This is a genomic window from Marinigracilibium pacificum, assembly GCF_012926615.1.
Classification (GTDB): domain Bacteria; phylum Bacteroidota; class Bacteroidia; order Cytophagales; family Cyclobacteriaceae; genus Mangrovivirga; species Mangrovivirga pacifica.
Genome location: NZ_JABBNU010000001.1, coordinates 173014 through 403699, shown reverse-complemented (window position 1 = coordinate 403699; position 230686 = coordinate 173014). Strand labels below are relative to the sequence as shown.

The 230686-nt window shown below is 34.6% G+C and carries 196 protein-coding genes and 2 tRNA genes (2 of these 198 running past the window's edge); 102 read left to right on the top strand and 96 right to left on the bottom strand.

The window, feature by feature from the left end:
• A protein-coding gene (locus tag HH304_RS01825; protein ID WP_169677734.1) for a hybrid sensor histidine kinase/response regulator transcription factor crosses the window boundary here: on the bottom strand, positions 1-2947 show its 5' portion. The gene continues 1148 nt to the left of window position 1, outside the view; only the first 2947 of its 4095 coding nucleotides appear in the window; the start codon lies at positions 2945-2947; the stop codon falls past the left edge of the window.
• Positions 2948-3620: 673 nt separating this feature from the next.
• Between HH304_RS01825 and HH304_RS01820 the strand changes: the two genes are divergently transcribed.
• The 4 genes from HH304_RS01820 to HH304_RS01805 all read left to right on the top strand — a co-directional run bounded on the left by HH304_RS01820 (position 3621) and on the right by HH304_RS01805 (position 10135).
• On the top strand, positions 3621-4931 hold the full coding sequence (locus HH304_RS01820; RefSeq protein ID WP_169677733.1) for a peptidoglycan DD-metalloendopeptidase family protein: 1311 nt from the start codon (positions 3621-3623) through the stop codon (positions 4929-4931).
• A gap of 15 nt (positions 4932-4946) precedes the next feature.
• Positions 4947-7259 carry a patatin-like phospholipase family protein gene (locus HH304_RS01815; protein WP_169677732.1) on the top strand — a complete coding sequence of 771 codons (2313 nt, stop codon included), beginning with the start codon at positions 4947-4949 and terminating at the stop codon, positions 7257-7259.
• Between the two features lie 38 nt (positions 7260-7297).
• Entirely contained in the window at positions 7298-8017 is a 720-nt protein-coding gene (locus tag HH304_RS01810; RefSeq protein WP_169677731.1) for an OmpA family protein, read from the top strand.
• Positions 8018-8116: 99 nt separating this feature from the next.
• A complete protein-coding gene (locus HH304_RS01805; RefSeq protein ID WP_169677730.1) occupies positions 8117-10135 on the top strand; it encodes an OmpA family protein in 2019 nt (672 codons plus the stop codon).
• Positions 10136-10368: 233 nt separating this feature from the next.
• Here HH304_RS01805 and HH304_RS01800 read toward each other — a convergent pair whose 3' ends face one another.
• A complete protein-coding gene (locus HH304_RS01800) occupies positions 10369-11022 on the bottom strand; it encodes a hypothetical protein (RefSeq protein ID WP_169677729.1) in 654 nt (217 codons plus the stop codon).
• 197 nt (positions 11023-11219) lie between these two features.
• On the opposite strand from HH304_RS01800, the gene HH304_RS01795 reads away from it, so the two are divergent.
• Together HH304_RS01795 and HH304_RS01790 are read left to right on the top strand one after the other, a co-directional pair.
• Complete coding sequence (locus HH304_RS01795) at positions 11220-12647, top strand: aldehyde dehydrogenase family protein (protein WP_169677728.1); 1428 nt, start codon at positions 11220-11222, stop codon at positions 12645-12647.
• Between the two features lie 454 nt (positions 12648-13101).
• Positions 13102-16089 (top strand): AsmA family protein, encoded by a 2988-nt coding sequence (locus HH304_RS01790; RefSeq protein WP_169677727.1) that lies wholly within the window; start codon positions 13102-13104, stop codon positions 16087-16089.
• Here the strand turns inward: HH304_RS01790 and HH304_RS01785 are convergent.
• Positions 16086-16487: a VOC family protein gene (locus tag HH304_RS01785; protein ID WP_169677726.1), complete on the bottom strand. Its 402-nt coding sequence runs from the start codon at positions 16485-16487 to the stop codon at positions 16086-16088. The genes HH304_RS01790 and HH304_RS01785 overlap by 4 nt on opposite strands.
• Entirely contained in the window at positions 16484-17488 is a 1005-nt protein-coding gene (locus HH304_RS01780) for a sugar phosphate nucleotidyltransferase (protein WP_169677725.1), read from the bottom strand. The genes HH304_RS01785 and HH304_RS01780 overlap by 4 nt, the downstream gene beginning before the upstream one ends.
• Positions 17489-17602: 114 nt before the next feature.
• Between HH304_RS01780 and HH304_RS01775 the strand changes: the two genes are divergently transcribed.
• The 3 genes from HH304_RS01775 to HH304_RS01765 all read left to right on the top strand — a co-directional run bounded on the left by HH304_RS01775 (position 17603) and on the right by HH304_RS01765 (position 21003).
• Positions 17603-19381, top strand: coding sequence for a chloride channel protein (locus HH304_RS01775; RefSeq protein WP_169677724.1), 1779 nt, complete (start codon positions 17603-17605; stop codon positions 19379-19381).
• Positions 19382-19915: 534 nt separating this feature from the next.
• Positions 19916-20392: a TlpA family protein disulfide reductase gene (locus HH304_RS01770; RefSeq protein ID WP_169677723.1), complete on the top strand. Its 477-nt coding sequence runs from the start codon at positions 19916-19918 to the stop codon at positions 20390-20392.
• An 11-nt stretch (positions 20393-20403) separates the two neighbouring features.
• Positions 20404-21003, top strand: a complete 600-nt coding sequence (locus tag HH304_RS01765; RefSeq protein WP_169677722.1) for a thioredoxin family protein — start codon at positions 20404-20406, stop codon at positions 21001-21003.
• A 37-nt stretch (positions 21004-21040) separates the two neighbouring features.
• Here HH304_RS01765 and HH304_RS01760 read toward each other — a convergent pair whose 3' ends face one another.
• From HH304_RS01760 to recJ, 4 genes are read right to left on the bottom strand one after another with little or no spacing between them, the layout of a single operon-like run.
• A complete protein-coding gene (locus HH304_RS01760) occupies positions 21041-22132 on the bottom strand; it encodes a glycerate kinase (RefSeq protein ID WP_169677721.1) in 1092 nt (363 codons plus the stop codon).
• Positions 22119-23651: a GH3 auxin-responsive promoter family protein gene (locus HH304_RS01755; RefSeq protein ID WP_169677720.1), complete on the bottom strand. Its 1533-nt coding sequence runs from the start codon at positions 23649-23651 to the stop codon at positions 22119-22121. The genes HH304_RS01760 and HH304_RS01755 overlap by 14 nt, the downstream gene beginning before the upstream one ends.
• A 1-nt stretch (position 23652) precedes the next feature.
• The gene (lptB, locus tag HH304_RS01750) at positions 23653-24384 is read right to left on the bottom strand and encodes an LPS export ABC transporter ATP-binding protein (RefSeq protein WP_169677719.1); all 732 of its coding nucleotides are present in this window, start codon (positions 24382-24384) and stop codon (positions 23653-23655) included.
• A gap of 50 nt (positions 24385-24434) precedes the next feature.
• The gene (gene recJ, locus HH304_RS01745) at positions 24435-26177 is read right to left on the bottom strand and encodes a single-stranded-DNA-specific exonuclease RecJ (RefSeq protein ID WP_169677718.1); all 1743 of its coding nucleotides are present in this window, start codon (positions 26175-26177) and stop codon (positions 24435-24437) included.
• Between the two features lie 176 nt (positions 26178-26353).
• Here recJ and HH304_RS01740 point away from each other — a divergent pair, with 176 nt between their 5' ends.
• Complete coding sequence (locus HH304_RS01740) at positions 26354-27133, top strand: hypothetical protein (RefSeq protein ID WP_169677717.1); 780 nt, start codon at positions 26354-26356, stop codon at positions 27131-27133.
• Between the two features lie 52 nt (positions 27134-27185).
• Here HH304_RS01740 and HH304_RS01735 read toward each other — a convergent pair whose 3' ends face one another.
• From HH304_RS01735 to HH304_RS01710, 6 genes are all read right to left on the bottom strand, one after another.
• Complete coding sequence (locus tag HH304_RS01735) at positions 27186-27809, bottom strand: Ezrin/radixin/moesin family protein (protein ID WP_169677716.1); 624 nt, start codon at positions 27807-27809, stop codon at positions 27186-27188.
• A gap of 169 nt (positions 27810-27978) precedes the next feature.
• Complete coding sequence (gene fumC, locus HH304_RS01730) at positions 27979-29379, bottom strand: class II fumarate hydratase (RefSeq protein WP_169677715.1); 1401 nt, start codon at positions 29377-29379, stop codon at positions 27979-27981.
• A gap of 87 nt (positions 29380-29466) precedes the next feature.
• Positions 29467-30747 carry a hypothetical protein gene (locus tag HH304_RS01725; RefSeq protein WP_169677714.1) on the bottom strand — a complete coding sequence of 427 codons (1281 nt, stop codon included), beginning with the start codon at positions 30745-30747 and terminating at the stop codon, positions 29467-29469.
• Entirely contained in the window at positions 30704-31027 is a 324-nt protein-coding gene (locus tag HH304_RS01720) for a Rieske (2Fe-2S) protein (RefSeq protein WP_169677713.1), read from the bottom strand. The genes HH304_RS01725 and HH304_RS01720 overlap by 44 nt, the downstream gene beginning before the upstream one ends.
• 5 nt (positions 31028-31032) lie before the next feature.
• Complete coding sequence (locus tag HH304_RS01715) at positions 31033-32424, bottom strand: MBL fold metallo-hydrolase RNA specificity domain-containing protein (RefSeq protein WP_271711464.1); 1392 nt, start codon at positions 32422-32424, stop codon at positions 31033-31035.
• Complete coding sequence (locus HH304_RS01710; protein WP_169677712.1) at positions 32424-33842, bottom strand: toxin-antitoxin system YwqK family antitoxin; 1419 nt, start codon at positions 33840-33842, stop codon at positions 32424-32426. The genes HH304_RS01715 and HH304_RS01710 overlap by 1 nt, the downstream gene beginning before the upstream one ends.
• Positions 33843-34024: 182 nt before the next feature.
• Here HH304_RS01710 and HH304_RS01705 point away from each other — a divergent pair, with 182 nt between their 5' ends.
• A complete protein-coding gene (locus HH304_RS01705; RefSeq protein ID WP_169677711.1) occupies positions 34025-34282 on the top strand; it encodes a hypothetical protein in 258 nt (85 codons plus the stop codon).
• A gap of 10 nt (positions 34283-34292) precedes the next feature.
• Here the strand turns inward: HH304_RS01705 and HH304_RS21145 are convergent, their stop codons facing one another.
• From HH304_RS21145 to HH304_RS01680, 6 genes are all read right to left on the bottom strand, one after another.
• The gene (locus HH304_RS21145) at positions 34293-34427 is read right to left on the bottom strand and encodes a hypothetical protein (RefSeq protein ID WP_271711463.1); all 135 of its coding nucleotides are present in this window, start codon (positions 34425-34427) and stop codon (positions 34293-34295) included.
• Positions 34428-34717: 290 nt separating this feature from the next.
• Positions 34718-35752, bottom strand: coding sequence for a nucleoid-associated protein (locus HH304_RS01700; RefSeq protein ID WP_169677710.1), 1035 nt, complete (start codon positions 35750-35752; stop codon positions 34718-34720).
• A 361-nt stretch (positions 35753-36113) separates the two neighbouring features.
• Positions 36114-36773: a response regulator gene (locus HH304_RS21360; protein ID WP_169677709.1), complete on the bottom strand. Its 660-nt coding sequence runs from the start codon at positions 36771-36773 to the stop codon at positions 36114-36116.
• Complete coding sequence (locus HH304_RS01690; protein WP_169677708.1) at positions 36770-37573, bottom strand: sensor histidine kinase; 804 nt, start codon at positions 37571-37573, stop codon at positions 36770-36772. The genes HH304_RS21360 and HH304_RS01690 overlap by 4 nt, the downstream gene beginning before the upstream one ends.
• A complete protein-coding gene (locus tag HH304_RS01685) occupies positions 37554-38246 on the bottom strand; it encodes a hypothetical protein (RefSeq protein WP_169677707.1) in 693 nt (230 codons plus the stop codon). Before HH304_RS01685 ends, HH304_RS01690 begins: the two co-directional genes overlap by 20 nt.
• Before the next feature lie 11 nt (positions 38247-38257).
• On the bottom strand, positions 38258-38635 hold the full coding sequence (locus HH304_RS01680; protein WP_169677706.1) for a hypothetical protein: 378 nt from the start codon (positions 38633-38635) through the stop codon (positions 38258-38260).
• A gap of 86 nt (positions 38636-38721) precedes the next feature.
• Here HH304_RS01680 and trmD point away from each other — a divergent pair, with 86 nt between their 5' ends.
• The 7 genes from trmD to HH304_RS01645 all read left to right on the top strand — a co-directional run bounded on the left by trmD (position 38722) and on the right by HH304_RS01645 (position 46535).
• Positions 38722-39399, top strand: coding sequence for a tRNA (guanosine(37)-N1)-methyltransferase TrmD (gene trmD, locus HH304_RS01675; RefSeq protein ID WP_169677705.1), 678 nt, complete (start codon positions 38722-38724; stop codon positions 39397-39399).
• 119 nt (positions 39400-39518) lie between these two features.
• A complete protein-coding gene (rplS, locus tag HH304_RS01670) occupies positions 39519-39875 on the top strand; it encodes a 50S ribosomal protein L19 (RefSeq protein WP_169677704.1) in 357 nt (118 codons plus the stop codon).
• Between the two features lie 85 nt (positions 39876-39960).
• Positions 39961-40743: a diaminopimelate epimerase gene (dapF, locus tag HH304_RS01665; protein ID WP_169677703.1), complete on the top strand. Its 783-nt coding sequence runs from the start codon at positions 39961-39963 to the stop codon at positions 40741-40743.
• A gap of 92 nt (positions 40744-40835) precedes the next feature.
• A complete protein-coding gene (gene secA / locus HH304_RS01660) occupies positions 40836-44198 on the top strand; it encodes a preprotein translocase subunit SecA (RefSeq protein WP_169677702.1) in 3363 nt (1120 codons plus the stop codon).
• A 24-nt stretch (positions 44199-44222) separates the two neighbouring features.
• Complete coding sequence (locus HH304_RS01655) at positions 44223-44741, top strand: SPOR domain-containing protein (protein ID WP_169677701.1); 519 nt, start codon at positions 44223-44225, stop codon at positions 44739-44741.
• A 1-nt stretch (position 44742) separates the two neighbouring features.
• Complete coding sequence (locus HH304_RS01650; protein WP_169677700.1) at positions 44743-45948, top strand: M20 metallopeptidase family protein; 1206 nt, start codon at positions 44743-44745, stop codon at positions 45946-45948.
• A complete protein-coding gene (locus HH304_RS01645; RefSeq protein WP_169677699.1) occupies positions 45945-46535 on the top strand; it encodes a DUF1684 domain-containing protein in 591 nt (196 codons plus the stop codon). Before HH304_RS01650 ends, HH304_RS01645 begins: the two co-directional genes overlap by 4 nt.
• A gap of 10 nt (positions 46536-46545) precedes the next feature.
• Here the strand turns inward: HH304_RS01645 and gldD are convergent, their stop codons facing one another.
• Genes gldD through mutY form a run of 4 tightly spaced genes read right to left on the bottom strand, consistent with a single transcriptional unit; the run spans position 46546 to position 50079 of the window.
• The gene (gene gldD / locus HH304_RS01640; protein WP_169677698.1) at positions 46546-47130 is read right to left on the bottom strand and encodes a gliding motility lipoprotein GldD; all 585 of its coding nucleotides are present in this window, start codon (positions 47128-47130) and stop codon (positions 46546-46548) included.
• Positions 47130-48488 carry a gliding motility-associated protein GldE gene (gene gldE / locus HH304_RS01635; protein ID WP_169677697.1) on the bottom strand — a complete coding sequence of 453 codons (1359 nt, stop codon included), beginning with the start codon at positions 48486-48488 and terminating at the stop codon, positions 47130-47132. The genes gldD and gldE overlap by 1 nt, the downstream gene beginning before the upstream one ends.
• 23 nt (positions 48489-48511) lie before the next feature.
• Positions 48512-48988: a single-stranded DNA-binding protein gene (locus HH304_RS01630; RefSeq protein WP_169677696.1), complete on the bottom strand. Its 477-nt coding sequence runs from the start codon at positions 48986-48988 to the stop codon at positions 48512-48514.
• 38 nt (positions 48989-49026) lie between these two features.
• Entirely contained in the window at positions 49027-50079 is a 1053-nt protein-coding gene (gene mutY, locus HH304_RS01625) for an A/G-specific adenine glycosylase (protein ID WP_169677695.1), read from the bottom strand.
• 152 nt (positions 50080-50231) lie between these two features.
• Between mutY and HH304_RS01620 the strand changes: the two genes are divergently transcribed.
• The 4 genes from HH304_RS01620 to gldB all read left to right on the top strand — a co-directional run bounded on the left by HH304_RS01620 (position 50232) and on the right by gldB (position 54254).
• Positions 50232-50534, top strand: coding sequence for an HU family DNA-binding protein (locus HH304_RS01620; RefSeq protein ID WP_169677694.1), 303 nt, complete (start codon positions 50232-50234; stop codon positions 50532-50534).
• A gap of 79 nt (positions 50535-50613) precedes the next feature.
• A complete protein-coding gene (locus tag HH304_RS01615) occupies positions 50614-51447 on the top strand; it encodes a tetratricopeptide repeat protein (protein WP_169677693.1) in 834 nt (277 codons plus the stop codon).
• 208 nt (positions 51448-51655) lie between these two features.
• Positions 51656-53212, top strand: coding sequence for an Rne/Rng family ribonuclease (locus HH304_RS01610; RefSeq protein WP_169677692.1), 1557 nt, complete (start codon positions 51656-51658; stop codon positions 53210-53212).
• 85 nt (positions 53213-53297) lie between these two features.
• The gene (gene gldB / locus HH304_RS01605; RefSeq protein ID WP_271711462.1) at positions 53298-54254 is read left to right on the top strand and encodes a gliding motility lipoprotein GldB; all 957 of its coding nucleotides are present in this window, start codon (positions 53298-53300) and stop codon (positions 54252-54254) included.
• On the opposite strand, the gene HH304_RS01600 is transcribed toward gldB, so the two are convergent.
• The 4 genes from HH304_RS01600 to HH304_RS01585 all read right to left on the bottom strand — a co-directional run bounded on the left by HH304_RS01600 (position 54255) and on the right by HH304_RS01585 (position 58181).
• The gene (locus HH304_RS01600; RefSeq protein ID WP_169677690.1) at positions 54255-55463 is read right to left on the bottom strand and encodes a glycosyltransferase family 4 protein; all 1209 of its coding nucleotides are present in this window, start codon (positions 55461-55463) and stop codon (positions 54255-54257) included. It abuts the gene before it with no gap.
• 3 nt (positions 55464-55466) lie between these two features.
• Positions 55467-57308: an asparagine synthase (glutamine-hydrolyzing) gene (gene asnB / locus HH304_RS01595; RefSeq protein WP_169677689.1), complete on the bottom strand. Its 1842-nt coding sequence runs from the start codon at positions 57306-57308 to the stop codon at positions 55467-55469.
• A gap of 62 nt (positions 57309-57370) precedes the next feature.
• Positions 57371-57607: a hypothetical protein gene (locus HH304_RS01590; protein WP_169677688.1), complete on the bottom strand. Its 237-nt coding sequence runs from the start codon at positions 57605-57607 to the stop codon at positions 57371-57373.
• Entirely contained in the window at positions 57582-58181 is a 600-nt protein-coding gene (locus tag HH304_RS01585; RefSeq protein WP_169677687.1) for an RNA polymerase sigma factor, read from the bottom strand. The genes HH304_RS01590 and HH304_RS01585 overlap by 26 nt, the downstream gene beginning before the upstream one ends.
• A gap of 238 nt (positions 58182-58419) precedes the next feature.
• Here HH304_RS01585 and uvrA point away from each other — a divergent pair, with 238 nt between their 5' ends.
• The 7 genes from uvrA to HH304_RS01550 all read left to right on the top strand — a co-directional run bounded on the left by uvrA (position 58420) and on the right by HH304_RS01550 (position 71810).
• A complete protein-coding gene (uvrA, locus tag HH304_RS01580) occupies positions 58420-61260 on the top strand; it encodes an excinuclease ABC subunit UvrA (RefSeq protein ID WP_169677686.1) in 2841 nt (946 codons plus the stop codon).
• A gap of 62 nt (positions 61261-61322) precedes the next feature.
• Positions 61323-62084 (top strand): triose-phosphate isomerase, encoded by a 762-nt coding sequence (tpiA, locus tag HH304_RS01575; protein WP_169677685.1) that lies wholly within the window; start codon positions 61323-61325, stop codon positions 62082-62084.
• Positions 62085-62921, top strand: a complete 837-nt coding sequence (gene prmA, locus HH304_RS01570) for a 50S ribosomal protein L11 methyltransferase (RefSeq protein WP_169677684.1) — start codon at positions 62085-62087, stop codon at positions 62919-62921. It begins immediately after the preceding gene.
• A gap of 73 nt (positions 62922-62994) precedes the next feature.
• The gene (locus HH304_RS01565; protein WP_271711461.1) at positions 62995-67797 is read left to right on the top strand and encodes a hypothetical protein; all 4803 of its coding nucleotides are present in this window, start codon (positions 62995-62997) and stop codon (positions 67795-67797) included.
• A 36-nt stretch (positions 67798-67833) separates the two neighbouring features.
• Complete coding sequence (locus HH304_RS01560; protein WP_169677682.1) at positions 67834-69216, top strand: dipeptidase; 1383 nt, start codon at positions 67834-67836, stop codon at positions 69214-69216.
• 85 nt (positions 69217-69301) lie between these two features.
• Positions 69302-71434, top strand: a complete 2133-nt coding sequence (locus HH304_RS01555) for a protein-disulfide reductase DsbD family protein (RefSeq protein ID WP_169677681.1) — start codon at positions 69302-69304, stop codon at positions 71432-71434.
• A complete protein-coding gene (locus HH304_RS01550; protein WP_169677680.1) occupies positions 71424-71810 on the top strand; it encodes a septal ring lytic transglycosylase RlpA family protein in 387 nt (128 codons plus the stop codon). Before HH304_RS01555 ends, HH304_RS01550 begins: the two co-directional genes overlap by 11 nt.
• Positions 71811-71884: 74 nt before the next feature.
• Here the strand turns inward: HH304_RS01550 and HH304_RS01545 are convergent, their stop codons facing one another.
• From HH304_RS01545 to mutS, 5 genes are all read right to left on the bottom strand, one after another.
• Complete coding sequence (locus tag HH304_RS01545) at positions 71885-72880, bottom strand: AAA family ATPase (RefSeq protein WP_169677890.1); 996 nt, start codon at positions 72878-72880, stop codon at positions 71885-71887.
• 184 nt (positions 72881-73064) lie between these two features.
• Positions 73065-75932, bottom strand: coding sequence for a M16 family metallopeptidase (locus tag HH304_RS01540; protein WP_169677679.1), 2868 nt, complete (start codon positions 75930-75932; stop codon positions 73065-73067).
• Positions 75933-76058: 126 nt separating this feature from the next.
• Positions 76059-76145: transfer RNA gene (locus HH304_RS01535), tRNA-Leu, on the bottom strand.
• A gap of 77 nt (positions 76146-76222) precedes the next feature.
• Positions 76223-76295: transfer RNA gene (locus tag HH304_RS01530), tRNA-Gly, on the bottom strand.
• Between the two features lie 90 nt (positions 76296-76385).
• A complete protein-coding gene (mutS, locus tag HH304_RS01525) occupies positions 76386-78992 on the bottom strand; it encodes a DNA mismatch repair protein MutS (RefSeq protein ID WP_169677678.1) in 2607 nt (868 codons plus the stop codon).
• Positions 78993-79085: 93 nt separating this feature from the next.
• On the opposite strand from mutS, the gene HH304_RS01520 reads away from it, so the two are divergent.
• Positions 79086-79622, top strand: coding sequence for an RNA methyltransferase (locus HH304_RS01520; protein ID WP_169677677.1), 537 nt, complete (start codon positions 79086-79088; stop codon positions 79620-79622).
• Positions 79623-79628: 6 nt separating this feature from the next.
• On the opposite strand, the gene HH304_RS01515 is transcribed toward HH304_RS01520, so the two are convergent.
• The 5 genes from HH304_RS01515 to HH304_RS01495 form a co-directional block, all read right to left on the bottom strand.
• The gene (locus HH304_RS01515; protein ID WP_169677676.1) at positions 79629-80363 is read right to left on the bottom strand and encodes a hypothetical protein; all 735 of its coding nucleotides are present in this window, start codon (positions 80361-80363) and stop codon (positions 79629-79631) included.
• A gap of 133 nt (positions 80364-80496) precedes the next feature.
• A complete protein-coding gene (locus HH304_RS01510) occupies positions 80497-82296 on the bottom strand; it encodes an acyl-CoA dehydrogenase family protein (RefSeq protein WP_169677675.1) in 1800 nt (599 codons plus the stop codon).
• 17 nt (positions 82297-82313) lie between these two features.
• Positions 82314-83483, bottom strand: coding sequence for a thiolase family protein (locus tag HH304_RS01505; RefSeq protein ID WP_169677674.1), 1170 nt, complete (start codon positions 83481-83483; stop codon positions 82314-82316).
• A 34-nt stretch (positions 83484-83517) separates the two neighbouring features.
• Positions 83518-85923, bottom strand: coding sequence for a 3-hydroxyacyl-CoA dehydrogenase/enoyl-CoA hydratase family protein (locus tag HH304_RS01500; protein ID WP_169677673.1), 2406 nt, complete (start codon positions 85921-85923; stop codon positions 83518-83520).
• A gap of 4 nt (positions 85924-85927) precedes the next feature.
• Positions 85928-86380: a MarR family winged helix-turn-helix transcriptional regulator gene (locus HH304_RS01495; RefSeq protein WP_169677672.1), complete on the bottom strand. Its 453-nt coding sequence runs from the start codon at positions 86378-86380 to the stop codon at positions 85928-85930.
• Between the two features lie 229 nt (positions 86381-86609).
• Between HH304_RS01495 and HH304_RS01490 the strand changes: the two genes are divergently transcribed.
• A complete protein-coding gene (locus HH304_RS01490; protein WP_169677671.1) occupies positions 86610-87098 on the top strand; it encodes a GNAT family N-acetyltransferase in 489 nt (162 codons plus the stop codon).
• Positions 87099-87114: 16 nt separating this feature from the next.
• On the opposite strand, the gene HH304_RS01485 is transcribed toward HH304_RS01490, so the two are convergent.
• The 4 genes from HH304_RS01485 to HH304_RS01470 all read right to left on the bottom strand — a co-directional run bounded on the left by HH304_RS01485 (position 87115) and on the right by HH304_RS01470 (position 93477).
• Complete coding sequence (locus HH304_RS01485; protein WP_169677670.1) at positions 87115-87414, bottom strand: SCP2 sterol-binding domain-containing protein; 300 nt, start codon at positions 87412-87414, stop codon at positions 87115-87117.
• A gap of 51 nt (positions 87415-87465) precedes the next feature.
• The gene (gene recG / locus HH304_RS01480; protein WP_169677669.1) at positions 87466-89559 is read right to left on the bottom strand and encodes an ATP-dependent DNA helicase RecG; all 2094 of its coding nucleotides are present in this window, start codon (positions 89557-89559) and stop codon (positions 87466-87468) included.
• 37 nt (positions 89560-89596) lie between these two features.
• A complete protein-coding gene (locus HH304_RS01475) occupies positions 89597-91669 on the bottom strand; it encodes a GAF domain-containing protein (protein ID WP_169677668.1) in 2073 nt (690 codons plus the stop codon).
• A gap of 77 nt (positions 91670-91746) precedes the next feature.
• A complete protein-coding gene (locus tag HH304_RS01470) occupies positions 91747-93477 on the bottom strand; it encodes a Na/Pi cotransporter family protein (protein WP_169677667.1) in 1731 nt (576 codons plus the stop codon).
• 237 nt (positions 93478-93714) lie between these two features.
• On the opposite strand from HH304_RS01470, the gene HH304_RS01465 reads away from it, so the two are divergent.
• The 4 genes from HH304_RS01465 (at position 93715) to HH304_RS01450 (ending at position 96458) form a co-directional block, all read left to right on the top strand.
• Complete coding sequence (locus tag HH304_RS01465) at positions 93715-94866, top strand: Na/Pi symporter (RefSeq protein WP_271711460.1); 1152 nt, start codon at positions 93715-93717, stop codon at positions 94864-94866.
• A 105-nt stretch (positions 94867-94971) separates the two neighbouring features.
• Positions 94972-95319, top strand: coding sequence for a phage holin family protein (locus tag HH304_RS01460; protein ID WP_169677665.1), 348 nt, complete (start codon positions 94972-94974; stop codon positions 95317-95319).
• A complete protein-coding gene (locus tag HH304_RS01455) occupies positions 95309-95692 on the top strand; it encodes a hypothetical protein (protein ID WP_169677664.1) in 384 nt (127 codons plus the stop codon). The genes HH304_RS01460 and HH304_RS01455 overlap by 11 nt, the downstream gene beginning before the upstream one ends.
• On the top strand, positions 95685-96458 hold the full coding sequence (locus HH304_RS01450; RefSeq protein ID WP_169677663.1) for a phosphoglycerol geranylgeranyltransferase: 774 nt from the start codon (positions 95685-95687) through the stop codon (positions 96456-96458). Before HH304_RS01455 ends, HH304_RS01450 begins: the two co-directional genes overlap by 8 nt.
• Here the strand turns inward: HH304_RS01450 and HH304_RS01445 are convergent.
• The 7 genes from HH304_RS01445 to panC all read right to left on the bottom strand — a co-directional run bounded on the left by HH304_RS01445 (position 96441) and on the right by panC (position 102138).
• A complete protein-coding gene (locus HH304_RS01445; protein ID WP_169677662.1) occupies positions 96441-97370 on the bottom strand; it encodes a helix-turn-helix domain-containing protein in 930 nt (309 codons plus the stop codon). The two genes, HH304_RS01450 and HH304_RS01445, sit on opposite strands and share 18 nt — an antisense overlap.
• Positions 97371-97527: 157 nt before the next feature.
• Complete coding sequence (locus tag HH304_RS01440; protein ID WP_169677661.1) at positions 97528-98667, bottom strand: acyl-CoA dehydrogenase; 1140 nt, start codon at positions 98665-98667, stop codon at positions 97528-97530.
• A gap of 49 nt (positions 98668-98716) precedes the next feature.
• Positions 98717-99409 carry a zinc metallopeptidase gene (locus HH304_RS01435; protein WP_169677660.1) on the bottom strand — a complete coding sequence of 231 codons (693 nt, stop codon included), beginning with the start codon at positions 99407-99409 and terminating at the stop codon, positions 98717-98719.
• A gap of 12 nt (positions 99410-99421) precedes the next feature.
• Positions 99422-99910 (bottom strand): D-glycero-beta-D-manno-heptose 1-phosphate adenylyltransferase, encoded by a 489-nt coding sequence (gene rfaE2, locus HH304_RS01430; protein WP_169677659.1) that lies wholly within the window; start codon positions 99908-99910, stop codon positions 99422-99424.
• The gene (locus HH304_RS01425; RefSeq protein WP_169677658.1) at positions 99873-100934 is read right to left on the bottom strand and encodes a lysylphosphatidylglycerol synthase transmembrane domain-containing protein; all 1062 of its coding nucleotides are present in this window, start codon (positions 100932-100934) and stop codon (positions 99873-99875) included. The genes rfaE2 and HH304_RS01425 overlap by 38 nt, the downstream gene beginning before the upstream one ends.
• A gap of 2 nt (positions 100935-100936) precedes the next feature.
• Positions 100937-101284: an aspartate 1-decarboxylase gene (gene panD / locus HH304_RS01420; protein WP_169677657.1), complete on the bottom strand. Its 348-nt coding sequence runs from the start codon at positions 101282-101284 to the stop codon at positions 100937-100939.
• A 5-nt stretch (positions 101285-101289) separates the two neighbouring features.
• Positions 101290-102138, bottom strand: a complete 849-nt coding sequence (gene panC, locus HH304_RS01415) for a pantoate--beta-alanine ligase (RefSeq protein WP_169677656.1) — start codon at positions 102136-102138, stop codon at positions 101290-101292.
• Between the two features lie 122 nt (positions 102139-102260).
• Between panC and HH304_RS01410 the strand changes: the two genes are divergently transcribed.
• The 6 genes from HH304_RS01410 to gltX all read left to right on the top strand — a co-directional run bounded on the left by HH304_RS01410 (position 102261) and on the right by gltX (position 108805).
• Positions 102261-103061 (top strand): glycogen/starch synthase, encoded by an 801-nt coding sequence (locus tag HH304_RS01410; RefSeq protein WP_169677655.1) that lies wholly within the window; start codon positions 102261-102263, stop codon positions 103059-103061.
• Positions 103045-104493 carry a DUF4270 family protein gene (locus tag HH304_RS01405; protein WP_169677654.1) on the top strand — a complete coding sequence of 483 codons (1449 nt, stop codon included), beginning with the start codon at positions 103045-103047 and terminating at the stop codon, positions 104491-104493. Before HH304_RS01410 ends, HH304_RS01405 begins: the two co-directional genes overlap by 17 nt.
• 19 nt (positions 104494-104512) lie before the next feature.
• Complete coding sequence (gene glmS, locus HH304_RS01400) at positions 104513-106351, top strand: glutamine--fructose-6-phosphate transaminase (isomerizing) (protein ID WP_169677653.1); 1839 nt, start codon at positions 104513-104515, stop codon at positions 106349-106351.
• Positions 106352-106356: 5 nt separating this feature from the next.
• On the top strand, positions 106357-106737 hold the full coding sequence (locus tag HH304_RS01395) for a RidA family protein (protein ID WP_169677652.1): 381 nt from the start codon (positions 106357-106359) through the stop codon (positions 106735-106737).
• Positions 106737-107219 (top strand): hypothetical protein, encoded by a 483-nt coding sequence (locus HH304_RS01390; RefSeq protein ID WP_169677651.1) that lies wholly within the window; start codon positions 106737-106739, stop codon positions 107217-107219. Before HH304_RS01395 ends, HH304_RS01390 begins: the two co-directional genes overlap by 1 nt.
• A 62-nt stretch (positions 107220-107281) precedes the next feature.
• On the top strand, positions 107282-108805 hold the full coding sequence (gene gltX / locus HH304_RS01385; RefSeq protein ID WP_169677650.1) for a glutamate--tRNA ligase: 1524 nt from the start codon (positions 107282-107284) through the stop codon (positions 108803-108805).
• Between the two features lie 18 nt (positions 108806-108823).
• Here the strand turns inward: gltX and HH304_RS01380 are convergent, their stop codons facing one another.
• Positions 108824-109402, bottom strand: a complete 579-nt coding sequence (locus tag HH304_RS01380; RefSeq protein WP_169677649.1) for a methyltransferase family protein — start codon at positions 109400-109402, stop codon at positions 108824-108826.
• A 12-nt stretch (positions 109403-109414) separates the two neighbouring features.
• Between HH304_RS01380 and HH304_RS01375 the strand changes: the two genes are divergently transcribed.
• Together HH304_RS01375 and HH304_RS01370 are read left to right on the top strand one after the other, a co-directional pair.
• Positions 109415-110635, top strand: coding sequence for an NAD(P)-dependent oxidoreductase (locus HH304_RS01375; protein WP_169677648.1), 1221 nt, complete (start codon positions 109415-109417; stop codon positions 110633-110635).
• Between the two features lie 61 nt (positions 110636-110696).
• Positions 110697-112469: an AMP-dependent synthetase/ligase gene (locus tag HH304_RS01370; protein WP_169677647.1), complete on the top strand. Its 1773-nt coding sequence runs from the start codon at positions 110697-110699 to the stop codon at positions 112467-112469.
• 6 nt (positions 112470-112475) lie between these two features.
• On the opposite strand, the gene HH304_RS01365 is transcribed toward HH304_RS01370, so the two are convergent.
• Both HH304_RS01365 and HH304_RS01360 read right to left on the bottom strand, forming a co-directional pair.
• Positions 112476-112757: a hypothetical protein gene (locus HH304_RS01365; protein WP_169677646.1), complete on the bottom strand. Its 282-nt coding sequence runs from the start codon at positions 112755-112757 to the stop codon at positions 112476-112478.
• Between the two features lie 10 nt (positions 112758-112767).
• Complete coding sequence (locus HH304_RS01360) at positions 112768-113391, bottom strand: ParA family protein (RefSeq protein WP_169677645.1); 624 nt, start codon at positions 113389-113391, stop codon at positions 112768-112770.
• 56 nt (positions 113392-113447) lie between these two features.
• Here HH304_RS01360 and HH304_RS01355 point away from each other — a divergent pair, with 56 nt between their 5' ends.
• Together HH304_RS01355 and HH304_RS01350 are read left to right on the top strand one after the other, a co-directional pair.
• Positions 113448-114047, top strand: a complete 600-nt coding sequence (locus HH304_RS01355) for a nitroreductase family protein (protein WP_169677644.1) — start codon at positions 113448-113450, stop codon at positions 114045-114047.
• Positions 114032-114907, top strand: a complete 876-nt coding sequence (locus HH304_RS01350) for a UbiA family prenyltransferase (RefSeq protein WP_169677643.1) — start codon at positions 114032-114034, stop codon at positions 114905-114907. Before HH304_RS01355 ends, HH304_RS01350 begins: the two co-directional genes overlap by 16 nt.
• Before the next feature lie 3 nt (positions 114908-114910).
• Here the strand turns inward: HH304_RS01350 and hflC are convergent, their stop codons facing one another.
• The gene (gene hflC / locus HH304_RS01345) at positions 114911-115849 is read right to left on the bottom strand and encodes a protease modulator HflC (RefSeq protein ID WP_169677642.1); all 939 of its coding nucleotides are present in this window, start codon (positions 115847-115849) and stop codon (positions 114911-114913) included.
• Positions 115849-116826: an FtsH protease activity modulator HflK gene (hflK, locus tag HH304_RS01340; protein ID WP_169677641.1), complete on the bottom strand. Its 978-nt coding sequence runs from the start codon at positions 116824-116826 to the stop codon at positions 115849-115851. Before hflK ends, hflC begins: the two co-directional genes overlap by 1 nt.
• A gap of 295 nt (positions 116827-117121) precedes the next feature.
• Between hflK and HH304_RS01335 the strand changes: the two genes are divergently transcribed.
• Entirely contained in the window at positions 117122-117769 is a 648-nt protein-coding gene (locus HH304_RS01335) for a DsbA family protein (RefSeq protein WP_169677640.1), read from the top strand.
• On the opposite strand, the gene mfd is transcribed toward HH304_RS01335, so the two are convergent.
• The gene (mfd, locus tag HH304_RS01330; protein ID WP_169677639.1) at positions 117766-121134 is read right to left on the bottom strand and encodes a transcription-repair coupling factor; all 3369 of its coding nucleotides are present in this window, start codon (positions 121132-121134) and stop codon (positions 117766-117768) included. The two genes, HH304_RS01335 and mfd, sit on opposite strands and share 4 nt — an antisense overlap.
• 236 nt (positions 121135-121370) lie before the next feature.
• Here mfd and HH304_RS01325 point away from each other — a divergent pair, with 236 nt between their 5' ends.
• Both HH304_RS01325 and HH304_RS01320 read left to right on the top strand, forming a co-directional pair.
• Positions 121371-122009 (top strand): cytochrome c oxidase subunit 3 family protein, encoded by a 639-nt coding sequence (locus tag HH304_RS01325; RefSeq protein ID WP_169677638.1) that lies wholly within the window; start codon positions 121371-121373, stop codon positions 122007-122009.
• Entirely contained in the window at positions 122006-122467 is a 462-nt protein-coding gene (locus HH304_RS01320) for a YkgJ family cysteine cluster protein (RefSeq protein ID WP_333908727.1), read from the top strand. The genes HH304_RS01325 and HH304_RS01320 overlap by 4 nt, the downstream gene beginning before the upstream one ends.
• Here HH304_RS01320 and HH304_RS01315 read toward each other — a convergent pair whose 3' ends face one another.
• Both HH304_RS01315 and HH304_RS01310 read right to left on the bottom strand, forming a co-directional pair.
• Positions 122468-122698, bottom strand: a complete 231-nt coding sequence (locus HH304_RS01315) for a hypothetical protein (RefSeq protein ID WP_169677637.1) — start codon at positions 122696-122698, stop codon at positions 122468-122470.
• 1 nt (position 122699) lies between these two features.
• Positions 122700-123245 (bottom strand): hypothetical protein, encoded by a 546-nt coding sequence (locus HH304_RS01310; protein ID WP_169677636.1) that lies wholly within the window; start codon positions 123243-123245, stop codon positions 122700-122702.
• 161 nt (positions 123246-123406) lie between these two features.
• Here HH304_RS01310 and HH304_RS01305 point away from each other — a divergent pair, with 161 nt between their 5' ends.
• Entirely contained in the window at positions 123407-124165 is a 759-nt protein-coding gene (locus tag HH304_RS01305) for an SDR family NAD(P)-dependent oxidoreductase (RefSeq protein WP_169677635.1), read from the top strand.
• 31 nt (positions 124166-124196) lie between these two features.
• Positions 124197-125603: a sodium-dependent transporter gene (locus tag HH304_RS01300; RefSeq protein WP_169677634.1), complete on the top strand. Its 1407-nt coding sequence runs from the start codon at positions 124197-124199 to the stop codon at positions 125601-125603.
• A gap of 75 nt (positions 125604-125678) precedes the next feature.
• Here the strand turns inward: HH304_RS01300 and HH304_RS01295 are convergent, their stop codons facing one another.
• The 3 genes from HH304_RS01295 to HH304_RS01285 are packed head-to-tail and all read right to left on the bottom strand — an operon-like array spanning position 125679 to position 128625.
• Positions 125679-126170: a hypothetical protein gene (locus tag HH304_RS01295; RefSeq protein ID WP_169677633.1), complete on the bottom strand. Its 492-nt coding sequence runs from the start codon at positions 126168-126170 to the stop codon at positions 125679-125681.
• A gap of 17 nt (positions 126171-126187) precedes the next feature.
• On the bottom strand, positions 126188-128086 hold the full coding sequence (locus tag HH304_RS01290) for a GAF domain-containing protein (RefSeq protein ID WP_169677632.1): 1899 nt from the start codon (positions 128084-128086) through the stop codon (positions 126188-126190).
• A 38-nt stretch (positions 128087-128124) separates the two neighbouring features.
• The gene (locus tag HH304_RS01285; protein WP_169677631.1) at positions 128125-128625 is read right to left on the bottom strand and encodes a YfiR family protein; all 501 of its coding nucleotides are present in this window, start codon (positions 128623-128625) and stop codon (positions 128125-128127) included.
• A 142-nt stretch (positions 128626-128767) separates the two neighbouring features.
• On the opposite strand from HH304_RS01285, the gene prfA reads away from it, so the two are divergent.
• From prfA to HH304_RS01270, 3 genes are read left to right on the top strand one after another with little or no spacing between them, the layout of a single operon-like run.
• Complete coding sequence (prfA, locus tag HH304_RS01280; protein ID WP_169677630.1) at positions 128768-129841, top strand: peptide chain release factor 1; 1074 nt, start codon at positions 128768-128770, stop codon at positions 129839-129841.
• The gene (locus HH304_RS01275) at positions 129831-131213 is read left to right on the top strand and encodes a hypothetical protein (RefSeq protein ID WP_169677629.1); all 1383 of its coding nucleotides are present in this window, start codon (positions 129831-129833) and stop codon (positions 131211-131213) included. The genes prfA and HH304_RS01275 overlap by 11 nt, the downstream gene beginning before the upstream one ends.
• On the top strand, positions 131210-131629 hold the full coding sequence (locus HH304_RS01270) for a secondary thiamine-phosphate synthase enzyme YjbQ (RefSeq protein ID WP_169677628.1): 420 nt from the start codon (positions 131210-131212) through the stop codon (positions 131627-131629). The genes HH304_RS01275 and HH304_RS01270 overlap by 4 nt, the downstream gene beginning before the upstream one ends.
• A gap of 1 nt (position 131630) precedes the next feature.
• Here the strand turns inward: HH304_RS01270 and HH304_RS01265 are convergent, their stop codons facing one another.
• The 4 genes from HH304_RS01265 to HH304_RS01250 all read right to left on the bottom strand — a co-directional run bounded on the left by HH304_RS01265 (position 131631) and on the right by HH304_RS01250 (position 136209).
• The gene (locus HH304_RS01265) at positions 131631-133733 is read right to left on the bottom strand and encodes a GAF domain-containing protein (protein WP_169677627.1); all 2103 of its coding nucleotides are present in this window, start codon (positions 133731-133733) and stop codon (positions 131631-131633) included.
• Between the two features lie 97 nt (positions 133734-133830).
• A complete protein-coding gene (locus HH304_RS01260; RefSeq protein ID WP_169677626.1) occupies positions 133831-134427 on the bottom strand; it encodes a class I SAM-dependent methyltransferase in 597 nt (198 codons plus the stop codon).
• A complete protein-coding gene (locus HH304_RS01255) occupies positions 134411-135334 on the bottom strand; it encodes a patatin-like phospholipase family protein (RefSeq protein WP_169677625.1) in 924 nt (307 codons plus the stop codon). Before HH304_RS01255 ends, HH304_RS01260 begins: the two co-directional genes overlap by 17 nt.
• Before the next feature lie 41 nt (positions 135335-135375).
• Positions 135376-136209: a hypothetical protein gene (locus tag HH304_RS01250; protein WP_169677624.1), complete on the bottom strand. Its 834-nt coding sequence runs from the start codon at positions 136207-136209 to the stop codon at positions 135376-135378.
• Between the two features lie 57 nt (positions 136210-136266).
• Between HH304_RS01250 and HH304_RS01245 the strand changes: the two genes are divergently transcribed.
• From HH304_RS01245 to HH304_RS01235, 3 genes are all read left to right on the top strand, one after another.
• A complete protein-coding gene (locus HH304_RS01245) occupies positions 136267-137241 on the top strand; it encodes a hypothetical protein (protein ID WP_169677623.1) in 975 nt (324 codons plus the stop codon).
• Positions 137242-137247: 6 nt separating this feature from the next.
• Complete coding sequence (locus HH304_RS01240) at positions 137248-139677, top strand: zinc-dependent metalloprotease (protein WP_169677622.1); 2430 nt, start codon at positions 137248-137250, stop codon at positions 139675-139677.
• Positions 139678-139809: 132 nt separating this feature from the next.
• Positions 139810-140319 carry a hypothetical protein gene (locus tag HH304_RS01235; RefSeq protein ID WP_169677621.1) on the top strand — a complete coding sequence of 170 codons (510 nt, stop codon included), beginning with the start codon at positions 139810-139812 and terminating at the stop codon, positions 140317-140319.
• 10 nt (positions 140320-140329) lie between these two features.
• Here HH304_RS01235 and serS read toward each other — a convergent pair whose 3' ends face one another.
• On the bottom strand, positions 140330-141601 hold the full coding sequence (serS, locus tag HH304_RS01230; RefSeq protein WP_169677620.1) for a serine--tRNA ligase: 1272 nt from the start codon (positions 141599-141601) through the stop codon (positions 140330-140332).
• A 239-nt stretch (positions 141602-141840) separates the two neighbouring features.
• On the opposite strand from serS, the gene rho reads away from it, so the two are divergent.
• Positions 141841-143481, top strand: coding sequence for a transcription termination factor Rho (gene rho, locus HH304_RS01225; protein ID WP_169677619.1), 1641 nt, complete (start codon positions 141841-141843; stop codon positions 143479-143481).
• Positions 143482-143529: 48 nt separating this feature from the next.
• On the opposite strand, the gene HH304_RS21355 is transcribed toward rho, so the two are convergent.
• The 9 genes from HH304_RS21355 to HH304_RS01180 all read right to left on the bottom strand — a co-directional run bounded on the left by HH304_RS21355 (position 143530) and on the right by HH304_RS01180 (position 155136).
• Positions 143530-145386 (bottom strand): tetratricopeptide repeat protein, encoded by a 1857-nt coding sequence (locus HH304_RS21355; RefSeq protein ID WP_169677618.1) that lies wholly within the window; start codon positions 145384-145386, stop codon positions 143530-143532.
• Between the two features lie 350 nt (positions 145387-145736).
• A complete protein-coding gene (locus tag HH304_RS01215; RefSeq protein WP_169677617.1) occupies positions 145737-147413 on the bottom strand; it encodes an Ig-like domain-containing protein in 1677 nt (558 codons plus the stop codon).
• Positions 147403-148290: a class I SAM-dependent methyltransferase gene (locus HH304_RS01210; RefSeq protein WP_169677616.1), complete on the bottom strand. Its 888-nt coding sequence runs from the start codon at positions 148288-148290 to the stop codon at positions 147403-147405. The genes HH304_RS01215 and HH304_RS01210 overlap by 11 nt, the downstream gene beginning before the upstream one ends.
• On the bottom strand, positions 148290-150155 hold the full coding sequence (mnmG, locus tag HH304_RS01205) for a tRNA uridine-5-carboxymethylaminomethyl(34) synthesis enzyme MnmG (protein WP_169677615.1): 1866 nt from the start codon (positions 150153-150155) through the stop codon (positions 148290-148292). Before mnmG ends, HH304_RS01210 begins: the two co-directional genes overlap by 1 nt.
• 85 nt (positions 150156-150240) lie before the next feature.
• A complete protein-coding gene (ybeY, locus tag HH304_RS01200; protein ID WP_169677614.1) occupies positions 150241-150690 on the bottom strand; it encodes an rRNA maturation RNase YbeY in 450 nt (149 codons plus the stop codon).
• Positions 150690-151091, bottom strand: coding sequence for an ATP-binding protein (locus tag HH304_RS01195; RefSeq protein ID WP_169677613.1), 402 nt, complete (start codon positions 151089-151091; stop codon positions 150690-150692). Before HH304_RS01195 ends, ybeY begins: the two co-directional genes overlap by 1 nt.
• A gap of 2 nt (positions 151092-151093) precedes the next feature.
• Entirely contained in the window at positions 151094-154255 is a 3162-nt protein-coding gene (locus HH304_RS01190) for a coiled-coil domain-containing protein (RefSeq protein ID WP_169677612.1), read from the bottom strand.
• 148 nt (positions 154256-154403) lie between these two features.
• Positions 154404-154787 carry a hypothetical protein gene (locus HH304_RS01185; RefSeq protein WP_169677888.1) on the bottom strand — a complete coding sequence of 128 codons (384 nt, stop codon included), beginning with the start codon at positions 154785-154787 and terminating at the stop codon, positions 154404-154406.
• Positions 154780-155136, bottom strand: coding sequence for a carboxymuconolactone decarboxylase family protein (locus HH304_RS01180; protein ID WP_169677611.1), 357 nt, complete (start codon positions 155134-155136; stop codon positions 154780-154782). Before HH304_RS01180 ends, HH304_RS01185 begins: the two co-directional genes overlap by 8 nt.
• Positions 155137-155207: 71 nt before the next feature.
• On the opposite strand from HH304_RS01180, the gene HH304_RS01175 reads away from it, so the two are divergent.
• Entirely contained in the window at positions 155208-155885 is a 678-nt protein-coding gene (locus tag HH304_RS01175; RefSeq protein ID WP_169677610.1) for a ComF family protein, read from the top strand.
• Between the two features lie 52 nt (positions 155886-155937).
• On the opposite strand, the gene gldJ is transcribed toward HH304_RS01175, so the two are convergent.
• Positions 155938-157134, bottom strand: a complete 1197-nt coding sequence (gene gldJ / locus HH304_RS01170; protein WP_169677609.1) for a gliding motility lipoprotein GldJ — start codon at positions 157132-157134, stop codon at positions 155938-155940.
• 331 nt (positions 157135-157465) lie between these two features.
• Between gldJ and HH304_RS01165 the strand changes: the two genes are divergently transcribed.
• Positions 157466-159031 (top strand): hypothetical protein, encoded by a 1566-nt coding sequence (locus HH304_RS01165; RefSeq protein WP_169677608.1) that lies wholly within the window; start codon positions 157466-157468, stop codon positions 159029-159031.
• Positions 159032-159035: 4 nt separating this feature from the next.
• Here the strand turns inward: HH304_RS01165 and HH304_RS01160 are convergent, their stop codons facing one another.
• Entirely contained in the window at positions 159036-159422 is a 387-nt protein-coding gene (locus tag HH304_RS01160; RefSeq protein WP_169677607.1) for a response regulator, read from the bottom strand.
• Positions 159423-159617: 195 nt separating this feature from the next.
• Here HH304_RS01160 and HH304_RS01155 point away from each other — a divergent pair, with 195 nt between their 5' ends.
• The 6 genes from HH304_RS01155 (at position 159618) to HH304_RS01130 (ending at position 165476) form a co-directional block, all read left to right on the top strand.
• Positions 159618-160103: a MarR family winged helix-turn-helix transcriptional regulator gene (locus HH304_RS01155; RefSeq protein WP_169677606.1), complete on the top strand. Its 486-nt coding sequence runs from the start codon at positions 159618-159620 to the stop codon at positions 160101-160103.
• A gap of 135 nt (positions 160104-160238) precedes the next feature.
• A complete protein-coding gene (locus HH304_RS01150; protein ID WP_169677605.1) occupies positions 160239-161675 on the top strand; it encodes a sodium:solute symporter family protein in 1437 nt (478 codons plus the stop codon).
• A 2-nt stretch (positions 161676-161677) separates the two neighbouring features.
• Entirely contained in the window at positions 161678-162118 is a 441-nt protein-coding gene (locus HH304_RS01145) for a GNAT family N-acetyltransferase (protein WP_169677604.1), read from the top strand.
• Positions 162115-163272 carry an amidohydrolase gene (locus HH304_RS01140; protein WP_169677603.1) on the top strand — a complete coding sequence of 386 codons (1158 nt, stop codon included), beginning with the start codon at positions 162115-162117 and terminating at the stop codon, positions 163270-163272. Before HH304_RS01145 ends, HH304_RS01140 begins: the two co-directional genes overlap by 4 nt.
• Complete coding sequence (gene alr, locus HH304_RS01135) at positions 163250-164401, top strand: alanine racemase (protein WP_169677602.1); 1152 nt, start codon at positions 163250-163252, stop codon at positions 164399-164401. The genes HH304_RS01140 and alr overlap by 23 nt, the downstream gene beginning before the upstream one ends.
• 1 nt (position 164402) lies before the next feature.
• A complete protein-coding gene (locus tag HH304_RS01130; RefSeq protein WP_169677601.1) occupies positions 164403-165476 on the top strand; it encodes an alanine racemase in 1074 nt (357 codons plus the stop codon).
• A gap of 45 nt (positions 165477-165521) precedes the next feature.
• Here the strand turns inward: HH304_RS01130 and HH304_RS01125 are convergent, their stop codons facing one another.
• A complete protein-coding gene (locus HH304_RS01125) occupies positions 165522-166790 on the bottom strand; it encodes a cystathionine gamma-synthase family protein (protein WP_169677600.1) in 1269 nt (422 codons plus the stop codon).
• A 149-nt stretch (positions 166791-166939) separates the two neighbouring features.
• Between HH304_RS01125 and HH304_RS01120 the strand changes: the two genes are divergently transcribed.
• The 7 genes from HH304_RS01120 to HH304_RS01090 all read left to right on the top strand — a co-directional run bounded on the left by HH304_RS01120 (position 166940) and on the right by HH304_RS01090 (position 177199).
• A complete protein-coding gene (locus HH304_RS01120) occupies positions 166940-167422 on the top strand; it encodes an Lrp/AsnC family transcriptional regulator (RefSeq protein ID WP_169677599.1) in 483 nt (160 codons plus the stop codon).
• Positions 167423-167498: 76 nt separating this feature from the next.
• A complete protein-coding gene (locus tag HH304_RS01115; RefSeq protein ID WP_169677598.1) occupies positions 167499-169427 on the top strand; it encodes a cation:proton antiporter domain-containing protein in 1929 nt (642 codons plus the stop codon).
• Between the two features lie 81 nt (positions 169428-169508).
• A complete protein-coding gene (locus tag HH304_RS01110; protein ID WP_169677597.1) occupies positions 169509-170645 on the top strand; it encodes a DUF4856 domain-containing protein in 1137 nt (378 codons plus the stop codon).
• Positions 170646-170653: 8 nt separating this feature from the next.
• Positions 170654-171772: an imelysin family protein gene (locus HH304_RS01105; RefSeq protein WP_169677596.1), complete on the top strand. Its 1119-nt coding sequence runs from the start codon at positions 170654-170656 to the stop codon at positions 171770-171772.
• A 5-nt stretch (positions 171773-171777) separates the two neighbouring features.
• Positions 171778-173142 carry an HTTM domain-containing protein gene (locus HH304_RS01100; protein WP_169677595.1) on the top strand — a complete coding sequence of 455 codons (1365 nt, stop codon included), beginning with the start codon at positions 171778-171780 and terminating at the stop codon, positions 173140-173142.
• On the top strand, positions 173129-175549 hold the full coding sequence (locus HH304_RS01095) for a TonB-dependent receptor (RefSeq protein ID WP_169677594.1): 2421 nt from the start codon (positions 173129-173131) through the stop codon (positions 175547-175549). The genes HH304_RS01100 and HH304_RS01095 overlap by 14 nt, the downstream gene beginning before the upstream one ends.
• A 99-nt stretch (positions 175550-175648) precedes the next feature.
• Positions 175649-177199 (top strand): glycine--tRNA ligase, encoded by a 1551-nt coding sequence (locus HH304_RS01090; RefSeq protein ID WP_169677593.1) that lies wholly within the window; start codon positions 175649-175651, stop codon positions 177197-177199.
• A 29-nt stretch (positions 177200-177228) separates the two neighbouring features.
• Here HH304_RS01090 and HH304_RS01085 read toward each other — a convergent pair whose 3' ends face one another.
• Both HH304_RS01085 and HH304_RS01080 read right to left on the bottom strand, forming a co-directional pair.
• Complete coding sequence (locus tag HH304_RS01085; protein WP_169677592.1) at positions 177229-178278, bottom strand: response regulator; 1050 nt, start codon at positions 178276-178278, stop codon at positions 177229-177231.
• Between the two features lie 10 nt (positions 178279-178288).
• A complete protein-coding gene (locus HH304_RS01080) occupies positions 178289-179851 on the bottom strand; it encodes a sensor histidine kinase (RefSeq protein ID WP_169677591.1) in 1563 nt (520 codons plus the stop codon).
• 136 nt (positions 179852-179987) lie between these two features.
• On the opposite strand from HH304_RS01080, the gene HH304_RS01075 reads away from it, so the two are divergent.
• Positions 179988-180833: a universal stress protein gene (locus HH304_RS01075; RefSeq protein WP_169677590.1), complete on the top strand. Its 846-nt coding sequence runs from the start codon at positions 179988-179990 to the stop codon at positions 180831-180833.
• A gap of 13 nt (positions 180834-180846) precedes the next feature.
• The gene (locus tag HH304_RS01070; RefSeq protein WP_169677589.1) at positions 180847-181701 is read left to right on the top strand and encodes a universal stress protein; all 855 of its coding nucleotides are present in this window, start codon (positions 180847-180849) and stop codon (positions 181699-181701) included.
• On the opposite strand, the gene HH304_RS01065 is transcribed toward HH304_RS01070, so the two are convergent.
• Together HH304_RS01065 and HH304_RS01060 are read right to left on the bottom strand one after the other, a co-directional pair.
• A complete protein-coding gene (locus HH304_RS01065) occupies positions 181682-182257 on the bottom strand; it encodes a TetR/AcrR family transcriptional regulator (RefSeq protein ID WP_169677588.1) in 576 nt (191 codons plus the stop codon). The two genes, HH304_RS01070 and HH304_RS01065, sit on opposite strands and share 20 nt — an antisense overlap.
• 68 nt (positions 182258-182325) lie before the next feature.
• Positions 182326-183192: a universal stress protein gene (locus tag HH304_RS01060; RefSeq protein WP_169677587.1), complete on the bottom strand. Its 867-nt coding sequence runs from the start codon at positions 183190-183192 to the stop codon at positions 182326-182328.
• Positions 183193-183327: 135 nt separating this feature from the next.
• Between HH304_RS01060 and HH304_RS01055 the strand changes: the two genes are divergently transcribed.
• The 4 genes from HH304_RS01055 to HH304_RS01040 all read left to right on the top strand — a co-directional run bounded on the left by HH304_RS01055 (position 183328) and on the right by HH304_RS01040 (position 188915).
• Complete coding sequence (locus HH304_RS01055) at positions 183328-184212, top strand: universal stress protein (protein ID WP_169677586.1); 885 nt, start codon at positions 183328-183330, stop codon at positions 184210-184212.
• A 56-nt stretch (positions 184213-184268) separates the two neighbouring features.
• Entirely contained in the window at positions 184269-185618 is a 1350-nt protein-coding gene (gene dgt / locus HH304_RS01050; RefSeq protein WP_169677585.1) for a dGTP triphosphohydrolase, read from the top strand.
• Between the two features lie 174 nt (positions 185619-185792).
• Complete coding sequence (locus tag HH304_RS01045) at positions 185793-188117, top strand: efflux RND transporter permease subunit (protein ID WP_333908726.1); 2325 nt, start codon at positions 185793-185795, stop codon at positions 188115-188117.
• 93 nt (positions 188118-188210) lie between these two features.
• Complete coding sequence (locus HH304_RS01040) at positions 188211-188915, top strand: DUF4412 domain-containing protein (protein ID WP_169677583.1); 705 nt, start codon at positions 188211-188213, stop codon at positions 188913-188915.
• A 15-nt stretch (positions 188916-188930) separates the two neighbouring features.
• Here HH304_RS01040 and mazG read toward each other — a convergent pair whose 3' ends face one another.
• Positions 188931-189752: a nucleoside triphosphate pyrophosphohydrolase gene (mazG, locus tag HH304_RS01035; protein WP_169677582.1), complete on the bottom strand. Its 822-nt coding sequence runs from the start codon at positions 189750-189752 to the stop codon at positions 188931-188933.
• 88 nt (positions 189753-189840) lie between these two features.
• Between mazG and HH304_RS01030 the strand changes: the two genes are divergently transcribed.
• The 3 genes from HH304_RS01030 (at position 189841) to HH304_RS01020 (ending at position 192797) form a co-directional block, all read left to right on the top strand.
• Positions 189841-190080 carry a hypothetical protein gene (locus HH304_RS01030; protein ID WP_169677581.1) on the top strand — a complete coding sequence of 80 codons (240 nt, stop codon included), beginning with the start codon at positions 189841-189843 and terminating at the stop codon, positions 190078-190080.
• A 79-nt stretch (positions 190081-190159) separates the two neighbouring features.
• The gene (glmM, locus tag HH304_RS01025) at positions 190160-191557 is read left to right on the top strand and encodes a phosphoglucosamine mutase (protein ID WP_169677580.1); all 1398 of its coding nucleotides are present in this window, start codon (positions 190160-190162) and stop codon (positions 191555-191557) included.
• Positions 191558-191660: 103 nt separating this feature from the next.
• Positions 191661-192797, top strand: coding sequence for a cysteine desulfurase family protein (locus tag HH304_RS01020; RefSeq protein WP_169677579.1), 1137 nt, complete (start codon positions 191661-191663; stop codon positions 192795-192797).
• Between the two features lie 49 nt (positions 192798-192846).
• On the opposite strand, the gene HH304_RS01015 is transcribed toward HH304_RS01020, so the two are convergent.
• On the bottom strand, positions 192847-194151 hold the full coding sequence (locus HH304_RS01015) for an amidohydrolase (RefSeq protein WP_169677578.1): 1305 nt from the start codon (positions 194149-194151) through the stop codon (positions 192847-192849).
• 121 nt (positions 194152-194272) lie between these two features.
• Between HH304_RS01015 and HH304_RS01010 the strand changes: the two genes are divergently transcribed.
• Positions 194273-195211: a DUF6263 family protein gene (locus HH304_RS01010; RefSeq protein WP_169677577.1), complete on the top strand. Its 939-nt coding sequence runs from the start codon at positions 194273-194275 to the stop codon at positions 195209-195211.
• Positions 195212-195255: 44 nt separating this feature from the next.
• Here the strand turns inward: HH304_RS01010 and hemH are convergent, their stop codons facing one another.
• Positions 195256-196278: a ferrochelatase gene (gene hemH / locus HH304_RS01005; RefSeq protein WP_169677576.1), complete on the bottom strand. Its 1023-nt coding sequence runs from the start codon at positions 196276-196278 to the stop codon at positions 195256-195258.
• Between the two features lie 33 nt (positions 196279-196311).
• Positions 196312-197337, bottom strand: coding sequence for an RluA family pseudouridine synthase (locus HH304_RS01000; protein WP_169677575.1), 1026 nt, complete (start codon positions 197335-197337; stop codon positions 196312-196314).
• Positions 197338-197367: 30 nt separating this feature from the next.
• On the opposite strand from HH304_RS01000, the gene HH304_RS00995 reads away from it, so the two are divergent.
• Positions 197368-198279, top strand: a complete 912-nt coding sequence (locus HH304_RS00995) for a 1-aminocyclopropane-1-carboxylate deaminase/D-cysteine desulfhydrase (RefSeq protein ID WP_169677574.1) — start codon at positions 197368-197370, stop codon at positions 198277-198279.
• Here the strand turns inward: HH304_RS00995 and radA are convergent.
• The 4 genes from radA to rbfA all read right to left on the bottom strand — a co-directional run bounded on the left by radA (position 198259) and on the right by rbfA (position 204294).
• Positions 198259-199650, bottom strand: a complete 1392-nt coding sequence (gene radA, locus HH304_RS00990) for a DNA repair protein RadA (RefSeq protein ID WP_169677573.1) — start codon at positions 199648-199650, stop codon at positions 198259-198261. The two genes, HH304_RS00995 and radA, sit on opposite strands and share 21 nt — an antisense overlap.
• Positions 199650-202592 (bottom strand): DEAD/DEAH box helicase, encoded by a 2943-nt coding sequence (locus HH304_RS00985; protein ID WP_169677572.1) that lies wholly within the window; start codon positions 202590-202592, stop codon positions 199650-199652. Before HH304_RS00985 ends, radA begins: the two co-directional genes overlap by 1 nt.
• 89 nt (positions 202593-202681) lie before the next feature.
• Entirely contained in the window at positions 202682-203842 is a 1161-nt protein-coding gene (locus HH304_RS00980; RefSeq protein WP_333908725.1) for an ABC transporter permease, read from the bottom strand.
• Between the two features lie 68 nt (positions 203843-203910).
• Positions 203911-204294, bottom strand: a complete 384-nt coding sequence (rbfA, locus tag HH304_RS00975; protein ID WP_169677571.1) for a 30S ribosome-binding factor RbfA — start codon at positions 204292-204294, stop codon at positions 203911-203913.
• A gap of 82 nt (positions 204295-204376) precedes the next feature.
• On the opposite strand from rbfA, the gene HH304_RS00970 reads away from it, so the two are divergent.
• Entirely contained in the window at positions 204377-205798 is a 1422-nt protein-coding gene (locus tag HH304_RS00970) for a DUF6427 family protein (protein ID WP_169677570.1), read from the top strand.
• 57 nt (positions 205799-205855) lie between these two features.
• Here the strand turns inward: HH304_RS00970 and rpiB are convergent, their stop codons facing one another.
• The 3 genes from rpiB to HH304_RS00955 all read right to left on the bottom strand — a co-directional run bounded on the left by rpiB (position 205856) and on the right by HH304_RS00955 (position 208457).
• Positions 205856-206293: a ribose 5-phosphate isomerase B gene (gene rpiB / locus HH304_RS00965; RefSeq protein WP_271711458.1), complete on the bottom strand. Its 438-nt coding sequence runs from the start codon at positions 206291-206293 to the stop codon at positions 205856-205858.
• Entirely contained in the window at positions 206280-207104 is an 825-nt protein-coding gene (gene tatC, locus HH304_RS00960) for a twin-arginine translocase subunit TatC (RefSeq protein ID WP_333908724.1), read from the bottom strand. The genes rpiB and tatC overlap by 14 nt, the downstream gene beginning before the upstream one ends.
• 81 nt (positions 207105-207185) lie before the next feature.
• Positions 207186-208457, bottom strand: coding sequence for a serine hydroxymethyltransferase (locus tag HH304_RS00955; protein WP_271711457.1), 1272 nt, complete (start codon positions 208455-208457; stop codon positions 207186-207188).
• A gap of 173 nt (positions 208458-208630) precedes the next feature.
• Here HH304_RS00955 and HH304_RS00950 point away from each other — a divergent pair, with 173 nt between their 5' ends.
• From HH304_RS00950 to HH304_RS00935, 4 genes are all read left to right on the top strand, one after another.
• Entirely contained in the window at positions 208631-209371 is a 741-nt protein-coding gene (locus HH304_RS00950) for a head GIN domain-containing protein (RefSeq protein WP_169677568.1), read from the top strand.
• Between the two features lie 104 nt (positions 209372-209475).
• Positions 209476-210540 (top strand): prephenate dehydratase, encoded by a 1065-nt coding sequence (gene pheA / locus HH304_RS00945; protein ID WP_169677884.1) that lies wholly within the window; start codon positions 209476-209478, stop codon positions 210538-210540.
• A gap of 30 nt (positions 210541-210570) precedes the next feature.
• Positions 210571-211005: a hypothetical protein gene (locus tag HH304_RS00940; RefSeq protein ID WP_169677567.1), complete on the top strand. Its 435-nt coding sequence runs from the start codon at positions 210571-210573 to the stop codon at positions 211003-211005.
• A gap of 120 nt (positions 211006-211125) precedes the next feature.
• A complete protein-coding gene (locus HH304_RS00935) occupies positions 211126-212373 on the top strand; it encodes an aspartyl protease family protein (RefSeq protein ID WP_169677566.1) in 1248 nt (415 codons plus the stop codon).
• Positions 212374-212407: 34 nt separating this feature from the next.
• Here HH304_RS00935 and HH304_RS00930 read toward each other — a convergent pair whose 3' ends face one another.
• Positions 212408-214909 (bottom strand): M14 metallopeptidase family protein, encoded by a 2502-nt coding sequence (locus tag HH304_RS00930; RefSeq protein WP_169677565.1) that lies wholly within the window; start codon positions 214907-214909, stop codon positions 212408-212410.
• 80 nt (positions 214910-214989) lie between these two features.
• Here HH304_RS00930 and HH304_RS00925 point away from each other — a divergent pair, with 80 nt between their 5' ends.
• A complete protein-coding gene (locus HH304_RS00925) occupies positions 214990-216396 on the top strand; it encodes a TlpA family protein disulfide reductase (protein WP_169677564.1) in 1407 nt (468 codons plus the stop codon).
• Between the two features lie 3 nt (positions 216397-216399).
• Here the strand turns inward: HH304_RS00925 and HH304_RS00920 are convergent, their stop codons facing one another.
• On the bottom strand, positions 216400-217845 hold the full coding sequence (locus HH304_RS00920; RefSeq protein WP_169677563.1) for an SDR family oxidoreductase: 1446 nt from the start codon (positions 217843-217845) through the stop codon (positions 216400-216402).
• Between the two features lie 45 nt (positions 217846-217890).
• Between HH304_RS00920 and HH304_RS00915 the strand changes: the two genes are divergently transcribed.
• From HH304_RS00915 to HH304_RS00900, 4 genes are read left to right on the top strand one after another with little or no spacing between them, the layout of a single operon-like run.
• Positions 217891-218073 carry a DUF2256 domain-containing protein gene (locus HH304_RS00915; protein ID WP_169677562.1) on the top strand — a complete coding sequence of 61 codons (183 nt, stop codon included), beginning with the start codon at positions 217891-217893 and terminating at the stop codon, positions 218071-218073.
• Complete coding sequence (locus HH304_RS00910; protein WP_169677561.1) at positions 218024-219316, top strand: DASH family cryptochrome; 1293 nt, start codon at positions 218024-218026, stop codon at positions 219314-219316. The genes HH304_RS00915 and HH304_RS00910 overlap by 50 nt, the downstream gene beginning before the upstream one ends.
• Complete coding sequence (locus HH304_RS00905) at positions 219304-219903, top strand: hypothetical protein (RefSeq protein ID WP_169677560.1); 600 nt, start codon at positions 219304-219306, stop codon at positions 219901-219903. The genes HH304_RS00910 and HH304_RS00905 overlap by 13 nt, the downstream gene beginning before the upstream one ends.
• Entirely contained in the window at positions 219896-221395 is a 1500-nt protein-coding gene (locus tag HH304_RS00900) for a cryptochrome/photolyase family protein (protein ID WP_169677559.1), read from the top strand. The genes HH304_RS00905 and HH304_RS00900 overlap by 8 nt, the downstream gene beginning before the upstream one ends.
• Here the strand turns inward: HH304_RS00900 and HH304_RS00895 are convergent.
• Complete coding sequence (locus tag HH304_RS00895; protein WP_169677558.1) at positions 221382-222122, bottom strand: DJ-1/PfpI family protein; 741 nt, start codon at positions 222120-222122, stop codon at positions 221382-221384. The genes HH304_RS00900 and HH304_RS00895 overlap by 14 nt on opposite strands.
• Before the next feature lie 22 nt (positions 222123-222144).
• Between HH304_RS00895 and HH304_RS00890 the strand changes: the two genes are divergently transcribed.
• The 7 genes from HH304_RS00890 to HH304_RS00860 all read left to right on the top strand — a co-directional run bounded on the left by HH304_RS00890 (position 222145) and on the right by HH304_RS00860 (position 228276).
• Positions 222145-222588, top strand: a complete 444-nt coding sequence (locus HH304_RS00890; RefSeq protein WP_169677557.1) for a PaaI family thioesterase — start codon at positions 222145-222147, stop codon at positions 222586-222588.
• Positions 222589-222682: 94 nt separating this feature from the next.
• Positions 222683-224089, top strand: a complete 1407-nt coding sequence (locus HH304_RS21350) for a sensor histidine kinase (RefSeq protein ID WP_169677556.1) — start codon at positions 222683-222685, stop codon at positions 224087-224089.
• Between the two features lie 68 nt (positions 224090-224157).
• Positions 224158-225285, top strand: a complete 1128-nt coding sequence (locus HH304_RS00880) for a hypothetical protein (RefSeq protein WP_169677555.1) — start codon at positions 224158-224160, stop codon at positions 225283-225285.
• Between the two features lie 13 nt (positions 225286-225298).
• On the top strand, positions 225299-226081 hold the full coding sequence (locus tag HH304_RS00875; RefSeq protein ID WP_271711455.1) for a hypothetical protein: 783 nt from the start codon (positions 225299-225301) through the stop codon (positions 226079-226081).
• Positions 226081-226704: an ABC transporter ATP-binding protein gene (locus HH304_RS00870; RefSeq protein ID WP_169677554.1), complete on the top strand. Its 624-nt coding sequence runs from the start codon at positions 226081-226083 to the stop codon at positions 226702-226704. The genes HH304_RS00875 and HH304_RS00870 overlap by 1 nt, the downstream gene beginning before the upstream one ends.
• Positions 226701-227858: an ABC transporter permease gene (locus tag HH304_RS00865; protein WP_169677553.1), complete on the top strand. Its 1158-nt coding sequence runs from the start codon at positions 226701-226703 to the stop codon at positions 227856-227858. The genes HH304_RS00870 and HH304_RS00865 overlap by 4 nt, the downstream gene beginning before the upstream one ends.
• Positions 227848-228276 carry a DUF3299 domain-containing protein gene (locus HH304_RS00860; RefSeq protein ID WP_169677552.1) on the top strand — a complete coding sequence of 143 codons (429 nt, stop codon included), beginning with the start codon at positions 227848-227850 and terminating at the stop codon, positions 228274-228276. The genes HH304_RS00865 and HH304_RS00860 overlap by 11 nt, the downstream gene beginning before the upstream one ends.
• On the opposite strand, the gene HH304_RS00855 is transcribed toward HH304_RS00860, so the two are convergent.
• Positions 228273-228725 carry a hypothetical protein gene (locus HH304_RS00855; protein ID WP_169677551.1) on the bottom strand — a complete coding sequence of 151 codons (453 nt, stop codon included), beginning with the start codon at positions 228723-228725 and terminating at the stop codon, positions 228273-228275. The genes HH304_RS00860 and HH304_RS00855 overlap by 4 nt on opposite strands.
• A gap of 169 nt (positions 228726-228894) precedes the next feature.
• Here HH304_RS00855 and trhO point away from each other — a divergent pair, with 169 nt between their 5' ends.
• Both trhO and HH304_RS00845 read left to right on the top strand, forming a co-directional pair.
• Positions 228895-229965: an oxygen-dependent tRNA uridine(34) hydroxylase TrhO gene (gene trhO, locus HH304_RS00850; protein WP_169677550.1), complete on the top strand. Its 1071-nt coding sequence runs from the start codon at positions 228895-228897 to the stop codon at positions 229963-229965.
• 7 nt (positions 229966-229972) lie between these two features.
• Positions 229973-230686, top strand: the 5' portion of a protein-coding gene (locus HH304_RS00845; protein WP_169677549.1) for an ROK family protein. It continues 243 nt past the right edge of the window; 714 of the gene's 957 nt are visible here — the first part of the coding sequence; the start codon lies at positions 229973-229975; its stop codon lies beyond the right edge, outside the window.

Genomic DNA, 230686 nt, shown 5'->3' with positions numbered 1-230686 from the left:
CTGTAATTGACCCACCCTCCGGAGTAAATTTAAATGCATTCGAAAGCAAATTATAAACCACTTTCTCAAATTGGTGTGGATTAAACCAAAGGTCAATCGATGGTTTTACACTATCAATTTTGAAAGTTATCGATCTATCTTGTGCAAGCCCCTCAAAAAGACTGCAAATTGATTTGATAAACTCTACAACATCATACTCTCCAACAGTAAGTTTTAACTTTTCAGTATTTAATCCTTTTAGATCTAGCATTTCATTAGCTAAACGCTTTAGTCTTTTGGCATTAATCTCAAGTTTTTCGGTTGCTCCCTCCTCATTAACTTTATTCTTTAATGATTGAATATCATTTAGCATTAAGGTAAGTGGAGTACGAAACTCGTGTGAAATGTTTGAAATGAATTGAAACTTTAAATCATTTATTTCCTGCTTCTTCTGTAAGAAAGCCTTATCCTGTTTATCTTTTTCTTTTCTTTTGACAGTGTTTATTTTTGACTTTACTCCAACAAACACAATTGCCACTGCTAATGATAAATATATTCCTAATGCCCACCACCTTAAATATACAGGAGGTAAAACAGTCAGGTTCATAGAAGCATTTGAAATCTCCTCGCCTGATACAGATAACGCTCTGAATTCTAAAGGGTATTCACCAGGTGACAAATTGTGTAATAATACCCGTGGTGTGGATAAGCCAATATCTACCCAGACACTATCAGAAATGCTATATTGCAAATGAGCCCCTTTCTCAACATGATGGGTAGGAAACCCTAACCTTAAATCAATAATATCTCCATAATCTATTGTTACAGGGTCATACTTAACTGTATTGCCCTTTATTAAAACCTCTGGATTTACAGATTGATTTTGATTCTTTGTTATTGTTGATAGAAATATATTGCATTTGTCTTCGCAAAGTATGGTGTTCTTAATTGCTTTGACCGGATCAATAACTACTATTCCTTTATTGGTTCCAAAGAAAATATTACTTGAATTAGCATCAACACTTCCATAATGGAAATAAGGCCAGCCTTCAGACTCTGTTAAGTCAAATGAATGTATTGCTCCTGTTTTTGTATTATATGCAAACAACCCTTGATTAGTACCGAGCCATAGATGATCACTATATTTAATAATTGCATTTACTTTCTTATTAGCGAAATAAGCTTTGCCTTTAAAATCAATAGTCTTTCCAGATTTTCCATCATATTTTAATAACCCTCTGCTTGTTCCTAACCAGCTTATATTATCCTCATCATTTATACTATGGTATATAGCCCCACGATTATCTGTATTAAACAATTGCTGATAGCTAAGTAATTCATGGTCTTTAAACCATCCGGCTATCCAGTCACCAGTCATAACCAAAGAACCGTCAGATAGAAAATCACTGAAGTAAATGTCTTTATCATACTTTAAAATTGGTAGTCCATTGTTATTAAAATGATTTAAGAAACTACCATTCTCCTGATATATATTTATTCCACTACTACTAGTCAGGTATATAGTATTTCCTTTATCTTCAAATATATAGTTAACGTTGTTGGAGGAAATCGAATTGGTTTTTATTGATGAATGATTAAAAACCTTATCTGGGATCATTGGCTTTTGATCTATCTGAAGCATTCTTTCCTCCCCATTATTATATAAAGCGAGCCCATTGGTGGTTGCAATCCATAACTCATTTCTACTACTTATATAAATGTCATTGATAGAATCTGAAGGAAGGTTTAAAGCATTATTATTTAAATTAAAATTCTTTATCGATTCAAAGTTGTTTTTATCTATATCAACCTTTAGTAACCCGTTGCCATATGAACCTACCCATACCTGATCATCTCCAATTGCTTTGACAGCATATAAAAATGTTTTTTGAGGTAAATAGTCTTTTAATGAATGTATATTGATGCCAGGGTTATTCAGAACAGCATATTTAATGCCTTCACCAATTGTAGTTAGCCATAAAATATTATTTTTTACCTGTATCGAACTAACGGGATTATCCCAAAAATTAAAGTCTGGTATAGATTTAAAGGAATATTGCTCTGTTTTAATTTTATTCAAATCTGATAGGTCAGCTTTTTGAAGGCCAGAATGAATCTGAGTGAAATAGAGTTCCTTATTATTTAATAACGTAAATCTTGTAATTGTTGAAAATGAGGGGCTATCTAAATAGTTTAATCCTTTAACCGGAATAAATTTATCTTGAGATACATTATATAGATAAAGGCCTTCCTTTACATAATTAAACAGCAAGAGTTGTGGATCATACGATGTTATTTCCTGACATACTATAAAGTCACTGGAGTCTGTTGCTTCTGAATATTTTATTTTTTTAAATTGGTACCAGTTATCCAAATTCTCTAAAGGCCCTTTATAAACTCCTTTTCCAATTATTGATATATACAATTGATCCGCTTGATCAACATAAAAAGTGTGTATATAGCAATTTTCTTGCTCTGTTAAATCTGAAAGTGGATAATCAATAACTGATTCTGGCAAAAACGAGGAGTTTAATTTCACATCATAAAATCCATGATAGTATGAGATTAATACTCGGTTGTCATTTATGAAAAGAGTTTTCTCAACCGGACGATTATCATCTAGTTTGTGATTAATTAATTCCTGAAGTTGAGGGTTGTATATCAATAATCCGGATTTTGTTGCCAGCCATAAGTTTTTATCCGGACCAGTTTCGATGTTGTAAACAGGAAGTTTTGAATAATTAGAATCTCCAAGTACTAGTTGTACCTCATTGGTCACATATCCATCAAAAAAGGCTAAACCATTTTCAGTAGCAAACCAGGCGCCGCCATTATGTGCCTCTAATCGCTTAAAGACCTTATTTGAAGGTAAACCATATATTTCCTTAATCTCTTTCCATTCAGGCTGCTGCTGAGGAAAGACTACAAAGCAAATGATTGAAAAAACGAATAAAAAAATTGGTCGCATACTACATTATTGAAAGTATATTTCTGTAACACTGCACAAAGCAGCTCTCAAATGTTAATGGCAACCCAAAACCACACTCAATTTGGATGATCAAAATAAGGATAAAATTTGATCCCACGAAAATGTTATAAGTGAAATATCAACTATTCTAAAAAAATTAAATGATATAGAAGAAATTTCACACTTTAAATATCATTTGACTGTTAGAATCAAGTTGAATATGAATTGGCCGAACATCAAGTGGATTAATGTTGTATAATTCTTTATTATAATTGCGCAATCTATTTTTGTCTTGCATTTTATAACCAACTGATACAGAGCAAGTGTTAAATAGCCTTCTTTTTTTTGTTACATTTTGTTGCAAAATCATCACAATGTATAGAAAATCAGGAAATCAGTACTATAATTGTAATTTTACGAAACATTATAAGTCATTAGATTTATATCATTCAAAAAAGTATTTTAATTTTTTGTGCAATATTTAAACAACCAGACAGTTATAGTCATATTTTGGTACTCTTTTAATATTTTATCACAAATTCTTTTTAGGTATTCCAAATAAGTGATTTAGATGGGTTTTATTAAAAATTGCCTAAACCATTGATAATTAAGGATAAATAACTGTATTTTGCAGATGAGGAAAAAAATGTATTTTTTTTAATTATTTCCAGAAATGAAACTTTACAGGCTAACAGGTATTTTGATCACGGTGGCGATTGCTGCGGCAGCGTGGTTTTATTTTCAAAATGAAAAAGAGACAATCAACACAGCTTCCGAAGCAAGTATTGAAGTTGACTCTGCAGAAATTTATGTCGAACCGGAAATGATCTATGGCTATTATGCTGATAGCGTAGACGTAGTCGAGGGTGTAGTTGAGTCAAATCAAAACCTTAGTGAAATTCTAACACAGTTCAATATTAGTATGCCAACTATTCACGAGTTAGCAAATAAATCGAAAGATGTATTTGATGTTCGTAAAATCAGGGCAAACAAAAAATACACTGTGATAATGCCAAAAGACACTGCACAAAGTGCTTTAGCATTCATATATGAGCCAAGTGCGATCGAATATATTGTATATTCCTTTAATGATTCTGTTAATATAAATAAGGTAGAAAGAGAGATCGAAATTGTACAAAGAGAGATCTCAGGAATCATTGAAAACTCTCTTTACATTAGCATGACAGATCAGGGTGCCTCACCTGCTTTAGTAGATAAGTTGGCTGACGTATTCGGATGGCAGGTGGATTTCTTCAGAATACAAAAGGGTGATTACTACCGAGTTATTTATGAAGAAAAACAAGTTGAAGGTCAGGTTGTAGGTTTAAATAAGGTAATCGCTGCAGAACTGAATCATTTTGGGAGTGACTATCATGCATTAAACTATGATCAAGGTGATGGTGAAGACTATTTTGACCTTGAAGGAAATAGCCTTAGAAAAGCATTTTTACGATCTCCTGTAGAATTTTCAAGAATTACTAGCAGATATACTGGTAGAAGATTTCACCCTGTACAAAAAAGGTGGAAAGCTCACTTAGGTACAGACTATGCAGCTCCTCATGGTTCTCCAATCAGATCAACAGGTGATGGAGTAATTACAGCAGCAACTTATTCTAAGTATAACGGTAATTATGTAAAAGTAAAGCACAACGGAACTTATACTACTCAATATCTTCATATGTCTAAAATTAAGTCAGGAATAAGACCTGGGGCCAGAGTAAGACAAGGAGATATTATAGGATATATTGGTAGTACAGGACTAGCAACTGGGCCTCACGTTTGTTACCGATTCTGGAAAAATGGAAAACAGGTTGACCCAATGGCTCAGGATCTTCCGGCTTCTCAACCGATCAAAGAAGAAAGCCTTGAAGCATTTAATAAGAAAAAAGACGAGTACCTTGCTATGTTGAAAAAGGTTAAGGTAAATGGTCTTAATGAAAATAAACTTGTTGCTCAGGCAGAAACTGAAAATAAGAAATTGTAAACCTCAAAATTGGTTATGGGATTGAAACGCCATTTTTTAATACTTCCTGTTTTATTTCTCATAACCAATTTTTACTCTTACCCCCAAAAAGTCGGTTTAGTTTTAAGCGGAGGCGGTGCAAAAGGCATAGCCCATGCTGGCGTAATTAGCGCCCTAGAAGAAGAAAACATCCCGATAGACTATATTATAGGAACCTCCATGGGGGGAATAATTGGATCAATGTATGCGTCAGGTTTCAGTGCTGATGAAATACGATCATTGGTTCTTTCACAAACTTTTCAAGACTGGGTAAATGGTAAAATCCCAACAGAATACTACTATTACCTGAATCATAGAGATGACCCTCTTAATATGATTCATCTTGATCTGACTTTTGATAGTCTTTACAATGCCTATTTTAAAACTGTAATTGCAACAGACAGATCATTAAATTTTGCAATAACGGAAGAGTTAGCGCAACCTTCTCAGAGAGCAAACTATAAATTCGACAGCCTGTTTATACCCTACCGTTGTATTACTTCGGAAATTTTTACAGGCCAACAAAGAGTAATGAGTCAGGGAAGCCTGGCTGCAGCTGTAAGGGCAACAATGAGTGTGCCTTTTTTCTTTCCCCCAATTAAAATAGAAAATCAATACCTGTTTGATGGAGGAATTTACAATAACTTCCCTTTGGATGTCATGAGAAAAGAATTTGCTCCTGATCATCTTATTGGCGTAAATGTTTCTGACACAAGAAAAAAAGAGTATCCGTTTGGAGAAGATGACCAGCATATGAACGATGCAATACTTGATCTTTTTATGGATATGTATGTTCAAGTACCAGCAGACTCCGACTTACTGTATATAGCTCCAAATTTACTCAATTTTAGTGCAGCAAGCTTTACACAGGCTCAAGCTATTTATGATTCCGGTTATGTTGCAGCCAAACGACTTATTCCAAAGATTAAAAGCAGTATTCAGGTTAGAAAAGACTCCGTTGAATTAAAACAGGAAAGATTAAACTTCAGGTCTGGTTTTAAGCCTCTTACATTTAATGAGATTGTAGTTAATGGATATACTACAAACCAAGAGAAGTTTATTAGAAAGATCTTCCAAAAGAAGGATAAAGTATTTGATCTTGATGATGTAAAAAAAGGCTATTTCTTTCTTACCTCTGAAAAATATTTCAGAAACATTTTCCCGGATATATATCGAAACCCGGAGGACGAACATTTTACTTTTGGACTATCAGGAGACAACTCTAATCTATTAGATATTGGAATTGGAGGAACGATAGCTACAAAAAACATAAACCAGTTTGTTCTTGATTTTAATTACTATTACCTGAACAAGTTGTTTTATAATCATGCTATGAAGTTTCATGTAGGCCAATTCTACCAGTCATTTGATTACAAAACTGAAATAACATTTCCTGGAAAATACATTTTTAAAGCCTCTCCGTTTTTATCACTTGACAGATGGAACTATCTTGCTCCGGAAGAATTAATTTTTGATGAATCAGGAAGTGAAATTATACCATTAACTAACAATAATTTTTCTGCCGGACTAAAATTGATTACCCCGGTTAAAACAAATAATTTCCTTGAGTTTGAAGCATCATTTTTCAGATCAAAATTTAATTATTCAAATGTCAACTTTCTTTCAACTATAGACACGCTAGACAACCTGATTGTTAAAGGTTTAAGTCTTAAGTTATCCTTTGAAAAAAGTACATTAAACCACCCTCAATATGGGTATAGAGGTAAATATCTAGGCGTCACTGGATCATACTATAGAGGCATCCTAGATTATTCTCCAGGCAATACATTTAGTTATGAAATCCCTAATTACCATTCAGTTAAAACCTGGGCAGGTATTAATATAAAATATGAAAACTATTATGGTAGAGGCAGGTTTATTCCTGGTATAAAACTGGAATCAAATTTCTCCAGTCATTTTTTCTACCTTAATGAAAGAACTTCATATTTATTATCCAGAGGTAGTAACCCATTACCTGATTCAAGAATATACTTCATAGAAGAATTACGATCTCCATTTTTTGCATCAGCTGGAGGAATCATAAACTACAGAATCAGTGATGATTTATTAGTTCGTGGTGAATCACATTTATTTATACCTTTTTCAACTCTAAATTCTACAGACCAAACCTGGGAATATCAAACTAGAAGTGAGGACCTGGTTTTAGCTACCGGGTTATCTTTGGTATATCATACACGGTTTGGTCCGGTAAGTCTTTTAGGAACCTGGTACAATATTGACAGGTTAAATTTTGGAGCTATGTTACATTTTGGATTTATTTTGTTTAACAAAACTCCAATTGAACCGTAATTATTTAAAAAGTGATTTTTTTTTTCTACCTTAAATCTATGGTTCAAAAACCTAAATATTTTTTTACACAAACTGGTATTATCTGCTTACTGTTGTTTGTAACGGTTAATGTGTTTTCTCAAACAGATTCAAAGCCTAAGCTTGTTCGTTTTGAGGGGCTTATACTTGATCATAATTCCAAGCAGCCAATAAGTGGTAAAGTTTCTTATGAAAAACTGCCTTATGCTGATGACATGGGGCTATTTTCAGCAGGAGCTAATGGTTACTTTAGTTTTAGTGTCCTTGAAACCAACACTTATAGAATAAAAATTAGTGCAGATACATATTTTCCTTCTATCTTTGAAGTTAAGATTGAAGAAGGAGGAAGTCCTTTAAGAAAAGATACCTTCTATCTTAAAAGTAGTAGACAGGGGGAAATCCTTAGAATGGAAAAACTTTTATTTCAGAGGGGAAGGGCAAATATTTTGCCTGAGTCCTATCCTGAGTTAGAAACTTTACTGCAAATGATGGATAGTTACCCTGAAATGGTAATTCAGTTAGAAGGACATACAGATACTCGCGGAGTTGAATCAAAAAATCTCGAATTGTCAAGGGAGAGAGTTGAAGAAGTAAAGTCGTATCTTGTAAAAAACGGGATCAATAAAAATAGAATTAAAACCAAGGCCTTTGGAGGTACACAACCTATTTCAACGGAAAATACCGAAGAAGCACATCAATTAAATCGTCGAGTTGAGGTAAGAATCCTTAAAAACGATTAATTTATTGTAATATTTGATTACTGTTTAAGACAAAATTAATATTTTAGTGATAAATTATTTCAATTATTGAATTAACACAACCGCAAAAACCGATCGATAATGTTTAAATTTTTTGCTACTTCTGTTCTATTTATCGGTACATTATATATTTCTGTGGCACAACAAGAGGTGTTGTGGGCAGATAAAGTTATTGATGTATCTTCTGAATTGACTCCACAACAGTATGGAGCCAAACAGGCTTTAGGTAAACCCGATGTTTTCCCTAATCCGGCCGAAAGTCCAAATGCTTGGACACCTTCACGACCGGATAAAAATGAGTATATCCATGTGGGTTTCGAAAAAGCGATTCCGATAAGACAAATTATGATCGCCGAATCATTTAATCCTACAGCGGTAGAAGAAATATTTGTATATGATGCCAGTGGAAAAGAATATCTTATTAATAAGCTGAATCCACAAGCAATGGACATTACTGGTAGGCCATTAAATATATTTTTCGAGCCTACACCATATGAAGTAGCTTCTGTAAAAATCACTTTTTCCGGAAAAGCGGTGCCGGGATATTTTAGCATTGATGCTATTGGTATTTCAAACTCAGAAGTTCCAATAACAATTGAGGTTAACGTTTCTGAAGAAATCAACCCTAATGTCGTTCCTATTAGACTTAGTGAAAATGTGAATTCAGAATACCCTGAGTTTAGACCTTTATTATCACCAGATGGAAAAACACTTTTCTTTTCCAGAAGAAACCATCCAGATAATATCGGCGGAGAGGATGATATGGAAGATATCTGGTACTCAGAATGGAGTGAATCTCAGCAAGATTGGACAGTAGCAAAAAATATGGGTCCAAAATTGAATAACAAGGAGCCTAACTTTATTAGTTCAATAACTCCGGATGGAAACTCTGTGATTTTGATTCTTGGTAATGAATACAGAGGTAAAAATAAAATGAAGGCAGGTGTATCAATTTCCAGAAAAGTTGGTGATGGTTGGTCAGATCCGGAACCACTTGAAATTGAAAATAATTACAACACCAGTGAAAGTGCCAACTTTTATATGGCTAACAATAGAAGAACATTAATAATGTCTGTTGAAAGAAATGATTCAAGAGGTGGAAGAGACCTTTATGTATCCTTCCTTTTAGATGATGGCACCTGGTCTGAACCTTTAAACCTTGGTGATGACTTAAATACTGCAAGTGAAGAGTCTTCTCCATTCCTGGCTCCTGATGATAAAACACTTTATTTTTCATCTGCAGGTTATTCCGGATATGGAGGAACAGATATATACGTTTCCAGAAGACTTGACTCTACATGGACAAAATGGTCTGAGCCTGAAAACTTAGGACCTGGAATAAATGGTGAACTTGATGATGAGTTTTTCGTGATTCCTCCAACTGGAGATTTTGCATACTATTCAAAAGGTATAACTGAAGAAAACCTGGATGTATTCAAAATTTCTTTACCTGAATTTTACCGTCCTGATCCTGTAACACTTGTTGCCGGTAAGGTTTTAAATAAGGAAAATAACGAACCTGTTGAGGCAAGAATAGTTTATCAAAGACTTGAAGATGGTAAGGTTATAGGCGAAACATTATCAGATCCCGGATCAGGAGACTATGAGATTATGCTTCCATCTGGCGAGGCTTATGGATTCCTAGCAGAAGCTGAAGATTATTTGGCAATGAGCGAAAATCTGGATTTGACTTCTCAAGAAACTTATGATGAGGTTGAAAGAAACCTTTATTTAACTCCTATTAAAAAAGGAGCTGTCATAACTCTTAATAATATCTTCTTTGATTTCGACAAATCAACACTTAAGCCTCAATCAAAACCTGAACTTGACAGGCTTGTTGAATTCATGAAAAAGGAAACAGATGTTAAAGTTCAAATATCCGGGCATACTGACAGCGTAGGCTCAGAACAATATAATGAAGGTCTAAGCGGACGTAGAGCTCAAGCTGTAGTTGATTACCTTACAAATAATGATGTAGAAGCTGATAGAATTGTCGTTAAAGCATTTGGTGAATCTAAACCAATAGCAGATAACTCTACGGCTGAAGGAAGAGCTCAAAACAGAAGAGTAGAATTCGAAATTGTAGAAGCAGGAGAATAATTATTATTTACCCTCATTTAGAATAATAAAACTTTGTTCATAAAAACAGGCTGTCTCATATGGGACAGCCTGTTTATTTTTTGATCATCTTAAGTGTAGCTCAGATTAAATTAATCCACCTATACTTTTACACTAATTCTACAATGATATTCAAATCAATGTTTATAAAATTATCACTACTAATATTCCGAAAAAAATGGTCTTTGCGATGATTTAGAATTTAAATCAAAAGATTAGTTGATATGTTTTAATATCAAATTTTTAAGGTGAACAGACCTTGCAGAAGGGTATAAAGACAAAGCTTCATTTATAAGACTAATCGCTGGATCAAAGTCTTGATTCAGATAATTCTTAGCCGCTTGATTATGTAAAAGAATAGCAGCTAACTCTTTAAGCGAAATCTTATTTATTACGTTATTTATTACTTCAGATGACTCATCAGCAACCAATAGACCAAAAGAATCATGATTATTAATCTTAAAATCTTTATCAATCTTATAAAATCCGTCTAATGGAGATGTAGATTCAACTATATATTTATTTCCATTATTCTCAATTAATAAAAAAACATGAGAAGGAGTTTCCAGAATTTCAACTTTTGCACCTAATGACTCATATATGTAAGAATAAACAGCTGTTCCTGTAACACAATCATAAACTCCTTCCTCTAGAGTTTCGCTAAGTTTAGAGTAGGTCTTATATTGCTTAAGAACTTTACGATGAGTTTTGTAAAAAACCTTTTCAAGATCATTTTCATTTAGGGTTTCTCCTGATTCAGGTTTTGATTGATCAATTATTTTAGAAATAGACTGGCTAATATTAAGTTCAGTAGTTAATTGAGCATAATAATCCTGTGCATTTACCGGTATCGATAAAATAAAAAGCAAAATGACTAATATGTGATAATTTTTAACCAAAACTTAATAATAAGCCAATGTTCTTAACATTAAGTTAACATTAAATTAATGTTTACGCAATTGGTTAAGTGTGTCATTTTGTCTAAAATCTTACAAATAAAACTTTTACATCAGGTTTTCGCGTTTATTCAAATGAAAACCTATATTTAAAGAAATCATTAATTTCCATGGATACGGTTATAACTAAAGGCACAGGATTTGAGGAACAAACAAAAGCACTCTTCGAGAGTCAATACCCTGTGAGTCAGCAATTAAGAAAGTCAACGGTAAAGCAAAGAATTGCAAAACTCAAAAAACTTGAAAAGGTAATTCTTGATTCTCAGAATGTCATTAAGGAAGCTTTATTTCAAGATTTTCAAAAACCTGCAGAGGAAACACAAGTTAGTGAAACATGGGTGGTTCTTGCCGAAATCAGGCATACCTGTAAAAACCTAAAAAAATGGTTAAAGCCACAAAAGGTGGATACGCCACTTACATTAATCGGATCCTGGTCGAGTGTACTTCTAGAACCAAAAGGCCGAACTTTAATTATAGCACCATGGAATTATCCGTTCAACCTCTCACTCGGACCTCTTGTTAGCGCAGTAGCAGCAGGTAATACAGCTCTGATAAAACCAAGTGAGTTTACTCCTGCTACAAACAAAGTAGTAACAGACATTTTATCAAAAGTCTTTGATAAATCTGAAGTTGCTGTGGTAGAAGGAGAAATCGCGGAGACTCAATATTTATTGTCATTGCCATTCGATCATATATTTTTTACTGGTAGTCCAGCTGTAGGAAAAATAGTGATGGCAAGTGCTGCTAAAAACCTTTCAGGTGTAACTTTAGAACTAGGAGGTAAGTCTCCAACAATTATTAACAAAGATGCAAACCTTCAGGATACTGCTGAAAAAATAACCTTTGGTAAGTTTCTAAATGCAGGACAAACTTGTGTTGCACCAGACTATTTATTAGTTCACAAGGATATAAAGGATGAGCTTGTAACCAAGCTTATTTCTTGCATCAATAATAAATTTAATGGCAAATCAGAAGACAGCCCTTATTGCAATATAATAAATGAGAAAAATGGCACCCGAATTAAAGGCTTGTACGAAGATGCTATTAATAATGGAGCCAAAGTTATCACTGGTGGAAAATTCGAAAATGATAATTGTACGATTTCCCCAACTCTTATAGAAAAGGTGACTTTTGATATGAAAATAATGGAGGAAGAGATATTTGGTCCACTCCTGCCTATTGTAGAATTTGAAGAACTGGCTGAAACAGTAAAAATAATTAATAGTAAGCCAAAACCTTTGGCCTTATATTATTTTGGATCTAAATCCAAGGATCAAAAATACATAATTGAAAATTGTCAAAGTGGAACAACTGCTATAAACGATTGTACAATCCAGTTTGCAAACACAGAATTGCCTTTTGGTGGAATTGGAAATAGTGGAGTAGGAAATGGACATGGCTATTGGGGAGTTAGGGCGTTTTCACATGAAAGACCAATCATGAAGCAAAACACAGTATTCCCAAGTTCATCGCTATTGCAACCACCATATAATTCACTAAAAAGGATGGTAAGCGATTTACTTGTTAAGTATTTCTAATTGATCAAATTTCAATTAGCCATGCACATATTTGAATATCATATTATAAATTAAAATACAGATGTAGTATTATTATTTAAGTGAAAAATTATTCACATTTAATATGCAAATTTTTCCAAATATTGTTTGCTGTGTTTGCACTGTGAAAAAAAGTCATTCTTATTGAAAATCAAAAAATTAGCACATAACAGGGTTTATTTATTGTATTTATTCAAGACTTTATAAAATAATGTAGCAATTCCTGCACTTTATTCACTTTTATGTAATAAATTTGCAATAATTAAAAGGTTTTTACCGTTTCTATTTTAACAATAGACAGAAACCTGTTTCGCTTGTTTAAAATTACAGATTTTTAGGTGAGCCACTCGCGAAGAACGGGTGGCTTATTTTTTTTGCCCACCAATTACTATATTTTTGTAGTAACTTCATCTAATATTTTTTAATCAGCTTAAAAATGAAAAAAGGATTAATAATAATCGGTTCAATAGTTGTCATTTTATTGATAGCAGCGATCACCTTGCCAATTATTTTCAAGGATGATATCAAAAAGGCTGTTGATGAAGCTCTGGCAGAAAACATAGATGCTGACGTATTCTATGATGCGGAATCATTATCAATCAGCTTTTTCAGTCACTTTCCAACACTTAGCGTAAGTATTGAAGAGATTGGCCTTGTTGGGAGAGGTGATTTTGAAGGCATTCCTCTTACTGAAATTCAAGAATTCGAAGTTAGCTTAAAGCCGTTATCGGTAATATTTGGTGATCAAATAGAGGTATCAGGAATTTATATTCGACAACCCCAGATTTATGCTTTAATTCTTCAAGATGGCAAGGCTAATTATGATATAGTAAAAAGTTCTGAAGAGGAAGTTGAAGAGGACATTGACACAACATCTTCTGATATGAAGATTCAGATTGATCATTGGGAGATTTCTGACGGGGAAATTGTTTATGAGGACAGATCATCTAATATGTTTCTGAAAATCTCAGGTTTAAACCATGAAGGAAACGGAAATTTCGGATCTACCATTCTTGACATGGATACTGAAACAAGCATCGAAAGCATTACTTTCAAGAGTGATGACGTTGCTTACTTTTCAGAGAAATCATTCTACGCCGATATGGTATTAAGCATGGATCTTGATAAAATGATTTTTACCTTCAAAGAGAATCATTTTAAGGTTAACGACTTTGGTTTTAATTTCAATGGTGCTTTCGAAATGCCAGATGAGAACATCAAAATGGATATTAAATTCGGAGCTGAAGATAATTCGTTTAAATCTCTATTATCATTAATCCCTGGTATCTATACAGAGTCATTTGATGATATAGAAACTACTGGTGCATTTGCTTTTGATGGATGGGCAAAAGGTACTTACAATGAAAATAGCCTTCCGGGATTTGGGCTTGATCTTGATATTAAAAGTAGCTCTTTTCAATATGATGATCTTCCAACTCCTGTTGAAAACATAAAGGGAACTTTTAAGGTATTATGCCCTGAAGGAAACATCGATTATACTAGTGTTGAAATCAATAATTTCCATTTCAATATTGAAGACAACCCTTTCGACTTGAACTTAATAGTCAAAAACCTTGTAGACTACCCTATCAAACTTGATGCTAATGCTAAACTTGATCTGGAAAAAATCACCAAGGTATTTCCTGTTGAAGAAACTACTCTTAAGGGAATTTTTACTTTAGCGGCTAAAGCTGAAGGTAAATATGACAGTGTAAGAAATATCATTCCAGCATTTAATGTAGACGCTACCTTAGATAACGGATATGTAAAAAATGCTGAGTACCCTGTTGCATTAGAGAACCTACACTTTGAAGCTCATGCAAACTCAAAAGACGGGAGCATGAATAATGGAATCTTTAATCTTAATGATTTAAGCTTCATACTTGGTAAAGACAAGGTCCAGGCTTCTGCTTATGTTACAAATTTCGACAGCCCTGTCTGGGATGCCAATGTAAATGGAACATTAAATATTGAAGAACTTAGCAAGGTATACCCAATGGAAGGTGTGGAAATGGCAGGTACTGTTATTGCTAACATAAAGTCTAAAGGAAGGCTTAAAGACGTTGAAGCAGAAAATTATGCTGCACTTCAAACATCAGGAAATGTGAGTCTAAGAAACTTTAATTATTCTGATGAAAAATCTTTACCACTGGGAGTTTCAATTACAATGGCTGAAGCACAGTTTACCCCGGCTGATATTAACATCAAAACCGTTGATGGTAAAACTGGAGAAACTGACTTTAAAGCTTCAGGTAAAATCACAAACTATATGGGTTATGCATTAAATGATGGCTTGTTATCAGGAGTTTTTAATGTATCAAGTAATTATTTTAATGTAAATGAGTTCATGACTGAGGAAGCTGAAAGTGAAGAGTCTGAAGAAGAGTCTCCATTAGAGGTTATTAAGGTTCCTGAAAATCTTGATATCGTTCTTCATTCATCTGCTAACAAGGTTAAATATGACAACCTGGTTTTATCAAACCTGTCTGGTGATTTGATCATTAAGAATAGTGCTGTAAAACTAGAAAATCTTGTATTCAATACACTTGGTGGACAATTTAAAACTTCAGGACAGTACAATACTGAAAACATTGATCACCCGAAGTTTGATTTTGCATTAAATATTCAAAACTTATCGATACCAGTTTCTTATCAGAATTTTAATACTGTTCAGGCTTTAGCACCAATTGCAGAAGATATGACAGGTAATTTCAATACTAATTTTAACCTTAGTGGTGAATTACTACAAGACCTTACTCCTAAGTTATCGACTATTACAGGTAAAGGATTAATTGAAATTCTGGATGCAGCTATTACTGACAGTAAAATTATTGAGGGAATAACAAGTGTTACTAAATTAAAAGATGCCTCAGGTTTTAATCTGAAAGACGCATTAATTAATGTTGATATTTCAGATGGATATGTAACAACCAAACCCTTTAATGTTAACATTGCAGGATATAATGCTGAAGTAAGTGGAAGAACAGGAATAGATGGGTCTGTAGATTATATTTTCAATATTGATGTTCCTGCCGGCGCTGCTGGAACAGCTATAAATAACCTTGCAAAATCTGTTACAGGAGGAAAAGATGTAGTTGGAGAAATGATTACAATACCTGTAAAAGTAGGCGGTAAGTATGATGATTTAAGCTTTGGCCTTGCCGGAGGAAAAACATCTGGTGATTCAGAAAGTTCAGTTGCAGGTCAGGCAACAGAAACAATTAAGAAGGAAGCTCAGGCAGAGTTAGACTCTCAAAAGAAAATTGTTGAAGACTCCGCAAAAGCTGTTGTTAAAACAGCTAAAGATAGTGTTACAAATGTAGCCGAAGAAAAAATTGAAGAAGGTAAAGAAGAGCTTAAAGAAAAAGCTGAGGATGCATTAAAAAACATTTTCGGAAAGAAGAAGAAGAAAGATGATAATTAATCCCACACTCTAGGCGGGACAAATTCAAGAACATGGCCTTCAGGATCGTTAAAGTAAAACGACTTTAATCCTGAAGGCCATTTTTCTTCATGAATAATTTTAATTCCTTCATTTATAATTTCTTGTTTTACATCTTCATACCTCTCCTCATCGACATTGAATGCTATATGTTGCTTTCCTTCTGCAAAATGAGGTGGTAATTCCTTTTTAACCTTTGACTTATCGGGGTTAAAAATTAATAGCATGCATAATTCCATCTTCAAAAATAACAGAGTGCCCGGAACATATGTATAAACCTTAAACCCAAGTTTATCGACATAAAAATCCTTTGCAGACACAAGATCCCTACTGTATAAACAGACTTCTTGTACTCTATTGCTGAAAATATTTATGTTCATGATGTCAAATCAATATCAGTATTATCTCCAAGGTTCAACTTCAGATTACTTCCAAAAAAAGTAGAGTCATTTCCAATAATACTTTCCTGAATTACCGTGTTACGTATTTGTGTCGTATTACCTATTATTGATTCCTTAATTATAGCATCCGTTATCTCGCTTTCATGTCCAACTACAACATTTGGTCCGATAATGGCATTACTTATCTGACAACCCTTTCCTATCACCACTGGAGGGATAATTATTGTTCTTGGATATAGCGAAACATTATCAGTTTGTTCACCATCTACGTGCATTAGCATTCTATTAGCCTCAAGTAAAGATTCTTTCCGGCTGCAATCAAACCACCTGTCAGTTTTTTGCATTTTGAACAATGCCCCATTAGAAAGCATCTCTTGTAAAGCATCTGTCAATTGAGCCTCGTCTTTTCCTTTTTTTAACTCAACTTCCTTTTGTAAATAACTAATAAAATCACTGATCTGCCGAATACGATACAAACCAACTATTGCAAGGTTTGACTTCGGTACTTTTGGCTTTTCAACCATTTTCTTGATTCTACCTTCTTGGTCAACCTCACAAATTCCAAAATTTCCCGGAACATCTACTTTCTTAAGACATATAAGCGATTCATCTGATTTGTGCTTAAAAAAATCTTTATCAGTCCGGATGATACTATCTCCAAGGTGAATAATTATTTCCTTCTCGTCTTTAAAATCTTCGTGGGCCAAAAATATGGCATGGCCTAATCCCATCCCGGGTTGTTGAAAAATAGTTTTATATTTAATGGTTCTATTGGCTAAAAACTCCAAAAGAAACCGCTCGATTTTTTGACTAAGGTGACCAACCACAAAAATCATTTCAGTTACACCTGAATCATCTAGGTAATCAATAATATGACCCAATATTGGCTTCCCGGCCAGAGGCAAAAGACATTTCGGTTGAGTATGCGTTAATGGCCTTAAATGCGTTCCACTACCCGCCACTGGTATAATTGCTTTCATATAAATTTAATTTAATACCAAAAGTGATTAATTGAAAGAATTATAGTAATTGTTGAGGTTTGGCGACTAAACTTTATCGTATAACTTTACAGCAAAATTTGTTGAAGTCTATAAATGAAACAAGGTAACTGGTTAACACAATTCCTGGTTTGGCGAATAAAGCATATAAATGATAAGAATTTTGTGCTGATGCTTAGTATTCTGGTTGGGATTTTGGCAGGTCTTGCAGCAGTTGCGTTGAAAGAGTCAGTTCATTTGATTCAGGCACAGGTTACAAAAAATTTCAACTTCAATGAAACCCGTTTTTATTTTTTACTTATTCCGCCTTTAGGGATATTAATGACTTTGATCCTCGCAAAGTATATTCTTAAAGAAAAACTAGGACATGGTATAACAACCGTTTTATATTTTATTTCTAAAAAGGGAAGTAAAATGAAACGCTCCCTTCAATATAACAGACTTTTGACAAGTGCTGTAACAGTTGGTTTTGGTGGTTCTGTTGGGTTAGAGGCACCAATTGTTGTAACAGGATCTTCTATTGGCTCCAATCTTGGTAGAATAATGCACCTTTCTTACAAAAAAAGGACATTACTTATCGGTTGTGGTGCTGCCGGTGCAATTTCTGCAATTTTCAACTCTCCGATAACCGGCGTGATCTTTGCCATTGAGGTTATTTTTAGTGAAATCACTATTGCAACTTTTATCCCGCTATTGATCGCATCTGTAAGTGGCTCAGTAGTTTCATTATCCCTTTTGGGAGAACACGTTTTATTTTCACATAGAATCAAAGAAGATTTTACTGAAGGAAATATACTCTACTATATAGGACTTGGACTTATCACCGGACTTTTAAGTGTGTATTTCACACGAATGATGTTTTATTTTGAAAGTCTGACTTATAAAATAAAAGGTGATCTCAAAAGAGCCTTAATTGGTGGACTTGCACTGGGAATAATCATTTTTATACTTCCTCCATTATATGGAGAAGGATATGGAATAATAAAACAACTTTTAAATGACCAGGGTGAAACCTTGATATCAAACTCACTCTTCTTTAATAATACTAATAATGTCTTATTTCTCTTTATTTTCCTTTTTGTAATAATTATGATTAAACCAATTGCTACAGCTTTAACAATTGGATCAGGAGGGTCAGGAGGGATTTTTGGTCCATCCTTATTCCTTGGAGGAGTAACAGGGTACTTCTATGCTATTCTCGTTAACTTCATTTTTGGTGAGCAGATTATCAGTCCCGCAAACTTTACTTTGGTTGGAATGTGTGGAATAATGAGTGGAGTACTACATGCACCATTGACAGCAATATTCCTTATTGCTGAAATCACTAGTGGTTATGAGTTGTTTATTCCGCTTATGCTGGTTAGTGCTTTGGCTTACAATACAGCAAAAAACTTTGAGAAATTCTCCTTTTATTCTAAGCCTCTGGTTGAAAGTGGCGACTTAGTTAATTATGATAAAGACAAACAGCTCCTGTCACTTATAGACTTAAATAAAATAATTGAAAAAGATCTGTTAACAATTGACCCGGAAGCTTCATTAGGCTCATTAGTGGAATTAGTTCAGAAATCACAGCGGAATATATTCCCAGTAGTTTCAGATAAAAATGAGCTTGTTGGTATTGTTACATTAGATGATGTACGAAGCATAATGTTTGATGAAGATTCAAGAAAAAATATAATAATTAAATCTATTATGCATTCCCCTCCTGCGTATGTCAGCTCAAAAGAAACTATGGAATCAGTTATGCAAAAGTTTGAAATTACAGGAGCTTGGAACCTACCGGTAATCGATGAAGGAAAATATGCAGGCTTCCTTTCTAAATCACGAATTTTCAATGCTTATCGAACCAGACTCAAGAGACAACAAAAGGATTGATTTTTTAAAAAACCACTTTAATTATAAGTTTATCTCTAATTTATCAGCCATTAATTTTTGAAAAACAAAATATAGTGTTTAAAGACAATAATTATAAGTCAAATGAGTTATCCACAAAAAACCGACTTCATTAAAAGTCTATAAAGCTCTGTTGTTCAGTTAGTTAACTAAATCTTGATAGAATTTGTGGATAACTTTCAAAATTTGTGGAAAACTTTAAACCAAAAGATTTGACTTTAATATTTTCTTAATAATGTTTAATTAACCTTCTCTTAACAGCAATTAATGTCAAATCATGACATTGCCCATTTCTTCAAAATGGCATGGTTTTTATATAATCTTAACCTATAGATTCTTAGGAAGAATAAAACTTGATGAAAAGTCAAAATCAGCTCAGAATGAATAAAAAAGAAAGAAAATTATTTTCAACCTAATAATTATCACCAAAGCAGTATTGGCAAGTGGTCAAACATTAACGCAAACTTAAAATAATACAATTTTGATTTTGTGAAAAAATTAACCTAAATTTCAAAAATGGAATTAAAAAAAATATGTCTATTTCTTTTCCTGTCTATCAACTTTATTAGTTATGGACAAAAAGTAGAAAAGGTTGAAATAGATGATTTGGAAAAACTATTAAATCAATCTTCTGATAAAGTATTAATTTTTAATTTTTGGGCTACTTGGTGTAAGCCTTGTATTAAAGAAATACCTGCCTTTGAAGAAATTAATTCAACAAGAAGTGAGGATGCAAAAGTATACTTGGTGAGCATAGACTTTAAAAATCAATATGATAACAGAGTAGTTCCATTTGTAGAAGATAAGGGTATTAAGTCTCAGGTGTTATTTTTAGATGAAGATAACCCAAACATATGGATGCCTCGTATAAGTAATGAATGGAGTGGGGCGATACCCTCAACACTATTTATTTATAACAAAAAAAAATATTTTGTAGAAAAAGAGTTTACCCTTGAGGAGTTAAACGAATATATAAACAAACTGAGAAAATAATCTCCACAGATATGAAACACTTATATACATTAATTTTACTTTTTACAATATCCCTAGGAGCTTCTGCTCAAGGATATGAAGTAGGAGACAATGCTATTGACTTTAAACTAAAGAATATTGATGGTAAAACGGTAAGTCTTGCTAATTACAACACTGCAAAAGGTTTTATTGTGATATTTACATGCAACAGCTGTCCTTACGCAAAGCTTTATGAAGATAGAATAATAGCTTTAAATAATAAATTTGCGAATCAAGGTTATCCGGTTATCGCAATAAACCCTAACGACAAAGACAGACAACCTGAAGATTCTTTTGACAAAATGAAGGTTAGAGCTAAAGAAAAGGGTTTTACTTTCCCTTATCTTTATGATGAGACACAAGAGGTTGCTATGGCTTATGGCGCTACTAAAACACCTCATGTTTATTTATTAAAGAAAGAAGGTGGAAACTTTAAGGTAGTGTACATTGGGGCTATTGATGATAATCCACAAAACCCAAATGATGTAAAAACTAAATACGTTGAAAATGCTATTGAAGAGGTTGAAGCAGGAAAGTCTGTAAGCGAACACTTTACAAGAGCAATTGGATGTACCATTAAGTGGAAGTCGTAATTTAGAACTTCAATATATATATGTTAAGACACACCTTTTAGTAAGGTGTGTTTTTTTGTATATACCTGCGTAAAGCAGTTGACAATTGATCAATATAATTCATCTTGTCTCTTTCTTGATCCTCTAAATAAGACCTTAAAATTACCACTTCAGCCCCTTCAAGTTTATAATGTCCATCAATTGCAGAAACTATTATCAAATCTTTTGAGTTTATAACACACTCCTTCCAAATTTCTCCTGTTAACTTTCCTTGGATCGATTGTTCATCAAAACTACCCTCACCAGTAATTACCATATCGGACTCTCGAATTTCTTGCCTAAGATTTAATAATTTGAAAATCTCTTTTGTCGCTAAAACTGGTATGACATTAAAAATCTGATAAAAAGCAAAAGGTAAGCCTCCACTTGCCCCCATTCCGCTAATGTCATCTTCATAATTAAGCGCAGTAGCTATCTGTGTAAATGTCTTTTCGTACCTTTCTATTTCCTCTTCTTTGATTCCTTTTTGTCTTCCGAAAACATTAATAGAACCATTTTCACCCAACAATTTATTATTTACATCTGTGTATATGGAGAAAGAAATATCAGAATACTTATTTCTAAGATGATGCGCTTCTGTTAAAATTGATTGGAAAGAAAATATTGGATTTGTTTTTGAATATTTTTGAATTCCGGCAAGTGCAGCGATAATTCCAAACCCAAGGTCGACTGAAGCACTACCACCACAAAACAACCTGATATCCTTAATGCCTTGTTTTATAGCATCAAGAATTAATAATCCTGTTCCAAAGGTATTAGCGATTGATGGATCTAGTTCTTCCTTCCTTAGGTGTTGTATTCCAGAAGCTTCTGCAAGCTCAAAGTAGGCAGCTCCATCCTTAATTCCATAGAGAGCATTAATTTCTCTACCTAAAGGGTCAACCGTCTGGCATTCCGTTATCTCTAAATTAAGAGCAGCGGTCAAAACCCTGAGGGTACCATCGCCTCCATCGGCTAACGGAAGTATTTTCAAACTTTGAGGTTGGGAATTTTCATGAACAGCATTTGAGATACTTTCTGCCACCTCGTTTGCTGTCAGGGTACCCTTGAAAGCATTTGGTGCAATAAGGATTTTTTTATTGCTGAACATCTGTTCCTAGCATTTCTAACAAACTATCCAGATAATCTCTATTGTTTGAAAGTCTAGGCACTTTATTCTGACCACCTAACTTACCTCGCATCTTCATCCAATTATAAAATGTTCCTCTTGGCACTGAATGGATCTTAGGTTCGGCAAGAGCGATGTCTTTATGTCGTTTAGCGTCATAGTCACTATTAATCTCTCTAAGAGATTCATCAAGAACACGTGTAAAACGATTCAAATCATCAGGCTCATTGATAAACTCAATAATATATTCATGCCCACCACGATGTTTACCATCAAGATATATCGGACCCGCCGTAAAATTATCAATAACTGCTCCAGTGGCTTCACAAGCTTTTTCTATTCCTTTTTCTGCATTTTCAATTACCAACTCCTCACCAAAAGCATTTATAAAGTGCTTTGTTCTTCCACTTATCTTAATCCTGTATGGAGATTTTGAAGTAAACCTTACTGTATCTCCTATCTTATATCTCCATAACCCGGCATTAGTCGAAATTATTATTGCATAATTTTTGCCTATTTCCACTTCACCAAGACTAAGAACCTTCGGGTCATCACTGTCTAATTCCTCAATTGGGATAAATTCATAAAACACCCCATAATCAAGCATTAAAAGCAACTCATCAGAATTCTTTTGGTCTTGAATCCCAAAATATCCCTCTGAAGCATTATATGATTCGATATAATTCATTTTATCAGAAGGAATCAAATCTTCAAAAAGCCTTCTATAAGGACCGAATGCTACTGCTCCATGTGCAAACAATTCAAGGTTAGGCCATACCTCAGTGATATTGCTTTTACCTGTTATTTCTAAAATTCGATTGAGTAAAACTAAAGTCCAGGTCGGTACCCCTGCAAGACTTGTTACGTTTTCATTAATGGTAGCCTGAGCCATTTTTTCGATCTTCTCTTCCCATTCTTCCATTAGAGCGATCTTAAGATTTGGAGTCCTTACCAATTGGGCCCACAACGGTAAATTCTTCATTATTACAGCACTCACATCTCCATAGCGAGTGTCACTCTTTTGGTCAAAGGTGTTTATTTGCTGGCTGCCACCAATTGTAAGGCTTTTCCCGGTAAATAATTTGCTTTCCGGATAATTATTAATGTAGATACTTAATAAATCTTTACCTCCTTTAAAATGACAATCCTGAAGAGCCTCCTCTGATACGGGTATAAATTTAGACCTAGCGTTAGTCGTCCCTGATGATTTGGCAAACCACTTGATTTTGGTAGGCCACAACACATTCTGTTCACCATGAAGTAAACGCTCTATATAAGGATATAATCCCTCATAATTCCTGACAGGAACTCTTTCTTTAAAATCATTGTAATTAGTTATCCCTGAAAAATTATGTTCCTTTCCGAAAATAGTTCCTCGAGCAGTCTCAACTAATTCAAAAAAGTGTTCTTGCTGGACCTCCTCCGGGTACTTCATGAAAAGTTCGATATCATGAATGCGCTTTTTTAGCGCCCAACTCAAAATAGAATTGAATATATCCATATTAAATTTTCCGCTTCAGCTCAAAATGTTTCCCAAGATAAACTTCTCGTACTCTCGGGTCATTTGCTAATTCTTCTGCAGTACCTGCTTTCAACAGCCTGCCCTCGAACATAAGATAAGCTCTGTCGGTAATAGATAATGTCTCGTTTACATTGTGGTCGGTAATAAGAATTCCAATATTCTTATTTTTAAGTTTTGCTACGATCGTTTGAATCTCTTCAACAGCAATTGGGTCAACACCCGCAAATGGCTCATCCAATAACACAAAGTGCGGATCAACTGCAAGAGCACGGGCTATTTCAGTACGTCTACGTTCACCACCTGATAAAACACCACCTTTGTTTTTTCGTACATGGGTCAAACTAAACTCTTCGAGCAATGACTCCATCTTTTCTTTCTGCACATTCTTAGGCTGTTTTGTCATTTCAAGTACAGCAAGAATATTCTCTTCAACAGTTAATGTTCTAAAAACCGAAGCTTCCTGGGCCAGATAACCAATTCCCCTTTTAGCTCGACGATACATTGGAAGATCAGTTATATTTTCATCGCCAAGATAAATTTCACCTTCATTTGGTTTTACCAACCCAACTATCATATAAAAGGAGGTTGTTTTACCTGCACCATTTGGCCCAAGCAATCCAACAATTTCTCCTGTATTTACCTCTACAGAAATATGATCAACTACTGTTCGTTTATTATATATTTTTACGAGATTATCTGCGTATAACTTCATATCTAACTACAAATTACCAGACCTGCTTATCCACCTTTAATTATAATTCATTAATTATGTAAAACCACGCTTTGATGAACTTTTATGTCCTTTAGCATTAATTGAATGGTTCTTTTTCCTCTGAATTCATTTAATGAAACCTGATATGCAATATCCAATTTCAAACCATCATGTAGTTGAGGAAAATAATGCCCCATAAAAAAGCCAATTGCTTCAATAGTTTCATCATTTTTCCGCTGCTGAAGAGTTAGCTTTACGTGTTCATTTTTTAATAACCTTGGTTCGCCAATTATCTCAACAGATTCGCTTATAAACACCGGTTCTTCATTCCCCGGACCAAAGGGCTGCATTTGATAAAGTATATTATAAAAGCGCTCATTAATAATATTAAGAGGAACATTCTTATCTATATCAAGCACTGGCTCTAACATGTAACCTTCGATTTGCTCGGAAACTGTTTTTTCAAACCTGTCTTTAAACTCATCAACTTTATCTACCGGAAGGGACAACCCTGCAGCATATTTATGACCACCAAATTTTGATAATAAATCACTACAAGAGCTTATAGCTTCATAAATATCAAATCCGGGAACTGATCTGGCTGAACCAGTAGCTTCCCCTTCATGCTCGGTTAATATAATCGTTGGTCTAAAATAATGTTCGATACATCTTGAAGCCACAATTCCTACAAGGCCCTTATGCCAGGATGGCTCAAATAGCACGGTAGTATTTCCTCCAGGCCAGTCAGGTGCAGAATTAAGCATATCCAATGCTTTATTAGTCATATCCTGATCAAATGCCCTCCTCTCCTTGTTGTTGTCTTCAAGTAAATCTGCATGAGCCATTGCTCTTGAAAAATCCTGTTCAATTAGCAACTCCAGGGCAGCATGTGCATGAGTCATACGACCAGCCGCATTTATTCTTGGGCCTATGTAAAATACAATCTTTTCAATGGTCAAATTATCACGACTTACTCCGGCAGTCTGCATCAATGCCTCTATTCCGGGTAATGGAGAATCTGAAAGAACTTTCATTCCATAAAATGCTAAAATCCGGTTCTCGCCTGTGATCGGAACAATATCTGAACCAATACTAACAGTAAGCAAATCAAGCCTTGCAAATAACTCTCTCTGATCCCATCCAAGGTTTTGATACAATGCCTGCAAGAGTTTAAACCCGACACCACAGCCTGATAACTCATCATATGGATATGAACACGATTTCTTTTTTGGATCCAGTATAGCTACTGCCTTTGGTAAAACAGCTCCTGGTTTATGGTGATCGCAAATAATTACATCTATGCCCTTCTCTCTTGCGTATTCTACCTGTTCTATTGCTGTGATACCACAATCAATTGAAATTAGAAGAGATACTCCAAGCTCTTTTGCTTTATCAATTCCAATTTTGGAAAGCCCATACCCTTCTTCATATCTATCGGGTATATGATAATGAATGTTCTGATGCCTCCGGGCCAATGTATGCATAAACAAAGCCACTGAGGTTGTTCCATCCACATCATAATCACCAAATACCAAAATGGATTCTCCTCCAGATAAGGCTTGCATCAGTCGAGATACCGCTTTATCCATATCTTCCATTAAAAATGGATCGTGTAGATCATTAATTGAGGGACGGAAATAATTTTTTGCTGACTCAAAACAGGAAACACCTCTATTTAGCAATACTTCAGCTAAATACTCATTGACATTAATAGCTTCTGATAGATCACTTATTTGACGTGGATCATGAGGTTTCTTAAAATTCCATTTATATATCAGCTTTGATTTTCCCATCCTGTGTGTTTAAAGTCTGAACGATTTACAAAAATGATTATCTTTATCCGTATGTTGAAAAAACTCAGTGATTTTTACAAAAAATATAAGCAATACATCCGTGTTGATTTACTAATGTACGTAATTATGATAATAATTATCATACTGGCATTAGTTCTTGCTCCACTTTTTAGGTCATGAGAATACAGGGCATTGAAATTGAAGATTTAAAAGGGTATCCGGGAATATTACGTTCTCTCCAAACTGACTATTTAAGATTTATTTCTTCACTATTTGGCGTTTATAAACCTGGGATCAATCTGGCATCAAAAATTATTCAGGAAAAGAATATAGTAAAAGTATATGATATAGGTTCCGGGGGAGGTGGAGCAATTCCCAATTTGATCGAAGACCTCAAAAGTAAAAACATCAAAATTCCTGAAATAACCCTAACAGACCTTTACCCTAATCAAAATGCTGCAAAGATTATTGAAGAGTCTTCGGAAGGAAAAGCTCATTATGATCTAAGGTCATTAAATGCTTTGGATGTTATAAAGGAAATTAGTAATGATCAAAGCACTCTGGTTACTGTCTTTAATATGTTTCATCACCTTGATGAACCAGCAGCTCAGAAATTTCTCGCTGTTGCAAAAGAGAAAGAACTAAATCTTTTGATTGTTGAACCACTCGATAAAAGTGTTTTTCAAATCTTGATAAACATCCTGGTTACATTAATCCTGTCTCCAATTTTAAACCTTTTCATCTTGCCGGTACGTCTTTCGAGATTCATATTTTCATACCTTATCCCTATTGTTCCGGTGGTTACATGCTTTGACGGAATATTTTCAGTTTTAAGATTATATAGTGTTTCTCACTTAAATCAGATTACACCCAAAGGGAATAATTATTTATGGGAGGCGGGAAAACTTAAGTTCACTTTTGGAAAAACAATTTACCTTAAAGGAGAACCTCTATAAAATAAAAAAACCGGCCTGAAACGACCGGTTTTAATCTAAATATCAATATCTCTTAGATTACTCCTTCAAGAACGTCTTTTAGAGGGACTCTATTCCCATCTTTATAGGCGACAATCCAAGCATCTTTAACACCCATCTCACGAAGGTATTTTTTGAATGTGTCAGCTTCCCAATAATCACGGAATTGACCTAAAGTAATCTTTTGTAATCCGTCTTCTGTTTCACCACCAAAATTAGGGTGGTTTTCAAAATATTTGCTCAGGTCTTTATTTTTAAATGCTCCAACCTGAACTTTAAATACTACTCCACTTTCATCCATAGAGTAACCGCTAGCTTGTTGCTGATTACCTCCACCTGCAGCAGACTCTTCTAATGCACGCTGAGCAGCAGTTACTTCAGCCTGAGCCTGTCTTAATTGCTTCTCTAATGTAGCAATTGTATTATCTTTTTCATTTAGCTGAGGCTCTAATGCAGATAGCTGATTGTTCAGACTGCTAACCTGAGCTTTTAATGACTTATTTTCATCCACCATCTGTTTAAAAGCTTCTTCAGACATGGATTTCTTTTTCTTTTTCCACTCTTTTCTTTCCTGTTTAGAAAGTTGGGCATGACCCTCCAAAGGAACTAGTGAAAGTCCAAGGACAATGATCAATAAAGCGATTAGATTTTTATTCATAACAAAAAATTTATCAAGCCGGTATTTGAGACAATATAGTACTTTTTAATAAAATAGAAGAAATATTAATTAAAAAATACATTTTCCACGAAAATACATAATACCTCTTTATAATAAAAACGCCTCATTAAATTTGAGGCGTTTTATATCAATTCTTAGTAGTTAATTATTACTTGAGTCCACCAACCATGTCTTCTGGTTTCACCCATTCATCAAACTGGTCAGCTGTTAATAATTCTAATTCTACTGCTGCTTCTTTAAGAGTTTTACCCTCCTTATATGCTTTTTTGGCAATTTTAGCCGCATTTTCATATCCGATATGTGTGTTTAATGCCGTTACAAGCATTAAAGACTTTTCAAGTTTATCTTTAATTACCGGATGATTTGGCTCAATACCAATTGCACAATGATCATTAAATGATTCACATGCATCACCAATTAATCTGGCTGAAGTTAAAACGTTATAGATCATCATTGGCTTAAATACATTAAGTTCAAAGTGACCATTCATTCCTCCGATAGCACAAGCGTTATCTAACCCTACAACCTGAGCACAAACCATAGTCAAAGCCTCACATTGGGTTGGATTAACTTTACCAGGCATAATTGAAGATCCTGGCTCATTTTCAGGAATAAGAATTTCACCAATACCTGATCTTGGACCACTTGCCAGCATTCTTATATCATTACCGATTTTCATAAGGCTAACTGCCAACTGACGTAATGCTCCTGAAGTCTCTACCATTGCATCGTGTGCTGCTAAAGCTTCAAATTTATTTTCTGCAGATACAAATGGTAAACCGGTTAAATCAGCAATTTTCTTAGCAACCAATTCTGCATATCCTTTTGGAGTATTTAACCCTGTACCTACTGCGGTACCACCTAAAGCAAGCTCGCTCAAATGCTTGAATGAATTATCCAGCGCTTTTAACCCATGATCTAGTTGAGAAACATAGCCTGAAAACTCCATTCCCAAAGTAAGCGGGGTTGCATCCATAAAGTGAGTACGGCCTATCTTTACAACATCTTTAAATGCCTTTGCCTTTTGATCAAGCGTATCCCTTAATTTTTTTACTTTCGGGATCATCTCATTTACTAAAAATGAATATGCAGCGATGTGCATAGCCGTTGGGAAAGTATCGTTACTTGACTGAGATTTGTTAACATCATCATTCGGATGTAAAAATTTCTTGTCGTCAGTTAGTTTACCCCCTTTAATAACGTGACCACGATTTGCAATCACTTCATTAGAATTCATATTTGACTGGGTTCCTGAACCAGTTTGCCATACTTTCAAAGGAAATTGATCATCAAGTTTTCCCTCAAGAATTTCATCACAAACAGTCTTAATAAGTTCAGCTTTTTCATTATCAAGAACTCCAAGTTCAGAATTGGTCAAAGCAGCAGCCTTCTTAAGCACAGCAAATGCCTTAATAACTTCCATTGGCATCTTCATAGGCTCGCCTCCGATCTTGAAGTTCATTAATGATCTCTGCGTTTGAGCTCCCCAGTATTTCTCTGCTGGCACCTCAACAGGACCCATTGTATCTTTTTCTATACGAATATCCATTTTGGTTAGTATTTATTGAGTTTCAAAATCGGATGTAATTTAATGAAATATAAGTTTCTTTCATTTTGATTTGAGGCAATAAATGTATTATTTCTCATAGAACATGATTGTATAAACACGCTTATTGTTTTGTTCATACAAATATCTATTCCCCATTACCAACCAACCTCCAAAAAATGGAATGGACTCAATATCTTTTATTTGATTAATTTCTCCTGAAGATAGTTTATTTGAAGACTTAAGCTCCCAGGAATTTATGTTTAATTCTATTGCTATTCCCTCGGAATTATATAAAGTTGAAACAGTTGTTAACTCAGAATCAGAGTGAAAATAATTAAGAGGAATGGTTTTTTCCTTTATCGCAAACTCTGTTTTAACGTTTATAGGTTCAGACAATTTTTCATGAAAACGGAATATTTTCTTTTCCAGAAAATTACGTTGATCAAAAACAGTCTTTTTTACAGTGGCATACTCGTATTTTTTGTTTTTCAGAACTCTTTCGTAAACATTTTTAGTCCTCGTCTGATCCTCAAATCTATCTAAAATAATTGTTGCCGAATTATCATGTTCAAATACTCCGGAAATCAATAAGCCTTCTTGCTCGTTGGTGGTTACAATTTCTTGCTCGTATATGGCCTGATTAGAGTATATCCTGATTAAACTTTGGTTTAATTCGGCAGCATACGAACCATTATGAGAGTAGATTAGTGCTTCCGAATTTGTGTTATCATCAATAATCAAGGTATTATATGGCTCACGGAGGTCTTTGGAAGAATATATTATCAATTGATTTTTAATATATGACCTTAAAACAAATCCGGGGCCCTCATCAAGACTTAATATATCAATAATTTGATTCAAATCATTTATGACAAGCGGCACAAATACAAATGAATTATTTTGAAATAATATTATATGCTTTCTGTTTAGATAACTTCCCAAACAATATAGATGAACTCCATCAAATATTAATTCTTCCGGAGTAAACCCATCTGGAATATCCATATCAATCGTTTCCAGATACTGATTTTCATTATTTACAGACCCAAAAACAGCCGTAAACTTAGAAGTTGAAGTGCCTCCAAGTAACAAACCGAATTCAGAATTAAATACTTTGAATGACAATACACTCAAATTATTACTATTGTCAATTTTGAATTCAGAATTTGATTCGTCTTTTAGACTATAAACTGATAAATTAAACCCCAAATCATTGCGCTTTTCAAGAATAAAAACACCATGATTTGTTCCTCTTACAGACAAAGGGGGATTGTCTTTTTGATATATTGTCTTAATTTCTGATTGAGCTAAACCAGAAAAAATACTAACAATACAAAAATATACCGTTATCAGTAATTTGAGTTTCATAGATCTTCAGATTTCTGCAACGCCTTTTTTCTTCTTCTCCTGAAAACATTTTAAATCTATACCCATGCATTAGGCAAACTAAATATTCATTATTTATGATTGGTGCTTCGATAAGATTTTTATTGTTGTGTGGACAATTAGGTTCGGTAGCTAGCAAATCAGTCTCAATATGCCTTATAAGTAAAACAACCTTATCTCCAGCCTTAATCAATTTCCTGCTTCCAACAGGGAATTTTTCATCAAAGATTTCAGATGAATCAAATAATGTGTATTTCTTCATTAATATCAGGTAAGCCAGACGCTTTCAGTGAACTCTGGTATCATTACATTACGAAAACCTTCTTTTTCCATTCTTTCTTTCATGGCTTTTTGCCTGTTTTCTTCACCATGAACTAGAAAGACATTTTTTACACTATCTTTTTGCTGGTTTGATAAAAACTCAACCATTTCATCCTCATCAGCATGTGCACTAAATGAATCCATTATTTCAACTCTGGCTCGTAGCTTTAACTCTTTGCCAAACAGTCGAAAGGTTTCCGGTCTTGACCTGATTTTGTCTCCCAAAGTATTTGGAGCACAAAACCCTACAATTAATATTGTATTTCTTGGGTTTTCGCAATGGTTATAGATATGATGTAAAATCCTGCCTGCAGTTGCCATACCGCTTGCGCTGATAATTATTGCAGGCCCTTCCAGATCATTGATAGCTTTACTATCTTCAACTTGCCTGGTATAATGGAGATTGTTAAATCCAAAAGGATTCGGGTCAATTTCCATATACTTTATAATTTCCTTATCAAAACATTGGGGGTTCATCCGGAAAATATCAGTTGCATTAATTGCCAATGGACTATCAACATAAACTGGAATCTTAGGCAAGGTACCGGCAGTTTCCATTCTGTCTAATAAATAAACCAGTTCTTGTGTTCGCCCAACACTAAAAGCAGGAATAATAATTTTACCTTTGTTGACAATACAAGTTTCCTGAATTACCTCCATAAACTTATGTTCATCAGCAGGAAGCTCTTCATGTTTTTCACCTCCATAAGTTGATTCCATAATTAAGTAGTCGACTTGAGGCATTTTTTGTGGGTCTCTTAGAATAGGTCGATTTGGACGCCCAACATCACCAGTAAACCCTAGAATCCTTTCTCCGTTAGACGTTTGAATCTTTAATGTTACACTGGCACTACCTAAAATATGCCCTGCATCTCTAAATAGTAAATCAACTTTTGGGTGAATGCTGATCCATTTATTATAAGGGTAGCTCACAAAATCATCAAGACATTCATATACATCATCTGAAGTATACAATGGCTCTACATCCTCACCTCTTTTTTTCTTCCTTTCTACCTCTTTTTGATTAATATGAGCTGTATCCAGAAGCATTATGGTACAAAGATCGCGTGTAGCATGAGTGCAAATCACATTTCCTGTAAATCCATCCTTAAACAGCTTGGGGATCCTACCACTATGATCTATATGTGCGTGAGATAAAACTAAAATATCGATTGACTCCGGATCGAAAGGCCACTCCTCATTAAATTCTTTAAAGTGAACATCTGAGCCTTGATACAAGCCACAATCCAACAATATTCGAAGCTCATTGTCTATCGTAACTAAATGGGCGCTGCCAGTTACCGTTTTGGCAGCTCCACAAAATTTGATATCTATCATTAGTCATTTGGGTTACTAACTTCAAGGTTGACCTGCTCTAGTAATTTGCCTCTGCTGTTGTAGTATTTCCAGACTCCGATTTTCTCGCCTCCTTCAAACGATCCTTCAGACTCCATTATTCCATTGTCAAAATAGAATATCCATTGGCCCGCCTTCTCTCCTTCCAGAAAACTTCCTTTACTTTCTATTGTTTCTCCATCCGGATGATAAAATACCCACTGTCCGGATCTTAACCCACTTTTATATTCTCCTTTACCTGCAATCTTACCCTCTTTTGAATATTCTATTACTTCACCAGTACCGAATTTCAAATTTCCCGAAGATAAAGTATCACCAGTAACTGTGAAGAAATCAGTTATTGAAACCAATAGTCCGTCATCCCAGGTCTCTTCTTGCATTAATTTACCATTTTCATGAAAGAATCCCCACAATCCGTCCTGATTTCCATTCATATAATATCCGATACTATAAAGTTTTCCGGATTCATAAAAACTATACCATTGACCATTTCTTAGCCCAAGAACATACTGACCCTCCTCTTCAACTACTCCTGAAGGATAAAAATAAGACCATTTACCTGACTCATAATTATTCCTGTAATCTCCAGTGGCATATCTTTTACCATTTTCGAAAAAATAAGTCCACGGGCCAGTTTTTGCTCCTAATTCATATTGACCGATAATTCGTTTGTTTCCTGAGGGAAAATATTCAAGGTAAACAGAATCTTTTAATCCTATTTTATAATTATACTCTGCTGAAAGTACTCCATTTGGGTAGTATTCCTTCCACAATCCTGCTGGTACACCTTGTTGATAAAACCTTTCATCTTTTTTAACTCCATCATCATAATAAAATACCGATTCCCCATGGAGATCTCCATCCTTATAATTGACTTTAGCAATCAATATTCCATCAGAGGCATATTCTAAAAACTCACCAGCCTTTTTGCCATCCTTAAAAGCACCTTTTACTTTAATCTGACCTGTTTGATAATACTCTTCATGAATTCCGTTTTTGACATTATCAGAATATTCTGAAATTAAAAGGGGCACTCCAAAGGGTGAATACTTTTTAATGTAACCATTAATAGTATCATTTTTATAATCAATAACAACATCAACATTTCCATTAGTATACAACTGAGTAATGGTTCCTTCCTTTAGTCCATTATCATAATCAACTGTAAGCTTTAACCGACCCTGATTATAAACTTTCCATTTTTTGTCTCGTTTACCAGATTCATTGTAATTACCTTTTATTTCCACTGTATTGTCAGCAGAAACATAAGTCCACTTACCGGTTTTAGTACCATTGACCATTTCACCATCACCCTGCAACGAATCTACAGAGATGATATCCTGACCAACCATTAAACAAGATGAAATGAGAGTTAAAAAAGATGCTAAAAATATCTTCATATTGATTTCTATATAACAAGTCATTCGAATTTAAAGCATAGAATATCAAAAACTATACCTATTCTGTAATATTACAAAATTTCTTTTTTTAGAATGAAACTTCTTTGTATACTTGTGTATCATTCATTCATTAAAGGGCCAACAGTAATTAATTACTGTCAATAACCAATAAACCAATTTACGTGAAAAAGGAAGACAAGCAATTGCTACTCAGAAAATGCTCACTGATAGAGTATGATCTTGAGTCCAAGTGTCAGAATGAAAACGAAAAGGAAAATGTTAAAAGAATATTTTCCAAGTTAAAGGACCTTATCCAATCTGAAGAAATCACCACTACTCTGGGATTGGAATATACTGCAAATTTCTGCTTTGAAAAAAGTAGGGAGGATGAATCAAAAATTGATGAATACGCGGAGTCTGTTAAAGGCTTCTTTGCTTAAACCGGAGCAATTACTCCGGCTTTTCTTTTTTTGCCTTTGATTTATCAGCGTCATATAAAGAAAGTGCAGTTACAACACCTATAATTATACATACAACTAAAATAAATGTTGAAGCTCCTGACTCTATTGGTGCATCTATGAACATAATCTTCTTAATTTTAAATACCACTGCGAATTTAAGAGGTCGACATCAAAAACGAAAATTAAATCTGTCATTCATTAGTTATTTTCTTACATCGACCGATTAATGATCTGATTTTGTAAGCATTTAACATCTATTTTTATAATTTTGCCACAAAAAGATATATAGTTATGATTATGTTAGGAATTATTGGAGTTTTATTCATTGCAGCCTTAGTTGCACCATGGGTAATTCCAAACGAAAAAATTAGTGATAACAAACTTGATCGGGAGAATTAATATTCCCGATCAAGTTTAATTTTCTTCTTCATAATATACCGTATAGTAATTTAACTGGCGGTCCTCATCATACCCTTTCTCTATTCTTGACCTGTCTCCATGGATATATATGTGAAAATTTTTGTCAAGCTTAAGAATTGACTTAATAAACTTATCGCTTTTTTTGACAGCAGATTTATTTATATCAAACTCATCGTAGGTTTTTACTTGTTTTGCTTCCTGATATTGCGACTTAAAATTATTAAATGCATCAATTATTTCAGGCTCTTGCATAACTTCCTCTTCGAACTCTTTAACATTAAATGCTTCCTTTTCTTTGAAATAATTAGCAGCATTTTGTTTCATTCCAATCTTGTCGATCTTATCAGCCTCAGGAAAAACTTCCTCAACAAAATTCATACATAAATCTAGATAGGCCTCTGTATGATAGTAGTTATTCTCATGGATTTTAACCTGTAGAAAATCATCCATCCAATATTGTGCTTCCCCACCCTTATTAGTTTTGTCTATGATCAACATCCTGTAACCATCTTCCTCTTCGGTATTAAATATTAAGCAACCCTTATCAAGCTTGTTAATATTTACACCATTATGGGCTTCAACCTGATAAGTGCTTTTCTTTGGATATACTTTTAAATAAGTCTCCTTGGATTCAGATTTAAAAATACCAATTGCCTCTGTTATGCTTTCTCCAAAATTGACATCATCAAAATATGCCAGGTATAACTCCCCCGTTTTAATATTAGGGTGCCTTGATTCACTATGTAACAATGTTGCTATATTACGGCTGTTATCATAAAATTTCTCTGGGTCTGAAAAAACTTCCTTGATGTAATGATAACATTCATTCAGATTAATATCAGTTGTGTGTTTAAAACTGAACAACCTCTCCTCTGTAAAAGGTTTTAAAAAAAATTTCTTTAACAGGTTTAATATATCTTCATCGGGAGTTATTTCTTCTTTAGAAAGGTCCAAAGACTCCGGATCAGTTTTACTTCCTACGCGGTGTACCGCCAGCCTATCTAATCTGGCATTCTTTAATTGAAACATTTATATCCACTTTTTTACAAATATACAAAGTAACTAAGTGTTTATATAAAAAAAGAATCGGCCGGGGGGGGCCGATTCAATCGATCACTTAATACATAATAGGTGACAGCTGTATTTGTATCTTTTAACTATATAAAGTAAAGTTTCGCACCTATTAGTATTTCATTTATCACTCTCTATTCTATGTTTGTCTTTATTAATAATTCAAAGTTACCAACTTACTTGAGAGTTTCTAAACAAAACATTTATCGATACAATTATAAAAAACAAAAGACTCTGATTATCAGAGTCTTTTGTTTTTTACTTATAGATTAAATTATAAATTTTATGTTAAATAGGGTAGAATTACTACTTGATATAATTAGTCAATTAACTTATTTTTTATCGCAAATTTTACTAATCCCGCTGTGTTTTTAGCTCCAATCTTCTTTAAAAGCTCTTGACGGTATGATTCTACTGTTCGTGGACTTAGGTGAATTTTCTCTGCAATTTCTGAATTAGTGTATTCTTTACTTATAAGAATTAATATTTCAGCCTCTCTTTGAGTCAGATTAATATTATCCTTAAAACCAAAGTGATTGTTAGTGTTTCCTTTTCCAAAACCCTTCTTTACAACACTATTAACCAGGTCATTGAAATAATAACCATACTTTAATACATTCAATATAGCTTTTTCTACCTCTTCTGGATCAGCATTTTTTAAAATGTAACCATTCGCCCCCATTTCCATCATGTGATGAACATATCGCTCATCATCAAACATCGAAATTACGAGAATTTTTATATCAGGATAATTGTTAATTATAAATGAAGCTGCATCCACTCCATCCATATTTGGCATATTAAGGTCAAGCAGAATCAAGTTCGGCTTTTCCTCCTCAATCATTTTAATTAATTCCTTACCTCCTCCGGCTTCTCTAATCTCAGGAATATCAAAAGTCATCTTAACCAAGCCTGCTAATCCTTTCCTGAACAGAGCATGGTCATCTGCTATAATTATATTGGTATCTTTAATATTCACTGTGTTTTTGGGATTTCGATTCTTATTATTGTTCCTTTATTTTTCTCAGTATTTATTTTCCAATCGCCATTAAGTAATTTAATTCTACCTTCAATATTTGCTAAGCCTATTCCTTTCTCAATATTCATTGGGTCTGTAGTTTTTTCTAGATCAAACCCAACTCCATCATCACTAACAGATATTATGAAATGCTCATCACTATCATTGATATCCACTGTTATATTATCAGCCTCAGCATGCTTTATTGCATTATTCACTAGTTCTTGTATTATTCTAAATACATTTATACTATCCTTATCAGGAAAGGCAGTAGTTAACCTGAAAGAATAACTCACAAAAACTTCTCCACTAGCTGAAAGCCTTTCACACAATTCTCTTATAGCAGTATCCAGGCCATGTTTTTCAAGTGCAATAGGCAATAGGTTTTTAGAAACCCTTCTTACACTTTGAATAGTCTGGTCAAGATAATTTCTTGTTTCCTTTAAAAGCTCTCCTTGTTCAGGCTGGCTTTTTTGGATTGATGCCATGTTTAAGTTCATCTTTATGGTTGACAACATGGCTCCAATGTCATCATGAAGATCTGCTGCTAACCTCTTTCTTTCCTCTTCCTGTCCATTAACAAAAGAATACATTAGTTCTTTTTGATATTTATTTTCTTTTTCCTGTAGAAGAATCTTTTGCTTAAACATCCTTCTTTGATAAAAAGCAACAAATATTATTAATGATGAGACTAACAACAAAAACATTGCTGTCCCTGCAATTATAAACAGAAAGATATCATCACTTTCCAATTCCAACATTATATGACTCTTTTGAATACCCCCCTTTAAGAATGCTGACCGTGATCATGACATACTTCAAAAATAAAAATAAAATTACATGTAACCAGTTTGTAAATAACGATATTAGATTATAAAACTCTTGCTTAAATAGCGTTTCAACAAACAGCCATGTCATAAAAGTTCCGGCATAATATAAAATTAAGCCTATTGAAACTAAAAAATGTGCATTCGCCAATAAATTTGGATATGGCTGTCTTATCAAGAGGCTATAATAATACATAATTATCATAATTACGATAAGAAAGCTACAAAAGGTTTTAAATGAAGAAAGTCCGGTTACAGTAAGTTTATCATAATTCAGAAATAGCCATAAAGTAAAGCTACCTGTTACTACTGGAATAAAAACTTTTCTAATTAACTTTTTAAGATGAGGAAGCTCATTAATTGTTGAAAGGTAATAAGCCAATATAATAATATCTAAAAACGGGTATGTATTCCAGCAGAAAAGATTGTTTCCATGTACTAAAGCCATGTATCGCATTATCCCTTCCCAAATAACACAATAAATTAAATAGACCACGAGTATTCTCAACCCATGGTCTAATTTTTTAAACCTGATAATTCCTAATAATAAAGGAATAAAAGGCAAAAAATATTGAATGAAATACTTAAGTGTATTTAGTTTTTCCACTATATAATGTATTATAATCCTGTAAACGGGTCAGTATTACAGTCTGGAGGGCACATTGATCCCGAGTTTAGTATTTGCTCGTCTTCTGGTGGCTCTGTTGAATCAGCACTAAAGGTTGTATTCTCTTCACTTCTAGGAATAATATTATTACCATCCTTATCAGCAGCTACAATAATCATATCGGTTTCACCTCCTTTTTTAGAAAAATACACTCTTAAACCCATTGCTCCAGGTTGATTAAGCAATTTTTCCAATTTGTTTTTACCAAAGAAATAAGCTTTTGCCTTTTTTTTAGGATTACCATCCTTGTAATCTTTTACTTCTTTTTTTGCAGTGTTTTTTGTTATAAACGCTCCTTCATTTCCATTAAATTGAGTTTTCTCTTTCATGATAGTTCTCTTTATATGTTGATTTTGATTGTAGTTTGACACTAAAATACGAATAGGTTTGGTACTTTTGCAAAAAAAATTATTTCATGCGTATTGATATCATCACATGTGTCCCTGAGCTACTAGAAAGCCCTTTTGCTCACTCAATCTTAAAGCGGGCTAAAGAAAAAGGACTTGCAGAGGTTGTTGTGCATAATTTAAGAGATTATGCTACATCAAAATATAAAGCTGTTGATGATTATGCATTTGGTGGAGGGGCAGGTATGGTAATGATGATCGAACCGATAGCTTCATGTATTAACCATTTAAAAAGTGAGCGAGAATACGATGAAATAATTTATATGACACCGGATGGAGAAAGTTTTAACCAAAAGGAAGCAAACAGACTTTCATTATTGGGCAATCTTATTATTCTATGTGGTCATTATAAAGGTGTAGACCAGAGAGTAAGGGATTTATTCATTACTAAAGAAATTACAATAGGAGATTTTGTCTTAAGTGGTGGTGAATTAGCTGCTGCTGTTGTAGCTGATGCAGTAATAAGATTGATACCTGGTGTTTTAAATGATGAGACTTCTGCATTAAGTGATTCATTCCAGGATGATTTACTTGCTCCTCCGGTATATACCAGACCAGCTGATTATAACGGACATAAAGTCCCGGAAATTTTATTATCTGGTCATCAAGCTAAAATTGAAGAGTGGAGAATGGATGAGGCTGTTAAAAGAACGAAAGAAAGACGTCCTGATCTGTTTAAAGAGTGATTTAAATAAAAGAATAAAAGTTTTTCATATTTTTTTATTGAATCTCATAGGTTTAGAAATATTATTCATATATTTGCACTCCATTTTCGGGACGTACAGATATTATAGAGCTTTTAGTCATGAGCGAATTAATTATAAAAAAAGTAGAAAACCTGGTAAACGCTGAGAGAAAAGAATTTCCAGAGTTTAAATCAGGAGACACAGTAAATGTTCACGTAAGAATCTCTGAGGGAGGAAAAGAAAGAATCCAGCAATTTCAGGGAACAGTTATCCAGCGCAAAGGCTCTGGCACTAACGGTGAAACTTTCACAGTAAGAAAGGTGTCTAACGGTATTGGTATTGAGAGAATCTTCCCTATACTTTCTCCGAACTTAGATAAAATCGAAGTTCTTAAGAAAGGTAAAGTAAGAAGAGCAAGACTTTACTACCTAAGAGGTCGTCAAGGTAAATCTGCAAGGATTAAAGAAAAAATATAATAGTCTTAAAGACTTTCTAAAAAGCCGATCCATTCTTGGGTTGGCTTTTTTTTTGATTAAATTGCTCACCACAGTTTTGTAAATAATGATAGTTAACTTTTATAAATATCAGGGGGCAGGAAATGACTTTGTCATGCTCGATAACAGGAATGGAGAGTTTGACTCAATTTCTATTAATACCATTTCATTTTTGTGCGACAGAAGATTCGGTATCGGTGCCGATGGCCTCATCACTGTATCCAACTCTCAGGATAAAGATTTTGATATGGTCTATTATAATGCAGATGGCAGCCAAAGCTTCTGCGGTAATGGCAGTCGTTGTGCGGTTAGGTTTGCCCAGCACCTTGGGATGTTAACCGATTCTGAATGTGACTTTAATTCTACAGACGGGCCACACTCTGCCAAAATTTCCGATGATAATATTTCAATTGACCTTTATGTCAAAGGAACGATAAAAAAATATTCTGAAAAAGAATTTTTCATTGACACGGGCTCTCCTCATCATATTGTGCTAAGTAAAACTCTGGAAAATACTGATGTAAAAACTGAAGGGTCTGCAATACGGTATTCTGAAAAATATGCTCCAAGCGGTTCAAACGTCAATTTTATATCTTTAATTAATGATAGCGAGCTTTCTATCAGAACATACGAAAGAGGTGTTGAAGATGAAACACTTGCTTGTGGAACAGGTATTACTGCAGCGGCTTTAACCGGCTTTAAGTTGGGAATAAAACCTCCCGTGAAAATTAATGCAAAAGGAGGCACGTTGTTTGTAACTTTTAAACATGATCCTGATACTGACAATTTTTCAGATATCTGGCTTACCGGGCCTGCAGAAAAAGTATTTGAGGGAAAGATCGAAATTTGATTTTTTAGCAATCGCTTATTTGCTCAGGTATTCAGGATTAATTAATAAAACACATTAAATTTACGAGGGATAAATTTTTAAGAAAATAAACCATGATTGATTTTATAACGAAAGGTCTTTCGAAGTTATTTGGAACGAAGTCTGAAAAAGATGTTAAAGAGCTTCTTCCAATCGTAGAGAAAATTAATAAAGAATTTGAGGCATTAAAAGGCATTTCGGATAACGAACTAAGAGCTAAGACCACTGAGCTTAAAGAGTATATTGACGAAAAACTAAAGCATTTTGATGATGAAATTGCAGAACTTCAAACTAAAGCTGAAGCTCCTGAGCTTGATGTTCATCAAAAAGAAGCTATTTATGATAAAATAGATGCTTTGGAAGATGATCGAAATACTGATCTTGAAAAGGTTCTTGAAGAAATTCTTCCAAAAGGTTTTGCCATTGTTAAAGAAACTGCTAGAAGATTCAAAGACAATGGAAAACTGGTTGTTGAAGCAAACCATTTTGATAGGGAGCTAGCTGTCAAATATGAAAATGTAGAAATCGAAGGGGATAATGCTATCTGGCATAATGAATGGAAGGCAGCAGGATCAATGATTACCTGGAATATGCTTCATTATGATGTTCAGCTTATTGGTGGTATCGTTCTTCACCAAGGTAAAATTGCGGAGATGGCTACCGGTGAAGGTAAAACCCTGGTTGCAACCCTACCAGCTTTCCTTAACGCTTTAGCCAGAAGAGGCGTTCATGTTGTTACGGTTAATGATTATTTGGCTAAGCGTGACAGTGAATGGATGGCTCCAATCTTCCAGTTTCACGGAATGCAGGTTGACTGTATTGATAAATATCAGCCAAATTCTGAAGAAAGAAGAAAAGCATATAAGGCTGATATTACTTACGGAACTAACAACGAGTTTGGTTTTGATTACCTGAGAGATAATATGGCAAGAGAAACTGGAGACCTCGTTCAGCGAAGACACCACTTTGCCATGGTCGATGAGGTTGACTCAGTACTTGTTGATGATGCTCGTACCCCACTAATTATTTCCGGTCCGATTCCAAAAGGTGATGAACATGAGTTTTATGATCTTAAACCGAGAATGTCCGGACTATTTGAATCTCAGAAAAAAATAGTTTCTCAATTCCTTCAGGAAGCCAAGAAACTTATTGCTGACGGAAATGAAAAAGAAGGTGGTTTAGCTTTATTCAGGGCTTACAGAGGTTTACCAAAATATAAGCCATTAATTAAGTTCTTAAGTCAGACTGGAGTTAAAACTATTCTTCAAAAAACTGAAAATATTTATCTGGCAGAAAACCAAAAATTAATGCCAGAAGCTGATGAGCCTCTTTTCTTTACTATTGAAGAAAAAACAAACTCAATTGAGCTAACAGAAAAAGGTATTGAGCAGATTACAAAAGAAGGTGAAGATCCAAACTTCTTTATTCTTCCTGACATTGGTACTGAAATAGCAAACCTTGAAAAACAAGCAGATCTTGATAAAGATGAACTGCACCTAAAAAAAGAAGCTATTATCAGTGACTACTCAGTAAAATCGCAAAGAATTCACTCAGTTAATCAGCTTTTAAGGGCTTATGCACTTTACGAAAAGGATACTGAGTATATTATTGTTGATGGCAAAGTAAAAATTGTCGACGAACAAACGGGTCGTGTAATGGAAGGCCGAAGATATTCTGATGGTCTGCACCAGGCGATTGAAGCTAAAGAAAATGTTAAAGTAGAAGACGCTACTCAGACTTATGCTACAATCACACTTCAGAATTACTTCCGTATGTATCACAAGCTTGCAGGTATGACTGGTACTGCAGAAACTGAAGCTGGCGAATTGTGGGAAATCTATAAGCTTGATGTGGTTGTTATTCCAACTAACAGACCTATCGTTAGAGATGACAGAGAAGATTTAGTATATAAAACTGTCAGAGAAAAGTTTAATGCAGTAGTAGAAGAAGTAGTTAAACTTACAGATGCTGGCAGACCAGTATTGGTTGGTACTACGTCAGTTGAAATCAGTGAGATTCTTAGCCGAATGTTAAAGCTGAGAAATATTAAGCACCAGGTTTTAAATGCAAAACAACACGCTAAGGAAGCAGATGTTGTTGCAGAAGCTGGAAAGCCAGGCACTGTAACCATTGCAACTAACATGGCTGGTCGTGGTACTGATATTAAACTAACACCTGAATCTAAAGAAGCTGGTGGTCTTGCAATAATTGGTACAGAAAGACACGAGTCAAGACGTGTTGACAGGCAGTTAAGAGGTCGTGCTGGTCGTCAGGGAGACCCGGGCTCATCTCAGTTCTATGTATCCCTTGAAGATAACCTGATGAGGCTTTTTGGATCTGACAGGGTATCAAAGTGGATGGATCGAATGGGGCTTAAGGAAGGTGAAGTGATACAGCATAGCATGATCACAAAATCAATCGAAAGAGCTCAAAAGAAAGTTGAGGAAAACAACTTTGGAATTCGTAAACGACTTCTTGAATATGATGACGTAATGAATTCTCAAAGAGAGGTTATTTACAAAAGACGTAAAAACGCTCTTTTTGGTGAAAGGCTGAAAGTTGATATTTTCAACATGCTTTATGATACCAGTGTGGATATCGTAAATATGTATAAAGGTACTGAAGACCTTGAGTCATTTAACTTTGCTTGCCTTGCTACTCTTGGAATTGAGCCTCCGTTTGACGAGGAAAAATTAAAAAGTACTCCTGTAGATAAATTAACTGAAGAGTTATATTCCGTTGCTCTTGAAGAGTATAATCGTAAAAATAATTTGATCAGAGAAAAAGCTCTTCCAATATTCCAGAAAGTATTTGAAGAAAGAGGAGCTACTGTTGAAGAAATACTTGTGCCATTTACTGATGGTAAAAAACAAATTGGTATTTCTACGAACCTTAAGCGAAATATTGAAACGAATTGTGACGAGCTGATCAACTCAATGGAGAAAATGATCACCTTAGCATTAATCGATCAAAACTGGAAAGAGCATCTTCGTGATATGGATGACTTAAAACAGTCGGTTCAAAATGCAGTTTACGAACAGAAAGATCCATTGTTGATCTACAAATTTGAAGGTTTCGAGCTATTCAAAAAATTTGTAGCCCGACTTAATGAAGAAACTATTTCTTTCCTACTAAAAGCGAACCTTCCTGTACAACAGGCTGATGAGGTAAAAGCGGCTCATAGAGCAAAACGACAGCAGTTAAAAGAGTCAAAAGAAGATAGTGGCTCACTATTAAATCAACAAAGCCGTCAAGCAGCCCCACAAGGTAATAGACCTCCTGCTGAAAAGGTACAACCAGTTAAATCAATAAAGATTGCTGGAAGAAATGATAAAGTAACTGTTCAGTATACAGACGGAACGATAAAAAAAGACGTTAAGTTTAAGACTGTTGAAGAAGATGTCAACAACAATAAATGTGTTATTATCGAAAGCTGATAATAACCGATGTTTAAAATTATTATGGAAAAGATCTTGAGAATTGCAGTACTTTTTAGTTTAGTGTTATTTTTCCAGTGTGCCGGTACCAGCAAGGCAACGTCAGGCTCTGGATCAGGAGTAAAGGTTTCTGATGATTTAAGTCAAACCAGACCTAGTTATGAAGTAACTATGCCTTCTGATACCATTACTACGCCTCATACTGTTTCAGTAGACCCAAATAAAGAGGTGTCTAATGATGTGACCGCTGAAGTTAATTCTACACTGGAATCAATCACTGATGAAACCAAAAAATCAGAATATATCAACGGATTCACAGTACAGGTGTATAGTGGTCGTGATCGAGAAAAGGCAAACAAAATGAAGGGGGATGTCTATAATAGTGTTAAAGGCTACACTCCTAAAGTAATTTTTGATGAGCCTAATTTTAAAGTACTGGTTGGTGAATTTTATGAAAAGCTGGAGGCTCATGAACTAGAGGCTCAATTAAAGAAATCTATTCCGACAGCTATCATTGTCCCACATAGAATCAAAATAAAATAACATGGATTTAAACAACCTCGCAGCTAAGATTAAAGATATAAATGAAAATATTTATTCTGAGGTTTTAGCAAATCGTAGACATATACATAAGCATCCGGAACTTTCCTTTCAAGAGTATAAAACCTCTGAATATGTCCGTAAGCAATTGGAGTCTATCGGGGTTGATGAAATAACTGAAATGGCAGATACAGGGCTGGTAGCTTTAATTAAAGGTACCGACCCTGATTCTTCCATTGTTGCACTGCGGGCTGATATGGACGCCCTTCCTATAAATGAAACCAATGATGTAGAGTATAAATCTGTCAACGAAGGTGTAATGCATGCCTGTGGACATGATGTACATACATCCTCTCTACTTGGTGCGGCAAAAATCCTGAATGAAATCAAAAAGGACTTTAAGGGAACTGTAAAATTAATTTTCCAACCCGGAGAAGAAAAGTTTCCTGGTGGTGCCTCGATAATGATTAAAGAAGGCGTGCTTAAAAATCCAAACCCATCATCAATTTTAGGTCAACATGTAATGCCACTGATTGAAGCCGGCAAAGTAGGTTTCAGGTCTGGTATGTATATGGCAAGTGCTGATGAAATTTATGTAAGGGTTAAAGGTAAAGGAGGTCATGGTGCAATGCCCGAAATGAACATCGATCCTGTAGTTATCGCTTCTCATATAATTGTGGCTCTTCAACAGATTGTTAGCCGTGTTGCAAGTCCTAAAATTCCATCAGTGTTATCTTTTGGAAAAGTTATCGCAGAAGGAGCTACTAATGTTATTCCTGATGAAGTGTATATCGAAGGAACATTTAGAACATTTGATGAAGAGTGGAGAAAAAATGCTCATCAAAAAATGAAGAAAATGGCTGAGGGCATGGCTGAGAGTATGGGTGGAAGCTGTGAATTTGATATTAAAGTAGGTTACCCTCACCTTAAAAATAATCCTGAACTAGCAGATAGAGCAAAAGGCTGGGCTATTGAATATCTAGGTGAAGAAAATGTAGTTGACCTTGATCTTTGGCTTGCCGGTGAAGACTTTTCTTATTACTCTCATGAAATTCCAGCATGTTTTTACAGACTGGGAACCAGAAATGAAGCAAGAGGTATTGTTAATGGTGTCCACACACCAAAATTTGACATTGATGAAAATGCCTTGAAGATTGGCCCGGGTCTAATGGCTTGGTTAGCTTTGAAAGAACTGAATAACAATTTATGATAAAACATTTTTTAACCTTTTCAATCCTGATTTTTAATTTTACACTTTTAGCACAGGATTATCAACAATCAATAATTAATCATAGAGAAGAGAAGCATCAGGAATTTATTAATAGTGATCAGTCTCCAATTAAGGATAAGGATTCATTTAAAGGCCTGAATTACTTTCCCGTTGATAGCCATTTTAATGTAACCGGAAAATTAGAAATCTACCCGGGAATGAAGATGAAAACATTTGATACATCTTCTGGTATTCAAAAAACCTTCAAGCTTTATGGAACTCTTGTATTTAAACTAAAAGGAACTGAATATTCACTTCCAGTTTACCAATCTATGTTGCCAATAAAAGGATATGAAAAGCACTTATTTGTTCCTTTTCTTGATCAAACAACAGGGGAAGAAAGTTATGGTGCCGGAAGATATTTAGACCTGTATATTCCTGAAAATTTTAATTCTGTTGAAATAGACTTTAATAAAGCATATAACCCATATTGTGCTTATTCAGAAGGATATGCTTGCCCTATTCCTGGAAATGAAAGTTTTATTGATATGGCTATTACTGCAGGAGAAAAAAACTACAATAAATAACATTAAGTTATTAATCAACTTCTCTCCACTCAAGAGAGTTTAATAAAACATTAATATCTTCTTTTAGATAGTTAACTGATGGTTTCAATGAATCACTTTTCGTTGCAATAGGGAAATACATTGCGCCTCGAAAAAAGTTTTCTGTACTATCCGTAACAAAAAACTGCACTTGACTTGGAACTTCACCTTGTATAAGTGCATAAACTGCCACTTTACCAGTTTCAAGCGTATCTATAACCTCGCTAATGCCTGTAGCTTTAACCTGATGTTTAGAAGTTAATTTGAAAGCATCACCAATATACTCCCTTAGTAATGTAGAATCGTTATTGATTCTTTTATAAGTAATTTGAATATCTGCATTTAAATCAGGGTAGAACAAATGGATCCAATATGGCTCCGCTATTCCGGAAGAATCTCTTTTAATTACGGCAGCAGTATTTTTATTAAAAGAATACGGATATTCATTGGGGATCCTTTCATATTGATGTTCAGGTAAAACAATGTAATTATACCCTTTAGGTTTAGGTACGAAGTCATTGTTACAAGCACTTGTAATCAATATTACTATTATCGTTACAATGAATATCTTTTTCATTATGTATTTGTAAGTTGGTTGGACCCTGCAGCCCTGAAAACTCTAACTCTTTTTATCCTTCTTGCATCAACAGCAACAATAGTGAATAAAAAGTTCTCATATTTAATCTTCTCTCCAACACGTGGGAGCTTTGAAGAAAGTTCTAATATTAAACCGCCAAGCGACTCACTCTCACCTTTAACTTCGTCAAATCGCCCATTCTCTTCACCGATTATCTTACATACATCATTAAGAGAAGTCTTACCTTCAAATACGAATGTATTTTGATCTAGTTTATTATATGGGATTTCATCGTCATCAAGATCAAACTCATCATTTATCTCGCCAACAATTTCCTCAATAACATCCTCCAGAGTAATTAAACCAGAAGTTCCTCCATACTCATCCACTACGATAGCCATATGAACCTTCTTTTCCTGAAAATCTCTTAACAAGCTTTCAACTTTCTTGTTTTCAGGAATAAAAAACCCAGGCCGAAGTAAATTTTGCCATCTGAATTCTTCATTTTCATCTATAAAAGGAATAAGATCTTTAACATACAAGATCCCTTCAATTTTATCTATAGTATCTCTGTAAACAGGAACTCTTGAATACCCGCTCTTATTTATTCGATCAAGTAACTCATGAAAATCATCTTCGATATCAAACGCAGTGATATCCATTCTTGATTTCATAACCTGTTTTACTGTTAAAGTACCGAATTTTGCAATTCCTTTTAATAAGTCCTTTTCTTCTTCAGTTCCTTCAGTTTCTGTTGTCAGGTCAATTGCTTTTTGAATATTTTCAACCGAAATATCATACCCTTTTCGCTTGATTCGCTTATCAAGAAACATATCAACTGAAGTTAGCAGCCATGATAATGGCAAAAAGATAACTTCAAAAATCGATAGCATCCTGGCAGTACCTTTTGCAAAAGAAAACCCCTTTTGATTAGCATAAATTTTAGGGATTACCTCTCCAAAGAATACTATTATAAATGTAGATATAAAAGTTAACAGGGTTACAATTTTACCTTCTGTTGAGGTTGATCCGATAATCTCCCAAGTTAAAAAAGTAGATACTGTAACAATACCTACATTAACAAGGTTATTTGTAATCAGGATCGTTGCCAGCAACCTCTTTGGATTGCTTAACAATTCGCCCATCAACTTTTCAGTTTTATTCTGGCTTGTCAGACACTTTTCAATTTCTTCTCTAGTTAGCGAAAAATACGCTACTTCAGAACCGGAAATTAATCCGGACAATAAGATCAAAAGCAATATCACCAGACCATTGATTATATAAAACCATGCTCCGGGTAGATCAGTGCTTAAAAAAAGAAGTAAACTAGGTAGTGGGTCTTCTGTGGATGCTTCCAACTAAGTATTTTTTAATTAAACAATTAGAACGGCAGATCATCCATTTCATCTCCGGAATCATTATTATCAATACTTACAGCTTCATTACTGTAGTTAGAAGATGATGATCCTTGTGATGTAGATTGTGTAGAGTTGCTTTGTCCCATTCCTGAACCACCGTTATCATCACGGGTTCCAAGTAATGTTAATTCTCTGCCAACTATTTCAGTGATATATCTTTTTATTCCCTCTTTATCATCGTAAGAGCGTGTTGTGATCTTACCTTCAATATATACCTGACTTCCTTTCTTAAGAAATCTTTCGGCAATTTCGGCTAGCGGTGACCACAAAACTACATTATGCCATTCAGTGTTGGTAACACGTTCGTTTGTTCTTCGATCTTTATATACTTCGGAAGTTGCTAACGGGAAGTTTGCAACTGCTCGTCCACTTTCCAAATGCCTCACTTCAGGATCTTTCCCTAGATTTCCAACAAGTATAACTTTATTTACTCCTGACATAATGTTTATTTAATTCTGTTTATTTTTAAAGATACTACTTATAAATATTCGTTCAAAAATTTATCTATCAAAATAGGCTTTGGCTTTTCTTCAATCTCTTCTGCCAATAGCCAATCTCCAATATAATCAGCTCTTTCTTCTTTTACAACGTTATCATTAACAGGAATGATATCATAAAAGGTGGCAAAAATAGTCTGATGTGATAAAATATGTTTTACTTCATACAGTTTTTTTATTTTCACCATATCAATTTCAACAGGTAAAGTCTGAAGATTTTCGTTAGACAACTCCTCTCCTTCTATTAATGGAAACTCATATAAACCCTGCCAGATATCATTAACCCCTCTTTTCCTTACCAGAAACCTGTTTTCTTTTTTAATCAAAAAATAGTGAAAATTTCTCGTTACAGATTTTTTCTTTTTTGGTTTTACAGGAAATAATTCTTGAGAATTTTTATCTCTTGCATAACATTTTGCTTCAAATACACATGACGCACAGTCCGGTTTACGAGGTTTGCAATGCATTGCACCAAACTCCATTAGTGCCTGATTAAAATCAGCTGGATCATTGGCTGTGCTTTGTAGTTCAGCGGCAACTTCAAAAAATACACGAAAAGATTTACCTGTGTTTATCGGTTCTAAAATCCCAAAATATCTTGATAAAAACCTGTAAACATTACCATCAACTACTGGAACATACTCTCCAAAACAGAAAGAAGCTATTGCCGCAGCAATATATTTACCAATACCCTTAATATTTTGAAGCTCCTTATAATTATCTGGCCAAACTCCATCTCTTTCGTAAACTATCTGCTGAGCACCTTTCAATAAATTCCTTCCTCTAGAATAATAGCCAAGGCCCTGCCATAACCTAAGCACTTCTTCTTCGCTAGATGCTGCCAAATCTTCAATATTAGGATAAGAATCGATAAACTTATGATAGTATGGTAACCCTTGCTCAACCCTGGTTTGTTGTAGAATAACTTCTGACAACCATACAGGGTAAGGATCCTTAGTTTTCCTCCAAGGAAGGCTCCTGGAATGCTCATTATACCAGCCTATCAGCTTATCTGTAAAATTTTGATCTGTCAACCTATTCTATTTTAGAGACTTATAAATATTTTTTTATGCCTTTTTACTTACAAAGCTTTTTAATTACTGTCTGAGCAATTAACTTTGCAACCCCAAAATTAGCAGATACTGTTACATTTTGTAATTAATGTTCAAACCAAATTAGTTTAACAGTGACAAAAGCAGAGGTAATTGCTCAAATAGCAGAGAAGACAGGAATTTCTAAAGAAGACGTAACAACCACTGTAGAGGCCTTATTCAGTGTGGTAAAAGATTCAATGGCCGAGGGTGAGAACATCTACGTTCGAGGGTTCGGAAGTTTTGTAAACAAGAAAAGAGCTAGGAAAATTGCTAGAAACATTTCTAAGAACACGGCGATCGTAATTGATGAGCATTTTGTGCCATCATTCAAACCTTCCAAAACATTTGTTGAGAAAGTAAAAGCGAGCGAAAAGGTAAAAGCATTAAATGACTAAAAATATCGGGAGGGATTCCTCCCGATAACCTTTGACCTTTTAAGCCGTAGAAGCCTTAATAACATTTGGTTTATCTCTTATGAAAAAACAAGTACTAATTTCAGGAGCCTTGATCGTTGCAGCAGTTGTTGCATTATTTTTAATGCCTCGTGAAGTAGTTGAAAATGATGAGAGCCAAAACGTTAATGCTTCAGTAACTCAAAATCCTGCCGGAAAAAACGGTGAAAACATTTCAGCTCATAAGGATGCTGGACTCAATGATTCTCAAAAGCAAAAGCTGTCATACTTTAAACAACAGCTTGAAAAAGATGAAAATCGAGAAAAAAGTGTTAACTTTGCGGACTCTTTGTATGGGTTGTATTATAGTGTTCAGGCATATGATAGTGCAGCTTATTATAAAGGTTTGATTGCTAACCGGTTAAACACTTTAGAGTCAAACATTGCAGCTGGAGAAGCTTATTATGAAGCGTTTTCATTTGCTATGGATCCGGAGAAACAACAGGAGCTTGGGCAGACGGCCAAAAGCTATTTTGACAAAGTTCTCGAAGAAAATCCTGATTATATTGATGCAGAAGTGAAAAATGCATTGATAGCAATCAATGGTTCAAACCCAATGCAGGGAGTTCTTTCATTAAGAGGGTTACTTGAAAAAGATCCTAAAAATGAAACAATCAATTATCAGCTTGGATTGATGTCAATGCAAACACAGCAATGGCATAAAGCTGAAGAGCGATTCAGAACACTTGTAGGTATTGCGCCAGAAAACACAGAATACAATTTCTACCTGGGTGTGAGTCTTTTTGAAGACGGACACAAACAGGAGGCGAAAGAATATTTTGAGAAAGTATTAAAACTTGAAGATAATCCTGAGGTTGTAAGTGCAGTTAATGGATATCTCAAAGAAATTCAATAAAATTAATGTTTCACCCCCGATTTATCGGGACAAAAAATTAAGATTATGCCTTGCGGTAAAAAAAGAAAAAGACATAAGATCGCTACTCACAAGCGTAAGAAAAGACTAAGAAAAAACAGACACAAGAAGAAGTAATTTCCCGATTACTTCTTCTATTTTTATTTAGGCCGGACGATAAAACGTTTCGTTTTACCTAAACAAATTTATTTTGAGTAACGAACTATTAATTAATGCTACTCAGAATGGATGTCGTATAGCCCTTTTAAAAGATAAAGAACTTGTAGAATTTCACAAGGAAGAAGACGGTAATATATTTACCGTTGGAGATATTTATCTGGGCTCTGTAAAAAAAGTGGTACAAGGGTTAAATGCAGCTTTCATTGATATTGGATATGAAAAAGATGCGTTTTTACACTACCTCGACCTAGGTCCGAGGGTTACCAGTTTAAATAAGTTTACAAAACAGGCTCAAAACAAGAAGAACACTTCTGCAAAACTTACCGGTTTTAATATGGAACCGGAAATAAATAAGTTTGGTAAGATCAATGAAGTTCTGAGCAAAAATCAACAGATTCTTGTTCAGGTCGTTAAAGAACCGATCTCTACCAAAGGGCCACGACTATCCTGTGAGTTATCAATTGCTGGTCGTTATCTCGTATTGGTACCTTTTTCAAATACGGTTAATATTTCCAAAAAAATCGTTAAAAGCGAAGAACGCAAAAGGCTTCTTAGGCTTATCAATTCGATAAAACCGGATAATTTTGGAGTAATAATTAGAACTGTAGCTGAAGGAAAAGACGTAGCAGAATTAGATAATGACCTTAGAAACCTCCTTAATAAATGGGAGGATGGTGTGCGAAATCTCAAAAAAGCCAAGCCTAGAGATAAGGTGATCGGCGAAATGGGACGAGCCTCCTCAATACTTAGAGACATGCTGAATGAATCATTTGACTCTATTACTGTCGATGATTCTGAAATTCACAGCGAAATAAAGGACTATATCAAAACGATCGCTCCGGATAAGGAGAAGATCCTTAAGAAAGTCGCTGAGAAAAAAAAGATCTTTGAACAATATGGCATTGAAAAACAACTGAAGTCTCTTTTTGGACAATCAGTAAGTCTTAAAGGAGGAGGGTACCTGATCATCGAGCATACAGAAGCGCTGCATGTTATCGATGTGAACAGTGGAAACAAATCCAATGCGGAATCCGATCAGGAAGCAACAGCTCTTAATGTTAACCTGATGGCCGCTAAAGAAATTGCCCGACAGCTTAGACTACGTGATATGGGTGGAATAATCGTTATCGATTTTATCGATATGCGAAACCCGGACAACAAACGTCAGCTTTACAAGGCAATGAAAGAAGAAATGAAGGAAGACAGAGCCAAACATACTGTACTTCCACTAAGTAAGTTCGGTTTAATGGAAATTACCCGACAAAGGGTAAGACCCGAACTCAATATCGTCACTAAGGAAGTATGCCCTTCCTGTGGTGGAACCGGAAAGGTAGAATCAACCATTCTGATCGCAGACAAGATTGAACGAAATCTTGAACATGTATTAAAAAATCAAAACCAACATGGTGTAACAATTAGTTTACATCCATTTTTACACGCATACTTTACAAAAGGTATGTTCTCTAAACGTGTAAAATGGTTTTTTAAATATCACAAGTGGGTCAAAATCGAAATAGACTCATCAAAGGCAATAACAGATTTCGGCTTTCATAACAAAGCCGGCGAAGAAATCGAATTAATAGGATAAAAAGTCCCCTCTTTGAGGGGGCTTTTTTTATTTTTGTAATATGACAATATTGAAATATTTATCATACTCCTTAATCCTTTCGCTTTTGATCCTATCATCATGTGGAAGCGATCAACAATGTGAAATCACAACAGAAATAAAGGCGGTAAATGCTGATATAACCATTGAAAGGCTTGATCTTGAATTAAACTCTATTAGCACAATTCAGGAAACTGCCAATTTCCTGAGGCAAAACCAGGGCTTTCTCGCAGGATTTCTGGAACCTCAAAATTACCCTGATCCAAATATGGTAGTTGGAATGTTCCATCAGCTAATTACTGATCCTGGATTTGACTCTCTTCAGTCTGAAACAAAAAAAGTTTTTAATGAAGAAAAAATCTCTAAGCTAGAAACCGAGCTAGAAAGCTTATTCAAACACATTAAGTACTATTATCCGGAATATAAAATCCCAAAAATTCAAACTGTTACAACAGGAATCTTAAGAGATCTGTATGTTACAGATAGTGTAATTGTTATAGGTCTTGATTACTTTCTAGGGAAGGAAGGGAAATATCACCCTCAGCAACCTCAGTATATTCTTGAACATTATACTCCTGAATATATTGTTCCTAAAATTGCATTGTTGATATCAAATAAGTTCAATGAAGTAAATCTTAATGACAAGTCATTACTGGCAGACATGATCTTCTATGGCAAATCCTATGCTTTTGTAAATGCAGTTATACCATGTCTGGATGATAATAAAATAATCTGGTATACAGAACAAGAACTTGAAGCAGCAAATAATAATGCTGATGTTATCTACTCTTACTTTGTTAGTAATGAACTCTTTTATGATACCAGTCCGATGTCTAAAAGAAAATATGTCTTCGAAAGGCCGAAAACACCTGAAATTGGAGATAATTGCCCGGGTAGAATTGGTTCATGGCTTGGGTGGCAGATTGTAAATAAATTCAAAGACAGATCTAATATCAGTTTACAAGAATTAATGGCTATTAGTGAGCCCGAAACAATCTTTCAGAAAGCCGCTTATAAACCTTAATTAAGCTCTTTTCATTATACCTTCGTTACCAGGTTTTTGATTTTCAATTGTTGAAAGATCATCTATAAGCTTTTGGATTACTCTGTCCTTTTGAAAATGATTTTTAGCTAGAAACAGAGCGTTTTCAGAAGCATAAGCATAAGTTGCAGGATTATCAACATATGCTAACAATGCCTTTGTAAAAGATTGTGATTCATTAAAATCATGGTAAAACCCACAATGGTATTCTACAACAATATCCTGCGTCCACCCTTTTGTATTGACTATAACAGGGACACCAGCAGCAAGTGAGTCAAAAAATTTATTTGGACTGTTTGTCCCCAGTACCTTCTTGGGTAAAAAGGATATATAAGAAAAAGAACTATCTTGAAGTAATGATATTACCTGGCTTTTATTACCATATGGCAGGAATTTTACATTGGCCAATCTATTTTTTCTTACTTCCTTTTTTAATTTTTCAAGATATGCCCCCTCTGCCATTACTCTAAACTCAAAACGATTATCATGTTGAATAGCAACAGCACAATTTAACAAGGAGTTAAGCCCATTAACATAACCGGCAGCTCCAAAGTATGAAATTACAACCTTGTTATCTTTGGTAAATAATGGTCTCACCTTACCTTCAAAAAAATCAGGATCACTAAAATTAGGTATCATTTTAATGTCTTTCCAGGGAACTATTTTACGAATCTCTGCAACCATATCAGGAGATAATGCTATAATCTGCAAAGCCTGTTCGTATACATATTTCTCAAATGCCCGAAGACCCATTTTTAAAAATGGATTTTTAATAACCCCTAATTGTATCGGAGCTTCAGGCCATAAATCCCGAACTTCGAAAATAAAAGGTATTTGAAACTTGTCTTTTATCTGGATAGCCGACCATCCTATTGTTAATGGGGTTGATGTTGCATAACAAAGATCAAACTCCTGGTTTTTCATAGATTTAAAAAACCTGTAAACACTTCTGGAAAAGGTAATAAAGGATAAAACTCTTCTAAGGTATCCAAATGAATTATCATATCTGACTGGAAGGTAAATTACATTTATTCCATCAACATTCTTTTCTTCTTTTCTGGTGCTATTATGTGAAGTGATGATTGTAACATCATGACCAGCATTTTTCATAGCCTGAGAAAGATAATATGAACGGGTTGCCCCTCCTTCTGATGGTGTTTTAAAATATTGATGTAGATATAAGATTTTCATTTACTATAAATTGTGCTCCAGCCAAAGATCAAGAGCCACTAAACTCCAAACAGCACTACCATTTGCCTGATCAGTTAACTCTTTGCGAAAATTTTTACGGTTTACCAACCTTCTATAAGAGTCAGTCTCATGAATTAATGAATCCTTCTTATTTATTAACTTTTCAATTCTATCTTGAATGTAATTAGAGTTTATCCAAGAATAAAAAGGAAGTCCCATTCCTTCCTTTGTTCGTTTAACAAATGGAGTTGACCCTTCAATATTCATAAATATTTCTGACAATATTGGTTTTGAACGACCTGAATCGTGAAAAGAACTTTGTAATCTAGAAGCTGCTTTAACTAAATCATCATCAAGATAAGGAAGTCTCATTTCGATGCTTTGAGACATAGTCATTTGATCACTTTGTAGCAAAACATCATTTACAAGATAATTTTTTTGGTCCCATAGCTGTGGTATTATCATTTCTTCATGCTCTTCAATGAATTTACGAACCACAGAAGGAAGCTCATTATGTTGCAATAATGGAACTTGAAGTAGGTTATTCCATGATAATTCTTTACTTCCTTCAACTGTATCAATAACCCGTTTAAATCTTCTGTCTGTTACGGGGTCTACCTTTGACAACCCTGAAAACCTGGCAAACCTGAGTAATTCCTTTATTCCTCTCGCTACTAAAGGATTTTTTAACATCTGTCTGTAAACCTGATACCGTGGATATCCATACCAGTACTCATCTGCTCCTGCACCACTCAAAACAACCTTAACAAATTTTGAAGCTTCTTTAGTAAGAATATAATTCATGTACGACCCACTATCGAGGACAGGCTGATCTAGATAGGCGATATAATTATGTATATCCTCTTCATCAGGCTGATCAGTAAAATGAATTTCATGATGATCATATCCATAAAGCTTAGCAGCCAACCTTGAAAGACGACTATCATTGAGACCTCCTTGAACTTTCGTCTTATCAATTATACTGAAAGTCTGTAGGTAATTAATTTCATACTTCCTGTTAAGGGCCAATAACAAAGACGAATCAAGCCCTCCACTTAAAAACAAACCATAGGGAACACTATCACTAAGTTGATTATATAAGCTATCCACTAATAATTGCTCGATTGCTTTAACGTTCAATTCATTTTCTTTGGTAGTTGTTCTTTCAATTATGAACTCATCTTTAGTGACAATTCCATTTTCAAGCTTAATAAATTTCCCAGGAGAAACACTAAACAAATTCTTAAAGATTGTATTCCGCCCAAAAGAGTGTTTATATCTTAAAAGAAGGTCAATCTCTGAAGGAATTAATTCTTTAGCTATAAGATTTGATTTGAAAATTGGTTTTGATTCAGAAGAGGCAACAAAAAAATTTTCATTTTGAGAATAAAATAATGGTTTAATCCCATGTTTATCTCTGGCAATCAATACAGTATTTGCACTTCTATCCAGAAAAATTATACTAAACATTCCCTGAAGTTTCCCTAAGCCAACTTCACTTTCTTCTTTTAATAAATAAAACAAAACTTCGGTATCACTACTGGTGCGAAACTGATAACCCTTGGAAATTAGCTCATTTTTCAGTTCGGCATAATTATAAATTTCTCCATTAAATAATAGAAAATACTGTTCGTCCTCACTTTTAAAAGGTTGATTTGCCAGATCAGATTGATCTCTGATTTTCAACCTGTTTGCGCCTAAAAAATATTGTATTTCTCTATTTCTGACCCAGACAGAAGATCTGTTATCCGGACCACGGTGAATTCCTGCTGAAACCATTGATTTAATGGATGCAGTATCACTTAAAAGCTCTTTTTTATCAACGATCAAATGGATGCCACACATATTCTGGCAATATAAACCATTATAGTTTTTTGGGCCTGCTATGAAATAAAAAAAGGTCCTTTTCAGGACCCTTTATTTGCTTTGTAATTTTTTGAATATTCTAATATGTTATTAATGGTTTTGTTTGAGGGAGACATCTCGGCTTTGTCGAGATCATCCTTAAGATTAATAATATACTGATAAGTTTCTTTTAACTTTTCATCGCTGAGCATGGCTTCTTCAATGTCTTTCTGCTCCTCCTGATTGCATTCTTTATAAACGTACTTAATTACGTCATCCGGGGTAAAGGTTTTTATCATAGGCTATACTTAGTTTGTCCATTTTCTTTTTCATATTGATCAAGGCGTATCGCATTCTTCCTAGAGCAGTATTTATACTTACTCCGGTGGCATCAGCGATTTCCTGAAAGCTCATTTTCATGTAATGCCTCATAATCAGCACTTGTTTTTGAGACTCTGGCAATTCTTTGATCAGTGTTCTGACAAGCTTATGCGTTTCTTTCCTTTCCCGTCCTACTTCAAAAGACTCCTCAGAAAATTTAATGTTGTTTAATAACGGACTACCGTCTTCCATAACAATGGTAGGGTATCTTTTCTCCCTCCTGAAATGATCAATAGCCATATTATTTGCTATTCTCATTATCCATGGAAGAAACTTTCCTTCTTCATTATACTTTCCCGCCTTAATTGTATTGACCGCTTTTATAAAGGTCTCTTGCAATAAATCTTCAGCCACATATTTATCTCTCACTATCAAGTATATCTTAGTAAAGATCTTGTTCTTGTGTCTGTTAACCAACTTCTCAAAGGCAAATTCATTTCCTTTGATGTATTGCGACACTAGCTGGCTGTCATTCAATTTGATTTTGTTCATTCGGTTGTCTCTGTTTTGTTAACGTAGAGATCTATATCATATTGTGTGGATTTGAGGTTGAACAAAAAATTTTAACACGAATGCAATCGTTAATATACTAAATCGCAAATATTTTGCCAAGATTAGTAAAAAAAATCATTTGTTAATTATTTACACCTTCTTCTTAAAAAATTGATATTATTGAAACTTGAGAGGGATAAAAAGGTTCCTATAAATAACAACTGCTTATCTTTGTATTATGAGTAAAATAATAGCTACCGAATTAGACAAAATAGACTCGATAGATCCAAAAAAATTCATTGTAATAAAAAATGCAAGAGTTAATAACCTCCATAATTTAAGTGTCAGCATTCCTAGAAATAAACTGGTAGTTGTCACAGGGTTATCCGGCTCAGGAAAATCTTCTCTTGCTTTTGATACACTGTTTGCGGAAGGACAACGAATGTATGTCGAAAGTCTGAGCTCTTATGCAAGACAGTTTTTAGGCAGAATGGAAAAGCCAGAAGTTGACTATATAAAAGGTGTTTCTCCAGCAATAGCTATTGAACAAAAAGTAAATACCAGAAACCCAAGATCAACAGTTGGAACTACAACCGAGATCTATGATTACTTAAAACTCTTATTTGCTCGGGTAGGAAAGACTTTTTCCCCAATTAGTGGAAATGTTGTACAAAAGTCTACAGTTGAAGATGTTCTCGACTTTATCTATAGTCATGGTGACGGAGAAAGGTTAATGATCATGTGTCCGTTAATCCCTCATCATGAAAGAAGTCTAAAACAAGAGCTTGAAATATTACTACAAAAAGGATACAACAGAGTTATTATTAATGATTCAACTCAATTAATAGAAGACCTCATAGAAAATATTAAAGAGATTGAATCAACAGATAATGTTTTTATCCTATTAGATAGAGCTACAGTAGTCAAAGACCCTGAAGCATCAGATGGTCGTGATGAAGATAATAGGTTCAGGTTGGCAGACTCAATTGAAACTGCCTTTTTTGAAGGTCATGGAGATTGTATAATTGAATTTCCTGGAAAAGGAAAAACATCTTTCAGTGACAGATTTGAAGCTGATGGAATTGTTTTTGAAGAGCCTACAGTAAATCTATTCAGTTTTAATAATCCTTATGGTGCATGTAAAAGGTGTGAAGGTTTTGGAAAGATTCTAGGAATTGATCCAGACTTGGTTATCCCAAATAAAAACATGTCAGTTTTCGAAGGAGCTATAGTTCCTTGGCGCTCTGAAACGATGAAAAAATGGCTAAAACCATTAATTGATAACGCTGACCAATTTGACTTTCCGATACACCGCTCTATAAAAGATCTCAGCGACAAAGAGTATAATCTATTATGGACAGGAAATGAGTATTTTGAAGGTCTTGACGATTTCTTCTCATTTCTGGAAAGCAAATCTCACAAGATTCAGTACCGGGTTATGTTATCAAGGTACCGAGGGAGAACAGTTTGCCCGGACTGTAGAGGAACCAGACTTCGGAAGGATGCTTCATATGTTAAGATTAATGAGACATCAATCACAGATGTCGTCTTAATGTCTGTAGAAAAATCATATGACTTTTTTAATTCCCTTGAACTAGGAGACCATGATCAAAAAATTGCTAATAGATTACTTAAAGAAGTAATTAACAGGCTTGGGTATTTAAATGAAGTAGGTTTGGGGTATTTAACTTTAAACAGGCTTACGTCAACATTATCAGGAGGAGAATATCAACGAATAAAACTGGCAACATCACTAGGTAGTGCTCTGGTTGGGTCAATGTATATTCTTGATGAACCAAGTATTGGGCTTCACCCCAGAGATACTGAAAGATTAATTGGTGTTTTAAAGAATTTAAGAGATCTGGGAAATACGGTTATCGTTGTTGAACATGAAGAAGATGTAATAAGAGCCGCTGATCAAATTATTGATATTGGGCCAGATGCCGGTGTTCATGGTGGAACATTGGTTTTTCAGGGAACAGCTGATCAATTATCCGGAAGTGATTCATATACTGCAAAATACTTATCCGGACAGGAGGTAATTGCCATACCTGGCGTAAAACGTAAATGGAGAAATAAACTAACAATTATTGGTGCCAGGGAAAATAATCTAAAAAATATCAATGTGGATATCCCGTTGGGAGTCTTGAGTGTAATTACAGGGGTCAGTGGCTCGGGTAAATCCACACTTGTTAAGAAAATACTCTACCCTGCCTTAAGCAAACATCTGGAACAACATATTTCAGAATCAACAGGAAAGTTTGACAGACTGGAAGGCGATCTTTCACAGGTTAAACAAATTGAATTTATTGACCAAAACCCAATTGGAAAGTCAAGTCGTTCAAATCCGGTTACTTATGTAAAAGCTTATGATGCAATCAGGCAATTATTTGCTGATCAGCAGTTATCAAAGCAAAGAGGCTTTAAGCCAGCTCATTTTTCATTTAATGTTGAAGGTGGTCGCTGCGAAACCTGTCAGGGCGAAGGAGAAGTAAAGATTGAAATGCAGTTTATGGCTGATATTCATCTAACTTGTGAAACTTGTAAAGGTCGTCGTTTTAAAGATGAAGTGCTGGAAGTTAAGTACAATGATAAGTCAATTTCAGATGTGCTTGACCTGACTGTTGAAGAAAGCCTGGACTTTTTTGCTGGCCAAAAAGCTATTTTAAATAAACTGGAACCATTAAACCATGTAGGTTTGGGCTATATTAAGCTTGGCCAATCTTCTAATTCACTCAGTGGTGGTGAAGCACAAAGAGTTAAGCTAGCTTCCTTCCTTTCAAAAGGAGGGTCAGGAAGTGAGAAAATACTATTCGTTTTCGATGAACCAACAACAGGACTTCACTTTCATGATATCAAAAAGTTATTAACAGCTATAAATGCCCTAATTGAACAAGGTAATAGCGTCGTAATAATCGAGCATAATATGGAAATTATCAAAAGCGCTGACTGGATAATAGACCTTGGTCCTGAAGGAGGAGAAAACGGTGGTAATCTCGTTTTTGCAGGAAAACCTGAAGATTTAGTGAAAGTTGATGAATCACATACTGCCAGATTCTTAAAAGAGAAGTTTAATTAATTAAAGCTCAGATAGAAAAAGATTATATTTACAAACCAAACTAATACTACGAACACACAATCATGAGAAAAAAAATTGTAGCAGGAAACTGGAAAATGAATTTACTTCCTGAAGAAGGCAAAATACTTACATCTGAAATAGTAAATATGGCTGCTGATGAGGTGCCTGGTGATGTAACATTAGTAATTTGTCCTCCTTATATTCATCTGGATAATGTAAGAAAACTTATTGGTGATCAGGATAAGGTTTTCATGGGAGCTCAAAACTGTCATTCTGAGGATAGTGGTGCTTATACAGGTGAAATATCTGCTCCAATGTTAAAAGCGATGGGCGCTAAATATGTCATTCTTGGTCATAGCGAACGTCGTGAGTATTTTAGTGAAAGTGATGAATTTCTAGCGAAAAAAACAGATAAAGTACTTTCTGAAGGTTTAACTCCAATCTTTTGCTGTGGAGAAAGCCTTGAGCAAAGAGAAGGAGGTGATTTTGTTGAGTTTGTAACAGGTCAGTTAACTAACAGTTTGTTCCATCTAAGTGCTGAAGAATTTAGTAAAATAGTGATAGCATATGAGCCTATTTGGGCTATTGGTACAGGGTTAACTGCCTCTCCTGAGCAAGCACAGGAAATGCATGCAGCAATTAGAAAGCATATAGCCGGAAAATATGGCGAAGAAATAGCCAACAACATAAGCATTTTGTATGGGGGGAGCTGTAAGCCTGATAATGCAAAAGAAATATTTGCTTGTGCAGACGTAGACGGAGGGCTTATTGGGGGAGCTTCTCTGAAATCGAGAGACTTTGTTGATATCGCTAAATCCTACTAAATGGACTACGTTGAAATCAGCTTTGTCTGTAACGAAACTATGGCCGAGATCCTGATGGCTGAGCTATCGGAGATCGGCTTTGAATCATTTATTGAAACTGACGACGGTCTGCTTTGTTATGTACAGTCTGAAGTTTTTGATAAGGATACTCTTGACTCGCAAATTAGCAGATACTCAGGAGTAGATGAATTAAAATACAGGATCCTAAACATTCCAAAGAAAAACTGGAATGAAGAATGGGAAAAGAATTATAACCCAATAATTATCGGTGATAAAGCCATTGTGAGGGCAGATTTCCATAATGTGGAAAAAAAATATGATTATGATATAATTATTACGCCTAAAATGAGCTTTGGAACAGGCCATCACCAGACAACAGCAATGATGCTGAAGTTACAGATGGATCTTGACCATAAAGGAAAAGAAGTATATGACATTGGGTGTGGAACTGGAATTCTTTCAATAATGGCTGCAAAAAGAGGCGCTGAAAAAATTACCGGTTGTGATATAGATGAATGGTCCGTGGAAAATTCTACAGAGAATATTGAAAAGAATGGATTAGAAGGGAAAATTGCCATAATTCATGGTACAGTGCAAAGCTTGCCAGAAACTCCGGTAGACATAATACTTGCAAACATTAATAAAAATATAATCCTTGCTGAATTGGAAATGTATAACGCCAGACTAAAAGAGAATGGCAGAATACTATTCAGCGGATTTTATGAGCGAGACACCTCTGATATACTCGAAGCCGCAGGAGAATTTGGTATGATATTAGAAAATGAGGCTTCCGATCAAAACTGGAAATGCCTTCAACTCGTTAAAAAAGGCAAATAACCCTACACCATCAAATCTTTTCAGTGTTTATTCGTTATTTTCACGGGAAATTGTATCCGGACTACAACAAGCTATGAGAAAATTGATCTTGATATTTTTTGCCGGGCTTATGTCAGGTGGTTTAATCTTTGGTCAGGGAGTTGAGCTTCCCGACGATCCTATAAAATTTAAGGATGTCGTGGCTGATGCTTATCTAAACTCTCAAAATGAAGAGATGATCGCTATGGCCCAGACTTTTTCGACTGATTGGTCAACATTGGATATTGCAGATAAAAATACTGTTATCAAAGTATCCAAGGATATGCTGGACAAGGGTTACAGCTTTTATACTGAGGTTTATAAATTTATAAATATCCTGTGTAAAGCTGACAAAATGCAGGGCATGATTGATCGTACTACTATTATCAACACCACTGATAAAGTACTTAGAAACCATTCCAAATCAGACCTCAACACCTATCTTGACAAACTGCATGACTTTGCAGATAACAAAGCGCTGTATTATTCAGTTAACTACGGTGTTTATTCAGAAGGTGCTGTGTCTCTTGAGTATGTAGAAATCGAATCACAACAACCAGTATCATTCGAAAATACTGAAGAGGATGTAAATTCTGAAAACAATAACAATCAATCAGAAGATGACGGTTGGTTTAATGATTGGGATAGTTGGGATAGCAACAAGGATGAACCTGCCAATAATGAGGATACCTGGGCTACCGGGTGGGATGAAGAAGATGAAACTCAACCTTCTGACAACTTTACTCCACAGGCTATTAGTACACTTATTCAAGTTGTTGTTCCTGAAGTAAGCGGTCCTGTTCTTAGGTTTGAAAAAACATTCCTGAAATTTACATCAAACTATGATACCGTTTTCATTAAAAATACTTCAGGTAGCATAATGATGCTTAACAACATGCTAGTGGCAAATGGAGGCTCTTTTGACTGGTCTCCTGCCGGTATGGATCCTGATGAAGTTTATGCTTCGTTCGGTGATTATTATTTTGATATATCAAAGCCAAAAATTGAATCTCAGAAAGTTCAATTAACATATAAATCTAGACTTGATGAGCCTGTTGAAGGTGTTTTTGAATATAAATTAAAGAGAAAGCCAGAAACAGGTAAACCTACCTACCCAAGGTTTAAATCCTATTCAAACAATGTCTATGTGAAAGGATTTAAGGAAAAAGGTCTTGAATATAAAGGAGGTTTTTCTCTTAGAGGAGAACAAATACTTTCTACTCCGGTTTTCCCTGGGCTAGGAAGAATTGAAGTGAAAAAAGATGGAAGAAAATATTTTAAAGCATATTCCAATATTTTTGAGCTAAGCGATAGTATTATTTCCAGCCCAAGAGCAGGATTAGTTATATATCATGACCGAGATTCGATTACTCATCCGGCACTGAAAATAAAATATGAATTGGACTCCATGCAACTAACCGTACTTAGTAATGATGGAGCATTTAAAAATACCGCTTTCAAGACTTCTTTGTTTAACATGGAGTTTAAAGCGGAGTTAATTAATTGGGATCTTGAATCAGATAGTCTTGATGTAGGCAGGCTTACAGCAAAAAACAAGTTACCTGTTGAATTTGAATCAGAAGAGTTTTTTAGTACCGAACGATTCGGAAACTTAACTGGTCTTCTGGATACTAACCCACTTTTAAGGTTTGTTTATTTTGCCAGAAAGCGAGGTTCCGGATCTTTTTACACTTATGAAGTTGCAGAATTCATGGAGGAAGATGAGGAGAAGATCAGAGGATATGCTCACTTCCTGATGCGAAATGGATTTATTGAATTTAATCCAAATACCGGATACATTGAAATAAGTAGAAAAGGTTATCATTATGTTCTTTCTGACCGAGGAAGGAAAGATTATGACAACTTAAGGCTAGAATCGATTTCTCCTGACGTTGCCAACGCAACACTTCGCTTGAATAAAGATGAGATGGTTGTTCGTGGGGTTGAACGATTTATCATTAGTAAATCATTAAAAGTATATGTAGAGCCTGATAGTCAAACTATTGTACTATTAAGAAACAGAGACTTGCTTTTTGATGGTATAGTAAATGCAGGAAATATTCAATATATCGGTAAAGAATTCAGATTCAATTACGATAGCTTTTTAATTGATATGCCTCAGATTGATAAAATCAGGTTTAATCTTGATTCTGATCAACCAAAAGGTTACCGAGCACGTCAAAGAAAAAGTATTGGTAATGAACTTCAAGAAACTGCAGGTACTCTATTTATTAATAAACCAAATAATAAATCTGCTTTAAAAGATTTCCCTAGTTATCCGAAATTCTCAGGATCACGTGGGGCAACGGTTTATTTTGATAGCCCTGATATTTTAGATGGAGCCTACGATAAATCTGTTTATTTCTCAGTACCAACCTTTGACCTTGATAGTGTGAGTGGTAGTGATACCAAAGCATTGACGTTTAAAGGGACTTTTTATTCAGGAATATTCCCTCCATTTGAAGAGACCCTTAGGTTAATGCCAGACAACTCGTTAGGTTTCGTACACAAAAGCCCACAAGAGGGATATCAACTATATGAAGGCGATGGAACTGTTTATTCAGACATTACCTTAAATGCAGATGGCTTAACCGCTGACGGCAGGATTGAATACCTGGCTGCAGATGTATATTCTTCTGACTTTACATTTTACATGGATTCAGTTGCAGCTCCCGCGTCAAGAGTGGAAATAGCTAAAGGAGATGCTCAGGGCCCATCTGTTCCTGCAATTGTATCTTCAGATTCTAAATTCAGATGGGATATTCCAACTGATAGCATGAATTTCACGAATATTTCTGAACCAATAAATCTATATGATAATACAGCAACGCTTAATGGTACGGCTGTTTATAGTAAGCATGGAGGGTATGGACGCGGTGAACTCAAAACAAGAGGTTCAGTAACAAAAAGTAAAAATATAAGCTTCTCTGAGTATCAAATTGGTGCCCGAAACGCTGGTTTTATAATTGAATCAAGCAACCCAGAAAAACCAGCCCTTCGAGGTGAAGATGTTAAGCTTGATTTTGATTTAACAAATAATGTAGCAGATATCCAACCTGAAAAAGAAGGAGTTGCAGCATTAGACTTTCCTTTTGCTCAGTTTAAAACTTCAATTACAAAGGCAACATGGGATCTTAGCAATCAGCAGGTTTCGATGATAAAACCTACTGATGTGCCAATTGAAAATAGTTACTTCTATACAACTAGAAAAGACCTTGACTCACTGGCTTTCAATGCTACTAGGGCAGAATATGATATTAATGACCTTTCATTAAATGTGTTTGGAATTCCTTACATCAAAGTAGCTGATGCAAAAGTGACTCCTGATGAAAATAAACTTCTTATCAGAGAGAATGCTACTTTGGATAGGTTATATAATGCAACAATAGTAGTTGATACATTAAATGAATATCACACTTTAATTGATGGTGAAATTGATATTATAAGCAGAACCAAATTTGAAGGTAAGGCGACATATCGATATATAAACGCACTTAGCGATACCTTCAACATTGAATTTGGAGAATTCTCTTATCAGGAATATACGCCGGAAAAAAATGTAACGAAATACCGTACAGTTGCTTCAGGACATCTTGATGTAGAGCAAAACTTCTTGATAAGCCCTGGCTTCTTCTTCAAAGGAAAAGTAACCATGTACGCAAACAAAGAAGTACTTGAGCTGGATGGAGCTGTAAGGCTAGATATGCATACTGGTGAGTCTGATTGGATTGTTTATAATTCGACAGCTCAGATCAAGGATATTGTATTTAACTTTAATGAAGCTACTACTGAAGCTGGTAAGAAACTTAAAGCTGGTGTTTTCTATGAAAATGGTACCGATTATTTATACTCGATTTTCATAAAAGACAAACTAACTGATGATGACCTGCCTCTATTCCAGCCTTCAGGAATGTTAAGTTATAATAGAATAGCAAAAACATATGATATTGTTGATTTCGAAAAACTACAAGGAAATAGTTATCAAGGTCAAAAATATACTTACAATGATGAAAATGGAGTAGTCAATTTTGAAGGTAAAATCAACTTCCTGGCTGGAAACGAAGACTTTAATTTAACAGGTGCAGGCCGTGGATCGGGCATACCTGAAGAAGGAAAGCTGGATGTTTCAGGAATGTTAGGTATCAATGCACAAATTGATGATAATATACTTCAAGCAATCGGAAGTAAATTCAGAGAAACAGCTGACGCAATCGGAAATCCTGAAGCACTCTCTAATTTAAGTGAACAAATATATTACTTGTCAGAATTTATAGGTGATAAAGGGGCTAAAGCTTTTGAAGAAAGAGCCCTTAATGAATACACACCATTAGCTGGGTTTGATCGAGGAGCAGATTATAACATCTTCCTGACTAACCTTGATATGAAGTGGGATAATGATCATAAAGCCTGGTATAATAATGGTACTGTTGGTGTTTCTCACTTAGGAAGACAAGATGTAAACACCCTGATTGGAGGTTTCGTAGAGCTAAGAAAAGATCCTGATGGTAATGAGACCTTCAATGTTTTCGCCCAATTAACTCCAGGGCACTGGTTCTTTGTTCAATATAAAGAGAGAGTATTAATGATTCTTTCTTCTGATCAGGAAATCAATAACATGATTAGAGAGCGTACTGAGAAGAACAAGAAAAAGATGGGTGCGTATACTCAAACAACTGCCGAGCTTGATGAGGTTACTGACTTCATTGACAGATTTAGAAAAGATTATTTAGGTATCGGTACTTCTTACGACCTTCAGTTTTTCAATAACCAATCGAATGTTCCAACACAAGCTGTTCCATTCGGAAATGACTCTGAAGCTCAAAATACCGACACTGATGATGAAGATACCGGATTTTAATTTGAACTAATTAATAAAACAACAACTACCAAAAAAATGAGCCTACACAACTCTCAACAAGCCCTAAATTATGTTGAAGAAAATAAGGATAATTTCCTGAGTGAATTATTCGATCTGCTCAAAATACCTTCGGTAAGTGCAGATTCAAAATTTTCAAAAGATGTTCACAGAGCAGCTGAGTTTATAAAAGAAAAACTTATTGAAGCAGGTGCTGATAAAGCAGAAATCTGTGAAACTGCGGGATACCCAATTGTTTATGGTGAAAAAATCATAGATGAAAGCCTTCCAACAGTTTTAGTATATGGTCATTACGATGTTCAACCTGCTGATCCTTATGAATTATGGGATTCTCCGCCATTTGAACCTGTAATCAAAAATGATAGAATCTATGCTCGAGGAGCTTGTGATGATAAAGGTCAGTTTTACATGCATGTAAAAGCATTTGAGGCAATGTCAAAAACAAAGAGCCTTCAGTGTAATGTAAAATTCATGATCGAAGGTGAAGAAGAAGTTGGATCAAATAACCTGGAAATTTTTGTAAAAGAAAATATTGAAAAATTGAAAAATGATGTTGTCCTGATTTCAGATACATCTATGATTTCAATGGATACTCCTTCAATTACTGCTGGACTAAGAGGTCTTAGCTACGTTGAAGTTGAAGTTACAGGGCCCAACAGAGACCTTCATAGTGGGACTTATGGTGGTGCTGTAGCTAACCCTATAAATGTATTATGTAACATGATCTCTTCTTTAAAAGACAAAGATGGTCACATTACCATCCCAGGGTTTTATGACAAAGTAGAAGAATACTCTAAAGAATACAGAGAAACACTTAATAAGGCTCCTTTTAGCGAAGAGGAATATAAGAAGGAATTAGATATTGATGCTGTTTTCGGTGAAAAGGGTTTTACAACTATCGAACGCATTGGTATCAGACCTACTCTTGATGTCAATGGAATCTGGGGTGGCTATACTGGAGAAGGAGCAAAAACTGTACTGCCTTCAAAAGCTTATGCTAAAATTTCGATGAGATTGGTTCCTAATCAGGAAAGTAAAGAAATTACCAAACTATTTGTTGATCACTTTAATGCAATTGCACCTGATTATGTGAAAGTAAAGGTTACTCCTCATCATGGAGGTGAAGCTGCGGTAGTTTCAACAGATTCTCCGGCATTCCGAGCTGCAGAAAAAGCATTTGATGCAGGTTGGGGTAAAAAGCCTTTACCTACTCGTGATGGAGGAAGTATTCCTATTGTTGCACTGTTTGAAAAAGAACTTAAATCAGACGTTCTGTTAATGGGTTTTGGTCTTGACAAAGATGCTATTCATTCACCAAACGAAAGTTACGGCGTTGAAAACTTCTTCAGTGGAATTAATACCATCATAAGGTTTCACGAACAGTTTAGAAATGCTGAATAAAATATATTCACTTTAAACTTTATTTGGGTGCCATATCGGCACCCTTAAATATTTAACCCGGTTGTAATTCCCAACAATAAATCCAATGAGACAATTAGTAGTATTTTTTACATTATTATTTTTTACAGTTTACTCCGGATTTTCTCAAATTATCCAACCTGCCAAGTGGAATGTCACGCTTGACAATAATGATGCAAAGGTTGGTGAAACTGTAACTATCAAATTCTCGGCTAAAATTGATGCCGGATGGTATTTATATTCTTCAGATTTTGACCCTGATTGTGGGCCTGTAGTAGCTGAAATTACTCTTGATGAAAACAGTGCTTTTATAGCTGATGGCCCATTAAAAGCAATTAATCCGAAGTCCAAAATGGATGATATATTTGGCTGTGAAGTTAAATATTTCAGAGGTATTGGAAACTTTGAACAAACGGTCAAAATCACTTCAAACACTCGGTCAATATCCGGTGCTATTGATGGACAGGTTTGCTCTGATGAAACAGGTCAATGTATTTTAATTTCTGAGGATTTTGAATTATCAGTCAATGTAATTGAAGACCAAAATCCAACACAATCTGAAATAGAAAACACTGAAAATAATAGCGAAAAAATTGAAACCGGAGATACTTCTGATGAAATAGCTATTACGGGACAAAAATATAATATTTCCGATGCGGTCAATAATCAAGAAGTTAAAACTGACCAATCGTTTATTATAGGTGAAAGAGACGGTCTCTACATTAAAAAATTCCCTTCATTTTTTACAGATGATGTTAAGCCGGAAGAGAGTAATACTGGCTTATTACTTTTTATGGCGATTGCCTTTTTAAGTGGATTAGTTGCTCTTTTAACTCCTTGCGTGTTTCCAATGATACCAATGACTGTGTCTTTCTTTACAGGAAAGGGGAGCCGATCAAAAGCCATAAAAGATGCATTAATTTATGGTGTTTCTATTGTAGCAATTTATACTCTAATTGGTGCGGTATTATCACCATTCATGGGGCCTGAAACGGCTAACCATTTAGCAACAGAATGGCTTCCAAATTTGATTTTCTTTATCATATTTTTAGTCTTTGCGATTTCATTCTTTGGTGCCTTCGACATAGTCTTACCCTCTAGCATAGTAAATGCAATGGATAAGAAAGCGGATAAAGGAGGTTTCCTTGGGCCGTTTTTTATGGCATTCACATTAGCATTAGTTTCTTTTTCTTGTACCGGACCAATAGTCGGTTCATTGCTTGTAGAATCTGCTGGTGAAATCGGAATAAAACCTATCGCTGGTATGTTTGCCTTCGGTATGGCATTTGCCATACCATTTACGTTGTTTGCAATTTTTCCTAACTGGTTAAGTTCACTACCTAAGTCTGGTGGATGGCTAAATTCAGTTAAAGTTGTTTTAGGATTTATAGAATTAGCATTAGCATTTAAGTTTTTAAGTGTAGCTGATCAGGCTTTCCATTGGGGGCTTCTAGATAGAGAAATTTACCTGGCAATTTGGATTGTGATATTTACTTTAATGGGATTCTATCTTCTTGGAAAAATCAGATTACCACATGACAGCCCAATGGATAAAATCGGGGTAGGAAGATTTCTATTTTCGATAATCACATTTTGGTTTGTAGTTTATTTAATTCCGGGAATGTTTGGAGCTCCTCTTAAAGCTCTAGCAGGGTATCTACCTCCTATGCATACACATGACTTTAATCTAATAGGAATGATTAATGGCGAAGAAGAATCAGGCCCTGATGCAACTGTTAAATATTCTGACTTTTTACATCTTCCCCATGGATTGAATGGTTATTTCGATTATGACCAAGCTATGGAAGCTGCAAAAAGAGAAAATAAGCCAATTTTTATTGATTTTACTGGCCACGGATGTACAAACTGTCGTGAAATGGAAGCTGTGGTATGGTCAGATCCACAAGTGCTGAAAAGGTTAAAAGAAGATTTTATTATTCTTGCTTTATATGTTGATGATAAAACAGAGCTTCCGAAAGAAGACTGGTATATCTCTGATTTTGATGGCAAGATTAAAAAATCTCTAGGTAAACAAAATGCCGATATTCAAATCCAAAGAGCCAATAATAATGCTCAGCCTAACTATATTTTACTGGATAATGAAGGGTATGCACTTGTAGCTCCGGTGGGTTATGACAGAGACGTTCAGAAGTTTATTGACTTCCTGGATAACGGCAAAAAGAAGTTTTATGAAAATTGATATTAGCCACATTATAATATTTATTGTTCTGTTTTTAGCTATACCCTCAAATGGTATAGCTCAAACAGACAAGAGCACAACACCGGAAGAAGGTATTGCTTCATATTATCATGATAAGTTCACAGGTAGGCCAACTGCTTCAGGTGAAAAGTATGATCCGAAGAAATTCACAGCGGCACACCCAAAGCTTCCCTTTGGAACCATAATTAAAGTGACAAATATAACAACAGGAGCTTCTGCTGAGGTAAAAGTAAATGATAGAGGCCCATGGGTTAAAGGCCGAATTGTGGATGTGTCAAGAGTTGCTGCTGAACAAATCGGATTGATTAGAGCAGGACTTTTAAAGGTAAAAGTGGAAGTGGTAAGTCTGCCATAAACAAAATCAGATATTATATTAGATCATAAAAAAAGCACACTTTAGAGTGTGCTTTTTTATTTATGAATATCATTTTAATTAATAGGCACCTTATCAAGTACTATATCAATTATATCATTTGTAGATATATTATCTGCTTCTGCTTCATAATTAAGTAGGATACGGTGATTTAACACATCGTGCGCCACTTCCTTGATGTCTTCAGGCAAAACATAATCTCTCTGATTAAAGAATGCTACTGCTTTTGCAGCAAGGTTAAGGTTAATACTAGCCCTTGGGGAAACACCAAACTGAACATAGTTCGCAACATCTGGCATGTTATATTCTTGAGGTCTACGAGTAGCAAATACTAATTCGATTATGTATTTCTCAAGCTCCTCAGACATTGATACTGCATTAACTTCATCTCTAATCTCGAAGATCTCTTCTTTTGTCAAAACAGTATTTACCGATTGGTTAAACTGCATGTTTGACATTCTCTTCATGATTTCCAGCTCATCTTGCTTTGTAGGATAATCTACATAAACTTTCATCATGAAACGGTCAACCTGTGCTTCTGGAAGAGGGTAAGTACCTTCCTGATCTACCGGGTTTTGAGTCGCCATTACTAAAAACGGTCGATCAAGCTTATAAGTATTTTCACCAATTGTAACCTGTTTTTCCTGCATTGACTCAAGCAAAGCCGATTGTACCTTTGCAGGAGAACGGTTAATCTCATCAGCAAGAATAATGTTAGCGAAAATTGGACCTTTCTTGGTTTCAAATTCTGCCTTTTGCTGATTATAGATCATTGTACCAATCAAGTCAGCCGGAAGTAAGTCCGGAGTAAACTGGATCCTTTTAAAATCAAGATGCAATACATTAGCAAGGGTACTAATTGTTAAGGTTTTCGCCAAACCTGGCACACCTTCCAATAATATATGGCCATTAGTAAATAATCCGATTAATAACCTATTTACCATTCTATGTTGACCAACAACTACCTTGTTAACTTCAGAAAAAACCTGCTGGATTTTCTTCTGGTGTTCTTGAATTTTATCCTGATTTATAGTGCTTTGATTTTCCTCCATCATAACTAATCTTCCATTTAAGAAAGTAACAAAGATAAAAAAGATTAATAATTTAATGCTTCTAATTTGTTCAATATGGACCAATAAAGCACTTACCTTCTGTTCTTTTAACAAGAATTAACCAAAACAAAAACAGACACCCTTCAATTGAGTGTCTGCCTTTGATTAATATTATTGTCAGCTATTAGTTAGTTCCTGAGCTGTCATCTGTTTTTTCAGGGTTCCATTCTACAACATTATATCCTAATGCCTTCACTTTATCAAGTAAAGTCTTTTTATCACCAACAATCACAATTGTCAACTTATCATAAGGAATATATTTCTTAGCTAATCCATTAAGTTCAGCAGCTGTTACACTGTTGATGATTTTAGCTTGTTGCTTAACATAATCTTTTGGAAGATCATATTCCTGAATTCGGCTTAAATAACCCGCTTTCTGGAATGGAGTTTCATACTTTAATGCATCACGCTGAGCAACAGATTGCTTCATGAATTCTAACTCATCATTAGTAATTCCATTATCCGCATAGTTTTTAAGCTCACTCATGATTTCAACTAATGCACTATCAGTTGCATTTCCTTTGATACCAGCAGAAACGGTAAATGGACCAGGAATATCTGAAGCAGAGAAATAAGATCTTGCTCCATAAGTCCAGCCTTTATCTTCTCTTAGATTCAAGTTAATTCTTGAGTTGAAAGCCCCACCTAATGGATAGTTCATTAAAGTTGTTTTGAAATATGGACCAGTTACGTCATACTTCAAGTCGCTTACATAACCTACTCTGATTTGAGATTGAGGTGCGTCAGCTTTATCAACAAAATAAACTGTAGTCTTCTCTATCGCAGGAGTAGCAGGTAATTCAGGAACAGAAACACCTGTGTTTTTCCAGTCTTTTAAGAAAGAAAGGCTTTCCATCACTTGACCTTCTTCAACATCACCAACTACTGTTACTGAAGCTAGACCAGCAGAGTAATTCTTCTCATAAAATGCCTTAACATCCTCAAGAGTGATATTTTGTAGAGTAGCTATATTTCCTGAAGTAGGTAATGAATAAATATGTCCTTCTCCATATAAAAGTCTGTCATAAATGTTAGAAGCAATTGAAGATGGATCTTTTAATGATGCCATTACACTTTCAAATTGCTGCTTCTTTAATCTATTAAATTCTTCCTCAGTAAATTTCGGTCTGTAAAGAATCTCTTCTGCTAGCTCTAAAGTTTTATCAAGATTTTTACTCAAAGTCTGAATAACCATTTGAGAAGAGTTCGAGCCTGCACTTACGCTAACTGAAGAACCTAGTTTACGTAATTCTTCCTGAATTTCTTCTGCAGTATAATTTTCTGTTGATTCATTCATCAATGAAGCAGTAAGCTGTGCAATACCAGCTTTGTCTTGCATATTAGACTCCATTCTAGCACCACCCTTAATTTCAATTAAGACAGCAACTGTTGGAACCTCATCACTTTTAGTACCTATAAACTCAATACCATTATCCATTTCTGCAGTCCAGAAGTTAGGAACTGGTACTAAAGGAGCTTTACCACTTGCAGGCTTGCTGCTTCGGTCAAATGAATCCTTCTTAGGAGTTCTTGCTGCTACTTTAGAATAGTCTGTTGTTGGGAAAGTATTCTCTCCTTCTGTTACAGGCTCATAATTATCAGCTTTAGCAGGTGCAGTATTAGCATCAGGAACAACACTTAAATAAACAGCGCTCTTACCTTTGATATATTTGTTATACACACGCATAACATCTTCCTTAGTAACTGCAAGGTATCTTTTAAGGTCTTTTCCGATGTAGTCTGCATCTTTTGTAAAAGTTTCATAAGCCGCAAGACGACTAACTTTTCCACTTACTGAAGTTAATCCGTTAATAAAATTACTTTCGTAAGAAGCTTTGATTTTTTCGATATCATCATCTGAAACACCCTTTTCTTCGAAGCTTTTGAAAATAATTGTTCTCATTTCTGCTTCGAAATCAGATAGGCTTCTTCCTGGGTATGGTAATACAAAGAAAGTCATTTCACCAGCTAATTCAGAAGAGCTGTGGAATGCACTTGCCTGGATAGCTTTTTGTGTTTTTACAAATTCTTTGTAGAAAAATGATTTCTTACCAGTACCAAATAATTGACTTAGGTAGTCTAAAGCCGCTTCATCTTCATGATATGCAGGAACTGTAGGGAAAGTAACAATCAATGCAGGGAAACGAATGTTTTTATCCTCGTAATGAGTATATCTATCCTCTTCAATTTTTACTGGTTCAATTTTTAAGTCTTCAACTGCAGGACCAGCTGGGATAGTACCAAAATATTTCTCAGCTAGTTTAACTACTTCTTTAGTATCAACATCACCACCAACAGTTAAAACTGCATTGTTAGGGCCATACCATCTAAGGAAAAACTTCTTTAAATCTTCTACATCAACTCTGTCAAGATCTTCAAGCTTACCAATAGTTAACCAGCTATAAGGGTGACCATATGGATAAATCGATTCAGCTTGTAATTCTCTGAAAAGCCCGTAAGGAGCGTTATCATATCTTTGTTGCTTTTCGTTTTTAACAGTCTCACGCTGTACTTCAAATTTTTCTTGAGTAACAGCAGGTAATAAATACCCCATTCTATCCGCCTCTAACCATAACATAGTTTCAAGCTGATTACTCGGTACTGTTTCAAAATAATTTGTTCTGTCTCTGTTTGTCGTACCATTTAAAGTTCCACCTGACTCAGTAACAATTTTGAAGTGCTCTTCATCAGCTACGTTTTCAGATCCCTGGAACATCATGTGCTCAAAAAAGTGAGCAAATCCAGATTTCTTTAGTTCTTCTCTCGCAGATCCAACGTGATATGTTACATCAACGTGTACTAATGGATCAGAATGATCCTCATGAACGATAAGTGTAAGTCCGTTTTTTAACTTAAACTTTGAATAAGGAATGACTAGTTCACCATCTTTCTTTTCAACTTTCTCAACAAGCTTTGTTTGGGCAAATGCTGAAAATGAAAATACAAATAGTAAAGCAGCCAAAATTTGATTGGTTGATAATGTTTTAGACATTTTGATTGCTATTTGTTTGAAGTTGCAAATTTAACATCCATAAAGATAGAGATGTTTATTTAATATATAAACGGTAATTTGTTCAGATGAGTGGAAAAAACAAAAGCCTCCATTTCTGAAGGCTTTTGGTACCAGAGGCGGGACTTGAACCCGCACGACCCGAGGGTCACAAGATTTTAAGTCTTGCGTGTCTACCAGTTCCACCACTCCGGCAGAGACTAGTTACCTAGTCTGTTGATAAGGTAGAAAAAAAATTGAGAGATTGTTCTCTCAATCGAAGTGTAATCTTGAGCGAAAGACGGGATTCGAACCCGCGACCCCGACCTTGGCAAGGTCGTGCTCTACCAGCTGAGCTACTTTCGCTTGTATTCCCTTACCGTTTGAAAGGGACTGCAAATATAATACACGAAATGTATTTTTCAACACTCTCTGATAAATTTTTAAAAGAAAAATTTAGTCTTTTTTCATCATCATCTTTATCTCATTGAGTTTCAGTAGGGCTTCGACCGGAGAGATGGTATTTATGTCTAACCCATCTATCAATCCTTTTACTTCTTCATAGGCCGGATCGGCTTCAAACATGCTCAATTGATAATTGTTTTTCGGAACGGAAGCAAATTTATCCTTGTCATTTTTACTCAATTTATCCTTTTCAAGATGTTGTAAAATTTCATGTGCTCGTAACACCACCTGATTTGGCATCCCTGCTAGTTGAGCAACATGAATACCAAAACTATGTTCACTACCTCCCTCTTTCAGTTTCCTCATGAAAATAATCTTATTGCCAACTTCCTTAACACTTACATTAAAGTTTTTAATTCCGCCGAAATCATCTGCTAGTTGATTAAGCTCGTGGTAATGGGTTGCAAATAATGTCTTAACAGGTAAATTATTATTGTGCAAATATTCTACAATTGACCATGCGATTGAAATACCATCATAGGTACTTGTTCCACGACCAATTTCATCCATTAATACTAATGATCTGTCACTTAGGTTATTTAAAATACTTGCTGTCTCGGTCATTTCCACCATGAATGTTGACTCTCCTTGTGAAAGATTATCTGAGGCGCCTACCCTGGTGAATATTTTATCAACAATTCCTATTTCAGCATTTTTTGCAGGAACAAAACAACCTATTTGTGCCATTATAACTATTAAGGCAGTTTGTCTTAATAGTGCAGATTTACCAGCCATATTTGGCCCGGTGATAATTAATATTTTATTATCGCTATCATCAAGAAAGACATCATTAGGAACATATTCTTCCCCTATTGGTAATTGTTTTTCAATTACCGGGTGTCTGCCTTCATGAATATCAATACAACGATGATCTTTTATTATTGGCTTTACATACTTTTCTCTAATAGCCAGGTATGCAAAGGATGCAAGGCAATCCAGCATTGCCAATACCCGGGCATTTTCCTGAATCTGAGAAACATATTCCGCAGCTGTTCTTATTAGCTCTGTATAAATTCCATGTTCAATAACATGAAGCTCATCTTCAGCATTTAATATCTTTTCTTCATAAACCTTAAGTTCTTCCGTGATATATCGTTCACAGTTGACTAAGGTTTGTTTTCTGATCCATTCTGCCGGAACCTTGTCTTTATGTGTATTTGTAACTTCGAGGTAATATCCAAAAACTTTATTATATGCTATTTTTAAAGAAGGAATACCGGTTCGCTCGGTTTCTCTCTGTTGAATCTGAGCAAGATAGTCCTTTCCTGAAAATGCTATTTTTCTTAGCTCATCGAGCTTTTCATCAACCCCATCACGAATAACACCTCCTTGAGTAGCATTTAATGGAGGGTCTTCAGCCAGTTCAAGCCTGATTTTTTCTAATAAAGATTCACATGGGCTAAGGCGTTCTGCAATTTTGATTAGCTCTGTTTCTCCACTAGCAGAAAGCATATCAATTATTGGCTGAGTGTTTTCTATGGATCTTTTCAGCTGAACCATTTCTCGTGGATTAATTCGACCCACTGCTACCTTGGAAATCAATCTTTCAAGATCGTAAATGTTCTTCAGGTGAGAAATTATTCCTTCTCTAAGCTTTTCATCTTTAACCAACAGCTCTACTCGAGCCAGCCTTTGACTAATTAAATATTCATCCTTCAAAGGTAATACCAACCATTTCTTTAAAAGCCTTGCTCCCATAGGAGAAACAGTCTTATCAAGAATATCAATAAGAGGAACACCTCCAGGTTGCTGAGCAGCTATTAGTTCAAGATTTCTGATTGTAAACCTGTCAAGCCATACATATTTCTCTTCCTCAATTCTTGATAATGCCGAAATATGATCCAACTCCCGGTGCTCGGTATCTTCCAGATATTGTAGAATAGAACCTGCAGCTACAATACCATCTTGAAGTTCTTCAACACCAAAACCTTTGAGAGAGGTGGTCTTAAAATGATTGGTAAGCTTTTCGTAGGCAAAATCAAATTGGTAAACCCAATCTTCAAGTGTATATGTATTATAGCGATCTGTAAAAGAACTATCAAAATTCTTTCTGGTGGCTTTATTATAAATTATTTCTGCAGGAGCAAAACCTTGAATCAATTTCTCAGCATATAATTTTGAGCCTTGAGCAGTTAAAAACTCGCCTGTTGAAAGGTCTAGAAAAGCGACTCCCCAGGAATCATTGTTAATATGAATTGAGGCAAGAAAGTTATTCTTTGACTTATCAAGCACATTGTCATTAAAAGATAAGCCGGGAGTAACCAATTCGGTAACGCCTCTTTTAACTATTCCTTTAACTGATTTTGGGTCTTCAAGTTGATCACAAATTGCTACACGATAACCAGCGCGTACTAATTTTGGAAGATAAGTGTCTAGCGCGTGGTGTGGAAAGCCTGCTAATTCGATCTTTGCTGCAGCGCCGTTTGACCTCTTAGTCAACACTATATCTAAAACTTTTGCCGCTGTTACTGCATCCTCTCCGAAAGTTTCATAAAAATCTCCTACTCTAAACAAAAGCATGGCCCCGGGATATTTGGCTTTTATCTGGTTATATTGCTTCATTAACGGGGTTTCCTTGCTTGCGCTTTTACCTGCCATACCTACTGAATTAATTATGGATGTTGTAGTTTTGCTTACTCGAACCTCAAAAATATAAATAATTAACGACTATACATTCTAGTATTTGAATTTATGCGAAAGTTAAAAACTCAGGAATTAAACAGGCTATCTCCGGAAGAATTTGAAAAAGCTAAAAAAATACCCTTAGTACTTGTTCTTGATAATATCAGAAGCATGAATAATGTTGGATCGTGCTTCAGAACTGCTGATGCATTTAGGCTAGAAAAAATATATCTGTGCGGAATAACGGCTCAGCCTCCTCATAGAGAAATTCATAAAACTGCTTTAGGTGCTACTGAAACTGTCGAATGGGAATACAACGAAAATGTTGTAGACTGCTTAAATAATTTGAAGGATAACGGATATAAAATTTACTCCCTTGAACAAGCTGATAAAAGCATCCTTTTGGATAAACTTCCTATTGAAGAAAATTCTAAAATAGCATTAGTGCTGGGAAATGAAGTTTCAGGTGTTTCTGACCAGGCAATTAAACTATCTGACTTAGTACTTGAAATTCCTCAGTACGGATCAAAACATTCATTTAATGTTTCTGTCGCTACAGGTATTGCAACTTGGGAAATTATTCGAAAAAACAGCTGGCTCCAATAAAAGCAATTAATTGATCGAATATTCAATCAACTCTGTTTCTTCAATTTCTGTACTGTTAGAATCATCGTCTTCCTGATATTCAATTTCAATAAAAACGATTCCAACGTCAGGAACAAAATAAAAGCTTGTTATAGGTAAAAGAGCTTCAATCTCATCGAACAATACTGGTAAATCTATAGTCTGCTGTACAACAATAACATTATTGAAATTTCCAGCTTGAGTATTTATTGATTTATTATCATCAATTATTTCAAATATTACCTTTACATCTATAGTTATACCATCTATAATTTCACCATCAAATTCAATGTTATTAAGCGTGAAATTATATTGCCATTTAGTCCCTACACTTGATCCGGATTTTAACAATATTAATTCCTTTTCCTGATCAGAAATATCAGTACTTAAATCAAGAAAATCTTCCGTTGCAATTATATAATTATTATTCTCCTTTCTTACCAAAAGAGAATCAAGTTTATTTCCTGAAACATCAGTTGTTTCAATTAACGAATAAACTTTTTCATTGAAATTATAGTCGGTATCAATAACAGTATTGATAAATACCTCATCATCACTAAAGTCATCATTAGAATCATCATCCTCACCATATTTCCAATAATTCCCTAAAGCAAGGGGAAAATAATCGACATCATTATCAATAGGGTTATTTCCACCCTCATTATCATCACATGAAAGTATAATTACACTAAGTGATATAATCAGATATTTAGAGAATTTCATCACAAATTTTTCAGTTAATGTTTAATATAATTTACTAAAAAATATTGTATAAAATGAAAATAGCCATCCTTTTGGATGGCTATATTGGGAGCACATTGTTTCCGAAGAAACATGTAATTAAAAACAGTTATCGTTAAAAAGGAAGCTTGTTAGATTTTAACATTTCCTCTGCAATACTTCTTCTTATTGCTTTGTAGTTGATAGAATCAGCCTTAGTGAATCTCTTCAGACCCATCAACATTACTTTTTGCTCATCTCCTTCAACAAATGAACAAATAGCTTCGTTAGCAACAGTTTTAACTTTATCAATAGCCATTGCTAAGTAAAGCTTACTCATGTTGATCTGAAGTTGAGCAGCATCTTCTCCTTTAACACCTATCAACTTCTCAGTTCTCAACAATGCTGATTCTGCAGCATAAATTTCGATCATGATATCGGCAAGGTCCATTAAGATTTCTTGCTCTTCTTCGATCTTACCCATGAAGGTCTGTGCTGCTTTACCACCAACCATTAAGAAAACCTTCTTAAGGTTTTTAAGAACATGGTATTCTTTAGCAAAATAACCATCACCATAATCAACATTGAAATCAGGAATACCAGTTAGCTCTTGAGTAATTGCCATGGCCGGTTCAAACAGATTGATTTCACCTTTCATTGCACGCTTAAGTAGCATTCCAACCATCAACATTCTGTTGATTTCGTTAGTACCTTCGTAAATTCTTGTAATACGAGCATCTCTATATGCTCTAGCCATTGGTGCATCTTCAGAGAATCCCATTCCACCATAAATCTGCACTCCCTCGTCTACACAGTAATCAAGAACTTCTGAACCATGAACTTTTGAAATTGCACACTCGATAGCGAATTGTTCAATTCCTTTAAGTTTTGCTTCAGCATCATTCATTCCACTCTCAACAAGAGCATTAGTTTGATCTTCGATATCCTGACCTGCACGATAGTTTAACGATTCAGTAGCATAAATTTTACTAGCCATGTTAGCAAGCTTATACTGAATAGCTCCAAACTTTCCGATGCTTGTTCCAAACTGCTTTCTGTCATTAGCGTATTGGGTAGCAAGATTAACAGTTTCTTTCATTCCACCGATTCCGCCAACACCTAGCTTGATACGACCAATATTCAGAATATTAACTGCTATTTTGAAACCGTTACCTCTATCAGATAACATATTCTCAACCGGAACTTTAACATCGTTAAAGAATACCTGACGTGTAGAAGATCCTTTGATACCAAGTTTAACTTCCTCGTCATTCATTGTGATACCATCCCAGGTACGCTCAACGATGAAGGCTGTTAAGTTTTTATCATCTTCGATTTTTGCAAATACAATCAGACAGTCAGCATACCCACCATTCGATATCCACATTTTCTGACCAGTAATGCTATAATATTTACCATCGTCAGATAGTACAGCTTTAGTTTTTCCACTGTTTGCATCAGAACCAGCATCTGGCTCAGTAAGACAATAACATCCTACCCACTCACCAGAAGCAAGCAATGGTAAATACTTCTTCTTTTGCTCTTCCGTACCATAATAAAGAATTGGTAGAGTACCGATTCCTGTATGAGCACCATATGTAGTAGAGAAAGACCCACTGGCTCCCAATACATCAGCAATAAGCATAGACGTATTGAAACTCATACCTAATCCACCATATTCTTCAGGAATAGTAATACCTAAAAGTCCAAGCTCGCCAGCTTTCTTTAATAACTCAGCTCCAAGTGCGTACTCACCTTTTTCTAACTTCTCCATTCTTGGAACGATCTCGTGCTCATAAAAATCACGAGTAGCAGCAGCCATCATCTTTTGCTCTTCACTGAATTCTTCAGGTGTAAAAATGTCTTGTGGCTTAGTTTCTTTTATAAGGAATTCGCCTCCCTTAATTGCTTGTTTTTTATCTGTTACTGTAGACATAATAGTAATTTTTTGGGTTATAACATTTCGTAAATACCTGCTACACCCTGGCCTCCACCGACACAAGCTGTAACCATACCGTATTTTTTATTTCTTCTTTCTAGTTCGTTAAATAACTGAACTGATAGTTTCGCTCCTGTACATCCAAGAGGGTGACCTAAAGCAATAGCTCCACCATTTACATTAACCTTATCCATATCAAGGTCAAGTTCTCGGATTACAGCTAAAGCCTGAGTTGCAAAAGCTTCATTTAACTCGATCAAATCGATATCGTCTTTTTTCAATCCTGCCATTTTTAATGCCTTTGGCACCGCTTCAACCGGACCGATACCCATGATTCGAGGGTCAACACCAGCAGTAGCATAACTTACCATTCTGGCGATTGGCTCAATATTCAACTCCTTAACCATGCGCTCAGACATCAACATTACGAATGCAGCGCCATCTGAGGTTTGAGATGAGTTACCAGCAGTTACTACTCCATTTGCTCTAAATACAGGGCGTAATCCACTAAGAGCTTCTACAGAAGTTCCTTTTCTTGGTCCTTCGTCAGTATCAACAACATACTCTCTGGTTTTCTTCTTCATTCCGTCTAAGTAAGTTTCTTCAACTTTGATCGGAACAATTTGATCTTTGAAGTAACCTTGCTCAATTGCATTTAAAGCTTTCATGTGAGATTTATATGAAAACTCATCTGCATCTTCTCTTGAAATTTTGAAGTCAGCAGCAACCTCCTCTGCAGTAATACCCATGCTTAGATAATACTGTGGAGTTTGCGATGCAACTTTATAGTTCAATGCAGTTTTATATCCCATCATTGGAACCATTGACATTGACTCAGTACCACCGGCAATAATACAATCTGCCATTCCAGCTTTGATTTTTGCTGCTGCCATTGAAATAGTTTCAACACCAGAACCACAATAACGGTTAACGGTACATCCTGCAACATTTTGAGGTAGTGATAACAATGAAATCATTCTACCAATCTGCATACCTTGCTCTGCTTCAGGTACAGCACAACCTACGAATAGGTCATCTACTCTGCTTGGATCAAAATTTGGTACTTGTGAAACCAGATGCTTGATCACATCAGCTGCGTAATCATCCGGTCTGGTGAATCTTAATCCTCCCTTACCGGCCTTACCAACAGCTGTTCTATATCCTTTTACTATATATGCTTCCATCTTTATTTAAGTCTATCAGTTAATTAAACGATTATTAATTTCTTAAAGGTTTGCCTTTAAATAACAAGCTTTGAATACGCTCTAAAGTCTTTCTTTCTGCTGTCAGACTTAAGAATGCTTCTCTTTCAAGCTCTAATAAATAATCTTCCGATACTAGTGTCGGAGAAGACAGGTCTCCACCACTCATTACGTAACCAAGCTTTCTTGCAATTTTTGCATCGTGCTCGGAAATAAAGTTACCGTAAAGCATTCCGGTAATACCTGCTTCAAACATTGCCATGGCTACTTTACCATGAACTTTAATGTCTGTTCTCTTAACCGGCATCACATAACCAGCCTCATGCAATTCAAGTACTTTTGTTTTTGCATCAGCCAATAAACGAGACCTGTTATAAGTATATGAATCTTTTTCCTGGATAAACCCAAGGTTATAAGCTTCTTTAGCTGAAGTTCCTACTTTAGCAGTAGCAATAGCCATAAAGGTTTCCTGTAGTTTATTAAGTTCTACATCACCTTTATCATATGAGTCTGATGTGCGTAGAGTCATTTCTTTAGTTCCTCCACCTGCTGGAATCAGCCCAACACCAAACTCAACTAGTCCCATGTAAGTTTCAGCATGTGCTACGACCGCATCTGCATGAAGGCTTACTTCACATCCTCCACCAAGTGCCATTCCTGAAGTAGCTACAACAACCGGAATAGAAGAGTATCTTACTCTCATCATTGTTTTCTGGAACTGAGCAATCATTAAGTTGATTTCGTCATACTCTTGCTCTGTTGCAAACATGAACAACATTGCAAGGTTAGCGCCAGCAGAGAAGTTTTGACCTTCATTACCAATTACTAAACCTTTGTAATCAGCTTCTGCTTTTGTAATCGCAACATTTATTCCTTCGATAACCTCAGCACCAATAGCATTCATTTTAGTATGGAACTCAAGGCATAACACATCGTCTCCAATATCATAAAGAGTTGCCCCGGCATTTTGCCATACTACATTATTATCTTTGAAGCTGTCTAATAGAATAAGCTCTTCTGTACCAGGAATTACCTTATATGATTTAGAATCAATATCATAATAAAGTTTCTGTCCATTTTCTGATTTATAGAAAGAAGTGTTTCCGGCTTCAACCATGTCATAAACCCATTGAGCAGGCTTTAATGACATTTCTTCCATTTGAGATAAAACCTCTTTAACACCGATTGCATCCCAAGTTTCGAATGGGCCTAATTCCCAACCAAAACCAGCGCAAACAGCCTGGTCAATCTTATATAGCTCATCAGCAATTTCCGGAATTCTGTTTGAACAATATCTGAAGGCATCATATGAAGTCTTTCTGTAAAACTCTCCAGCTTCATCTTTAGCATTATGCAAGAACTTAAGTCTTTCTCTAAGGTCTTCAATCTCCTTAGCTTTTTTTGTAGATGAATAAGCTGGCTTTGATGCCTCGGTATACTCATAAGTATCAAAGTCTAATTCAAGGATCAGACGTCTACCACTTTCATCTTTAGTCTTTTTATAATAACCCTGACCTGTTTTATCTCCCCACCATTTTCTGTCATATAATTCCTGAACAATTTTTGGAAGCTTAAACGTATCACGACTTTCATCGTCTGGCAATCCTTCATAAAGGTTATTTGATACTTTAACTGTAGTATCCAAACCAACAACATCCATAGTTCTAAATGTTGCAGATTTCGCTCTACCAACAATCGGACCTGTTAGTTTATCTACTTCTCCGACTTTAAGACCCATTTCTTCCACGGTATGCATGGTAGACATTATCGCATAGATACCGATTCGGTTAGCAATAAATGCTGGAGTGTCTTTACATAATACAGTAGTTTTACCGAGGTATAAATCACCATATTCCATCAAGAAATCAACAATGCTCTGATCAGTTTCCGGAGTAGGAATAATTTCTAATAATCTTAAATATCTAGGAGGGTTGAAGAAGTGAGTTCCACAAAAATGCTTTTTAAAGTCATCAGAACGACCCTCTAGCATTAAATGAATTGGAATACCTGATGTGTTACTTGAAATAATTGTACCAGGAGTTCTGTATTTTTCAACTTGATCAAATACAATTTTTTTAATGTCCAGGTTTTCAACAACAACTTCTATTGTCCAATCACAGTCAGCAATAAGCTTCATGTCATCGGTGAAATTACCAAGAGTTACTCTGGAAGCATCGGCTGTATCGTATAGGGGAGCGGGTTTTGAACTTACGGCAGTTTGAAAAGCTTCATTAACAATTCTGTTTCTTACAGCTTTGTCTTCAAGGGTTAACCCTTTCGCTTTTTCTTTGTCGTTTAATTCTTTAGGAACAATATCCAATAATACGACTTTGACACCGATATTGGCAAAGTGGCAGGCAATTCTGGAACCCATAATACCGGATCCAAGCACAGCAACTTTTTTGATTGATCTGTTCTTCATGTTCTTAATGGGAGTTTGTTTCTTTGTAAATGTTGTTTTCTTCAATGATCGATAGTATTTGTTGCATTACTTCAATGAACACTTCCAGTTTTTCAGAAGCTACTTCATCATAAACAGTATAATTGAATGCTTTTACTACTCTTTTGGAAACTTCCTTCTTTTCTTTTCCCAAATGAGTAAGCATAATTCTTACAGAACGCTTGTCATGTTCATCTGGAACACGTTCAATTAGCCCTTTCTCTTCCATACTTTTCAGCATTCTGGTAAGGCTTCTTGATTCAAGCCCCATTAATGGAGCTATTTTGGTTGCCGGTGTTCCAAATTCTGTGTCAATGTTCAACAATACGAATCCGATCGATGTCGTGATGTCTTCCTTTACCGCCTGGTGGTTGTACATGCGAGCAATAGCATGCCAGGCAGTCTTAATGTAGTAATCTACACTTTCAGTTTTCTTCATGGGGTTAATTTCAATCGTTTCCAAATATATAAAAAATTATTATGCATGCATAACATAATTAAAAAATTTTTTCCCTTAAATTTCAATGAGTTGTGAATTAATAATATAAAGTATGGGGATGTTTCGGATTGAAGCAATAATATTTTGTTGCTAAATAAATAATAGAAAATTGATAGTATTTGATTCAATTCAACTTTTTGGTTTTCACTCATTTTAATTATCATTGAGCATGGTTGAAATTAGAGATGGAAAAATAGAGGACATCCCTCAGGTATTTGAGCTTGTGAAAGAATTAGCTCTATATGAAAGAGCTCCTGAAGAAGTAATCAATAGCATTGAAGAAATGAAAATTGATGGATTTGGTCAGGATCCTTCTTTTGGTTTAATCGTTGCTGAAGACACAGAAATTAACAGAATTGTTGGCATAGTAATCTACTATATAAGGTATAGTACCTGGAAAGGGCGTTGCTTATATCTGGAAGACTTGATTGTGACGGAAAACCGAAGAGGTGAGGGTCATGGTCTTAACCTTTTTAATGCTTATGTAAAAAAGGGCCAGGAGTTAGGAGTCAAACAATTGATGTGGCAAGTTTTAGATTGGAATACCCCTGCTATTGATTTTTATAAAAAGCTTGGTGCTAACGTTGAAACGGAATGGTATAATTGCAAAGTTGAAAAAGAGGGAATAGAAACCTTTTTTGATAAAGCCGCTGAATAAATCAGCGGCCTCCTTATTATTTTACTAGTTGAGTAAGCTTCATTGCTACACCCATATTACCTTCAATTTTTATCTTACCACTCATTACGGCCATCATCGGGTTTAGATCACCACTAATAAGTTTTTGAAAATCTGCAAGCTTCATTTTGATGTTGCAATCTGCTTCCTTATCATCATTAGAAACTTCCATCGGAGTTTGATCACCATTAACATGTATCACACCTTCCGGAAAAGTAAACTTAATTTTATTTCCCAAAGGCTCTGAAGCATTTGTCGCTTTAGATTGAATAAATTCAGTAGCTTTATTGAAGTCCATCTTTTTATAACTTAATTTTTGGTCATACTAAATTAGTATGCATGTCGAATATTAACTAATTCTACTCCAATTAAATATGTTTTTTTGTTGCGAATCAACCTGTATTCGGATTAAACGATTATCAGTAGATACAAGTTCGGGATCTGATTTCATCAAGTCAGAAGCCGCTTCTTTCGCCAATTGAACAATTTGTCCATCTTTAGCCAAATCTGAAATTAACAAATCAAGAACTCCGCTTTGCTGTGTTCCCATTAAGTCTCCAGGCCCTCTTAATTGCAAGTCCACATCTGCTATTTCAAACCCATCAGTTGTTCTGACCATTGTGTCTAATCTTTTTCTTGCTTCCTTGCTTAATTTATAGCTTGACATTAAAATACAATAGCTCTGATCACCTCCTCTTCCCACTCTGCCTCTCAACTGATGCAACTGTGCCAAACCAAATTTTTCAGCATTTTCGATAACCATTACTGTTGCGTTCGGCACATTCACACCTACCTCAATAACAGTAGTGGCTACCATTATTCTCGTTTCTCCCTTTACGAAACGTTGCATTTCAAAATCCTTATCCTTTGGCTTTTGCTTACCATGAACAATGCTTATTTGATAATCAGGAAAAGCACGGGAGATACTTTCAAAGCCATCCATCAAGTCCTTGTAATCAAGTTTTTCAGATTCCTCAATTAATGGATAAACAATATAAACTTGTCTTCCGGCTTCTAATTCCTTTTTTAAGAAAGCATTAACTTTTAATCGTTGAGCATCATACTGATGAATCGTCTGAATGGGTTTCCTTCCGGCAGGAAGTTCATCAATAACCGAAACTTCCAGGTCACCATAAAGAGTCATGGCCAAAGTACGAGGAATTGGGGTGGCTGTCATAACAAGAATATGTGGCACTGCCTTTATGTTTTTCTGCCATAATTTGGCTCTTTGAGCAACACCAAACCGATGTTGTTCGTCAATAATTACCAGTCCGAGATTTTGAAATTGTACGGTATCCTCTATAAGGGCATGGGTGCCAACTAAAATGTTAACCTGCCCTGAAACCAGGCCTTCATGAATTTTTTTTCGATCAGATTTTTTTGTTGATCCAGTAAGCTTCTCAATACTAATCCCCAATTCATCAGCAAATGGTTTTAAGCCCCGATAATGCTGATCTGCCAGAATTTCTGTAGGAGCCATTAATGCACATTGAGCATCATTATTAATAGCTAATAATGAAGAAATAAATGCAACAATGGTTTTTCCACTTCCTACATCCCCTTGCAAAAGCCTGTTCATTTGCTTACCAGACTTCAGGTCTTTATAAATTTCTTTTAAAACCCTTTTTTGTGCTCCGGTTAAGTCAAAAGGAAGATGCTTCTCATAAAACTCTGAAAGCAACTTTGTCTTATCAAGAACTAATCCTTTAAAAGCTTCTTGCCTATGAAGCTTCAACTTCATTAATCGAAGCTGGATATAAAATAGCTCTTCAAATTTAAGTCGGTATCTGGCAAGTTGAAGCTTCTTTTGATCTGCAGGAAAATGAATATGCCTTATGCTCTCTGCCTTACCTGGAAGATTATATTTCTTTCTTATGGACTCAGGTAGTGTCTCAGGTATTTCTGTAAGTGCTTTTTGAAGAAGCGATCGAACAATTTTAGAAATTCCCTTACTATCTAAATATTTCCTTCTGAGTAACTCTGTGCTACTATAAACCGGCTGCAGCCCAAGTTTTGTTGATGCAGTTGTTTCTGGTTCAAATTCTGGGTGGGCAATACTAAATTTGCTGCCATAACGAGCCACTTTTCCATACACAATATAATTTACTCCTGGCTTGAATGCTTTTAACACCCAATTAATACCCTGAAACCAGGTTAATTCTATTGTTCCCGTGTGATCTGAAAATTCACCCGAAAGTCTTTTTTTTCTTCCTTCCCCGATGGTATCAAAAAATCTGACCGAACCTCTTAACTGAACATTTTCTCCTTCTTTATATCGGCAATCAGAAACTGTATGAAACACAGAGCGATCTTCGTACCTGAAAGGATAGTACTGAATAAGGTCTGCATAAGTAAAAATTCCAAGCTCTTTACCTAGCATTGCGGCTTTTTGAGGCCCAACTCCCTTTATAAATTCAATACTTGTTTGAAAAAATCTTGACATGCAGTTAGAAAAATTCTTTGCAGGTCATAAAATTACATCAATCATTTGAATTTGAAAGAGATCGGCCATCAATTAGGTTTTGAATTAATTCTTCAACCTTATAAAAATCGATAGAATTAAATAACCACATTAAGTTTACAACACCGTTGTAGTCAAACTTAATTACTCTTAATGAAACTATAGTATCGGCCAACATACCCGATAATTCAATCTCTATATTTTTATTCTTCTTTGAGTAATCATTAGTGCTTATCTTGAATAAAAACTGCTCAACCTTTTTAATATCCCGTTTTTTAATAAAATCAAATATGTTTCCTTGTGGATATAGGTTTAATTTGGTTTTTATCCATTCATTAGAAAAAAGTATTTCGAAGAAGTCATTAGTAATAATAATACCATTAAATACACTTTCAATCAGGTTAAGAGTTCCAACATTGATCAGTTCATTTTTATTTATATCAACCATGGAAGATTTTTCTTGTAATAGGTTTTCATAGTACTCTAATGTACGAGTCTTTTCTTTTTGTAGAGCAGACAAGTGCATTTCAGAGGCAAGCCGATTTCCAAACTCTACAAGCAAGTTCTCAATTAGTTTTTGTGGAGAAATTAAAAAGGCCAATTCCAATATTCCTACAACCTCATCTTCATGGATCAGAGGTACAATTATTAAATATGAAGGTTTTGTTTCTCCTAGCCCGGAGGTAATATTCATATAATTTTGCGGAATTTCAGTTCGATAGATTGGCTCTTTTTCTAACCATGCTGCACCAACCATTCCCTCTCCTCTTGTGAACTCTTTAGAAGTATACTTCTTTCTGGAAAAAGCATAACATGCAACCATTTCCATGAATTCCTTATTATCACTCAAAGAGTAAATCGCGCCGAGTTGAGCTCCTGAAACCTCTACAACCTCTCGCAAAGTATTATTATAATTTCCGTTTATCGAGTTAATTAGTTTATTTAAATACTCTGAATATCTGTTCTTATTTTCTATTTCAGTAGCAAATACTTTAAGCTCTTGCTGAGCTTTTATTGAAGCGTGTAGACTATCTTCTACTGATAGGTACATGTTCCGGAAGCTTTTGACAAGACTTCCCATTTCATCTTCTTTATATAACGACTCAAATTTAGAATCAGGAATTTCCTCTCCGATATGATATTCTTTTATTAATCGATTTAATTTTTTTATTGGTTTGGTGATAACTCTACTAAACTGATAACCTAATAAAAAGGTAAAGAGAATGCAGAAAGCAATAGAAGAGACAATTACAATCTGACTAAATTTTTGTGTGTCATTTTCAATTCGTTTTAACTCCTTTTCAATAACATCAAGAACTGGAGTAAAAGACTGTCTGGCTTTTGATAAAGTACCGCGAATAGCCTCGTCTTCAGTTAATCCGATTTCCTTCTCAATCTCAACAATGTTATTAAAATTGACTACATACTTATTAATTATATCAGTCTTTTGATCTATGATAAACTGGTCATCATTTGATTGTTTAATGTATTGTCTGAACTCCTCAGCGGTTTGTAAAATCTTATCTACATATTTCAAGTCCTTTCTTAGCATGAAATCCTTTTCATGTCTTCGAAGTGAAAGAGCAAATATTTGTTCATTTGGATCATCAAGTTTTTGAAGTGGATGAACATAGTCTCTCATAGTTCCCTCCAAGCCATGATCCTTAAAGCCACGATAAAATATTTTCTTAACTAGTTCTTTTAGATTTGACCGATATGTATTCACCGACTTTTTAAGAATTAATGCATTTTTAATTAATTCTTGATTGTCAATTTGGTTTAGGGTCACTATTTGATCGAGAGTTTCAGATGCCATTTTTAGGTGTTCCATGGCAATTTTAATATCATCAGACTGTCTGCTAGTCAGGAATTTTTCCTCTTTGCGTCCATCAATCATAAATTTTGATTGAGCATGGGCAGCAATCTCAACATTGTATGCTACATTCCTGAAGTCTGACTCTATTTTAGAGAGGTGGCCAACTTTAGCTTGATTGAACAGTAAAAGAAAAATCAGTAATAAAACGACCAGAAAGAATCCAAATACATAGGCAAATACTTTTGCCTGGATACTTTTCTTATAGTAATTCTCCATTTGTGTCTTAGTTTAAAACACAAAGGTAGAGTCGTTTTATTACTGATTTTGAACCTTAAAATTAAGGCTATGTTAAATTAAATGTCCTCTTCTAAAATCTCGTCAAGGTCAAATTTCTCTCCTGCCAGTGCAAGGTTAACGCTAAATATCTGGTCAGCCATGTGCTCAAGACCTTGATAAATATCCCTAAACAAGATTCCTGCTTTTACCTCATAATTCGGGTCTTCAATAACTCTCATTTGAGCTTTACGAAGTCTTTTTCTTAACTTATTAATTTCTTGCTCCTTCTTTCTTGCTTCATTAAGGTCAATTGAGAAAGTACCCTTTTCAAGGTTATCCAACATGATATCAAAAGCTTCTTCTACTAAAACAGAAAGTTCGTCTAGTCGCTTGTTTTGTTTATTATCAAGCTTCAGCTTCTTTTTATAAAGTCTATTGATGTTTTTAGAAATGTCAAGAATAGAATCTCCAATTCTTTCCAGGTCGTTTGTTACACTATGCATTATTACAACCTTCGCAGAAGTGTCAACATTCAATCTACCTTCAGATAGTTTAACAAGATATGCTGTAATTTCTTCTTCAAAGTTATCAGTCATTTCCTCATACTTCTGAATCTTGTTAAATGCTCCCTCATAGTCAGCTGATCTAGTGCTATGTCGTTGATCCTTAAGTTTGTTGAACATCTTTTTAGTCAAGGCTCCGAAGTTGCTTAACTCCTTGCTTACTTCTATTAGAGAAAGCTCAGGCGTTCTCATAATATCTGTACCAATATATTCCAACTTGAATTGTTCACTTTCTGAATCTTCCTTGATCGGAACCATTTTAATTACAGTCTTTTCTATTAAAGGAACAAACCATACAAGTAAAAATGTGTTGATAACATTAAACGAAATATGGAATATTGTTAATGCCCATTTTACAGATTTCGCATCAACAAATGGTGATGGCAGTTTTATATAGTTAACAACAATGTAATCTATCAAATTCAAAAATGGATGATAAAGAGCTAGCATCCATATTACTCCAAATACGTTAAAAATGAAGTGAGCTCGCGCAGCTCTTTTAGCATATGAATTACCAACCATTGCCGCAAGGTTTGCTGTAATGGTTGTACCAATATTTTCACCTAGAACTAACGCAGCAGCAACATCAAATGCAATCCAACCCTGATCACACATTATCAATGTAATTGCCATAGCAGCACTTGAAGACTGCACAATAACGGTAATAAGTGTACCAATGAACACAAAAATTATTACACTGGCATAACCCATATCACTGATATTCTGAATCCATGCCAATGCATCCGGATTGCTTTTTAGATCTGGAACATTGTCTTTTAACATGTCAAGTCCCATAAAAAGTAAACCGAATCCAAATAAAAATTCTCCAAGAGATTTTAAGTTACTTTTCTTGGAGAACATCAATGGTAAGCTCAATGCAATTACTACCAAAGTATAATCTGAAACACTGAACTTTGAAAACCCGAAGACAGTTATTAAAACGGCTGTCATGGTTGTTCCAATGTTTGCTCCCATAATCACCCCTATGGCCTGTCTTAGGTTAAGGAGTCCTGCGTTCACAAAACTTACGATCATCACAGTCGTTGCTGATGATGACTGAATTAAACTAGTAGTAACAAAACCGGTAGCAACACCTCCAAATCTGTTTGAGGTCATGTACCCTAAAATGTTTTTTAACTTATCGCCGGCAAGGTTTTGAATACCCTCCGACATTACTTTCATCCCGTAGATGAAAATACCCAGTGAACCGAGTATTGCGAGTAAGTCTAAAATTCCAAGTTGCATATTGTTAAATTTTTCTGGTGCAAATCTAAGAAGAGTGTTTGAAAAGGTGCCATTAAATAATTGTTAAGCCTTAGTCTGTTGTTAACATTCAGGTAACATTAAGTTTATAATTAGTAATAACTAGCTGATTTACAGAATCAAAATAAATATTTAATTTAACATTTTAATGATATTGTCTATAAATGAGAATTAAAACCTATCTTTTATCTTTGCAGGCGAATATTTTTATGGTACTTAATGAATAACAGAAGGGTCCACGTATATTATACAATAATTATCGGTAGTCTGATAATTTTTTTTATAACTCTGAATGTAATGGCTTCGTCTTTGCGATTATTGAGTCAGGATACTATTAATTCACTGATTCAAGCGACAAGCAATCCTTTCATTGGACTTTTCATTGGTTTAATAGCGACAGCAATTATTCAAAGTAGTTCAGCAGTCACCAGTATAATAGTTACAATGGTAGCCGCCGGAACAATTTCTTTTCAAAGTTCAATCCCAATAATAATGGGAGCTAATATCGGGACAACATTAACAAGTACCTTAGTATCACTTACATTTGTAAATCAAAAAAATAAATTCCGAAGGGCAATAGCAGCAGGAACAGTTCATGATATGTTTAATATTATTGTTACAGCAATTCTGTTCCCTCTGGAAATTACAACAGGCTTTTTGAGTCGATCGGCCACTTTCTTGTCAGATAAATTTCATCTGTTAAACACCAGCCTTATTAATACTGATTTTACTTTTATAACCAATGAAACAAAGATTTCATCTATTATAATTGGTTGGTTTGATAGTTATTTACTCCTATCAGTATTATCATTCATTATATTATTAATCACAATTAAGCTTCTTGCTAAGTACGGAAGCTTGGTTTTAATTGGAGAGTCAAAAGAAAAGCTTCAAAAGTATTTCTTTACAAACCCATATAGATCTTTTTTATGGGGAACAGTAATTACAGCTGGTGTCCAAAGTAGTTCGGTAACCACTCCTTTAGTTGTTCCACTCGTGGCAACAAAAAAGATTTCTATGAATCATGGGTTTGCATTTATCATGGGTGCAAATATCGGAACTACTATTACGGCCCTTTTAGTAGCCTCATTTAGTGGTGGTGCTGCAATCAATGTCGCTTTTGTCCATTTACTATTTAATTTATTTGGTGTGATTTTATTTCTTCCAAATAAAGCCTTTAGGAAAATACCCGTCATAATGGCTGAAAAGCTAGGTGAGCTTACTGGTAAATACAGAATAGCAGGTTTCATCTATATTGTATTTATATTCTTTTTACTTCCGTATACGTTGATTTATTTCTCTCAGAAATCAAACAACAGTACTCTTAATGGAAGGGTTGAAATAAATAAAGAGCAAATCGTCCAGCATTAAGTTTAATGTCCTTCTCGTTAGCTTGCAGTACACAATAATTTTAAGTAATATCAGGTAGAGTATAATAATGTGGACTAACTTTATATAAATCAATCTATCGCCACCATGTATAAGTCCCTGATTGAAGCTTTTAATAAATTTATAGAGAACAAACTTGAATTAACAAAGCTGGAAATTGAACAACGACTGGCATTGATAATCACCCATGTGGTTGCAATTATATTCTTTATCAGCACTCTTTCAATGTTTATTCTCTTTGTCAGTATTTTACTGGCTCTAGCTATCGCCCATTGGACGGACAGTATCCTAATTGGATTTGGTTCGGTAACTTTAGTTTATGCTATTCTGGCATTAACTACCTATAATATCTCTCGGTCACCTTCATTCAAGAAAAAAATTCGGGACTATCTAATAACCTTGTTTGACAAAAAAATAGCAGAAAATGGACAGTGATAAAAAAATAGAACAATTAAAGAATAATTCTGATTATTATCGTTATCAAATGGAGGAAGAGCTTGATGAAATCATGGATGAAGCTCAAAAATGGGGTAAACGAGCTTTAATCATCGGAGGAGTAGTTCTTACAGCCTATATGACTTATAAATTAGTAAAAGGGGGTGATGAAGAAAGTGAAGAAAAAGAATTGAGAGCTGGAATAATAAACTCCAAAAATAAAGATCATGAAAACAAGTTCTCAATTTGGAACGCTTTAAAATATCAGGCTGCTATATTTGCAATAGGATTAGCTAAGGAAAAGCTAAATTCATTTTTACACCATAGCCCGGATGATATCCAGGAAACTGAGACCGAAAATACGAATGAATAATAAAGAGATTTACAGCTCACTTTTAGAAAGAACAAACAAAGGTCAAAAATCTTTTGCGGTTTTGATCGATCCTGATAAAATCGAATCAACATCTAAGCTAAATAAGCTTATAATGATGGCTGTTGAGAATAAAGTTGACTACTTCTTTATTGGAGGCAGTTTGATGATGCACCAAAACTTATCCTGGGTAGTCTCTGCAATCAAAGAAGAATCAAACATCCCGGCAATTTTATTTCCTGGTAATAACCTTCAGCTTGACCCACATGCTGATGGACTATTACTTTTATCTTTAATTTCTGGTAGAAACCCAGAGTTACTGATAGGTCAACATGTACTGGTAGCACCGGTCCTTAAAAAGAGTAAACTTGAGATAATTAGTACCGGTTATATGCTTATTCATAGTGGTAAGCCAACTGCAGCAGGATATATGAGTCATAGTCAACCAATACCAGCAGACAAACCAGACATTGCAGCAAGTACTGCTATGGCGGGTGAATTACTAGGCCAAAAAATTATTTATATGGATGGTGGTAGTGGTGCTGAAAAACCCATTCCTCCAAGAACGATCAAGATGGTTAAAAAGTCAATTGATATTCCTTTAATTATCGGAGGTGGAATTACATCAAAAGACAGAGCTTTTCAATGCCTTGAATCAGGTGCTGATGTAATTGTCGTTGGTAATGGGATAGAAAAAAACCCCGGCCTGATGACCGAGGTTGCTAATATTGTTGAACAGTTTAACCAATCATTAAACGTTCATAACTGATTCTCTTCTTCTCATTTTACCTGCAGGAATTCCAAACATCATTTTGAATCTGCGGCAGAAGTATGCAGTATCTTTATACCCAACTTCTTTACCAATCTCACGGATACTCTTCTTAGAAGCTCTTAAGAGGTTAACCGCTTGTTCCATTCTTTGATATTCGATATAATCCTGAGGGTTTATACCAGTAAGCATTTTAAAATACTGACCAACATAGTCTTCAGAAACATTGGCAACTCCTGCTAATACTCTGTTTGATAGGTCTCCACCAATATTTTCTTTAATAAAGGCAAAAATATCTAAAAGTCGTGGGTCTTTAAAATAAGTAACGTTGGTTGCAAGTTGCTCAATGAACAACTCTTTTCTGAAGATATATCTAATAACCTCAACAACTAAAAGTTCCGTATTAACTTTTACAAGTCTGTCTCTACCTGGAAGTTCATTGCTTTGCTCATCAATGATATCATCAATCAGCGTTGCCAGTTTTTCATCATTTCTAATGATAAATGGAGGAATATCCAGTGATGCAAAGAAATTTACAGAATCGAAAACTTTCGCCGTAAAGCTGATACTACTATAATATGTATCATCTTGATTTGATGGCGAAAACATTTCACGACCAGATCTCAGGTAGTTTTCTTTCAAATTTAAAAAGTCATCACTCTTCACCTGATCTGCAGGCTGCGGACCATACGTTATAGGAACACCCTTACCTCCAGGGATAAAAAGGATCTCCCCTTCTTTAAGTGTTTCCTTGGTATCTTCACCAAAAGTGATCTCTCCATGACGTAATTTAACGATAGTGTTTTCTACATCATAAAGGTTCTTTACAGTTACTGATTTTAGTACCTCAATATTTTTGGCACTTAAAAATTTAACCGATAACGATTCTATTATCTTATTGTAATCTTCCATAAGCCCTAATAAAGACGACTGTAAGAATCGCCTTTAATTGTAACATTTTAAAAAATCCTGCACCAAAGTAAAAAAAATATGCGAACTCTCAAATTGTAATTTAATAGAATAATGCTTCATGTAAGAAAATAACGAAAGTTATAATTGTACTTTATCATTATTTAAGGACATCACGCGCAATTACTATCTTTTGTATTTCTGAGGTACCCTCATATATCTGTGTAATTTTTGCGTCTCTCATCAACCTTTCTACATGATACTCCTTTACATATCCGTAACCGCCGTGTACCTGTACAGCTTCAATAGTAACATCCATGGCAACCTGAGATGCATATAGCTTAGCCATTGCTGCAGCTCTGGCATAATTCTGCCCTTGATCTTTTTGATAGGCTGCTTCCATACACATCCAACGAGCAGCATTTATGGTTGTAGCCATGTCAGCAATTTTAAATTGAATTGCTTGATGCTTAGCTATCTCTTTACCAAATGCTTTTCTTTCTTTAGCATATTGAATAGATAGTTCATATGCTCCTGAAGCTATACCTAATGCTTGTGCTGCGATTCCAATTCTACCACCATCCAAGGTAGACATTGCAAATTTAAACCCGAAGCCATCTTCTCCGATACGGTTTTCTTTAGGAACTTTAACATCCTGGAACATCAAAGAGTGAGTATCAGAACCTCTGATGCCTAGTTTATCCTCTTTCTTACCAACAGTAAACCCTTCCATTCCTTTTTCAACAATAAGACAGTTAATGCCTTTGTGTCCAAGTTCCGGATTTGTTTGAGCCATTACCAGATATACTGAAGCGTTACCTCCATTAGTGATCCAGTTTTTTGTTCCATTTAATAAGTAGTAATCTCCTTTATCTTCTGCAGTTGTTCTTTGTGAAGTTGCATCAGATCCTGCTTCTGGCTCAGAAAGACAAAATGCACCTATGACTTCTCCTGAAGCTAACGGTTTAAGATATTTTTCTTTCTGCTCCTCTGTTCCATATTTTTCTAGTCCCCAGCAAACAAGAGAGTTGTTAACTGACATGATAACACTGGCAGAAGCATCAACTTTTGAAATTTCTTCCATTGCAAGAACGTATGAAACGGTGTCCATACCTCCTCCATTATATTTCGGGTCAACCATCATTCCAAGGAATCCCAGTTCTCCCATTTTTTTAACCTGCTCTGCAGGAAATATCTGATTTGTATCTCTTTCTATTACTCCTGGCAATAATTCTGTTTGCGCAAATTCTCTTGCGGCATCCCTAACTGCCAATTGTTCTTCAGTAAATTGTAGTTGCATGCTTACTTACGATTAATGTTCAAAATTGAGGGTAGCGAATTTAATACTTTTAATCTCTTGAACCCAATAATAATGAAACATAATATAATAATGTAACCAAAGAGGCCAATGCTGCAACTACATAAGTCATTGCTGCCCATTTCAATGAGTCTTTTGCCATTCCATACTCAGTAGAGGTTACAATATTTCTTTGTTGTACCCAAGCCAAAGCTCTATTACTAGCATCAAACTCAACAGGAAGTGTCACAAGAGAAAACAAGGTGATTACACTATATGACCCAATAATTACTAAAAGTACCAGCTGAGTAGGAAATGAATTAAACAAAAATGCACCACCAAAAATAGACGCCATTACGACTATGTTTAAAATTTTTGCGCTTACATTTTGAATTGGAACCAAAGCAGACCTGAACCCTAACCATGAATATGCTGTAGCATGTTGCACAGCATGCCCACATTCATGAGAAGCTACAGCAGCTGAAGCAGCACTGTTTCCATGATAAACAGCCTCACTCAAATTAACTGTTTTAGTTGCTGGATTATAATGGTCTGTTAATTGTCCACCTATACACGTTACTTTCACATCGTGTATATTATTATCTGTTAGCATTAATTTTGCAATTTCAGCTCCGGTAAGTCCGTTTTGTAACTGAATTTGCGAATACTTTTTAAATTTTGATTTCAAACGGTTTTGAATAGCAAAACTTAGTATTCCGAAGAAAATAAATATTACCCAAATCATATTATTAGCAGTTTAAAGTCCTTTTATTTTATCTATTATGTTTGTTGTAGAAAACCCTTCAACAAGTTCAATTGTTTCAACAGAACCACCATTTTCAATTACGAAATCAGCTCCTACAATGTTGCTAATATTATAATCTGCTCCTTTAATTAAAGTGGAAGGCTTAAGTTGTTGAATAAGCTGGAGAGGGGTGTCTTCATCAAAAAACACGACTAAATCCACGAACCCCAATGCTGCCAATACCCTGGCTCTTGCATGCTGAGTCACGATTGGTCGTTCCGGGCCCTTGATGTTTCTCACACTTGAATCGGAATTTAACCCAATCACCATGTAGTCACCTTTCTCAGATGCTTTTTCAAGATATTCAACATGTCCGGCATGAAGGATATCAAAACACCCGTTTGTAAAAACCACTTTCTTACCTTCTTTTAACCAGGAAGAAACTATTTCTGATGCTTTAACCCTATCGGACAGGATTTTCTTCGACGACTTTGTTGACATTTTTTCTATGAATTTTTATCTGGCTATATATCAAACTAATGAATCCAGCCACAATAGTCACCAAAGTTAAAAAAGAATGGAATATAAACGTAAAGCCCTTAGCCTCACTTTCATCAATTTGATAAAGAATTGATAAGCCCAGAGGAACTAAAACATGATATGAACCTATACCTCCAGGTAATGGCAGAGTCATTGCAATACCTCCTATAGTAAATACTGATAATGCTGCAACAAGGCCTAACTGGTTAGTTTCAGGAAAAGCTTTCATTACAGCATAAGTCATTAAATAATATAATACCCAAATTAGTATGCTGTAAATAATAAACAGTCCTCTTTTTTCAAGTCTTAGAATTGAACCAAGCCCATCACGAACTCCTATCATCAGACCTTTTACCTTTTCTCGAATTTTGTTGTAGAACTCTCTGTTAAGTTTCCAAATTAAGTAAGTAGTAAACAAAATAACAGCTACAAACCCAATAAGAATCAGAATAATGTTAAGAGAAAAAGATCCTTCAAGTCCTATTGAAGAGAGAACACCACTTTCTTTTAGAAAAAATAATAGTTTATCAAATTCAATAAAAAATGAAGTACCAATCAATAATAATAAAAAGACCATATCAGCAGCCCGCTCAGCAATCACGGTCCCTATTGATACGTTGATCGGAACATCTTCAAGTTTATTTAACACGTAACAGCGATACAACTCTCCTCCTCTTGGAATTAAGAGATTAACAATATACCCTGTCATTACAGAATGATAACTATTCGAAAAAGAAATGAAATAATTTAACGGGCGATTTAATAATTTCCAGCGCTCCGCTCTAATCATATGACTCAATAAAATCAAAGCTCCTGAAAGAAACAACGGAAACTTATTTGTTTGCTGCCACAGAGCCCAAATATATTCAGACTTTGATTGTCCAGGAGCAGTTTCTATCGAGTTATAGCTCAAATAGAAAAGAAAGCCTGCAAGTCCGAAGGATACCAGCAGGTTTATAATAAACTTTAATCGTTGCTTTGTCAACCTTAGTTTGCCTTATTGTTGTGATCAGGAAATACAAGTACCGGCTTATGGTTCTTTGCTTCTTCAAAAGGCAATATACAATATGAAATGATAATAATGATGTCGCCAACCTGAACTTTCCTTGCAGCCGGCCCATTTAAGCAAATTTCTCCGGTTCCCCTTTTACCCTTAATTACATAGGTTTCCAGACGTTCACCATTGTTTATATTAACTATTTGAACTTTTTCGTTTTCGATGAGGTTAGCAGCATCCATCAAATCTTCGTCCACAGTAATACTTCCAACATAATGAAGTTCTGCTTGCGTCACTTTAACTCTGTGAATTTTTGATTTAAGTACTTCGAGTTGCATGTTGTTCAATTATCGATTAAAATATTATCTATCAGCCGTACCTGTCCTACATAAGCTGCAACACAGAAAGCAATTTTTTGTTTAACTCCTTCACGTGAATTAACGATTTCAAAGGCATCAGGTTCAACAGCTTCAAAATATTCAAGTTTTACAGGTTCAAAATTGTTAAAATTTTCTGTAACCGCATTCTTTATCTCACTTATTTCTTTACCATCTTGCCATAGTTTGTCAGCCAATATCAAATTTTCATACAATAATAAAGCATCACTTCTTTCTTTATCACTTAATCTCATATTTCGACTTGACATCGCTAACCCACTTTCCTCACGCTTAGTTCCAACACCAATTACTTCGATGTTGAAACTCATAGCAGACACCATCTTTTTAATTAGTTGTAATTGCTGTAAATCTTTTCTTCCGAAAAAAGCAAGATCTGGCTTAACAATATTAAAGAGTTTGCTAACAACCTGTAAAACACCTTGAAAATGTCCGGGCCTAAATGCTCCTTCAAGTATGTTAGCAGATTCTCCCGGGTTAATAGAAATATCGTAATTATCAGAATAGATATCTTTTGCTTCAGGCATTAATACCGCATCACATCCTGCAGCTTTAAGGAGATTTATATCCTGCTCAGGAGTTCTAGGGTACTTCTGAAGATCTTCGGGATCGTTAAATTGTGTAGGGTTAACAAAAATACTAGCGACTGTAAGATCAGCATTTTTTACAGATTCCGCTATTAAAGCCATATGGCCTTCATGTAGAGCACCCATTGTCGGCACAAAACCGATCTTTAAGTTTTTAGGCTGAGCCCTCCACCATTTATAGTATGAATGTACAGATGAAAATACCTCCATTTAAATTTGCTTAGGCATAGTAAGCCGCAAATTTACGTGAACTTAGTAATTTATTTGAAAAACAACAGAAAAAATTGTATTTTTGTGTTTTGAAAAGAAAAAAACCATCCAGGAATACAAATATGTCGAAGCTTAGAATCCTTTATGTTGCAAGCGAAATCAATCCGTTCTTACAAACCTCAAAAGTAGCTGACTTTGTCAGAAAACTTCCTCAAGCAATGCAGGAAAGAGGAATGGAGATCAGGATTTTGGTGCCAAGATTTGGGACAATCAATGAAAGAAAGAACAGGTTACACGAGGTAGTTAGATTGTCAGGGATTAACATTTCTATCGGCGATGAGGAAAAGCCATTGGTAATTAAGGTGGCGTCAATTCCAAATGCAAAACTTCAGGTTTATTTTATAGACAACGAAGACTATTTTCATAGAAAGAGCGTTTTCCATGACAAAGAAGAAAGATTTTTCGAGGATAATGACGAAAGAGCTATCTTCTTCTGCAAGGGTGTACTAGAGACTGTTAAGAAATTAGGGTGGGCACCTGATATTGTACATTGTAATGACTGGATCACCAGCCTTATTCCAATGTATTTGAAAACAACTTATAAAAATGATCCTATTTTTAGTGGTTCAAAAAGTGTTTTCACAATTTATAACAATAATTTCTCTCACAAATTTGGCGAAGACCTTGTTGAAAAAGCCAGGATGATTGATATTGACGACGAAAAATTAAAGCATCTAAAAACAGGTGATCTGGCAGGGTTTATAAAAACCGGGATTACTTATGCTGATGTCGTGATTAAAGCAGAGGAAAACTATAATGAAGAACTCAAAAATCTTTTTGAATCTGAAAACATTAAAGAAATCAATAACGAAGATACGCTCATTGATTCATACTATGACTTATACAATGAACTTGCAGTATAATAAGAACTTTTTCATAAAGGGGCCGGCATTGTTATGTCTGGCCCTTTTGTTTTTCACAGCATGTGAAGACCCTACAGAAGTAGGACTTGAGTTAGACCAAAACGTAGGGCGACTACAAACAAGAGTAAGAACCATTAATCTAAACTTAAAACAAGTTCAGCTGGATTCTGTCATTACCAGCCGAACCAGAGTTTTGCCTATTGGGGTTTTTAATGACTCTGAATTTGGAAAAATAAAATCAACGGCTTATTACAGCCCTTCTCCCCCGGCGTTGTCATCATTTTCTGATCGATTTGATGAAAACTCAGTTTTTGATTCTGTGAAAATATTTATCCCGATTTCAAGTAAACTTCAATCGGAAAGACTTCAAAAAGGAAGGTTTAGAATACATGAGTTAACCGAAAGCTATCCACAAGACAGACTTTACAGGTACTCTTTTGATAAATTAGATTACGACCCGAATTTTATTGGAGATGCTGAAGTTGAAGATGAAAGAGATGAAAATGCCAACATTACCGGCATGAACCTGACTTATAATATTGATAATGCCTTTGGACAAAAACTATTCACTGAAGCCATCAAAAAAGAAAATGGTGCTTTTGCTGATACTACAGCATTTAAAGATTTCTTTAAAGGTTTAGCTATTGTTCCTGATGATGTGGATGATGAGCCATATTATATCAATAATGATGCAAACCCAAGAATTACCATTTATTTTAGAAAAACTGATGAAGCAACATCTTCAGAAGCATTTACTATATATTTAACTATCCAAACTTTTGGAGATTATCACCATGCTTTAGAGTTTGACAGATCAAATACAGAAATTGCCAGCATTAATCCTTACGAAAACTATGAAGGAGACCTTATTAATGATAAAGTCTTTATCCAATCAATGGGCGGGTTAGCTGCTAAAATAGATATGTCAGATTACAGAACTTTTGTAGATAGTTTAAATAGTACTGATATAATTGGCTTTCAAATAAATCAGGCAACATTTACTATAAATGGTGTGCCTACCGACAGTACTACTTTAGCTCCAGCTTCGGAAGCCAATTTATATTATGGCGATAATTCTAATAACTTGTTTTTTAGCGATTTGGATTCGACAACCATTAGGCCTTTAGGTGTACTTGACGAACAAGCTTATGAGGTTTTGGTATATAATGCTCCTTATACAGGAAAACCAACATTAGGTGGTCAGGAAATTGATAACATTTTTGCTCCGGTTGGCCCCTTTAGATATGAGCTTCAAAGTTATTATACAAGACCGATGACAATGTTTTTACAAGCTGAGTCACAAGATTTGTTGTTAAAAAATGACTTATTACTTTTCGATACGCCATTTCAAATAACACATTTATTTAACAGGATAGTAACCGAGAGAGATAATATTCAGTTAAAGTTATATTACAGTATATTACAAGAATAAAAAATATTAATTCTACAGTATGTGCGGAATTGTAGCTTATGTAGGAGCACGAGATGCTGCTCCTGTTATAATTAAAGGACTTAAAAGGTTAGAATACAGGGGTTATGATAGTGCTGGAATTGCCCTTGTTAATAACAGTCAACTTAATATTTATAAAAAGCAAGGTAAGGTAGCTGACCTTGAAGCCTATTCATCCGGTATGGATATGAACGGCAATGTAGGAATTGGCCATACTAGATGGGCAACCCACGGAGAGCCTAATGATGTAAATGCTCACCCTCATACTGATAGTTCCGGTAATTTGGCAATGATTCATAATGGAATTATTGAAAACTATGATTCATTAAAAAAAGACTTACTTTCGAAAGGTCATGTATTTACATCGGAAACTGACTCTGAAGTTTTTCTTCACTTTATTGGAGATATCAGAAAACGTGAAGGTTGCTCATTAGTAGAAGCGGTAAGACTTGCATTAAGCAAGGTCGTTGGTGCTTATGCTATTGTTATTCTTGATAAAGAAAACCCTGGTCAATTAATTGCAGCCAGAAAAGGAAGCCCTCTGGTTATCGGTGTTGGTAAAGGAGAGTTTTTCTTAGCATCTGATGCAACTCCAATTGTTGAGTATACAAATGAAGTTGTTTATCTCAATGATCAGGAAATAGCTGTTATTAATAACGGAGAGCTAAATATTCGGAATATCCAGGATATGCCTCTGACCCCATATATTCAAACACTTGACATGGAACTTGAAGCTATCGAAAAAGGTGGGTTCGAACACTTCATGTTAAAAGAAATATTTGAGCAGCCAAAGTCTATTGCTGATTGCATGAGAGGTAGACTAAAAGCTGAAACTGGTCACCTTGTTCTTGGAGGTATACGGGAGTATGCTCATAAACTGGACAAAGCTCAAAGAATTATTATTGTTGCCTGTGGAACCTCATGGCATGCAGGTCTTGTGGCTGAATATATGTTTGAAGACTGGTGCAGAATTCCTGTTGAAGTAGAATACGCATCTGAATTCAGATACAGAAACCCTATTATTAACGAAGGAGATATAGTAATTGCGATTAGTCAATCTGGAGAAACAGCTGATACATTAGCTGCAATTGAATTGGCAAAATCTAAGGGAGCTATAATCTTTGGTGTTTGTAATGTTGTTGGTTCAAGCATCGCCAGGCTAACTCATGAAGGAGCTTACACACATGCTGGTCCGGAAATAGGTGTTGCGAGTACAAAAGCTTTTACTGCCCAGTTGACAGTATTAGCTATGATGGCTTTAAAGCTTGGCTTGAGAAGAGGAACCTTGAAAGAAAGCAAATTCCATGAGCTCCTTGTTGAAATGGAAAGCATTCCTTCAAGAGTTGAAACAGCACTGAAATCTGATGCTTTAATTGAAAGAATATCTGAACAATTCAAAGACTCAAGAAACTTCCTTTACTTAGGAAGAGGATATAATTTCCCAGTTGCACTTGAAGGGGCTCTTAAGCTTAAAGAGATCTCATATATTCATGCTGAAGGTTACCCTGCTGCGGAAATGAAGCATGGACCAATTGCTTTGATTGACGAAGAAATGCCAGTAGTTTTCATTGCTACACAAGATAGTAGTTATGAAAAGATTGTTTCTAACATTCAGGAAGTTAAGGCGAGAAAAGGAAAGGTTATTGCAATTGTTACTGAAGGTGATGAAGTAATTCCTGAAATGGCTGATTATACAATCGAAGTTCCTGCAACCTCAGAAGCATTAATGCCTCTTGTTTCAGTTATTCCATTACAGTTACTAAGTTACCATATTGCAGTAATGAGAGGAGCAAATGTTGATCAACCTAGAAATCTTGCTAAATCTGTTACAGTAGAATAAATATTATGGCTAAAGAAATAATACATTCAAACGATGCTCCTGAAGCTATCGGACCTTATAGTCAGGCAGTATTAGCTAATGGAATGCTTTTCGTTTCAGGACAAATAGCAATTGACAGAGCTTCTGGAGAAATACTTAATGATAATATTTCGCAAGAGACTCATCAGGTAATGAAAAACCTGGAAGCAATTTTGTCACAGGCCGGAATGTCTTTTGAAAATGTTGTCAAGTGCTCGATCTTTATAAAAGATATGGGCCAGTTTAGTGACATTAATGAATGTTATGCCGCTTATTTTAAAGGTGATTTTCCTGCAAGAGAAACTGTGGAAGTAGCCAGGCTACCAAAAGACGTTAATGTTGAAATTTCATGCATTGCAATTAAGTAATGGCAATATTTCCGGCAAAAAATGAAACGATAGTTTCATCACATAATGCTCAGAATGTCATTTCTCTTCTAAAGAGAAGAACTTACAATATTGAACTTGAAGAGACAGACGAATCGTCTGTCTCTTATCTATTTCAGGGTGTTATAAAAAAGGATTCATTCCGGATAAGTAAAAAAACACTTAAGGCTGAAAACTTTAACCCCCTTCTCATTGGTAATGTTGAAAACACCAGTTCCGGAAGTATAATCTTTATTAAATACCGCTTAATGCAGTCCACTAAAATATTTTTTGCTTTTTGGACATCCATTGCTATTATCCTGAGCTTGATTTTTGTTTTCGTGAAATGCAACTACCTCCATGCAGCATTTGCTTTCTTGCTTGGCCTGGGAAATTACCTGATTACCCTTGTCAATTTTAACATGCATTCGGAAAAAGCACGTCAATCACTAACAAGAGTGTTGAATGATCAAAGCATAGATTAGGCGATTTAACCAAGTTCGGTTAATTTTGTACCCCAAATTTCTGATAATAATAAATTCCTGAAATGACTAACGTACGTGTACGATTTGCACCTAGCCCAACAGGGCCGCTACATATCGGAGGAGTGAGAACTGCTCTTTATAACTATCTTTTTGCTAAGAAAAACAATGGTACTTTTATTCTTCGTATTGAAGACACTGACCAAAACAGGTTTGTGAAAGGAGCCGAAGATTATATAATCAAATCTCTGGAGTGGGCCGGTATGGTTCCTGATGAAGGGCCTGTACAAGGAGGTGAATATGGACCATATAGACAATCTGAAAGAAAAGAGCTTTATAAAAAATATGCTGACCAGTTAGTCAAAGATGGAAAAGCTTATTATGCTTTTGATACTCCTGAGCAGCTAGAAGAAATGAGGACTCAATTAAGAGAGGCAAAGGTTGCTAACCAGCAATACAACGCATTGACACGTACTAAGATGACTAACTCTTTAACTCTTAGTGCGGAAGAAGTACAAAGTAAAATTGATAATGGTGATCCTTATGTAATCAGGCTAAATGTACCGGCAAAAGAAGAAATAAGGTTCAAAGACATGATCCGTGGCTATGTTAAGGTACATGGTGGAACTCTTGAAGATAAAATTTTACTAAAGTCTGATGGTATGCCAACATATCACCTGGCGAATATTGTGGATGACCACTTAATGAAAATAACTCATGTCATTAGAGGTGAAGAGTGGCTTCCTTCAACTCCTATTCACGTATTATTATATAGATACCTTGGTTGGGAAGATTCTATGCCGGAATTCGCTCACCTTCCATTGTTATTAAAGCCTGATGGAAACGGAAAATTATCAAAAAGAGATGCGGACAAACATGGTTTCCCTATTTTTCCATTAAACTGGACGGACCCGATCAAAAATGAAGTTAGTTTGGGATATAAAGAATCAGGATATTTACCTGATGCCTTCATTAACTTCCTTTCTCTGCTAGGGTGGAACCCGGGAAATGACGAAGACTTGTTTGACATTAATAAGTTAATCGAGCTTTTTGATATAGACAGAATTCAGAAATCCGGAGCTAAGTTTGATATTGAAAAAGCAAAATGGTTTAACCAGCAATATTTGAAAGAAAAATCAAACGAAGAATTAGGTGCAAACCTACATGATTTCTTAAAAACTCAAAATGTAGATTGTGATGAAGCTAAATGCATTCAGATAGCTTCCTTTATGAAAGAAAGAGTTACCTTCATTCATGAAATGTATACTAATTCTAAGTATTTATTTGAGAAGCCTGATTCATACGACGATAAAATAGTCAATAAAAAATGGAATAATGAAGCTGCAGAAATTATTATGGATTTCGCAGAAAAAATCAAGGCAGAAAATAATGATGATCCTCAAAAACTGAAACAATTACTTATGTCAGTTGTAGATGAAAAAGGTATCGGCCTTGGAAAAGTTATGCCATGTATTCGCCTAGCCCTAACCGGACAGGGAGGTGGGCCTGATCTAATGGAAATCATCTCTTTCTTTGGAATAAAAGAAAGTGTAGACCGAATGGTCAATGCAGTAGAAAAATTAGGATAATATATAAGCCGGTTAATATTAACCGGCTTTTTTTATTTTTGGAAAAAGAGACCCTACTCTTTTTTTATAACTAACATAACTATCCCCAAATAAGGATATTAATTTTCTTTCTTCAAGCTTTATCCCAACAACCAGATAAAACAGAGTAATCAGAAATAGTGTAACGCTATAAATATTTAATGAAAAATAAAGCCATCCGACCAATATTAGAATGGTTCCTGAATATAATGGGTGTCTAACATAATTATAGATTCCCTTGGTTACTAACTCCTGATTTAAAGACTCATCCAATCCCATAAACTCTTTGGCAGAAATGTATTTGAATGAATACACTATTATAGCCGCCCCAAAAATTGCTAGAGCAATACTTATTATAATCCTACCAGGTAAAATAAAAATTGGAACTTTTGGAATTATATAATAAAAAACCAGCAAAGCAGTAAAATGAAGCCCACTAAATAAGAAATAAAATAATCTGTATTGCCTTTGGCTAATACCTGTTAGTTTTCGTGTCTTTTCCTTAATTTGCGTGTCGGCTAAAAAGCTATGTATAAAATAAAACACCAACCAATTACATAAAAACAGGATCAAAACCATAACCTCATTTTCATGAAAAATAAACTTAAACTTTGTTTAATCAAAGAAGATAAAAAACCAATTGATCGTCGGGTGGCCATTACCCCTGAACAAGCTTCAAGAATAAATGAAAAATATGAAAATGTAACTGTATTTTTTCAGCCCTCTGAAATCAGGTGCTATTCAGATGAAGAGTACTTAAATGCCGGGGTAATGCCAATGAAAGATCCTTCTGAGGCGGATATCTTAATCGGGGTTAAAGAAGTGCCGGTAGATAAATTAATAGAAAACAAGACTTATTTATTCTTTTCTCATACCATTAAAATGCAAGAGTATAATCGTACTCTATTACAAGAAATCGTTAATAAAAATATACGGTTAATTGATTATGAGGTGCTTAAAGATCCAAAGGGTGCTCGTGTAGTAGCATTTGGTAGATGGGCCGGAATAGTCGGAGCTTACAACGGAATTCTCACATATGGAAAAAGATATAACCTGTTTGATTTAAAAAGAGCCCATGAGTGTTTTGACCTCAAAGAACTTAAAGAAGAATACCATAAAGTATCATTACCTCCTATTAAAATTGTTTTGACTGGTGGTGGTCGGGTTTCTAAAGGATCTATGGAAGTTTTAAATGGTATGAACATAAGAAAAGTTAGCCCGCATCAGTTTATAACTGAAAACTATGATCATCCTGTTTACACACAGCTTAACAGTATCGATTATCATGAAAGAAAGTCTATTGGTGACTTTAATAAAAAAGAATTTTACTCACACCCTGAAAGGTATGAGTCTACCTTTTTGGACTTTGCAGAACACGCAGATATTTTAATTGCCGGTGCATATTGGGATCCGGCACAGCCAGTACTTTTTAAAAGGGAAGATATGCTAGACAGGTCTTTCAAAATTAAAGTAATTGCAGATATCACTTGCGACATAGAAGGTTCTATACCTAGCACAATCAGACCTTCAACCATTGATTCTCCATATTATGATTATGAGCCATCAATGGGTGAAGAAGCTGCTCCTTTTTCAGATGAATCTAATATAACTGTGATGGCAGTTGATAATTTACCATGTGAATTACCACGGGATGCATCAAATGATTTTGGCTGGCAATTATGTGAGAACGTAATAGCTTCTCTGACTAACAACTCAGATGACCATACGATAGTAGAAAACGCTTCTATTACAAAAAAAGGACATTTAAACACTCCTTTTAAATATTTACAGCCATTTATTGATGGAAAATAATGCTTCAAGTTTGCTAAACGCAATACAGAAGTTATATTAGCGGTTCTTAACCTTAACAAACATGAATCAACCTCAACGAGTTTTTGACGTTTTATATTTTCAACAAGTACATTATCCAAAAGATGTTGCTGTCGCAAACATTCACAATGGTAAAATAGATTCCTGGTCGACGGAAGAACTTATTAAAAACTGTCGCAAACTTGCTTTGAGGTTAATGCAACACGGTCTTAAAAAGGAAGATAAGGTTGGGATTATAAGCAATAACTGCAGAGAATGGAATGTTGTTGACTTTGGTTCACAACACATTGGAGCTATTACTGTACCAGTTTACCCTACTATCACAGCAGATGATTATGCTTATATTTTCGGTGAATCTGAAGTTTCAATTGTCTTTTGTGAAGACAAAGAATTAGCAGATAAAGCTTCTGAAGGACTGGAAAAAGCAGGAATTGACGCTGAAGTGATTTGTTTCTTAAATGATCAAGGCTACAAGTACTTTTATGATTATTTAGACGAGTTAGAACTTACTGATGAGCTAGTTGATGATCTGGAAAAAGCAATCTCTTCGGTTAGTCCGGAGGACTTATTAACTATAATATATACATCTGGTACCACAGGAAAGCCAAAAGGTGTTATGCTTAACCATAGCAACATATTAAGCAACCTTGTAGCTGTATCAAAAATATTTCCGAAAGTTAAACCTGCATACCAATGCAAGGCATTAAGCTTTCTTCCACTATGTCATATATTTGAGCGCACAGCTTCTGGTATGTATATATATCTTGGAGTTTCTATCTATTATGCGGAATCGATGGACACTATCGGTGAAAACCTAAAGCTGATTAAACCACAGCTTTTCACTACAGTTCCAAGATTATTAGAGAAAATATACCAAAAAATTGTCGCCAAAGGACTAGAATTATCAGGTTTAAAAAAGGCCTTATTTTTCTGGGCAATTGATCTGGCTGATGAATATGATACACGTGGAAAAAGCTCTTTTTATAAATTTAAACTAAAAATTGCCCGTAAACTTATATTCTCAAAGTGGCAAGAAGCATTGGGTAACGAAATATTGTTTATTGTATCGGGAGCCGCTGCCCTTCAGTCAAAAATTACAAGAGCATTTTTTGCTGCTGATATGCCGGTAATCGAAGCATATGGACAAACTGAAACTTCACCGGGTGTTAGTTTTAGTCTTTATGATGACCCTAGGATAGGATGTGTTGGCCCGGCACTAGATAAAGTAAATGTTAAAATTGCAGATGACGGAGAAATTCTTGTAAAAGGTCCTAATGTAATGAAAGGTTACTATAAGCAACCTGAATTAACAGCAGAGGCTTTTGATGAAGATGGATGGCTAAAAACCGGAGACATTGGAGAGTTTGTTGATAACAAATATTTGAAGATTACCGATCGTAAAAAAGAAATGTTCAAAACCTCCGGAGGAAAATATATTGCGCCACAGGTTATTGAAAATGCATTAAAGGAATCTCCATTTATAGAGCACTGTATGGTTGTAGGAGAAGGAGAGCGTTTTCCGGGAGCAATTATTCTTCCTGATTTCGAATCACTGAAAAGCTATGCATCATCGCACAATATCCCTTTTAAATCAAACTACGATCTAATCGAAAAACCAAAGATTCAGGAACTCATAAAAGGGGCTGTCGACAAAATGAATAATCGTTTTGCCCAATATGAAAAAATCAAAAAGTATGAGTTAACTGCTGATGATTGGGGAATAGAGTCAGGTGAGCTTACTCCAACACTTAAATTAAGACGAAGAGTTCTCAACGAGAAATACAAATCCCAGATTGAAAATATTTATAAGGAATAACGTTCCTTATTTCTTTACTGCATTTAAATAAGCAGCACAATTCAAAAGTAAATAATCATCAGCCGATTTATTCTCTTTGTTTTCTAGTGCTGTTTCAATTATCATGCTTAATAATTGAGCAGTTTTACTATTGGAGTTTTCGCTTAGCTCAGTAATTGCATTAGCTATCGCTTGCACACTTGATACATCAATTTGCTGAGCTTCCATTAATGCTTCGTCTGCATCAAGTCTTTTTGGCTGCTGATTTAAAAAAGAATTTAAATCCTTAAGGGTATTTTTCTTTGCCATAATCAAAAAATTAAACGTGCTCTAATATCTCTTTTGCTACAGGTAAATATTCTTTTTCAGATAAGATCGTAGAAAAATTAACAAACAGGTTTTTCATAGGAACTTTATTTCCAATGACGATTGTGTCTAATTCTTCTGTTGCCTGTGCTATTGTTTCCTTTCTTGTCTGAGAGTGAATTCTGTTTGGAAGAATAACGATTTTTAATTTTGCATTAAACTCTTTTGCCGGCTCAAGATCCCTGACTGTCTGATACGTTACCAATAGGTCATTTGGTGATAAACTGGTTGGCACTATAACTATATCTGATGCTATACAAAGCTTTTTTATATTCTTATCAGTAGTCTTTCCTGCGCTGTCAACAATAACATAATTATATGACCCCTCTGCCTTTAGTTTTTCGATCTCGTCAATGCAATCTTCATCAAGGGAAGGAATTATCGGAAAGAGATTATTTTCATTAGCACCCGTTTTATACAGCTCCATTTTTCGAAGAGTATTAAGGGTGTAATTATTATCTGTTTCAATTAATGCTATCTTGTAACCAAGGCTGTTAAGCATTGTCGCCAGGTTAATTGCATTGGTTGTTTTACCGGTTCCGCCTTTACGCGAAATAAAGGAAATTATTTTTGCCATTATATTTCTTAAATTGCTTTCCAAATATAATAATTAGATCAAAACGTCAGATATAAATGCCAGACAATAGTAATCAAATACTTACATTAAGAGAAATTATTCAAAATAGAAGAGCTGTCTACCCTGTTGCTTTTAATGATGCTCCGGTTGATGACCACATTATTGAAGAAATGCTAGAAGCTGCTAACTGGGCGCCAACCCATCGCCTAACCCAACCCTGGAGGTTCTCAGTTTTTACTGGCGAGGGCATTAATAAACTTGCAGATTTTCAATCGGAATTATATAAAAAAATCGCTTCGGAAAAGAATACATTTAAAGATGCTACATATGATAAGCTAAAAACCAAACCTCTTAAATGCAGTCATATTATCTCCATTGGAATGAAAAGAGATATAAAACAATCTGTTCCGGAAATTGAGGAAGTTTCTGCAGTTGCCTGCGCTGTTCAAAATATGTGGCTAACAGCTTCTGCACATAAAGTTGGTTGTTATTGGGGGTCAGGGGGTATAACTTATGAAAAAGAGGCGTTGCCATTTTTCGGATTATCAGATAATGATCAGTTGTTGGGATTTTTATATATTGGTAATACTGATAAACCATGGCCTAAAGGCCGTCGATCACCAATAACTGAAAAAACGGAATGGATAAGAGAATAAAATCAACATTACTACATTTAAGATTTCCTTTTTCACTATTCCTTTCCCCGATTTATCTATTTGGATTATCAGTGACGGATAGTATTAATGTTCAAAAAAGTGTCCTTGGTTTTATTATCTGGCATTTATTAATTTATCCTGCTAGTAATGGGTTTAATAGCTATTATGATAAAGATGAAGGAAGTATTGGTGGGTTAAAATCTCCCCCTAAGGTTAATAATACTTTATTAGTGGCTGCCAACCTGTTAGATATAAGTGCTTTATCTTTAGCATATATTTTCATAGGAATATGGTTTACAGCTTTTTGTTTCTTATATATATTAGTTTCAAGAGCTTATAGTTACCCGTTAATTCGTTTAAAAAAATACCCTTGGACAAGCTGGGCTATTGTTGGCTTTTTTCAAGGAGCATGGGTATTAATGAGTGTAATTGTTATTAATAGCCCTTCAACTGAAAACCTACTTAGTACTAATCACATATTTGCGGCAATTATTGCTTCTATGATGCTTTATGGTTCATATCCGATAACACAGATTTATCAACATGAAGAAGATTCTTCCAGAGGTGATAATACAATTAGCCTTAAACTGGGAATTAAAGGAACTTTTCTGTTTTCTATGGCCCTATTAAGTATCTCAGGTCTAATCCTTATCGTTTTTCTATTCTTGAACAAGGGTCTATCTTATGCCTTCTGGGCAATAATATGTACTATTCCAATTCAATTGAACCTTACAATATGGTACATGAAATATATAAGGCAGGGAAAGAAAGAAGTTACTTTCAAACAAACAATGAAGCAGAATGCCATAGCTTCTATACTGCTAAACATCTGCTTCATTGGATTATTAATAATCAACTGAATTTTAGTCAGCCTGCTTTAAATATTTATACAGATCGCTATCAGTTGTAATTACAATATTTGTTTTATCATCAAAAGATTTCTCAAGTGATTCCATTGCTCTAAGGAAAGAATAAAAGTCTCTTGAAGAGCCATTCTTATTATATGCAGCGGCATAAATGGAAGTAGCTTCAGCATCAGCTTTACCTTTAATAATTTCAGATTCTTCAACAGCTTCTGATTGAATCTTCGCCAGATCACGTTCTTTATTACCTTGAATTTTACTTGCCTCTCCCTGACCTTCAGATCTAAACTGATCAGCAATTCTCTTTCTTTCACTGATCATTCTGTCATACACACGGTCTCTGACTTCATCGACGTAGTTCATTCGTTTAAATCGAATATCAAGAATTTTTATTCCTAGGTCTGCAGTACGCTCATTGGCCTTTTCAAGAATCATTTCTTCGATTTTTGCTCTTCCAACAGAAATTTTTTCAAGCTCGTCAAGCTCTTGAAGATAATCTTCAGAAACTACCGGTTCTCTATTTGTTGATCGGATAAGATCAAGAAGATTAAAACTTGCTACTGCATTTCTGGTTTCACCATCAAGAATATCATCTAACCTTGATTGCGCTGACCTTTCATCTCTAAGTCGGATAAAGAACCTCAAAGGATCGGTCACCTGCCATCTAGCATAAGTGTCTACAAAAATGTATTTCTTATCTTTAGTAGTTACCTGGTTTGGATCACCATTCCATTTAAGATAACGCTTATCAAAAAACTGGACTTTTTGGATAAATGGTATCTTAAAATAAAGTCCGGGCTCTATTCTTGGTTCACCTACAGGCTTACCAAACTGAGTTACAATTGCCTGTCTCGATTCATTGACAATAAATGTGCTTGTCAAAGAACCAATAATCAGAATAATACCTAGTATATAAATTAAAATCTTTGCCTTTTTCATTATTTCTCAGAGTTTGAAGTACCGTTAAGATTTAAAAGCGGGAGTACATTTTTCCCTGACTCATCAATAATTGTTTTGCCTTGTACTTTAGGTAGTATTCGCTCCATAGTTTCATAATAAATCCTCTTTTTGGTTACTTCAGGAGCTTTAATATATTCGCTATATAAAGAATTAAACCTTTCTGCCTCACCTTTGGCACGGTTTACCCTGTTTAAAGAGTATGCCTCAGCTCTTTCAATTGTTTGCTGTGCCTCACCTCTAGCTCTCGGAATTACTTTGTTATACTCCGACTCAGCTTGATTAATTAGTGTTTCTTTTTGCTGTAATGCTTCATTCACCTCATTAAATGATGGTTTTACAGGCTCAGGTGGATTAACGTCCTGCAAAACAACCTGGTCGATTCTGATTCCGTTTTCATACTCGTTACACATTTCCTGAAGAAGTCTTTCTACTTCAGTTGCGATTTCCTGCCTACCGATTGTAATTACTTCGTTTACAGTTCTGTCACCTACTATCTTTCTCATAGCAGCTTCAGCCATATCATGAAGAGCGTCTTCAGCATTACGAACTTTGAACAGGTAATTATAAGAATCTGTAATACGATATTGCACTACCCATTCAACATCTGCCAGGTTTAAGTCTCCTGTCAGCATAAGCGATTCATCTGAAAAATTACTTGTAGAATATGTCGTTCTCACATCAGCATCTTCCGTGCGAAAACCAAATTCCTGCTTCAATTGCCTTTGTACAGGTATTTTATACATTTTCTCTATTCCGAAAGGTAAAATAAAATTCAAGCCAGGGTTAACGGTTCTTGAATACTTTCCGAGAAAGATAACAACACCCTCCTCTTCGGTTCCAACAGGCTTAACTGTAGTAATAATTGTAATGAGTATCAAAACTCCAATTATTAGAAATCTACCATATCTTCGCAGGAACCCTGAAGCCCTTTCTCCTGCATCTGAATAATCAGTCATAGTTAAAAGTTAGTTTAAACGGTTTAGAATTATTTATCTTATAATCAAAAATCAATTTCCCCAAAAAACGATGAACAATTGGCCAAAATATAAAACTGATAATCAAAATTTTCTTAAGCTTTGAACAACCAGTCAATTTTAACATTCTTGGTATATTATAATTTTACTCATGCATAATTTGAGATTTATATATTAGTAAACCTCAAAATAGATCGTAAACAATCAAAAATCAATCAGAATTACTTTAATGGTAAAAGTGATAGAACACTTTTAGTGTTGTTTCGTTAAAAACCCTATGGCAAAAAATGAATTGATTTACGTTTTTGATCCTTTGTGTGGTTGGTGCTACGGTTTTAGTAATCACATTAAAAGATTTATGGAAGACAATAATAGTACCTTCGAAATCTCCGTATATAGTGGCGGCATGATTTTAGGTGAGCAAGTTGGGCCAATTGGTGCAATTGCTCCATTTATTTCAAAGTCTTCTAAAACTGTTGAAGAAAGAACCGGTGTCAAATTTGGTGATGCCTTTATAAATGGTGTGCTAAGAGAAGGAACGATGGTTTTAAATTCAGAAGTTCCCGCCAGAGCACTCCGGACAATGAAGGCAATAGACAGAAGCAAAAGCCTGGAATATGCTCATAAAATTCAGTCGATGCTTTATTATGACGGAATAGATCCTAATATTCCGGAAAACTATAAAGATATTGTCGAAAGCTCGGGGCTAGATTTTGAGGACTTTTACAATAGGTTTTCAAGCAGAGAGTATCTCGAAAAAACTTATGACGAATTTAAGTTCGCTGCTGCATTAGGTGTTAAAGGTTACCCAACCCTGTTTATGAGAGTTGATGAAACTATTTATCTAATGGCAAGAGGATTCATCCCTTCCGAAGAAATTCAACGAATGGCAGATAAAATTTTAACTGCTATAAATGATAATTAAGAACTTGCAACTGGCTGAGGAAGCATTTCTTGAAGTACTTCCTTGGCTTTTGCTACAGAATCAACATCCTGAACAGTAAGAACAAGCCTTTTTCCTGTTTCTTTCATACGGCATGACCTTGGGTTTTGCTGTATATAGCTAATTACAGCCCCAAAAACTGGAGAGTTATAATACTCTTCTTTTTCAGATGGCGGACAAAATGCCTTAATAGTATTGCTCTTTAAATTTAGTTTTTCAAACCCAAGTTGCTGAGCCAACCATCTCAACTCAACAGTTTCAAGCAGAGATTTTACACTTTCAGGTAATGGACCAAACCTGTCTCTAAGGTTTTTTTCAAACTTATCCAGTTCTTCCTGATTTTTCAGGTTATCGGCTTGATTGTAAAGACTAAGTCTTTCTGCAATATTTGAAACATAATCTTCAGGAATCAAAATTTCCATATCTGTTTCAATATTTGTATCCGCTACCAGGTTCTTAACTTTTTCAGAAAGCTCCTTGTGAAACAGATCTTTATATTTCTTTTCTTTTAGCTCTTGGATAGTCTCATCAAGAATTTTATGATATGTATCAAATCCCAGGTCTGTAATAAACCCACTTTGTTCACTTCCCAATAAATTTCCAGCTCCCCTGATATCGAGGTCACGCATTGCAACTTTAAATCCGTCACCAAGGTCTGAAAACTCTTCCAGAGTACTCAACCTTTTTCTGGCATCTGTAGAAAGGCCGATAGTTGGTGGCGTAAGTAAATAACAAAAGGCTTTTTTGTTGCTTCTTCCAACCCTACCTCTCATCTGGTGCAAATCAGAAAGACCAAACATATGTGCCTGATTTATAATAATTGTGTTAGCATTCGGAATATCTAATCCAGCTTCAATAATATTGGTTGACACTAACACGTCATACTCACCTTCAATAAATCTGAGCATAGCTTTTTCAAGCTGATGACCCTGCATCTGTCCATGGGCAATACCTATTCTGGCATCAGGAACTAGTTTTAGAATAATATTTCCAACAGACTCAATGTCATTAACCCTATTATGAACAAAAAACACCTGACCTCCTCTTCTTAATTCATAACTCACCGCATCTCTGATAATATCTTCATTAAATGTATGAAGCTCGGTAGTTACAGGCTGCCGGTTTGGTGGTGGTGTTTGAATAATACTTAAATCACGAGCACCCATTAAAGAAAAATGGAGTGTTCTTGGAATTGGAGTCGCTGTCAAGGTTAAAACATCAACATTAACTCTCATTTCCTTGAGTCTTTCTTTCACCTTAACACCAAATTTTTGCTCTTCGTCAATTACTAGTAAACCAAGGTCTTTAAACTTTACATCCTTATTTACAATTCTATGTGTTCCTATAAGAATGTCAATTTTTCCTTCTTCAGTTTCTTTTAGGATATTCTTTATATCCTTGGTTGACTTGAACCTGTTTATATAATCTATTTTAACAGGAAAATCCTTTAGTCTTTCTGAGAAAGTATGAAAATGCTGCATTGCCAAAATGGTTGTAGGAACCAGAATGGCAACCTGTTTGCTGTCATTTACAGCCTTAAATGCGGCACGAATAGCAACTTCTGTTTTTCCGAAACCAACATCTCCACAAACAAGTCTGTCCATCGGGTGTGGTTCTTCCATGTCGGCCTTGACATCAGCTGTTGATTTAGCCTGATCAGGCGTGTCTTGATAAATAAATGAAGACTCAAGCTCAGCCTGCAGATAATTATCCTTGCTAAAAGCAGTTCCCTGAGTTGCCTTTCTCTTTGCATATAACTGAATCAGGTCATCGGCAATATCAATAACCTTTTTCTTAACACGTTTCTTTTTGTTTTCCCACTCTGGAGAACCAAGCTTACTTACTATTGGAGGAGACCCTTCTTTACCTGCGTATTTTGAAATTTTATGAATCGAATGAATTGAAACATATAGCAAATCATTATCCCTATATATTAACCTGATGGCTTCCTGTTCATTTCCTCCTACATCAACTTTCTCCAGACCAGCAAACCTACCAATTCCATAATCTATGTGCGTAACAAAGTCACCAGGCTGAAGAGTATATAGCTCTCTTAATGTTAATGCCTTTGATTTAGAATGCCTGTCTTTTGTTTTAAATCGATGATACCTTTCAAAAATCTGATGGTCTGTAAAACAGGTTATTCTCATATTCTTATCTACAAACCCCTGTCTTACTCCGGCAGTAACATCCTCAAACTTAATTAGTGGGTCTATTTCTTCAAAGATATTATGAAGCCTTTCTATTTGTTGCTGGGATTCAGCCATTACAAAATTCGAATACCCTTTTTGCTGATATTCAAGCAAAGTATCCCCCAACAATGTAAAATTTTTATTAATACTTGGTTGAGATTCAGACTCATAATTTATAACAATGGAGTCTTTAAAATAAAACCTGTTACCAAACTCAACCACAGGATATTTACCAATATGTTCTTCAAAAGATTGTTTTTGCTCAAAAAGATCTTCCGGGCTTAGCACAACTTTGGTTCCCATTGACTGGCTAAGCACATTCCCAAAATCTTCAGTGGCCTTTGCAAAATATGAATCGACAGTATCAAGAACTTGTGCCAGATCTTTTATCCAAACCTTAGTGTTTCTAGGTAAAAACTCAAGAAATGACTGACGTGTCTCTTCTAACAATCGTGTTTGAACATTGGGAATAATATTAAGCGTTTTAACATTTTCCTGAGAAATTTGAGTTTCTGGATCGAAGGTACGAATACTATCTATTTCATCACCAAACAACTCTATTCTGAAAGGTAAGTCATGCGCAAAAGAAAAAATATCAATTATTCCTCCTCTTACAGCAAACTGTCCTGCTTCATATACAAAGTCTGTTCGTTCAAAATCATAAGAAACCAAAAGCTCACTTAATATTTCAATATCTACCTTATCTCCTTCCGTAGCAGACCAGGTGTTTTGTAATAGCGACCTTTTATTAATAACCTTTTCAGTCAGTGCTTCAGGATATGTAACAATAATTTCACCTGATGGAGATTTATGGTTCATTCTGTTAAGCACCTCTGCCCTTTGAAGTATGTTGGCATTTTCTGTTTCATCAAAACTATATGGGCGCTTGTATGAAGTTGGGAAAAACAAAATGTCCTTATCAGGAAAAAAGTTTTTTAGATCAGTGTGAAAATAGGCTGCCTCTTCCTTATCATGTAAAACCAATAAATGATTTTGCTTATTCAAAAGAAATACTGATGAAAATAAAACTGCATCAAGGCTACCGCTGACTCCTCTGAGTTGCAATTGTACACCTTCATTTGGCTTTATCTTATCAGCAATAATATTTACTTCGCTGCTTTCTCTATATAATTTTAAAAAAGAAGATGCCTTCACTGTTTTGGACTTATAATATTTAAATATTAACGAACTCTATACCTGACTATTTCAATTAATATAGAATCCTGTAAAGTTGGACAATATCATTCAAAAACAACGACTAACTGCTTTAAAGGTTTATTAAAAGATAACCAAAACAGAAAATAATTATTATCAGGATATATGTCAGGTTGAGATAATTAGTGTAAATTAATTATGCCGAAACAATTCTTAAATTTATTGGTAATAATAATATGAAAGGGAAAGTCTATAAGACCAGCGCTGACCAAAATACTTCTCTATCAACTATAGAGAAAATTGAGTCTTTGCACCCTTATCAAACTATCACCTATTTATCAATTTTCGGTTCATCTTTAATTTTTGTCTTTTTACTTGTTGTGTTATTTGTTAGCTCTAGTCACTCAGATAAGGTCATTGAAATTCCTGTAACCTTTTACCTCAGCACAGGTTTTTTGGTTTTTTCTCATTACTTTATTTCGAAACTGCCAAAATTTTTTGATGAAGAAAATGATCTTAATATTAAAAGATACTTAGGCTTCGGTATCCTTTTTACTGCTCTTTTTGGGGTATCTCAACTTTTCGCCTGGATAAGCCTGTTTAACGATCAAATTTATTTTGATGGTAAAGCTGTTGAAACCATGCTTTATTTATTGAGTGGATTACATCTTCTTCATATTATTGCAGGGTTAGTATTTATGATATCATTATTCATATCGTGTCTTACATCATTATCTGATCCCGTTAAAAATCTAATATATTTCACCAATCCATTTCAAAAAATGAAACTATCTTTGCTCCATGCCTTCTGGGTTTTCATGGATGTCTCCTGGATTTTTATTTTAGGGACATTCATCATGATGATATTGGTATGATGAGTAAGGAAAGAAAACAACTTTTTAGAAAGCTTAAGAAATCTAAACCTAAATCCCTTGATCAGGACTTTCAACGATTCCATGATGAAGCCTTCGAGGTTATTGATTGTTTAGAATGTGCAAATTGTTGCAAAACAACCAGCCCGATATTTTATGATGCCGATATTAACAGGTTATCCAAGACCCTGAAAATGAAACGGGCTGAATTCATCGATACCTATCTTCATATTGATTCTGAAGGTGACTATGTTTTAAATGAGACTCCATGTCCATTTCTGGGTCATGAAAATAAGTGCATTGTGTACGAAAGCAGACCGACCGCTTGTAAAGAGTATCCACATACAAACAGAAAGCGCCAACATCAAATTTTACCACTAACCTTAAAAAATACAGAAGTGTGTCCGGCTGTGGAAGAAGTGGTGAAAAAAATAGAGGCCCTGTACAGCGGGCCTCAATAGTTAATTTAAAAATGGCTTGTATTCGTCAAGGTCAAAATCCTTCCCGATACCATACCTGATAATATCTTCAAATTCAAAAGTCTCAAGCGATACTACATCTTTACATTTATAATTCAACTCCCCGATTCTTTCTACAACTTCAAAGATATACACCTCACCAAAGTTTTTAACTTTATAGTGATTTCCAACCCGGAGTCCATTGAAACTCATATGCAGATCGCTTTTACTCATATTAATCTTCGCTTACTATATTTTCGATTTCAGATAATTTTGCTGAAGTACAAGGTCCAGAAGTCTCATAAATTATCTTGCCTGATTTATCCAAGACAAACACATATGGTTTATTCTTGCTTTTAAGATTAAGAGTGTCTTCATACTCTTTGATTGATCCCTTGTAGAACAATACGTGTGGGTGCAGCTCAGGGTCAAGATTTTTCTTCGCCTGATTCTTAGCTGTTCCAATACTTGCAGCATTTACACCTGTAAACATAGGCACAAAATATACATTGATGTCATACATAAAATCAGAGAAAAGTCCTCCACCGGCATCAGCAACAAAACGATCATAGACAGGTTGAAACCAAGTATTTAAATCGTCTTCGGCTTTTTTACTGTAGGCTAAACCGACAAGTGTAAACTTCCCTTTTGTGTCATTAGGCAAAGTAAGTTTTTTATCAGTTACTGTCTCACCAGATAACTGAGGGAATTTTTTCTGCGCACTTATGTTAAGTGTGACGAACGCAAATAGAAGAAAAACAACAATATTTAGTTTTCTCATAGCTGTAATATTTTTATGAACAGGAAAATTAATATTAATTTTAAAATTCCACAGATAATAATTTAACTATATCTAACAACCCCAAAATTCGTGCAATTATTCTTTGAATAAGACTAAAAATTTTATCACTTTACAGATTGTAATTTTTTTTACAGGCAATTATGCATCTTAATTTAATAGATCAACACATTTTTGTTACAGGTGGAAGCAGAGGAATAGGCCTGTCGATTGTAAGCGATCTGCTTAATTCTGGTGCTTTTGTCTCAAGTGTTAGCACAACTATTTCCGAAGATCTAAAAGGTCTTAAAAAAGAATATCCCGAAAATTTAAATCTCCTGACTACTGATTTAAGTAATACTAATGAAATAAAACAGTCGTGGTCAGAAGCAATTAATTTCAGAACTGTTACAGGTTTAGTAAATAATGCCGGGATTGCTTTTTCATCGGATCTTTTAAAAGAAAATGATAATGAATGGCTAGCTGAATGGGACAAAACCTTTGCTGTTAATACAAGAGCCGTAGCCTATTTATGCAAGCTTGCTATTGAATTGTTTATCTCTACTGGTGAGGGAAGAATAATAAATATTAGTTCCCGTGCAGCATATAGAGGAGATACTGCAGAGTATCTGGCTTACGGAGCTTCAAAAGGGGCTTTAGTGTCTCTAACAAAATCAATTGCCAGGGCTTATGGTAAGCAAGGAATAAAAGCTTTTGAAATAGCTCCTGGTTTTACCAGAACTGACATGGCTCAGGATTTTATTGATCAGTATGGCGAAGATTATGCATTAAATGACATTGCTTTAAAAAAACTTACAACTCCCGAGGATATTTCGCCAACGGTGGTCTTTCTACTAAGTGGTAAGGCAGACCATTTAACAGGAACATCCATTGATATTAATGCCGGGAGCTATGTACATTAAACTAAACAACCACAAAACCTATAAATAAATAATGGCTACAAGAAGCGGATTCTCAAGTAAGATAGGATTCATATTAGCAGCAGCCGGATCGGCAGTTGGACTTGGAAATATATGGAAGTTTCCTTTCGAAGTTGGAGAAGGTGGCGGTGCAGCATTTTTAATAATGTACCTCATTTTTTGTTTTATTCTTTGTTTCCCGGTAATGCTTACAGAAATAGCAATCGGTAGAAAAACGCAATTAAACCCTGTTGGCGCATTCAAAAAACTTGGTTTTCCAAAATGGGCATCAGTTGGTTTCCTTGGAATATTAAGTGGAGTGTTTATCCTTTCATTTTATAATGTAGTTGCAGGGTGGGCTCTTGGATATTTCGTTGAGATGATCCAGGGTAACTTCGAAATTGGAAAAAAGTTTGGAGAGTTTACTAACAATGCTGTCCTGATTTCAATCTGGAGTTTATTATTTATGGCGGCAACAGCCTTTATTGTTTCTAAAGGAATTTCAGGAGGTATTGAAAAAGCATCAAAAATTTTAATGCCTGTTTTGGTAATCTTGATACTATCGTTAGTAGCTTATGCATTCACGCTGGAGCATGCAATGACAGGAATTTCATTTTATCTTGTTCCTGATTTTAGCGAAATCACTTTAGAGGTTGCACTGAATGCTCTAGGTCAAGCTTTCTTCTCATTATCCCTTGGTATGGGTGCATTGATCACTTATGGTAGCTATGTTGGTAAAAAAGACAATATAGTTAGTTCAGCAGCATTCATTACAATGACTGATGTAGGTATTGCATTTATAGCTGGCTTAATGATGTTCCCATTTGTTGCATATATTACTAATGGTACAATGGAGGGCGTTGATGGAGGACCTGGGTTAATTTTCGTTACCCTACCTGGTGTTTTTGAATCATTTGGAGCTACGTTGGGAATTATCGTTGGTGCAGTATTCTTCCTTCTTTTAAGTTTTGCTGCTCTTACTTCTACGGTTTCTTTACTTGAAGTTCCTGTTTCATATTTTGTTGATGAAATAAAAATCAAAAGAACTAATGCTGTATGGCTGATTGCCGGATTTATTTATTTACTGGGAATTCCTTCCATGTTAAGTCAGGGTTCAGTACCAGCATTAAATAAGTTCCTTACATATCCTTCGGGAGAGTCAATTGACTTCATGACTTTTATTGAAAACCTGAGTTCAAATACATTCCTTCCATTAGGAGGATTGTTAATAACCTTATTTGCTGGGTATGTATGGAAGAAGGAAAACCTTATGGAAGAAATCGAACAAGGATTTCCGGGTACATTTAAAGGCTCATTCTTAAGTAAGTATATATCATTTTGTATCTGCTACCTATGTCCAATTGTACTAGGGGTAATCTTTATACTTACAATTTCAGATGTATACTTTGGTGTAAACCTTATCAGCTATTTTACTGAATAATATTTGATAGATACTTAAAACAAAAAAGAGTTCGCTGGTAATCAACGAACTCTTTTTTTATGTTTTGAACTTAATTTACTTATTAAGCTCTTCTAATATTACATCTTTTCTACTTACAACAACATGCCAAATTCCTTCAATTGAATCCCGGTTAACCGGAAAATCATAGGCTAGCTGTTGATCGTTATTAATAAACTGAACATTATCATCAAGCTGCCCAGCATTTTTGAACTGATATTTATATGCCTCAAAAACTTCTAGCTCTTTTGAAGAAGCTTCAGTCATTGAATCTAAATCATCCGTAGACAAAAAAACTATCTCTGCCTTAAACTTCTGTTCTAAAGAATCAATTGTTAATTCATTAACTCCTTGATCTCTCAATGCCTTACCAATAAATACAGATTGTTTTTGAGCAGCAGAGAAAATATCCTCTCTGGATACTTTCACCAGCTCATTCTTTTCCATCTGTCTTTGAACTTCAGAAAGCTTTTGTCTTTCCTTTTCGTCAATCTGGCAGGATAAAATTCCCACAGATGCTATAAGTATGGCAGCTAAACTCGACTTCATACTTAAAGTTCAGATAATTATTTCAATTCAAGTGAGTAAAGAGTATATTTTTGTTCCCCGCTGATCAGGTCTTTTACCATTCCACCGATCACCATGCATGAAACATCTTTGCCACTTTTACTCTTTAACTGAATATTTCCTTTCCAGGTAATTCCTTGTTTTAAATCTGATACCATTTGCTCATAAGCAGTAGTGTTTTGAACCAGACTTAAATAAGTCTTATTGTAAATTTCTGAATCAGAATATCCTAAAGCTGCTGTAAACAGATTGTTTACATGATTAAACTTGAATGATGAATCAAGCTCAACTATTTGCAGCGAGTTACTAATGATATTCTCTTTGGTTTCTCTCTCTCTTTGGCTTCGCTCCATCTCTTCTTGAGTAGCCTGTAGCTCTTCCATATTCTGACGCATTTCTTCTTCCTGAGATCTCATTTGTTCTGTTAGCTCTTGAGATTCTTCTAGAAGGTTTTGAGTACGCTCATTTACTTTTACACTACTAATTGAAGAAGCTATACTTTCAGCAATCTTTTCAACAAATTCAATTTCATGATCTTCGAAAAGATTAAAGCTTGCAAGTTCTACAACTCCGTAAACCTCTTCATTAATTTTTAAAGGTACGATAAGAATACTATTTGGATTAGCATCACCAAGTCCACTTGTAATTCTGATATAATCCTCAGGAACATCAGTGATATAAACTTTGTCTTTTTCTAGCCATGCCTGACCAGTTAAGCCATCACCAGAGTATACTTTTTGATCAAGATACTTTTTCTTATCCCAAGCATAACATGCCATTAAGTCAAGAAATGGCTCTTCTTCAGTATCATTTACTATAAATAATCCACCTTGATTAGCTTTAAGGTACTTTACAAGGTTTGTAATTATTTCTTCGCTTAACTTTTTAAGGTTATCGTTATTTGTTCTTAATAGTTCACCAAATTTCGCCTGACCTTCAGTAGCCCAACTACGCTTTTTATCTTCCTGAGCAACTCTGTTTAGGTTGTCACGCATTTCGATAAGAGCATTTCCTAGTGTATCATTCTCACTAAGTGGAGTAAATTCAGCATCGTAATTTCCGTTACCAATCTTCTCAGCGAAATAAGATGTTTCTTTAAGTCCTTCAGCAAGGTTTTCTACCGCATATGCCATATCTCCGATCTCATCATTACTTTGATTAACAGAGTTGGTTTCTGGAATTTCTCCTTTACCTAATTTATTAATAACATCTCTAAGCTGATTAACCGGTCTTGTTATTGAATTTGCAACAACCAAACTCGATACAACTCCTATTACTATTAGAACAATCGCAACAATTATTGATGAAGATTTTAATTGCTCAAGCGATGAGCTTAATTCTTCATCAGCAGTTTTTGTTTCTGATTCTTTCCTTTTCCTTAATTCCGTAATCTGGTTTTGTAAAGAGTCAGTTAGAGGGATTAAAGATTCAAGTGCTGTTTCAGCGGTAAATTTAAGAGCCGCATCATCATAGTCTGTAAATTTTTGCAATTGAGACATGATGTCTTCACGACTTATCATTAAAACCTGTTCGTATGTTTGAAAAACAGTGTCAAGTTTCGCAGTATCAGCCGGAGCCCAGTTTTCCTTAAGGTTTTCAAGTTTACCTTTCAGTTCCTTGTATTCATAATCATGAATAAGCTCAAGTTTTTTCTTATCTGCGGTGTTCGTTTGTAGATATACCCAGTTGGTGGTATACATTTTTGTACGAAGAGCTAAGTCATCAAATTCTGCTAATGCATCTGATGACGGTCTTACAATATTTGCAAGACGATCTAAAGTACTGTTATTCTCATTAACAGTAATCACCGTAAAAATTGCATTAATAGTGAAAAGCAAAATGAGAATTAAAAATCCTCCTAAGACTTTTAGCCTCAGACCAATTCGTCTGTTTTTCATAGCGTGAGCTCAGTTAAAAATTTAGCTACTAAAAAAAATTATATTACAGTTGCCAGCCTTTGTAATTCGCTGGAAACTTTTAACCTGGCAGCATTTGTAGCATCAAGGTTTAATTCAAACCTTGGCTTGCCGCCTTCAAATACAAAATTTATTCCGCTGCCTTTACTTGCTAACCCTGGTTCTTCTGTTATTACCAATGTAGATCCAGAAGCAACTTTCCCGAGTACAGTAGGTAGTAAACCACTCTTAGTTTTAGGAACAAATACAATATGAGGTGGGTTAGTTATTTCACCCGGACTATTATACTTTACAACCTTAAAACTCTGGTTTCCTGCTTTCCTCGATTGTGCTAATGTGTTCAAATAATCGATCAATTCACAATCACCGACTACACCAATAACAAAATCTCCCTGGCTATAAGCTGGAGGCCATTGAATATATTTTGTAAAATTATATATAAAAGTAGCATGAAACTTGTAATCCTGTGCAGAAAGATGTACTGCTGTAAGAAAACATATCAAAAAAATAATTTTTTTCATGTCTGACAAATTAAAAATAATAACAGATAAAAAATAATTTACTCTTGGAAGAATAATTTTAATCTATAAATCTAATGAATAGTTTTAGTATAAGGTGAAAAATTCGTTTTATTATTAACTTTGTTCGTTAAACAATGAATATATGATCGATAAGCTCGAAGATATAAAAGAAAGATTTGAAGAAGTAGGACAATTGTTAATACAACCGGACATTGCATCGGATATTAAGAAATTTACCTCTTTAAATAAAGAATATAAGGATCTGGAAAAGATTGTAAAAGTTTATGATGAGTACTGTTTGGTTGATTCAAACCTAAAAGAAGCCAAACATGTTCTCGAAACTGAAAAAGATCCTGGGTTTAGAGAAATGGCTAAATCAGAGATCGATGACCTTTCTCCAAAAAAGGAACAGCTTTTTGACGATCTTAAAAAGTTATTAATCCCTAAAGACCCAAATGACAGTAAGGATGCAATCCTTGAGATCCGTGCTGGAGCTGGTGGTGATGAAGCTGCAATTTTTGCTGGTGATTTATTTAGAATGTATCAGCGTTTTGCTGAAAAAGAAGGTTGGTCTTTACGTGTACTTGACCTTACAGAAGGTACCGCCGGAGGTTATAAAGAAATTATTAGTACTGTTTCGGGTGAAGATGTATACGGTAAATTAAAATTTGAATCTGGTGTGCATCGGGTTCAAAGAGTCCCGGCTACCGAAACTCAGGGAAGGGTTCATACTTCAGCTGCTTCGGTTGCTGTTTTACCAGAAATGGATGAAGTCGAAGTTGACCTGGATATGAATGATATCCGAAAAGATACTTTCTGTTCTTCGGGTCCGGGAGGTCAGTCTGTAAACACGACATATTCTGCAGTAAGGCTAACTCACAACCCAACAGGACTGGTAGTAACTTGTCAAGACCAAAAATCTCAGATTAAAAACTTTGAAAAAGCTCTTGGAGTACTTCGAAGCCGACTTTATGAAATTGAACTTAAAAAACACAATGATGAAGTAGGTGGAATGAGAAAATCAATGGTTGGTAGTGGCGACAGAAGTGATAAAATCCGTACATATAACTATCCTCAGGGTAGAGTTACCGATCACAGAATTAATATGAGTGTTCACAATTTACCAACTGTGATGGATGGTGATATCGGAAATTTTATCGAACAACTTCGTATTGCAGAACATACTGAAAAAATGCAGGAGGATAATGAAGGTTAATCCTCGTAAAATATTTTTATTTATTATTATATCACTGGGAGTTGGTTCTTGCATATCTGAAGATGCTCCCTTTGATATATTAAGTGAGCCCCAGGTCTTTTTGCAAGACACTGTTTCATTTGACACATTATTGATAAATACTTCATCTCCTTCCAAACGATATAAAATCGTTAATCCTGGAGGCAATAACATAACCATCAATTCCATTAAGTTATCATCGGGAACATCCTCCCCTTTTACTCTTATTATTAAAGGACAAAAAGGAAAGGAGTTTTCGAATGTCAAACTCAGAGGCGGAGATAGTCTGGAAATTTTGATTGAAGCATATTTTACTTCTCAAAACACTAAAAACCCCGTCCCTGTTTATGATGACCTGATTATCGATAACTTATATTCAAATCCGGTTGTGATTGAAGGTTTTAGTCAGGATGTTAAGGTTTTGGATGATTTTATCTTCAGAAACGACACCACAATAAAATCTGGAAGTAGAATTCACATTAAAAATAACGCCTACATTGATAGTCTGGTTAATGTTAATGTAGAACCAGATGTTATTTTCTTTATGGGAAATAACTCAAGGCTTTTGGTAAAGGGAGGCCTAAACATTGAAGGCACATTCTCTGAAAAAGTAATATTTATTCAGAGCAGGCAAGATGGTGTTTATGAAATAACGCCAGGACAATGGGACGGAATATACTTTCTTGAAAACAGTCTGGGGTCAACAATTAATAATGTAATTATTAAAAATGCCACTTTCGGTTTAAGATTAGGTGATCCTGATGAGTCAGAAACTGATTTGATTATTAAAAATACTCAGATCATTAACTCTCTATCACATGGTATTCTGGCTTTTTCTACAGATTTTGATCTTGAAAATGTAGTGGTTGGCGAAGCTGGAGAACAGGCTTTTTCTGCACTAGGTGGTGGGAATATTAATATTATACATAGTACTATCAATGCAGGTTCTGGTGTTCTGGCTATTCAAAACCCTGTCACCGGATTTAGTGATAATATCCCACTTTCAGATGGATCAACGATTTTAAAACCTTTAAACCTGCTGGTTAAAAATTCCATTATTTGGTCTCCTTATAATTCATCGGTTATCATTCAAGAAGTTGACTCTCAAAACAACTCCATATCATTCAGCTCAAATATCTTCGGTTGGTTAGATATAGATCAAAGTTATCTAATTGATATTAATTTAGTTGATGAGGATCCTTTGTTTACTGATGCAGGTGAGTTCGACTATTCTATAAAAGCTGAAAGTCCTGCAATTAATTTTTGTCTTCCTGAAGGTGTTACAAACGATATCCTTGGAAAAGATAGGGACTCGGCACCAGACGCAGGAGCTTTTGAATTTATTGGGCAATGAGTGTTTTTCAAAAAGAAATCATATTATCACCTCGAAGCAGGGGTTTTCATATAATTACACATGAAATAGAAAATGCTCTGACTGACTGCCCAATCAACACAGGTATTCTCAATGTATTTATTAAGCACACTTCTGCTTCAATATTTATCAATGAAGCTGCCGACCCGGATGTCAGAATTGACATGGAGAGCTTTATAAATAATGCTATTCCTGAAAATGAACCCTATTTTATACATACATACGAAGGCCCGGATGATATGCCTGCTCATATAAAAAGTGCCCTATTTGGTTCTTCGGTTCAAATTCCAATAACAAATGGAAAGATAAACTCCGGAACCTGGCAAGGAATATATCTTGGAGAACACCGTAATCATGGTGGCTCACGAAAACTTGTTATCACCGTTATTGGAGAATAGCCTAATTAGAATCCCCGCTTAAACCCTTATAGATATTTTTTAACTTGGCAAGGTCTTCAGGACTAATATCTTTTCCATTCCCATTTCCATTAACATGAATTGCCTTATAGATTCTGGAATAAATAGCAATCGAATCAATTCTACCATTATTTTCTATCGGATAGATTTTTATTTCATGATTCGTTTCAGGGTTTCCATCAATTATGCTGTTATCAAATGTTTGTTTCTCGCCACTAAACGCTTTATCAAAATATTCTTTCCATTGTGCTTTATCCAGGTTAGCAGGTAAACAATTCAGGAAATTATCATTTTCACGAATAGTGAAAGAAAACTCATTTTTGGAAGATTTATTAGCCATGATAATACTATAATCTTTGTCTAATAAAATCACTCCCTCTTCTATGCTATCAAATGTATTCTTATATCTTTCTTCCTTTTCCTGAATAGCCTTGGCTCCTCGCATCATTTCTTCCTGAGTTGCCTGAAGCTCCTCCATATTCTGACGCATTTCCTCTTCCTGAGATCTCATTTGCTCTGTTAACTCCAGAGACTCCTCCAGTAACCTTTTTGTGTTTTGATTAATCTTTACAGAAGAGATGGCAGAGGCTATATTTTCAGAAAGATTCTCAATAAATTGCTTCTCGTGCTCTTTAAAGATATTAAATGATGCTAGTTCAATTATTCCGAATACTTTTCCATTTACTTTTAATGGTACAATGTATAAGGAAGATGGCGATGCTCCTCCTAAACCTGATTTAATAGTTGCATAATCTTCTGGAAGTTCTTCAAGATAAATTGACTTTTGCTCAAGATAACATTGCCCCACAAGGCCCTCTCCCGGAATTAGTTCTTGTTTCAAGAATTTTTGACGATCAAAAGCATAAGCTCCTACTAAACTGATAGTAACATCATCGCCTTGTGATTCATCACCATTTACTATAAACAAACCTCCCTGATTAACCTTCAGGTATTTAACTAAATTAGTAATTAATTCTTGTCCAAGAGATTTTAAATCATCAGAGTGCTTTCTTAGCATATCCCCGAATTCGGCATAGCCCTTGTTGGCCCAGTTTCTTATCTCTGCATCATCTGATACAGTTTTAAGACTATCACGCATTTCCGCTAATGAATCTCCTAACTCGCTACCTTTCTCAAAAACAGTAATTGAATTATCGAATTGACCCTGCCCTACTTCAAGAGCAAATAATTTTACTGCTCTTAGGTTTTCAGTTAGGGTATTGATGGATTCATGAATTTCTGCTGTTTCCTTAAGGTTTGATTTTCTGGTCTCTGGTAAATTACCCTTGCTTAGTTCACTAACTCGCTGGTTAACTCTATTAATTAATTCGCTGATATTTCCTTGAACAAGGTAGGTCATCACAGCAACCAGTATTGCAAAAATCACAATAAAGGTAATACCCAAATTAAACCTCAAGCTTAATGTGCCAAGAATATCTTCTTTTTTATCAAAGCTTATTTTGGTTAATACTGCAACGACTTCTTCAATTTCAGCAGAAAAATTATTTTGCTTTTCAGCAATATTATTTAAATAAAATGTAGCCCATTTTGGACTTGCGTTTACTTTTTCAGATAATTCAGATAAGACTTCATTAACCTGAGTCGGATCAATCATGCCTGTTACCGAATCAGCTTCAAATGTAATTGATCTTATTTCTGATGATAAAGAAGTTTCATTTTCGATAGCTTTCTCAAAAAAAGCAATATCAGCAGAGAGCTGATAAAAATTGTTTTTTATTATCAGCAAAGATTTATTTAATATCTGTCCTTCTTCAGGAAGGTTTTTCCAAAGAGAATCAATATCAACAAGTTGCTGCTTAGCCTCTTTTAATAACTCATTTTCATCTCGTAAAATTTGAGAATTTATTTTTTTGTTAAATAATGAGAGCGAAATAGCCTCATTAACATTATACTTTACTAAAGATAATTTTGTTGATATCTTCTCAGTGATTACAATTCCATTTTCTATATTCTTCCTTGCTGTAAAATCACCGCCAATAAGAAAAATATAGATCAGCAAACTGAATACAAATGATACCAGAAAACTAAGAATAAGCCTTGAACGAATTGAATTAAATTTTATCATCTCAAAAAAATTACCTCAGGACTAAAAAATAAATATAAAACTATATCAAATATATCAATTCAGTTTAATCAATATTTATGATTTTATTACAATCAATTTAGTTCGATTGCTTTTTAAGAACAATGACTCCCATTTCCCTTCCCTTTGCAGGTACTTCAACAATTTTTATCGGTTCAATTAATTTATGTTCAGAGACTAAACTATTTATTAAATCATAATCCGGAATGAAAGAAAAGGGTGTATCGTTATCACGATTCTTTTGTAAATAAGTAATTGAAGTTCGCATAAATAAGATTCCGTCAGGCTTCAAAACTTTTATTGATTCTTCCCACCATTGAATAAACTCAGTCTTATCTTTAGCAAAATGAGCAACTGCACTGTGAATTATAACATCAAATTGAGCCGGTGCGAATGGTAAATCTCCTGCTGACCCAATTATAAACCGCTCTTTTTCATTTTTATAACGCCCGTCAATTGAAGCAGCATACATTTGAATCATTCTTATAGCTGCAGGATTAAGATCTACACCATAAACATCAAACCTGTTTTGCAGAAACCACTTTAAATTTCTACCCTCTCCACAACCAACATCAAGTATTTTTTGGGATAAATTAAACTTCCCTTTTATAATTAGGTCAATTAAATAAACATCTGTATTACCAAATAACCCGATGCCATTATCCAAAAAACTCATCCTCTTTCTTTAAAAAGTGCTCTAATTGCTTTTCCATCAATTCTTTTCCAAGTGAAATGAATTCTTCTGCTCTATGAAAATCGAATGTAGAACCAGCTTGTTTTGAAATTTCTATAAGAATATCAACAGGGTACTTATCAATGGTAAGCTCAGTAATCCTGTTTTGCATAAGATCAATACTCTCCTTCATTAGGTCAAGCATACCTAGCTTTTTGGCAGGTTTCTTTTGTTCAACTTCATTTGAACTACCCCCTGTAGCATTATTATACCATTTGGTAATTGCTTTCTGGAAAATTTGCAAGGTTTTACTTTCTTCTTCAGGGTTTGGAAGAAATCCAGAAGGTGGATGATAGGAAATTCTTGAGTTTAAATCCACAGCTACAATCAAATCGTAATCAGCAGGAGGAAGACAATCAATCGGAAGTGGATTTAAAACTCCACCATCAATATATTCAGTTTCATCAATTTGATATGGTGTAAGTACTGTTGGAATAGCAACTGTTGCCCTCAGGGCATCCTTCATACTTCCTGAATTAAAAACTTTTGTTTTAGCACCATGAAAATCTACGGCAATAATTGATACAGGAATTTCTAGGGATTCAATATCAACATCAGGGATAAACTTTTCCAATTCACGAAAAACCTTTTCTCCTCGCATAAAACCACGAGAATTTAAAGTTATATCCATTAACCTCAATACTGATACCCGGTCAAGAGAGCACAGCCAATCACGATAAGTTCTCAGATGGCCACATGAATAATAAGCACCGATGAGACCTCCGATGCTACTTCCTGAAATTCCGGCGATTTCCATTCCGGCAGCTTCAATTGCCTCAATAACGCCAATGTGAGCTGCTCCCCTGGCACCGCCACTTGATAATACTAATCCGACTTTTTTGGTTGACATTCCTCAAAATTAAAGTTTGCCAACAATTTAATGAAAAGTTATTAATTGAAAGCAGCTAAAACATTTTCATCTACTTCAAGAGCTTTTTTCTCGCCGTCAATACCATCTATAACTTTCTTGACAATTGGATACGTTAAGCTAATCATGTTCTCAATTCCTTCTTGTGAACGTGACTCTAACATTGGGTAAAGCTGGAAGTTTGGAAGTGGCTTTCCTGTAGTTTCATTGACAATTGAAGAACCATCATATAATAAAGTCATTGACGCTCCCGGTAAGAATGGCTCCAGCCCAGAGTGATTATATGTAGCTAAAATATGGTTCTTTATTGTTGGATCAATAGTTGCAGATTTAATTGCAATGTGAAATTTTACATTATCAATATCAAGGCCAGTATAATTTAGAAAATACTCAAACCCAGATTCGTTATACATGCTGCCATCAGCAAATAAAAACACATAAGTAAATTTTGTTTTTGATTCTGATAACTCTTTCATTAGTCCTTTAACAAGCGCAATTGAAAGTGAATTATCATATACTTCCTGATATTTTTGGTCGATTGGCACTGTTACTAAAACCATTTCTTTCGATTTTCCTTCAATTACACCAAATACATTTTGCCCTCTGTAGGTATGGTCATTGGCACTAATATCATATTCTTGAGAATATTGTCCGTAAATTGAAGTTAATTTATCAGAAACAATTTCATTCAAAATATTATGTAGCACAGCAATACCGTGAGACCCGCTAGGCCTGTTAATTACAACAGGATTTGATACCTTTGAATAGTATTCAAATACTTCTTTTTCTATATTTTGAGAAAATCCAAAATTTGTTAATAGAAAAAATAAAAAAATTTGTAATTGAAATCTTTTCATAATTTTATACAAGCTGGTAAAAAAATCGGTTTACATTAAACCACCAAAAAAATATTTATGCGTATATCAATCTTTCCATTGCTAATTTACTTCTTTTTAAGCGTCAATAGCCACGCTCAGCATAGCTTTCATGAAGCAAACATTACACGCATACAAAAAGAAACTAACTCTTTACCTTTTCCGGAAGATTTACGATCTGAAAAAATAGTGGCTCTTATTGATGACCGCCATTCAGAACAGTCATGGTTTGCTATTTCTTCGAAGTTTCATAAACCTCTAAAAGACGCTGGAGTTGATCTTTCAGCTTATTATAGATTTACTACTGTGCTAGGTACTAAAGATTTTTTTACCGAATTCAAGAATTACTACGAACTAAGAAATATAAGATATATAGCATGGGTATATTTCGATAAAAATATTTGGCATCTGCGTCTAATTCCTACCGAAAAATTAGTTTTTGGTAATCTGCCCTTAAAATCTTACACAGAAACGGCAAGTTCAGTGGAAGAACTTTCTTCAAAAATTGCAAGAAATGTTGTCAGACAAGACAAGCCTCGAAAAAATCTTCTTATTCCGGATGATCCTTTATTTTATAATTATGCAAATCCATTTAAAGGTAAAAGATTTGAAAATTATAATATCAATCTTCAAAGTTTTAAGCTAGCTGTTCCAAAGTTTCATTATATATCTGAAGACCAGGATGAAGTTGACGCTATTGCATCAGCCAATAAGCAACTTGAAGAAATTATGAAACAATATCCTTTTGAATATGAATTAGTAGAGCCCGGTCTGGATGAAGAAGTGCTAGGTAGAAAAGGTTTCAAATTTATATTATTACCAACTTATGGCAGCGAACATGATTTAAAGAAAATTCTGGGCTATAAATACGAAAACGTCCCGGATAACGTACAGTTCAAATATTATATCAAGCAGCTTTCAGATGGAGATGTACATCTTGGTCCCGAATGGGATGGCGCTCCTACTTGGCAAGAAGCATTAAATAATCATTTAAAAGGCATTACGAAACAATAAATAACAATGAATAGGATATTTTTTAGCTTAATTCTTGCAATACTTTTTTTCGCTGATGGTGAAATAGTAGCACAGAAAAAAAAGAAAAAAGACAAAAAGAAAGATGAGACCGAAAGCTCTTCAAATGGGCTAAAACCATTTTCTAAAGTCATAACTGCGGAAGACTCAGTACATCAAGGTCTTTTTACTATCTATGAAAAAAAAGATGGTAAAATATTTTTTAAGATGACTGATGACTTTTTGGGAAAAGAAATTCTTGTAGTTAGTAGAATCTCTGGTACTGTTCAAAACTTAAATTTTGGTGGTGCGGGAATGAGGTCCAGACCTCAACAAGTAATTAGATGGGAAAAGCAGGGAAATAATATTTTACTGAGGTCAGTCTCTTACAATTCAGTTGCTGATAATGAGCATCCAATCTATGAATCTGTCAGAAATAATAATTTTGAACCGATTATTAAATCATTCGAAATTAAGACTATAAGTGCTGATAGTGGTTATGTATTTGATGCCACCTCCTTATTTACAGAAGATATTAATTTGATTGGAGCTCTTGATGATGATCAAAGAAAAGATTTTGGTATTAAGAAACTTGATGGTTCAAGAAGTTTCATAAAATCAGTAAAGTCTTTTCCTGAAAACATTGAAATAAGGCATGTACTCACTTACGAAGGAAACAAATTACCATCTAACCAATTAAGCCAGTCTCTTTCTCTTGAAATGAACCAGAGTTTTATTGCTCTACCGGAAATTCCAATGCAAAAAAGAGATTATGATGAGCGTGTAGGTTTCTTCAGTGTCAGACAATATGACTATGGTCTAGATGAGCAAAAAGCTGAGGCCAAAAGATTTATTACTCGATGGCAGCTTGTTCCAAAAGATATTGAAGCTTATAAAAGAGGTGAGCTAACAGAGCCTGTCAAACAAATAGTATATTATATTGATCCTGCAACGCCTGAAAAATGGAGAAAATATATCAAGCAAGGTGTCGAAGACTGGCAAATAGCTTTTGAAAAAGCCGGTTTTAAAAATGCAATTATTGCTAAAGACCCTCCTTCTAAAGAAGAAGACCCATATTGGAGCCCGGAAGACACCAGATATTCAGTTATCAGATATGTGAGTAACCCAATTCAAAATGCAATGGGCCCTCATGTCCACGATCCAAGAACCGGTGAAATTCTTGAGTCAGATATAATCTGGTATCATAATGTGATGAATTTGCTAAGAAACTGGTATTTCATTCAAACTGCCGCAGCAAACCCAGAGGCAAGAAAAGTAAAATTTGATGATGAAGTTATGGGCAAACTTATAAGGTTTGTTTCTGCTCATGAGGTTGGTCATACTTTGGGGCTTCCTCATAACATGGGCTCAAGCTATGCTTATCCGGTTGAGTCATTAAGGTCTGCTGAATTTACTGCTAAAATGGGAACGGCTCCATCAATCATGGATTATGCTCGATTTAATTATATAGCTCAACCCGAAGACGTTGGTGTTTCATTTATGCCAAAAATTGGTCCATATGATTTTCATGCAATAGAATGGGCATACAGATATTATCCTGATACTGATAAAAATGAACGAAAAGAAATATTAAACGACTGGCTGAATGCAAAAGGAGATTCATTAATATATCGATATGGTCCACAACAGTGGAATATTACTGATCCAACTGCTCAAACTGAAGACCTCGGTGATGATGCCGCTAAAGCAGGATCTTATGGAGTAGCTAACTTAAAAAGGATTGTTCCTAAACTAGTTGAGTGGACCTACGAGGAAGGTGAAGACTATAATCAGCTTGATGAACTATATAACCAGGTGATTAATCAATGGCGCAGGTATCTTTTTCATGCAGCAAATAATGTTGGTGGCGTTTTCAGACAGCCTAAAACATATGGTCAAGATGGTGCAATGTATGTACCAATACCAACAGGTAAACAAAAAACCTGCCTGACTTTTGTTTATGAAAATGGTTTTAAAACTCAAAAGTGGCTGGTCAATAACACTGTGCTAGAAAAAATTGATGACAATGAAAGCATAAGCAGAATTTCCTCAGTCCAGATTAGTGTTCTTAATGAGCTTATGAAAGAGGAAAGGTTAAACAGAATAATTGATCTGCAATCAAAATATGGTAGTGAACAATATTCTGTAAATGATTTTTTTACGGATCTTGAAAACTCATTATTTGAAGAGATCGACTCTAAAGAAATGCCTGACAACTTCAGACAAGCATTACAAATGCAGTACATCAATAACCTGAATAAATTTATTGATGAAGAAAATGACAGTACACATTTAAATATAAAAATTGCAGCAACGGCTTCACTAGAAAGATTGGATAATGATTTGACAAGAATCAGCAGAACATCATCGACAGGAAGCTTTGCTAATTATGCTAAAACACTACAGAGAATTGTTAATTCAGAGTTAAAGGAAAATTAATCGAGAAAAATTAAAATTAATTATCGAAATAATTATATTTAAAGAGGGTATGTTTTCATTCATCGAAAATGAAAATTTAAGATAAACAATCAATACCTGTCATTCGTTCTGATTATTACAAATGATAAAACAATGAAAACCAAAACCTTACTTTTAACTGATTACAAATCTCTATTAGGAGGACAAGACTTAAGTGTACTGTTTGTAGGAAATAACCCTGGTTATTTAAGCAGCTTGATACAGTTCTTAAGAAAGATGCGAACGATTACTTTTAATTTTGATACAGCTTTCGACCTAAAAGAATCTTTACAGAAGGCACTTACGTCAAAACCAAAGTGTATTGTTATCGATGATGAAAATCTGGATAAAATGGAGATTGAGCAAATGCTCGAAGATTTACGTAAAAACAAAGATACTGAGGATATTGCAGTTACATTAATTAAACATGATAACTACAAAGAATTTTATTCTTTGAATATTCAGGATTATCTACTCGAAAATAATATCTCTTCTGAGAGTCTGTTCAGATCGATAATCAATGCGATTAAATTTAAAAGAACTCAAAGATATTTGTACAGAACATACAAAACGAGCAAAAATCAGGTTAAAAACCTGATTAGCTCGTTGTCTTCTTTGAAATAATATTAAATTCTTAAATTCTATCAAACCCGGTGTACTTCTGAAGGACATCGGGTATTTTTATGCCATTCTCATCTTGATTATTTTCTATAATTGCTGCCAAAATTCTAGGTAAAGCTAAAGCACTACCGTTCAAAGTATGTAATAATTGAGTTTTATTATCTTCATTTTTATATCTCAATTTCAAACGATTCGCCTGGTAAGTTTCAAAGTTACTTACAGAACTAACTTCCAGCCATCTCTTTTGTGCAGCACTATAAACTTCCATGTCATATGTTAGAGCAGATGTAAAACCAAGGTCACCCCCACAAAGTCTAAGAACTCGATATGGCAATTCCAGCTTTTTCAAAAGACCTTCAACATATTCACACATAATTTCAAGAGTATTATATGAGTCTTCCGGCTTGGTGATTTGAACTATTTCTACCTTATCAAATTGATGAAGTCTGTTTAACCCGCGTACATGCGCTCCCCATGAACCAGCCTCACGTCTGAAACAAGGAGTATAACCAACATTTTTTACAGGTAAATCATCTGCTTTAACAATAACGTCACGATATAAATTCGTAATAGGAACTTCTGCAGTTGGAATTAGGTAAAGATCATCTTCAGTAATATGATACATCTGACCTTCCTTATCAGGTAATTGTCCGGTTCCATAACCACTAGCTTCATTAATAACTAATGGCGGTTGCACTTCCATGTATCCGGCATCGCTGGCTTCATCAAGAAAAAAGTTCACTAATGCCCTAACCAATCTAGATCCTTTTCCTTTATAAACAGGAAATCCAGCCCCGGTAATTTTAACTCCAAGATCAAAATCTATAATATCAAGTTCTTTAATCAGGTCCCAGTGAGGTTTATTGACTTCTGGTAATTCTGGTATTGTGCCCCAGCTTCTTATTTCTACATTATCCTCATCAGTATTTCCAGCAGGAACACTTTCATGTGGTATATTTGGAATATTATATAAAGACTGAATTAATTCATTTTCAGCAGACTTTAATTCATCAGCAAGTTTTTTACTTTCCTCTTTTAATGCAGATGTCTTTTCCTTAATGGAATTTGCTTCGTCCTTTTTCCCTTCTTTCATTAACCTGCCTATATCCTTAGCAAGAGTTTTTGATTCGTTAAGAACACTATCTAGCAAAGTTTGAGTGTTCTTTCTCTTCTGGTCGAGAGCAATAACGTTATCCAGTAGTTCTTCAGCATTTTGTAAGCCTCTTTTTTGAAGATTCTTGATTGCCGCAGATTTATGCTGCTGTACCCGTTGTATTTCTAACATCTTATATCTAAATTAAAATCCGAATGCAAAATTAAACCATTTTTCAGATGTAGGAAAACAGATCTAATTTTATTAAATTAAAGTATAAATTATTTGTGAATACCATTAGGTTGGTATAATATTGCATTGCATGGGTTAGTTCACACACCCATTTCCACATCTAAATTTCAAATAAATCAAAATTATCTATTGATTATTTAAAGATAATCAGCTTAAACACTCCTGTTTTATTAATGCATATGTACAATATTGAAGAATTGCAATTGAAACTCCTATCGGAACTGAAGGAAATTGCAGAGGAACTTGAGATTAAGGGTTTCAAAAAACTGAACAAAAAAGATCTTATCTACGCCATTCTGGATGAGCAAGCTGTTAACCCGTCTAAAGCTTCTAAAAAAGACAAGCCTGAATCAGAGAAAGCTCCAAAAGCTGATATTCAGGACAAAGAATCTGCCCGCCGCCCAAGAACAAGAATCAAAAGAGCTAATGTTGCCCCACAACCGGTAGCCACTACTAAAAAAGGACAAAGTTCTGATGATAATTCTGAAGAAGAGGTTGTTGGTAGAGAAAGAGAAAAAGAAACTAAAGTTGAAGAACCAACTTCTAAAATTGAAGGTGATAATAAAAGATCATCTGAACATGCACCAAGAAGATCACCTGATTCAAGACCTTCTTACAATAAAGACCTTCAAAATAAAAACCAAAAAGGCCCGGCAAGAAGATCAAATCAATCAAACGATTCTGATGCATTTAATGTAAAAGAATTTGAAGGAGTGATTATTAATGAAGGTGTTTTAGAAATCATGCAAGATGGTTATGGTTTTTTAAGATCTTCGGATTATAATTATTTAGCCAGCCCGGATGATATTTATGTATCTCCTTCGCAAATAAAATTATTTGGATTAAAAACTGGTGATACTGTCAGAGGTCAAATCAGACCACCAAAAGAAGGTGAAAAATACTTTGCCCTTCTTAGAGTAGAAACCGTTAACGGTAAAACTACTGAAGAAATCAGAGACAGAATCCCATTTGAATATTTAACTCCTTTATTCCCTGAGGAGAGACTAAGACTTAGTACAAGACCTGATAATTATAGTGTTCGTATCCTGGATATGTTTGCACCTATAGGTAAAGGTCAAAGGGGTATGATCGTTGCACAACCAAAAACTGGTAAAACGGTTCTACTAAAACAAATAGCAAATGCTATAGCAGAAAACCACCCTGAGTGTTACTTAATGATTCTTCTTATCGATGAACGTCCTGAAGAAGTAACAGACATGGCAAGAAGTGTAAATGGTGAAGTAATTTCTTCAACATTTGACGAACAAGCTGAAAGACATGTAAAGGTTTCAAGTATGGTTCTTGAAAAAGCTAAACGTCTTGTTGAATCAGGTCACGATGTAGTTATTCTTCTAGACTCAATCACCAGACTTGCTCGTGCTTACAACACTGTTGTTCCTAGTTCAGGAAAAATTCTTTCTGGTGGTGTTGATGCAAATGCACTTCACAAACCGAAGAGATTCTTTGGTGCTGCACGTAATGTTGAAAATGGTGGTTCATTAACAATTATTGCAACAGCTCTAATCGATACAGGATCTAAAATGGATGAAGTTATCTTTGAAGAATTCAAAGGTACTGGTAACATGGAACTTCAACTTGATAGAAAACTTTCTAACAAGCGTGTTTACCCTGCCGTTGATGTTATGGCTTCCGGAACTAGAAAAGAAGATCTGCTTATTGATAAAGAAGAACTACAAAGAATCTGGATATTGCGTAAGTACATGGCTGACATGAATTCTAACGAGGCTATTGATTTCTTATTAAGTAAAATGAGAGGTACAATCAGTAATGAAGAATTTTTGTTATCGATGAATGGATAATAAGAAATATTATTATAAAATAAGAAGGCCGGAAATTCCGGCCTTTTTTTATAAATTTTCATTTAATCCCAGGTTAAGACCCTGGTCTTCCTTCCTTAAATTTCTTAATCTTCTACGAACATCAGTTGAATAAACACTCGCCGGATATTTCTTCAAGAATTCAAGGTATATTTCAATAGCTTCATCAGGTTTTTTCAATTCTTCTTCAAGCAATATTCCCTTCTCATATAAAGCATTATCTCCTTTTATATCATATGAATAATCATTTATGATAATATCAAATTGCTCCATTGCAAGTTCATATCGATTACTCATTTTATAAACTTTTCCAAGTTGGAAGTGTGACTCATCAATGATTGGATCTTCAGGATATTTGTTGATTATATCTTTATAAATTGATTCGGCACTATCAAGCTGACCCCGAAAAATAAATAAGTCAGCTTTAGCAAATTTAATAAGCGCAACCGAAGTGGAATCAAAAACCAAATTATCCTGAATCAATAAACTTAATTCCATCGCATCATTAGAAATAATTCTGGAAGTAGCTTCCTTCAAAACATCCAATTGTGATTTAGCCAGATTAAAGTCACCGCTATAATACCATAATTTTGCATTTCTGAGTTTTGCGCTGAAACCAATGTCTGATTCTTTATTCGACTTATCTACTTGACCATATAAAAGAGTCGATTCCCAAGGTTCTTTTTTCAGCAAATATATATCTCCTAAATCTAGTTTAGCTTCGTCGCGTAATTCATTATTTACTCCTGGATAATCAATTATGAATTTTAATGTTTCAATAGCACTATCTATTTCGCCCAAATAAAATGCCTGTAAATAAGCCTTATTTTTTAATCCTTCAAGAACATAATTATTTATTCCTATCTCATCTTTTAATTCTGAATAGGCAATAATCAATTCCTTTATTCTGACACTGTCTATCGGATAGGTGTTTATGACTATCTCTTGCTTTACCTCTATTAGGCTTTTCTTGGCTATCACGTAGTTCGAATGATCTTTCTTAGGGTATTGATCCATTACATACTGATAGCTCTTCTCAGCTATGTCGTAGGCCTTATTTGCTCTGGCGGTATTTCCGAGATTTAAAACTATCTGTCCTTTTGCTCCTCTTCTCTTATCAAATGCCCTTGCCTGAATAAATGCACCGAAAAAATCATTCATTTGAATATGAACCCATACCAATAGATCATTGTATAAATAATTGTTAGGATCTTTTTGAATCCTGTCAATTAATAATTGTTTCAGACTAGGGTAATCATCTTCGGTAAGATAAACCTGAAATACTCTTTTTATATAAGAAAGGTTTTGTGGGTTTTGCTCAGCAAAGAGTAGAAACTCGTTTACCATTTCATCCTTGCGATTTAATATCCTGTAAATATTTGCAAGATCAATCGCATACATATCAGGCTTGCCGGTAATTTCTCTTGTCTTCAAATACGACTTAACAGCAAAATCTGAAAGATCATTTCTAACCATATAATGTGCAGCCATCTGAACCTGGGATGGATTATATGCAATTCTGTTTACCAGATGATCCATGTGATCCTCTAGCTTTTTATCCTTATTCATATATTTATAAAGGATGCCCTGATCAATTTGATAAAAGAGATTTTCAGTATTGCTTTTAATAATCTTATCGAGATGAGATTGTGCCTCATCATATAAAGCCTTATTTAATAAAATATCAAAATAGTTTTTGTGGATAAGTGAAGAATTTAATCGCGAACCCGCAAGATCTCTATACAAAGCCAAAGCTTTATCCACAGATCCTTCTTTATAATAAGAATCCGCCAGCGCAATCCGGTCGCGGTCCTGTCCTATTATTATTATCTGTATAAAAAATAAAAATAGGAATGACAGAAATATGGTTTCAATAGACTTATTCACAAAATCAACGAGCTTATATATTTTAATATATTTATTTAAAAAAGAACTATTAAAAATTATTATGTTGTGGATTTGTGGATAACCACCTTCTATTAATTTACTTATTTTTTTTCTACATACTTATCCACTGTAAATATTTATTTGATTTATTCATTTAAAGAGGTTAATCAAATTATTGACTTAAGTTATCCACGCCTGTGGATAAGAGATTGTCTGATTTTGTATATAACTCTTTCAAACATTTCTCTGTGGATTAATAAGTCAATTATTGGGATAACTCTAAGTAATATGTTGATGTTGGTAAAAGTCGAGAGTTATTAACCTTTATCCACATTTTTCCACTTAGTTATTCACAGGTTATTCAGGTCTATATCCTCTCCTGCGTATTCCCATTTTTCTCTCAAATTATATTCTTTGATGTTATTGATTATTGGTTCAGGTTGTTCACCTTTAAATATATTACCCAGATCATGTGATCTGTTATTATTGGAGTCTATAATTAATCTGGTTGTGTAATTTCCTGGCTCTACATAATCAAACCGATATTCAGGATTGTTAGTATTAATGTATTTTTCATAAGCTACTTTATTGTTACTCATTAGTTGAATAAAGGCGCCTGAGTTTAGATTTAGGATCTTGCCAGATAGTGTTGCAAATTTATCCCTGTTAGGAAATGTGTAGCTAATTTCTATAGCTTCAGAAGAATCTGATCTAACAGATATTAAAGAGCCTTTTTCATATTTAAGTACCAACTTATTTGGATTTATTTTATTTAAAGAATCGTTCTCAATTATTTTATTAATAAATGAAGTATCGTTTAAAATTATAGTAGTCGATACGAGAGTTTTATAATCATTAATAATTGATTGGTTCATTTGATAATTCGATTTATCGACCTCAACCGTATCTAATAAGAGAATTAATTTATCTGAATTTATTTCATTTATAGGTTTATTAGATTTTATTTCTGAATACAAGGTTTTATTCAAAATATATTTTCTATTAGAATTGTTTTTAATCTCAAATTTTTCTTTTGATCTTTTGGATTCTCTGTATTTTATATAAAATGTATCAGTTGATAAATTATTAATTGAATCAGATACTGTAATTAAAGTATGAATACTGTCAAGCAAAGTTGTATCCGGATAAAAGATTATCTTCTTCCTATCTTCACTTAAAATGTATGCAGGGATTTCTTTATTATTTAATGATTCTACTTTCGTGACATTTATACCCTTATTATAATTCACTGTGAAATTGGATCCGTCTGGTCTAGTATTATTTAATTTAATATCCTGAATATTAATTTTAATCAGGCTCATATCCATATTTATCAATGAAGTATTTAGATTTATAGTGTCCGATATGAATCCGAATGATTCTGAATTCGATTCAAGTAATAGATTTTTATTATCATCCTTGATTGCTCTTATCAGGTAGGTTCCATTTTTAATATTATTGAATTTATAATTACCTGAATCTGTAGTTTCAATAACATATCTTGGTTTTACTTTTCTGAAGTCTGCTGTATCATTAGGTATATATAAACCAACAGTTGTTTCTTTAGCAGGCATTCCGGTATATAATTCTTTAATGTTACCTCCTATTGATAATGAGTCAATATAGTTTCCGGTACTAAATGCGATGTAAAGATTTTTTGGACTATTATCTTCAGTAATATCTCCAATCGATTCTCTGAAGTTGAATGTATATGTTGTGTTCGTATCTAATTCAGTATTGAATGTGATTGTTAGTTCATTTCTTTTTACACTATATGTATAATCGTTAAGTCGCGGACTTATTATAAGTTGCTCTTTTATTTTATTTGCCTTGATATCTTCATCAAATGTTAGTACAATTTTAGAGGGTTTCACATTAATGGATTGATCCATTGGAATAACAGCTAGTAATTCCGGTGGTATGGTATCCTTTGGTCCTCCTGTTGGTGGCACCTGATTAGCACATGAGGGACCTGATAGTGCAAAAATAGTTAAGGCAATAAGAACGAAAAAGTACTTAATTTTCATTTTCAAAAATGTAGATTTTACTTGATTGCTGTTTAGTAAATATTGATGACAAGTTAGATATCGTTCCAATCGTCAACCCTTTTAATTTAGGTAAGCTGCTTCTTTTATGATCTTCACTTAACATAGAAACATAAGGTGCATCAAACCACATAGGTTTATCTTCAATGAATGATAGCTTATATTTTTTTGCTAGAGATATTATATCTTGTTTTCTAAAATGGTATAGATGTCTTGGTACATCATAAGCTGCCCATTCTTGCTTGTATATTTTCTCATCATAACTTTCTCTATTAGGTACTGCAATTATTAGGATACCATTTGGAGTCAGTAGATTTTTCAACCTGGTCATTTCTTCATTAAGATCCGGAACATGTTCCAAGACGTGCCACATAGTTATTACTTCATATGTTTTATGAATGTCACCCCAGGAATTATAAAGTTTAATATTATGTAACTCACTAGCTTTATTTCTTGCATCATTATCAGGCTCATAACCTTCTGCATGAATACCATTATTGTTACAGTAGTTAACAAAGTAGCCAGTTCCAGAACCAACATCAAGTAAGTTAATATCTGATGCTTTAGTATTTTTTTTAACTAAGTTGTATTTAATTTTTAGGTTGAGGTTTCTTACTCTTTTATATATTTTATTAATTAATCCTTCATCAGAATCAGAATGTGAAATATATTGATCGCTTTTATAATACTTCCCCAAATCCTTATCCTCAGGACGAGGGCTCGTAATTCTAAAATTGCAATTAGCGCATTCCTTTAGTTTAAAAAGTTCTCCTGTTACAGTATTATCTTTACATTCAAAGATCTCTATAAAAGAAGAATGCCCACAAATGGGGCAATTCTGTATATCTATTTTATTCATTACTTTCCTAAATAAACCATTAGTATTGAAATATCAGATGGACTTACCCCGCTTATTCTAGAAGCCTGTCCAATAGTTTCAGGAGATATCTTCTTTAACTTCTCTCTTCCTTCAGCTGACAATGCTGATAATTGATCGTAATCAAAAGCAACAGGGATTCTATGATTTTCTATATTTTTCATTTTATCAGCCATCTGCTTTTCTTTTGAGATATAATGATCGTACTTGATTTGTATCTCTGCTTGTTCAAGTATTACATCATCATATTTACCAAGATACTCATTAACCACTGGAGTTAATTCTTTTAGGTGGTTTATTGATAATTCAGGTCTTTTTATTAACTGACTTAAAGTTTGTTTTTCTTTAAGATTAGCTGACTGTAGTTTTTCCAGGCTGTTATTAACCTCTGTAGGTTTTACCTTTTTCTGATTCAAATCATTTAACAGATGCTGTAAATCAGTTTTCTTTTTATTTAAAGTTTCTAATCTTTCGTCATCAGCTAATCCAAGTGAGTGTCCTATTTCAGTAAGTCTTAAATCAGCATTGTCTTGCCTTAATAATATTCTAAACTCTGCACGTGAAGTGAACATTCTATAAGGTTCTTCAGTGCCTTTGTTTATAAGATCATCTATCAAAACACCAATATAGGCTTCATCTCTTGAAAGAATAAAAGGTTCTTTATCATGCACTTTATTATGAGCATTTATTCCTGCCATTAAGCCTTGGCAAGCAGCTTCCTCATATCCTGTAGTTCCGTTTATTTGACCTGCGAAATATAGATTTTCGATATCTTTTGTTTCAAGGGTATTTTTTAATTGTGTTGGTTGAAAGAAATCATATTCAATAGCATACCCAGGTCTAAACATCTTTACATGTTCAAAACCTTCAATCTTTCTTATAGCTTCATATTGAATATCTTCAGGCAGTGATGTACTAAAACCATTCACATATACCTCAACAGTATCCCACCCTTCCGGTTCTACAAATATCTGATGTCTGTTTCTTTCGGCAAATCTATTAATTTTATCTTCAATAGAAGGACAATATCTTGGACCTAAACCTTGGATTCTTCCATTAAACATTGGGGATCTGTCGAAACCTTTCTTTAATGTTTCATGAACTTCTTCACTGGTATATGTTATATAACAAGACCTTTGTTCTTTTAGAGGCGCTGTTTGATTACTAAAAGAAAACTTACCTGGGTTAACATCACCTTGTTGTTCTGACATTTTAGAGTAATCTAATGATCTGCCATCAACCCTTGGAGGAGTACCAGTTTTCATTCTTCCTGCTTCAAACCCTAAGGTTATTAGTTGTTCGGTTATTCCTGTAGCAGATCTTTCGCCAGCTCTTCCACCACCGAATTGTTTTTCACCTATATGAATTAAGCCATTGAGAAAGGTTCCGTTTGTTAACACAACTGCCTTTGATTTAATTTTTAAGCCAAGTGAAGTAATTACCCCTTCCACTTTATTGTTGTTTACAATAAGTCCGGTTACCATCTCCTGCCAGAAATCTACATTTGGATTGCTTTCTAACGCTAATCTCCATTCCTCAGCAAACCTCATTCTATCATTTTGAGTTCTTGGAGACCACATAGCAGGACCTTTAGACATATTAAGCATCCTGAATTGTATCATAGATTTATCAGAAATGATCCCAGACATTCCTCCAAGTGCATCTATCTCTCTAACAATTTGTCCTTTTGCTACTCCTCCCATTGCAGGATTACATGACATTTGTGCAATGGTATTCATGTTCATTGTTGCCAATAAAACCTTGGAACCCATTTTAGCTGCTGAATATGCGGCCTCACATCCTGCATGCCCACCTCCAACTACTATAAGATCGTATTCTTGAAACATATAGTTTATAATTAAATAGTTCCACGTGGAACAGTTAGTCTAGTGTTTCACGTGGAACAGTTATGTTTATTATTGTGTAAAACTTTTATTGTTCCACGTGGAACATCTTGTTGTATTCGTTTAAAGCATTATCTTCAGCTAATCTCATGTTGTCAGATTCTTCCTGTGTTTTATCTTTGAATCCAACAAGGTGTAGAAAACCATGTATAACAACTCTTCTTAATTCTTCTTGAAACGACAAACCTAAAGATGAAGCGTTGTCTTTAACTCGATCTATACTGATGAAGATATCGCTTTCTATTTCTTCATTATCACTCTCTCTATTATCGAAGGTAATAATGTCAGTTAGATAATCATGGTTTAGATATTCTTTATTAATGTCAAGCAGATAATTGTCAGAGCAAAAGATATAGTTAATTGAATTGATTTCTACTTCATAGAATTCAGCAATTCTTTCAATCCATTTGTTTATCTCTGATTTATTATCTAGTTGGAAATCTATTTCCTCAATATGAAAATCTATCTTATTATCCATTAATTTAAATAAAAGGTTAAAATTACTTTCTTCCCTTCCTGCTCAAAAGCAACCTCATCGCTTAAGTGCTTCATTAAAAAGATTCCACGACCTCCAGGCTTATCAATGTTTTCTGGTGCAGTAGGATCAGGCAGGGTTTCGTAGTCAAATCCATCGCCCTCATCTTCTACTTCAAACTGTATTGACCCCTCGGTAAATATAAGTGACAGATATACGTTTTTATCCTTTATATTCTTATTTCCATGTTGTATGGCGTTGTTTACAGACTCTGTAACTGCTACCATAATGTTTCCATAGATTTCGTCTGTCAATTGATATTTCTCTTTCGCATTGTCGATAAAACTTTCAACAATTCGAATGTTTTCCTGAATGGATGGAAAATCAATTTTAATTGTATTCATTGTTAGTTTGTCGTTTTTTGAATTTTGTTTATGTATTTATTTACCTCATTTTTATAATAAGGGTTCAAATTTAATGGAACTGTTTTTAATAATTCTATTTCTTTCTCCATCTCCTCAATATATTTTTTAAAAGATGGTGGTATTTGTTCGTAATCTTGCTGTGCAGTCTCTCCTTTTCTTTCTTCATCAAGCTCTCTTTCTTTCATAGCTTTTTCAAATTCGAGCATCCTTGTCATTATTTCTTTCTGACGTTCTATAGTTTTTTCAGTTAATCTTTTATTAACAAGGTCTTCTTCATTTTCTTCCATCTTCTTTAAAAGATCACCTCCTATTCCAGAACCTCCGTTTTCATTATCCAACTCTTCTTTTAGTTCTTCCATCATTCTTCGGATACGCTCCTGCTCTGCTGCATAACGTGCTAATTCTTCAGAAAGTTGTCTGCCAGTCTTACCACTCTTTTTCAGTTCTTCAATTTTATTGCTAAGCTGTTGCTGCAATTGTTTTAGACCCGGCATTCCTGGTTGTTTACCTTTCTGACTATTAGGCATTCCCATTGCATTAGCCATAGCTTGCTGCATTTGTTGCATTACGTCATCTAATAATAAGGCAAGGTTATTCATGTGCATCATGGCAAATTGCTGATCTGCAACAGCTTCTCTCACCTTTTTTTCTTTTAATAGCTCAACAGATTTATCTATTTCTTTATTCATTGAAGCTAATTCCCTGGTTACAGTTGCCTCTATTACAAATACTCTTGAAGCTAAACTACGTAGGCTATCTTCAATTAGTTTAGAATCGTCTTTTATTTCTAACTGCTTCTTAGCTAATGAATTATATCTTGGGTCACTGTTGTCTAACTTGGACAGTGATTGAAACAAATCTTCTTGATCAATGGATATTTTGATTAAGTTTTCAAGTAAAAATCTAAGATTGTCGAGATTTTCACTTATTGACTCCATCTCCATATTTTTTTGCATACCAGCTAAAGACTGTTGCATCTGTTTCATTTGTTCATTTGTTTTCTTCTGCTGCTCGTTAGTCTTTGATGGATTTGAATTTTGTTCGAGGTTTTCGATACTTTTTTGTATGCTTTCCTCTATATTTTCTTGTTCTGTACCTGTATTCTCCATATTATGTGGATTTGTCAGGTCTTTATTAATATCATTTAACTCATCAAGAGAATTTTTTAGTTCTTCGAAATTTTCTTGTATTTCTTTCTGTTGTTCTAATTCGTTTTCGTCTTCCGTATTAGATAGCTCCTCTTGTTTTTGCTGAATATCTTCAAGCTGATTTATACTTTCATTTAGTTTTAAATCAAATTGTAACTGCTTGAATAGTTTAAGCGCACGATCAAGGTTTTCTTCTAATTCCTTCTCATTAAACTGGATATCATCTAATTTTTCTTGAATTTCATTAAGATTTGATTGTTCCTCCAACATTTTTTGAAGCTCATCATATAATTTCTTCGTCTCTTCATCGAGAATTTCATCCATAAGTTTCTGAAGTTGTTCACTTTTATTCTTTAGCTCTTCGTCTACCTCTGTAAATCTCTTTTGCTGCTCATTTAACTCATTATATGTTTCCTTCATTTGCTGAAGCTCTCTTCTTAATTCTTCTTGCTTTTTAAGGATATCTTTGATTTCCTGTTTATCGTTGTAGTCAAGTTCTTTCTTGGTTTTAAGCTTTTTAGTTAAGTCTTCAAGCTGATTATTTAATTCTTCAGCCTTGTTTATTTGTTTTTCTATCCCCGACTCAGTTTCTGCTTTTTTCTGAGATAGTTCTTCTCGTATTTCTTTTCTGGATGGAAATGTAATTTTTTGTTTGCTTGTATTTGATCTTTTATTACCGTTTACAGCATCGTTATCCCAAACCGATAAAAAGTATTCTATTCCATAATCAGATTGATTGATTAGGGAATCAATATTCCATTGATAATAGAAACCTGTATTAGGCTGATTAGAAACAGGAATCAAAATAGAATTAAAATCTTCTTCCGGATTATTTCGGTAATAAAGCCTTAACCTACTGATTCCATAGTCATCGCTTAGTTTTCCTCCAATAATAAAATATGAAAATAATACACTATCCAATTGAGTTTGATATTCTATGGCAGGATACTCATCTTTTATGACCGATAATTCAATATTTGAAGCCATTTCTTTTACTCCATCCTGACCAATGAGAGAAAGGCTTAAATTCTGAGGCAAAATAGCGGTTTTAAAATAAGTTATTTGACTAATATTTTGATCAGTATTTTTAACTGTTTCAAGCGTGTCATCAATAATGACTGCTTGGTCAGAATATTGAAGCTGCCATTCAAACTGTAATTCTGTTCCTTCAGGAACTATAATGTTGTTTGTGTTTTTGAACGACTCATTTTTTAAGCCAGTATATGGAGGGTAATTTGCATTTATGTTTAATGATGTTATCATTGCCTTGTCTACAACCAACAATTCATAAGTTTGAGAATTAAACCCTGCGGCTTCAAAATAAAACTCAAACCCCTTTTGAATTTGTTCAATGGTCAGGCTAAAAACATTATTTTTATTTGTACCAAGCGAGTATTTTCTTGTGGGTGTAACTAAAAAACAATTAGCAGGTATTTTGTTACCTGATAGCTGAACACTGATTTCTACCTTATCACCTCTTTTATATATCAGATTGTCTGTAAGTATTTCGAAATCAAATGGAGCTGGTTTAGAATAATGTTTATTAAAGTTTATTAACCTTTCAGTGCTATTTGTTATAAATGATGGATAAACTAATAAGACAAGAATTATTACACCTAATGGTGGTATCACATATTTTAAATATTTTCTGGCATTAGTAAAATTTACAGCAGAAGAGAAATTATAAGTTTGAAGATCTTCAGTTCTTTTTGTTATTTCTGCCCGTATAAGTGTGTGATCGGTAGCAGTTAAAGATTTAAGTTGTAATGTATTTATAAGGCGGTCACTAATTTCGGGAAAATGTTCTCCAATAAATATTGCTGCTTGTTCATCACTTAATAGCTTATCTGATTGAATTAGCCTTATTAAAGGGATAATAATCCCACCAAAAATAAATCCAAGAAAAGTGAAAGTGAGAATAATAAAAAGAATAAGTCTTACCGAACCTGGAAAATATACGAAATATTCCAGGCTTGAAACGATTAGATAAATCACAAGAAAAGATGCTAAACCAATTAAACTATTGGTAATAAGCTTTCTTGTATAGAATCGCTTCTTATAATTGGCGATATTTTTTATAAGACTATCTATACTTTATTATTTATTGAAAACAAATACTTGACAATATATAAATAACGAAAGATCAGGTACTTCCGTTTAGATCACTATTAATATTAAATCCCAACTCACTATTAAAATAATCTATAATATTAATTTTTAATAGCTTTTCCTGTTCCAACAAATCAAAATGAGGAAGCTTTTTAATTATTTTCCAATGTGGCCACCCATCTTCATCAATACCTTCTAGTTCATAATATCCTGATAAACTTAGCACTTTACAAATAGCAATATGCATAAGATCTTGCTTTTGTTCTTTTGAGAATCTTTTTGGACCCTTACCCAGTTCATGCACACCAATTAAAAATAAGACACTATTTAAGTCAGCAGGCTTTTTCCCCACTGACTTTTCAATTTCTTTTAAAAGAGACTGCCATGATCTTTCAAGATCCAGGTCCTTTTTATAGATCATTTTTCTCTTTTTTTAGTTCGTTCCAAAATTCAACAGCTCTTCTCAAATGCGGAATAACTATTGTGCCTCCAATCAGGTTGGCAATAGAAAACACTTCAAATACCTGATCATCCGTTAGATTTAGTTCATGGCATTTTGTTAAGTGGTATCTAACACAATCATCACACCTTAAAACCATACTGCAGGCTAATCCTACAATTTCTTTTGTGGTTTGATCAAGAGCACCTTCTTGAAAAGCATTAGTATCAAGATTAAAGATCCTTTTTATGATCTTATTATTAGACTCTAAAATTTCTTCGTTCATTTTAGAGCGATATTCATTAAATTCCTGAACTGATATACTCATATAATTTTAATTGTAAGAGTGCAAAGCTAATTTTTGCAAATCAAAATGAAAATATAACCAAAACAATTTCTATGCTCTCAGATTTCCTCTCTTTATTTTTTCCTGAGTACTGTTTATCCTGTGGAAAACTTTTGTATAAACATGAAACTGAAAGTCTATGTATTAACTGTATTTCTGATCTTCCGGTTACAGATTTTCATGAATGTATTGATAATGAGTTAAGATATAGGCTTTCTATTCGTTTTCCGATTGATTTTGCCTTCTCCTATCTGTATTATAGAAAAGGAAATATAGTCAGTACGATATTAGATGATATTAAATATAAAGGTAACAGGCAATTCGCGTATGACCTAGGTAAGCGGTATGCTCAATTTATCAAAGAGGATTTATCAGATTATGTGCTGGTTCCGGTTCCACTACATAAGAAAAAGAAAGAAATAAGGGGTTTTAATCAAAGTGAAGAATTTTCAAAAGGGCTTTCAGAAATCCTCGGGTGTAATTTAAGAACTGATTTATTTAAAAGAATTTATAATATGGATTCTCAAACAAATAAATCACGGTGGGAAAGATGGGTTAATACTTCTGAAACTTATATTTTGAATTCTGATGCTGATATTCCTGAGAAGATCATTTTTGTAGACGACGTAATTACAACCGGATCTACATTAGAAGCAATTTATGATACTATCCCGGATAACCTGAAATCCAGTATAAGCTTAGGAGTTATTTCTTTAGCTATGACTAAATAAAAAAAGTCCTGATGCATTTGCACCAGGACTTTTCTTTTCAAAATATTCAATATTAGTAATTAGATCCTGCTCTAATCATAGCACAACGGAATCCAACAGTAGAAGTAGCAGAATCTTCTTCAAGATATCTTCTAGTACCTGGAGACATCCAGTAAGCTACATCTTTCCATGATCCTCCTTTATAAACTCTTGTTCTGTTACTGATTAGAGAGTTAAAGTTTTCTGTATCGTATCCATCCTCTTCATCAAGGAAACCACCTCGACGGAAAGGGTTTAAGTCATCAACATCTTCGAATGAAAGTGGACGGTAAACATCTTGTACCCACTCGTTTACGTTTCCGGCCATGTTATACAAACCGTAATCATTTGGAGGGTTGTCATAAACGTAAGCAGTAATCATTGCTCCGTCATTTAATTTACCAGCGATACCTGCGTAATCACCACGACCTCTTCTGAAGTTAGCAAGGAAATAACCCATTTCTTTTCCGTATGGATTTCTCATTGCATGGCCATCCCAAGGATAAATTCTAGAGTGTGTTTGAATTTCATCTAACCACTGAGTACCAATTAATGCATAAGCAGCATATTCCCACTCAGCTTCAGTTGGTAGACGGTAATCAGGAACAACAACACCGCTTTCTAAAGGAATTCTTCCACCAGCGTTTGCGTCTACCTCAATACCAGACTCTTCACTTAATCTCTGGTTAACTACTGCAGTTCTCCATTTACAGAAATCTGTTGCCTGAATCCAGCTAACTCCTACTACAGGATAGTATCTGAAACCAGGATATCTTAGATAATGATCAACATAACTATCATTAAATGCTAATTCTTTTCTCCAAACAGTTGTATCCGGAAGAGCGGATTGATAAAACTCTGGAGTTGAGTCTCTCTTGATGGCGTGAAGATATTCTAACCAGTGAATGTTAGCTACTTCAGTCTCATCCATATAGAAACTTGCAACTGTTACAGTTCTTTCCACATTGTCGCGACTGTTCATGATATCTTCTTCGAAAGATCCAAGTACAGTTCTACCTCCCTCGATAAATACAAGGTTTGGTCCTACAGGCTGGTCGCGGTATTCGCTAACCTGGAAGCCTTCATCAGCATTATATTCTAAGCCGGTTGTAGTACTGACAGGTCCTGGATTCTGCGCGTTTGGCTGAGTCTTCATTTTACAGGAACCCATCACTGCTGCTACACATAAAAAAAGTGATAAGCGTTTTGCAGTTCTTGAAAGTTTTTTCATTGTGCTATGCTATTTTGAAAAAAATTGAATGCTAATATATTAATATTTCAATATCTATTCAACGATTAACTATTTCGACTATGTAATCATTGGTAGATAATTGCAACATTTTAACTGTTTTGTTCAAAGACAAACGTCTTCAATAATTAAAACTGTATAAATGTCACTTTATTACGCATAATTAGTAAAAAAAAATTATGAAAGGAAAAAACCCTCCATTATTATCATTCAAATGTAAGATAATATATATGATTGTTTACATAAATAGTACTATTACATTTATCTTTAGCGTCTGTTAATGTATTCTAAAGGTATTTGATTTTTTAAAGGTATGAATAAATTTTTTGGAAAGCAGGGTTTTTTAATAGCATGGTTATTTTTTCAAACGCTTGTATTATTTCCACAAAATAAGAATGAAAATCTGATTTCATTTCCTCAAAGCATATACTCTGTTAATGAAGGAGATACTCTCAGACTTTCTGTAAATCTGAATGTTAATATTGATTCCGTTGAGCTGGGAATAAGTGGTTCGGCTGCTTCGTTTATTAAAATTGATTCAGGTCAGCTTTTTATCACTCCCGATTTTAATACTGTAACCAGACTTGATTCATTAAAAGATTTTCAATCTATAGTATATGCAAAATCTACTGATGGATCATTAACTGAACAAACAATTTGGTTCAGAGTCATTCATACCAATCGAAAGCCAAAAACTTCAACTATAAAGAAATTCTATGTTCAATATGGTGTTGAAAATAAATATCAAATAGATAAGCAGGCATTTGCTGACCCTGATGGAGACCCTGTTGTATTTATTGTTGACCCGGCAAAGCTTCCTCAAGGATTATCGGTGTCACAAGCAGGTGAAGTTTCCTGGAAACCATCACGGTATCAGTTCAATAAGCTTAGGTCTACTCCTTATACATTACAATTTTTTATTGAAGATCAGCCGCATAAATTAAGATCTGAAGGAGAACTTATTATCGAAACAACTCAAATTGATCTTCCGCCACAAATAAGTATGGTTCCTCAAGCTAATAAAATTGAGGTTTTTGAAAATTCAACAGTTAATATCAAGTTCTTTTTATCTGATCCAAATGGAGATGATGATATCAGTGGGTTTCATTTTGTAAGTGACAAGGCAGAAATTGAAGAGACTGCATTACGAAAAAATACTGCTTCTCAATATGAGATGATATGGACTCCTTCTTATGATTTTGTTGGTGAAGAATCAAAAGTTGATAGTGCTAAAGTTACTTTCTTTGTTTTAGATAAGTCCGGGAAAAAAGATCAAAAGGAAATTACAATAATTGTAAACCACGCAGAAAACCTGGCAAAGAAAGACAGAATATTTTACGAACAGTATCTAAATGTACTTAGTGAAGTTTATGTTTTAAGTGAGCAGCTGGAAGATACGGAGCGAAAATTAGAAAAGGATTATAAAAGAGCAAGAAAGGGCAAAAAGAACAGGTCAATTTTAAATGCAACATTAGGTGCGACAACTGGTCTTTCTCCAATATTTCTTGAGGGTGATGCCAGTAAAATGGTTTCAGGAGTTGGAGGAACTACTGTTGTTACAATCAATACACTTGAGGCTACAGAAGTTATTGGGCGTTCGGCTCAAGACCTTCTTGAAAAGAGAAACATCTGTGCAGAACTAAAAATAGAGATAATTACAAAAGCAGATGCTTTTGCGAGAAAGTATGCTTTCAAAGAAAATAGGCGAAATCAGGATTTTCAAAATGATTATCAGAAGCTTATGTTAGTTCTTGCTGATAAAAGATTGGTAAGATTAGAGCTAGATCCTTCCTATACTGTTAATCACAAGATTACAGAAGGAAGATTAAAAAAGAAATTTAACGGCTTTCAACCAGAGACCTTTGATGAAAGTCTTTAAAAAACTATAAAGTAGTTGCCGGCTCTAATAAGTTGGCAACTTTTAATGTGTCAAGTGGTTTAATAATGTATTTATACACTCTATCATAATTTTTGGCTTTTTTAAAGTCATTATAGTCTGGTGAGTTGCTTACAATTAGAACTTTCGCTTTTTTTTCTGAAGAATTAAATTTATCCAGAAAATTCCAACCCGACATATCTTTCATTTGTATATCCAAAATTATTAAATCAGGATCCTCTCCTTTTTCAAGATCATTTAATGCAGCATTTGCATCAGTGTATTCATTGACGTGAAAATGAGGATAATGATAAGAGAGCATGTTTTTACATAATTTGTTGCAAATAGGTTGATCATCGATAATAAAAACTTTGCTGATTTCTCTTGGGCTCATTCGTATACTTTTGTGGCTAAATGGTTAAAAAATTTTCGAAAGGCTTGAAAATATATAACAAATGACTAATTGTCAACTATTTAGAGTATTAATTTGGAATGATTATTACTTGAGACAGCTTATTCCAATATTTTTTTCTTCATAATCAAATAAATAATTATTTATCTTTGAAAAAATATTTTCTGCAGAAACGATATGGATTACACAGATATTCTTATTGACCTTAGGAGAATAATCAGGGCAATTAACCTTGAAAGTAAGCGTATTCAAAAAGTGTATGATTTAAGCATACCCCAATTGTTAACATTAAAGTTTCTTAAGCAATCACAAAGCTCAATGGCAACACAAAAGGACATTAAGGAACACCTTAACCTTAACGCCAGTACAGTTACGGGTATTATCAAGCGTTTGGAAGCAAAAGGGTATATAGCAAGGTTACCTAGACAAGATGATAAACGTAGTAGCTTAATTGCTTTAACCAAATTAGGACAAAACACTTTTGATAAGGTCCCTCCATTAATGCAGGAAAAACTTGAAAAAAGTCTCGAACAAATGGATGAATCAGAATTGAATATTATTAAATCCTCAATTAACACACTTGTTAATCTTATGGATGCAGGTAAGATCGATGCCTCGCCACTTTTAACTCCAGGCGATATTATTCAAAATTCCAATGAATAGCACTTTAACTGGCAGAACGGTTAAATTCATTGTAATTTTGTTTCCACAGAAACTATTTTTAATCAAAAGATACGAATTGAGCACTTTTAGTAGTATTTAAGCTTCACAAAAGTTCAGCAGAAATCAAGTGATTTTATGGAAATAATAGACCTGGTGATCTTCATCATCTACATGATTGTCATGTTAGGTGTTGGAATCTATTTTCTAAAAAGTAATAAAACAGCCGACGATTATTATGTTGGAGGAAGAAAAATCGGACCCTGGCATGTTGGCTTATCTGTTGTGGCAACAGATGTAGGTGGTGGATTTAGTATCGGACTTGGTGGTCTTGGTTTTACAATGGGGCTGTCAGGCTCTTGGATGTTATTCACTGGTTTGATTGGTGCATGGTTAGCAGCAGTTTTTCTAATACCTAAAATTAATAAGTTAGCTCATAAAATTAACCTACTTACGTTTCCACAGGTATTTGGTCATTTCTATGGTAAAAATGTAGCAATCGTAGCTGGAATTATTTCAGCAGTTGGCTATTTAGGATTTACCGCTTCTCAAATACTGGCAGGAGCAAAACTTGCCGGAGCGACTTTCTCAGCGCTGGATACTGATATGGCTATTTATATAATGGGAGGAATTGCTGTAATATATACCGTAATGGGTGGGCTAAAGGCTGTAATTTATACTGATACCATTCAATGGATTCTTTTAATGTCAGGTTTGATTTTTATTGGAATTCCAATGTCATACTCAGCCGTTGGAGGATATGATGCAATTGTCGAATCAATTAATCCTGAACTACTCACTTTTACGAATATCACCTGGGTTCAAATTGTTAACTGGGCTATCACTATAATCCCAATCTGGTTTGTAGGTATGACTTTGTATCAAAGAATATATGCCTGTAAAGATGTAAAGGATGCTAAAAAAGCATGGTTTATAGCCGGATTATTTGAGTGGCCAATTATGGCTTTAATGGGAACAGTTTTGGGGTTATTAGCTCGTGTGGCATTAGATCAGGGATTATTTGTTCATGAAGGCTTTTCTGCAATTGGTGATCTGGATTCGGAAAAAGGCTTACCTCTTTTATTAAAAACAATTTTACCTCCAGGGTTGATGGGGTTAATGATGTCAGCATACTTTAGCGCAATTATGTCAACAGCAGATTCTTGTTTGATGGCTGCTTCTGGAAATATTGTAACGGACTTAATTGGAAACCGAGGCAAAAAATTTGGTCACCTTAAACTTTCACAATTAGCAACGTTGATTATAGGCGCATTATCTATATTTATTGCTTTGAGTGTTGAGAGTGTTCTTGATACAATGCTTTTATCATATGGATTTATGGTTTCAGGACTTTTTGTTCCTGTGTTGGGGGCATTATTTACAAAAAGAGTATCTGCAACAGCTTCATTAGTAGCAATGATATCCGGAGGACTCACCACAGTTATTCTGGAACAGTTCTTTAAAAATTATTTACCTTTTGGACTGGATGCCAATATTTATGGAATCCTGGTTTCAGCAATATTATTTATATTTATAACTATAGTTGACCCAAAAACAAAAATAAAAACTTTATAAAAATGACAGAGACAACATTTACAGTTATCAATAAAGATACAGGTGAAAATAATTCATTTTCAAATGACGCTATCGCTACTTTCTTAAGAGATCATCTTGATGAGTTTGGAGATAAGAAAGAAGATATTTTAAAAGCAATTGAATACGTATTTAATCGAGGCGGAAACGTTGTTGTTGCTGCTGATGGTTCGAAAATTGTTGGAGCAGTAGTAATCAATAATACCGGTATGTCCGGATATATTCCTGAAAATATCCTTGTTTATATTGCCGTACATGCTGATAAGCGTGGTGCCGGATTAGGAAAGAAGCTTATGCAAGAAGCAATTAATATAACAACTGGTGATATAGCACTTCATGTTGAACCACATAATCCAGCAAAATTTTTATACGAGAAGCTCGGTTTTACAAATAAATATCTTGAAATGAGGTTGCAGAACAAATGAAAGTAAAGATTGATGACTTAATCAGATTCAGGCATACTTTACATAAGCACCCTGAATTATCAGATCACGAAAAATATACTCAGAACCGAATACTAAAAAGACTTGAAGTATTAAATACCGCAAAAATTTCACCTATAGGTCATACTGGTGTTTTAGTCACTTTTACAGGAACAGAGAATGGACCGGAAGTTATGATCAGAGGAGATATTGATGCTTTGCCTATTCAGGAGGAATCAGATCTTGAATATAAGTCGGTTAATGATGGAGTTGCACATTTGTGTGGGCATGACGGGCACACAGCTATTATTTTGGGAGTGTGTAAATTATTAGATCAATCGGGAATTAAAAAAGGAAAAGTTCATGTTGTCTTTCAGCCGGCCGAAGAAAATGGGCATGGTGCAAAAGCTGTTATTGAAGATCCTCAGTTTAAGAATGTATCACCAGACGTTGTCTATGCTTTGCATAATATACCGGGAGTCAGGAAAAGCAAGGTTTTGTGTAAACAAGGTAGCTTTTCATGTGCAGCTGATAGCATCATAATTAAACTAAAGGGCGTAACAGCACATGCTGCCGAACCTGAGCATGGCATTAACCCAATGGGGTATATAGGTAAAATGATTGATGAGTTTGAAAAGCTTCAAAACCCGGATTTATCTAGTAATGACTTTCAACTGTTAACACCTGTTTATACTCATGTAGGGAATAAGAGTTATGGAGTAAGTGCAGGATATGGAGAATTGCATTATACGCTTAGAACTCGATTGAATGCACGTATGGCAGGATTAAAGAAAAGTGTTCTGGATATTATTGAAGAAATATGTAAAGATAAAATTACCTATGAAATAGAATGGACGGAGTCATTTTTTGCAAATGTAAACGATGAACATGCGGTCAATTCAATAAAAACTGCTGCTGACAAATCAGGTCTTGAATATGAGGAAATCGAACTACCGTTTAAATGGGGAGAAGATTTTGGTCTTTTCACAGACCGTTTTAGCGGAGCTATGTTTGGAATAGGTGCTGGTTTTGAAACTTCAGCATTACATAATCCGGATTACAATTTTCCAGATGATATTATTCGTCCGTCGATTGATATGTTTATGAACCTGATAGATGACAAAAATCTTTTAAATGAGCCATACGTCTTATATTGAAATTAATTCAGAAGCCTATAAGAATAACCTTGACTTTATTAAAACACAGATTAATCGTGATACAATAATTTCAAGTGTTGTAAAAGGTAACGCATATGGTCATGGAATTGAGGAATTCGTAAAGATTGCTGTTGAATCGGGAGTAAAACATTTTTCAGTTTATAGTTCTTATGAAGCCCGAAGAGTTTTTGAGGTAATAAAAGGTAAAGGATTCACCCTAATGATAATGGGTGATATTCATTCTGAAGACCTTGAATGGGCTATTCAAAATGAAATTGAATTTTTTGTTTTTGAAAAACAAAGATTAAAGAAGGCAAGAGAGATTTCTGAAAGAATTGGCAAAAAGGCAATTTGTCACATAGAGGTTGAAACAGGAATGAATAGAACTGGTTTTGATGAGTCAGAGATTGAAGAGGTGTTTTCATTTATGGTTCAATACAAAGAAAACCTTTATTTTAAAGCTCTATGTACTCATTTTGCCGGAGCAGAAAGTATAACAAATTATGTCAGGGTTGAAAATCAATGTAAAAAATTTCTCAGAGTAAAAGAACAATCAGAGAAACTTGAGGTTAAACCTGATATATATCATACCTGTTGTTCTGCAGCGTTAATAAGGTATCCACACATGCAATTCGACTTGGTTAGAGTTGGTATTTTGCAATATGGCTTTTGGCCAAGTAGAGAGATTTTCATTGAATATCTTAAAAACAAGAAAGTAAAGGAAAGTCCTTTGTGGAGATTGATTAGCTGGAAAAGCAGAATTATGAGTATTCAAAATGTACACACTGGTGATTATGTAGGCTATGGAACTACATTTTTGGCTGGTCATGACATGAAGATTGCCATTGTTCCTATTGGTTATGCAAATGGCTTTAGCAGAACCTTAAGTAATACAGGACGTGTACTAATAAGAGGAGAAAGAGTTACTGTTGTTGGTATAGTTAATATGAATTGTCTTCAAATTGATGTAACAGGAATTGAAGATGTTTCAATTGATGATGAGGTAGTAATAATTGGTAATCAGGGAGACCTGGAAGTAACTGTTTCTTCGTTTTCTGAGTTAAGTGACCAACTCAATTATGAATTGTTAACTCGTTTACCGCAAGACATACCCAGATACATAAAATAATATGGCTTATTTAACATTAAGTAAATCAAAGCTTCAACATAATTTCCAGTTTTTAAATAATGTTTTTAGAGAAAATAACATTAGCTGGGCCATTGTTTCCAAATTACTTTGTGGTAATGAAGCATATCTTAAAGAAATAATTAACCTCGGAACGAAAGAAATTTGCGACAGTAGAATTTCCAACCTAAAAAAAGTAAAGGAAATTAATCCGGATGTTGAAACTGTCTATATTAAGCCTCCTGCAAAAAGAAGTATTTCGAAAATTATAAAATACGCTGATGCTAGTTTTAATACGGAGTATGAAACAATAAAGTGGCTTAGCGAGGAAGCAGTAAAGCAAAACAAACAGCATAAGGTCATTATTATGATTGAGCTGGGTGATTTGAGAGAAGGTGTTATGGGAGAAGAACTAATGGATTTTTATGAATCCGTCTTTAAACTACCAAACATAAAGGTTACTGGGATAGGTTCAAATTTAAACTGTCTCTACGGAGTAATGCCATCTACAGATAAACTCGTTCAATTGAGTTTGTATAAGCAATTGATTGACACAAAATTTGGTGTCCAAATTCCATGGGTAACCGGCGGTACATCAGTTGTTGTTCCTTTATTATTTAAGCATCAGGTGCCAAAGGGTATAAATCATTTCCGAGTAGGTGAAATTCTTTACTTTGGAAATAACTTGTTTACTGGAGAATATGTTGAAGGAATGAACCATGATGTATTTAAACTTTATGCAGAAATAATCGAGATTACAGAAAAGCCAAAAGTTCCAATTGGGGTACTTGAAGAGAATCCAAGTGGAGAAACCTTTGAGATAAATGAAGAAGATTATGGTCAAAGTAGCTATCGTGCCATTATTGATATAGGCTTGTTGGATATTGATCCGGATTATTTAATTCCTGAAAACAAAGAATTATCAATTTCGGGAGCAAGCTCGGATATGTTAATAATTGACCTTGGAGAAACAAATAGAAATATGAACATTGGAGACTTAGTTGCCTTTGATCTGAAGTATATGGGTGCACTGAGTATCTTAAACTCTGATTATATTGATAAAAAAGTTATAGAATAATTTAATAAAAAGAAAGGCTGTGATTATCACAGCCTTTTTTGTTGTTTATTGTAGAAAGGAAAAATCAGGAACCTTAACTTTTTCTAATGCCTGATTTATATCTGAAATAATATCATCCGGATTTTCTACCCCAATACTTATTCTTACTAATTTTTCAGTTATTGATACTGAGTTTTTTACGTCTGAGGATACATCAGCATGAGTCATTGTAAATGGATGCTCTGCAAGACTCTCTGTACTACCTAAAGAAACCGCAAGTTTGATAAGCTTTAAACTATTCAGGAATTTGAATGCTTCTTTTTCTCCACCTTTAATATCAAAACTGATCATTGCTCCCGGACTCTTACATTGCGATTTGTAAATTCGATAAGCCTCAGGGTCTTTTTCAGGAGTAAGGTCTCCCAGATAATAAACCTTTTCGACTTTTGGGTGCTCATTTAAGAAAGCTGCAACTCTTTCTGCATTGAATGCTTGCGTTTCCATTCTCATTTTTAATGTTTCTAAACTTCTCATAAGCAACCACCCAGTCCATGGACCTGCCATATTGCCAAGAAAAGTACGCATTCCTTTGATTTGAGCCATTAGTTCTTTTGACCCAAGAACAGCCCCTGCAATTACATCACTATGTCCGCCAATATATTTTGTTGCTGAATATACAATAAGGTCAGCGCCAATATTCAATGGGTTTTGCCATAACGGACCCAGATAAGTGTTGTCAACAACCAATAAAGACTTTCTTTCTTCTGTACTAAATTCAGAACATAATTCAGCACACATTTTTAAATCAATTAGGGAGTTTGTCGGGTTTCCGGGAGTTTCGACATAGACCATTTTAACTGTACCAGAAAGATTCGCATCTTCGATCTTTTGGTAAATGTCTTCTTTGGATTCAGTTGAATTGAAGTCAATTATATTAATTCCAAATCGTGTGAGTACATGATTTATGAAATGGTGCGACCCGCCATAAAGGGGGTTTGAATATAAAAGTGTATCTCCAGGATTTAAAAATGTTAGCATGGACGTACTAATTGCAGACATACCGCTTTCAAATACAGCTGCATCTTCGGCATTATCCCACAATGTTAATCGGTTTTCTAAAATTTCAAGATCCGGATTATTTAGTCTTGAATAGATCAACCCCAATTCTTCACCTTCCTTTTTCTCTCTTAGTCCGTAAGCTACTTCAAAAAATGATTTTCCCTCTTCAGCATTTTTAAAAACAAATGTTGAGGTTAAAAAAATTGGGCACTTTAGCGCTCCTTCTGAAAGCTCTGGTTTGTAACCATAGCTCATCATTAAACTTTCTGGTTTCATATTAGCTAATATTGGGTTTAACACACATATTGTAAAATTTTATTGTAAAAGTCTTTAGCTATAGAAAATATTCTTTTTTTATTAATCAATGGGGAATAATTTTCTAAATTCAGGGTGGCTAAACATTTAAAACAGAAAAAATTTTTCCAATGAAACTCGATCTGACTGACATGAGAATCCTTGATGCTCTTCAGCATAATGGGAAATTAACAATGAAGGAACTTGCAGCATCAATGGGCTTAAGCATAACTCCCGTTTATGAGAGAATAAAATACCTTGAAAAGCATAACTATATCAGAAAATATGTCGCTTTAATTGATAGAAAAAAGATTGGGAAAGAGATTGTTGTTTTTGCATCTGTAACATTGACTTCTCATCAAAGGAATATGATCGAACAGTTTGAGAGAGAAATTTTACCCTTAAAGGAAGTAATGGAATGTTACCATATGGCAGGTGTAATGGATTATTTGTTAAAAGTTTGTGTGGACGATATGGATGCATACCAAAGGTTTGTTGTGAAGAGGTTAGCCGCAATGGAAAATATATCGCAAGTGCATAGCTGGTTTATCCTTGACGAAATTAAAACCGAAACTTCTGTTCCTATTCATATTCCGGATTTGAGTGTTGATTAATTATTTTAAAATAGGAAATACATTTATATATTAGGATGGGAAATTTTTCCCGCTAGAAAATTACCGCTTCGACTATATGTTTGAACTGAATTTTTGGGTTGCTTTAGGAGGTTTTGCAATTGTTGCAATAGCTGCATGGAAAATTGCAGAGTTTATTCAAGTTAAATTTGGGTTGCCTAAAATAACCGGCCTTCTGATTTCTGGTTTATGTGCGGGACCCTTTATTTTTAATCTGATACCGTCACACTCTATTGTTCAGTTAGAATATCTATTTGACCTCTGTCTTGCGTTTATTGCATTTGCTGCAGGGAATGAATTACGTATTAAAGAACTAAGGTCATCCGGGAAGGCAATTTTCTGGCAAACCTTTGGTCAGATTGTAGTCGCCTTTGTTGTTTCTTTTGTTCTTATTTATTGGCTGGTAAATAATATCAGTATGCTTGATGAAGTTTCTTCGACCATCAAGTTTGGAATCAGCCTCTTGTCTGCAACAATTTTTATTACCAGAAGTCCAGAAGCAGCAATAGCAGTCATAAACGAATTGAGAGCACATGGTCCGCTAACTAGAATTTCAATGGGTGTCATTGTAATCAAAGACGTTCTTGTAATAATGGTTTTTGCCGTGTGTTTTTCTATTGTCCAGTCAATGTTGCTTGGACAGGAGATTAGCGGGTGGTTTGTTTTGCTTCTTTGTGCTAATCTGGTTGCTACCATAGTCTTAGGTTATGTTCTTGGGATATTAATTGACAGATTATTGAAGTTTAATTTTAATTTCAAGGTAACGGGAGCTTTGATATTACTGTGTGGGTTTGGAATTTTCAGGTTAACTGATTTTGTAAAGCATGTTTTTGATTACTTTTTTCATATTGAGGTATATCTGGAACCTTTATTAATCTGTATTGTAGCAAGTTTTCAGGTTACGAATTATAGCAGGCAGCGTCTGGCATTCTCCAAGATAATTCATGATATGGGGTCATATATTTATTTGATCTTTTTTACCCTTACCGGAGCGTCAGTATCTGTAGATATCCTATTAAAAGTTTGGCCAGTTGCTCTCGGATTGTTTGTAATTAGAATTTTAGCCCTTTTTATAAGTTCCGTTTCTGTAGGTAGATTAAGCAAGTTTAATTGGAGAATTACTATGACTAGCTGGATGCCATATATTACACAGGCTGGGGTTGCTTTGTCGTTGACCACAGAGTCATTTGCGGTTTTTGGAGAATGGCAGCAAATATTTACCACCACAATGATTGCTCTTATAGTTATTAATCAATTTGTTGGCCCACCTTTATATAAATATTATATACAAAAGGCTGGTGAAGCACATACCAAAGCAGTAATAAAAGGATTCGAAGGTTCAAGAGATGTATTGATTTTCGGTAATGACAGACAATCAATTAGTTTAACACAGGTTTTGAAAGAGCATAATTGGAATCCAAAAATAGTCAATTTAGAAAACGAGGATTTGGATGGGTTAAATGAGGAGGTTGACCAAGTGATTCTACCTGAATTTAGTACTCTGTATTTCGATGCGCTTGAAATAGATAAAGTTGAATCAGTTGTATTGATGAGAGGAGATCAGGAAAACTTACATATATGCCAGCTACTTTATGAAGTGTATGGAGTTGAAAGAATTGTTGTAAAGCTTAATGACCGATATTACTTCAAAAAATTCCATGAGTTAGGAGCCAAAATAATTGAGCCTGGGACTGCAATACTTTCATTACTTGATCACTATGTACGCTCACCAGAAGCAACAAGTTTATTATTAGGAATGCAAGAGCATCAGGATACAATTGAACTTGAACTTGTAAGCGATGAACTTCATGGTCTTGCTTTAAGAGACATTTCACTTCCTTCAGATGTCATAGTCTTGTCAATCAAAAGGAAAGGCCACTTCATAATATCACATGGTTACACACGTCTTCGCCGGGGAGATTTAGTTACCCTGGTTGGAAATATTGATAGTCTTGAAGAAGTAAGCTTAAGATTTGAAAAAGATTAGCGGATCTTATTTGGATTAATTCTAAACAAGGGTTAGTTTTGCCCTGTCTTTAGAAAAAGTCTAAATAAAAACAACACGCTAATGAAAAAGATATTTTTACCACTTGTTTTTTCAGCTTTCATTTTTGGATGTACTGACGATCCAGTTCCTCAGGATAGACTAGAAGTCCCTTCAACTTATAACTTTGAAAGAGATGGTCAGTCTTCTGTTTCTTTTGATGGTCAATCTATAAGGTTGGATATGTTATCAGAAATAAAAGCATATGCATCTCTTGCCCATAACTTAGAAGCAGTTGAGTATACTAAGCTAAGTGAAATGTATGGGAATACTAATAGCCCATTCTCAAATGCTACCTTAAATAATTCTGATAAGCAATTAAGAAATAAAACTTTCCCCCAAAAAGATAGTGAGACTCTTGCTATAATGCTTGAGCTAGCAAATGTAAGTGCTGATGTCGCAGCAAATAACACAAAGGCACAACAGGGTACTGCAGGAATGCTTTACAGAAACTCCGATGACACAAATCCAATATTAGTAAATGCTAAAGGTTGGGAATATGTGCAGTTTATTGAAAAGGGTTTAATGGGATCTGTTTTTATTCACCAAATGTTAAACATTGATCAGGGTTATTTAAGTAATACAAAATTAAATGTGGATAACGAGACCCTTGTCGAAGGTAAAAACTACACAACAATGGAGCACCATTGGGATGAAGCTTTTGGATACTGGGGAGCGCCAATAGATTATCCTTCTGTGGCACTTGAGCCTGAAGAGGATAGATTTTGGGTAAAATACACAGATGATTTTAATGAATATTATCCGGCATCTCAAACTATTTCAAATGCGTTTAGAACAGGTAGAGCTGCTATAGTAGCACAACGTTACAGTGAAAGAGATAATCAAAGAGAAATAATTCTAGATAATCTAGAGTTGGTAATTGTTGGTAGTGCGATTCATTATATTAATTACGTAATTAACAACCCTTCCGCACCAGTTGGTGAGAGATTTCATGCACTTTCTGAGGCGTATAATTTTGTGGAAGCCTTAAAATATGTTCCACAGCCATATATTACAGAAGCTGGAATCAATCAAATTTTAAATACTGACTTCGGTCAAAATGGTGATTTTTGGACAATTACTAACGATGGGTTATATAATGCAAAAACGGCATTGGTTAAGGCTTACCCATTATTAGCTCCATTTCAAGATAAGCTATAATTGTTTATATGAAACGTATAAGAAAATATCAAATGTTATTATTTATTACCATTGCAGGTATAATTATTTCCTGCAATGGTAATGAAACACCTGTAGATAATTATAATCGACAGGCAATGAATCAGTATACGGCAGAAGAAATCATTGTTCCATCATATGAAAACTTTGTTTCTTCTATCCAATCTGCTGAACAGTTAGTTGATATTTTCATTCAGAATCCCAATTTAGATAATTTAAGTTCCTTAAGAGCAAATATTAAATCAGCCAGACTATCATGGCAGTGGTGTGCTATGTATAGCTTTGGCCCTGCTTTAACTTCTGGTCTAAATGCAGTTGCTAATGTTTATACTATTTACGAGTCTGATATTGAAAATTTTATTACAAATGAAAATTACAATGTCGAGTCAATAGCTCATTCAAATGCAAGGGGGTTCAAAGCCATTGGTTATCTACTATATGGTAATAATAAGACTGACGAAGAAATTGTCAACACTTTTATAAATTCTCCGGCAAGAGCACAGTATTTAAAAACTTTAGTTTCAGTGATTTCTACTAACGCTGATAAAGCTCTAACTGCATGGAAAACTGGGTTTATTGATAGTTATTCTTCTGCGGCAACTGCAGGAACAGATGCTGGTTCATCCGTTTCTATTTTAATTAATGAAATGAATAAGTATTGGGAATCAACAACCAGGGATAAGAAGCTTGGGATTCCTCTTGGAAAGCGTAGTCTTGGAACTTTACTTCCTGATCGTACCGAATCATATTATGCCGGATATTCTACAGAATTGTTGAAGGAAAATATTACCGCTTTTAAATATTTGTTTGAAGGTAGAAACTCAAATGGAATCGCAGGAGAGTATTCTTTAAGTAATTATTTAAAAGAATTGAAAGCTCTTGATGTTTTGGAGAATAATGATCTTGCAGATGTTATGTCAGTTGTGTTTGATGATGCATTAAATCAATGTGATGTTGTTTCGGACCCATTGAGTACTAAAGTTGAAACTAACTTTAATGATTGCGATTCATTATACCTTCTTCTTCAAAAACAAATCATTTTCATGAAAAGCGACATGCCAAGCGCTATGGGTATAAGTATATCGTATGCAGATAATGACGGTGACTAATATTCATGGGGAGAAGTAGAATTCAAAATATTGCAACCTGGTTAAATCAACCAACTAGTATTGCTCCATTAGTTACTTTTAGAGTACTTTTTGGAGCAGTCATGGTTATTAGCCTGATAAGGTTTTATATGAATGGGTGGATCAAGGAGTTTTATCTTGATCCATCTTTTCATTTTAAGTTCTATGGCTTTTACTGGGTTGAAGTTCCTGATTCTCCATTTATACTATATGGCTTGTATATATTAATGCTTCTCTCTGCAATAGGAATTACGTTTGGATTTTTATACAGGTTATCAGCAGCAATATTCTTTTTGCTTTTTTCATATTTCGAACTTCTAGATGCTACCTACTATTTAAACCACTATTATTTTATCAGCTTAATGGCTTTTTTAATGATGTGGTTTCCGGCAAATAAGTATTTTTCAATTGATTCTAAAATCTGGCCAGAGATAAAAAGCAATTCTGTTTCCAGATGGCCAATATTTATTATACAGTTTCAATTGGGTATAGTATATTTTATGGCAGGTGTAGCAAAACTTAATTATGACTGGTTGGTCAATGCTATGCCTTTAAAGATTTGGCTTCCTGCAAAATCAAACATTCCTGTAATTGGTAATGTTTTAAAATATACAGCAACGGCCTACTTTTTTAGTTGGTTTGGAGCTTTATATGATTTGTTCATTCCATTTGCTTTGAGTTTCAGGAAAACAAGAAAACTTGCCTACGTTGCAGTAATTGCATTTCACGTTTGTACAGCAGCCTTATTTCAGATTGGTATGTTTCCTTATATCATGATTTTGCTGACTTTGATTTTCTTTCCGGCGTCCTTTCATGAGAAACTATTAGGCATTAAAAAGCTACATAATATTATATTAAAGACTAATAAAACAAGCCTGAAGCCATTAGTTATAGGCTTGTTTAGTGCATATTTTTTATTTCAATTGATTTTTCCATTCAGGTATGCATTGTATGATGGAAAATTGTTCTGGACAGAACAAGGTTATCGCTTTTCCTGGAGAGTTATGTTAATGGAAAAGGCTGGTTATGCAACATTTTATGTTCATGATGAGTCAACTGGTAAATATTCAGTTGTAAATAATAGTGAGTTTCTGACTCCCTTTCAAGAGAAAATGATGGCTACCCAACCTGATTTTATAATACAATACGCTAATTATTTAAAAGAGTATTATCAAACTCATACTAAAACTATTGAGCCGAAAATTACAGCGGACATTTATGTGACATTAAATGGTCGAAGATCAAAGGTTTTTATCGATCCGGAAATTGATTTGAGTGAATTAAAAGATAGTTGGGAACCAAAAAGCTGGGTGCTTCCTTATAAAAATGACAGAGTGGATGAAAAAGGGTGAGTTATTTATAGTCTTGATTTTAATATGTTTTGGACAAACTTTTGGACAATCAAAACATAGTATTTCTGGTAAGGTGGTTTTTAAGGAAGATAATTCAGAAGCTATTTCTGTACAGGTATTTCTTGAAAACACATCATTTGCTTCGACCACTGATAATAACGGTACCTTCATTATAAGTAATGTACCAACAGGTGAATATATACTCGCTGCTTTTTTACCAGGATATAAAACATACAGACAGAAAGTTTTAATTAATAGTGATATTAAAGGGCTAAAAATAGCAATTGTAAATCTTGATGAATCTTTAGCTGAGGTTGTAGTTTCCGGAACACGTGACTCTGACCGTGCATTGACCAGACTGCAAGCTGTTGATAACTTTGGTATTTATGAAGCAAAGAAAAATGAAGTTATCGTTTTGGATAATGTTATTGCTGACAAAGCATCAAATAATGCAAGGCAGGTTTTCAGAGGAATTACCGGGATAAATATTTGGGAAAGTGATTGTGCTGGCCTACAAATAGGGGTTGGCGGTAGAGGACTAAGTCCGGATAGAACAGCTAACTTTAATACGCGCCAAAATGGATATGACATTGCCGCTGATGCGCTCGGCTATCCGGAAACGTATTATTCACCGGCATTGCAAGGAGTTGAAAGAATTGAAATTGTTCGTGGAGCAGCAGGTTTACAATATGGACCACAGTTTGGTGGGCTTGTAAATTTTGTTATGAAAGAAGGAGCAAAAGGTAAACCTGTTGAATTTAAAACCCAGCAAACTTATAATACTTTAGGATATTATAATAGTTTCAATAGTATTGGGGGAACCGTTTTAAATGATAAACTAAACTATTATGTGTATAACAGGTACACAGTAGGAGACTGTTGGAGATGTAATTCTGAATTTGAAAGCACCAACACCTACCTTAGGCTAGGCTATGATATTAGTACTGAAACTAGTATTAAGTTCGATTATACAAATATGAGTTATCTGTCTCAACAACCAGGGGGGCTAACTGACAGACAATTCATTGAAGATCCAAAACAATCAAATAGAGATAGAAATTGGTTTAAAGTAAACTGGAATTTATTTTCTTTAAGCCTTGATACTCGAATTGGACCCCAAACTAAATTAAACGTTCGGTCATTTGGTTTAGTTGCCTCAAGAAAAGCCCTGGGTAACCTGGAAAGAATTGACAGGCCGGATAACGAAGGCGAAGAAAGGAGTTTGATTGATGGTCAATTTGAAAATCTTGGAGCTGAGCTAAGATTACTTCAACATTATGATGTTTTTGGAAGTAAGTCGGTGCTGCTTGTTGGTGGAAGAGCTTATAAAGGAACGACGTATCAAAAACAAGGAAATGCGAGTACCGGAAGTGATGCCGACTTTAGCTTTTTAAATCCTGATTCGTTAAACTCTGATTTTATTCACCCGGGAAAAAACCTTTCTTTTTTCGCAGAAAATGTATTTAATATAACTAGTAAACTAAGTGTTACTCCAGGTATACGTTTTGAGTTTATCAGAACAATTTCTGAAGGATCATATACTGATAAAACTAGTAATATTCTTGAACCAACTATTCGTGAAGAAGAAAAGGTATATGAAAGAAGTTTGTGGTTAACCGGAATTGGATTAAGTTATAAGTTTAAAGATGAATTAGAGCTTTATGCCAACTTTGCACAGAATTACAGGCCTGTTAGATTTAGTGATTTAAGAATTGACAATCCAAGCGTACGAATTGATCCGGATATGGAAGATGAAACCGGGTATAACTTTGATATTGGAACTCGCTTTTCAATTAAGAAAAAATTGTCTGGCGAAGTAACCGGGTTTTTGTTGTCTTACAATAATAAAATTGGTGCTGTACAGCGAGTAGATACTGAAAACTTTAGAGTTTATAGAGAGAGAACTAATATTGCTGATGCACTACACATAGGAATTGAGTCTTATCTTGAATTAAAAGTTATAGACTTATCAGGAGATAATGGAATAAATGAAGGGCTTAGTATATTCTCGAATTTGACATTTTTAAGAGCCAGATATCATAGTGATGAAAATAAGTTATATGATGGCAAGCAGGTTGAATTTGTTCCAGAGGTAATCTTCCGTGGAGGAGCTAATTTTGCTTATAAAGGATTAAAGTCAACTATTCAAATTAATTATGTGGGTCAACAATATTCGGATGCTTCAAACGCAATGCAAACACCAGAGGCTGTTGTGGGAGAAATACCGGCATACTACACCGTTGATTTTACAACTTCATATAATTACAAGAAGTGGGATTTTACTGTTGGCGTTAATAATCTTACTAATAATTACTATTTTACCCGTAGAGCAGTTGCTTACCCAGGTCCAGGAATAATTTCAGCAGATGGAATAAATATGTCTTTAACCGTTGGAATTACATTATAATTTCATTCTCAAGCACAAATTTTTAACAAAATTCAATTCAAAGACACTTTTTATAGTCTTAGGTAGTAGAAAATATTCTGCATTTCTATCTTTGTAGCTATGGCAAATCAAAACAATCAAAAGGGAGAACTCCTTAAGAAGGTTGCTTCTCATGCAAAAGAATATGGTTTTATTTTTCAGTCCAGTGAAATATATGATGGCCTTAGTGCGGTTTATGATTATGGCCAGTTAGGATCTGAGTTAAAAAATAACATAAAGAATTATTGGTGGAAATCAATGGTTCAGTTGCATGATAATATTGTTGGAATTGATGCTGCTATTTTTATGCACCCAACAACCTGGAAGGCTTCCGGTCACGTTGATGCATTCAATGATCCTTTAATTGACAATAAAGATTCAAAAAAGAGATATAGAGCGGATGTACTTGTTGAAGAACATATCGCAAAAATCGAAGGTAAGATTGAAAAAGAGGTTTCAAAAGCTGAAAAAAGATTCGATGACTTCGATCGAAAAATGTTCATTGAAACTAATCCTAGAGTTCAAAAGTATGTTAGTGAGATCGAAGAAATCACTGCCAGGTTAAAAACTGGTTTGGAGGGCGATCTTGTAGGGTTAAAACAGTTGATAGAAGACCTTGGAATTGCTTGTCCGATATCAGGTAGTAAAAACTGGACAGATGTTAGGCAGTTTAATCTAATGTTTGATACGGAGATAGGTTCACTTGCTGAAGGAGCAAATAAGATTTATCTAAGACCGGAAACAGCTCAGGGAATCTTTGTTAACTTTCTAAATGTTCAGAAAACTGGTAGAATGAAGCTTCCTTTTGGAATTGCCCAGATAGGAAAAGCATTTCGAAATGAGATTATTGCCCGACAGTTTATTTTTAGAATGAGGGAGTTTGAGCAAATGGAGATGCAATTTTTTGTAAAGCCAGGTGAAGAAATGACCTACTATGAGCAGTGGAAAGAATTCAGATTAAAATGGCACCATGCTTTAGGAATGGGTGAAGAAAATTACCGATTCCATGATCATATAAAACTGGCTCATTATGCAAATGCTGCATGTGATATTGAATTTGACTTCCCAATGGGCTTTAAAGAACTAGAAGGAATCCATTCAAGAACTGACTTTGACCTTAAAGCTCATGAAGAATTTTCTGGTAAGAAACTTCAGTTTTTTGATCCTAAAGAAAATAAAAGTTATGTTCCATATGTGATTGAGACTTCTATAGGTCTTGATAGAATGGTTTTGAGTGTCTTGTCAACTGCTTATACAGAAGAAACTCTGGAAGACGGTAGCTCAAGAACTGTAATGAAGATTCCTGCACCATTAGCTCCATATAAAGTGGCGGTATTACCTTTGGTTAATAAAGATGGTCTCCCTGAAAAAGCAAATGAAATTGCAAACTTGTTAAGGCTTGATCACAACATTCAGATTGATGTTAAAGATGCTATTGGTAAACGATACAGAAGACAAGATGCAATTGGAACTCCATACTGCATAACTGTTGATTATGATAGTCTTGAAGATAACATGGTAACCATTCGTGAAAGAGACTCTTTAGAGCAGGTAAGAATTCCGATTGATAAGATTCAAGAAGAAATTAATGAGCGTGTATCGTTAAACTCTTTATTGAAAAAATTAATATAAAAATTAAGCCGGGTTAACCCGGCTTTTTTTTAAAATCTGATTTCTTTTATTTTTTCAGGATAAATAAATTTTATTACACCCTTTTTATCAATTTCTATATACCCATCTTTTTTAAACTCAGAGAGTGTTCGAATAACAGACTCAGTACTTGTTCCAACGGCATTTGCTATATCTTCTCTCGATACTTTTAATTCTTGCGCATCATGGTTCTTTTCTTTAAAAACCAATAAGGCATCTGCGACTCTTTTTCGTACAGTATCGTATGCCAGCTTTAAAAGCTTTTCCTCTTTCTCTGCAATATTTTGAGACAAGACTTTAATAAATCTGTTTGTTAACTCCCTGTTTGTAGAAAGAATTTCATTAAAATCTGCCCTCGGAATTAAATAAACTTCAGATTCATCAAGAACTTCTGCGCTTGTTTTGGTTTCTATATTGTCAATAATGCTTTCAATACCAAGCAGATCTCCATCATTATGTATATCAACAATAAACTCCTTCCCATCATCATTGATCATGGTTGTCTTTATTTTTCCTGACTCAATGACAAACAAATAACTCAACAGGTCCCCTTCGGTAAAAACTCTATCTCCTTTTCGATATTTTCTGGTTTTAAAGTTTGTACTAAGATCTTTGAGCATTCCAGTCAACTCGGCTTTTTCAAGAAGTTCTTCAATTCCTGATTTCCCACTATCTTTAATGTTACTTATAGCTTCGGCCTTTTTTAATCTGATTTCTATCGCCTCTAAAAGCTCTGTGTCATCAAATGGCTTCGTAAGATAATCGTCAGCACCAAGGTTCATTCCTTTTCTAATGTCACTTTTTTCTGTCTTGGCAGTGAGAAAAATGAATGGAATATTTGAGGTCTTAGGGTCTTTATTTAACATATGAAGAACTCCATAACCGTCTAATTCAGGCATCATTATATCACAAAGGATAAGATCGACCTTACTAGTTTTCGCAATTCTCACCCCTTCGATGCCATTATGAGCTTGTTTTACGTAATAATTTGAAAGTTCAAGAATTTCTGAGATGTTTTCTCTTACATCATTATTATCCTCTATTACTAAAATGCTTTTCATTATTTATTAATTACGATAATTCCTCTTTTACCTTTTCATTCAGAAATATTTTAAATGTAGTGCCAAAGCCTTCTTCGCTCACGCAACTTATTTGGCCTCCCATCATTTCTACATATTTCTTTACAATGTTTAATCCAAGGCCAGTGCCTTCAATGTTTGTCGCATTGTGTGCTCTGAAAAACCTTCCGAACAAATGCTCCATATCATCTTTTGGTATCCCGATTCCTTCATCGGATACTTCAAATATAATAAGAGAATTTTCTTTATATACAGAAACATGGATAGGTTTTTCTGCATTAGAGTATTTAATGGCGTTCGAGATAAGGTTAATAAATATGTTTTTGACCAACTGTTTATCAAGAATTACATGTTCGTTATAAGAGTATTTAAATATTATGTCCTGACCAGGTTTCAAGCTATCCGATAACTCTTCAATGATTTCTTCAATGAGTTTTTTTAAGTTAAACTCGTGAAAGCTTGGGGTAATAACTCCTTCCTCTATTTTATCAAGTGAAAGGAAGTCATTTAATAAGTTAATCAGGTTATTAACAGATGATTTAATTTTTGAAATATGTTTATCTTTCTTTTCAAGATTACCAACTTCAAAATATTTATCAAGTAAAGAGGCAGAGCTTAGAATTGTGCTAAGGGGTGTTCTAAATTCATGTGATGCCATAGAAACAAATCTGCTCTTTAATTCATTTAATTCTCTTTCCTTTTTAAGTGCAGAGCGAATATTTTCTTCCGCGTTTTTTTGCTTGGTAATGTTTTTTTCAACGATAAGAATTCTTTCTATATCGGTATTGTGGTTGGAAGGAAGCGGAACAATATAAATCATATAATGCTCTGTACCAGAAATCACCTCATGAGTACTGTTTTGTCCAATAAAGGCATCATTTAATTTTTGTTCTAACTCAGAGTCTTCATTATTGTGAACATAAGGCTTACCAATTAAGTCCTTGCTGTTTATTCCTTTAGCCTTTAGTTCTTTACCTTCAACAAATATGTAATTAAAGTTCTTATCAATAACATTTATTGTTCCGTTGGGGAAGTTTTTTGCAATTGTCCTGAATAGCCTTTGTGAGGCCAGTAAATTCATATTCGATCGTTCAAGCTCCAGAGTTCTTTCACGCACTCTTTCTTCTAGTTCGATAGAATACTTTTCAAGTCTGTTTCTGTTTTTTTCAAGGTCTTTTTCCATTTTTTTTCTGGCAGTAATGTCAATAATGAAAGACACTACCAAAGGTTGACCCTTTACTACGGAATGGTTGAGGGATATTTCAATAGGAAAAGTACTACCGTCCTTTCGTTTCCCGAATAAGTCAATGTTAGCACCCATCATACGTTGAGTAGGAGCTTTTGCATATTCTTTTCGGTGAACTTTGTGGATTGATTTTAAGTCATCAGGAACAAGTATTTCTATTTTTTGACCAACTAATTCATCTTCCTGATAACCAAAGAGGATCTCAGCTCTTTTATTAGCCATTAATATTTCACCTTCATTATTACAGATAATTAATCCTTCAACTGCACTTTCGAATATTGACTTAAAAAGAATTTCGTCTCTCTTCATTTTAGTTAAAATAGATGTTGTGGGTTCTAATTTAATAATAATATTGACTTAATGATATTTATCATATCTCTTCCTGACCTCAAACAATGTACCTCGATTAAATAAGTGTCTTATTTGTTAAAAAACAACGATAGCCATGAAGAATATTTTAGTCCCAACAGATTTTTCCAAAGAAGCTGGATACGCACTTCAACTGGCCACAGATTTTGCAAAAAAAACCGGTGCGAAACTGTCAATTATACATGTGATTGAATACTATCCAACAGCAAGTTTCACAACTATGGGTCCTGCTCCTGAATCAGGAATAACAGTTGATGCTTTTACTACTCAAATGATCAAAAAGGTAGAAAAGCAATTTGAAGAGCTTAAAGCAAAAGAAATGTTTGATGGTGTTGATGTACAAACATTTGTAAAGATTGGTAATCCATATCAAAACATTACTAAAAAAATAGCAGCCCTTAATGCTGACCTGGTAATTATGGGAAGTAAAGGAGCTCATGGTATGGATGAAGTTATGATCGGTTCAAATGCTGAACGTGTAGTCAGATACTCAAAGCACCCGGTTATCACCGTGAAAGAACCTATTAGACTTGACGGTATCAAATCTATTGCTTTTGCAACTGATTATACTGAAGCTCAGGTAGAGTTATTGTCTGGATTCGATCGATTATTAGAGGTAATTGATGCGGAGGTTTATTTATTAAGAGTAAATACTCCATACAATTTCATACCTACACGAGGTGCTGAGAATAATTTGAGAGAGTTCGCCAAAAAGAATCATCTGGTCAATGTAAAAATTAGCACCTATGATGCTTATAAAGAAGACGCTGGTATTTCTGCTTTTGCTCAGGATAACAACATTGATTTGATTGCAATTGGTACTCATGGAAGAAAGGGTATTATGCATACTATTTCAGGAAGTATTGCGGAAGACCTTGTAAATCATACTGCTAAACCAGTATGGACATGTCATATCAAATAGCCTTTCTGGATAAATGAGTTATAAGATAGATCATATATTAATCCCGGTTAATTTTACTAATGCGAGTATTTCCGGACTAAAATTTGGCATTCAGGTAGCAAAAAACCTGAATGCCAAATTATCTATCTTTCATGTTATGAATATTCCCCAACCTGTAGGAGGGCTACCGCTTTATATTGAAGATGAAAATGACCCTTCGGGTTTTTCTGCGGAGATTAATCAAAAGTTTAAAGAGATTGAATCTGAATATTTGGTAGGCCAGGGAGTTAAATATGAATTCCGGTTTAAATTAGGGTATCTTGAAACCAGACTTTCAGCATTCGTAGAAAACGAAAAGGTTGACTTAATCATTCTGGGAAGGAAAGAACCTTCCGGTTTTATGTCATTCTTTAGAATTAATGTAACAAGAATGCTTGATCGGGTAGGCTGCCCGTCAATAGTTATTCCTGAATCATATTCTGGGGGATTTCCTTTTAACAATGCTTGTATTTCATGTGATTTCAGTAAAAAAAACGATAAGAAAATCCTTCAGGCTTCTTCTTCAATCATTGATATATTGTCTAGGCACCAAATTTTACTATCTGTAACCGAAAATTCTACAGTTAAGAAAATACAGGAAGAAAGAGAAAAGGTAATGAATATCCTTTCAAAGAATTTACCAGATCTTGAATATCTTGAAATACCCAATAGACCTGGAGATCTTGTTTCCAGGTTAATAATTAATAAAGTTATTGATCTTGGAGGCGATTTGATTATTGTTTTTCCAGGAAAGCACTTTTATTCCGGGCCTTTTTCAGAGACTTTTTCTAAGCAAATGTTAAAAAACAAAAGTATTCCGGTGGTCATTATTAACTCACATATTTCGTAAGTATATATTGCTCAGTTTCAGTTAAAGGATAATCCTCTCCCACTACATTATACTGAATAGCAATACCATCTAACATTCCAGTTAATAATTTAGCTTCCCTTCTAGAGTCTGGGAAACCAATTTTATCGAGCAATTCTTGCATTAATTGGAAATATGTTAAGTATTTATCTATTGCCATTTCCTGAATAAACTTGTATTTGCTAACCTGCAACATAAGAGAGGTAATTAGCTTCACATGTTCAGGTCTTTGCCTAAGTCTTGAAAAGAAATCATGGATCAATCTTTTTAGGAAGACATTCGGGTCATCGTCATAAAGGGATGTCAACCGGACTTCATCTTCAGCTTTGAAAAAGTTTATTATTTGAAAAAGTAAATCTTCTTTACTATCAAAATATACGTAAGTCAGGCCTTTTGATATTCCTGCTGCACGGGCTATCTGACTTACTGATGTTCCATCGTATCCTTGAGTTGCAAACAATTCAAGAGCTGCAAATAGAATTCTTTTTCTCTTTTGAATCTTAAAGTCTTTTTTCGTTTCAGTACTAACAGTTTCCATAATTATGACTGATTGTTCGGTCAAATATAATAAAATTATGATAATCAATAGATATCGTCTGATAACTATTAATTATGTATAGGAATGATCATTACAGGAGTTTCGACAGAAAAGGATAATTTTTTACTTAAGCTTCCTCCAAACTTATCGTCAGCAGATTTATTAATTCTATGGAAGACAATTACCATGTCAAATTCTTCCGTAGAAAGTTTTTTCTTGATTTCAAGATAGACATTATCACTGTGTGATGTTTCAAGTTCTACCTTATGATGCAGAATGTTTTTGAATGCAGATTTCACATCATCAGAATTAAATTTTTCTGAGCTATGTGAGACATGAAAAAGAAGATCTTCGGCATTTAAGTTATTTAAAAAGCCGTCAAAGAATTTCTTATGATGAGTCAAATTTTCCAAATCTACTCCTCCCCATGTAATCAAGATATTAGAGGGAAGGTTTAACCTTTGTCCGGGAGTAATAATTGCCAGTGGACATGGCGGGTTATCAATGATTTTTCCTGTCAGCTTGCCTACTTTACTTTTGTCAGAACGGCTTTTTGATTTACCCATAATACATAGCCCGATATTATGTGTAAGGATAGTTTTGTTAATTATATCTTCAGGGTCACCTGCTCTTACCATGATAATAACCTTGTCCGGGCTGATGTTCATTCTTTTCAGGGCATGTATAATACTTTGTTTTCCTTTGTTTAGGTTATCATCATTAATAAACTGACCGTTATTTGGGTCGCTGTTAACAATATTAAGAATGACTAATTCAGCATTAAGCAAATTAGCTAAGCCCGCACCATAATTTATAACAGGAACACACGTCGAACATACTTCAGTTGCTACAAGTATTTTATTTACCGGTATTGAGCTTGAGGTATTTGTTTTTATAGCGCTCGAAGCAGAATGCATATTGGTGATTCCTGTCATATCATAATAATTTAGTAGATTACTTTTAAGATACAAAAATTACATCATTTATGTAAATGATTTCTGTCATTTAAACATTTGATAATCATCAGTTTTTTGCGTTAGATATATTGTAACTAGAAATTTTAAAGAGTAATGGTTAAACAGTTCAAACATGCTATTGTAGCATTGGATAATTCTCCGATGGACATAAATTTGGTGAAATATGCATCTATGTTTTCAAGTGTGGTGGGTCTGGAGCAATTAGAGTTTATTCATATAATAAAAGACCTGCAATATGATGATTCAGAAGATATTCCTCTGGATGAAAAAATTGAATCTTCTATTCAGGAGTTAGTAGATGAACACTTTAAGTCTGATACAAATTTTAAAATTCAAGTTAAGAAGGGTAACCCATCACAAGACTTATTGGAGTGGGTAAAGATTAAGCACGCAGACTTGATGTTTATTGGAAACAAAGATACCTTGAAAGGCCACAATGTATTAGGAACGAAACTTTCAAATATAGCTCCATGCTCATTATTGTTTGTTCCGGAATCTTTTAACCCTGAAATAAAGAAAGTTGCTATTGCAACTGATTTTTCTGAACAGTCTTTAAGTGGTGTTGAGTTTGTAAAAGAAGCAATGCCTTCAAATATTGAATCTGAATTAATTCATGTCTTTGTAGTGCCTTCCGGCTATCATTTTAGCGGAAAAACTTATGAGGAGTTTTCTGAAATTATGAAAAATAATGCTGAAAAGGACTATCAGAAGTTTATTAAAAAGCATGATTTGCATGGAATTAATTGTGGTTTTATACTGGATGACGATGATAATCCGGCAGATAAAATCCTTAATCAGTCCAAGGTACATGAAATTGACCTACTCGTTGTTTCTTCTCAAGGGCGATCTTCATGGGCAGGATTAGTATTAGGGTCTACCGCAGCTAAAATATTGAAAATCAATAGGGCAATTCCTTTGTTAATTCTAAAAAACAAAAAGGAAAACCTATCCTTCTTTGAAGCGATACTGAAGGTATGATAGGATAGGTTTTAATTCAGTATCAAAATAGTGTATCTTGCGCCAAAAACAAATAAATGGCTAACTGGATAAAACTTTTTGGTTTAGAAGATCAAGGAAGTGCTGATGAAAATATGGTTATGAGAAGTCGCTATGAAAGAGACTATGACCGGATAATATTTTCTCAGCCATTTCGTCGATTACAGGATAAAACCCAAGTTCATCCTTTGCCAGAAAGTAATTTTGTCCACACTCGTTTAACACATTCTCTTGAAGTGTCTTCTGTAGCTCGTAGCTTAGGCAGAAAAGCCGGTGAAATTTTGTGTGGAAATAATAGTGAACTCAAGAAGGCAGGAATTTCTGTTTTTGATTTTAGTACTGTTACAGCTGCAGCTGGCCTATGTCATGATATTGGCAACCCACCTTTCGGGCATTCCGGGGAAGATGCTATCTCAGAATATTTTAAAACAGGGCGTGGTCAACGATTTAAAGAATTTTGTACTGAAGAACAATGGGCTGAGCTTACTTCCTTTGAAGGAAACGCACAGGGGTTCAGGTTAGCTAAAAATAAAAACCTTGGTATAATGCTTACTGATGCTGTCCTTGGAGCTTTTACAAAATACCCTTGTTCTGCATTGGCCAGACAGTCAAAAGCAGGTAAAATATCTCAAAAAAAGTACGGTTTCTTTTCAACAGAAAGAGATTACTTTGAAGAACTGGCAAATACTCTTGGCTTAATAAAGAATGAAACGGATCAGGGTATAGCCTGGCAACGCCACCCTTTAGCATATCTTGTGGAGGCAGCAGATGATATTTGTTACCATATTATAGATCTTGAAGATGCTTGTCGACTTGAAATAATTTCTTTTGAACAGACTAGAGACTTTTTAGTTGAGATTATCAAAGATAAGTTTGATCAAAAGAAATTTGATGCTTTAAGTACAAAGGAAGAGAAGTTGGCAATACTACGTGCAATGTCAATAAATGCCCTTGTAGAACAAGCCGGAGTGATATTTGCAGAAAAGGAGAGACAAATCCTTAATGGTAAACTTGATCATTCCTTATTTGATATTTTGCCTTCAAAAGAAATTCTTAATGAAATCAAGCATGTTTCTATCGAGAAGATTTATAGAAATATCCAGGTGGTAGAGACAGAAGTGGCAGGTTTTGAAGTAGTTGATGGATTGTTAAACAAATTTATTGAAGCTGGTTACAGAATGGTTTTTGATAAGGATGCTAAGTCTGGGGCAGATAAGCGATTGATCCAAATGTTACCTGAGCTAAACAGAATTAATGTTATAAATTCTAAAAGCCCTTATGAAATGATTAGAGAAATTATTGATATGGTATCTGGACTTTCCGATAGTCATGCAGTAAGTGTTTACCGTAAAATCACAGGTCAAACGATTCCCGGGATGCGAAATTAAACAGATGTAATTTTAATGTTACGATTAAATCATACTGAACTGAAATAAAAGAGATTAATTACCTAGTTTTGCACTTTTGCCAAGGTCATCAAGATAATGTGGACAACAATTGCTCATATAATACTTAAATTCAGGATCTATTTAATAGCATTAATTGCTGTTATAACCGTGTTTATGGCATACAAGGCCAAAAACCTGGAGATATCCTATGATTTTGCTAAAATCGTTCCACCGTCAGATAGTCTGATGATCGATTATATGGCATTTAAAAAGCAGTTTGGTGAAGACGCAAATTTATTAGTGCTTGGGATGAAAGATAGTTCTGTATATGAACTTGAAAATTTTCAGAACTTGTACTATTTAACAGAAGAACTAAGCTCTCTGACAGGAATTAAGAGTGTGCTTTCACTTTCAAGTATGCAGTTATTGCAAAAAAATACCGCTGAAAGAAAGTTTGACCCTACACCGTTATTCAAAGGTGTACCCGAGTCTGAAGCGGAACTTGATTCTTTACTGGAGATTGCTTTAGGGCAAACTTTTTATACAGGTCAGATCATAAATCCTGATAATGGTTCCACGGTATTGATTCTTGCTCTCGAGCCTGAATTTGTTAATTCTGAAAAAAGGTTTGGACTTGTAAACGATATTCAAATTGCCGGTGAAAAATTCAGTAGGGTTTCAGGTGTTGAGCTTCATTATGCCGGAATTCCATTCATTCGCTCAATAATGAGTAAAAAGGTGCAGAAAGAGCTCAATATGTTTTTAATTCTTTCTGGAGTTGTTACAGCCATTATTTTATTCTTCTTTTTCAGATCATTTTCAGCAGTGTTTTTCCCGATGATTGTTATTGGAGTAATGGTTGTCTGGGTTATGGGAACAATTGTGTTGATGGGATATAAAATGACATTGTTGACAGGTCTTCTCCCTCCTATCATTGTTGTTATTGGAGTGCCAAACTGTATCTACCTTTTAAATCGATATCATCAGGAAGTTGCCAACCATGGTAATCAGGTTTTAGCATTATCCAGGATGATAAGAAAGATCGGAATAGTAGCTCTTGTTACTAACTTTACCACCGCAGTTGGATTTATAGTTCTTGCTTTTAATGATATTACTATACTAAAAGAGTTTGGAGTCGTTGCCGGAATCAATATAATGATGACATATGTCGTAAGTATTATATTGATACCAAGTGTCTTTTCATTTTTACCTGCACCAAAAGCAAGGCACTTAAAGCATCTCGAGTTTAAGCTAGTAGGAAAGACTATAAATGGACTTGACCTTCTGGTTCACCGTCATAGATATGCGATCTTTGTGGTTACAGGTATACTTCTTGTAATTTTTATGTATGGAATGACCAAGGTTAAGAGTGTTTCATATATGGTTGACGATATTCCGGATGATAGTAAAATAAAGAAGGACCTGGCATTCTTTGAAAATAATTTTTCAGGGGTTATGCCATTGGAGGTTTTTATTGATACAAAAAAAGAACAAGGAATTAGATCTCTATCGGTATTAAGAAGAGTTGAACAGTTTGAAGATACACTAGCTTCTTTACCTGCATTATCAAGTCCAATTTCGATGGTTGGTTTTGTTAAAGCAGTTCGTGAAGCTTATTACAACAACAGTCCTGCGCAATACAAACTACCTACGGGAAGGGAGCAAGCCTTTATATATAGCTATTTAAGAAATGGAGAGTCTGATAACCCATTGGTCAAGTCATTTATTGATTCAACTGGTCAGAAAATGAGAGTTTCTCTTAAAATGGCTGATATAGGTTCTAATAAAATGGATAGCCTTGTAGAGAATGTTATTATTCCGGCAAAAAACAAAATTTTTGAAGGCTCTGATATAGATGTAAGCCTGACCGGTACTACTCTTTTATTTATTAAAGGAAATAAATATCTAATTGAAAACCTTCGGCAAAGTCTGATTCTGGCATTCATTATTATAAGTATTATCATGGCGATACTTTTCGCCAATGTGAGAATGATTATTATTAGTTTGATTCCAAACTTCATACCATTGATAATCACAGCAGGTATTATGGGATATGCAGGAATTCCGCTGAAGCCTAGCACTGCTCTTATATTTTCAATTGCGTTTGGAATTTCTGTAGATGACTCAATTCACTTCCTGGCTAAATACAGACAAGCCTTATATAGTAGTAACTTCTTTGTTCCGATAGCAATTTCAAAGAGTTTAAAAGAGGTGGGCCAATCAATGATATACACATCAATAGTCCTGTTTTTCGGATTTGTGATTTTTGCCTTTTCTGAATTTGGAGGAACAGTTGCCTTAGGAATTTTAACTTCACTTACATTGCTTGTTGCGATGATGACAAATCTGGTTGTTCTACCTGCCTTGCTTATGGTATTTGATAAAGGTAAACGTGAAGATGATTTCCACCCATTGATTGAACAGTATGATGAGTTTTATCTCGCGGATGAGGATGAGGAGATAGAAATTGAAGCCATTCAAGTAAAGAAAGATCAATAACCAGAGAGTAATCTTTGGTTTTTTTTTGCCATGTGATTGATTGTTTTGTGGTTTTTGATTAAATACATACCCTCAACCGTTAAAATCAATACTATGAAAACCGTATCACTATTTTCGGCACTCATGTGGGTAGTATCACTATTCACAATGAATTATTCCAACTCAAACAATTATGTTGATTATACTTTCGATGGCAGCATTACCTATGAGATGAATTATGTGGATAAGAAGGGCAAAGAGCAGACTTTTCCATACAAAGTTTATTTTAGCGAAAACACAGAGATGTTTGCTATCAGTGTAGCTATGGATGATAATAATGCTCCTGAAGAAACAATTATGGTTTATGATAAACCTGATAAAAAAATGCATATGCTGATGACAAGTAAAGGAGAAAAAACGGCTATGTCAATTCCATTTAACCCTGATAAAATCGATGAAATGACTGAAGATATTGTTTCAGATGATTACAAAATTGAAAAAACAGGGAATACAAAGAAGATACTCGGATATAATTGTGAGGAATATAAATTTTCATCTGATGATGGTACCGGATCTGTATGGATTACAGATGAAACAGGTATCTCCGGAAAGAAAATAGCTGGTCTTTTAGGAATGGGAGGTAAAGGAAAAAACAAAAATCCATTTGTAGGCGCGCAACCTGATGGACTTATGCTAGAGTCACATGGAACGACAGAGAAAGGTGAAAAATATCATATGCTTGCAACTGATATTAAACTTGATGGGCCTATCACAATAAGTACTGAAGGGTATAAATCAATGATGAGTTTTGGAAAGTAATAGGGTATTACCCTGTTACTTTCCTTTTGCTTCTTCCCAAAGTTTGTCCATTTCGGCCAAAGTCATCTCACTTAATGATTTACCCATTTCTTTACTTCGGCTTTCAATATGGTTAAATCGTTTGATGAATTTTTTGTTGGTTTTTTCAAGAGCTTCTTCCGGGTTAATATCTATAAAACGGGCATAATTTATCAGGCTAAATAATACATCGCCAAACTCATTAGTAGCCTCTTCTTTATCATAATGGCCATTTTCATCAGCATTTATATGCTCTTTTAATTCATTAAGCTCTTCCTGAACTTTTTCCCAGACCTGGTTTTTTTCCTCCCAGTCAAACCCTGCTCCTCTAGCTTTTTCTTGAATTCTCATAGCTTTAACAAGTGCAGGTAATGATTTTGGAACCCCTCCTAATACAGTCTTGTTCCCTCCTTTTTCTTTCAACTTGATTTTTTCCCAATTGGCTTTTACAGCTTCTTCATTATCTGCCTTAACATCTCCATATATATGAGGATGCCTATGAATTAACTTATCACAAACACCATTTAAAACATCACTTATATCAAAAGCTCCTTTTTCATCGGCTATTCTTGAATAAAAAGTCAGGTGCAGCATAATATCGCCCAGCTCTTTCTTTATTTCATCAAGGTTATTTTCGATGATTGCATCAGATAGTTCGAAAGTTTCTTCTATCGTGAGATGTCTTAAGCTTTCTATTGTTTGCTTTTTGTCCCAGGGACAATTCAGCCTTAACTCATCCATTATTGTTAAGAGTCTGTCAAACGCCTCAAGCTTAGCTTTTCTATTTTTGTCCTTGGGAGCCAATGATTTATGTTGCATATTTTTAGTTTGGTTTTAATTAAAAAAACATTACTTAATTCATGTCGTTTAATCAAACAAAAGTAACTTTGCTTAAAAGTAAACAATCATGTGGACAGTTTTATTAGGAATAGGTTTTGTGGCATTGTTTTTTGCATTAATGTCGGTTAGATTGATCTTGTTAAAAGGTGGTGAATTCAAAGGAACATGCGCTTCTCAAAGTCCTTTTTTGAATAAAGAAGGAGCTACCTGTGGATATTGCGGTAAAACAATGCAAGCTGGAGAAACCTGTGGGAAAGATGATGAAAGTCAGAATGAGGTAGAAAAAGTACTGGCCAGATTTAAATAATAATATAAATATTTAGTCCTTCTTTAAAATGTTCCTTCCTATTACTTAGCTTTGGGGGGGAATTTAAATTTATTTATCCGTGACGTTAATTAAATCAATCTCTGGTATTCGGGGAACAATTGGTGGTACTCAAGGTGATTCACTAACACCAATTGACGCCGTAAAATTTGCTGCTGCCTATGGCCAGTGGTTAATTGAGAACAATAAAGACAAAAAACTTAAGGTCGTTTTAGGTCGTGACGCAAGACCTTCTGGAGAAATGATAAGCAATTTAGTTTGCTCAACTCTTCAAGGATTAGGAATTGATATTGTTGACCTTGGCCTATCGACTACACCAACAGTTGAAATGATGGTGGTAGAAGAAAAAGCTCACGGAGGAATAATACTTACAGCATCACATAATCCAATACAATGGAATGCTCTTAAATTATTGAATAATAAAGGAGAGTTTATTTCAGCTAGTGACGGAGAAAAGCTTCTTGAAATTGCTGAAAAGGGAGATATTAAATTTGCAGAAGTTAAAAATCTTGGATCTTTAACTCACAAAGAAGACTCTCTTGATAAGCATATAAAGAAAATTCTGGACCTTCCTTTAGTTGATGTTAAGGCTATAGAAAACGCAAAATTCAAAATTGCTGTAGATGCTGTTAACTCATCAGGAGGAATTGCAGTTCCAAAACTTCTTGAAGCCCTGGGTGTTCTAGTAATAGAAAAAATTAATTGTGAGCCTAATGGATTGTTTGCTCATAATCCTGAACCCCTTCCTGAGCATTTAGGAGATATAATTAAAACTATCGAAAAGGGGAGCTATGATTTGGGTATTGTGGTTGACCCGGATGTAGATAGACTTGCTTTGATAAGTAATGATGGCACTCCTTTTGGAGAAGAATATACTTTAGTTGCTGTTTCAGACTATGTTTTGTCTAACACTAAGGGTAATACGGTATCAAACCTAAGCTCAACACGAGCCTTAAGAGATGTAACTGAGAAGCACGGTGGTGAATATTTTGCTTCAGCTGTTGGTGAGGTAAACGTGGTTGAAAAAATGAAGGAAGTAAAAGCTGTTATTGGAGGGGAAGGCAATGGCGGGATAATTTATCCTGAACTTCATTATGGACGGGATGCATTAGTTGGAATTGCGCTATTTTTAACTCACCTGGCTAAGTTTGGAAAGTCATCAAGTATGTTGAGGTCTAAATATCCGAATTACCATATTTCTAAAAATAAAATTGAACTAACTCCGGAAATCAATGTTGATGATATTCTGGTTTCAGTTCAGGATAAATATAAAAAGCAGCCTGTCAATACGATTGATGGTGTTAAAATAGAGTTTGATAAGGAATGGGTTCATTTACGTAAGAGTAATACCGAACCTATTATCAGAATTTATAGTGAGTCTGAATCACTTGCTACTGCAGAGCATTTAGCACATAAAATTATGGATGATATCCGTGAGATAATCCACCATAGAGAGTAATTGTTAGGTGTAAGGAATTTGAAGGGATTGGCATATTGCTGATCCCTTTTTTTGTTTTAGGCATGTGAAATTTATGTATCTTTGTGTATAAACATGATAGATAATGAGGTTTTATTTTGATAATGCTGCGACTACGCCAATTGATGAGCGTGTTTTGGATGTTATGATTCCTTTAATGAGAGATGGTTATGGTAACCCTTCATCAACACATGCCCATGGAAGGGCTGTTAGGTCTGAGATCGAAAGAGCACGTAAAAAGGTAGCACAGCTTATTAATGCAACACCATCAGAGATATTTTTTACCTCAGGAGGTACTGAAGCAGATAATATGGCACTAAGGTGCGCAATTGAAACTTTTGGATATAAAAGGTTAATTACTTCTCCAATCGAACATCACGCAGTTTTACATACTTCCGAATACCTTGCAAAACATAATGTTGAGTTAGTTTTTGTAAAGCTTGATGAAAAGGGGTCTGTTGATTATGATCATCTTGAGTCTTTATTAAAAGAAGATATCTCGACAATTGTGAGTTTAATGCACGCCAATAATGAAATCGGTAACTTAACTGATATTCAACGTGTGGCTGATCTATGCAATGAGCATGATGTGTTTTTCCATACTGACACTGTTCAAACGATGGGTCATTTTGTTCATGATGTTCAAAAACTAAACCTTAATACCCTTGCTGCATCAGCTCATAAATTTCATGGGCCAAAAGGAATTGGCTTTATTTATGTAAATAAGAAAAAGAGAATACCGGCATTTATACATGGTGGTGCTCAGGAAAGAGGTTTTAGAGGAGGAACAGAAAATGTCTACGGTATTGTTGGTTTGGCAAAGGCTCTGGAACTTAGCTATGATGAAATGAAAGAGGACAGAGCTAAGATGGAACAAATAAAATCTCATATAATTGCCAGGTTACAAAATGAAATTGAAGGAGTTTCTTTCAATGGATTGAGCGCAGAACTTGATAAAAGTTTATATACAGTGCTATCTGTTAATTTCCCTGAGAGAATGGATAAGGATATGTTATTGTTTAATCTTGATCTTAAAGGGATTTCATGTTCCGGTGGGTCTGCATGCTCTTCGGGTGCTGCAGCTGGATCTCATGTTTTAGCTGAATTAAACAGGAATGAGGCTGAAGCTGCTGTTCGGTTTTCTTTTGGAAGATTTAATACTCTTGAAGAGGCAGATTATCTCGTAGATACTATAAAAGAATTTGATAAGGTTAATGCCTGATTTGATAAAATAATAGAAAGCCCTTTCAGTAATGAAAGGGCTTTTTTTATTAGTTTGAAGTCATATAATCTAAAGTAATATGTATAAATGCTTTCATTCCTGTTAACATCCCCGCTTCATCAATCATAAAGTCTGGTGTATGGTGCTGGGATGTCTTTTTCATTATATTAGGATCAGTATTTTCAACCTTACCACCTATGAAGAAATAAACACCTGGAATTTTTTCCTGATAATAAGCAAAGTCTTCTCCTCCAGTAACAGCTTTTGTTTCTATGAGATCTCCATTTTGAGCTGCTTTTTTAAGTGAAGGCATGATTTCTTCAGTTAGTTCAAAGTTATTATAAGTTACGGGAACCATCTTTTGAATTTCTACTTCTGCAGTTCCTCCATGTGACTCTGCAATGTTTGTGGCTACAAGTTTCATTCTTCGATGTATTTCATCCCTCATTTTTGTATCGAGAGTTCGAATTGTTCCTGTTAAAGTAGCTTCTTCAGGAATAATGTTAAAGCGAACACCTGCCTGTACCATTCCAATACTGATAACTGCTGCCTCTTTAGTTAACTCTGTGTGGCGGCTGATTATATGTTGAAAACCATTAATTATTTGTCCTGAAATTGCAATTGGGTCTGTTCCACCCCAAGGAGTTGAGCCATGTGTTTGATCTCCTTTGATTTTTACAACAAACCTATCTGAAGCAGCCATAATACCACCTTTTTTAATTTTTATTTGTCCGACTGGTGTGCCGGCATTAATGTGAAGCCCAAAAATCACATCTACATCTGGATTGGTTAATACACCTTCTTTGACCATTAGTTCAGCCCCGCCTTCTTCTCCAGGAGGAGCTCCCTCTTCTGCAGGTTGGAAAATAAATTTAACTGTACCTCTCAAGTCATTTTTAACACTAGAAAGAACTTCTGCCACACCTAATAAAATAGCTATATGTGTATCATGGCCACATGCGTGCATCACTCCTGTTTCTTTTCCGTTATATTCGGAGATTACCTGACTTTTAAAACTTAATTCATTTCTTTCTGTAACAGGTAAAGCATCAATATCAGCTCTTAATCCAATAACAGGGCCTGGCTTTCCTCCTTTCAATATGCCCACCACTCCAGTTTTTGCAATACCAGTTGTAACTTCTAGTCCCAGGCTTTTTAAGTGCTCAGCTATTTTTTCAGCAGTATTAAACTCCCTATTGGATAATTCAGGGTTTTCATGGAAGTGTCTTCTTAATTCAATAACCCTTTGTTCTAATTCCTCGGCCTTTTTAATTGCTTTATCATTAAGTTTTTGAGCAGAGCAAATAAAGCTGAATGAACATAATAGTATTATTGAAAGTGTTATATTTCTCATAGGAATGACATTTTACAATAATTGAATTTTATATCAATAAATGAAAAACCCTTTACTATAACAAAAAATGTTTGTTAAATTGGCCTCTGATTTATCAATCAAACAACTAGATTTAAATAAAATGACAAAGAATTTAAGATCAATCTCCTTATTGGGTATTCTAGGAGTGCTAGTACTTGCCTCTTTTACCATTTATAAAAAAGATATTAGCTATTCTTTTAATAAGGGAGACAAGTTTAAGTATTCGTATGCGAGTGATGTGACTATGATTCAGACAATCATGAGTCAGAAGCAGGAGATTAAGAGCAATTCAACTTATGTATTTGACATGAACGTGGTCGAATCATCTGGCTCAACTTCAAAAATTGAAGCAGTTGTATCTGCATTTAAAAGCTCGACTTCAAGTAATGGTCAGGTAACTGAGTATGATTCTGAAAACGAAGCAGAAAAAGGTGGTGGAGCTATGGGAGGACTTTACAAGAGTTTTGTAGGTCATACATATAGTTTTGATATTGACAATAATGGTACTATTACTAATGTGAAAGGTGCAGATGAGTTAATTGAAAAAATTATGACTTCGCTTGGTGACTTACCTGCAATGCAGAAAGATATGGTTAAGACTCAGTTGAAATCAACAATTTCTGAAGGCCAGATTAGAGAAATGTTTAATCAAATCTTTATTTCTCTTAAGGAAGGTGGAGCATCTAAAGGCGATAGCTGGAAAAATGATAGTAAAATTGCTGTTGGTAATTTTGACATGACAGCAACAAAAGACTTCAATTTTGCATCAGTTGAAAATAATGTTTCAAAAGTTGATATCAAAGGATCAATGAAAACTCCAGAAGGAGCATCAATGAACATTATGGGAATGGAAGCTAAAGTTGATCTTTCTGGTCAATTACAAGGAGAGGCATTTTTGAATGAGAACTCTGTTCCTCAAAAAGCACTTTATCTTCAAATGGCTAAAGGAGATATGAAAATTACTGAGCCTACAAGTGGTCAGCTAATGGTTATTCCTATGGAAGTGACTACTGAAGTGAAAATTCAGAATTTGAAATAATAGTTATTATTAGAAATAAGAAAGGCTGCAATTGCAGCCTTTTTTTATATCCTCTTTTTTACAATATCTTTTAAACATTCTATCCATTTAGGGTGATCATTTAAACTAGGGACTAGTTGTACTTTTTCACCGCCATGTTCTTCGAATAATTCCTGGTAACCCTCTCCAATTTCAACAATTGTTTCAAGACAATCAGCAGTAAATGCAGGGCTAAAAAATAACAGCTTCTTAGCTCCTTTTTTAGCTTGTTCGATCACTGTTTTGTCAGCAAATGGCTCTAACCATTCTTTGTCAAGCCTTGACTGAAATGCAACAGTATACTTATCTTCAGGTATATTTAGATTTTCAGCAATCGCCCGTGTTGTAGCATAAGAAGTTGCTTTATAGCAAAATTTATTTTCCTCAGTTATTTCAAGCTCACAGTCATGATCTTCACAAAGTCCGTTGTCATAAACTTTATCAACCTGCCTAGTTGGCAAACCATGGTAACTAAAAATAACATGATCGTATTCTTCAATATTAAACTTGTTGCCGATTTCAGCAAACGCCTCAATATATAAAGGGTGATCCCAAAACTGACCCACGAAGTCTAATTCAGGTATAACCCACCATTTACTGATAACTCTGAATACCTCTTCAATTGCAGACCCATTTGTAGCTGAAGCATATTGAGGAAAAAGTGGCAGAACAATGATTTTGTCATAATTTTCCTTCCTCATTTTTTCCAAAACATCAGGTATCGACGGGTTTTTATAGCGCATTGCTAACTCTACAGTAACTTCATCACCAAGTGCTTCTTGAAGTTTTTCCTTTGTCTGCACACTGTAATAGAGCAAAGGTGAGCCGTTTTCAGTCCAAAGCTTTTGGTATTCTTTTGAAGAACCTTTGGCCCTGAAAGGAACAATAATTCCATTAACAAGTAATGTCCTTTTAATTGTTGGAAGGTCGATGACTCTTGGGTCATTTAAAAATTGTGTAAGGTATGACCTGACGTCAGAGACTTTTGGACTATCTGGAGTGCCCAGATTTATTAATAAGACGCCAGTTTTTTTATTAGTGGTATTCATATCTGTTTGAAACTATATATTAAAATTTATGTTTCAATTATATTGAACATAATGTCTCCATTTCTCTATAACTGCGACAAAATCCTCGGGTAGTTCCGATTCAAAATAAAGTTTTTCAGTGGTTACCGGATGAATAAAACCTAGTGATTTGGCGTGTAACGCTTGCCGTGGCATTATTTTAAAGCAATTATCTACAAAGCTGGTATATTTTGAAAATTTAGCCCCTTTTAACACCTTATCTCCTCCGTAAGTTACATCATTAAATAATGGGTGACCAATTGACTTCATATGAGCCCTAATTTGATGTGTCCTTCCTGTTTCAAGGCGACATTCAATTAATGAAACATATCTAAGGTCTTCTATTTTTGAATAATGAGTAATTGCATGTTTACCTCCGTTATCTTCTTCAACAACTGTAACTATACGTCTGTCTTTAGGGTGTCTGCCGAGTGGAGAGTTTATTGTTCCCATTTCCTCTTTTGGAATTCCCCAGACCATTGCCGTGTAGGTCCTGTCTATGGAGTGGTCGAAAAACTGTTTTGCTAATCCGGTCATCGCTTTTTCGGTTTTTGCAATTACCAATAGGCCACTTGTGTCTTTATCTATTCGATGAACTAAACCTGGCCTTCCGGTATTTCCGGGCATTTCAGGAAGTTGTTCAAAATGATAGGCAAGAGCATTAACTAATGTACCTGTCCAGTTATTATAGGCTGGATGAACAACCATTCCTGCTGGCTTTTCCACAACAAGTAAATGGTCATCCTCATATTTAATGTTTAATGGGATGTTTTCCGGAACTACTTCTGACTCTTTTGGAGGCTCTGGTAATGCAATGATTATTTCATCACCAGGGTGAACCTTATAATTTGGCTTTACCAAACCATCATTCACTTTTACAAAGCCGTCTTTGATTGCTGTCTGTAGTTTTGACCGGGTTACATTTGGTAACCTATCCATTAAAAACTTATCTATCCGCAATAAAGTTTGCTTAGGATCACAAACTATACGATAATGCTCGTATAATTCATCGCTATCTGAATACTCTTCTAATTCTTGCATGAGTATGCGAAGTTAACCTATTTTTGATTTATGGAAAAGCCACCAATTATTGAACGAATGGCCAATGAGTTGTTTTCCAATGAGAATGTAGTAGTTGATATCTTAAGAGAAGATAAACTACACCCTGAAATTAGTGGAAACAAATACTGGAAGCTTAAATACTATTTAAAAGATGCAAAAGAAAAAAAATGTGATACCTTAATCAGCTTTGGAGGTGCTTACAGTAATCATATTCATGCATTAGCTTTTGCCGGGAAACTTTATGGCTTTAAAACTATCGGGATTATAAGAGGGGAAGAACTTGAATCTAAACCACGTAACCCTACACTTCAAGATTGTGAAAGGTATGGAATGAATTTGCAATTTATAAGTCGAAATTATTATAAACTGAAAGATACAGCCAACTTTTTATCAGACATGAAGGATAAATACCGAGATTCATTGGTTATTCCGGAAGGTGGAGGTTGCGAAATGGGTGAAATGGGAGTTATCGATATGATTCAGCGAGTCAATAATATAAGTCAATATCATTATATTGTTGTCAGTGGAGGCACAGGTACCACTGCTGCAGGTATTGCCAAGGGAGTTAAAGATTATAATACTGAGGTTATAATTGTTCCTGCTTTAAACCTAACTGAAACTGTTAAAGAAATAAACTCTCGATTGGTTACTATTGGCTGTAAGAAGTTAATTATGTGGGATACACCAGCGAATTGGTCTTACGGAAAGTTGAACAATGATCTTTTGGAGTTTAGCAAAACTATTTATAACACCTATGGTCTGATGCTTGACCCTGTGTATACTACCAAATCATTTAAGTTATTATTGGAAAAAATAAGTCAAAATTATTTTAATTCAGGCTCCAAAATCTTGTTTATTCACACCGGCGGTCTTCAGGGGTGGAGAGGATTTAAACCCGGGTTATCTGACAAGCCAATCTGATAGTGCGTCGCCAAGTTTATTACACCACCCAAGGTTAATATTCTTTTTATCTGTGATTGATTTCTTGTGCATGCTACTCAGGTAAAATGTATCCATACCTAATTTCTCTGCTTCTGCAAGTCTGTTATCCACCCTGTTTACTGCTCTGATTTCACCACTTAGTCCTACTTCACCAGCGAAACAAGCATTTCTAGGTACAGGTATTTCGTTAGCGCTACTAATTACCGCAGCACAAACAGCCAGATCAATAGCAGGGTCTTCTATTTTGATTCCACCTGCTATATTTATAAAAACATCATAAGCATTAAGCCGGAAACCCATTCGTTTTTCAAGCACAGCAAGAATCATATTAAGACGTTTGACATCAAAGCCTGTACAGGTTCTTTGAGGTGTTCCATAAGCGGCACTGCTTACTAGTGCTTGTATTTCGACTAAAAGTGGTCTGTTTCCTTCGAGAGTGGCCCCAATTGCTATTCCTGAAGAATGCTCTTCACGTTGAGATAAAAGAATTTCAGAGGGATTATTTACTTGCCTTAAACCATCTTTGATCATTTCATAAATCCCAAGTTCAGCTGTGCTTCCAAATCTATTCTTGGTAGTTCGAAGAATCCGGTAACTCAAATGTCTGTCACCTTCAAATTGAAGAACAGTATCAACCATATGCTCAAGAATTTTTGGTCCTGCAATACTTCCATCCTTTGTGATGTGACCGATGAGAATTACTGAAGTTTGTGTTTGTTTGGCAAACTTCATGAATGTTGATGTACAATCGCGGATTTGGGTGATACTACCTGCCATAGAATCATTCTGAGGACTAACTGTTGTCTGGATTGAGTCTATGATTATAAGGTCAGGGTCTATTGTGTTTATTTCTTTGAATATCTGGTCAATTTGTGTTTCGGTGAGTAAGTATATTTCTCCAGCATCCAGAGACATTCTTTTAGCTCGCATGCTAATTTGCTGAGCACTCTCTTCTCCACTAACATATAGCACCTTTTTATCTTTGCCTAGAGACTCAGATATTTGAAGCATTAGTGTAGATTTTCCAATTCCTGGCTCTCCTCCAATTAATACCAATGAACCGGGTACAATACCACCTCCAAGTACTCTGTTAAACTCAAGATCCGTTGTGATGATCCTTGGCTGTTCATCAGTGCTTATAGAAGATAGTTTCTGAGCTTTATTTTTAGTTAAGTCTCCGGGCTTATTAATAGAGGTTTCCCATAACGAGTCAGTATCATGTTTTTTCCCTGACCCAAGTTTTATTTCCTTGAAAGTGTTCCATTGATTACATGAAGGGCATTTCCCCAGCCATTTTGGTGAGTCATAGCCACAATTTTCACAAACAAAGGCAGTTTTTTGTTTTGCCATCAGGTAAATAGTGCTTCAATGTCCGACTTATCCAAACTCTTCATAAAGCTTTCTTCTGTATTTATTAGTTCATTAGCTAATTGTAGCTTGCTTTGTTGGAGAGTAAGGATTTTCTCTTCTACAGTATTACGCATTATGAACTTATAAGTAAACACCTGGTTTGTTTGACCAATTCTGTGAGCTCTATCTACAGCTTGTGCTTCGATTGCAGGATTCCACCATGGGTCAAGTAAGAAAACATAGTCTGCTTTAGTAAGGTTTAAACCTAACCCTCCGGCTTTTAGAGAGATTAGAAAAACTTTAACCGTTTGGTCATCTTGAAATTTATCAACCTGCGCCTGGCGGTCTTTTGTAGATCCGTCAAGATAGCAGTACTTGATTTTATCTTTATCGAGTTGTTTTTTAACAATATCAAGGTGTTTTACAAACTGTGAAAAGACAAGTACTTTATGGTCGTCACTAATTGCATCATGCAGCCTTATCATAACATCATCAAGCTTTCCACTTTCACCCTTATAATCAGGTTCAACCATCTTAGGGTGGTTGGCAAGTTGCCTTAGTTTAGTAAGACCCTGTAAAACCATCATTCTACTTTTCTTCATACCTTGTAGTTCGATCTCATCCATGATCTTATTACGGTAGAAGCTTTTTACCTCCTCGTATTTTTCCTCTTGCTCCTGGCTCATCGTAGTGTATATCACGTTTTCAACCTTAGGAGGAAGCTCTGTGGCAACTTGTGATTTATGCCTTCTGAGAATAAATGGTTTAATAATATTATAAAGCTTCTTAATCTTAGATTCGTCCTGGTTTTTTTCAATGGGCTGAAGAAACTCATTTTTGAAAAAAGACTGAGACCCTAGTAATCCCGGATTTACAAATGACATTTGCGACCAAAGATCAAGAGTAGTATTTTCTAATGGTGTTCCTGTAAGAATAAGTCTGAATTTTGATCTCAGGTCTCTTACTGCTTTAGCAATATTGCTGTTTGGGTTTTTAATTACCTGAGACTCATCAAGAATGATATAATTGAAAAAGTAATTTTTAAGAATATCAATGTCTAGTCTCACAATACCATAACTGGTAAGGATGATGTCATACCCTTCAAACAGGTTAACATCTTTTTCTCTGTTTGTTCCGGTGTATAAAAACACCTTAAGGTTTGGAGTAAATTTTTCGGCTTCCTTTTGCCAGTTGTATAACAGTGAAGTTGGCATAATAAGCAGGGAAGCTTTATCCATACCTTTGTCTTTCTCATCTTGAAGTAAAGCCAGGGTCTGTACAGTTTTACCAAGACCCATATCATCAGCAAGACAGCCTCCGAAATTATAGTTGTTGAGGAATTTCATCCAGTTAAAACCAGCCTTTTGGTAAGGTCTAAGTTCACCACTGAAACTTTCCGGTAAAGGATAATCCTCAATTTTAGTAAAGTCTTTTAATAGCTCGAGCTTGGTTGAAATGTTAACTTTTGCAAGGTTACCATGTTTCAATTCATCAACCAATGCAACATGGTGTTTATTGAGAGACATGCTTTCGGCAGATTCTTCTCCATTTTCATGCATAAAAGAGAATAGTTCGCCATATTTTGTAAACCAAGCTTCAGGAATTACTGCAATTTCCCCGTTGGGAAGAGAAAACTCTTTTTTCTTTTTTACAATATATTTCCGTAAGTCTTTAAAAGGTATTTTGTAGTCTCCAAACTCAATAATTGCATGAATATCAAACCAATCATTCTTTTCATTGACTTCAATATTTATGCTTGGCTGACCAAGAAAGTATTTCTTATTCTCGACATCTTTCTGGATCAGTTTAAATCCTTTTTCTTCAAGTTTGAATTTATACAGTGTGAGCCATGCGAAAGCATCTTGTTTAGACATGGTTAGTCGTCCATGTTTCAGTAAAAGGTCAATATCCTTCAAATACTGAATTATCTGACGTTCTTTTTCCGGGTCGCGGCTTACCTTATGGAATAAGAATGAGTCTTCTGTTTTTTCCATTCTAACCGAAGACTTCTGGTTTGCCTCACCTTTAAACTCGTATGGGCCATATTTAAATTTTAATTCAAATAGAATCTTTTCCCTGTCTTCAAACCCAGCCGAAGTTTTCTTGTCATCAAAAAGAGAACCCTGAACAGTTTCTGCCGCAGCTAAAGTTGAGAAATATAAATATGGATTAACGCCATATGCTTCGTTATTGATCTGAAATCCTTTTGCTGAAACATCAAAATTAGCTATCAGAGGACATACAAATTTTTCATAGTATGTTTCTTCTATCTTTCCTGGAATTAGAATAAACTTCTTTCTAAGAAAAGGAATGAGTTTTTTACCTTCAGGGTTTTTTTCGAAGTGATAAAGCCTGCCTTCAACAACCATGTAAGCAGGTTCATTACAAAGAATGTATGCGTCTTTATAAGAAAAATCTACTTTTACTCCATTATGTTTGATGGTAGGCCAATAATGAGTATTGTCTTCATTACGATGAAAATGAAATAGAATTGAGGCAGCCTTTTCCTGATAAAAAATTTCTTTCCAAGCGGGCTCTCCATCTGAACCCATTTCGAATAATCTTTTGCCGGGAATCCGTTTGAGAATTTCTGCACGTCGAATATCAAGATATCTTTCAATTTCTTTTTGGATTAGGTCATTGCCCTTTTCTTTGTCAAAAACCTTCAAAAAGAAGTCCTCAGTTTTCATTGGTTTCTTTGAAAACTTTCTTGAAACAACATCCTGTTGCATGCTGTCCATTAACTCGATTAACTCATAATCAACCTCATCTAAACCTGAGCTGAACTCATCAGCATTTTTAATAGAAATATTCTGATGCTGAAAGGTCAGCCCTCCGTTATCATCGAGATGAACAATATAGGATTCGAATAAATATCCTAGATATTCATGCTCAAAAACTGAGTATATGATTTGGAACGGCTGAGCGCTCGAAACCTTCATAATGCTACATTTTTTAGAAAACAATGAATACCAAATTAGGAGAAATTGTTAACCCTTGCAAGGCATAAAGGATATAAAAAGCGAGTATTTTACTGTAATGCTTTTAAATCAGCAGCTTGCACTGCAGATCTTGCTGGTAGGAAAGAAATTGTCAAGGTTATAGCACAAATTGTCAAAGCAGTTAAAACAAAATCACCCCAGTACATTTTTACTGGGTAAGAATCTACTACGGCAGTTTGCATTCCCATACTGATAAATCCATATGTTTGTTGGAGGTAACACAATACAAACCCTATGATAATACCGGTGATAGCCCCTCCAAATGAAATGATAAACCCTTCATAAAGAAAAATCTTCTTTATGATATTGTCCTGACTACCCATCGCAAAAAGAAGACTAATGTCTCTCTTTTTATCAACAGCAAGCATATTTAGAGAAAAGAAGATATTGATGGAGGCAACTGTAAGAATAAATGATAGTATGATAAAGACAAATAATTTTTCGAGCTTTACAGCCCTTAATATATCAGCATGTTGCTCACGGTCTGTTAATACAATGTATTTCGGGCCTATGATTTTTTCGATATCATTTTTTACATCATTTAAGTCTTCACCTGAGGTGGTTTTTATCTCTATGCTTGTTACTAATCCAGGCTTGTATCCAAATAGTGCTGAGGCAAACTCTATTGGAACCAGCATATACTTTTCATCATAATGTTTTTCAATGGCAAAAGCACCTGAAGGTAGTATCGGTAGTCGTTTAACCGACCGGTCAGGGTTGATCAGGCCTGGTTTTACATCTTTTGGGTAGAATATTTGTAATGCCTTAAAATCATTTTCAAGTGAAACCTGTAAATCATCAAAAAGGCCATATCCTAACACGGCATAACTAACACCATTTTCTTTAAGCTTGAACTCTCCCCTTGCTATTGAATTGATAATTCGTTCGTGTTTTACAAATGATTCATCAACACCTTTGACAGTTACAAGTGTTTGTGCCTGATTATATTTTATCAGGGCATTGTTTTCAATTACGGGAGTTATAACCTCAACCTCAGGAATTTTTTCTAATTCTGTTTTTACAGAATCTAATTCAAAAGTTTTACCTACAGAGGCTGTAATTTTAATTTGTGGGTCAAAATCATTTAATAATGAGGTAAGAAGACCTTCTAAACCGTTAAAAACACTCAGTACAATTATCAAGGCAGCTGTTGCAATAGCAATAGCAACCATTGAAACTATTGAGATCACGTGTATGAAATTCTTTTTTTTACGTGACCAAAAGTATTTTTTAGCAATTAAATAAGGTAGGTTGACCATTAGTCTTCATCCTCGTCTTGTTCTTCTTCAGGCGGAATATCAAGGTTTTTTAATAGGTTATCTATTTTACCTGCGTATTCAGCTCCTTCGTCAAGATAAAAAATAAGTTCAGGAATAGCTCTGACTTGTTTACCAATTCGGTTACCAAGAAATTTTCTGATTTCGGATTTTCTATCATTGATAGTATCCATAAAACCATCTTTATCCGGATGAGCAAGTAGTGAAAGATAAGCTTTAGAAACTTTTAAATCAGGAGAAATATCAACGCGGGTAATTGTTACAAATGCATTTCCTATTACATTTTTTCCTTCCCTCTGAAATATCTGACTCAGCTCTTCCTGTATCAGCCTTGAAAATTTTAACTGTCTTTGACTAACGCTCATAGTACAAATATGTCTCAATTTTTGTTATTTTTCTTGATTTTCGGCTATTTTCGAAATCGTTTTATAGTTAACCAGCGTATTCTTGTTACAGTTTTTTAGAATAAATGATCCATATCGCTTTGTAGCGGTATTTTTACTGATTGTATTAATACGTCTTCCCTTTTGGTTATCAGGGGGTTGGATAACTTTGCCCGAAATCGAATGGTTATTAATTGGTGAAGAACTCGCCAATGGGAAAATTTTATACAGAGAGCTATTTGATGATATTGGTCCTGTAAGTGCTTACCTATATGCTGGGATTAATGCTCTTTTTGGCAGAACAGAATGGCCATTACAAGTAGCGGGTGTTTTATTAACCCTATTTCAAGCGATTACATTTAATAGAATTGCACTTCGGAATAAGGCATATAATGAAAATACTTATATACCGGGAATGATTTATGCTGTTTGCAGCAGCCTATTCCCTGATATGTATATTATGTCTCCAGTTATGATCAGCATGACATTTATTATGCTGGCGACTGAAAATATATTTAATAGAATTGAAGTTAAAACTGAAGACAGAGACTTTCTACTTACCGGTGTCTATCTTTCAATTGCCACAATGGCATATTTACCATCAATATTTTTTACTGTTTTTTGTTTAATTAGTCTGGTTTTATTTACAGGGACTGTACCAAGAAGATATTTATTGTATGCTTATGGAGTAGCACTACCTTTAGCTATGGTTTTTGTACTGTTTTTATACTTAGACTCATCTTTTGCATTCATTGACAATTTTATTTTAAGCTGGTGGTCAATTGATTGGATTCAACGATATTCGAAAATTACCTTTTGGTCATTGATTGCTGTGCCAGTCTTTTTCTTTACTATTTCTGTTTTCAAGACATTTTCATTTCCCAGATATACAAATTATCAGGTTAGGCTTCAACAAGTGATGCTTATCTTCTTTATAATTAGCATATTGGTTTGGGTCTTGTCCAGAGATAGGTCATTATATCATTTGTTATTATTTGTGCCCCCAATGGCATTTTTCCTTTCACATTACTTTTTAATAATCAGGAGAAAATGGATGGCAGAGTTACAGTGGATAGTCTTTTTTTCTTGTGTGTTATTCATTAATTATGGACTTTACTATCAAAATGATTATTTGAATGAGGCTGGATTAAATGTGTGGTCTGAAGAAACCTTTTTATTTAAGGCAGACGATATTTCATCTAAAGTTAAAGGAAGTAGTCTTCTAATTATAGGCAGTCATCCTCAGTATTATATTGATGCAAATTTGGCAACACCATATTTTAACTGGGATATTTCAGAGCCATATTTTATGAATACAAGCAGGTATTCAAGAATCGTACACCTGTATAACTCTTTAGTAAATGATCCTCCGGAAATTATATTAGATTTTGAGAAGAGAATTCCTATTCTTGAAGAAAACCTACCTATACTTTCGGATAGCTATGAAACAGAAGATGGCGTTATTTATAAATTGAAGATAAAATAAAAAACCCTTTTCCAATATTGACTTAGAAAAGGGTTCTATAAAAATTTAATTGTCTTCTTAGCAAGAGATTTTTCCTACTCTACGTTCATGACGCCCACCTTCAAAATCAGTGGTTATGAATGTTTCAAGCATTTCAAACGCCGTATTTTCATCTACAAATCGGGCAGGAACACAAATTACATTAGCATTATTATGTTGTCTTGCTAATGCAGCTAGCTCTTTGTTCCAACATAACGCAGCCCTGATGTTTGCATGTTTATTTGCTGTCATACACACTCCGTTTCCACTTCCACAAATTAATACACCTAATGTGCCATCTGTAGACTCAACATCAGATGCTACCGGGTGAGCAAAGTCTGGGTAATCAGCCGACTCTGCTGAATATGGACCATGGTCTTTAACTTCATATCCTTTTTCATTAAGGAAGGCAACAAACTTTTCTTTCAACTCGAAACCAGCATGGTCGCCACCAATAAATATTTTATTCACTTTCATGTTTGACAAGGTCTTTTGATATTTTATTATATAAACTTTTTGATACTAAGATACTGATCTCATAAAGTATAAACAGAGGAAAACTCACAAGTAGCTGTGTGAAAACATCCGGAGGAGTAATCATTGCAGATAAAAACAAAATAATAATAAATGCATGCCTTCTATATGTTTTCAGGTAGTTAGGAGTTACAATACCTGCTTTAGTTAAAAAATAAACAATAACTGGTAACTGGAATGTAATACCGCAGGCTAACACTAAGGTAGCTAAAAAGCCAACATATGAACTCAGGTCAATCTCATTTTGAAATTCTGCTGTAATAGAATAGTGATAAAGGAAATTGAATGAAAATGGTGAAATTATGAAATATCCAAAGCAAACACCAAGGATAAATAATGTAGTTACAAAAAAAACGGCTCCTCTTGACGCACTTTTTTCTTCTGTATGAAGACCAGGCTTTATAAACCTCCATATTTCAAAAAAGGCATATGGGAAGGCACAAATAAACCCAAGCATAACTGAATATTTAATGTCAGCCATAAACTGGCCCGCAATATCTCTGTTGTATAAGGTTATCTTAAATTCATCAATACATAATGCAGGTAGATTTAATTTTTGGCCGAGCTCACAAAACAACTTAAAGGTTATAAAGTCAGATCTTCCTGGGCCCATTATTACCTCACCGAATAAGTATTCACTGAAAATAAAGGCAATAACACCAAATACCAAAATAGAGGCTACAGACCTGATTATATGCCACCTTAAAATTTCAAGGTGTTCTAAAAAGGTCATTTCATTTTGTTCATCTGCCACTGTTAATTTCTTTTAAAAGCAAAAGTAAAAAGCACGGGCTGAATCAACCCATGCTCAATATATTATTTTGAAATTTTAAAATCATACATAAAGTTCAAAACCTCTCATCCAGTCATTAATGTCCTGTTTAAGGAGTTTGATCTTTTGGTCGTTTTCAAGGTTGTTTAAAACCTCATCAACGAACCATACAATTTTCTTCATATCTTCTTCATTCATACCTCTAGTGGTAACGGCAGCAGTACCAACCCTCATACCTGAAGTAACAAATGGAGATTTATCATCAAATGGAACCATGTTTTTGTTGATGGTAATATCAGCTCTTATCAGTCCGTTTTCAGCATCTTTACCAGTTAATCCCTTTGAACGAAGGTCGATAAGCATTAAGTGGTTATCAGTTCCACCTGAAATAATGTTATAGCCTTTTTCAACGAATGCCTCAGCCATAGCTTTAGCATTTTTCTCAACTTGTACTATGTATTTGAAGTAGTCTTCTGTTAAAGCTTCACCATAAGCCACAGCTTTAGCTGCAATTACATGTTCTAATGGTCCACCTTGAGTTCCAGGGAAAACACCTCCATCAAGAAGTTGGGTCATAGTTTTAAGAGCACCTTTTGGTGTTTTTATACCATAAGGGTTCTCGAAATCTTCTCTCATTAAAATCATTCCTCCTCTAGGCCCACGTAAAGTTTTGTGAGTAGTAGTTGTAATGATGTGGCAATATTCAAGAGGGTCATTTAGTAGTCCACGAGCAATTAGTCCACTTGGATGTGAAATATCAGCTAAAAGAATAGCACCAATTTCGTCAGCTACTTCTCTAAATTTTTTGTAGTCCCAGTCACGGCTATAAGCTGAAGCACCACAAATGATCATTTTTGGCTTTTCCTTTAGAGCAGTTTCTTCCATTTGATCATAATCGATCAATCCAGTTTCTTTATCTACACCATAAAAGAATGGCTGATAAAGCTTACCACTGAAATTTACTGGAGACCCGTGAGTAAGGTGTCCTCCATGAGATAGGTCAAATCCAAGAATTTTATCACCAGGATTTAAAATTGCCAGCATAACAGCTGCATTAGCTTGTGCACCAGAGTGAGGCTGAACATTTGCCCACGTAGCACCGAATAATTCACAAGCACGTTCGATTGCCAGGTTCTCAACTTCATCTACAACTTCGCAACCACCATAATATCTTTTCCCTGGTAATCCTTCAGCATATTTATTGGTTAATACACTTCCCATGGCTTCCATTACTTGTGGAGAGGTGAAGTTTTCAGAAGCGATTAATTCAATCCCTTCTTGCTGTCGCTTTTTTTCCTCAGCGATAAGGTCAAATATTTTTTGGTCTCTAAACATGATTGTGAATAATTTAATCAGCTGCAAAATTAATTGGGTATCACCGTAATACAAAAAAAACTTACTCCATTAGACTACTCTTTTTACCTTTTATCAATTTTATTATCCAAACGGACAGGTTTTTAATGCACTTTTGGTCAAGTGCTGCTAAATTAATCTCAAAAGTTAGAATCATGAAAAATATTTTGTTCAACATTTTTTCACTTGCACTAATAATTTCTTTTGTGTCATGTGATTACCACGATGGGGTTAAAGGATCAGGAAATAAAGTTGACAGAGAAGAGTCTCTTTCTGAATTTAACTCTGTTGAATTCAAGGGGAATTATGTAGTCTACCTGCACCAGGCCGATCAATATAAAGTTATAATCGAAGCAGATGATAATTTAATGTCTTATATCGATGTTAAACAATCAGGAAATAAAGTTTCTATTGATTCTGAAGAGAATTTTTATGATAGTGACGATGTGAGAATCGATTTATATTTTAAAGATATTAGAGATATAAATGTTTCGGGAGCTGTAAATCTTAAAAATGAGGGAACATTGGTAGTGGAAACACTAAATATGGACCTTGGTGGAGCCGGAGCAATTAATTTGACTCTTGAGTCAAAAGATGTAAACATTGAAGTTTCAGGAGCTGGAGGAATTAAACTTAAAGGGTTCACTGAGTTTTTAGGAGTAAGAATGAGTGGAGCCGGAGGAATGGATGCCAAAGATCTTACCGCTAGTAATGCAGAACTAGACATTAGTGGTGTTGGTGGTGCTCAGGTTTGTGTAAGAGATGTTTTAAAGGCTGAAATTTCAGGAATTGGTGGCGTGCAGTACTATTGCAAACCTAATGAGATAATTGAAAATATTGCAGGTCTGGGCTCTATTAAGGAAGGGAATTCTGATAAAGACGATACGGATTTTTAAAATAATTGAAAATTAGAATACAAAAAGCGGATAATCATTATCCGCTTTTTTTGCTTTATAGCTTTTTATACGATATTTGTTCACTTACCTAATGATTTTTAATGGTGAAGCTTGATGAATTAAGAAGTAAGATTGACAAACTCGATGATCAGATACTCGATCTTATGAATGAACGGATGGAAATAGTAAAGCAGGTTGGAGAATTAAAAAGGTCTTCAAACAGTATTATTTACAGACCAGAAAGAGAAAAAGCAATTATTGATCGTTTGACTAAAAGGTCGAATGGTTTGATGGAACGACAAGCTATTGAGGCAATATTTTTGGAAATTTTTGCCATCAGCAGAAATATGGAGCTTCCGGAAAGAGTAGCTTATCTTGGTCCGGAGGGTAGTTTTACACATCAAGCAGCCGAAAGTAGATTTGGAGCAATAAATGAGTATCTTTCAATTGGCTCAATATCATCAGTATTTGAAACTGTAAATACAGGAAGAGCTCGTTTTGGAGTAGTTCCTGTTGAAAACAATCAGGAAGGAATTGTTCAGGAAACAATAGACTTAATTGGTAGATATGACTTAAAAATTGTTGCAGAGATACCGATGTCTATTCACTTTTCATTTGCCACTCTTGAAGAAAAGATTTCTGATATTAAAAAGATATATAGTAAGGATATAGCTTTTCGTCAATGTCGAAATTTTTTAACAGATTTATTTGGAGATCAAATCGAATTAATACCAGTGAATAGTACTTCGACAGCGGTGAAAATTGCAAAAGAAGAACCAAACGCTGCTGCCATTTGCTCTCACATAGCTGCCAAAGAGTATGGATTGCCTATTCTATTTGAGAACATTGAAGATTCAGATTCTAACCATACGCGTTTTTGGATTATCGCCAGAGATATCATAAATCAGCAAGCCGAACTAAATAAAACATCGCTTATAGCAAAACTACCTGATACTCCTGGTAGTTTAGCAAGCTTTCTTGAGGCCTTTCATAATGCAGAAATAAATTTGTCGAAAGTAGAAAGCCGTCCGGCAAAAATTGGTAAAAAGTTTAAGTATTGGTTTTTTGTTGAATTTGATGGCCATTTTAATGATGATAAAGTTCAGGAAGCCTTAGCTCCCTATTTGAAAAATGTTAAATGGCTTGGTTCATATGTTAAGCTGTGCTAAACTATTTTGTTTTGAAGCAGTTGCTTAAGTGTGAAAATTGTAATCAAAACAAAAGTAGAATCATCCTTAGCTGATGTAGAGAGAAAATTTGACAGGAATCTGTTTGTTAAATTGAGTCCTTTATTTCCAAAATTAAACCTATTAAGGTTTGATGGAATTGGAAAAGGAGGTGTAACTCAATTGTTATTGGATTTTATATTGTTTTCACAAGAGTGGGTTAGCATTAACACTCACTCGGTAAGTTCATCCAAAGGGTTTTATTTTATTGATGTCGGTAAAAAGCTGCCTTTTCCTTTAAAAAACTGGCGTCATCACCATATTATTTATTCAGAAGAAAGCACTGTTATAGTAGATAGGATTTCTTACTCCACCAGATCTTTGATTCTAGATTTATTAATGTATCCTGCTATGTGGTTAATGTTTTATTTACGCAAGCTCGCTTATAAAAAGTACTTTAAGGAATAACCCTAATTGGGGGATTTTTGCGGTATAATTTATTGATTATATTGTAAATTGTAATATATCATTTTTTAAGTTAATCTTTAGTCCAAATTTTTCGTTAAAATAAAGTGATAATACGTTTTAATGAAAAGGTATATTTCAAATATCGTCTGGTCAATTCTGGTTATCACATTTGTGGTGCCTTATATTACTATTGGTCAAACTCAAAAAATAGGATTTGAACTCACAACTGAGGTTAGGCGCATCACCATTCCTTTTGAAAAGTATAATAATTTAATTATTGTACCTGTTTTGCTAAATGAATCTATTCCTCTAAAATTTATTCTTGATACAGGAGTTAGAAATGCGATTCTTACAGAAAAAACCATTTGTGATTTAATTAAAATGGAGTATGACAGACAGGTGTTTTTGTCTGATGCTTCAGGAAATCATGTAATATCTGCTTTTGTAGCAAGTAATAATACACTTTCCTTACCTGGTGTTAAAGGTCATAGTCAAGCGTTGCTGGTATTGGAAGATGATTATTTGAAGCTAAGTAATAATATTGGTATCGATGTTCATGGAATTTTAGGATACGAACTATTTAAGAATTTTGTAGTTGAAATAGATTATCAAGGAGCAGAACTGATCTTACACGATCCTAAATACTTCAAACCCAAAAGAAGTTATGAAGAATTTGATATGGAGGTTATCGAAGGAAAGCCATACATTTTTTTACCCGTTGGGTTGAATGACACAACGAATGTTATGTGTAAACTAATGGTTGATACAGGAGCGTCTCATAGTTTAATGTTAAGTACAGAGTCTGATGAAAATATAAGCATACCTAAAAAGAATATTGAGTCAGTAATTGGCCGCGGCCTTGGCGGTTATATAAATGGTAATCTTGGAAGAATTGCTGATCTAAGATTAAAGGATTATAACCTTGAGGAGGTAATTGCATCATTTCCTGAAGGAGAAACATACTTTGAAGCTACCAAATATGATGAAAGAAACGGAACTATTGGAGGAGGGGTGTTATACAGATTTAGAGTCGTTTTTGATTATCAGAATAATAAGTTTTACTTGAAAAAGAACAGGTTTTATAAAGAGCCATTTGATCTTAATATGACTGGTATTGAAGTAATGGCTGATGGGCCAAACTTAAAGGAAATATTAGTTCATTATGTTAGAGAAGGTTCTCCGGCTGATGACGCAGGAATTGAAATTGGAGATAAAATAACAAGAATCAATTCAAGCAAAGTGGAGAACTATGAATTATGGGAAATATCAGAAATGTTTAGTCGTAAGGAAGGAAAAACATTAAAGCTTGAGATAAAAAGAGGTGACGAGATTCTGACAAAAAAAGTAGAACTGGAGAGAATACTTTAATAAAAGGCTGAGTATTACTCAGCCTTTTTCATTTCTAATAGAATATTGCATTTCCATATATTATTAAGCCTTCATACCAGAAGCATCTTAAAAGCGGGTTATCTATGAAGTAAATTATTTCTCCACCCCCAAATTCTCTTGATCCAAAACCTAAAGTACCTGTCATTTTTTCAGATAGATTGGTTCCTACAAAACCATCTATGATTGCATTATCTTCAATATAACCAATATTCCATCCTGACTTTAGTAATTCAAAAGTTGAGCTATTTGTTTTTAACCCTCGATATGATCTGCCAAGACCAAAGGAAATAGGGTGGCTATTATCCAATGAATAATTAATTATTGCTCCTGGAGTAAAGTTTTTAGTGCTTTCTCTTTCTGCATTTCCATATGATTTTGTTCTGGATTTATAATTGTATTCATTTTCTCCAGGTGACTTTGACGGAGATATTTTTTTTAGAGATATTGAAGAATTACTAGTGTCAAGACTATTAATTGCGTTTTCAATCAATATTAACTTATTACCGTTCTTTACCCATTCTTCTATAAATGATACCTTCTCTTTGGATAACATCTGATATCTTCCATTCGGTAATATTAAAGTGTTGATCTGTGATAATAACTCCTTATTAAAATAGTCTGGTCTGATTATATGAATCGGGTAATTGACCAATTGTTCAAAATAGTACCAATTTTCTCCAAATGATAGAGGTGATGTCTCTTCACCTGACATTAAGGCAATTTTTGGCTTTTCAATTAATTTGTAAGCTGAAGAGCCAAGGTCTGGTCCGGCAGTAACAAAGCCGGTACTGACACTTTCGATGACTATCTTATGGTCATTTAATAATTTATTAAGCTTGTCGTCAAACCTTTCAACAGTGTTTCTATTTACTCTATCCATTATAATAAGTGTTCCTTTCTCAAAAACCTTACCCTCAACTGTTAATTCTTCTGTTGCCAAGGAAACCTTGAAATTATTCGAAAGAGCTGCAGCCAAAAACTTATGGCTATTAATTCCTTGAAAAGGAACTAGATATGCATAAGACTTTTTTATTACCTGATTAGAATACTCAGGGGCTTTATATTCTTGCTTTATTGATATTGAAGTAGTTAGTGCATAACCTTTTAAACCATAAGAGTGGAATAGAGACCAGGAAGTTATATCATAAGTAATACTGTCTGAAAGATTAGTGTTAGGAGCAAGCAAAACATTGACTAATGTGGATTTTGGTTGGTCACCTGGTATTAAAATATCATCACTGGATATGCTAAAGCTAGATTCCTGAAGGGTTTCATAGTTGAATCCTTTAGCTGAAAAAGACTTACCTACTTTTCCAAATTTTATGTTGTGAGCATTCAATAGCTTTAATAGGTCATCAATTTTAGCCTGATTGTTTTGGCTCGAAATCACAAATGATTTGTATTTTTCCATGTTTCTATTAGGAGCACTAAAATAGTCACTAAAATTATCAAGCAAGGCTTTTCTGTTTTCCGAAGCAGTTTTAATGGTAGCCATTCCACTTGTATAGTGATGGTCCAGCCTGTCTTTTAAAGTAAGTGTATCTTCGGTTGGCAATTTGATTCCTAAACCGGCAAATGAATGGCCTCCTTGCTCATAGGTCATGCCTATGCTTCCGTTAAACATTGGGTATGTGTCACCATAACTTGGATAAAGAAGGTCAAATACTTCTTTTGTGAAGTATTGCCAGCCGTTTGCATCAAATGCTGCCGCATTATTTTTACCAATTGTTACTTGAAATTCTCTTTGCCAATCTGAAATCAAATCATGATATGGTTCTGCAGCTGGAGCAAAGTAGTAGGGTGAGGTATAGCCTTGTTCATGAAAGTCAACATGGATATGGGGCATCCACTCATTATAGACTTTTACTCTTGCTTTTGATTCAACTTGAGTTAACCATGCCCAATCCCTGTTTAAATCGAACAGATAATGATTTTGTCGTCCTCCAGGCCAAGGTTCATGGTGCTCTCTTCCAATTGGGTCAATGTCTGGGATTATATTTGATTGTTGTCTGAACCAGTGTACATATCTGTCTCTGCCATCAGGATTTAAACAAGGATCAATAATTACGATAGTCTTTTCGAGTAAATCATTATTGTTAGATTTAGTGAGGAGGTCATAGGCAGTTTTCATCGAAGCTTCAGTAGAATTAGCTTCATTACCATGGACATTATAGCTTAACCAAACAATTGCAGGGTCTTCAGTATTATTATTTGTAGAGCCAGTTGAAAATCTTTCCTTGTTATTTGCTCTGATCGATTCAATTTGAGAGAGGTTATCAGCAGAAGTTAAAATGGCATATAACAGCGGCCTGTCTTCGTTTGTTCGCCCGTACTCAATCAACTTTATTCTTGTTGGGTTTTCATTTTGCAGATGATAAAAATAATCAACTACTTTATAATGGTACGTAAATTGCTCTCCTAATTCATATCCCAGAAATTCAGATGGGGACTTCGTTTGGGAAAAGGAAAGGTTTGAAATAAGGATTAAAACGGCCAGCGTAAATATTTTTTTCATAAATTCGTTTTTCAAAATGAAAACAACATTGAATAATCAACGTATCTAAAATAGTTCATAGAAATCTAAGTCTACAGATTATGCAATTAAAATATTTTTTACTTATTTTTTTTCTAGCAGGAACCATTAGTTTCAACGGATACTCTCAAAAAGGATATAAAATTGATATTATAGTCAATGATATTCCGGACAAAGAAGTGTTTCTTGGGTACTATTATGATGGTAAAACATATGCAAAAGATACTACTAAGTCTGATGCCAGTGGCCACTTGACCTTTGAAGGAGTTGAAAAACTTCCTGAGGGAGTATACTTTTTAATGGCGGATAAGCAAAAGTTTTTTGACTTTGTGGTTGGTGATGACCAAAGCTTTTCTCTAAAAGCGCCTGATTCAGAATATATTAAAAGCATGGAAATAGAGAGCTCTCATGAAAATGAGCTTTTCTATGATAATATGCGTTTTAATTTTGAGCAAAACGAGAAAGCAAAACCATACCTTTCCGTACTTCAGGATTCTACCTCTGAAAAGTCAAATCGTGATGCAGCTGAAGCTGAGTTTGATAAAATAAACCAGGAAGTAATGGCTTTTCAGGATTCTGTTATAAATAATTTCCCAAATTCTGTTTTAGGTAGAATGATGGCTGCTAATAAGCCAGTTCAGGTTCCCGATAATATAAAAGACGATAGAGAATTAGGGTACGCATACTATAAATCACATTTTTTCGATAACATGGACTTATCTGACCCTATATATTTAAGGTTATCACAGCCTGTTGTTAAAGAAAAGCTTGATGTATATTTTGATAAGGTTGTTTCTCAACATCCTGATTCTTTGATCAAAGAAATCGACAGAGTGGCGCAAATGGCATCTTCGAATGAGGACATGTATCGGTTTGTGATATGGAATATGGTGTTAAAGTACCAAAACCCTAAAATTATGGGCCTTGATAAAGTATTCGTTCACCTTAATGATGAATATTTCCAAACGGGTAAAATGGATTACTGGGCAAGTGCTTCATTGAAAAAAAATCTTGGTGATTATTCTGATAAGTTAAGAAAGAGCTTGATTGGAATGAAGGGTGCAAACCTTATTATGCAAGATGTTAACCTGAATAAACGAGAGTTATATAATCTAAATAATAAGTATACGGTTATATATTTCTTTGATCCTGACTGTGGGCATTGTAAAAAAGAAACTCCGGTATTAGTAGATTTCTTTAATACAACGCAATTTGATGTTGGAGTATTTGCAGTAAGTACAGATACGAGCCTAACAAAAATGAGTGATTACATCAAAGAAATGAAAATAAACTTTGTAACTGTAAACGGACCTAGAACATATGTAGGTAATTATCAGGATTTGTATGATGCGTATTCTACGCCAACGATTTATATACTTGATGAGAATAAGAAAATTATTGCTAAGAAACTTCCGGCAGCTCGTATTGAGGAGTTTTTAGAAAATTACGAAAAAGCACAAAATCAATAATATTTATGAATTTATAATTCCTTGTGCCATTCCTTTGAAAATGAAGGCATGAAAAGGTAAAACCGAATACCAGTATAAACGCCCTAGTAGGCCTTTAGGTCGAAAAGTAGCTGTTTGTAATAAGCTGGATTCGGTTTTATTTTTTTCTTTGATTTTAAACTCAAGCCATGCTTCACCGGGTAATTTCATCTCCGCATAGAGAAGTAATCGACCTTTTTCTCTATCAGCGACAATAACACGCCAAAAATCGAGAGCATCACCTTGTTTTAGATCGCTTGAATCTCTCCTACCTCTTCGTAAACCAACGCCACCTACCATTTTATCCATGAGTCCCCTGATTTCCCAAAGGAAATTCCCATAATACCAGCCCGTGCCTCCGCCAATGGCAAAGAAATTATTGATTACTTCACTTGCTGGCCTTTTAAAATCATAGGATCTGACATCATTAAAAACACCATATTGTGGCACTTTTAGTCTATCCATGAAATCCTGACGGATATACTTATAGCCAATGGTGTCTTTCCAACTGCTGATAACTCTGTTTTGAGCAACCCGATCTAATGCCAGAGAAACTGCTTTCTTATACGAAAGTAATTTAACTGGGATTAGAGTTTTTATGCGGTCATCTTGTACAACCACCTCGTTTTTCATTGAATCTACTAATGATACAGCAAGGTGATAATTGGTAGATGTAACAAAGTAAAGCCAATAGCTGGATAACCTGGGTGTCATTACCGGTAGAGTGTATATATATCTTTTAAGGCCTCGAACTTCAGCATACCCCAATAGCATTTCTTTATATGATAGAACTTTTGGGCCACCAATATCAAACGTTCCTCCTTTCACATCTTCATTGCCGGCACTTTTCACCAGGTATTCAATTACATTCCTGATAGCTATAGGTTGACAAAGAGTTTTTAACCATTTCGGAGTAATCATTACTGGTAGTTTTTCACAGAGATCTCGTATTATTTCAAAAGAGGCACTTCCTGATCCTATGATTATTGCAGCCCTGAGTACAGTTAAAGGTGTTTTCCCCTCTTTAAGTATATTTTCAACAACTAATCGCGATTTTAAATGACTTGAAAGGTTTTCGTCATTTACTATTCCACTAAGGTATATTGTTTGTTGACAGTTTGACCAATCGGTAAACTGCACAAATAATCTTGCTATTTTTTCTTCGACACTTTGAAAACCAGAACCCTTTGCCATTGCATGAATAAGAAAGTATGCAATGTCAAAATCAGAAGGAAGATTTTTATACCCTGACTCTTCAGAAAGATCACATTCAATGACTGTAATATTTTTTAATTCTTCATCAGAAAAATCTTCATAGTCAAACCTTCGCTTATCTCTTACCGGGCAAATTATATGATGCCCTAATGCGATAAGTTCCGGGAGAAGCCTCCTGCCTATATAGCCTGTCGATCCTGTTAATAATATTTTCATTTTCAATAAAACAATCAAGTTGTCAGATTGTTATATAAGCCACTTATGCACAATAAAGAAAACTTACCAGTTAAAATTTGTACTGTTTGTAAACGACCATTTACCTGGAGGAAGAAATGGGCAAACAACTGGGACGAGGTTAAATATTGTAGTGAACGTTGCAGGAGGAACAAGAATCATGAGTGGAAAAGCGATATATTGGTTTCAAACGGACCTCAGATTACATGACCAACCGATATTAAGTAAGTTACATAAATCTTATGATGAACTTCTATGTATTTATGTGATTCCTGATCGTTGGTTTAAAGAACCCTTTAATTTAGGATTTAATAGGTTGGGCCCTTACAGAAAGAGATTTCTTTATGAAACTCTTATTGATTTGAATAATTCACTTCAGAGACTTGGGCAAAGGCTTGTAGTTAAAGCAGGGGATCCTTCAAAGGTGTTGTCAAATTATTATCGTGAGTACAATATTGATAAAGTTTTTACTCATGACCAATATGCTTTTGAAGAATTACAAGATTTAGAAAAACTGCAAATGTCAATTGGAAAGAGGAACTTGATAATTGGAAACACAAAATTGATGGTTTCGGAATTATCATTGCCATTTACTCTCGAAGAACTACCTTTTAGTTTCACATCATTTCGAAAGAAAGTTGAAGATGTATTTAAGGTGGACAACGATGATATGAATTGTACATCACTTCCTCCTGCTTTAGAATCATTATCCGGTGAAGATTGGCCTGCCGAAATTGTTCCAGACCTGAATGAAGGTGTTTCAAATCCCGAAACTGCGTTTCCCTTTAAAGGGGGAGAATATGAAGCTCTTAGTAGGTTAAAAGAATACATTTGGGATACAGAAAATATTTTACACTATAAATCTACCAGAAACGGAATGGTTGGTGTTGATTATAGCAGCAAGTTTTCTCCATGGCTTTCAAATGGTTCGTTATCCCCGAGAAGAGTTTATTATGAAATCAAGAGGTTTGAAGAAAGTGTGAAAAGTAATATTAGTACGTATTGGTTGGTATTCGAGTTGTTGTGGAGAGATTTCTTTCAACTGCAATCTTTAAAATTTCAGTCTGATTTTTTTAAGGTTAACGGTATTAAACACAGGGAAAAAGAATGGAATTATGATCAAAAGCTGTTTGAGCAATGGCGATCTGGCAATACAGGTAATGATTTTATTGATGCAAATATGATCGAACTTCTTAGTACCGGGTTTATGAGTAATAGAGGAAGGCAGAATGTTGCATCATGGCTGGCACATGAATATAAAATTGATTGGCGATGGGGGGCTTATTGGTTTGAACATTGTCTGGTTGATCATGACCCATCATCAAATTATGGCAACTGGATGTATATTTCAGGAATAGGAAATGATTCGGTTGCAGATAGAAGGTTTAATGCTGAATTACAAGCTCACAAATATGACAGGCAACATAGATTTGTTAATCTATGGCTAAACTGATAATACCTGATTCTTCAGGTTTTCCGTGTATTGCAGGAATAGATTTTGGAAGTAACCTTTCTGGAAACACTGTTGCTTGTATTAACGAAAACAATAAATTTAACTTTTATTTTAGCAAAAAAGGTTCAAATACTGATATATGGCTTTTTAAACTATTAGTTGAAAAACAACCTGCTCTTGTTGGGATAGATGCCCCACTTTCTTTACCTGGCGTGTACCAGGGCCTAGATATGGCTGATTACTTTTATAGAGATTGCGATAGATTAATGAAAGCAATGTCTCCAATGTTTATTGGTGGATTAACCGCTCGTTCAATAAAGCTAAAAGATCAACTTTCTAATCTTAATATTCCTGTTTATGAGGTTTATCCGGGTGGTTACATTTCTGACAATGATCTTCCTGTGTTGAAAAAAAACCATAAAAAAGACGAATTTTTAGAATATAAGCAGTCTCTTGGTGTTGACATAGATCAGGTTATTAATGCTCACGCTTTAGATGCGTTAATTGCATGGATTATTTCAGTAAGAATTTTTAATAAAGAGGCAAAGTCTATTGGCAATAGGTTGGAAGGATTAATTTATGTCTGACAATACTAAATATAAGCGATTAATATTAATTCCTGGAGATTCACTTTTCGATCATGATATTAATCAACTAACTGCAAATGAAGATTCTATTTTCTTTATGGCAGAAGATTATGAATTATGTACTCACTTTAAATACCATAAGCAAAAGCTTGTTTTTTTTCTTGCCGCAATGAGAAATCATAGGGACACTTTGATTGAAGGAGGTAATAGAGTGGAATATTTTGAGCTTGAAGAAAAGCAAGAATTATCCTATACAGAAAAGATAACAATCGTACTTGAAAAGTATCCTGAGGTTAAAACCTTGGTAACATATCAAATACCTGATAAATTTTTCGAAAAATCAATAACAGGATATTGTAATAGTAAACAGCTGAATTACGAGTTTTTACCCAATCCTAAATTTTTGTTTTCAAGGTTTGATTTTGCTGAATGGCTAAAGTCGACTAAGACCATCAGGATGCATAATTATTATATAGATAAAAGGAAAGAACTTAATCTATTAATAAATGACGGTGAACCAGTTGGTGGTAAATGGAGCCTTGATTCTGAGAATAGAAAAAAGATTCCTAAAGATATAGAAATTCCTCAATTGGTAAGGTTTGATAATCAGCATCATGTAAAGGAGGTTAAAAATATTGTTGAAAGAATATTCAATCAACACCCAGGAAGCCTAAAAGAGTTTAATTGGGCGGTGACCAGAAGTTCAGCGTTAATAGTTTTAAATGATTTTATCGAAAAGAAGTTAAACAATTTTGGTCCATATCAGGACGGAATAAGCGCTGATGATTCATTTATATTTCATTCAACTATTTCGCCATATCTAAATTCGGGATTGATCACCCCGGCAGAAGTTATAGAGAAAGTATTAGAAGTAAGTGATAAAACCAGGTTATCGAGTATAGAAGGTTTTATCCGACAAGTGATAGGTTGGAGGGAATTTATGTTTGGAATTTATCAGCATAAGGATTTGAACCTAAACTTCTGGAAACATACCAGAAAATTAAGCCAGTGTTGGTATGATGGTAAAACAGGTATTCCTCCTGTTGATGATTGTATTAAAAAGGTTAACAATACCGCATATCTACATCACATAGAAAGGTTAATGATTATGGGTAATGTTATGTTACTATGTGAAATTGATCCAAATGAAGTGTACCGATGGTTTATGGAAATGTTTATAGACTCAGCCGATTGGGTGATGGCTGGAAATGTGTATGGTATGAGTCAGTTTGCCGATGGAGGTATCTTTGCAACCAAGCCATATATAAGTGGTTCAAATTATATAAAAAAGATGTCTGACTACGGAAAAGCCGATTGGAATATTGTTTTTGATGGGCTTTATTGGCGGTTTATTGATAAGCACCGTGGCTTTTTTTCTTCAAATCCCAGACTCAATATGATGGTCAATATTTTGGATAAGAAATCAGATGATGAAAAAAGCAAATTATTTAATTGTGCAGAGGAATTTATAAACAGAGTTACAATTGAGTAATTAGACTATCACCCTTTATAATATGAGGTATGTCGTCTTTGTTCCAATTAATTACAAGTCCCGAAGCTATATTTTTAGCTTTTTCAGCACCAAATAAAATCTCACATAAATAAAGTGCTGCATCATAACTTTTTACTCCTCCAACTGAAGTAATGATGTTATTATCATGAACAAAGCTTACAGTATCCAGGCACTCAATCTCGGGATACCTTTCTCTAAAAAGTTTGATGTCTGATGGAAAGGTAGTGACAGTCTTATTGTTTAATAACCCTGCTTCAGCTGCTAAAAAGGCTCCATCACATAATGTTAACGTATATTTGGCTGTATTCGACTGTTTTTTAATGTAATCTATTGTTTTTTGGTTTTTGGCATTCAAACTTAAATGTCCTGCTGCAGATGGGATAACCAGAATATCAGGAGTAATAATGTTATCTTCAAAATATTGATCAGGAGTAATTTTTAAGCCTTCAAATGTCTTCATGACACCTTGTTTTTCTCCAACCAACCTTACTTTCATTACTGGATTAGTGTGATATACAGTATGCTGAAAAATATCCATGGGAGCAATTAGCTCTGTGTTAAACGTTCGGTCAGAAACAAAAATTTCTACGATTAATGTATCTTTTGATATGCTTTGAGGTTCTTTAGATCTCGTTTCAGATATATTTTCTTGTTTTCCGCAAGAAAATAAAATGAAAGCAATAAGTAGTGTATAAAGATTTTTCATTTCTTTTATCTTATTTTTGATCATGGCAAATCCAATAGTACAATTTCTAAACTCACAGATCGGTAATACCATTGAAAACACACCAAGTGAAGTTTCTAACTGGCTCAAAGGTAAGTTGATTTCTGCAGAAGAGGGTAAAATAAAAATAAGTTTTACAATCAGGAAAGAAATGATGAACCCTGCCGGAGTTTTACATGGAGGAATGGCTAGTTTAATTGCAGACGATATGATGGGAATGTGTTTGTTTACTCTTAATAAGGAGCATTTCTATACATCTATCAATTTGACAATGGATTTTTTAAAACCAGCTTTCCTTGGGGATGAAATCGTAGCAGAGGCAGAAGTGATCAAAGATGGTAAAAAGATTACTCATTGCGTATGTAAATTAATGAGAGACACAACTGTGATTGCTTATTCTACATCAAACCTAATGGCAACATCAAAGCCCAACGGATTTAGTCAATAATTTTGACTAACCTTACACATATTAGGTGTAACCAATAAATGATTGTTGTACCAAATTTTCAAAAAGTACTTTTGCATGTTGTTAAGTGTGAAAAGTGAGAATTTGGAAATACATATCTAAGTTAGGAGTCAAGCCTGACGATAGTAAAGAAGACAAAAGAATGTCTATTATTCTTAATCAGATTTCTCTGTTAGGGGTATTGGTCTTCTTTTCCTTAGCTGTTATTTTGTTTGTTATTGGATTTAAACAAATATCGGCTGCGCTTTCGTTAGCTATGACGATGTCTGTCGTAATACTTTTTCTTTCTTGGTTAGGACAAAAGCAAATAAGTAGATGGGCTGCAATTATTTTGTACCCCTTTATTCCATTGGGAGTATTTATTTACTTTGGAGCTGAGGTAAAAGCTGAATTTATATTCTTTTTCCTGATTTTAATCCCAGTCATTATTCTTGAAACTATAATAGAGAAGGTAATTGCATATTTCTATTATGCATTAATGTTGGTTTTGGGATATGTTTATCTTAAGTATAATTTACCAATTGGGTATTTGTCTCCGTTAGAAATATGGGTGTCAAATGTTATTATTTTCATCAATACCGGGATTTTTGTATACATATTAACATCATTCTATCAAAAGTCTACAAAGTACTACGAAGAGAAAAACGAACTCTTGATAAATCAGCTTGAACACAGAAGTAAAGATTTGGAACAATATTCAATAATGATCCAATCTCAAAATGAAGCTTTTCTGGAGTTAAATTATAAGCTACAACGACAAAACGAAGAGTTAACAAAAGCAATAAATGAACGAGATCATGTTGTAAAGGTTGTTGCCCATGATTTGAAATCTCCTATTTCAAGAATTGGAGGTCTGGTTTCTTTATTGAAAACAGCAAGCACAGAAGAGGAATACAATAATTATATATCAATTCTTGAAGATATCTCGAAGGAATCATCAAAGTTAATAGATGATGTCTTGACGCTTGATGATGATAAGGCGCTTTCTTGCGAAATAATTGATGCAGATACGATGATGAAAAGGTTTGTTTCGTCTGTATCTTATCAAGCGAAACTTAAAAATATAAATGTTGAGTATTTAAATAAAGCACAAAATAATATTTTCAAATCTGATTCGATAATGGTTAATAGGGTCGTCGACAATATACTGTCGAATGCCTTAAAATATTCACCTAAAGGGTCTTTAGTGAAGGTTGTTGTAGAAGAGTTCAATGACCACTTAGTATTTAAGATTAAAGATAGTGGCCCTGGTTTTTCGGAGGAGGATAAGAAAAATATGTTCAAAAAGTATAAAAAGTTAAGTGCAAAGCCTACAGGAGGAGAAGCAAGTTTCGGGTTGGGGTTATCCATTGTGAAGAAACTTTGTGATGATCTAAATATTAACCTCTCTGTAAATAATAATATTGGTGAGCCTGGAGCGACATTTATACTTTCTGTTCCAAGAAAATTATCTGTAGAATATAATTTGAGTGTGACCGCTTAAATAAAGGGTTTTTAAGAATTTGTCTGGGAAGTGTATATTTACACTTCCTTTGTTTTTTTACAGATTCTATGAAACACATTAATCGCCATCTGCTGACTATTTTTTTCTGTTTAATTTCCTATCTATCTTTTAGTCAGATTAATAATCAGGCTTTTATTAGGCCCGGGGACTCTTTAGATTCAATTTCTGGTAAGTTTTACCTAAACCTGAACTCTAATGCTTACTTTAAAAACAATGAATATTTTGGAGAGATTGTAGAAGGCTATACTCTTTTTGGGTATAACATGGTTTTATCTGCTGGCTATGGGTTTAATGAGAATTTTACTGTTGAGGCAGGTGCCTTTGCAAGGTGGGATTTTGGAAAGCAAGATTATAATAAATTACTTCCTTATTTCAGGATCGACTATCATAAAAACAAAGATCAATTGTTATTTGGTAATATAAATGGTTGGTTAGCGCATAATTATTTTGAGCCAATGTATGAGTTTGAGAATTTTATGACAAATACACCTGAATTAGGAATTCAATATTTAAGAAGAGGAAAATGGTATGATCTTGATGTATGGGTAGATTGGCAGAATATGATTTATCCGGGTGATTCTACAAAAGAGGAAATTGCAGGTGGGCTTGTGTTTGACAATAGAATAATAAATAATAATTCGATAACCATTGGAGTTCCCTTTCAATTTAAAGTTTACCATCGAGGAGGACAAATAGATGTTAGTCAGGCTTCATTAATAACAAGAACTAACATAGCTATAGGGCCAAAAATAAACTTTAAACTATCTGATGAAAGTGTTGTTAAAAACCTCGAAGGCTCTTTTTACTGGCTTAATTTTAACGATGGGTCAGGCACTCAGTTATTGCCTTTTTCCAAAGGGACAGGAATAATGGCCAATGCGTTAATTCATTTTAAGAATAAGAGCCAATTATTACTTTCATATTGGGATAGTAGCGATTATTATTCCTATCAGGGAGGGAGGTTATATCAATCGATGTCAACCGAGTATGGAAATGGTGCATATCAGGAAAACAGACAACTTTTATTTTTAAGATACACTTATGACTTAACAGTTGCAGATGACAGCTACCTTACTTTTAGAGCAGAGCCTTTTTATGATTTTCAAAACAGCTCCCTGGACTATTCCTTTGCCGTTTATTTTAATGTTAACTTGACATATCCTATTAGTAAATAAATCACACTTCAATATGAAAAAGATTACTATTTTCTCAATGATATTAGCCTTATTGGTTTCATGTCAGAATAATTCTGAAGACAACTCTTCAACAGTAGAAGAAACAATGGAGTTTTATAATCCCGCTGCAGATGGTTTTAATATTGAAGGGTCTGATCAGAAAGCAATTTCAATCGCTGATAGTGTAATGGTCGCTATGGGAGGAAGAAAAGCATATGATGAATCAAGGTTTTTCGGTTTTGATTTTTTCGGCTATAGGAAGATTTGGTGGGATAAAAAGGCTGATTCCGCAATAGTCAAGTTAAATAATATGGGCTTGAAAATACTTGTTGATTTAAACAGTAAAAATGGTCGGGTCTGGAAAGACGGAATAGAAATGGAAAATATAGACTCTATAGCTTATTATTCAAACTATGGATATGAAGCTTGGGTTAACGATACCTATTGGCTGGTAATGCCCTTTAAATTAAAAGACTCTGGAGTTACATTAAATTATGTTCGAGAAGATACAGTTAACTCAAACCCTGCTGATGTATTACAACTTACATTTAATGCAGTAGGTATTACGCCAGAAAATAAATATGAAGTATATATTGACCAGACGGACAATCTGGTAAAAAAATGGTCATATTTTAAAAAGGCTACTGATACCATACCTTCTATGACTACTCCATGGGATGATTATAAAGAATATAATGGGTTAGCTCTTGCATCAAATCGTGGTAAGAGAGGACTTTCTGACATCATTGTTACAAATAAATTAAGTGAAACTCCTTTTAGCGAATACTATAAGTAATGATTAAGCTCGAAAACCTGACTTTTAAATATAATGATGGGCCTTCATTTAATTTTCCTGATATCGATTTACCAGATCAGGAAAACTTATTGATAACAGGTAATAGTGGCGTCGGAAAAAGTACCTTACTTCATTTACTTTCCGGAATCAGAAGGCCCTCTTCAGGTCAAATAATAATAAATAAAACTAATATTGAAAATCTAAATGCTGCCCAACTTGATAAGTATCGGGGTACAAATATGGGATTAATTTTTCAGCAACCTCATTTTGTATCCGGACTATCTTCATATGAGAATGTCAGGCTAGCATTAAATATTTCGATTAAGGATTCCGAACAATATATTTATCAAATATTTGAAAGGTTAGGAATTGAAAAAAGAATGAATTATTCTCCTTCAAAGATGAGTTTGGGAGAAAAGCAAAGATTGGGAATAGCCAGAGCGATAGTAAATAAGCCAAAAGTATTATATGCAGATGAACCAACTTCAAGTCTTGATGATTCTAATACTGAAATTGTAATAGAGTTATTGCTTGAAGAGGCTCGAATTAACAATTCACAATTGGTTTGTATTACACATGACCATAGAGTCAAAAAGTATTTTGAAAACGAGGTTAATCTATGAATGATTTTTATATCAGCTTTAAAAGTGTATTAGCTAAGCCCTGGTATAGCTTGATGAGTGTTTTACTTGTAGCCACAGGCACCGGAATAATTTCTTTGTTGTTTCTAATAGATAATGACATTCAAAAAAAGCTTTATGGTGATGTAAAGGGTGTTCAGATGGTTGTCGGCGCTAAAGGGAGTCCTTTACAGCTTATTTTATCGGCAGTTTATCAGGCAGACAACCCAACAGGAAACATCAAAGCAGAAGAAATCAAACCCTTTTTAAAACATCCTTTGGTAAAAAAGGCAATCCCCTTAGCTTATGGCGATTCGTATAATGGTACGCGCATTGTTGGTACAGATACTTCATATTTAAACTTATACAATGCTAAATTAAAAAAGGGCACTTACTTTTCTAAACCAATGGAGGTTGTGTTGGGAGCAGAAGCTGCTGCTACGCATAATTTAACGGTTGGTGATATTATTTATTCTCAACATGGGCAGGCAGTTGATGCAGATAAACATGATCATCCTTTTAAAGTTACTGGTGTTTTAGCTCCAACAGGTCTAGTAATTGACCGCTTGTTTATTACAAGATACGAGAGTCTTTGGGATGTTCATGAAGTACAAGGGCAAGGAGATTATACTGCCTTTTTATTTCAATTTAAGAATCCGATGGGACAATTGATGTTGAGTAAAATGATTAACACAAACTCAAGTATGCAAGCGGCATTACCTTCGATTGAAATCGATAGATTAATGACACTTTTGGGCACTGGTTATGAAACATTAAAAATATTAGCATATGGTATAATATGTTTGTCGGGATTTGCAGTATTTGTAACTCTTTTTACATCGTTACAACAAAAAAAGTATGATTTAACAGTAATGCGTGTGTTAGGCTATTCCAAGAGGAGAGTATTATTTCAGGTAATTATTGAAGCTTGCATTTTATGTTTGGCAGGAATATTGGTTGGATTATTGTTGAGTCGCATTGTCATGTATTTTATTTCAGTTGTAAAAGATAGCCAATGGTTATCAGGTAGTATGTTCGATATTCGTGAACTATATTTGTTTCCTGGTGTTATTTTACTGGCAATAATAGCGGCATTAATTCCATCTTATAAAATATATAAAACTGATATAGCGGAGGTATTAAGTGATGAAAAGTAGTTTGATAGTTTTTTTTATGTTCGTTGGCATTTTATCTGAACAAGTTAAAATTGACTGGGGTACATTAGCTGATGTACAGTTCAACCAGGTTTATGATAACCAATTAGAGACATATTTTACTGAACCTACTTTTGGCCCAAAAGTAAAGGCAATTGATGGAAAAGAAGTAATTATTGAAGGATATGTTATTCCAATGGATGTAGAAAAAGGTGATTTTGTATTGTCAAAGAATCCTTTTGCTAACTGCTTTTTTTGTGGAAATGCCGGTCCTGAAACAGTCATGGAATTAAACCTGAAGCCTGGGCATAAAAAATTTAAAACTGATGACTATGTGGTATTTAAAGGAAAGTTCAGGTTAAATAAAACAGATATTTATCACCTGAACTATATCCTTGATGAAGCTGATGTGGTTAATTAATTAGCCTCAGCATTAGCTCCAATATTTGAATATGCCATAATTACTTTTCGATTATCTCCATCATCGGGATGAACTTTGATGCTTCCATCAAAAGTTAAGAAGCTATCAAAGTCAAGTGTAGCATCATTACTTAACACTTTTACTTCAGTTTCAGAAACTCCGGTAGTTCCATTTACAGGGTTTAGCATAGCAGCCATAACACCTTCCTGATCCCATTTGCCAAAATGTAAATGTGCAGGGTGGAATTCTCCATTTACACCACCTTCAAAATTGATGATAATTTTAATTCCATTTTCAATTTCTCTAACTGTAATTTTTCCACCAGTTTGAAAATCTCCATTTGGGCTGATTGAGTATTCGATTTGCCTTGTATTCTCTTCTTCACTACAAGAAAATAAAAATGCTGATAATAGCATTAAGCTGATTAGGTTGAAAAGATTTGTTTTCATTTATAAACTAATTCGATTTGTGTTTTAAAAAGTTATATTTAATACAAACGTATAAAATAAATGGTAGTATATTAAAATTTTGATAAAAATATTAAGTTTCAACCAAGGTAATTGGTATTGAATATAAATCAATATTGTTCCTGTATTAATTTAGGGCTAATTTTGCGTCATGAAAAAAGTTAAGCATCTCTATAACAGGGTAAATCGCGAAGAATTGCGGTCAAGAGTATATAGTGACGATAAGACAACAAGAGTAACTTTATCTTTTTACAGATATTACCATATTTCTGATCCTGGTGAATTTAGGGACAGACTTTATGCCGAATGGGCAGAAATGGGTGTCCTTGGTAGAACCTATATTTCGTGGGAAGGAATAAATGCACAGATAAGTGTGCCAAAGGAAAACTTTGACCAGTTTAAAGAAGAGTTGTATTCCATCGACTGGTTAAACAATGTAAGATTAAATATTGCTGTAGAAGCTGAGGCGCCATCATTCTATAAGCTAACACTAAAAGTTAGAGATAAGATTGTTGCTGATGGTTTGAACGATGATACATTTGATGTAACTAATAAAGGTATCCACCTTAATGCAGCAGATTTTAATAAGCTTGCTGATGATCCAAATACAATTATTGTTGATATGAGGAATCATTATGAGGCTGAAGTTGGTCATTTTAAAGATGCATTAACTCCGGATGTTGATACTTTCAGAGAGGCATTGCATGTGGTAGAGGAAGAACTGAAGGATCAGAAAGACAAGAATATATTAATGTATTGCACAGGCGGTATTCGTTGTGAAAAAGCAAGTGCATATTATAAGCATAAAGGGTTCAAGAATGTTTACCAGTTAAATGGTGGAATTATTGAATATGCAAGACAGGTGAAAGAACAAGGTCTTGAAAATAAATACATTGGAAAAAACTTTGTGTTTGATGATCGGCTTGGGGAACGAATTAGTGAGGATGTCATTGCCCGTTGTCATCAATGCGGAGAGCCTTGTGATGATCATACCAACTGTGCAAATGATGGATGTCACCTTTTGTTTATTCAATGTGAAAATTGTAGACAGAAATATGAAGGTTGTTGCTCTGAGGAGTGTAATGAAGTATTACATTGGGATGAGGAAAAGAGATTAGAATGGAGGAGAAATAACCCATTGCAGACTACTGACAAGTATATTAAAGGAAGATCTGAGAAACTAACATATAAAAAGAAGCTTAATAGTAAGCTAAAACCTTAACCTTAACATGAAGAAATTTGCTGTAGGCATCGATATTGGTGGTACTTATACTAAACTGGGTCTTGTTGACAAGGATGGAAATTGTCCTGTACAATCAAAGCTCCCAACTAAAGGACATTCTGATATTGAAGAATATCTGAAAAATGTAAAAATTGAAGTTGATAAACTGACAAATCAGATTGACGACTGTGAAATAGTAGGTATAGGTATTGGTGTTCCTAATGGTAATTTTTACAAAGGAACAATCGAGCATGCTGCAAATCTTGAATGGAAGGGTGTAGTTCCTCTTATTGAAAAGCTTAAACCAATCTTTCCTGGTATTCCGGCAATTTTGACCAATGATGCTAACGCCAGCGCATATGGAGAAGCGATATTTGGCTCAGCCAAAGGAGTAAAAGAATTTATTACAATAACATTGGGAACTGGTCTTGGTTCTGGAATTGTTGTAAATAATAAACTCGTTTACGGTAATAATGGTTTTGCTGGTGAGTTAGGTCATACCAGAGCTGTTGACAACGGTCGCGAGTGTGGTTGTGGAAAAAAAGGATGTCTTGAAACCTACTGTTCTTCTACCGGTTTAAAAAGAACACTTCTTGAGATGCTTGCAATTAAAAAGGCGCCAAGTAAATTCAGAGATCTTGGAATAAATGATTTCCACGGTGAAGAAATTACCGAAGAAGCTCTAAACGGTGATGAAGTTGCAAAAGCAGCTTTTGAAAAA

Excerpts from the sequence above, each read along its gene's own strand:
- HH304_RS01820 (WP_169677733.1), top strand. The coding sequence starts at position 3,621 with ATGAAACTTTACAGGCTAACAGGTATTTTGATCACGGTGGCGATTGCT.
- HH304_RS01815 (WP_169677732.1), top strand. The coding sequence starts at position 4,947 with ATGGGATTGAAACGCCATTTTTTAATACTTCCTGTTTTATTTCTCATA.
- HH304_RS01810 (WP_169677731.1), top strand. The coding sequence starts at position 7,298 with ATGGTTCAAAAACCTAAATATTTTTTTACACAAACTGGTATTATCTGC.
- HH304_RS01805 (WP_169677730.1), top strand. The coding sequence starts at position 8,117 with ATGTTTAAATTTTTTGCTACTTCTGTTCTATTTATCGGTACATTATAT.
- HH304_RS01795 (WP_169677728.1), top strand. The coding sequence starts at position 11,220 with ATGGATACGGTTATAACTAAAGGCACAGGATTTGAGGAACAAACAAAA.
- HH304_RS01790 (WP_169677727.1), top strand. The coding sequence starts at position 13,102 with ATGAAAAAAGGATTAATAATAATCGGTTCAATAGTTGTCATTTTATTG.
- HH304_RS01785 (WP_169677726.1), bottom strand. The coding sequence starts at position 16,487 with ATGAACATAAATATTTTCAGCAATAGAGTACAAGAAGTCTGTTTATAC.
- HH304_RS01780 (WP_169677725.1), bottom strand. The coding sequence starts at position 17,488 with ATGAAAGCAATTATACCAGTGGCGGGTAGTGGAACGCATTTAAGGCCA.
- HH304_RS01775 (WP_169677724.1), top strand. The coding sequence starts at position 17,603 with ATGAAACAAGGTAACTGGTTAACACAATTCCTGGTTTGGCGAATAAAG.
- HH304_RS01770 (WP_169677723.1), top strand. The coding sequence starts at position 19,916 with ATGGAATTAAAAAAAATATGTCTATTTCTTTTCCTGTCTATCAACTTT.
- HH304_RS01765 (WP_169677722.1), top strand. The coding sequence starts at position 20,404 with ATGAAACACTTATATACATTAATTTTACTTTTTACAATATCCCTAGGA.
- HH304_RS01760 (WP_169677721.1), bottom strand. The coding sequence starts at position 22,132 with ATGTTCAGCAATAAAAAAATCCTTATTGCACCAAATGCTTTCAAGGGT.
- HH304_RS01755 (WP_169677720.1), bottom strand. The coding sequence starts at position 23,651 with ATGGATATATTCAATTCTATTTTGAGTTGGGCGCTAAAAAAGCGCATT.
- lptB (WP_169677719.1), bottom strand. The coding sequence starts at position 24,384 with ATGAAGTTATACGCAGATAATCTCGTAAAAATATATAATAAACGAACA.
- recJ (WP_169677718.1), bottom strand. The coding sequence starts at position 26,177 with ATGGGAAAATCAAAGCTGATATATAAATGGAATTTTAAGAAACCTCAT.
- HH304_RS01740 (WP_169677717.1), top strand. The coding sequence starts at position 26,354 with ATGAGAATACAGGGCATTGAAATTGAAGATTTAAAAGGGTATCCGGGA.
- HH304_RS01735 (WP_169677716.1), bottom strand. The coding sequence starts at position 27,809 with ATGAATAAAAATCTAATCGCTTTATTGATCATTGTCCTTGGACTTTCA.
- fumC (WP_169677715.1), bottom strand. The coding sequence starts at position 29,379 with ATGGATATTCGTATAGAAAAAGATACAATGGGTCCTGTTGAGGTGCCA.
- HH304_RS01725 (WP_169677714.1), bottom strand. The coding sequence starts at position 30,747 with ATGAAACTCAAATTACTGATAACGGTATATTTTTGTATTGTTAGTATT.
- HH304_RS01720 (WP_169677713.1), bottom strand. The coding sequence starts at position 31,027 with ATGAAGAAATACACATTATTTGATTCATCTGAAATCTTTGATGAAAAA.
- HH304_RS01715 (WP_271711464.1), bottom strand. The coding sequence starts at position 32,424 with ATGATAGATATCAAATTTTGTGGAGCTGCCAAAACGGTAACTGGCAGC.
- HH304_RS01710 (WP_169677712.1), bottom strand. The coding sequence starts at position 33,842 with ATGAAGATATTTTTAGCATCTTTTTTAACTCTCATTTCATCTTGTTTA.
- HH304_RS21145 (WP_271711463.1), bottom strand. The coding sequence starts at position 34,427 with ATGTTCATAGATGCACCAATAGAGTCAGGAGCTTCAACATTTATTTTA.
- HH304_RS01700 (WP_169677710.1), bottom strand. The coding sequence starts at position 35,752 with ATGTTTCAATTAAAGAATGCCAGATTAGATAGGCTGGCGGTACACCGC.
- HH304_RS01690 (WP_169677708.1), bottom strand. The coding sequence starts at position 37,573 with ATGTTGGAATTGGAAAGTGATGATATCTTTCTGTTTATAATTGCAGGG.
- HH304_RS01680 (WP_169677706.1), bottom strand. The coding sequence starts at position 38,635 with ATGAAAGAGAAAACTCAATTTAATGGAAATGAAGGAGCGTTTATAACA.
- trmD (WP_169677705.1), top strand. The coding sequence starts at position 38,722 with ATGCGTATTGATATCATCACATGTGTCCCTGAGCTACTAGAAAGCCCT.
- rplS (WP_169677704.1), top strand. The coding sequence starts at position 39,519 with ATGAGCGAATTAATTATAAAAAAAGTAGAAAACCTGGTAAACGCTGAG.
- dapF (WP_169677703.1), top strand. The coding sequence starts at position 39,961 with ATGATAGTTAACTTTTATAAATATCAGGGGGCAGGAAATGACTTTGTC.
- secA (WP_169677702.1), top strand. The coding sequence starts at position 40,836 with ATGATTGATTTTATAACGAAAGGTCTTTCGAAGTTATTTGGAACGAAG.
- HH304_RS01655 (WP_169677701.1), top strand. The coding sequence starts at position 44,223 with ATGGAAAAGATCTTGAGAATTGCAGTACTTTTTAGTTTAGTGTTATTT.
- HH304_RS01650 (WP_169677700.1), top strand. The coding sequence starts at position 44,743 with ATGGATTTAAACAACCTCGCAGCTAAGATTAAAGATATAAATGAAAAT.
- HH304_RS01645 (WP_169677699.1), top strand. The coding sequence starts at position 45,945 with ATGATAAAACATTTTTTAACCTTTTCAATCCTGATTTTTAATTTTACA.
- gldD (WP_169677698.1), bottom strand. The coding sequence starts at position 47,130 with ATGAAAAAGATATTCATTGTAACGATAATAGTAATATTGATTACAAGT.
- HH304_RS01630 (WP_169677696.1), bottom strand. The coding sequence starts at position 48,988 with ATGTCAGGAGTAAATAAAGTTATACTTGTTGGAAATCTAGGGAAAGAT.
- HH304_RS01615 (WP_169677693.1), top strand. The coding sequence starts at position 50,614 with ATGAAAAAACAAGTACTAATTTCAGGAGCCTTGATCGTTGCAGCAGTT.
- HH304_RS01600 (WP_169677690.1), bottom strand. The coding sequence starts at position 55,463 with ATGAAAATCTTATATCTACATCAATATTTTAAAACACCATCAGAAGGA.
- asnB (WP_169677689.1), bottom strand. The coding sequence starts at position 57,308 with ATGTGTGGCATCCATTTGATCGTTGATAAAAAAGAGCTTTTAAGTGAT.
- HH304_RS01590 (WP_169677688.1), bottom strand. The coding sequence starts at position 57,607 with ATGATAAAAACCTTTACCCCGGATGACGTAATTAAGTACGTTTATAAA.
- HH304_RS01585 (WP_169677687.1), bottom strand. The coding sequence starts at position 58,181 with ATGAACAAAATCAAATTGAATGACAGCCAGCTAGTGTCGCAATACATC.
- uvrA (WP_169677686.1), top strand. The coding sequence starts at position 58,420 with ATGAGTAAAATAATAGCTACCGAATTAGACAAAATAGACTCGATAGAT.
- tpiA (WP_169677685.1), top strand. The coding sequence starts at position 61,323 with ATGAGAAAAAAAATTGTAGCAGGAAACTGGAAAATGAATTTACTTCCT.
- prmA (WP_169677684.1), top strand. The coding sequence starts at position 62,085 with ATGGACTACGTTGAAATCAGCTTTGTCTGTAACGAAACTATGGCCGAG.
- HH304_RS01565 (WP_271711461.1), top strand. The coding sequence starts at position 62,995 with ATGAGAAAATTGATCTTGATATTTTTTGCCGGGCTTATGTCAGGTGGT.
- HH304_RS01560 (WP_169677682.1), top strand. The coding sequence starts at position 67,834 with ATGAGCCTACACAACTCTCAACAAGCCCTAAATTATGTTGAAGAAAAT.
- HH304_RS01555 (WP_169677681.1), top strand. The coding sequence starts at position 69,302 with ATGAGACAATTAGTAGTATTTTTTACATTATTATTTTTTACAGTTTAC.
- HH304_RS01550 (WP_169677680.1), top strand. The coding sequence starts at position 71,424 with ATGAAAATTGATATTAGCCACATTATAATATTTATTGTTCTGTTTTTA.
- HH304_RS01545 (WP_169677890.1), bottom strand. The coding sequence starts at position 72,880 with ATGGAGGAAAATCAAAGCACTATAAATCAGGATAAAATTCAAGAACAC.
- HH304_RS01540 (WP_169677679.1), bottom strand. The coding sequence starts at position 75,932 with ATGTCTAAAACATTATCAACCAATCAAATTTTGGCTGCTTTACTATTT.
- mutS (WP_169677678.1), bottom strand. The coding sequence starts at position 78,992 with ATGGCAGGTAAAAGCGCAAGCAAGGAAACCCCGTTAATGAAGCAATAT.
- HH304_RS01520 (WP_169677677.1), top strand. The coding sequence starts at position 79,086 with ATGCGAAAGTTAAAAACTCAGGAATTAAACAGGCTATCTCCGGAAGAA.
- HH304_RS01515 (WP_169677676.1), bottom strand. The coding sequence starts at position 80,363 with ATGAAATTCTCTAAATATCTGATTATATCACTTAGTGTAATTATACTT.
- HH304_RS01510 (WP_169677675.1), bottom strand. The coding sequence starts at position 82,296 with ATGTCTACAGTAACAGATAAAAAACAAGCAATTAAGGGAGGCGAATTC.
- HH304_RS01505 (WP_169677674.1), bottom strand. The coding sequence starts at position 83,483 with ATGGAAGCATATATAGTAAAAGGATATAGAACAGCTGTTGGTAAGGCC.
- HH304_RS01500 (WP_169677673.1), bottom strand. The coding sequence starts at position 85,923 with ATGAAGAACAGATCAATCAAAAAAGTTGCTGTGCTTGGATCCGGTATT.
- HH304_RS01495 (WP_169677672.1), bottom strand. The coding sequence starts at position 86,380 with ATGAAGAAAACTGAAAGTGTAGATTACTACATTAAGACTGCCTGGCAT.
- HH304_RS01490 (WP_169677671.1), top strand. The coding sequence starts at position 86,610 with ATGGTTGAAATTAGAGATGGAAAAATAGAGGACATCCCTCAGGTATTT.
- HH304_RS01485 (WP_169677670.1), bottom strand. The coding sequence starts at position 87,414 with ATGGACTTCAATAAAGCTACTGAATTTATTCAATCTAAAGCGACAAAT.
- recG (WP_169677669.1), bottom strand. The coding sequence starts at position 89,559 with ATGTCAAGATTTTTTCAAACAAGTATTGAATTTATAAAGGGAGTTGGG.
- HH304_RS01475 (WP_169677668.1), bottom strand. The coding sequence starts at position 91,669 with ATGGAGAATTACTATAAGAAAAGTATCCAGGCAAAAGTATTTGCCTAT.
- HH304_RS01470 (WP_169677667.1), bottom strand. The coding sequence starts at position 93,477 with ATGCAACTTGGAATTTTAGACTTACTCGCAATACTCGGTTCACTGGGT.
- HH304_RS01465 (WP_271711460.1), top strand. The coding sequence starts at position 93,715 with ATGAATAACAGAAGGGTCCACGTATATTATACAATAATTATCGGTAGT.
- HH304_RS01460 (WP_169677665.1), top strand. The coding sequence starts at position 94,972 with ATGTATAAGTCCCTGATTGAAGCTTTTAATAAATTTATAGAGAACAAA.
- HH304_RS01455 (WP_169677664.1), top strand. The coding sequence starts at position 95,309 with ATGGACAGTGATAAAAAAATAGAACAATTAAAGAATAATTCTGATTAT.
- HH304_RS01450 (WP_169677663.1), top strand. The coding sequence starts at position 95,685 with ATGAATAATAAAGAGATTTACAGCTCACTTTTAGAAAGAACAAACAAA.
- HH304_RS01445 (WP_169677662.1), bottom strand. The coding sequence starts at position 97,370 with ATGGAAGATTACAATAAGATAATAGAATCGTTATCGGTTAAATTTTTA.
- HH304_RS01440 (WP_169677661.1), bottom strand. The coding sequence starts at position 98,667 with ATGCAACTACAATTTACTGAAGAACAATTGGCAGTTAGGGATGCCGCA.
- HH304_RS01435 (WP_169677660.1), bottom strand. The coding sequence starts at position 99,409 with ATGATTTGGGTAATATTTATTTTCTTCGGAATACTAAGTTTTGCTATT.
- rfaE2 (WP_169677659.1), bottom strand. The coding sequence starts at position 99,910 with ATGTCAACAAAGTCGTCGAAGAAAATCCTGTCCGATAGGGTTAAAGCA.
- panD (WP_169677657.1), bottom strand. The coding sequence starts at position 101,284 with ATGCAACTCGAAGTACTTAAATCAAAAATTCACAGAGTTAAAGTGACG.
- panC (WP_169677656.1), bottom strand. The coding sequence starts at position 102,138 with ATGGAGGTATTTTCATCTGTACATTCATACTATAAATGGTGGAGGGCT.
- HH304_RS01410 (WP_169677655.1), top strand. The coding sequence starts at position 102,261 with ATGTCGAAGCTTAGAATCCTTTATGTTGCAAGCGAAATCAATCCGTTC.
- HH304_RS01405 (WP_169677654.1), top strand. The coding sequence starts at position 103,045 with ATGAACTTGCAGTATAATAAGAACTTTTTCATAAAGGGGCCGGCATTG.
- glmS (WP_169677653.1), top strand. The coding sequence starts at position 104,513 with ATGTGCGGAATTGTAGCTTATGTAGGAGCACGAGATGCTGCTCCTGTT.
- HH304_RS01395 (WP_169677652.1), top strand. The coding sequence starts at position 106,357 with ATGGCTAAAGAAATAATACATTCAAACGATGCTCCTGAAGCTATCGGA.
- HH304_RS01390 (WP_169677651.1), top strand. The coding sequence starts at position 106,737 with ATGGCAATATTTCCGGCAAAAAATGAAACGATAGTTTCATCACATAAT.
- gltX (WP_169677650.1), top strand. The coding sequence starts at position 107,282 with ATGACTAACGTACGTGTACGATTTGCACCTAGCCCAACAGGGCCGCTA.
- HH304_RS01380 (WP_169677649.1), bottom strand. The coding sequence starts at position 109,402 with ATGGTTTTGATCCTGTTTTTATGTAATTGGTTGGTGTTTTATTTTATA.
- HH304_RS01375 (WP_169677648.1), top strand. The coding sequence starts at position 109,415 with ATGAAAAATAAACTTAAACTTTGTTTAATCAAAGAAGATAAAAAACCA.
- HH304_RS01370 (WP_169677647.1), top strand. The coding sequence starts at position 110,697 with ATGAATCAACCTCAACGAGTTTTTGACGTTTTATATTTTCAACAAGTA.
- HH304_RS01365 (WP_169677646.1), bottom strand. The coding sequence starts at position 112,757 with ATGGCAAAGAAAAATACCCTTAAGGATTTAAATTCTTTTTTAAATCAG.
- HH304_RS01360 (WP_169677645.1), bottom strand. The coding sequence starts at position 113,391 with ATGGCAAAAATAATTTCCTTTATTTCGCGTAAAGGCGGAACCGGTAAA.
- HH304_RS01355 (WP_169677644.1), top strand. The coding sequence starts at position 113,448 with ATGCCAGACAATAGTAATCAAATACTTACATTAAGAGAAATTATTCAA.
- HH304_RS01350 (WP_169677643.1), top strand. The coding sequence starts at position 114,032 with ATGGATAAGAGAATAAAATCAACATTACTACATTTAAGATTTCCTTTT.
- hflC (WP_169677642.1), bottom strand. The coding sequence starts at position 115,849 with ATGAAAAAGGCAAAGATTTTAATTTATATACTAGGTATTATTCTGATT.
- hflK (WP_169677641.1), bottom strand. The coding sequence starts at position 116,826 with ATGACTGATTATTCAGATGCAGGAGAAAGGGCTTCAGGGTTCCTGCGA.
- HH304_RS01335 (WP_169677640.1), top strand. The coding sequence starts at position 117,122 with ATGGCAAAAAATGAATTGATTTACGTTTTTGATCCTTTGTGTGGTTGG.
- HH304_RS01325 (WP_169677638.1), top strand. The coding sequence starts at position 121,371 with ATGAAAGGGAAAGTCTATAAGACCAGCGCTGACCAAAATACTTCTCTA.
- HH304_RS01320 (WP_333908727.1), top strand. The coding sequence starts at position 122,006 with ATGATGAGTAAGGAAAGAAAACAACTTTTTAGAAAGCTTAAGAAATCT.
- HH304_RS01315 (WP_169677637.1), bottom strand. The coding sequence starts at position 122,698 with ATGAGTAAAAGCGATCTGCATATGAGTTTCAATGGACTCCGGGTTGGA.
- HH304_RS01310 (WP_169677636.1), bottom strand. The coding sequence starts at position 123,245 with ATGAGAAAACTAAATATTGTTGTTTTTCTTCTATTTGCGTTCGTCACA.
- HH304_RS01305 (WP_169677635.1), top strand. The coding sequence starts at position 123,407 with ATGCATCTTAATTTAATAGATCAACACATTTTTGTTACAGGTGGAAGC.
- HH304_RS01300 (WP_169677634.1), top strand. The coding sequence starts at position 124,197 with ATGGCTACAAGAAGCGGATTCTCAAGTAAGATAGGATTCATATTAGCA.
- HH304_RS01295 (WP_169677633.1), bottom strand. The coding sequence starts at position 126,170 with ATGAAGTCGAGTTTAGCTGCCATACTTATAGCATCTGTGGGAATTTTA.
- HH304_RS01290 (WP_169677632.1), bottom strand. The coding sequence starts at position 128,086 with ATGAAAAACAGACGAATTGGTCTGAGGCTAAAAGTCTTAGGAGGATTT.
- HH304_RS01285 (WP_169677631.1), bottom strand. The coding sequence starts at position 128,625 with ATGAAAAAAATTATTTTTTTGATATGTTTTCTTACAGCAGTACATCTT.
- prfA (WP_169677630.1), top strand. The coding sequence starts at position 128,768 with ATGATCGATAAGCTCGAAGATATAAAAGAAAGATTTGAAGAAGTAGGA.
- HH304_RS01275 (WP_169677629.1), top strand. The coding sequence starts at position 129,831 with ATGAAGGTTAATCCTCGTAAAATATTTTTATTTATTATTATATCACTG.
- HH304_RS01270 (WP_169677628.1), top strand. The coding sequence starts at position 131,210 with ATGAGTGTTTTTCAAAAAGAAATCATATTATCACCTCGAAGCAGGGGT.
- HH304_RS01265 (WP_169677627.1), bottom strand. The coding sequence starts at position 133,733 with ATGATAAAATTTAATTCAATTCGTTCAAGGCTTATTCTTAGTTTTCTG.
- HH304_RS01260 (WP_169677626.1), bottom strand. The coding sequence starts at position 134,427 with ATGAGTTTTTTGGATAATGGCATCGGGTTATTTGGTAATACAGATGTT.
- HH304_RS01255 (WP_169677625.1), bottom strand. The coding sequence starts at position 135,334 with ATGTCAACCAAAAAAGTCGGATTAGTATTATCAAGTGGCGGTGCCAGG.
- HH304_RS01250 (WP_169677624.1), bottom strand. The coding sequence starts at position 136,209 with ATGAAAAGATTTCAATTACAAATTTTTTTATTTTTTCTATTAACAAAT.
- HH304_RS01245 (WP_169677623.1), top strand. The coding sequence starts at position 136,267 with ATGCGTATATCAATCTTTCCATTGCTAATTTACTTCTTTTTAAGCGTC.
- HH304_RS01240 (WP_169677622.1), top strand. The coding sequence starts at position 137,248 with ATGAATAGGATATTTTTTAGCTTAATTCTTGCAATACTTTTTTTCGCT.
- HH304_RS01235 (WP_169677621.1), top strand. The coding sequence starts at position 139,810 with ATGAAAACCAAAACCTTACTTTTAACTGATTACAAATCTCTATTAGGA.
- serS (WP_169677620.1), bottom strand. The coding sequence starts at position 141,601 with ATGTTAGAAATACAACGGGTACAGCAGCATAAATCTGCGGCAATCAAG.
- rho (WP_169677619.1), top strand. The coding sequence starts at position 141,841 with ATGTACAATATTGAAGAATTGCAATTGAAACTCCTATCGGAACTGAAG.
- HH304_RS01215 (WP_169677617.1), bottom strand. The coding sequence starts at position 147,413 with ATGAAAATTAAGTACTTTTTCGTTCTTATTGCCTTAACTATTTTTGCA.
- HH304_RS01210 (WP_169677616.1), bottom strand. The coding sequence starts at position 148,290 with ATGAATAAAATAGATATACAGAATTGCCCCATTTGTGGGCATTCTTCT.
- mnmG (WP_169677615.1), bottom strand. The coding sequence starts at position 150,155 with ATGTTTCAAGAATACGATCTTATAGTAGTTGGAGGTGGGCATGCAGGA.
- ybeY (WP_169677614.1), bottom strand. The coding sequence starts at position 150,690 with ATGGATAATAAGATAGATTTTCATATTGAGGAAATAGATTTCCAACTA.
- HH304_RS01195 (WP_169677613.1), bottom strand. The coding sequence starts at position 151,091 with ATGAATACAATTAAAATTGATTTTCCATCCATTCAGGAAAACATTCGA.
- HH304_RS01180 (WP_169677611.1), bottom strand. The coding sequence starts at position 155,136 with ATGAGTATATCAGTTCAGGAATTTAATGAATATCGCTCTAAAATGAAC.
- HH304_RS01175 (WP_169677610.1), top strand. The coding sequence starts at position 155,208 with ATGCTCTCAGATTTCCTCTCTTTATTTTTTCCTGAGTACTGTTTATCC.
- gldJ (WP_169677609.1), bottom strand. The coding sequence starts at position 157,134 with ATGAAAAAACTTTCAAGAACTGCAAAACGCTTATCACTTTTTTTATGT.
- HH304_RS01165 (WP_169677608.1), top strand. The coding sequence starts at position 157,466 with ATGAATAAATTTTTTGGAAAGCAGGGTTTTTTAATAGCATGGTTATTT.
- HH304_RS01160 (WP_169677607.1), bottom strand. The coding sequence starts at position 159,422 with ATGAGCCCAAGAGAAATCAGCAAAGTTTTTATTATCGATGATCAACCT.
- HH304_RS01155 (WP_169677606.1), top strand. The coding sequence starts at position 159,618 with ATGGATTACACAGATATTCTTATTGACCTTAGGAGAATAATCAGGGCA.
- HH304_RS01150 (WP_169677605.1), top strand. The coding sequence starts at position 160,239 with ATGGAAATAATAGACCTGGTGATCTTCATCATCTACATGATTGTCATG.
- HH304_RS01145 (WP_169677604.1), top strand. The coding sequence starts at position 161,678 with ATGACAGAGACAACATTTACAGTTATCAATAAAGATACAGGTGAAAAT.
- HH304_RS01140 (WP_169677603.1), top strand. The coding sequence starts at position 162,115 with ATGAAAGTAAAGATTGATGACTTAATCAGATTCAGGCATACTTTACAT.
- alr (WP_169677602.1), top strand. The coding sequence starts at position 163,250 with ATGAGCCATACGTCTTATATTGAAATTAATTCAGAAGCCTATAAGAAT.
- HH304_RS01130 (WP_169677601.1), top strand. The coding sequence starts at position 164,403 with ATGGCTTATTTAACATTAAGTAAATCAAAGCTTCAACATAATTTCCAG.
- HH304_RS01125 (WP_169677600.1), bottom strand. The coding sequence starts at position 166,790 with ATGAAACCAGAAAGTTTAATGATGAGCTATGGTTACAAACCAGAGCTT.
- HH304_RS01120 (WP_169677599.1), top strand. The coding sequence starts at position 166,940 with ATGAAACTCGATCTGACTGACATGAGAATCCTTGATGCTCTTCAGCAT.
- HH304_RS01115 (WP_169677598.1), top strand. The coding sequence starts at position 167,499 with ATGTTTGAACTGAATTTTTGGGTTGCTTTAGGAGGTTTTGCAATTGTT.
- HH304_RS01110 (WP_169677597.1), top strand. The coding sequence starts at position 169,509 with ATGAAAAAGATATTTTTACCACTTGTTTTTTCAGCTTTCATTTTTGGA.
- HH304_RS01105 (WP_169677596.1), top strand. The coding sequence starts at position 170,654 with ATGAAACGTATAAGAAAATATCAAATGTTATTATTTATTACCATTGCA.
- HH304_RS01100 (WP_169677595.1), top strand. The coding sequence starts at position 171,778 with ATGGGGAGAAGTAGAATTCAAAATATTGCAACCTGGTTAAATCAACCA.
- HH304_RS01095 (WP_169677594.1), top strand. The coding sequence starts at position 173,129 with ATGAAAAAGGGTGAGTTATTTATAGTCTTGATTTTAATATGTTTTGGA.
- HH304_RS01090 (WP_169677593.1), top strand. The coding sequence starts at position 175,649 with ATGGCAAATCAAAACAATCAAAAGGGAGAACTCCTTAAGAAGGTTGCT.
- HH304_RS01085 (WP_169677592.1), bottom strand. The coding sequence starts at position 178,278 with ATGAAAAGCATTTTAGTAATAGAGGATAATAATGATGTAAGAGAAAAC.
- HH304_RS01080 (WP_169677591.1), bottom strand. The coding sequence starts at position 179,851 with ATGAAGAGAGACGAAATTCTTTTTAAGTCAATATTCGAAAGTGCAGTT.
- HH304_RS01075 (WP_169677590.1), top strand. The coding sequence starts at position 179,988 with ATGAAGAATATTTTAGTCCCAACAGATTTTTCCAAAGAAGCTGGATAC.
- HH304_RS01070 (WP_169677589.1), top strand. The coding sequence starts at position 180,847 with ATGAGTTATAAGATAGATCATATATTAATCCCGGTTAATTTTACTAAT.
- HH304_RS01065 (WP_169677588.1), bottom strand. The coding sequence starts at position 182,257 with ATGGAAACTGTTAGTACTGAAACGAAAAAAGACTTTAAGATTCAAAAG.
- HH304_RS01060 (WP_169677587.1), bottom strand. The coding sequence starts at position 183,192 with ATGACAGGAATCACCAATATGCATTCTGCTTCGAGCGCTATAAAAACA.
- HH304_RS01055 (WP_169677586.1), top strand. The coding sequence starts at position 183,328 with ATGGTTAAACAGTTCAAACATGCTATTGTAGCATTGGATAATTCTCCG.
- dgt (WP_169677585.1), top strand. The coding sequence starts at position 184,269 with ATGGCTAACTGGATAAAACTTTTTGGTTTAGAAGATCAAGGAAGTGCT.
- HH304_RS01045 (WP_333908726.1), top strand. The coding sequence starts at position 185,793 with ATGGCATACAAGGCCAAAAACCTGGAGATATCCTATGATTTTGCTAAA.
- HH304_RS01040 (WP_169677583.1), top strand. The coding sequence starts at position 188,211 with ATGAAAACCGTATCACTATTTTCGGCACTCATGTGGGTAGTATCACTA.
- mazG (WP_169677582.1), bottom strand. The coding sequence starts at position 189,752 with ATGCAACATAAATCATTGGCTCCCAAGGACAAAAATAGAAAAGCTAAG.
- HH304_RS01030 (WP_169677581.1), top strand. The coding sequence starts at position 189,841 with ATGTGGACAGTTTTATTAGGAATAGGTTTTGTGGCATTGTTTTTTGCA.
- HH304_RS01020 (WP_169677579.1), top strand. The coding sequence starts at position 191,661 with ATGAGGTTTTATTTTGATAATGCTGCGACTACGCCAATTGATGAGCGT.
- HH304_RS01015 (WP_169677578.1), bottom strand. The coding sequence starts at position 194,151 with ATGAGAAATATAACACTTTCAATAATACTATTATGTTCATTCAGCTTT.
- HH304_RS01010 (WP_169677577.1), top strand. The coding sequence starts at position 194,273 with ATGACAAAGAATTTAAGATCAATCTCCTTATTGGGTATTCTAGGAGTG.
- hemH (WP_169677576.1), bottom strand. The coding sequence starts at position 196,278 with ATGAATACCACTAATAAAAAAACTGGCGTCTTATTAATAAATCTGGGC.
- HH304_RS01000 (WP_169677575.1), bottom strand. The coding sequence starts at position 197,337 with ATGCAAGAATTAGAAGAGTATTCAGATAGCGATGAATTATACGAGCAT.
- HH304_RS00995 (WP_169677574.1), top strand. The coding sequence starts at position 197,368 with ATGGAAAAGCCACCAATTATTGAACGAATGGCCAATGAGTTGTTTTCC.
- radA (WP_169677573.1), bottom strand. The coding sequence starts at position 199,650 with ATGGCAAAACAAAAAACTGCCTTTGTTTGTGAAAATTGTGGCTATGAC.
- HH304_RS00985 (WP_169677572.1), bottom strand. The coding sequence starts at position 202,592 with ATGAAGGTTTCGAGCGCTCAGCCGTTCCAAATCATATACTCAGTTTTT.
- rbfA (WP_169677571.1), bottom strand. The coding sequence starts at position 204,294 with ATGAGCGTTAGTCAAAGACAGTTAAAATTTTCAAGGCTGATACAGGAA.
- rpiB (WP_271711458.1), bottom strand. The coding sequence starts at position 206,293 with ATGAAAGTGAATAAAATATTTATTGGTGGCGACCATGCTGGTTTCGAG.
- HH304_RS00955 (WP_271711457.1), bottom strand. The coding sequence starts at position 208,457 with ATGTTTAGAGACCAAAAAATATTTGACCTTATCGCTGAGGAAAAAAAG.
- HH304_RS00950 (WP_169677568.1), top strand. The coding sequence starts at position 208,631 with ATGAAAAATATTTTGTTCAACATTTTTTCACTTGCACTAATAATTTCT.
- HH304_RS00935 (WP_169677566.1), top strand. The coding sequence starts at position 211,126 with ATGAAAAGGTATATTTCAAATATCGTCTGGTCAATTCTGGTTATCACA.
- HH304_RS00930 (WP_169677565.1), bottom strand. The coding sequence starts at position 214,909 with ATGAAAAAAATATTTACGCTGGCCGTTTTAATCCTTATTTCAAACCTT.
- HH304_RS00925 (WP_169677564.1), top strand. The coding sequence starts at position 214,990 with ATGCAATTAAAATATTTTTTACTTATTTTTTTTCTAGCAGGAACCATT.
- HH304_RS00920 (WP_169677563.1), bottom strand. The coding sequence starts at position 217,845 with ATGAAAATATTATTAACAGGATCGACAGGCTATATAGGCAGGAGGCTT.
- HH304_RS00915 (WP_169677562.1), top strand. The coding sequence starts at position 217,891 with ATGCACAATAAAGAAAACTTACCAGTTAAAATTTGTACTGTTTGTAAA.
- HH304_RS00910 (WP_169677561.1), top strand. The coding sequence starts at position 218,024 with ATGAGTGGAAAAGCGATATATTGGTTTCAAACGGACCTCAGATTACAT.
- HH304_RS00905 (WP_169677560.1), top strand. The coding sequence starts at position 219,304 with ATGGCTAAACTGATAATACCTGATTCTTCAGGTTTTCCGTGTATTGCA.
- HH304_RS00900 (WP_169677559.1), top strand. The coding sequence starts at position 219,896 with ATGTCTGACAATACTAAATATAAGCGATTAATATTAATTCCTGGAGAT.
- HH304_RS00895 (WP_169677558.1), bottom strand. The coding sequence starts at position 222,122 with ATGAAAAATCTTTATACACTACTTATTGCTTTCATTTTATTTTCTTGC.
- HH304_RS00890 (WP_169677557.1), top strand. The coding sequence starts at position 222,145 with ATGGCAAATCCAATAGTACAATTTCTAAACTCACAGATCGGTAATACC.
- HH304_RS00880 (WP_169677555.1), top strand. The coding sequence starts at position 224,158 with ATGAAACACATTAATCGCCATCTGCTGACTATTTTTTTCTGTTTAATT.
- HH304_RS00875 (WP_271711455.1), top strand. The coding sequence starts at position 225,299 with ATGAAAAAGATTACTATTTTCTCAATGATATTAGCCTTATTGGTTTCA.
- HH304_RS00870 (WP_169677554.1), top strand. The coding sequence starts at position 226,081 with ATGATTAAGCTCGAAAACCTGACTTTTAAATATAATGATGGGCCTTCA.
- HH304_RS00865 (WP_169677553.1), top strand. The coding sequence starts at position 226,701 with ATGAATGATTTTTATATCAGCTTTAAAAGTGTATTAGCTAAGCCCTGG.
- HH304_RS00860 (WP_169677552.1), top strand. The coding sequence starts at position 227,848 with ATGAAAAGTAGTTTGATAGTTTTTTTTATGTTCGTTGGCATTTTATCT.
- HH304_RS00855 (WP_169677551.1), bottom strand. The coding sequence starts at position 228,725 with ATGAAAACAAATCTTTTCAACCTAATCAGCTTAATGCTATTATCAGCA.
- trhO (WP_169677550.1), top strand. The coding sequence starts at position 228,895 with ATGAAAAAAGTTAAGCATCTCTATAACAGGGTAAATCGCGAAGAATTG.